208 protein-coding genes, 2 tRNA genes and 3 pseudogenes (2 of these 213 only partly in view) are annotated in these 227,663 nt (G+C 62.5%); 81 read left to right on the forward strand and 132 right to left on the reverse strand.

The annotated features are described in order from the left end of the window. The 4 genes from dctP to DBZ32_RS08770 all read left to right on the forward strand — a co-directional run. Positions 1–1,248, forward strand: the 3' portion of a protein-coding gene (gene dctP / locus DBZ32_RS08755; protein ID WP_208539164.1) for a TRAP transporter substrate-binding protein DctP. The gene continues 114 nt to the left of window position 1, outside the view; the window shows 1,248 of its 1,362 coding nt (coding positions 115–1,362); its start codon lies beyond the left edge, outside the window; it ends in the stop codon at positions 1,246–1,248. A gap of 88 nt (positions 1,249–1,336) precedes the next feature. Next, positions 1,337–1,882, forward strand: coding sequence for a TRAP transporter small permease subunit (locus DBZ32_RS08760; RefSeq protein WP_119166749.1), 546 nt, complete (start codon positions 1,337–1,339; stop codon positions 1,880–1,882). Beyond that, entirely contained in the window at positions 1,879–3,189 is a 1,311-nt protein-coding gene (locus DBZ32_RS08765) for a TRAP transporter large permease (protein ID WP_119166750.1), read from the forward strand. The genes DBZ32_RS08760 and DBZ32_RS08765 overlap by 4 nt, the downstream gene beginning before the upstream one ends. An 11-nt stretch (positions 3,190–3,200) precedes the next feature. Then, positions 3,201–3,719, forward strand: a complete 519-nt coding sequence (locus tag DBZ32_RS08770) for a PaaI family thioesterase (protein ID WP_119166751.1) — start codon at positions 3,201–3,203, stop codon at positions 3,717–3,719. A gap of 127 nt (positions 3,720–3,846) precedes the next feature. Here the strand turns inward: DBZ32_RS08770 and DBZ32_RS08775 are convergent, their stop codons facing one another. The 22 genes and pseudogenes from DBZ32_RS08775 to DBZ32_RS08875 all read right to left on the reverse strand — a co-directional run bounded on the left by DBZ32_RS08775 (position 3,847) and on the right by DBZ32_RS08875 (position 25,944). Further along, positions 3,847–4,821 (reverse strand): ketopantoate reductase family protein, encoded by a 975-nt coding sequence (locus DBZ32_RS08775; protein WP_208539165.1) that lies wholly within the window; start codon positions 4,819–4,821, stop codon positions 3,847–3,849. Between the two features lie 107 nt (positions 4,822–4,928). Next, positions 4,929–5,978, reverse strand: a complete 1,050-nt coding sequence (locus DBZ32_RS08780; RefSeq protein ID WP_119166752.1) for an NADP-dependent oxidoreductase — start codon at positions 5,976–5,978, stop codon at positions 4,929–4,931. Positions 5,979–6,076: 98 nt separating this feature from the next. Then, on the reverse strand, positions 6,077–7,246 hold the full coding sequence (locus DBZ32_RS08785; RefSeq protein ID WP_119166753.1) for an acyl-CoA dehydrogenase family protein: 1,170 nt from the start codon (positions 7,244–7,246) through the stop codon (positions 6,077–6,079). 17 nt (positions 7,247–7,263) lie between these two features. Beyond that, on the reverse strand, positions 7,264–8,460 hold the full coding sequence (locus tag DBZ32_RS08790) for an acyl-CoA dehydrogenase family protein (RefSeq protein WP_119166754.1): 1,197 nt from the start codon (positions 8,458–8,460) through the stop codon (positions 7,264–7,266). Between the two features lie 28 nt (positions 8,461–8,488). Continuing rightward, positions 8,489–9,673: an acetyl-CoA C-acyltransferase gene (locus tag DBZ32_RS08795; RefSeq protein WP_119166755.1), complete on the reverse strand. Its 1,185-nt coding sequence runs from the start codon at positions 9,671–9,673 to the stop codon at positions 8,489–8,491. 69 nt (positions 9,674–9,742) lie between these two features. Then, the gene (locus tag DBZ32_RS08800; RefSeq protein ID WP_119166756.1) at positions 9,743–10,045 is read right to left on the reverse strand and encodes an enoyl-CoA hydratase-related protein; all 303 of its coding nucleotides are present in this window, start codon (positions 10,043–10,045) and stop codon (positions 9,743–9,745) included. A gap of 107 nt (positions 10,046–10,152) precedes the next feature. Beyond that, the gene (locus tag DBZ32_RS08805; RefSeq protein ID WP_119166757.1) at positions 10,153–11,349 is read right to left on the reverse strand and encodes an alpha-hydroxy-acid oxidizing protein; all 1,197 of its coding nucleotides are present in this window, start codon (positions 11,347–11,349) and stop codon (positions 10,153–10,155) included. Next, complete coding sequence (locus DBZ32_RS08810) at positions 11,346–12,437, reverse strand: phosphotransferase (protein WP_119166758.1); 1,092 nt, start codon at positions 12,435–12,437, stop codon at positions 11,346–11,348. The genes DBZ32_RS08805 and DBZ32_RS08810 overlap by 4 nt, the downstream gene beginning before the upstream one ends. Before the next feature lie 10 nt (positions 12,438–12,447). Next, positions 12,448–13,203 (reverse strand): SDR family NAD(P)-dependent oxidoreductase, encoded by a 756-nt coding sequence (locus DBZ32_RS08815; protein ID WP_119166759.1) that lies wholly within the window; start codon positions 13,201–13,203, stop codon positions 12,448–12,450. A gap of 21 nt (positions 13,204–13,224) precedes the next feature. Continuing rightward, positions 13,225–14,469: an acyl-CoA dehydrogenase family protein gene (locus DBZ32_RS08820; protein WP_119166760.1), complete on the reverse strand. Its 1,245-nt coding sequence runs from the start codon at positions 14,467–14,469 to the stop codon at positions 13,225–13,227. Positions 14,470–14,493: 24 nt separating this feature from the next. Then, positions 14,494–16,452, reverse strand: coding sequence for a TRAP transporter permease (locus tag DBZ32_RS08825; protein ID WP_208539166.1), 1,959 nt, complete (start codon positions 16,450–16,452; stop codon positions 14,494–14,496). A gap of 439 nt (positions 16,453–16,891) precedes the next feature. Beyond that, positions 16,892–18,055: a TAXI family TRAP transporter solute-binding subunit gene (locus tag DBZ32_RS08830; RefSeq protein WP_119166762.1), complete on the reverse strand. Its 1,164-nt coding sequence runs from the start codon at positions 18,053–18,055 to the stop codon at positions 16,892–16,894. 327 nt (positions 18,056–18,382) lie between these two features. Continuing rightward, entirely contained in the window at positions 18,383–19,423 is a 1,041-nt protein-coding gene (locus tag DBZ32_RS08835) for an NADPH:quinone oxidoreductase family protein (RefSeq protein ID WP_119166763.1), read from the reverse strand. Positions 19,424–19,867: 444 nt separating this feature from the next. Continuing rightward, the gene (locus DBZ32_RS08840) at positions 19,868–20,278 is read right to left on the reverse strand and encodes a nuclear transport factor 2 family protein (RefSeq protein ID WP_162906655.1); all 411 of its coding nucleotides are present in this window, start codon (positions 20,276–20,278) and stop codon (positions 19,868–19,870) included. Positions 20,279–20,328: 50 nt separating this feature from the next. After that, positions 20,329–21,084, reverse strand: a complete 756-nt coding sequence (locus DBZ32_RS08845; protein ID WP_119166765.1) for an SDR family NAD(P)-dependent oxidoreductase — start codon at positions 21,082–21,084, stop codon at positions 20,329–20,331. 15 nt (positions 21,085–21,099) lie between these two features. Continuing rightward, complete coding sequence (locus tag DBZ32_RS08850; protein ID WP_162906656.1) at positions 21,100–21,582, reverse strand: Rossmann-fold NAD(P)-binding domain-containing protein; 483 nt, start codon at positions 21,580–21,582, stop codon at positions 21,100–21,102. Between the two features lie 260 nt (positions 21,583–21,842). After that, complete coding sequence (locus DBZ32_RS22050) at positions 21,843–21,980, reverse strand: hypothetical protein (protein WP_162906657.1); 138 nt, start codon at positions 21,978–21,980, stop codon at positions 21,843–21,845. A 38-nt stretch (positions 21,981–22,018) separates the two neighbouring features. After that, complete coding sequence (locus tag DBZ32_RS08855; RefSeq protein WP_119166767.1) at positions 22,019–23,005, reverse strand: antibiotic biosynthesis monooxygenase; 987 nt, start codon at positions 23,003–23,005, stop codon at positions 22,019–22,021. Between the two features lie 93 nt (positions 23,006–23,098). Further along, complete coding sequence (locus DBZ32_RS08860; protein WP_208539167.1) at positions 23,099–23,902, reverse strand: glucose 1-dehydrogenase; 804 nt, start codon at positions 23,900–23,902, stop codon at positions 23,099–23,101. Between the two features lie 21 nt (positions 23,903–23,923). Next, a pseudogene (locus tag DBZ32_RS08865) lies at positions 23,924–25,050 on the reverse strand (IS3 family transposase). A gap of 53 nt (positions 25,051–25,103) precedes the next feature. Then, the gene (locus DBZ32_RS08870; protein WP_119166768.1) at positions 25,104–25,472 is read right to left on the reverse strand and encodes a recombinase family protein; all 369 of its coding nucleotides are present in this window, start codon (positions 25,470–25,472) and stop codon (positions 25,104–25,106) included. Positions 25,473–25,482: 10 nt separating this feature from the next. Next, entirely contained in the window at positions 25,483–25,944 is a 462-nt protein-coding gene (locus DBZ32_RS08875) for an NUDIX hydrolase (RefSeq protein ID WP_119166769.1), read from the reverse strand. A gap of 144 nt (positions 25,945–26,088) precedes the next feature. Here DBZ32_RS08875 and DBZ32_RS08880 point away from each other — a divergent pair. Beyond that, positions 26,089–26,724, forward strand: a pseudogene (locus DBZ32_RS08880) (DUF4158 domain-containing protein); the annotation flags it as partial. On the opposite strand, the pseudogene DBZ32_RS08885 reads toward DBZ32_RS08880, so the two are convergent. Then, positions 26,700–26,855 (reverse strand): annotated as a pseudogene (locus tag DBZ32_RS08885) (IS3 family transposase); the annotation flags it as partial. The pseudogenes DBZ32_RS08880 and DBZ32_RS08885 sit on opposite strands and share 25 nt — an antisense overlap. A 56-nt stretch (positions 26,856–26,911) precedes the next feature. Here DBZ32_RS08885 and DBZ32_RS08890 point away from each other — a divergent pair. Further along, complete coding sequence (locus DBZ32_RS08890; RefSeq protein WP_268877940.1) at positions 26,912–27,133, forward strand: DUF4112 domain-containing protein; 222 nt, start codon at positions 26,912–26,914, stop codon at positions 27,131–27,133. 21 nt (positions 27,134–27,154) lie between these two features. On the opposite strand, the gene DBZ32_RS08895 is transcribed toward DBZ32_RS08890, so the two are convergent. After that, a tRNA-Val gene (locus DBZ32_RS08895) sits at positions 27,155–27,229 on the reverse strand. A gap of 101 nt (positions 27,230–27,330) precedes the next feature. Then, complete coding sequence (locus DBZ32_RS08900; RefSeq protein WP_119166771.1) at positions 27,331–27,690, reverse strand: response regulator; 360 nt, start codon at positions 27,688–27,690, stop codon at positions 27,331–27,333. Positions 27,691–28,005: 315 nt separating this feature from the next. Between DBZ32_RS08900 and DBZ32_RS08905 the strand changes: the two genes are divergently transcribed. Continuing rightward, positions 28,006–28,950, forward strand: coding sequence for an N-formylglutamate amidohydrolase (locus tag DBZ32_RS08905; RefSeq protein WP_119166772.1), 945 nt, complete (start codon positions 28,006–28,008; stop codon positions 28,948–28,950). Between the two features lie 89 nt (positions 28,951–29,039). Beyond that, a complete protein-coding gene (locus tag DBZ32_RS08910; protein WP_119166773.1) occupies positions 29,040–29,603 on the forward strand; it encodes a GNAT family N-acetyltransferase in 564 nt (187 codons plus the stop codon). A gap of 60 nt (positions 29,604–29,663) precedes the next feature. On the opposite strand, the gene carA is transcribed toward DBZ32_RS08910, so the two are convergent. Next, positions 29,664–30,875 (reverse strand): glutamine-hydrolyzing carbamoyl-phosphate synthase small subunit, encoded by a 1,212-nt coding sequence (gene carA, locus DBZ32_RS08915; RefSeq protein WP_119167023.1) that lies wholly within the window; start codon positions 30,873–30,875, stop codon positions 29,664–29,666. A gap of 241 nt (positions 30,876–31,116) precedes the next feature. Between carA and DBZ32_RS08920 the strand changes: the two genes are divergently transcribed. From DBZ32_RS08920 to rpoD, 3 genes are all read left to right on the forward strand, one after another. Further along, the gene (locus tag DBZ32_RS08920) at positions 31,117–31,572 is read left to right on the forward strand and encodes a GatB/YqeY domain-containing protein (protein ID WP_119166774.1); all 456 of its coding nucleotides are present in this window, start codon (positions 31,117–31,119) and stop codon (positions 31,570–31,572) included. A 132-nt stretch (positions 31,573–31,704) separates the two neighbouring features. Beyond that, positions 31,705–33,612 (forward strand): DNA primase, encoded by a 1,908-nt coding sequence (gene dnaG, locus DBZ32_RS08925; RefSeq protein WP_162906658.1) that lies wholly within the window; start codon positions 31,705–31,707, stop codon positions 33,610–33,612. A gap of 203 nt (positions 33,613–33,815) precedes the next feature. Beyond that, positions 33,816–35,900 carry an RNA polymerase sigma factor RpoD gene (gene rpoD, locus DBZ32_RS08930; RefSeq protein ID WP_119166776.1) on the forward strand — a complete coding sequence of 695 codons (2,085 nt, stop codon included), beginning with the start codon at positions 33,816–33,818 and terminating at the stop codon, positions 35,898–35,900. Positions 35,901–36,095: 195 nt separating this feature from the next. Here the strand turns inward: rpoD and DBZ32_RS08935 are convergent, their stop codons facing one another. Beyond that, on the reverse strand, positions 36,096–37,250 hold the full coding sequence (locus DBZ32_RS08935; protein ID WP_119166777.1) for a DUF2336 domain-containing protein: 1,155 nt from the start codon (positions 37,248–37,250) through the stop codon (positions 36,096–36,098). Between the two features lie 174 nt (positions 37,251–37,424). Here DBZ32_RS08935 and DBZ32_RS08940 point away from each other — a divergent pair, with 174 nt between their 5' ends. After that, positions 37,425–37,847, forward strand: coding sequence for a rhodanese-like domain-containing protein (locus tag DBZ32_RS08940; protein ID WP_208539168.1), 423 nt, complete (start codon positions 37,425–37,427; stop codon positions 37,845–37,847). A gap of 87 nt (positions 37,848–37,934) precedes the next feature. Here the strand turns inward: DBZ32_RS08940 and DBZ32_RS08945 are convergent, their stop codons facing one another. From DBZ32_RS08945 to DBZ32_RS08970, 6 genes are all read right to left on the reverse strand, one after another. Further along, the gene (locus DBZ32_RS08945) at positions 37,935–38,609 is read right to left on the reverse strand and encodes a DUF6969 family protein (protein WP_235830109.1); all 675 of its coding nucleotides are present in this window, start codon (positions 38,607–38,609) and stop codon (positions 37,935–37,937) included. A gap of 168 nt (positions 38,610–38,777) precedes the next feature. Beyond that, complete coding sequence (locus DBZ32_RS08950; protein WP_119166780.1) at positions 38,778–39,206, reverse strand: universal stress protein; 429 nt, start codon at positions 39,204–39,206, stop codon at positions 38,778–38,780. Between the two features lie 14 nt (positions 39,207–39,220). Beyond that, positions 39,221–42,061, reverse strand: a complete 2,841-nt coding sequence (locus DBZ32_RS08955) for a TRAP transporter permease (RefSeq protein WP_119166781.1) — start codon at positions 42,059–42,061, stop codon at positions 39,221–39,223. Between the two features lie 228 nt (positions 42,062–42,289). Then, on the reverse strand, positions 42,290–43,273 hold the full coding sequence (locus tag DBZ32_RS08960) for a TAXI family TRAP transporter solute-binding subunit (protein WP_119166782.1): 984 nt from the start codon (positions 43,271–43,273) through the stop codon (positions 42,290–42,292). 282 nt (positions 43,274–43,555) lie between these two features. Further along, positions 43,556–44,359, reverse strand: a complete 804-nt coding sequence (locus DBZ32_RS08965) for a BKACE family enzyme (RefSeq protein ID WP_235830110.1) — start codon at positions 44,357–44,359, stop codon at positions 43,556–43,558. Between the two features lie 38 nt (positions 44,360–44,397). Next, complete coding sequence (locus tag DBZ32_RS08970) at positions 44,398–45,729, reverse strand: aspartate aminotransferase family protein (protein WP_119166784.1); 1,332 nt, start codon at positions 45,727–45,729, stop codon at positions 44,398–44,400. Positions 45,730–45,888: 159 nt separating this feature from the next. Here DBZ32_RS08970 and DBZ32_RS08975 point away from each other — a divergent pair, with 159 nt between their 5' ends. Both DBZ32_RS08975 and DBZ32_RS08980 read left to right on the forward strand, forming a co-directional pair. Then, a complete protein-coding gene (locus tag DBZ32_RS08975) occupies positions 45,889–46,404 on the forward strand; it encodes an adenine phosphoribosyltransferase (protein WP_119166785.1) in 516 nt (171 codons plus the stop codon). A 192-nt stretch (positions 46,405–46,596) separates the two neighbouring features. Beyond that, positions 46,597–49,875, forward strand: coding sequence for a PAS-domain containing protein (locus DBZ32_RS08980; protein WP_162906659.1), 3,279 nt, complete (start codon positions 46,597–46,599; stop codon positions 49,873–49,875). A 17-nt stretch (positions 49,876–49,892) separates the two neighbouring features. On the opposite strand, the gene DBZ32_RS08985 is transcribed toward DBZ32_RS08980, so the two are convergent. Continuing rightward, positions 49,893–51,155, reverse strand: a complete 1,263-nt coding sequence (locus tag DBZ32_RS08985; protein ID WP_119166787.1) for an amidase — start codon at positions 51,153–51,155, stop codon at positions 49,893–49,895. 56 nt (positions 51,156–51,211) lie between these two features. After that, positions 51,212–51,517 carry a hypothetical protein gene (locus DBZ32_RS08990; RefSeq protein ID WP_162906660.1) on the reverse strand — a complete coding sequence of 102 codons (306 nt, stop codon included), beginning with the start codon at positions 51,515–51,517 and terminating at the stop codon, positions 51,212–51,214. Between the two features lie 140 nt (positions 51,518–51,657). Here DBZ32_RS08990 and DBZ32_RS08995 point away from each other — a divergent pair, with 140 nt between their 5' ends. From DBZ32_RS08995 to DBZ32_RS09005, 3 genes are read left to right on the forward strand one after another with little or no spacing between them, the layout of a single operon-like run. Continuing rightward, complete coding sequence (locus DBZ32_RS08995; protein ID WP_119166789.1) at positions 51,658–53,073, forward strand: amidase; 1,416 nt, start codon at positions 51,658–51,660, stop codon at positions 53,071–53,073. Next, positions 53,070–54,650, forward strand: a complete 1,581-nt coding sequence (locus tag DBZ32_RS09000; RefSeq protein WP_119166790.1) for a gamma-glutamyltransferase — start codon at positions 53,070–53,072, stop codon at positions 54,648–54,650. Before DBZ32_RS08995 ends, DBZ32_RS09000 begins: the two co-directional genes overlap by 4 nt. Next, positions 54,647–55,372, forward strand: coding sequence for an acyl-[acyl-carrier-protein] thioesterase (locus tag DBZ32_RS09005; protein ID WP_162906661.1), 726 nt, complete (start codon positions 54,647–54,649; stop codon positions 55,370–55,372). Before DBZ32_RS09000 ends, DBZ32_RS09005 begins: the two co-directional genes overlap by 4 nt. Positions 55,373–55,430: 58 nt before the next feature. Here DBZ32_RS09005 and DBZ32_RS09010 read toward each other — a convergent pair whose 3' ends face one another. From DBZ32_RS09010 to soxX, 6 genes are all read right to left on the reverse strand, one after another. Continuing rightward, positions 55,431–56,177 carry a cytochrome c biogenesis CcdA family protein gene (locus DBZ32_RS09010; protein ID WP_119166791.1) on the reverse strand — a complete coding sequence of 249 codons (747 nt, stop codon included), beginning with the start codon at positions 56,175–56,177 and terminating at the stop codon, positions 55,431–55,433. A 31-nt stretch (positions 56,178–56,208) separates the two neighbouring features. Continuing rightward, positions 56,209–57,894 (reverse strand): thiosulfohydrolase SoxB, encoded by a 1,686-nt coding sequence (gene soxB / locus DBZ32_RS09015; protein ID WP_119166792.1) that lies wholly within the window; start codon positions 57,892–57,894, stop codon positions 56,209–56,211. 253 nt (positions 57,895–58,147) lie between these two features. Beyond that, positions 58,148–59,008: a sulfur oxidation c-type cytochrome SoxA gene (gene soxA, locus DBZ32_RS09020; RefSeq protein WP_235830111.1), complete on the reverse strand. Its 861-nt coding sequence runs from the start codon at positions 59,006–59,008 to the stop codon at positions 58,148–58,150. A 119-nt stretch (positions 59,009–59,127) separates the two neighbouring features. Beyond that, complete coding sequence (soxZ, locus tag DBZ32_RS09025; RefSeq protein WP_119166793.1) at positions 59,128–59,460, reverse strand: thiosulfate oxidation carrier complex protein SoxZ; 333 nt, start codon at positions 59,458–59,460, stop codon at positions 59,128–59,130. A gap of 18 nt (positions 59,461–59,478) precedes the next feature. Then, positions 59,479–59,961 carry a thiosulfate oxidation carrier protein SoxY gene (soxY, locus tag DBZ32_RS09030; RefSeq protein WP_235830112.1) on the reverse strand — a complete coding sequence of 161 codons (483 nt, stop codon included), beginning with the start codon at positions 59,959–59,961 and terminating at the stop codon, positions 59,479–59,481. Positions 59,962–60,078: 117 nt separating this feature from the next. Beyond that, a complete protein-coding gene (soxX, locus tag DBZ32_RS09035; protein ID WP_162906662.1) occupies positions 60,079–60,537 on the reverse strand; it encodes a sulfur oxidation c-type cytochrome SoxX in 459 nt (152 codons plus the stop codon). 201 nt (positions 60,538–60,738) lie between these two features. On the opposite strand from soxX, the gene DBZ32_RS09040 reads away from it, so the two are divergent. Together DBZ32_RS09040 and DBZ32_RS09045 are read left to right on the forward strand one after the other, a co-directional pair. Next, entirely contained in the window at positions 60,739–61,116 is a 378-nt protein-coding gene (locus tag DBZ32_RS09040) for a thioredoxin domain-containing protein (RefSeq protein ID WP_119166794.1), read from the forward strand. A 57-nt stretch (positions 61,117–61,173) separates the two neighbouring features. Then, complete coding sequence (locus tag DBZ32_RS09045; protein ID WP_119166795.1) at positions 61,174–61,686, forward strand: GlcG/HbpS family heme-binding protein; 513 nt, start codon at positions 61,174–61,176, stop codon at positions 61,684–61,686. A gap of 66 nt (positions 61,687–61,752) precedes the next feature. Here the strand turns inward: DBZ32_RS09045 and hslO are convergent, their stop codons facing one another. From hslO to DBZ32_RS09070, 5 genes are all read right to left on the reverse strand, one after another. Next, positions 61,753–62,778: an Hsp33 family molecular chaperone HslO gene (hslO, locus tag DBZ32_RS09050; protein ID WP_235830113.1), complete on the reverse strand. Its 1,026-nt coding sequence runs from the start codon at positions 62,776–62,778 to the stop codon at positions 61,753–61,755. Beyond that, positions 62,763–63,695, reverse strand: coding sequence for an ornithine carbamoyltransferase (argF, locus tag DBZ32_RS09055; RefSeq protein ID WP_119166796.1), 933 nt, complete (start codon positions 63,693–63,695; stop codon positions 62,763–62,765). The genes hslO and argF overlap by 16 nt, the downstream gene beginning before the upstream one ends. Then, complete coding sequence (locus DBZ32_RS09060) at positions 63,692–64,873, reverse strand: aspartate aminotransferase family protein (protein WP_119166797.1); 1,182 nt, start codon at positions 64,871–64,873, stop codon at positions 63,692–63,694. Before DBZ32_RS09060 ends, argF begins: the two co-directional genes overlap by 4 nt. Positions 64,874–65,036: 163 nt before the next feature. Next, a complete protein-coding gene (locus DBZ32_RS09065; RefSeq protein WP_119166798.1) occupies positions 65,037–65,840 on the reverse strand; it encodes an ABC transporter permease in 804 nt (267 codons plus the stop codon). A gap of 12 nt (positions 65,841–65,852) precedes the next feature. Continuing rightward, a complete protein-coding gene (locus DBZ32_RS09070; RefSeq protein ID WP_235830114.1) occupies positions 65,853–66,680 on the reverse strand; it encodes an ABC transporter permease in 828 nt (275 codons plus the stop codon). A gap of 137 nt (positions 66,681–66,817) precedes the next feature. Here DBZ32_RS09070 and DBZ32_RS09075 point away from each other — a divergent pair, with 137 nt between their 5' ends. Then, positions 66,818–67,411, forward strand: coding sequence for a regulatory protein RecX (locus tag DBZ32_RS09075; RefSeq protein WP_119166800.1), 594 nt, complete (start codon positions 66,818–66,820; stop codon positions 67,409–67,411). A gap of 133 nt (positions 67,412–67,544) precedes the next feature. On the opposite strand, the gene DBZ32_RS09080 is transcribed toward DBZ32_RS09075, so the two are convergent. From DBZ32_RS09080 to DBZ32_RS09110, 7 genes are all read right to left on the reverse strand, one after another. Then, entirely contained in the window at positions 67,545–68,489 is a 945-nt protein-coding gene (locus DBZ32_RS09080; RefSeq protein WP_208539169.1) for an MBL fold metallo-hydrolase, read from the reverse strand. Between the two features lie 437 nt (positions 68,490–68,926). After that, entirely contained in the window at positions 68,927–69,439 is a 513-nt protein-coding gene (locus DBZ32_RS09085) for a pentapeptide repeat-containing protein (RefSeq protein WP_119166802.1), read from the reverse strand. 100 nt (positions 69,440–69,539) lie between these two features. Then, the gene (locus DBZ32_RS09090; protein ID WP_119166803.1) at positions 69,540–70,394 is read right to left on the reverse strand and encodes an ABC transporter permease; all 855 of its coding nucleotides are present in this window, start codon (positions 70,392–70,394) and stop codon (positions 69,540–69,542) included. Further along, positions 70,387–71,154 carry an ABC transporter ATP-binding protein gene (locus tag DBZ32_RS09095; RefSeq protein ID WP_119166804.1) on the reverse strand — a complete coding sequence of 256 codons (768 nt, stop codon included), beginning with the start codon at positions 71,152–71,154 and terminating at the stop codon, positions 70,387–70,389. Before DBZ32_RS09095 ends, DBZ32_RS09090 begins: the two co-directional genes overlap by 8 nt. Positions 71,155–71,202: 48 nt before the next feature. Then, positions 71,203–72,225 carry an ABC transporter substrate-binding protein gene (locus tag DBZ32_RS09100; RefSeq protein ID WP_119166805.1) on the reverse strand — a complete coding sequence of 341 codons (1,023 nt, stop codon included), beginning with the start codon at positions 72,223–72,225 and terminating at the stop codon, positions 71,203–71,205. A gap of 154 nt (positions 72,226–72,379) precedes the next feature. Beyond that, on the reverse strand, positions 72,380–74,128 hold the full coding sequence (locus DBZ32_RS09105; RefSeq protein WP_119166806.1) for a chloride channel protein: 1,749 nt from the start codon (positions 74,126–74,128) through the stop codon (positions 72,380–72,382). A 165-nt stretch (positions 74,129–74,293) separates the two neighbouring features. Next, complete coding sequence (locus DBZ32_RS09110) at positions 74,294–75,208, reverse strand: LysR family transcriptional regulator (protein ID WP_119166807.1); 915 nt, start codon at positions 75,206–75,208, stop codon at positions 74,294–74,296. A 122-nt stretch (positions 75,209–75,330) separates the two neighbouring features. On the opposite strand from DBZ32_RS09110, the gene DBZ32_RS09115 reads away from it, so the two are divergent. From DBZ32_RS09115 to DBZ32_RS09125, 3 genes are all read left to right on the forward strand, one after another. Next, positions 75,331–76,113, forward strand: coding sequence for an aldo/keto reductase (locus DBZ32_RS09115; protein ID WP_119166808.1), 783 nt, complete (start codon positions 75,331–75,333; stop codon positions 76,111–76,113). Positions 76,114–76,146: 33 nt separating this feature from the next. Beyond that, on the forward strand, positions 76,147–77,169 hold the full coding sequence (locus tag DBZ32_RS09120; protein ID WP_119166809.1) for a hydroxypyruvate isomerase family protein: 1,023 nt from the start codon (positions 76,147–76,149) through the stop codon (positions 77,167–77,169). 242 nt (positions 77,170–77,411) lie between these two features. Further along, positions 77,412–78,857: a TrkH family potassium uptake protein gene (locus DBZ32_RS09125; protein WP_119166810.1), complete on the forward strand. Its 1,446-nt coding sequence runs from the start codon at positions 77,412–77,414 to the stop codon at positions 78,855–78,857. A gap of 71 nt (positions 78,858–78,928) precedes the next feature. Here DBZ32_RS09125 and DBZ32_RS09130 read toward each other — a convergent pair whose 3' ends face one another. The 4 genes from DBZ32_RS09130 to DBZ32_RS09145 all read right to left on the reverse strand — a co-directional run bounded on the left by DBZ32_RS09130 (position 78,929) and on the right by DBZ32_RS09145 (position 82,845). Continuing rightward, positions 78,929–80,251, reverse strand: coding sequence for an NAD(P)/FAD-dependent oxidoreductase (locus DBZ32_RS09130; RefSeq protein ID WP_119166811.1), 1,323 nt, complete (start codon positions 80,249–80,251; stop codon positions 78,929–78,931). Between the two features lie 14 nt (positions 80,252–80,265). Then, the gene (locus tag DBZ32_RS09135; protein ID WP_119166812.1) at positions 80,266–80,574 is read right to left on the reverse strand and encodes a c-type cytochrome; all 309 of its coding nucleotides are present in this window, start codon (positions 80,572–80,574) and stop codon (positions 80,266–80,268) included. Positions 80,575–80,916: 342 nt separating this feature from the next. Next, entirely contained in the window at positions 80,917–82,101 is a 1,185-nt protein-coding gene (locus DBZ32_RS09140; protein ID WP_119166813.1) for a DUF2336 domain-containing protein, read from the reverse strand. Between the two features lie 168 nt (positions 82,102–82,269). Beyond that, entirely contained in the window at positions 82,270–82,845 is a 576-nt protein-coding gene (locus DBZ32_RS09145) for a winged helix DNA-binding protein (RefSeq protein WP_235830115.1), read from the reverse strand. Between the two features lie 349 nt (positions 82,846–83,194). On the opposite strand from DBZ32_RS09145, the gene DBZ32_RS09150 reads away from it, so the two are divergent. Then, entirely contained in the window at positions 83,195–84,025 is an 831-nt protein-coding gene (locus DBZ32_RS09150; protein WP_162906664.1) for a tetratricopeptide repeat protein, read from the forward strand. 5 nt (positions 84,026–84,030) lie between these two features. On the opposite strand, the gene DBZ32_RS09155 is transcribed toward DBZ32_RS09150, so the two are convergent. The 9 genes from DBZ32_RS09155 to DBZ32_RS09195 all read right to left on the reverse strand — a co-directional run bounded on the left by DBZ32_RS09155 (position 84,031) and on the right by DBZ32_RS09195 (position 93,271). Continuing rightward, complete coding sequence (locus tag DBZ32_RS09155) at positions 84,031–85,002, reverse strand: type II secretion system F family protein (RefSeq protein WP_119166815.1); 972 nt, start codon at positions 85,000–85,002, stop codon at positions 84,031–84,033. Further along, positions 84,999–85,991 carry a type II secretion system F family protein gene (locus DBZ32_RS09160; RefSeq protein WP_119166816.1) on the reverse strand — a complete coding sequence of 331 codons (993 nt, stop codon included), beginning with the start codon at positions 85,989–85,991 and terminating at the stop codon, positions 84,999–85,001. Before DBZ32_RS09160 ends, DBZ32_RS09155 begins: the two co-directional genes overlap by 4 nt. After that, on the reverse strand, positions 85,991–87,763 hold the full coding sequence (locus DBZ32_RS09165) for a CpaF family protein (protein WP_235830116.1): 1,773 nt from the start codon (positions 87,761–87,763) through the stop codon (positions 85,991–85,993). The genes DBZ32_RS09160 and DBZ32_RS09165 overlap by 1 nt, the downstream gene beginning before the upstream one ends. Before the next feature lie 27 nt (positions 87,764–87,790). Then, positions 87,791–89,089 carry an AAA family ATPase gene (locus DBZ32_RS09170; protein ID WP_119166817.1) on the reverse strand — a complete coding sequence of 433 codons (1,299 nt, stop codon included), beginning with the start codon at positions 89,087–89,089 and terminating at the stop codon, positions 87,791–87,793. Then, the gene (locus DBZ32_RS09175; protein WP_119166818.1) at positions 89,089–89,733 is read right to left on the reverse strand and encodes a CpaD family pilus assembly lipoprotein; all 645 of its coding nucleotides are present in this window, start codon (positions 89,731–89,733) and stop codon (positions 89,089–89,091) included. The genes DBZ32_RS09170 and DBZ32_RS09175 overlap by 1 nt, the downstream gene beginning before the upstream one ends. 41 nt (positions 89,734–89,774) lie before the next feature. Next, positions 89,775–91,202 carry a type II and III secretion system protein family protein gene (locus tag DBZ32_RS09180; protein WP_119166819.1) on the reverse strand — a complete coding sequence of 476 codons (1,428 nt, stop codon included), beginning with the start codon at positions 91,200–91,202 and terminating at the stop codon, positions 89,775–89,777. A gap of 15 nt (positions 91,203–91,217) precedes the next feature. Continuing rightward, positions 91,218–92,336: a Flp pilus assembly protein CpaB gene (cpaB, locus tag DBZ32_RS09185; RefSeq protein WP_119166820.1), complete on the reverse strand. Its 1,119-nt coding sequence runs from the start codon at positions 92,334–92,336 to the stop codon at positions 91,218–91,220. 25 nt (positions 92,337–92,361) lie between these two features. Next, a complete protein-coding gene (locus DBZ32_RS09190; protein WP_119166821.1) occupies positions 92,362–92,862 on the reverse strand; it encodes an A24 family peptidase in 501 nt (166 codons plus the stop codon). A 181-nt stretch (positions 92,863–93,043) separates the two neighbouring features. Further along, complete coding sequence (locus tag DBZ32_RS09195) at positions 93,044–93,271, reverse strand: Flp family type IVb pilin (RefSeq protein WP_119167031.1); 228 nt, start codon at positions 93,269–93,271, stop codon at positions 93,044–93,046. 446 nt (positions 93,272–93,717) lie between these two features. On the opposite strand from DBZ32_RS09195, the gene DBZ32_RS09200 reads away from it, so the two are divergent. Both DBZ32_RS09200 and DBZ32_RS09205 read left to right on the forward strand, forming a co-directional pair. Then, on the forward strand, positions 93,718–95,292 hold the full coding sequence (locus tag DBZ32_RS09200; protein ID WP_162906665.1) for a vWA domain-containing protein: 1,575 nt from the start codon (positions 93,718–93,720) through the stop codon (positions 95,290–95,292). 163 nt (positions 95,293–95,455) lie between these two features. Then, a complete protein-coding gene (locus DBZ32_RS09205; RefSeq protein WP_119166823.1) occupies positions 95,456–96,232 on the forward strand; it encodes a ferredoxin--NADP reductase in 777 nt (258 codons plus the stop codon). Between the two features lie 24 nt (positions 96,233–96,256). Here the strand turns inward: DBZ32_RS09205 and DBZ32_RS09210 are convergent, their stop codons facing one another. Together DBZ32_RS09210 and DBZ32_RS09215 are read right to left on the reverse strand one after the other, a co-directional pair. Then, the gene (locus DBZ32_RS09210) at positions 96,257–96,853 is read right to left on the reverse strand and encodes a TadE/TadG family type IV pilus assembly protein (RefSeq protein ID WP_119166824.1); all 597 of its coding nucleotides are present in this window, start codon (positions 96,851–96,853) and stop codon (positions 96,257–96,259) included. Then, positions 96,850–97,512 (reverse strand): TadE/TadG family type IV pilus assembly protein, encoded by a 663-nt coding sequence (locus DBZ32_RS09215; protein WP_119166825.1) that lies wholly within the window; start codon positions 97,510–97,512, stop codon positions 96,850–96,852. The genes DBZ32_RS09210 and DBZ32_RS09215 overlap by 4 nt, the downstream gene beginning before the upstream one ends. A gap of 236 nt (positions 97,513–97,748) precedes the next feature. Between DBZ32_RS09215 and DBZ32_RS09220 the strand changes: the two genes are divergently transcribed. The 6 genes from DBZ32_RS09220 (at position 97,749) to DBZ32_RS09245 (ending at position 103,554) form a co-directional block, all read left to right on the forward strand. Continuing rightward, positions 97,749–98,066, forward strand: a complete 318-nt coding sequence (locus DBZ32_RS09220) for a co-chaperone GroES (RefSeq protein ID WP_119166826.1) — start codon at positions 97,749–97,751, stop codon at positions 98,064–98,066. Between the two features lie 19 nt (positions 98,067–98,085). Further along, complete coding sequence (groL, locus tag DBZ32_RS09225; RefSeq protein WP_119166827.1) at positions 98,086–99,723, forward strand: chaperonin GroEL; 1,638 nt, start codon at positions 98,086–98,088, stop codon at positions 99,721–99,723. A gap of 203 nt (positions 99,724–99,926) precedes the next feature. Then, the gene (locus DBZ32_RS09230; RefSeq protein WP_119166828.1) at positions 99,927–100,841 is read left to right on the forward strand and encodes an NAD(P)-dependent oxidoreductase; all 915 of its coding nucleotides are present in this window, start codon (positions 99,927–99,929) and stop codon (positions 100,839–100,841) included. Positions 100,842–101,313: 472 nt separating this feature from the next. Further along, positions 101,314–101,679, forward strand: a complete 366-nt coding sequence (locus DBZ32_RS09235) for a helix-turn-helix domain-containing protein (RefSeq protein WP_119166829.1) — start codon at positions 101,314–101,316, stop codon at positions 101,677–101,679. 451 nt (positions 101,680–102,130) lie between these two features. After that, on the forward strand, positions 102,131–102,817 hold the full coding sequence (locus tag DBZ32_RS09240; protein WP_119166830.1) for an SAM-dependent methyltransferase: 687 nt from the start codon (positions 102,131–102,133) through the stop codon (positions 102,815–102,817). Positions 102,818–102,972: 155 nt separating this feature from the next. After that, positions 102,973–103,554 (forward strand): D-sedoheptulose-7-phosphate isomerase, encoded by a 582-nt coding sequence (locus DBZ32_RS09245; RefSeq protein WP_235830117.1) that lies wholly within the window; start codon positions 102,973–102,975, stop codon positions 103,552–103,554. An 8-nt stretch (positions 103,555–103,562) separates the two neighbouring features. Here the strand turns inward: DBZ32_RS09245 and DBZ32_RS09250 are convergent, their stop codons facing one another. Beyond that, entirely contained in the window at positions 103,563–104,603 is a 1,041-nt protein-coding gene (locus DBZ32_RS09250) for a KpsF/GutQ family sugar-phosphate isomerase (RefSeq protein WP_119166831.1), read from the reverse strand. Between the two features lie 259 nt (positions 104,604–104,862). Further along, positions 104,863–105,810, reverse strand: coding sequence for a glycosyltransferase family 4 protein (locus DBZ32_RS09255; protein ID WP_119166832.1), 948 nt, complete (start codon positions 105,808–105,810; stop codon positions 104,863–104,865). A gap of 364 nt (positions 105,811–106,174) precedes the next feature. Between DBZ32_RS09255 and DBZ32_RS09260 the strand changes: the two genes are divergently transcribed. Further along, positions 106,175–107,239 carry a polysaccharide pyruvyl transferase family protein gene (locus tag DBZ32_RS09260; RefSeq protein ID WP_119166833.1) on the forward strand — a complete coding sequence of 355 codons (1,065 nt, stop codon included), beginning with the start codon at positions 106,175–106,177 and terminating at the stop codon, positions 107,237–107,239. Here DBZ32_RS09260 and DBZ32_RS09265 read toward each other — a convergent pair. The 12 genes from DBZ32_RS09265 to DBZ32_RS09320 all read right to left on the reverse strand — a co-directional run bounded on the left by DBZ32_RS09265 (position 107,223) and on the right by DBZ32_RS09320 (position 125,824). Further along, positions 107,223–108,155: a glycosyltransferase family 2 protein gene (locus DBZ32_RS09265; protein WP_162906667.1), complete on the reverse strand. Its 933-nt coding sequence runs from the start codon at positions 108,153–108,155 to the stop codon at positions 107,223–107,225. The two genes, DBZ32_RS09260 and DBZ32_RS09265, sit on opposite strands and share 17 nt — an antisense overlap. Before the next feature lie 339 nt (positions 108,156–108,494). After that, the gene (locus tag DBZ32_RS09270) at positions 108,495–110,339 is read right to left on the reverse strand and encodes an ABC transporter ATP-binding protein (RefSeq protein ID WP_119166835.1); all 1,845 of its coding nucleotides are present in this window, start codon (positions 110,337–110,339) and stop codon (positions 108,495–108,497) included. Between the two features lie 156 nt (positions 110,340–110,495). After that, the gene (locus DBZ32_RS09275) at positions 110,496–111,629 is read right to left on the reverse strand and encodes a Coenzyme F420 hydrogenase/dehydrogenase, beta subunit C-terminal domain (protein WP_162906668.1); all 1,134 of its coding nucleotides are present in this window, start codon (positions 111,627–111,629) and stop codon (positions 110,496–110,498) included. Positions 111,630–111,708: 79 nt separating this feature from the next. Beyond that, a complete protein-coding gene (locus DBZ32_RS09280; RefSeq protein ID WP_162906669.1) occupies positions 111,709–112,905 on the reverse strand; it encodes a polysaccharide pyruvyl transferase family protein in 1,197 nt (398 codons plus the stop codon). Then, on the reverse strand, positions 112,905–114,008 hold the full coding sequence (locus tag DBZ32_RS09285; RefSeq protein ID WP_162906670.1) for a glycosyltransferase family 2 protein: 1,104 nt from the start codon (positions 114,006–114,008) through the stop codon (positions 112,905–112,907). The genes DBZ32_RS09280 and DBZ32_RS09285 overlap by 1 nt, the downstream gene beginning before the upstream one ends. A gap of 4 nt (positions 114,009–114,012) precedes the next feature. Next, positions 114,013–115,218, reverse strand: coding sequence for a glycosyltransferase (locus DBZ32_RS09290; RefSeq protein ID WP_119166839.1), 1,206 nt, complete (start codon positions 115,216–115,218; stop codon positions 114,013–114,015). 138 nt (positions 115,219–115,356) lie between these two features. Further along, a complete protein-coding gene (locus DBZ32_RS09295; RefSeq protein WP_119166840.1) occupies positions 115,357–116,658 on the reverse strand; it encodes an HlyD family type I secretion periplasmic adaptor subunit in 1,302 nt (433 codons plus the stop codon). After that, a complete protein-coding gene (locus tag DBZ32_RS09300; protein WP_119166841.1) occupies positions 116,655–118,631 on the reverse strand; it encodes a type I secretion system permease/ATPase in 1,977 nt (658 codons plus the stop codon). The genes DBZ32_RS09295 and DBZ32_RS09300 overlap by 4 nt, the downstream gene beginning before the upstream one ends. A 463-nt stretch (positions 118,632–119,094) precedes the next feature. Then, complete coding sequence (locus DBZ32_RS09305) at positions 119,095–120,495, reverse strand: porin family protein (protein WP_119166842.1); 1,401 nt, start codon at positions 120,493–120,495, stop codon at positions 119,095–119,097. Positions 120,496–120,606: 111 nt separating this feature from the next. Continuing rightward, positions 120,607–121,236 (reverse strand): XrtA/PEP-CTERM system exopolysaccharide export protein, encoded by a 630-nt coding sequence (locus DBZ32_RS09310; protein ID WP_208539170.1) that lies wholly within the window; start codon positions 121,234–121,236, stop codon positions 120,607–120,609. A 632-nt stretch (positions 121,237–121,868) separates the two neighbouring features. Then, positions 121,869–122,633: a VPLPA-CTERM sorting domain-containing protein gene (locus tag DBZ32_RS09315; RefSeq protein WP_162906671.1), complete on the reverse strand. Its 765-nt coding sequence runs from the start codon at positions 122,631–122,633 to the stop codon at positions 121,869–121,871. 722 nt (positions 122,634–123,355) lie between these two features. Further along, positions 123,356–125,824, reverse strand: coding sequence for a tetratricopeptide repeat protein (locus DBZ32_RS09320; protein WP_119166845.1), 2,469 nt, complete (start codon positions 125,822–125,824; stop codon positions 123,356–123,358). Positions 125,825–125,962: 138 nt separating this feature from the next. On the opposite strand from DBZ32_RS09320, the gene DBZ32_RS09325 reads away from it, so the two are divergent. The 6 genes from DBZ32_RS09325 (at position 125,963) to rfbB (ending at position 134,309) form a co-directional block, all read left to right on the forward strand. Then, positions 125,963–127,591, forward strand: a complete 1,629-nt coding sequence (locus DBZ32_RS09325) for a GumC family protein (protein WP_119166846.1) — start codon at positions 125,963–125,965, stop codon at positions 127,589–127,591. A 15-nt stretch (positions 127,592–127,606) separates the two neighbouring features. Continuing rightward, the gene (locus DBZ32_RS09330; RefSeq protein WP_119166847.1) at positions 127,607–128,440 is read left to right on the forward strand and encodes a nucleotide-binding protein; all 834 of its coding nucleotides are present in this window, start codon (positions 127,607–127,609) and stop codon (positions 128,438–128,440) included. Positions 128,441–128,465: 25 nt separating this feature from the next. Continuing rightward, positions 128,466–129,437, forward strand: coding sequence for an ExeA family protein (locus DBZ32_RS09335; RefSeq protein WP_119166848.1), 972 nt, complete (start codon positions 128,466–128,468; stop codon positions 129,435–129,437). 305 nt (positions 129,438–129,742) lie between these two features. Continuing rightward, positions 129,743–131,269, forward strand: a complete 1,527-nt coding sequence (gene xrtD / locus DBZ32_RS09340) for a VPLPA-CTERM-specific exosortase XrtD (RefSeq protein WP_162906673.1) — start codon at positions 129,743–129,745, stop codon at positions 131,267–131,269. Positions 131,270–131,791: 522 nt separating this feature from the next. Continuing rightward, entirely contained in the window at positions 131,792–133,144 is a 1,353-nt protein-coding gene (locus DBZ32_RS09345) for an undecaprenyl-phosphate glucose phosphotransferase (protein WP_162906674.1), read from the forward strand. A 109-nt stretch (positions 133,145–133,253) separates the two neighbouring features. Then, positions 133,254–134,309, forward strand: coding sequence for a dTDP-glucose 4,6-dehydratase (gene rfbB / locus DBZ32_RS09350; RefSeq protein ID WP_119166851.1), 1,056 nt, complete (start codon positions 133,254–133,256; stop codon positions 134,307–134,309). A 118-nt stretch (positions 134,310–134,427) separates the two neighbouring features. On the opposite strand, the gene DBZ32_RS09355 is transcribed toward rfbB, so the two are convergent. Then, positions 134,428–135,162, reverse strand: coding sequence for a response regulator transcription factor (locus tag DBZ32_RS09355; protein WP_119166852.1), 735 nt, complete (start codon positions 135,160–135,162; stop codon positions 134,428–134,430). A 235-nt stretch (positions 135,163–135,397) separates the two neighbouring features. Between DBZ32_RS09355 and rfbD the strand changes: the two genes are divergently transcribed. From rfbD to rfbC, 3 genes are read left to right on the forward strand one after another with little or no spacing between them, the layout of a single operon-like run. Next, positions 135,398–136,294, forward strand: coding sequence for a dTDP-4-dehydrorhamnose reductase (rfbD, locus tag DBZ32_RS09360; RefSeq protein ID WP_119166853.1), 897 nt, complete (start codon positions 135,398–135,400; stop codon positions 136,292–136,294). A gap of 6 nt (positions 136,295–136,300) precedes the next feature. After that, the gene (rfbA, locus tag DBZ32_RS09365) at positions 136,301–137,188 is read left to right on the forward strand and encodes a glucose-1-phosphate thymidylyltransferase RfbA (RefSeq protein ID WP_119166854.1); all 888 of its coding nucleotides are present in this window, start codon (positions 136,301–136,303) and stop codon (positions 137,186–137,188) included. 54 nt (positions 137,189–137,242) lie between these two features. Further along, entirely contained in the window at positions 137,243–137,818 is a 576-nt protein-coding gene (gene rfbC, locus DBZ32_RS09370) for a dTDP-4-dehydrorhamnose 3,5-epimerase (protein ID WP_119166855.1), read from the forward strand. A 312-nt stretch (positions 137,819–138,130) separates the two neighbouring features. Here rfbC and DBZ32_RS09375 read toward each other — a convergent pair whose 3' ends face one another. The 3 genes from DBZ32_RS09375 to DBZ32_RS09385 all read right to left on the reverse strand — a co-directional run bounded on the left by DBZ32_RS09375 (position 138,131) and on the right by DBZ32_RS09385 (position 143,525). Then, positions 138,131–139,393: an O-antigen ligase family protein gene (locus tag DBZ32_RS09375; protein WP_119166856.1), complete on the reverse strand. Its 1,263-nt coding sequence runs from the start codon at positions 139,391–139,393 to the stop codon at positions 138,131–138,133. A 323-nt stretch (positions 139,394–139,716) separates the two neighbouring features. Next, entirely contained in the window at positions 139,717–140,346 is a 630-nt protein-coding gene (locus DBZ32_RS09380; RefSeq protein ID WP_162906675.1) for a trypsin-like serine peptidase, read from the reverse strand. A 380-nt stretch (positions 140,347–140,726) separates the two neighbouring features. Continuing rightward, on the reverse strand, positions 140,727–143,525 hold the full coding sequence (locus DBZ32_RS09385) for a LamG-like jellyroll fold domain-containing protein (RefSeq protein WP_162906676.1): 2,799 nt from the start codon (positions 143,523–143,525) through the stop codon (positions 140,727–140,729). A 784-nt stretch (positions 143,526–144,309) separates the two neighbouring features. Between DBZ32_RS09385 and DBZ32_RS22055 the strand changes: the two genes are divergently transcribed. Next, a complete protein-coding gene (locus DBZ32_RS22055) occupies positions 144,310–145,134 on the forward strand; it encodes a class I SAM-dependent methyltransferase (RefSeq protein ID WP_162906677.1) in 825 nt (274 codons plus the stop codon). Between the two features lie 367 nt (positions 145,135–145,501). Next, on the forward strand, positions 145,502–146,341 hold the full coding sequence (locus DBZ32_RS09390) for a glycosyltransferase (protein WP_119166859.1): 840 nt from the start codon (positions 145,502–145,504) through the stop codon (positions 146,339–146,341). A 165-nt stretch (positions 146,342–146,506) separates the two neighbouring features. Here the strand turns inward: DBZ32_RS09390 and DBZ32_RS09395 are convergent. The 4 genes from DBZ32_RS09395 to DBZ32_RS09410 form a co-directional block, all read right to left on the reverse strand. Then, positions 146,507–146,581 (reverse strand) — tRNA-Gln (locus DBZ32_RS09395). Between the two features lie 52 nt (positions 146,582–146,633). Next, positions 146,634–147,506 carry a 4-(cytidine 5'-diphospho)-2-C-methyl-D-erythritol kinase gene (locus DBZ32_RS09400; protein WP_119166860.1) on the reverse strand — a complete coding sequence of 291 codons (873 nt, stop codon included), beginning with the start codon at positions 147,504–147,506 and terminating at the stop codon, positions 146,634–146,636. Positions 147,507–147,543: 37 nt separating this feature from the next. After that, positions 147,544–149,280 carry a tetratricopeptide repeat protein gene (locus tag DBZ32_RS09405; RefSeq protein WP_119166861.1) on the reverse strand — a complete coding sequence of 579 codons (1,737 nt, stop codon included), beginning with the start codon at positions 149,278–149,280 and terminating at the stop codon, positions 147,544–147,546. Positions 149,281–149,632: 352 nt separating this feature from the next. Further along, complete coding sequence (locus tag DBZ32_RS09410) at positions 149,633–151,285, reverse strand: electron transfer flavoprotein-ubiquinone oxidoreductase (RefSeq protein WP_119166862.1); 1,653 nt, start codon at positions 151,283–151,285, stop codon at positions 149,633–149,635. 160 nt (positions 151,286–151,445) lie between these two features. Between DBZ32_RS09410 and DBZ32_RS09415 the strand changes: the two genes are divergently transcribed. The 3 genes from DBZ32_RS09415 (at position 151,446) to moaB (ending at position 155,066) form a co-directional block, all read left to right on the forward strand. Beyond that, entirely contained in the window at positions 151,446–152,396 is a 951-nt protein-coding gene (locus tag DBZ32_RS09415) for a uracil-DNA glycosylase (protein WP_119166863.1), read from the forward strand. 287 nt (positions 152,397–152,683) lie between these two features. Continuing rightward, on the forward strand, positions 152,684–154,450 hold the full coding sequence (locus tag DBZ32_RS09420) for a lytic transglycosylase domain-containing protein (protein WP_119166864.1): 1,767 nt from the start codon (positions 152,684–152,686) through the stop codon (positions 154,448–154,450). 61 nt (positions 154,451–154,511) lie between these two features. After that, a complete protein-coding gene (gene moaB / locus DBZ32_RS09425; RefSeq protein ID WP_119166865.1) occupies positions 154,512–155,066 on the forward strand; it encodes a molybdenum cofactor biosynthesis protein B in 555 nt (184 codons plus the stop codon). Here the strand turns inward: moaB and DBZ32_RS09430 are convergent. Together DBZ32_RS09430 and DBZ32_RS09435 are read right to left on the reverse strand one after the other, a co-directional pair. Beyond that, positions 155,026–155,646 (reverse strand): TIGR04282 family arsenosugar biosynthesis glycosyltransferase, encoded by a 621-nt coding sequence (locus tag DBZ32_RS09430; RefSeq protein ID WP_119166866.1) that lies wholly within the window; start codon positions 155,644–155,646, stop codon positions 155,026–155,028. The two genes, moaB and DBZ32_RS09430, sit on opposite strands and share 41 nt — an antisense overlap. Continuing rightward, complete coding sequence (locus tag DBZ32_RS09435) at positions 155,647–156,396, reverse strand: TIGR04283 family arsenosugar biosynthesis glycosyltransferase (RefSeq protein WP_119166867.1); 750 nt, start codon at positions 156,394–156,396, stop codon at positions 155,647–155,649. A gap of 30 nt (positions 156,397–156,426) precedes the next feature. Between DBZ32_RS09435 and DBZ32_RS09440 the strand changes: the two genes are divergently transcribed. From DBZ32_RS09440 to DBZ32_RS09470, 7 genes are all read left to right on the forward strand, one after another. Further along, positions 156,427–157,542: a phosphotransferase family protein gene (locus DBZ32_RS09440; protein WP_119166868.1), complete on the forward strand. Its 1,116-nt coding sequence runs from the start codon at positions 156,427–156,429 to the stop codon at positions 157,540–157,542. A 38-nt stretch (positions 157,543–157,580) separates the two neighbouring features. Further along, on the forward strand, positions 157,581–158,669 hold the full coding sequence (locus tag DBZ32_RS09445) for a PA0069 family radical SAM protein (protein ID WP_119166869.1): 1,089 nt from the start codon (positions 157,581–157,583) through the stop codon (positions 158,667–158,669). 43 nt (positions 158,670–158,712) lie between these two features. Further along, positions 158,713–159,330 carry a ribonuclease HII gene (locus tag DBZ32_RS09450; protein ID WP_119166870.1) on the forward strand — a complete coding sequence of 206 codons (618 nt, stop codon included), beginning with the start codon at positions 158,713–158,715 and terminating at the stop codon, positions 159,328–159,330. Positions 159,331–159,490: 160 nt separating this feature from the next. Next, the gene (locus tag DBZ32_RS09455; protein ID WP_119166871.1) at positions 159,491–159,874 is read left to right on the forward strand and encodes a hypothetical protein; all 384 of its coding nucleotides are present in this window, start codon (positions 159,491–159,493) and stop codon (positions 159,872–159,874) included. 60 nt (positions 159,875–159,934) lie between these two features. Then, positions 159,935–160,909 (forward strand): DoxX family protein, encoded by a 975-nt coding sequence (locus tag DBZ32_RS09460; protein ID WP_119166872.1) that lies wholly within the window; start codon positions 159,935–159,937, stop codon positions 160,907–160,909. A 391-nt stretch (positions 160,910–161,300) separates the two neighbouring features. Next, positions 161,301–162,326, forward strand: a complete 1,026-nt coding sequence (locus DBZ32_RS09465) for a site-specific DNA-methyltransferase (protein WP_235830132.1) — start codon at positions 161,301–161,303, stop codon at positions 162,324–162,326. An 86-nt stretch (positions 162,327–162,412) separates the two neighbouring features. Then, positions 162,413–163,225 carry a class I SAM-dependent methyltransferase gene (locus DBZ32_RS09470; RefSeq protein WP_119166874.1) on the forward strand — a complete coding sequence of 271 codons (813 nt, stop codon included), beginning with the start codon at positions 162,413–162,415 and terminating at the stop codon, positions 163,223–163,225. Between the two features lie 284 nt (positions 163,226–163,509). Here the strand turns inward: DBZ32_RS09470 and mutY are convergent, their stop codons facing one another. Both mutY and DBZ32_RS09480 read right to left on the reverse strand, forming a co-directional pair. After that, on the reverse strand, positions 163,510–164,598 hold the full coding sequence (gene mutY / locus DBZ32_RS09475; RefSeq protein WP_119167033.1) for an A/G-specific adenine glycosylase: 1,089 nt from the start codon (positions 164,596–164,598) through the stop codon (positions 163,510–163,512). A gap of 4 nt (positions 164,599–164,602) precedes the next feature. Next, complete coding sequence (locus DBZ32_RS09480) at positions 164,603–165,001, reverse strand: GFA family protein (protein WP_119166875.1); 399 nt, start codon at positions 164,999–165,001, stop codon at positions 164,603–164,605. Positions 165,002–165,252: 251 nt separating this feature from the next. Here DBZ32_RS09480 and DBZ32_RS22060 point away from each other — a divergent pair, with 251 nt between their 5' ends. The 10 genes from DBZ32_RS22060 (at position 165,253) to DBZ32_RS09525 (ending at position 174,166) form a co-directional block, all read left to right on the forward strand. After that, positions 165,253–165,738 carry a hypothetical protein gene (locus DBZ32_RS22060; protein WP_162906678.1) on the forward strand — a complete coding sequence of 162 codons (486 nt, stop codon included), beginning with the start codon at positions 165,253–165,255 and terminating at the stop codon, positions 165,736–165,738. Positions 165,739–165,797: 59 nt separating this feature from the next. After that, positions 165,798–166,271, forward strand: a complete 474-nt coding sequence (locus tag DBZ32_RS22065) for a DUF721 domain-containing protein (RefSeq protein ID WP_162906679.1) — start codon at positions 165,798–165,800, stop codon at positions 166,269–166,271. Positions 166,272–166,485: 214 nt separating this feature from the next. Then, positions 166,486–167,130 carry a DsbA family protein gene (locus DBZ32_RS09490; protein WP_162906680.1) on the forward strand — a complete coding sequence of 215 codons (645 nt, stop codon included), beginning with the start codon at positions 166,486–166,488 and terminating at the stop codon, positions 167,128–167,130. Positions 167,131–167,206: 76 nt separating this feature from the next. Next, the gene (smc, locus tag DBZ32_RS09495; RefSeq protein ID WP_119166878.1) at positions 167,207–170,671 is read left to right on the forward strand and encodes a chromosome segregation protein SMC; all 3,465 of its coding nucleotides are present in this window, start codon (positions 167,207–167,209) and stop codon (positions 170,669–170,671) included. A 282-nt stretch (positions 170,672–170,953) separates the two neighbouring features. Further along, positions 170,954–171,358, forward strand: a complete 405-nt coding sequence (locus DBZ32_RS09500; RefSeq protein WP_162906681.1) for an AtpZ/AtpI family protein — start codon at positions 170,954–170,956, stop codon at positions 171,356–171,358. An 8-nt stretch (positions 171,359–171,366) separates the two neighbouring features. Further along, positions 171,367–172,125, forward strand: coding sequence for a F0F1 ATP synthase subunit A (locus DBZ32_RS09505; RefSeq protein ID WP_119166880.1), 759 nt, complete (start codon positions 171,367–171,369; stop codon positions 172,123–172,125). 63 nt (positions 172,126–172,188) lie between these two features. Continuing rightward, complete coding sequence (locus DBZ32_RS09510) at positions 172,189–172,413, forward strand: F0F1 ATP synthase subunit C (protein WP_119166881.1); 225 nt, start codon at positions 172,189–172,191, stop codon at positions 172,411–172,413. A gap of 154 nt (positions 172,414–172,567) precedes the next feature. Next, positions 172,568–173,206 carry a F0F1 ATP synthase subunit B family protein gene (locus DBZ32_RS09515; RefSeq protein ID WP_119166882.1) on the forward strand — a complete coding sequence of 213 codons (639 nt, stop codon included), beginning with the start codon at positions 172,568–172,570 and terminating at the stop codon, positions 173,204–173,206. Then, a complete protein-coding gene (locus DBZ32_RS09520; protein ID WP_119166883.1) occupies positions 173,206–173,688 on the forward strand; it encodes a F0F1 ATP synthase subunit B family protein in 483 nt (160 codons plus the stop codon). The genes DBZ32_RS09515 and DBZ32_RS09520 overlap by 1 nt, the downstream gene beginning before the upstream one ends. 106 nt (positions 173,689–173,794) lie before the next feature. Continuing rightward, complete coding sequence (locus DBZ32_RS09525; protein ID WP_119166884.1) at positions 173,795–174,166, forward strand: tRNA-binding protein; 372 nt, start codon at positions 173,795–173,797, stop codon at positions 174,164–174,166. A gap of 44 nt (positions 174,167–174,210) precedes the next feature. Here the strand turns inward: DBZ32_RS09525 and DBZ32_RS09530 are convergent, their stop codons facing one another. From DBZ32_RS09530 to DBZ32_RS09545, 4 genes are all read right to left on the reverse strand, one after another. Then, positions 174,211–174,753: a GNAT family N-acetyltransferase gene (locus DBZ32_RS09530; protein ID WP_162906682.1), complete on the reverse strand. Its 543-nt coding sequence runs from the start codon at positions 174,751–174,753 to the stop codon at positions 174,211–174,213. A gap of 43 nt (positions 174,754–174,796) precedes the next feature. After that, entirely contained in the window at positions 174,797–176,182 is a 1,386-nt protein-coding gene (locus tag DBZ32_RS09535) for an ATP-binding protein (protein WP_235830119.1), read from the reverse strand. A 180-nt stretch (positions 176,183–176,362) separates the two neighbouring features. Continuing rightward, positions 176,363–177,052: a response regulator gene (locus DBZ32_RS09540; protein ID WP_119166886.1), complete on the reverse strand. Its 690-nt coding sequence runs from the start codon at positions 177,050–177,052 to the stop codon at positions 176,363–176,365. A 107-nt stretch (positions 177,053–177,159) separates the two neighbouring features. After that, positions 177,160–177,660, reverse strand: coding sequence for a MarR family winged helix-turn-helix transcriptional regulator (locus tag DBZ32_RS09545; protein ID WP_119166887.1), 501 nt, complete (start codon positions 177,658–177,660; stop codon positions 177,160–177,162). Positions 177,661–177,881: 221 nt separating this feature from the next. Here DBZ32_RS09545 and DBZ32_RS09550 point away from each other — a divergent pair, with 221 nt between their 5' ends. Together DBZ32_RS09550 and DBZ32_RS09555 are read left to right on the forward strand one after the other, a co-directional pair. Then, the gene (locus DBZ32_RS09550; RefSeq protein ID WP_119166888.1) at positions 177,882–178,790 is read left to right on the forward strand and encodes a branched-chain amino acid aminotransferase; all 909 of its coding nucleotides are present in this window, start codon (positions 177,882–177,884) and stop codon (positions 178,788–178,790) included. Between the two features lie 202 nt (positions 178,791–178,992). Next, on the forward strand, positions 178,993–180,666 hold the full coding sequence (locus DBZ32_RS09555) for a hypothetical protein (protein WP_119166889.1): 1,674 nt from the start codon (positions 178,993–178,995) through the stop codon (positions 180,664–180,666). A gap of 391 nt (positions 180,667–181,057) precedes the next feature. Here the strand turns inward: DBZ32_RS09555 and DBZ32_RS09560 are convergent, their stop codons facing one another. Further along, positions 181,058–182,554, reverse strand: coding sequence for a S8 family serine peptidase (locus DBZ32_RS09560; protein ID WP_162906683.1), 1,497 nt, complete (start codon positions 182,552–182,554; stop codon positions 181,058–181,060). A 275-nt stretch (positions 182,555–182,829) separates the two neighbouring features. Here DBZ32_RS09560 and DBZ32_RS09565 point away from each other — a divergent pair, with 275 nt between their 5' ends. Together DBZ32_RS09565 and DBZ32_RS09570 are read left to right on the forward strand one after the other, a co-directional pair. Then, the gene (locus tag DBZ32_RS09565) at positions 182,830–183,366 is read left to right on the forward strand and encodes an RNA polymerase sigma factor (RefSeq protein ID WP_235830120.1); all 537 of its coding nucleotides are present in this window, start codon (positions 182,830–182,832) and stop codon (positions 183,364–183,366) included. Next, complete coding sequence (locus DBZ32_RS09570) at positions 183,363–184,160, forward strand: anti-sigma factor family protein (RefSeq protein ID WP_119166892.1); 798 nt, start codon at positions 183,363–183,365, stop codon at positions 184,158–184,160. Before DBZ32_RS09565 ends, DBZ32_RS09570 begins: the two co-directional genes overlap by 4 nt. Positions 184,161–184,230: 70 nt before the next feature. Here DBZ32_RS09570 and DBZ32_RS09575 read toward each other — a convergent pair whose 3' ends face one another. The 18 genes from DBZ32_RS09575 to petA all read right to left on the reverse strand — a co-directional run bounded on the left by DBZ32_RS09575 (position 184,231) and on the right by petA (position 200,757). Continuing rightward, a complete protein-coding gene (locus DBZ32_RS09575) occupies positions 184,231–184,704 on the reverse strand; it encodes a molybdenum cofactor biosynthesis protein MoaE (protein WP_119166893.1) in 474 nt (157 codons plus the stop codon). 10 nt (positions 184,705–184,714) lie between these two features. Beyond that, a complete protein-coding gene (gene moaD / locus DBZ32_RS09580) occupies positions 184,715–184,966 on the reverse strand; it encodes a molybdopterin converting factor subunit 1 (RefSeq protein ID WP_208539184.1) in 252 nt (83 codons plus the stop codon). An 8-nt stretch (positions 184,967–184,974) separates the two neighbouring features. Further along, positions 184,975–186,231: a molybdopterin molybdotransferase MoeA gene (locus DBZ32_RS09585; RefSeq protein WP_119166895.1), complete on the reverse strand. Its 1,257-nt coding sequence runs from the start codon at positions 186,229–186,231 to the stop codon at positions 184,975–184,977. Continuing rightward, positions 186,231–186,752 (reverse strand): molybdopterin-guanine dinucleotide biosynthesis protein B, encoded by a 522-nt coding sequence (gene mobB, locus DBZ32_RS09590; protein WP_119166896.1) that lies wholly within the window; start codon positions 186,750–186,752, stop codon positions 186,231–186,233. Before mobB ends, DBZ32_RS09585 begins: the two co-directional genes overlap by 1 nt. 119 nt (positions 186,753–186,871) lie before the next feature. Next, positions 186,872–187,435: a CDP-diacylglycerol--glycerol-3-phosphate 3-phosphatidyltransferase gene (gene pgsA, locus DBZ32_RS09595; RefSeq protein ID WP_119166897.1), complete on the reverse strand. Its 564-nt coding sequence runs from the start codon at positions 187,433–187,435 to the stop codon at positions 186,872–186,874. A gap of 132 nt (positions 187,436–187,567) precedes the next feature. Beyond that, positions 187,568–188,755 (reverse strand): MFS transporter, encoded by a 1,188-nt coding sequence (locus DBZ32_RS09600; protein ID WP_119166898.1) that lies wholly within the window; start codon positions 188,753–188,755, stop codon positions 187,568–187,570. A 54-nt stretch (positions 188,756–188,809) separates the two neighbouring features. Next, positions 188,810–189,166, reverse strand: coding sequence for a cupin domain-containing protein (locus DBZ32_RS09605; protein ID WP_119166899.1), 357 nt, complete (start codon positions 189,164–189,166; stop codon positions 188,810–188,812). Between the two features lie 97 nt (positions 189,167–189,263). After that, entirely contained in the window at positions 189,264–191,285 is a 2,022-nt protein-coding gene (gene uvrC / locus DBZ32_RS09610) for an excinuclease ABC subunit UvrC (protein ID WP_119166900.1), read from the reverse strand. A 484-nt stretch (positions 191,286–191,769) separates the two neighbouring features. Further along, a complete protein-coding gene (locus DBZ32_RS09615; RefSeq protein WP_119166901.1) occupies positions 191,770–192,219 on the reverse strand; it encodes a dihydroneopterin aldolase in 450 nt (149 codons plus the stop codon). Between the two features lie 82 nt (positions 192,220–192,301). Next, the gene (locus DBZ32_RS09620) at positions 192,302–193,090 is read right to left on the reverse strand and encodes an SDR family oxidoreductase (RefSeq protein WP_119166902.1); all 789 of its coding nucleotides are present in this window, start codon (positions 193,088–193,090) and stop codon (positions 192,302–192,304) included. 23 nt (positions 193,091–193,113) lie between these two features. Further along, entirely contained in the window at positions 193,114–194,100 is a 987-nt protein-coding gene (locus tag DBZ32_RS09625) for a calcium/sodium antiporter (RefSeq protein ID WP_208539171.1), read from the reverse strand. 399 nt (positions 194,101–194,499) lie between these two features. Then, on the reverse strand, positions 194,500–194,892 hold the full coding sequence (msrB, locus tag DBZ32_RS09630) for a peptide-methionine (R)-S-oxide reductase MsrB (protein WP_119166903.1): 393 nt from the start codon (positions 194,890–194,892) through the stop codon (positions 194,500–194,502). A gap of 70 nt (positions 194,893–194,962) precedes the next feature. Beyond that, on the reverse strand, positions 194,963–195,844 hold the full coding sequence (locus tag DBZ32_RS09635) for a VOC family protein (RefSeq protein WP_119166904.1): 882 nt from the start codon (positions 195,842–195,844) through the stop codon (positions 194,963–194,965). A gap of 51 nt (positions 195,845–195,895) precedes the next feature. Beyond that, positions 195,896–197,014 carry an S-methyl-5-thioribose-1-phosphate isomerase gene (mtnA, locus tag DBZ32_RS09640; RefSeq protein ID WP_119166905.1) on the reverse strand — a complete coding sequence of 373 codons (1,119 nt, stop codon included), beginning with the start codon at positions 197,012–197,014 and terminating at the stop codon, positions 195,896–195,898. Positions 197,015–197,052: 38 nt separating this feature from the next. After that, a complete protein-coding gene (locus DBZ32_RS09645; RefSeq protein ID WP_119166906.1) occupies positions 197,053–197,940 on the reverse strand; it encodes an S-methyl-5'-thioadenosine phosphorylase in 888 nt (295 codons plus the stop codon). Positions 197,941–198,096: 156 nt separating this feature from the next. Further along, on the reverse strand, positions 198,097–198,867 hold the full coding sequence (locus DBZ32_RS09650; protein ID WP_119166907.1) for a cytochrome c1: 771 nt from the start codon (positions 198,865–198,867) through the stop codon (positions 198,097–198,099). Continuing rightward, the gene (locus tag DBZ32_RS09655; protein ID WP_119166908.1) at positions 198,867–200,162 is read right to left on the reverse strand and encodes a cytochrome b; all 1,296 of its coding nucleotides are present in this window, start codon (positions 200,160–200,162) and stop codon (positions 198,867–198,869) included. Before DBZ32_RS09655 ends, DBZ32_RS09650 begins: the two co-directional genes overlap by 1 nt. Before the next feature lie 46 nt (positions 200,163–200,208). Further along, entirely contained in the window at positions 200,209–200,757 is a 549-nt protein-coding gene (gene petA / locus DBZ32_RS09660; protein ID WP_119166909.1) for a ubiquinol-cytochrome c reductase iron-sulfur subunit, read from the reverse strand. Between the two features lie 312 nt (positions 200,758–201,069). On the opposite strand from petA, the gene DBZ32_RS09665 reads away from it, so the two are divergent. From DBZ32_RS09665 to DBZ32_RS09675, 3 genes are all read left to right on the forward strand, one after another. Continuing rightward, on the forward strand, positions 201,070–201,540 hold the full coding sequence (locus DBZ32_RS09665) for a tRNA (cytidine(34)-2'-O)-methyltransferase (protein WP_119166910.1): 471 nt from the start codon (positions 201,070–201,072) through the stop codon (positions 201,538–201,540). Next, positions 201,537–202,454 (forward strand): oxygen-dependent coproporphyrinogen oxidase, encoded by a 918-nt coding sequence (hemF, locus tag DBZ32_RS09670; protein WP_119166911.1) that lies wholly within the window; start codon positions 201,537–201,539, stop codon positions 202,452–202,454. Before DBZ32_RS09665 ends, hemF begins: the two co-directional genes overlap by 4 nt. Positions 202,455–202,571: 117 nt before the next feature. Next, the gene (locus DBZ32_RS09675; protein WP_119166912.1) at positions 202,572–203,003 is read left to right on the forward strand and encodes a hypothetical protein; all 432 of its coding nucleotides are present in this window, start codon (positions 202,572–202,574) and stop codon (positions 203,001–203,003) included. 4 nt (positions 203,004–203,007) lie between these two features. Here the strand turns inward: DBZ32_RS09675 and msrP are convergent, their stop codons facing one another. From msrP to DBZ32_RS09700, 5 genes are all read right to left on the reverse strand, one after another. Next, positions 203,008–204,039 (reverse strand): protein-methionine-sulfoxide reductase catalytic subunit MsrP, encoded by a 1,032-nt coding sequence (gene msrP / locus DBZ32_RS09680; RefSeq protein WP_119166913.1) that lies wholly within the window; start codon positions 204,037–204,039, stop codon positions 203,008–203,010. Positions 204,040–204,170: 131 nt separating this feature from the next. Beyond that, positions 204,171–204,596, reverse strand: a complete 426-nt coding sequence (locus DBZ32_RS09685; RefSeq protein WP_119166914.1) for a hypothetical protein — start codon at positions 204,594–204,596, stop codon at positions 204,171–204,173. Positions 204,597–204,938: 342 nt separating this feature from the next. Continuing rightward, entirely contained in the window at positions 204,939–205,715 is a 777-nt protein-coding gene (locus tag DBZ32_RS09690) for a ZIP family metal transporter (RefSeq protein WP_119166915.1), read from the reverse strand. Positions 205,716–205,759: 44 nt separating this feature from the next. Then, on the reverse strand, positions 205,760–206,230 hold the full coding sequence (locus DBZ32_RS09695) for a Dps family protein (protein WP_119166916.1): 471 nt from the start codon (positions 206,228–206,230) through the stop codon (positions 205,760–205,762). Between the two features lie 224 nt (positions 206,231–206,454). Next, on the reverse strand, positions 206,455–208,497 hold the full coding sequence (locus tag DBZ32_RS09700; RefSeq protein ID WP_119166917.1) for an elongation factor G: 2,043 nt from the start codon (positions 208,495–208,497) through the stop codon (positions 206,455–206,457). Between the two features lie 166 nt (positions 208,498–208,663). Here DBZ32_RS09700 and DBZ32_RS09705 point away from each other — a divergent pair, with 166 nt between their 5' ends. Beyond that, entirely contained in the window at positions 208,664–209,923 is a 1,260-nt protein-coding gene (locus tag DBZ32_RS09705; protein WP_328587480.1) for an NAD(P)/FAD-dependent oxidoreductase, read from the forward strand. Positions 209,924–209,974: 51 nt separating this feature from the next. Here the strand turns inward: DBZ32_RS09705 and DBZ32_RS09710 are convergent, their stop codons facing one another. The 4 genes from DBZ32_RS09710 to DBZ32_RS09725 form a co-directional block, all read right to left on the reverse strand. Next, the gene (locus tag DBZ32_RS09710) at positions 209,975–210,490 is read right to left on the reverse strand and encodes a PAS domain-containing protein (RefSeq protein ID WP_119166918.1); all 516 of its coding nucleotides are present in this window, start codon (positions 210,488–210,490) and stop codon (positions 209,975–209,977) included. A gap of 135 nt (positions 210,491–210,625) precedes the next feature. Continuing rightward, entirely contained in the window at positions 210,626–211,252 is a 627-nt protein-coding gene (locus DBZ32_RS09715; protein ID WP_162906685.1) for an inner membrane-spanning protein YciB, read from the reverse strand. Further along, a complete protein-coding gene (locus DBZ32_RS09720) occupies positions 211,239–212,177 on the reverse strand; it encodes a ketopantoate reductase family protein (protein WP_119166920.1) in 939 nt (312 codons plus the stop codon). Before DBZ32_RS09720 ends, DBZ32_RS09715 begins: the two co-directional genes overlap by 14 nt. A gap of 10 nt (positions 212,178–212,187) precedes the next feature. Further along, entirely contained in the window at positions 212,188–213,390 is a 1,203-nt protein-coding gene (locus DBZ32_RS09725) for an aspartate transaminase (RefSeq protein ID WP_119166921.1), read from the reverse strand. Between the two features lie 295 nt (positions 213,391–213,685). On the opposite strand from DBZ32_RS09725, the gene DBZ32_RS22070 reads away from it, so the two are divergent. Next, positions 213,686–213,868, forward strand: coding sequence for a hypothetical protein (locus DBZ32_RS22070; RefSeq protein WP_162906686.1), 183 nt, complete (start codon positions 213,686–213,688; stop codon positions 213,866–213,868). Between the two features lie 25 nt (positions 213,869–213,893). On the opposite strand, the gene DBZ32_RS09730 is transcribed toward DBZ32_RS22070, so the two are convergent. From DBZ32_RS09730 to DBZ32_RS22075, 3 genes are all read right to left on the reverse strand, one after another. Continuing rightward, a complete protein-coding gene (locus tag DBZ32_RS09730) occupies positions 213,894–214,442 on the reverse strand; it encodes a carboxymuconolactone decarboxylase family protein (protein WP_119166922.1) in 549 nt (182 codons plus the stop codon). A 163-nt stretch (positions 214,443–214,605) separates the two neighbouring features. Beyond that, complete coding sequence (locus DBZ32_RS09735; RefSeq protein ID WP_119166923.1) at positions 214,606–215,154, reverse strand: peroxiredoxin; 549 nt, start codon at positions 215,152–215,154, stop codon at positions 214,606–214,608. Positions 215,155–215,419: 265 nt separating this feature from the next. Beyond that, positions 215,420–215,560 carry a hypothetical protein gene (locus DBZ32_RS22075; RefSeq protein ID WP_162906687.1) on the reverse strand — a complete coding sequence of 47 codons (141 nt, stop codon included), beginning with the start codon at positions 215,558–215,560 and terminating at the stop codon, positions 215,420–215,422. 227 nt (positions 215,561–215,787) lie between these two features. Between DBZ32_RS22075 and DBZ32_RS09740 the strand changes: the two genes are divergently transcribed. The 3 genes from DBZ32_RS09740 (at position 215,788) to DBZ32_RS09750 (ending at position 218,216) form a co-directional block, all read left to right on the forward strand. After that, a complete protein-coding gene (locus DBZ32_RS09740) occupies positions 215,788–216,564 on the forward strand; it encodes an alpha/beta hydrolase family protein (RefSeq protein WP_119166924.1) in 777 nt (258 codons plus the stop codon). 89 nt (positions 216,565–216,653) lie between these two features. Next, on the forward strand, positions 216,654–217,721 hold the full coding sequence (locus tag DBZ32_RS09745; protein ID WP_119166925.1) for a tetratricopeptide repeat protein: 1,068 nt from the start codon (positions 216,654–216,656) through the stop codon (positions 217,719–217,721). A 57-nt stretch (positions 217,722–217,778) separates the two neighbouring features. After that, positions 217,779–218,216, forward strand: a complete 438-nt coding sequence (locus DBZ32_RS09750; RefSeq protein WP_119166926.1) for a VOC family protein — start codon at positions 217,779–217,781, stop codon at positions 218,214–218,216. A gap of 40 nt (positions 218,217–218,256) precedes the next feature. Here the strand turns inward: DBZ32_RS09750 and DBZ32_RS09755 are convergent, their stop codons facing one another. Further along, positions 218,257–218,616, reverse strand: coding sequence for an ArsC family reductase (locus DBZ32_RS09755; protein ID WP_119166927.1), 360 nt, complete (start codon positions 218,614–218,616; stop codon positions 218,257–218,259). 323 nt (positions 218,617–218,939) lie between these two features. Between DBZ32_RS09755 and DBZ32_RS09760 the strand changes: the two genes are divergently transcribed. From DBZ32_RS09760 to uvrB, 3 genes are all read left to right on the forward strand, one after another. Then, positions 218,940–220,424, forward strand: coding sequence for a SulP family inorganic anion transporter (locus tag DBZ32_RS09760; protein ID WP_119166928.1), 1,485 nt, complete (start codon positions 218,940–218,942; stop codon positions 220,422–220,424). 11 nt (positions 220,425–220,435) lie between these two features. Continuing rightward, positions 220,436–221,305 (forward strand): universal stress protein, encoded by an 870-nt coding sequence (locus tag DBZ32_RS09765; protein WP_119166929.1) that lies wholly within the window; start codon positions 220,436–220,438, stop codon positions 221,303–221,305. A gap of 211 nt (positions 221,306–221,516) precedes the next feature. Further along, positions 221,517–223,643 (forward strand): excinuclease ABC subunit UvrB, encoded by a 2,127-nt coding sequence (uvrB, locus tag DBZ32_RS09770; protein WP_456236565.1) that lies wholly within the window; start codon positions 221,517–221,519, stop codon positions 223,641–223,643. Between the two features lie 320 nt (positions 223,644–223,963). On the opposite strand, the gene DBZ32_RS09775 is transcribed toward uvrB, so the two are convergent. After that, positions 223,964–225,205, reverse strand: coding sequence for a NupC/NupG family nucleoside CNT transporter (locus tag DBZ32_RS09775; protein WP_119166931.1), 1,242 nt, complete (start codon positions 225,203–225,205; stop codon positions 223,964–223,966). Between the two features lie 312 nt (positions 225,206–225,517). Further along, entirely contained in the window at positions 225,518–226,306 is a 789-nt protein-coding gene (locus DBZ32_RS09780; protein ID WP_235830121.1) for an MOSC domain-containing protein, read from the reverse strand. Between the two features lie 504 nt (positions 226,307–226,810). Here DBZ32_RS09780 and pgeF point away from each other — a divergent pair. Together pgeF and DBZ32_RS09790 are read left to right on the forward strand one after the other, a co-directional pair. Continuing rightward, on the forward strand, positions 226,811–227,581 hold the full coding sequence (pgeF, locus tag DBZ32_RS09785) for a peptidoglycan editing factor PgeF (protein ID WP_119166933.1): 771 nt from the start codon (positions 226,811–226,813) through the stop codon (positions 227,579–227,581). Between the two features lie 9 nt (positions 227,582–227,590). After that, positions 227,591–227,663, forward strand: partial view of a M24 family metallopeptidase gene (locus DBZ32_RS09790; protein WP_119166934.1) — the beginning only. It continues 1,079 nt past the right edge of the window; only the first 73 of its 1,152 coding nucleotides appear in the window; it begins with the start codon at positions 227,591–227,593; its stop codon lies beyond the right edge, outside the window.

Below are 227,663 nucleotides of genomic sequence, written 5' to 3' on the forward strand. Positions count from 1 at the left end.
AATTCCGCTGCCGTCGCGTGGTCGTTCTACCCGTCCATTGCACCTTTCTCGCGATCTTGTTCCGCAGTCGTTGACACCGGGCGAACCACTCTCCTAGGCTTAATCAAAAATATATTCTGCATTGCAGAATTCTTGAGCGCTGCCATGTCGGCACGCCGATACAACGCCTCCCCGGTCAAGAGGGGCGGCCAGGGAGGATCTCCGATGACTCTGATGACCACGTTCAAGGTGGCGGCCCTGGCGGCTGCGGCGGTCGCGACCGCCTTCGTCGCCGCACCTGCACCCGCCGACGCACAAGACACGGTTCGCTGGAGGGTACAAAGCCACTGGCCGAGCGCATCGAGCTCCTTTTCCGACAGCCTGGAACGGCTCAAAGCCACTTTGGAGGCCCGCACGGACGGTCGCTTCGTCCTACAGCTCCACGAAGCCGGCGCCCTGTTCCCGGCCAGAGAAATCTTCAGCGCCGTGAGCCGCGGCATCATCGAGATGGGCACTATCTCGCCGGCCTATATCCGTGACCGCGTCTCCGTCGCCGGAATCGCCTCTGGCCTTCCCTTCGCTTTCCGCAACACTTGGGAAGCCGCCTACTTTCACAAGAACCTCGGCTTCGAAGAGATGATTCGCACCGAGGCCGCTGAGCACGGCGTTTTCTACGCCACCGACAAAGTCTATCCGACAGAAATGGTGGTAAAGGCGCCGATCGAGTCTCTGGCCGACTTCGAGAGCCTGAAAATCCGCTCATCCGGAGCGTTGCAGGAGTTCCTGACGGAGGCCGGAGCGGCCGCGACCTATCTGCCCGGCCCGGAGCTTTATCCGGCATTGGCCACCGGTGTGGTTGACGGCGCTCATTGGGGCGCGGCCCAAGGAGCCAAGTCGATGGGGCTCTACGAGGTCGCGAAATACCATGTGCAGCCGGCCCTCAACATCGCCGGAACCGATGCCTTCGTGATCTCCCAGGACGCGATAGACGCACTGCCTGAGGACCTTCGAGACATTCTCCTGAACGCGCTCGAGGAGCAGTTCTGGTTCCGCACCAACGAGTACACCTACAAGGAACAGATTGCGTTGGCGGCGGCGATCGCCGAACAAGACGTCCAAGTCGCCCGCCTGCCCGACGAGGTCACCCAGCATCTCGCAGCGACCGCAACGGCGGCCTGGGACAAGGAAGCCGAAAAGAGCGAAATGGCAGCCGAGGCGCTTGAGAAGCTCAAGTCCTTCCTGGCAGACCTCGGCTACATCCAACGGTAAGGCTTAGCCCCGGTCCGCCACCGGCGAGCCGGGGCAGCTCTTGCCGAAGATGCGCTACCGCCGTCCCCTTCCCTTCAGGAGCAACGTCATGCGCGTCTTGTCGCGCTACGTCGACGCGGTGACCGCCCTCAACGATCGCGTCGGACGCTTGAGCGCTTACCTCGTCATTCCGATCTTCTTCCTACTTCTGCTGGAGGTTGGTTTACGCTACCTCGCAGGGTCCCCGACGGTCTGGACCAACGAGCTCGCCCAGATGCTTTTCGGCACTTACGTGTTGCTGGCGGGCGGCTTCCTGCTGGCTCACGGGGGGCATGCCAACGTCGACATCCTGCATGGCCGGCTACCTCCGCGTCTGCGCGCCGCGGTCGACGTCCTGACCTCGACCCTGCTGTTCGCTTTCGTCGGGGCGCTGCTGTACTTCAGCAGTTCTATGGCCTGGGAGTCGGTGGGGCGACTCGAACACTCGATGTCGGCCTGGAATCCGCCGGTTTGGCCGCTACGGCTCCTGATCCCGATAGCCGCGACCTTGCTGTTGCTGCAGGGACTGGCCAAGCTCATCATCGATCTGCAAGCCCTGTTCAGCACGGCACCACCGCATGAGCCACAGGCCACGCCAGCGGAGGACGCCTCGTGAGCCTGGAACTCCTGACCGTTGCGTTTTTCGGGGCGTTGATCTTCTTCTTGCTGCTCGGGCTGCCGCTGGTGTTCGTGCTGGGCGGAGTCTCGGTGGTGTTTCTCTATCTCACCTGGGGGCCAGGCGCCTTCTATATGGTGGCCTCGCAAATGTGGGGCACCATGGGCAGCTTCACACTCCTGGCGATCCCGCTGTTCGTCTTCATGGCGATGGTGCTGGAACGCGCCGGCGTGGCCCAGAGCCTCTACAGCATGATGCATCTCTGGTGGGGCGGCCTGCGCGGCGGTCTCGCGATCGGCACCGTCGGCATCTGCGCCATCTTCGGCGCAATGTGCGGCATCAGCGGCGCAGCCGTGGTGACCATGGGCACCATCGCCCTGCCCCGCATGCTCGAGCGCAACTACGACAAGGAACTGGCGCTCGGCTGCATCAATGCCGGCGGCGGCTTCGGCATTCTGATCCCGCCGTCGATCATCATGATCCTCTACTCCCTGATCACCGGAACCTCGGTCGGCAAGCTGTTTGCCGCCGGCGTGCTGCCTGGCCTGTTGTTGCTGGTTCTGATCTCCGGTTACATCGCGCTGCGCTGCCGGCTACAGCCGCACCTCGGCCCGGCGCTACCGCCCGACGAGCGCGGCAGCTGGAGCGAAAAGCTGGTCGCCCTGCGCGCCGTCACGCTGCCGATCCTGATCGTCGTCATGGTGCTCGGCTCGATCATGGGCGGCATCGCCACACCGACGGAGGCTGCCGCGCTGGGCGTTGCCGGCGCGCTCATCTCGGCCGCCGTGCATCGTCGGTTGAACTGGGACCTGATCCGCGACGCCAGCCTGCGCACCTTCCGTCTGACTGGCATGATCGTTTGGATCCTCTTTGCCGCCCACGCCTTCAGCTCCGCCTACCAGGGCATGGGGGCGCAAGACCTGGTACAGGATCTGGTCTCCGATATCCCTGGCGGTCCCTGGGCGACAATCATCTTGTTTCAGGTCGTGATCTTCCTGATGGCCATGGTGCTCGACCCACTGGGTATCATGCTGATCACATTACCGGTCTTCCTGCCCGTAGTCGTCGCCTTGGGCTTCGATCCAGTTTGGTTCGGTATTCTCTTCATCATCAACATGGAGATCGGCTACATGACGCCCCCCTTCGGTTTCAATCTCTTCTACCTGAAGGGAATCGTGCCGCCCTCGATCAAGATGGGGGACATCTACCGCTCGGTGGTGCCCTACGTGGCAGTGATGATTCTGGCGATGGCGATCGTGATGGTCTTTCCCGAAATCGCCATCTGGCTGCCCGGCGTGCTCTTCTGAGCGAGCTTGTCATGAACGATAGACCGCACCGACAAGCGAGCGACGTTCCCGATGCCGCCGACCTCCCGGGCGAAGCGCCGGTCGGCTTCCAGATCACCCTCGGCTTCCGTGTTGCGGAGTGGAGCGACGGCCACTGTGTGCTGGCCCTGGAGGTGGACGAGCGCCACACCAACCGCAGCGGCGTCCTGCATGGTGGGGTGATCTCATCGCTGCTCGACCAGGCGATGAGCCTGACTGGGCTCTACTGTCCCCATCCCGACCGGGTTCGCCGCTCGGTCACCCTCTCGATGAGCACAAACTTCACCGGTCAGTGCAGCGGTGGACAGGTGCGCGCGATCGGCCGACTGCAGGCACGCGGCCGGCGCATCTACTCCTGCAGCGGCGAGGTCCTGGGCCCGGACGGCGCCCTGCTGGGCATCGGCACGGGAACCTTTCGCCTACGCCGCGGCAGCGAGACGTCGGAGGGCGTCCTCCGCGACTCCGCGCCATTGCGAAGCGACCACAGCGCTGATCAGGAACCCCAATCATGATCCATCTCCCACCGCAAACTGCAGTGGCCGGGATCAGCGCGGAGGAGTGGGCCATCCGCGTCGACCTCGCCGCCCGCTCGACCGCAAAGACCCGAGCTACGCGATCTGAACTCCAATCGGCTTCGCTCTAGGTCGCCGGTCCAGCGGCGCGCAGGCGCAGCAGGCCGTAGAGCGTACGCAGATGCGGCACCGCCAGATCGTAGCGCGTGGCAGCCCGCACCACATTGCCAAGGATCGCCTCTGTCTCCAGCGGCCGACCGGCGAGGAAGTCCAGCGCCATGCTGGTCTTGTAGGCCGGCATGTCTCTGGTTTTAGCCAAACTGGCGGACACCGAATTCTCAGGCAGCGGATGGCCTTCAGCAGCGGCAACGTTACAAACCTCCTGCATCAGAAGCCGCAACAACGACTCGTCCACGGCAAGCAGGCTGCGGGTGTCGGCTCCTCCCGCTAGCACCGAGACCGGATTGAAAGCAGCGTTCCAGACGCATTTCCGCCAGCGCTCCGTAACCACGGAGTCAGTCAGCTTGCCGGCCATGCCACCCGCCTCCAGCAGCGCGGCGAAACGGCGGCTGGCCGAACCGATGCCGCCGGGATAGTCGCCCAACACCAATCGACCGAAGGCTTGATGGTGAATCCGACCAGGTGCGGTGCGACAGGCGCCGATAAAGGCAATGCCGCTGATCAGTGTCGCCTGTGGGAAAGCCGCGGCGATCGGCGCCTCGATGTCGATACCGTTTTCGATCAGAACAATAGCGGTGCCGGACCTCACGGCCGGTTTGATCAGGGCGGCACGGTCGAGATCGTCCAGCACCTTGACGGCCAGCACCAGGTAGTCCGGACCGGTCTGCCCGACCGCCGCGGCAGCCGCTTCGACCGCGTCATAAACAGCCGCCGGCCGGAAGGAGAGATCGCCGAGCGGACTGTCGATCCGGTAGCCGTCGGCCCGCACGACCGCGGCATCGGAGCGCGCGACCACTTCGACACACGCGCCGCCGCGATGTAACAAGGCGCCATAGAAGGCCCCGACGGCACCGGCGCCAACAATCAACACGCGCGGCAGCGTGCCGGGATCCTCGGGCGAACTCTGCAGGTTAGAAGTCACGAAGCAGCTTCCTCGCCAGCATTACGACATTCGGGGTGAGGCAGCCCGCCGGTCCAGCCGGCGCCAAAGCGCCCTTGGTGAAACGCGCGGTCGTCATGCCGAAACCGTCAAGCAGGCTGAAGGGTCGGGTCCGTCCCGACCTGAACCAGCAACTTACCGCGGTTACGTCCCTCCAGCAGACCCTGGAATGCACCGACGGCAGACTCCAGACCTTGGACTAGATCCTCGCGGTAACGGAGTTGACCGGAGCGCAGCCACTCACCCATATCCCTCAGAAAGTCATCCAGCCGGTCGGCATGATCGGAGACGATGAAGCCGCGCAGGGTCAAGCGGCGCACCAGGACCAAGCCCATGGTCCGGACCAGCTCACTGGCGCCGCCTTCAGCGCCTTTGTCCGAGGCAGCGTTGTTGTAGTGGGCGATGCGGCCGCAGACCGGGATGCGGCCAAAGTCGTTCATCAACGGCAAGACCGCGTTGAACACCGCACCGCCGACATTCTCGAAGTAGACGTCCACACCGCCGTCACAGGCCTGTGACAACCGCTTGGCAAAGTCGACGTCGCGATAGTTCACTGCGGCGTCGAAACCCAGCTCCTCGACAACGTACGCGCATTTGTCCGGGGCTCCGGCGACGCCGACGACGCGGCACCCCTGTAGCTTCGCGATCTGCCCGACGATCTGACCGACCGCGCCCGCGGCGGCCGAAACCACCACCGTCTCGCCCGGCTTCGGGCGGCCGTGGTCGAGCAAGCCGACATAGGCGGTGAGACCCGGCATTCCCATCACCCCCAGCGCCGTGGTGACAGGTGCCGCCCTAGGATCGAGTTTGCGGAGGCCGGTCCCGTCGGACAAAGCGTGGGTTTGCCAGCCGGCCGCCGCCAGCACGAGGTCGCCTGCAGCAAAGCCATCCAGGTGACTTTCGATCACTTCGCAGACAGTACCGCCGACCATGGTCTCACCTAGCTTTACAGGCTGAGCGTAAGACTTCGCCGGATTCATTCGGCCGCGCATGTAAGGATCAAGAGACAGATAGACGGTGCGCAACAGAAGCTCGCCGGGGCCGGGGCGCGGGATCGCCATCGGCTCGAGACGCAGATGCGTCTCGTCCGGCATTCCTTCGGGATGAGCGGTCAGAAGGATGCGTTTGCCGTCACTCATAATTTGGCCTCCGGTGCGGCCCTCTCGGGCAGCAGTAAGTTGGGGGACGGGAAAGGCGGACACCGATCGCGGGATCGGGGCGTGCCCGAATGTCGGCTTCAGTTTACCGCGGAGAGCGGTGGCGCTGCTGACGCGGCACGCTCCAGCATTACGAAACGGTCCAAGTGATGGTCTTCGTCGCCGAGCAGATGATCGATCATCACCAGTCGCTTGGCGAAGTGCGGCAGCGCATACTCCCAGGTCATGCCTATCCCACCGTGGAGCTGGATAGACTCCTCGGCGATTGTCCGTCCGGCGCGGCCGATGAGGTTCTTGGCGGCGCTAACAGCACGCTCGCGTTCCGCACGCTCCCCGTCCAAACGACCGGCCGCCAAGATCGCCATTGAGCGCGCCTGCTCCAACAGGCCGCGCAGATCGACCATGCGATGCTGCAGAACTTGGAAAGAGCCGATGGTGACGCCAAACTGCTTACGCTGCTTCAGATAGTCGAGGGTCATGTCGCAGCAGGTCTCCATCGCCCCGACCGCCTCGCCGCAAAGGGCAACGAGACCGCGGGCGACAGCCGCCTCGATAGCGGAATAGGCGGTGCCCGGCTCCCCGAGCGCTGCCTCGGCCGGAATGACGACACCATCGAGCTCCAACTCCGCCGCACGCAGCCCATCGATGGTGGGGTAAGGGTGCAGGCTCAGACCCATGGCATCGCACGGCAGCAGGAAGAGACCGATCCCCTTCTCGTCGTCCTGCGCTCCGGCAGTGCGCGCCGAAACCACCAAAGTGTTGGCCTCTCCGCCATGCAGAACCACCGACTTACGGCCGTCAAGACGCCAGCCGCCAGACGTGGCGACTGCACGGGTCGCCACCTGTTCCAGAGCGTAGCGCGAGTCCGGTTCGCCATGCGCGAAGGCCAGCAAGGCCTCCCCGGCGATCATCGGCCTTAGATAATCGCTGCACTGCTCAGGCGTGCCGAGACGTTCGATCAGGCTGCCGGCCAGCACCACACTGGCCAGATAGGGTTCGAGCAGCAGGCCACGACCAAGTTCCCGCATCACGGTCATCAGCTCGACACCGCCGCCGCCGAAACCGCCCACCTCTTCGCCGAAGGGAGCGCCGAGCAAACCGATCTCCGCGAACTCGCGCCAGACGTCGCGGTCAAAACCCGCAGCGCTCTCAAGCGTCTTCAGACGTGCCTCGAAGCCGAAACGCTCGCGGACCAGGCGGGCAACGGTATCGCGGAGCAACGCCTGCTCCTGGCTTAGGGTGAAACGCATGGTTCAGGTCCCCCACGTCACAGACCCAGGATCGCCTTGGCGACGATCGTCTTCTGGATCTCGTTGGAGCCGCCGTAGATCGACAGCTTACGCCGGTTGAAGTACTCGGCGGCCAGCGGTGCCGCTTCAGCCGGGCCGACCGGCGTCTGGTTGGTCTCCGCATCCATCAGCTCGCTGAGGAACGGCAGAGCGTAGGGTCCGACAGAGCGGCGCAGCAGATCCGTAATCTCCTGCCGCAGGACACTCCCGTTGATCTTGAGTAGAGAGCTTTCCGCCCCCGGCGCCCCACCGCTCTGTGCCTCCGCGATGACCCGCAGGTTGGTCGTCTCCAGCGCCATCAGGTCGATCTCGACGCGCGCGATACGTCGGGCGAAGGTCGGGTCTTCGGTCAGCGGTCGACCATGCTTGAGCTGCCGCCCCGCTACGCTCTTAAGGTGTTGCAGTGCCGCCTTGGCTTGACCAATGCCGGCAATTCCAGTGCGCTCGTGGGTCAAGAGGTACTTCGCGCAGGGCCAGCCCTTGTTCTCCTCGCCGACCAGGTTCTCAACCGGCACAAGCACGTTGTCGAAGAAGACCTCGTTGACCTCGCGCCCGCCGTCCAGAGTGATGATCGGCCGCACCGTGATACCAGGCGTGGTCATGTCGATCAGAAGGAAAGAGATGCCCTCCTGCTTCTTCGCCTGGGGGTCCGTGCGGACGAGGCAGAAAATCTTGTTGGCGTACTGTCCCAAGGTGGTCCAGGTCTTCTGCCCGTTGACCACATAGTGCTCCCCGTCCCGCTCGGCGCGGGTCTTCAAACCGGCCAAATCTGATCCGGCACCGGGTTCGGAGTAGCCTTGGCACCACCAATCGCTGCCGTCGAGGATGCGCGGCAGGTAATAGTCTTTTTGAGCCTGAGTGCCGAACTTCATGAGCACAGGCGCAACCATATTGACGCCGAAAGCCAGCACTGCCGGGGCACCCGCCGCCGCTGTCTCCTCGTCGAATATATGGCGCTGCACCGGGGACCAACCGGTCCCACCATAGGCCCTCGGCCAGTTGACGGCTAGGTAGCCGGCTGCCGACAGGATCGCATGCCAGCGCTCATGGTCGGCCTTGGTCAGGCGCTTGCCGCCGCGCACCTTGGCGGCCAGCTCCGGCGGCAGCTTTTCGCGCAGAAAGTCACGGATCTCCTCTCGGAAGGCCTCCTCTTCCGGCGTGTAGTGCAGGTCCATCTATTTTTCCTCCCTACCGGCATCGAGCTCAGGCAACCTCGAAAAGGCCAGCCGCGCCCATGCCACCGCCCACACACATCGTGACAACCGCGTAGCGGGCGCCGCGCCGCTGCCCCTCGATCAGCGCATGGCCGACCATACGCGCGCCGGTCATGCCGTAAGGATGGCCGATCGAGATCGAGCCGCCGTTCACGTTAAGCCGTTCCTGGGGAATGCCCAGACGATCGCGGCAATAGAGCACCTGAGAGGCGAAGGCCTCGTTCAGCTCCCACAGGTCGATGTCGTCCACCTTCAGGCCATTGCGCTCCAGAAGTCGCGGCACAGCGAAAACCGGACCGATACCCATCTCGTCGGGTTCGCAGCCGGCGATCGCCAGACCGCGGAAGATCCCAAGCGGCCGCAGACCTCGCCGTTCGGCCAGCTTGCCGTCCATCACCACACAAGCCGAGGCGCCGTCAGACAACTGGCTGGCGTTACCGGCGGTGATGAACTGGTCCGCGCCGCGCACAGGCTCCAGGGCCTCGAGCCCGCCGCGCGTGGTGCCCGGGCGGTTGCATTCGTCACGCTCTAGCCTCACCCGCTCTTCACTAGCCGCACCGGTCTGCTTGTCCTTGACCGACTTGACGGTCTCAAGCGGCACGATCTCGGCGTCGAAACGGCCAGCCTCTTGAGCCTTCGCGGTGCGCTGTTGGCTTTCCAGAGCATAGGCATCCTGGTCGGCGCGGCTGACAGTGTAGCGCTCAGCGACGATGTCGGCCGTCTCGATCATCGGCATCCATAGCGCCGGCAGATGCTCTTTCAACCAGGGCTCCTCAATATGGGTTTGGTTGAGGTTGGCCTGGGTCAGGCTGATCGACTCCACACCCCCCGCAGCCATCACCGGCACCTTGTCGACCACAACGCGCTGGGCGGCGAAGGCGACCGCCTGCAAACCGGAGCTGCAGAAGCGATTGACCGTCGTACCGGCCACGCTGACCGGCAGCTCCGCGCGCATCGCACAGAGCCGGGCGATATTCTTACCAGTCGCCGCTTCCGGCAGTCCGCAGCCCATCACAACGTCCTCGACTTCACCGGGCTCGACCCCAGCCCGTTCGACGGCATGACGCAGCGCATGACCGCCGAGCCGGGCACCGTGCGTAGCGTTGAAGGCACCCCGAAAGGCCTTTCCAATCGGCGTGCGCGCGGTCGAGACGATGACGGCGTCGGAGGACATGAGCGAGCTCCAGAAAGTAAAGATCAGCGGTAGGGCATCGGGCGCCGCTACGCTTGGAACAGCATTGGACTAAAGGGCGAGCATCTCAAAATCGCCGAAACCACCACCGCTCTCGGTCGGCCGAGCCAATAGCGGGACCGGTTTACCGAACTCGCGGATATCGGCGCCGGCCGGGAAAGTACGATCCGCAGCCCTGAGCACCACTGTCTCGACGCGCCCGTCAGCCACCGCTTGGTTGAGCGCCGCTCCGAGTGCAGCGCGCGCCCCGTGACCGAGCGCGTCGACCGGCGGGCTATCGATCGCGATGAGACCGATACCGTCGCGCTGCTGGCCACCAACCGGAGCAGTCGCGTCTTTGACGACTTTGTCCATGTCTCCCTCTTGGTTGGCTGTCGCGCGACGGCCCGCTGCATTGTGTCGGAATGGCGTTTGGCTGCCAGTATGGCGCATGACCTTGAGTGGCGCAAAGATATTGGAAATTAATTCTGCAAAGCGGAATTAACAAAGCGCGGCGCCAACCATGTCCTGTCCAACCGATCCAGCGCATCGGCGCCTGTCAATGCGAGCGACAAGTCGATATCCGCCAAAAGACGCAGCGCAACCTCCGTCACCCCATCTGCACCTTCGCAGGCAAGCCCCCAAACGTAAGGGCGACCGAGCAGGACGGCATCGGCACCGAGGGCAATTGCCTTCAGGACATCTGCGCCGCTGCGAACACCGCTGTCGAACAGAACGGCGATACGCCCGGAAACGGCCTCGGCGACCGGACCCAGGGCATGGAGCGCAGCAATCGAGCCGTCCACCTGACGACCGCCATGGTTGGAGACGACCACACCCTCGGCGCCGGCTTCCACCGCCCGGCGTGCGTCGTCCGGATGCAGAACGCCCTTGAGCAGAATCGGCAGCCTGGTCGACCGGCGCAATCGCTCCAGATCCGCCCAAGTACGTCCGGGAGCCGCGAAGACGTTGGACCAGTGGCGCACAGTAGCGCGCGGATCCGCCTCCGGCGGCACATCCAGTGCCGCGCGAAACACGGGGTCGCTGGTGTAGTTCGCCAACCCCTTGGCGCTCAGGAAGGGTAGGTAAGCGTTATCCAAGTCCCGCTCGCGCCAAGCCATCATCTTGGTATCGAGCGTGACCACGATCGCCTCGTAGCCGGCAGCCTCCGCCCGCTGCATCAGGCTGGCGGCCAGCGCATCGTCGTTCGGCCAATAGAGCTGGAACCATCGCGGCGCGTCACCGAGCGCCGCCGCGACCTCCTCCAGCGAACGCGAGGCCACGGTAGAAAGGATCATCGGTACGCCCGCTGCCTTGGCGCCTCGCGCGACCGCCACTTCGGCCTCGGGATGCACGATCTCCTGCACACCGACCGGCGCGAGCAGGAAGGGCACCGACAAGCGGCGGCCGAGCAGAGACCGTCCGAGGTCGCGCCGCGACACGTCAGTCAGCATGCGCGGCACTAGGCGGTAGTCGTCGAAGGCCGCCAAGTTGGCAGCCATGGTCCCTTCGCCGGCACCGCCGGCGACATACCAGTAAGCCTCGGGCGACAAGCGCTGCCGTGCAAGCTGTTCCAGCGCCTCCAAGCGCACGGGGAGACTGGGCCGCTCGCCCTTGGCGCCCCCTAAATAGATACGTGTCTGATAGTTGCCGGGTGATTCGTCGCGACGACCGCTCATCGGACCCCTTTACTGGTTGCAGCGCCCCGCCCTTGCGCGATCGACTGGCCAACTTCGGCCAGCAGGCCCGCCCGGCCGCCGACCTCCTTAGCGTCGGCGCTGCTGGCATTGCCTTGGGCGGCGCGGGCCGCAACGCCTTGCAGGATCGCAGCGAGACGGAACAGCGAGAAAGCGAGGAAGAAGCCCCAATCGCCGATCTCAGCCCGGCCGCTGCGGTCGGCATAAGTCGCCAACACCTCCGCTTCGCTCGGCAGATTCAGCGCCTTTAGATCGTGACCGCGCAGACCGCGCAGACCAGGCTGACCTGCAGGCAGATGGTAAGGCAGGCAGAAGTAGGCGAGATCGGCCAGGGGATGACCAAGAGTCGACAGCTCCCAATCGAGGATGGCGATCAGCTCGGGCCGATCGGGATGCAGAACGAGGTTACCGGGTCGATAGTCACCGTGGACCACCGCAACCTCCTGCCGTTCGAGGGGCGAATTATCCGCCAACCAAGCGGTCAACCAATCCATCGCCGGGATCACCGCACCGGTGCGCGAAGCGGCATACTGCTGCGACCAACGCGCGACCTGACGGGCGAGATAGTTCTCGGACCGGCCAAAGTCGGCGAGGCCGAGGTCGCGCCAGTCGACGGCATGCAACGATGCCAAAACGTCGACCATCGCAAGGCGACTCTTGCGCCGTTCCGTCGGCGTCATGCCCGGCGCGGCCGGATCCGCCAGGATTCGGCCTGCGACAAAGTCCATGATGTAGAAGGCTGTGCCAATCACGTCCGCCTCCTCGCAGAGAAGATGCATGCGGGGCACGGGGACCGACGTGTGGCGCAGCGCCGCCATCACCCGGTACTCGCGCTCGACCTGATGGGCTTTCGGCAGCAACTTGCCTGGCGGCTTCTTACGCAGCACGTAACGCTGACCGCCACCGGTGGTTAGTAGAAAGGTTGGGTTCGACTGCCCGCCGCGGAACTGCCGCAGCTCCAAACCCTGCTCGATTCCGTCCAAACGGCCGTGCAGGTAAGCCCTCAGCGCCGTCTCATCGAACCGATGGGCCGGCAGAATCGACTCCTGCAGGCTGTCCTCCACATTCATGCCAGGCGACTCAGGAGATCATCTCGCCGCCATCGGCGACGATGACCTGGCCGGTGACATAGGCACCCGCTTCGCTGGCCAAGAACAGCGCGACACCAGCGATGTCCTCCGGTTCGCCGATTCGTCGCAGCGGCGTGCGTGTCTCGGCGCGCTCCAGACGCACGGGGTCCTCCCAGAGCGCCCGCGCGAAGTCGGTACGGACCAGGCCCGGCGCGATGGCGTTGACTCGAATTCCCGAGGGCCCCCACTCGACGGCAAGGTTACGCGCCAAGGCCGCCTCGGCCGCCTTGGACATGCCGTAGGCGCCGATCACGCCGTTGCCGCGCAGCGCAGCGATGCTCGAGAGTAGAATGACCGATCCGCCACCCGCTGCGGCCATGTCGGGGAGCACCATATTGCAGAGCTGCAAGGTCGAGCGGACATTGGTGCCCATGATCTTGTCGAAGGCGTCGTCCGATAGCTCGGACAAAGGCCCGTAGGCGGGGTTGATTGCCGCGTTGCAGACCAGCACATCGATCCTGCCCCAGGCCTCGCGCGTGCTGGCGACCAGAGTCTGAAGCTGTTCCTTGCGGCCGATATGACATGGCAGACTCATCGCGGCCAACCCCTCGGCCTGCAACCGATCGGTAACCGGATCGCAAGCCTCTCGACTGCGGCTCGAGACGACCACCTTGGCGCCGGCGCGTGCGAAAACTTCGGCGATCGCGCGACCGATACCGCGGCTCGAACCGGTAACAACCGCGACCTTGTCCTTCAAATCGAACATCGTGATTCCCCATACGCTCCCTTACTCTGCCGCCGACTCGACCGGCGCCGCCGCGCGATGCGGCTTCAGTTCCAACTTGGCAATAGCCTCGCAGTGCACCTCATCCGGTCCGTCGGCCAGACGAAGCGAACGGGCCTTTGCGAAGGCTTCGGCCAGGAAGTGGTCCTGACAGACGCCGGCGCCGCCATGGACCTGAATAGCGCGGTCGATCACATCACAGGCCATCTGCGGAGCGACAACCTTGATCATCGCGATCTCACGACGCGCCGCCTTGTTGCCGACCGTATCCATCATGGAGGCAGCTTTCAGGGTAAGCAGACGAGCCTGATCGATGGCGCAACGGGCGTGGGCGATATCCTGACGCAACCCACCCTGCTCGGCCAGCGGACGGCCGAAGGCTTCGCGCTCGACGGCACGAGCGCAGAGCGCCTCCAGCGACCGCTCGGCCAAGCCGATCAGGCGCATGCAATGGTGAATGCGCCCCGGACCCAACCGGCCTTGCGCAATCTCGAACCCGCGGCCTTCGCCCAGCAGAATGTTTTCCGCGGGCACCCGTACGTTGTCGTAGACAATGTCGGCATGGCCGTGCGGAGCGTGGTCGTAGCCAAACACCGTGAGATGCCGTTCGATCCGCACACCCGGCGTGTCGAGTGGGACCAGTATCATCGATTGCTGGCGATGCTTGGGCGCATCGGGGTCGGTCTTACCCATGACGATCGCCAGCTCGCAACGCTCGCCGTTACCCCCCGACGACCACCACTTGCGACCGTTCACGACATACTGATCGCCGTCACGCACGATCGAGCAACGGATGTTCGTAGCGTCGGAGGACGCGACGTCCGGCTCGGTCATCGAGAAGCAAGAGCGGATCGTTCCTGCCAGCAGCGGACGCAGCCACTGTTCCTTCTGCGCGTCGGAACCGTACAGGAATAGTGTCTCCATATTCCCGGTATCGGGTGCATTGCAGTTAAAGACCTCCGGCGCGATCAGGGAGCGGCCCATGATCTCGCACAACGGTGCGTAATCGAGATTGCTAAGCCCTGCCCCGCCGTAAACCTCTGCCTCACTATGCGGTAAGAACAAATTCCAAAGCCCTGCAGCCCGAGCTACCGCCTTCATTTCCTGCATGATCGGCGGCGACTGCCACGGCGATGCCAGGTTGGCGTGTTGGCTGCGGTAGACCGCTTCGTTCGGATAGACCCACTCGTCCATGAAACGCTGCAGTTGTTCCCGCAGGGCTTGGGCGTGGTCTGACATCTGGAACATGACGCTCTCCTCTAGGCGAAGTGATCAGCCTGCTGGCTCATCACGCGACGCATCGTTTTCTTCGGGCATATCGTTCTCGCTTGCTCTATCAGCCGGCCGCATCCGCCGTGCCGGCCGGGACAAGAGCAGCGCCATGGCGAGCAGGCCGGAAGACAACAGCAGCAATCCACCTTCGCCGAGGCCCAAGGCATCACCTCCGGGCGCGGTGAAGAGCAACCCAGCGGCAGCCAACAGCAGTCGCGCGATCAGCCCGAGCGGTCCGTGACCGAGCGAGCCGAAACCGATCAGCCATCCCTGCAATGCCGCGGCGACGAAGATCACCCCAATTACGGCCGTCGAAACGACCACAGCGATCTCATCCCAGGCGCCCTGCAGCAGCAGTGCAGGATTGAAGACGAAGAAAAACGGGATGAAGTAGATGATCGTCCCTAGGCGCATGGCCTGGAAACCCGCCTTCATCGGCGAGCAGTTGGCTACGGATCCGGCAGCGAAGGCTGCCAGCGCCACCGGCGGAGTGATAAAGGACAGCATGCCCCAGTACATCAAGAAGAGATGAGCGGCCAGAGGGTCGATACCAAAGCGGATCAACGACGGCGCCAAGACGATCGCCAGGAAGAGATAGGCGGCCGTCACTGTCATGCCGATACCGAAGATGAAGCTTGTTAAGGCCCCCATCAACACCAGGGCCAGAAGGTCGTCGCCGGCGAGGCGAACGAGATTATTGGTGAAGGTACCCGCCATCCCGGTGACCTGCAGCGCCCCGATGATCAGGCCGATTGCCGCCAGGATGCCTGCTAGTTCAGCCAGCATCTGACCGATCCGCGCCATCAGCTCAACACAGCGGCGGCGGGTCAATCGGTAGGGCGTGAACTGGTTGATCAGCAGCAGCAGGGCGGCGGCGTAGAAAGGTGCCGTGGCCTCGCGATTGAGACCGACCATCATCCAGACCAGCACCGCAAAGACGAACAGGAAATACCAGCCGCGGCGCAACACTTCGACCACGCTCGGCAATTCAGCGGCGGGGAGGCCATGCAAGTTGCGCCGCGCGGCATAGGCGTCGATCTGCATGAAGAGGCCGAAGTAGTAGAGCGCCGAGGGTACGATTGCGGCGATCACCACCTCCAGGTAGCTGATACCAAGAAAGTTGGCCATCACGAAGGCTGTCGCACCCATGATCGGAGGCATCAGGACGCCGCCGGTAGAGGCACAGGCCTCGACCCCAGCCGCGTAGCTGCGCGAGAAGCCGATCCGCCGCATCGCCGGGATCGATAGCGGTCCCGTGGTTAGCGCGTTGGTCACCGGCCCGCCGCTCATCGAACCCATTAGACCACTGGAAAAAATCGCAACCTTGGCCGGTCCGCCGCGGCGGGTGCCTAGAAGCGCGAAAGCCAGGTTGATGAAGAAGGGCCCGGCGCCGGTGAAGGACAGGAGCACGCCGAACACCAGAAAGCCGAAGACCAGGAGCCCGAAGGCCTGCATCGGAATTCCCAGCAGACTCTCGACACTGAACATGTGAAAACTCGCCACCTGCGGCAGCGCCATCGGTAGGCCGGCGATAAAGGCTGGCACCTGATCCGCGTAGAGTGGATATGTGGAGCAGAGCGCGACGATCGCGAAGACGGGCAAGCCGCCGGCGCGGCGCCCCGCCTCAAGCACAAGCAGCCATCCTGCGAAGCTGATCCAGACGGCGACCTGTGGCGCCATGAACTCCCAAGCTTCGGAAACGATACGCTCGGCACTCCAAGCGAAGTAACCGCAGACCGCGAGAACTGCGAGGCCGAGCAGCACGTCGTACCAGGGCACGCGCGCGCGGGGCGCGCCGCTGTGGGCTGGAAAGTAAATGAAGACCATGGCCAGCGTCGCGCCGGTCAGGAGGTAGAGGTAGCGGGCATCGAGCAGGACGTGGCCGATGAGAAAGCCGAGGTTGAAGATCTGATTGATCGCCAGCAACATGGATAGAGTGGTCAGTGCCGCTGCTACCACCTGCCAGGAAACCGAGAGATTGCGGTACCGCGACGACGGGTCGGGACTGCCTTCGATCGAGTTGACCTCCGACGATTCGGCGACTCGCCCATCCGGTCCACAGGACGACGATGTCTTCACCGCCGCACCGGACGTGCCCGGACCGGACGAGACAGATTGGGACGAGAGAGCTTGGGATGGGACAGAACGGGGAGAGATGAGACCCTGCTGTTTGGGCATTCACCCCCCCGTTTCTGGACGCGAAGCGAGCACCACGGGCCAAAGCGAGCGGCCGCCGCTTCGCCGGGCCGACCATGTACCTCAGCACGTGTCCCTGGACGTACCGACTCGTGCGGTTGATCGGCGCCCAAGCGATCGGTCAGGACTCTCCGTCTCCGCGAGTTGTAGCCGCGCGAGCGTAAACTGCGGCCGCTTCTGCCGGAGACGCAGTCAAGAGACGCTACCAACGCTCGGCGATGACCGTCATGCCCGCCTCCTGAAGAACAGTTGCGCGCTTGTTCATCCAACCTTCAGCAAAGGCGGCGTCGGAAGGAGGATCGGCGATGTAATCCGCCCAAGCCTGCAAAAGTAGGTTCTGGCGGGCGAGATTCTGCTGCTGTCGGGCTTCCGCAGCATCGCTCCAAAGGCCCTGCTCTTTGTAGTAGCGGGCCGCGCCTTCATGATAGGGGACGAAAGCCGCTTCGAAATGCTGGCGATCCATCGCCCAACCCTGAGCGCCGGGAGCGGCGTCGCGATATTCTTCGAACTGCTCGGCAATCGCCTTGACCATGTTGTAGACCAGATCCGCATCGGTGTCGGCCATACCGACCAGATAGGGATAGGGCGACGTGAAAACCTCGATCCCCTGCGCAGGCTCGATAGTCGGCCCCTCGGTAGCGACATGTGGCAAGTACCAGGGCAGAATCTCCGTCACCCGCGCCACCGCCTCGGCGTCGTCGCGCGGGAAAGTCACGAAACGCAGCCCTCGCGGCGAAGCCTCGACTTGCAGAAAGCTGGCTGAATTGCAGGACCCGCCGGCGGCGTCCGCACGGCCTTCGACAATAGCTTGAATCGAGGCTGAATACCCTCCGACCTCGATGATCTCGACATCGTCCCAGGTCAATCCGGCATAGGCCAGCAGAGCCCGGCTCGCGTTGTTCAGCGACGGCGCACCTTTCACGTAAGTCAGGCGCTTGCCCCGCATGTCCGCCGGCGCGGCGATGCCGGCGTCGGCTCCGGTGCCGAAGGTAAAAGAGCAGCCGTCAGAGATGTTCCAGACCACGCCGCGGATCGGTGTCGGCCCCCAGTCGGCGACGCCGAAGTTCAGCATGCCTTCCTGAGCGTAAATGGCCTCCGAACCGCCAGCGGCAAACTGCACATGCCCGGTGCGCAGCGGTGCCAGACGCGCTATGTCGTTGCGGCCCGGCACCACCCGCAGGTTTACTCTGTACTGGTTCTGCAAGACGCTTCCGATCGCCACGGCTTGGCTATAGCCGCTGGTCCCCGTCGGATAGGCGCTCCAAGCAATCGTCGGTGGCAAGGTCAGGTCGCTGGCTGCGACGGGGGCGGTCATACCGACGCTCAGAATGGCGCTGGCGACACACCGCGCGAAGGCGCTGCACATTCCAGACTATCCTCCCAGGTGGTTCGAGTGCCGCCTGTGGCGGCCCTTCGCCGGCTGCTTGCGGTCACCTTCTCCAAAGGTGAGCGCCACGATTGCAGCTCTTGGGCAAATGCTTGCACAGGGGGTGAAAAGCGTCAAGAAAATCGGAAATTAATTCCGCTATGCGGATTGATCGCGAGACACAGTCTGCAGCCGCTCGCCACCACGCTGCCAACGGACGGTATCGAGGCCGTGCGCCGGAAGTTCGCCCTGTTCGGATGCGGCAGCCCGAGCGTTAGCTTGCCGCCCCGCCGCCCTGAGCCGCCTCTCCACTTAGCCCTATCGCCCCTAAGAAGCGGAGTTGACCAGAGCACCTGGCGCAGCTTGTGGGATCCGATCCGACCCTCTCTCGGTCTGCGTCGTGAGCACGATCTTGCCGATAACTCGGCGCTCGGCCAACGCCTGCAGCGCCTCGGACGCCTCGGCAAGCGGCAGCACCCGGTCGATCCGAGGCGCCAGTTGCCCTGCAGCATGCCATTCGAACAGCCGCTTGAAGTTTGCCGCATTGACCTCCGGCTCGTGAGCGCGAAAAGCGCCCCAGAATACGCCGACGATGGCGCACTCCTTAAGCAGCGGGAGGTTGACCGGCAGGCTCGGGATATCGCCGGAAGCGAAGCCGACGACCAGCACCCGCCCGTTGCGCCCGGTCGCCCGCACCGCCTGTTCGAACAGGGCGCCGCCAACCGGATCGTAGACCACGTCGGCACCCCGCCCGTCGGTCAAATCCTTGACGCGCTGTTTCAGCGGTTCCTTTCGATAATCCAGGGTCTCATCGGCGCCGGCGGCACGAGCCGCAGCGAGTTTCTCGGAACTGCCGGCGGCGGCGATCACCCTTGCGCCCAGCCGCTTGCCCAGTTCCACCGCCGCCAGCCCGACGCCGCCGCCAGCTCCCAGCACCAGCAGGGTCTCGCCAGGTTGCAAGGCGGCGCGCTGGACCAGCGCATGAATCGTGGTGCCGTAGGTCATGCTGAAGCCGGCAGCAACGACGCCATCCATCCCCTCGGGCCGGGGCATCACACGCTCGGCAGCCACGGTCACGGATTCGGCGAAACCGCCATAGCCGGTCATCGCAATAACCGGCAGGCCGACCGACAGCCCCGGGACATCGTCACCGACCGCCGCAATTCGTCCTGCGATCTCACCGCCCGGAGCGAACGGCGGCTCGGGGCGGATCTGGTACTTGCCCTCGATGATCAAGGTGTCGGGGAAGTTGACGCCACACGCCTCGACATCGATCCGGACCTCCCCGGGCCCTGGCGGGCGGGCCTCGATCTCCTCGACAGTCAGGGTTTCGGGCGGCCCATAGGCCTTGCAGATCACCGCGCGCATCAGGGGAATCCTCTCTGCTATAGGCTGCACAACGCACGCCTTCCCATCGCATCAGACCGCCATGCTTCCATATGCAGAATTTATTTTCAAATAGCGGAATTAGAGCCGCGGTTCCCAAAGCCGACGTTGAGATCCGCCTCCGGTCGATCGCGCCAACCGGGAAGGGTCATACCGACCTGTTCACCGAGTACGGACTGCCGGATCACATCCGGCCCGACAACGGCAGCGACCTGCGCGGTCCTGCAGTTTGGGAGTACAGCTTCACCGGGACTTTGGCAGGATTGAACCCTCTGTTGCGCGGACGGGCCGGCGCCGTCTCAGTCGTCGGGACCTCCGGTACGGTGCTGGGTCTCGACGTGGACGGTGCGCCGCCGCTTGAGCCTGTGACGAGAGCTCGTTTTTCTCTGAGTTGAAGGTCCATTTTCGCGCAGCGATCCCGTTCGTTTACTGATTTTCTGCTTCGCGTGGATTCCCAGCGGCAAGATCAACGAGTGGATTGAAGAACTCTTTGAAGTGAATGAGTTTCCCATCTCGCGCCTCAACCTTGGCGATGTAGGTATTGTTGTATGGCGCGCCGCTTTGCAGGGTCATGTCGCCCTTAAATTCGACAAAAGCGAAGTTGGGATCGACGGCCTGGTAGGAGGTCACATCAAAGAAGCTCATCATCGTACGCTGAACGAAGGCGCTTGCGAGCGTCGTGCGGATCGCGTCCACGCCTTCAAAACGGCTCGGGGAACCTTCCGGCACATAGGGAAACTCCATTACGCCGTTGTCATTCCACAGCGGGATAATCTGCTCCACGTCGCGTGTTTCAAGGGCGCGAAGGAAGCGTTCGGCCAGATCTGCAGTAGTCATGTGCATCTCCATTATTTCGGGGCGGAACAACACTATCGGCGGGCCTTGATCTAGAAGCTCAGGCCCTTGGTGAAACCGCCCTCAATGAGGATGTTCTGTCCGGTGATAAAACTTGAAGCTGGCGACAGCAGAAACAGTACCAGCTCAGCAACCTCGCTGATCTCGCCAGGTCTTTTCATTGGTATGCGGGATTTCAGCACCTCAAGAAGCTCAGGCGGCACTGTCCTCAAAATGTCCGTGTTGATGACGCCAGGTGCGACCGTATTGACACGGATATTCTTCTCTGCGCCCTCGATTGCAGCGACACGCGTTAGCGCCTCGACGCCCGCTTTCGCAGCGGCGTAGGCGCCGTAACCCGGTGAGGCAAAGGTTGCCGTTTGCGAACTCATGTTGACGATGGAACCGCCTTCGGCCTTCATCACCGCCATCTGCGCTTTGAGGCCATAAAATGTCCCCGTTAGATTGACCGCGATGTCTTGGTCCCACTCTGCCGTCGTCATTTCGGTGATCGGTGTGTTCACGCCCGAACCAGCGTTGTTGAACACGAAATGTAGCTGACCAAAATGTTCCAGGGTCTGATCGACCATGGCTTTCGCTTCTGCCTCGATTGTGACGTCGGTGCGCACGAATAGCCCCTGACCGCCAACGGCCTCGACTTCCGCTACAGCCTCCGCGCCTTGCTTTTCGCGGCGCGCAGCGATGACGACTTTAGCGCCATGTTTCGCGAGCGCGAGCGCCACGGCGCGTCCCATACCGGTGGTGGCGCCGGTTATTAGGGCGGTCTTTCCTTTAAAGTGTTCAGACATGATGGTCTCCTTGCGTTAGTGCGCTTTAAAATGCGCGGTGTGATCGAGTGCGAACTTTGCAAAGCTTGTCGGTCGGCGCTGGAACAGCGCTTCGAACCGATCGGTGCGGACCTCAGCGAACGCGCCGGTCGCTGCGGCTTCATAGACGCCGCCTATTTCAAGGGGCGATCCAGTCGCTCTTGAATGATCGGCAAAAGCTTCACGGTCTTTTATCCATTTGAGCGGTCGGCCTGAGGCCCAACTGAGACGCGCGCGCATGTCTTCCCCCGATAATAACTTCGGCCCGGTCAGATAAACTGGTTCGGTGGGAAGTTTCGACGCAGGGCGCAATAAGAGATCAGAGGCTGCAAAGGCGATATCGCGACAGTCGATCATCGCCAACTTCGCATCACGAGATGGGAGATAAAACGCGTCGTCTCCCCTCTCATAAAGCCCGGGAACAATAAGGAAGTGTTGCATAAAGATGGTCGGACGCAGGGTCGCGTGTTCGACATTCATGGAGCGGAGCATTTCCCCCCGCCCAATGGGCGGCCGGCGGGGTTCCTTCAACGGACCCTTCCGATACCGGACGAGCGGCGTCATTGCTGATCTTGACGATGCGACTAACATCCTTGGCGGCTGCTAGCACCGTTTGTTGCCATTAACCATGTCGTCGGAAAGGGGCGTGATCAGGCACAGTCTGTTGACACCGTCTGCGAAGGCCCCTGCGAGCGGACTGAGAGAGAATTTCACTGGGTGGACCAACGCCGGGTCGATCGTCAAAAAAGACGTGCTTGCTCGCCATGCGGGTCGCGCGTCGCGACCCGGATTTCGCCGACGCGCGGATCCAATGAGAGCAGATGAACCAATTCGCGACCAATACCGCCTGTCACTCCGGTAACCAGAATGGTGGGCATAGTGCCAGCCTCCTGTGGTTGGGTCTCAGCCATGGCCGCTACGATAGTTCTGAGAGGGGCTGCGCAGTGATCGGCCCGTCTAAAAGCGGCGCTAGCTTCCTATTGACCTCGACGACCCAATCCGCCGCCATGTGCGCGTTGAAATCCACTTCACGGTCCCACGCTTCGAAGATTGTGAACGCCGCGTGATCGTCATGCGAGCGGAACACCCGGTAATACTGACAGCCAGGGTCTTTAGCGGCGCGAGCGCTGACTTCGCGCATCAGTGTGGCGAGTTCATCCCCAGCGCCAGGACGGGCGTTAAGACTGACCGTAACCGTGTGGGTGTCCGCATTATCTCCCGTCACCTCATCGGCTGACGGAAAGCCTGCAACTCGTTTTACGGAGTCGTAGTGTTCCTTGAATAACGCGATCTTGCCGTCACGCACCCGAACGATGGTAATGTAACTGTTTTCCTGAACGGTTGGATCATCGCCGACAGTCAGCTTGCTGTCGAACTCGATGACACAGGCGCTTGGATCAGCCAAAGGTGTGACAACGCGATTCGGATAACCAATCGGAGTGACGATCGCCAGTGCATCGCGGAAGTATTTCTCAATTGCGGGCTGCCCTTCAACACTCTCCGGAAAACCCTCTGGTGCGAACGGAAACTCCAGAAGAGCATCTTCCGTCCACATGCCGGCGATAGTGTCAGCGTCCGAAGCGGTCAAAGCATCGAGAAAGGAAGTCGCTGCAATCGTTGCATGGTTCTCATAGGGTGCGCTGATCATCGTCCACTGCTGGGAGACATCTTCCGGCGCCTTGGTCAGAAGTTCGCTTGCTTCTTCAAGGAATGAAGAGAGCTCGGGCGGGCGATGCGCTCGGTGGTATTCGTCGAAACCCGATTTCGTCGTCCAGGTTTCATACAGCAGGAACTGTGACGGGTTACTCCTATTCTGATGAAGATCGAAGCGGGTCATACTGAACTCCGGTCCAACACGACGCTCACCATCAGTAACCGCAAGTAGTTTTTTTGCGAACTTCATCCTCTTTGCCTGGCATGGCTTCAAGAAGATCTGTGATTACGAGTTCTGGATGTGTCATAGCGCGATTTCCTTATCTCCGAGCGCAACAGCCAATCAGTTGGCGACGTAGCCGCCGTCCACGGACAGCGCGATGCCAACGATGTTGGAAGCTCTAGGCGAACAGAGAAAAACGACTGCGTCTGCGACCTCGTCGGCCCTACCGGCTCTGCCAATCGGATGGGACGCATCAAAACTGGCTCTTGCGGCCTTCCGCTCATCCTCGTCCTGTATGGATTCGAAGAATTTCCGTAGCATTGGAGTGTCAACTCCGCCCGGATTAACAGCGTTTACCCGAATACCCTGCTTGGCGTAATCGATGGCCGCAACCTTTGTCAGGCCCATAACTGCATGCTTGGACGCACAGTATACTGAGGCACCTGGCACGCCGACTAAGCCGCCGCCAGAAGAAAGGTTGACGATAGCACCGCCGCCCTGCTTCAGAAGATGGGGAATGGTGTATTTCATCACGAGGAAAGTCCCGCGGACATTGGTTGCGAAGACCTCCTCAAAGCTCTCAAGACGCTGGTCGGCGACGACGTTGACTTCACCCTGAGTGCCAGCGCTGTTGATCACATAGTCAAGTCGGCCATAGGCCGCAGCGCTGTCATCGGCGAGTTTTTCAATGACGCTCGTGTCGGCAATATCTACTTGAAATACTGTCGTCTCTCCGCCGGCGGCTTTCACTTTCGATGCTGTTTCCTCAAGCCCTGCGGTGCTCCGCCCCGTGATGACGGTTTTCACGCCTTCCTTCGCGAATGCTACCGCGCTCGCCTGACCGATCCCTGAGCTTCCGCCGGTAATCAGTGCGACCTTGCCTTGCATTGAAGTCATTTCCTTGTCCTTTTTGATCAGCCCCACCTGATTGGTCCGGTTTGATTGTTAGTGCATGATTGGCCTGGGTTTCATGGGGACGATGGTTTCCGGTGCCGGCGGGCGGTAACCCAAAGCACTGTGCGGTCGTCTCATATTGTAATGTCTCCTCCATTGTTCAATCAGGATTTTGGCCTCTCTGAGGCTGAAGAAGATCTCGCCGTTGAGCAGCTCATCGCGGAACCTGGCATTGAAGCTCTCGCAGTAGCCGTTCTCCCAAGATGATCCTGGCTCGACGTAGGCCGTCTTAGCACCCACGGCAGCGATCCAGTCCTGAACCGCCTATGCTACGAACTCGGGGCCGTTGTCCGACCGGACGAAGGCCGGCACGCTGCGCAGGATGAACAGATCGCTCAAGGCGTCGATCACGCTATTGCCGTTGAGCCTCCGCTCGACTTTGATTGCCAGGCATTCCCGACTGAACTCGTCAAGGATGTTGAGCGTCCGAAACGCTTTCCCATCATCGGTCCGGCAATGCACGAAGTCATAGCTCCAGACATGGTTGCGATACTCCGGCCGGAGCCGCACGCAGGAGCCATCGTTCAGCCAGAGCCGTCCTTTCTTCGGTTGTCTCGATGGCACCTTCAACCCCTCCCGCCGCCATGGCCGTTCGGCGCGCTTGTCGTTGACCTGCCAGCCAGTGTCTCTAAGCAATGCCGCGATCCGACGGTAGCCGTAGCGACCATACTGGCGGGCAAGCTCGATCATGTCGCCAACCAGGCGCTCTTCGTCGACCCGGCCCCTCGGCAGCTTGCGCTGCGTCGAGCGGTGCTGGCGTAGCACTCGCCAGGCCCGGCGCTCTGACACTCGGAGTTGACTGCGCAGTTGTTCGATGCAGTCACGACGACGGGCGGGGCTCAGAAGTTTCCCTTTGCAGCCTCTGTCAGGATGAGCTTGTCCAGCGTCAGCTCCGACACGGCCTTCCTAAGCCGTTCGTTCTCCTTCTGCAGCCGCTTGAGTTCCTTCAGTTGGTCGGTCCCCATCCCACCATACTGCTTGCGCCAGCGTTAGTAGGTCTGCTCCGTGATGCGAACCTCGCGGATCGCGTCTACGCGGGCCATGCCTTGGCCTACAAACACCTCAACCTGGCGCAGCTTCGTGACAATTTCCTCTGGCTTGTGTCGCTTCGTAGCCATTCTGATCCTCCGTTTTCCTAAACATAACGGCAGACCAATTCAGTGGGAGAGGATCAGGTTCGTTCCGAGATCAGACGGCGCCTAAAGTAGGCGATGGCTCCAAAGACATGGAAAATCAACTCGCCTGCTGCGGATGTGGTATCGATCCGCTCTTCGATGCTGATCAATCTAATGTCACGGGCTTTCAGATCTTCGACGGTTTCAAGGAGTTCCTTGAGCGAGCGCCCCAGGCGATCCAGCCGGGTGATGGCCAAGCTATCCCCTGGGCGGGCGTGGTCGAGCAGTGACGACAGGCCGGGGCGGTCAAACTGCTTGCCTGAAACGACATCGTCGAACACGCGGATGGCCCCGGCATCTTTGAGGCGGGCGACTTGGCCGCCGAGGTCTTGATCTGCAGTCGAGACCCGCGCGTAGCCGAGCATATCGCCTGTCCTAGCTATTCATCTCAATTTTCAGATGCGGGTTTGGTTCTTTATCGACGAACTCGGCTTTCACGGCTGCTAGGACTTTTTGCTGGCCAGGGAAGCTGAGCATGGCGTCGGCCTGCTCAAAGCTTACCCATTCATAGGCGTCATGTTCGTCGTTCAACGTGACGGTGGTATCTACGGGTACTGTGCTGACGAACACGGGCACCAAGGTGATGCACTCTTTGTTCGCTTCGTAGAATTGCTCCAGGATGTCTGCTGACCAGATTTCCGTCAGCTCAATGCCGGTCTCCTCGCGAACCTCGCGTATCGCGGTTTGCCACGCTTTCTCTCCGGCTTCGATGCCACCTGCAATTTGGCACCACAGGCCCGCCAAGTACCTGGTGCGGCGGAGAAGCAGCACTTTTGTCTCATCTTCATGGGGTCTGAGGATGAAAATCGATACGCTGAGACTTTTAACTGGGAGCATAAGGCTGTCTTTTATCCGTTCGTTTTAGAGGCAGGTTTCTGAGCGCTCCGGGTGACTGGGATTCTGTCCATAAAACTGTCTCATTATTCGCCCTAATATTATGAATTGTCTCAAAATTATCAACACCATTTTGAGGACACTCTTATGCCAAGACGATCCATTCTGACTGAACGTCAGCGATCTGCGCTACTCGATCTGCCGACCGACGACGCATCAATGGTGCGTCATTACACTCTTGCCGATGATGACCTAGAACATATCAATGCACGCAGGCGGCCAGAAAACCGGATTGGTTTCGCCCTGCAACTCTGTGCTTTGCGATACCCTGGGCGTCTGTTGTCGTCAGACGAGATCATCCCGGAGAAAGTGCTGCGTTTCATTGCTGCTCAGCTGGGCCTGACCGGCGACGATATCTTGCCCTATGCCGCGCGTCGTCAAACACGCCAACAGCACCTGCACGCCCTGCGTCAGATTTATGGCTTCAAGATGTTCTCGGGCCAGGGTGCACGCTGTCTCAAGGCTTGGCTTGAGCGAAAGGCTGAAACGGCCCGCTCTAACGAAGACCTGGCGCGCCGGTTCGTTGAGGAATGCCGCCAGACGCAGACGATCCTGCCGGGTATCTCAGTCATCGAGCGCTTATATGCCAACGCACTTGTCGCGGCGGAACGCAGAATAGGAAGCCGGATCGCCAACAGGCTGGATGATCAAATGAAGGAGTGGCTTGACGCGTTACTGACCGAGATGGTCGATGGCAAGATCCCACCATACTGCTTGCGCCAGCGGTAGTAGGTTTGCTCCGTTATGCGAACCTCGCGGATCGCGTCTGCGCGGGCCATGCCTTGGCCTATAAGCACCTCAACCTGGCGCAGCTTCGTGACAATTTCCTCTGGCTTGTGTCGCTTCGTAGCCATTCTGATCCTCCGTTTTCCCAAACATAACGGCGGACCACTTCAGTGGGGGAGGATCAATCCCGTCTGCCTACATCGTCGGTCAAGCCGCCCGATTTGGCGTGCCGAAAACGACCCTCGCCCGGATGAGCGTAAACATCGGGGTGGACAGCTTGCTTGGTACCGTCCCGCTCGTGGGCGACCTTTTCGATGTCGGATTTAAGGCCAACCGTAAGAACATCGCCCTGCTCCGTCAAAGTCTGGAGCAAGCGGCCACTACGACAGAAATGCACGAAAAATGAATTTTAATCAACGACTTGCGATGGTGGGCACGGCTGGGATTGAACCAGCGACCCCTACGATGTCAACGTAGTGCTCTCCCGCTGAGCTACGCGCCCTTCGCTTTGGCGGCGCCGGTCGGCCCCGCCGTCGAGAGGCAGCGATGTAGCAAGAGCGGACGGCTTTGACAAGCCTGCCCGGTCATTGGCCAGTTCCTCGGTCAGGCCGCCAGAATGGCATCAACTTCCTGGACCAACTCCCGGAGATGAAACGGCTTGGACAGAATCCTTGCACCCGGCTGCTCGCGGTCCCGAGCCCGCAAGGCTACGGCTGCGAAACCGGTAATGAACATCACCTTCAGGCCCGGCTTCGCATCCCCGGCACGGCGCGCCAGCTCGACACCGTCCAGTCCAGGCATCACGACGTCCGCCAACAGCAGATCGAATTCCTCCGCATGCAGGCGCGTCAGAGCCGACATGCCGTCGCCATAGCTCGCCACCTCATGCCCCGCGCGCTGCAGCGCGGTGGCGAGGAAGCTGCGCATTGACTGGTCGTCCTCGGCGAGAAGGATTTTTGCCATAAAATCGAACCTAGAGCGCTATCAACGACGAGGGAAGCTTATCGAGTTTCGCGTCTGTCGTGTATCGCGCCCAGGACATATGCAAGGAGTTTTATGGTGCGGCTTCACGCGTTAAAGTTGTTCGACATCAATCGAACGGGAGTTTGCCTCGGCTCTATTCAATCTTCCGCCAAAATCGCCGGTTAAACTTGGAGTGATGGCGCGATACAGTCGGCAAACAGGCCAAGAGGCTTGCCCCTCCGGTCGTTGGCAGGCTCATGATACCGCGCTTTTTGCCTTGGCCAGACGATATCTGCGAGGCATTCTCACCAATCAATGGACGCTTTCACCGCATATCAGGCTGAGCCTCCGCCAAGCGCGCCGCTTTCCACCCATCAAATCCTGCGGCCGGTCGCGCAGAGTCTGCCCCTGGTCCTGGCCTCACCACATAGCGGACGGGACTATTCCGACGACTTCGTCGCTCGCTCGCGTTTGGACGCACGTCAGTTGCGCCGCTCGGAAGACGCCTTCGTCGACGAGCTCTTCGCACCGGCAGTGGCACTCGGTCTGCCCTTGCTGCGGGCGCTCTTCCCACGCGCCTACGTGGACCCGAATCGGGAGCCGTTCGAACTCGACCCGGCGATGTTCGTGGACCCGCTACCGGATTATGCGAACACCCGCTCGCCACGAGTTGCCGCCGGTCTCGGCACCATCGCCAGAGTGGTGGCCAACGGCGCCGAAATCTATCGCGAAAAGCTGACCGTGGCCGAAGCACTCCAGCGGATTCGCGGCTACTACTGGCCGTATCACAAAGCCTTGAGAGAGCTGGTCGACGACACTCTGGCGCGCTTCGGCGTTTGCCTCCTGCTCGACTGCCACTCCATGCCCTCAAGCGGAGTCGGCCCTCGGCCCACGAAGGGCGCGAGCAAGAGCAAGATCTCGATAAACGGCGGCCAAGCCGCGCAGCGGGTCGATATCGTGTTGGGCGATTGCCACGGCACGGCCTGCAGCCCGGTGGTCGTCGAGCGCGCAACGCAGGTGCTGAAGCGTTTAGGCTACCGGGTGTCGCGCAACCAACCCTACTCCGGCGGCTTCGTGACGCGCCACTACGGCCGACCGTCCGAGGGACTACATGCCCTGCAAATCGAGATCAATCGCTCGCTCTACATGAACGAAGGTACTTACAGGCACACCGGGGGCTTCCAAGGCGTGGCCCGGGATATGGCGACGCTCGTGGCCGACCTCGGCACGTTGGATCCCGCGGAGCTTGCGCCGCGCTAAACATCTGAAGCAGAGTCTGGCGATCCGACCGACAGATCGTGAAGAAGCCGATCCGGTCACGGTCTTCGCCAGGCGGTCAGCCGATCATTATGACGCAATCCCTCAGTTCACCATCGAGGCAGGGTGATCTGCCGATCGTGCGAGCGGCCAAGTCGCCCGACGCCGTGCAGATTGCGGAAATTTACGGTTATCATGTCCGCGAGGGCCGAGCCTCTTTTGAGTTGACGCCACCGGACAGAACCGAGATCGCAGGTCGCATCGAGGCGGTGCAGTCAGCCGGCCTACCCTATCTGGTCGCGGACGGTGGGGACGAGCTGCTGGGATTTGCTTATGCAGGTCCCTACCGGCTTCGCCCAGCCTATCGCTTTGTGGTCGAGGACAGCGTCTACGTGACCGCCGAGGCACAAGGCAGAGGCCTCGGCCGTATCCTCCTGCAAGCCGTGATCGACGAGGCCACGGCGGCCGGACGCCGCCAAATGATCGCGGTGATCGGCGACAGCGCCAACGCCGCTTCGATCCGTCTGCACCGCACCCTCGGGTTCACGGAGATCGGCCGACTGCGCAGCGTCGGCTGGAAACACGATCTCTGGCTTGACAGCGTTTTTATGCAGCGCGCACTCGGGCCCGGAGATAGTCGACCGCCAGACCGCTGATCGGCTGAAACGTCGCGTGGCACTTGGCGACAGCAGCGAGGCCATCCTCAGGAGTGTCCCCTAGCTCCTGCTCTCCGAAATCGCTGCGACGAAGCGCTCGAAGAGGTAGTGGCTGTCTTGCGGGCCCGGCGAAGCCTCGGGATGGTATTGAACTGAGAAGACCGGACGATCCTTGACCCGAATGCCCTCGTTGGAACCGTCGAAGAGACTGACGTGAGTCGGCTCCAGAGACTCGGGCAAGGTATCGTCCTGTACGACGAAACCGTGATTCTGGCTGGTGATCTCGACCCGGCCGCTGGCCAGATCCTTGACCGGGTGATTGGCGCCGCGATGGCCTTGATGCATCTTCTCGGTCTTCGCCCCCAGCGCCAGCGACAGCAACTGATGGCCCAAACAGATGCCGAAAATCGGCAACTTGCTTTCGGCGAGCAGTTTTTGCAGCGTCGGGACGGCATAGACACCGGTTGCCGCAGGGTCACCGGGCCCGTTCGACAGAAACACACCGTCGGGCTCGTGCCTCAAGATCTCTTCGGCCGTCGCCGTCGCCGGCACCACGGTCACATGACAGCCGAGATCGGCGAGACAGCGCAAGATGTTGCGCTTGGCACCATAGTCCACCGCAACCACCCGATACTTCGGAGCCGCCAAGCGACCATAGCCTTCGCCCAGGCGCCAGCGGGTTTCTTCCCAAACGTACGTCTGGGCACAGGTCACCGTCTTGGCCAGGTCCATCCCGCCGAGCCCTGGCCAGGCTTTCGCCTTGCTGCGTATGGCCGGCAGATCGAAGCGGCCGTCCGGCGCATGGACGATCACACCGCTCGGCGCACCGTTGTCGCGGATACGGTGGGTCAGTTGCCGCGTATCGACCCCGGCCAGCCCGATCAATCCGTGGCTCTCGAGCCAAGCGTTCAGGTGCTGCATGGAGCGCCAGTTCGAGGGGTCGGTGATATCGGCGCGCAGCACCAGCCCGCGCGCGGCAGGCGTCATCGTCTCGATATCCTCGGGGTTGGCCCCGACATTGCCTATGTGCGGGAAGGTGAAGGTGATGATCTGCCCGGCATAGGAGGGATCGGTCAGGATCTCCTGATATCCCGTCATCGAGGTATTGAAGCAGACCTCGCCGTCAGTAACGCCGGTCGCCCCGATGCCAGATCCCCAAAAAACCGTTCCGTCGGCCAGCACAAGCGCCGCGGTCGCCCCGGTCGGCGGTGCTGTGTCGTCGCGCGCGTCGAGGCCGCGCGCAGCAAGCTCGCGCGCCGCCGCGTCGGTCATATCTGTCATGGACGAAACCCTATCCAGCTATCCGGGAGGAGACCGCGCGGTTGCGCATGCCCCCGACTCCTCTATATAGGGGCGTCGATTGGCCCGCGCGAAGGCGATTACCGCGCAGGGCAGTAGGCGGTCAAGACCGCCTGACAGAACACTCCGCGGGGAGGCGGTCACGGCCGCCTTGCCGAACCACTCAATCCAGCAGTTGGATTACAGATCTAGAGAAATACGGCGAGAGGCGGTGATGCTGCGTACGGAGCTGAACGACGCCTTGAAACAGGCGCTCAAGGACCAAGACAAGAAGACCCTCGGCACGGTCCGCCTGATTCTGGCGGCACTCAAGGACCGGGACATCGCGGCGCGTGGCGCCGGCAACTGCGACGGCATCTCGGAAGATGAAGTGCTCGATATGTTGCAGAAGATGGTCAAGCAGCGCCGCGAGTCGATCGAACTCTACACCAAGGGCGAACGACAGGACCTGGTCGACAAGGAAGAGGCCGAGATCGAAGTCATTCAACGCTTCATGCCGCAGCAGCTCGACGATGGCGAGACGCAGGCGGCCGTCGACGGGATGATCGTCGAGCTGGAAGCCGGTTCGATCAAGGACATGGGCCGCGTTATGGCCGCCTTGAAGGAGCGCTATGCCGGCCGGATGGACTTCGCCAAGGCCAGTGCCCTCGCCAAGGGACAGCTCGCCTAGCGGAGAAGGGCGTACCGCTCCGAATTTTCCCCGGGTTCCCCGTTCACCGGCAGCTTAGATCACAAGCGTCGCGCTGTCGGCTCGGCTATGGTGGCGGACTGTCAGTCCAGCGACGTCGGGTCTCCTTACCAAATGGCCTTCCCGCCAGACTTCCTCGACGAACTGCGAAGCCGGGTCTCGCTGATCGACCTGATCGGCCGGCGGGTGCCGCTGAAGAAGCGCGGGCGCGAGTGGGTCGGACTATCGCCGTTCCAGAGCGAAAAAAGCCCTTCCTTCACTGTTGTACCGGATAAGGGCTTTTTCCATTGCTTCTCCAGCGGCGAGCACGGCGACGCGATCGGCTGGGTGATGCGCATCGAGGGTCTGTCGTTTCCTGAGGCGGTCGAGAAACTGGCCGGCGAAGCGGGACTGCAGGTCCCTAGGCCGACGCCGGAGGCCAAGGCGGAGGCGGAGAAGCGGAAGTCGATCTATGAAGTGCTGGAGCTGGCCTGTAGCTGGTTCGAGCAACAGCTAGGGCGTAGCTGGGGCGAAGAGGCCAAGAGATATCTGCAGCGCCGAGGACTGTCTGAGCCGACCATTGAACGCTTCAGACTGGGCTATGCTCCGAACGACCGCGGCATCCTCTTGAAATACCTCAAGATGAATAAGGTGGACGTTGAGCTGGCTGCCGCAGCCGGTTTGGTCAAGATCCCGGAGGGCGGCGGCGAACCCCGCGACTACTTCTTCAACCGCGTCCTCTTTCCGATCGCAGACCGCCAGGGCCGCATTATCGGTTTCGGGGGGCGCACCCTGGAGCCCGACGGGAAGCCGAAGTATCTGAACACGCCCGAAACCGCAGTCTTTCGAAAGGGCCGCTCCCTCTACAACCTGGATCGCGCACGCAAGACTGCCCATGAAACCGGCGAAGTCATCGTCGCCGAAGGCTACATGGACGTGATCGCCCTGGATCAGGCTGGCTTTTCCGCCAGCGTCGCTCCCCTCGGCACTGCCGTAACAGAGGAGCAGATCGCCGAACTCTGGCGCCTCGCGCCGGAACCCCTGATCTGCCTGGACGGCGACCAAGCGGGCCAGAAGGCCGGGATGCGCGTGGCAGAACGCGCGCTGCCGGGCCTACAACCCGGCCGCTCTCTCCGCTTCGCTCTGCTGCCGGCCGGCGACGATCCCGACAGTCTGCTCAGCGCCCAAGGCCCCAAGGCGCTGCGCCAGGTACTGGACGCCGCCAAACCCCTCAGCGATCTGGTTTGGCTGATGCTCACGGCGGGTCGCGACCTTGCCACGCCTGAGCGACGGGCCGGGCTGCGCCAGGACATTCTGCGCCTGACCGGGGGTATCGCCGACGAAGGCGTGAAAGCCGCCTACCGCGAAGAGCTGCTCGCGCGCTACGACGAAGCCTACGGTTTCGGCTCGCGCCGCCGCCAACGCTCAGACAGCCGACCGGAGGGCCGCAGCGGCCGGGCTCGAGGCGGCTACCGGGATCAGCGGGAGCCGATACGAACTGCTTTCGACCGCCCGGCGCCGGCACTGTTGCGCCGTCGTCCCGAGCAGATGCTGCTCGCCTGCGCACTCAATCATCCGGAACTGGCCGCCGAAGACTGCGAGACCCTCGCAGCGGTCCAGCTGTCCAGCGCCGACTTCGACCGATTGCGGCGGGCCATCACGGATGCGCTGGCCAATCAGCCAGATCTTGACTCGGATACGCTCCAAGGCCACTTGAGCCAATTGGGTTTTACAGGAGTTCTAGCGGCCGTTTTGAGTGAGCCCGTGTATCTCCACGCCCCCTTCGCTCGGTCCAACAGACCCCTGGCAGAGGCACGGCACGGATGGCGCGACTTGATGGAACGCTTGTGGAGCGCCCAGCAAGCCTCCGAGGAGATCGATACGGTACGCCAGTTAGCTGCGGATATGAGGGAAGATTCACTCCAACGTTTGCGCGCGCACCAACAACTTAGCCAGAAAACGGACCCGGGCCTCCGGAACAACGGGAAAGCGGAACCTGGCGAAAGCAATGCAGACGTTGAACCGACGGACCGAGGTGAATAGGTATGGGCGGCGCACTTTATCAGCGCAGGCCTGGGGGAGTAGAGCCGGCTGAGCGCCGGATCGTAAGGTCGAGAGCCGGTTACAGCCGGCCGGGGACGACCGTACGATTGATGAGCGGCTGAATATTTCGGCGAAGCGCTGGCAAAGCGGGAGCGAAGCCTACGTTTCTCAGTATGCCGTTAGGGGCAGGAAGACGAGCGAGCATGGCGAGTAAAGCAACCGAAGCGGAAGAGACGACCGAAACCCGGGACGAGGGCACAGAAGGCCCCATGGTCGACTCCTTGACCGCCGCGGTTAAAAAGATGATCGCCCGCGCCAAGGAGCGCGGATACGTCACCTACGACGAGCTCAACCAGGTTCTACCGCCGGAGCAAGTGTCCTCGGAGCAGATCGAGGACGTGATGGCTCAACTGTCGGAGATGGGCATCTCCGCAGTCGAGGCCGAAGAGCAGGACGACAACGACAAGGACGATTCCGGGGACGACGAAAGCCGCACCCGCGCCGCCGGCAACCTTGACGATGCCGATGTCGGCCGCACCGACGATCCCGTGCGTATGTACCTGCGCGAAATGGGCTCGGTCGAACTGCTGAGCCGCGAAGGCGAGATCGCGATCGCCAAGCGCATCGAGGCCGGCCGCGAGAAGATGATCGGCGGCATCTGCGAGAGCCCGCTGACTATCCGCGCCTTGCTCGCGTGGCGCCAGGCACTCCTCGACGGCCAGATCCTTCTGCGCGAGATCATCGACCTGGATGCGACCTACGGCGCCGGACCCGACGGGAACCAGGACGCCAACGGCAATCAGCAGGCGAACGGCCAGCAAACGAACGGTCAGCAGCAGGCGAACGGCCAACAGGCAGAAGCTTCGGCGGCTGAGGGCGCGCAATCCAATGGGGCCGGGAAGCCGAACGGAGCCGCCGCGCCCGAAAGCTCCGGTAACGGCAGTGCAAAGGCGGCCGAAGGAAGCGAAGCTGAGGCGGAGGAGGCCGACGACGGCGACGAAGACGACGAGGAGGAGAGCAACCTCTCCCTGGCGGCCATGGAGCTGCAGCTACTGCCCCAGGTTCTCGAAACCTTCGACAAGATCGCGGTCACCTACAAGAAACTCTACAAAGCCATGAACGAACGGCTCGCTCTGCTGCAGCAGGGAGAGACGGTGCCGGCGGCGATTGAGAAGCGGTACCAGCGCAACAGAGACCAGCTGGTCGAGTTGATGACGCTGGTGCATCTCAACAACGCCCGGATCGAGCAACTGGTCGATCAGCTCTACGGTCATAACAAGCGACTGCTCGGCCTGGAAGGCCGGCTGCTGCGCTTGGTGGAGTCCGCCGGTGTGGTCCGAACCGCCTTCCTGCAAGAATATCAGGGCCAAGAGCTCGACCCCAACTGGCTGACGAGAGTCGGCCAGCTTCCCGGTAAGGGCTGGGGCAAACTTGCCGAAAAGCACGGCGAGGAAGTCGTCGGCATTCGCGAACAGATCGGCACCATCTCCGAAGCGACAGGCCTGCCGATCGGCGAGTTCCGGCGGATCGTCTCGACGGTGCGCAGTGGCGAACGCGAGGCGAACAAGGCCAAGACGGAGATGGTCGAGGCGAATCTCCGCCTCGTCATCTCGATTGCCAAGAAATACACCAACCGTGGCCTGCAGTTCCTCGACCTGATTCAGGAAGGTAACATCGGCCTGATGAAGGCGGTGGACAAATTCGAGTATCGCCGTGGCTACAAGTTCTCGACCTACGCAACCTGGTGGATCCGGCAGGCGATCACCCGTTCGATCGCCGATCAGGCACGCACCATCCGCATTCCAGTGCACATGATCGAGACGATCAACAAGCTGGTGCGCACCAGTCGCCAGATGCTTCACGAAATCGGCCGCGAGCCGACGCCGGAAGAGTTGGCCGAGCGTCTGGTGATGCCGCTGGAGAAGGTCCGCAAGGTTCTCAAGATCGCCAAGGAACCGATCTCCCTGGAAACCCCGATCGGCGATGAGGAAGACAGCCATCTGGGCGACTTCATTGAGGACAAGAACGCAGTCATTCCGCTCGACGCGGCCATCCAGCACAATCTGCGCGACACCACGACCCGCGTTCTGGCCAGCCTGACGCCCCGCGAGGAGCGTGTTCTGCGCATGCGCTTCGGCATCGGTATGAACACCGATCATACCCTGGAAGAGGTCGGTCAGCAGTTCTCGGTCACGCGCGAGCGTATCCGTCAGATCGAGGCTAAGGCTCTGCGTAAGCTCAAGCACCCTTCGCGCAGCCGCAAGCTGCGCTCGTTCCTGGATACCTAGGGGAGAATCTGGCCAGCATCGCGCAAGGTGCCGCCTGCACAGACCTCAAGACTCCGCTCAAACGAAGTCAGCTCAGACCTATTTATGATTTGACCCCGATCGCCTAAGCGATCGGGGTCAAATCATTTGAGCTCGCGCGGAGGGACAATTGAGGCGTCGGCACGCGGTTGACCCGGCGCGGTCGTTCTTGGGAGGTCAGGCTGCCGCCCGAGTCAGACGGTCGATCAAGTAGTAGAGATCATCGCCCGGCCAGGTGCCGTCCTGATCGAATTGAGTCAGCAGTCGCTCCAGCAGACGGGTGGAGAAACGAGCACGGTCGTTGGTTCCGCCGTCATAGTCGGTTTCCTGTACGACCTGAACGGCCGCGCGGAACACCGGCAGCTTGTCTTCTGAAAGACCGGCGCGACGGTAGAGCGACGTTAGACCGAGCTTGCCTTCGTCGTAGATGAGAATGCGGGCGTTGGCCAAGGGTACGTTGGCCAGCTTCGCCATGGCAGCTTCGAAGAAAGCCAAGTCTCCGACACAGAGCGCGCGCAGGATCAAGGAGGCGTTCAAGCGACCCCGCTGAGCCAGCCCGCTGATCAGACTGTCCAGATCGCCGCCTTCACGGCTTTTGTCCGCGATCTGAAGAACCGCCCGGTCGCGCACCTGCAGCACCAGATCGGAAACGCTGTTGGAGTCGAGCTCGCCACGGGTCGTCAAGACGTCGCGCAACTGTGCGGACATACGCGCAACGAGCTGCTCTGCGATCAACGGCGGCACATGGCGGCGACGGGCGAGTTGGTCGCCAACCGCCGGTTCTTCGGCGAAATCGCGCAGCACCCGCCCAAGGTCCGCTTCCGTAATCTCTGCGCCTTCGTTTCCGACCAGGTGGGCGACGGCCTCCGATTGGCCCGTATCGATTACCGCCTCGCAAACCTCGGCAGAGACCTGATTGCGTCGAGCGATCGCGTTCAACCGCCGCGGCGCGGCTTCTTGAACGAGCCGCAACAGCTCCGCATCGCTCAGAGCCTCCGAGTGCCGCAGGATCGGCAACGCGACGGAGTCCACGTCGTGGGCCAGCGTCACGGCGATACCGTCCGGCAAATCCGGCGCGTGTTTCAGGTGCTCCGCCATCGCCTCGCGCACGATAACCGCCGTATCGCGCACCAGCACCGCGAAGATCTCTTGCGCCAGGCGGCGCTCGCCCGGACCGAGAGTGGAATCCGTGTAGTTGTCGGCTATCTTCGCCACCGTCTGGGCGCGGGTCTCCGGCGCAGGATCTTCAAGCAGACGTTTCACGTCCGCCTGCGTCAGCATCTGAGGCTTACGGGGGCGGTCTCCGTCGAACGCTACGACATCTTTGGACATGCGTGACGATCCTGTGCAGGAACTGCCAAGCGCTGCCGCCAAAACGGCTCACGCTCGCTACTGAAGTTTGGCCATAGAGGCGTTAAACAGCCCTTAATTCCTACACAACTGCGTCATCTTACTGGACGGCCTGGGATCGATACCCACATCTCCAGTCATTCGGAGATGTATGTCATGCGATTACTCGCCCTCCTCACGCTCGTTCTCCTGATCCCGACGGCCGCCGTCGCGCAGGAGTTGCCTGCCGACCAGGCGCAAACACTCGCCGTCGAAGGGCAACTTCTGCTGATCGACGTGCGCCATCCGCAAGAGTGGCGGCAAACTGGCGTTGCGTCGGCCGCAGAGACCGTCAGCATTCACGATCCAGCCGGTTTGCCGGCATTCCTGGCAAAAGTCCGGGCCTTGGCAGATCGCGTACCGGGCCGTCCAATCGCCTTGATCTGCGCAACGGGCGTTCGCTCGGACTTCGCGGCCAAGCTGTTACGTCAAGAAGGTTACGACCAGGTCTTCAACGTCCGTGAGGGGATGATGGGATCGACGGCGGGCGCGGGATGGCTCGATCGCGGCCTGCCGCTGCGGCCTTGCACACACTGCTAACCCGGAGCGTGACGCGTTCGGACCGCTCCGCAAGTCGTCGGATCTCGCAATACTTTGCCGAAGGCCTGAACTCAGGCCGGGTCAAAGTTAGCTTTTGCGCCCCAAAGCCAAAGCAACGCCTTGCATCTGATCGGTGACCGACACCTCCAACATGGATGTGATCTCCAGATTTCGGTCTTCGAAGACATCGGGCGGGTTGCGCTGCTCCTGCCACGCCTCGATGGCCCGGTCGCGCGCCCGAACCAGCTCCACAATCTCCGGACGGAACAGACGCATCATCGCGGAAACCCAGCGGTTGACCGGCCACGACGGCCGGGCGTGATCGATCTCGAAGCGGTCGAGCATGGAGATCACGTCCTCGGCAGCGTACCAAGTCTCACCGGTAACCCAGCGATTGACCGTAAAAAGCCGAAAGGGAAGGCCCTGGGGCGTCATGGCGATTGCGATCAAGTGACTCAGCCGCTCATCGGGATCGACGGGCAGATCCCCGCGTGGCACCGGTGCGGGCTTGACCCCCGCCGGCATGCCGCCCGGCCGCAGAAAAGTGTGGAAGTGCCCGTGCTCGCTCTCGAAACGCTGATCGCCAGGATGGGCATGGTAGTAATATTGCGCATGCGTTTCAGCGTCGTAGACATCGCCGGACGGATAGTGGTCCCACTCGTAAAAAGTGTCGGATTCGCGCAGCAATTCACCAACGACGTTGTCACCCGTCTTGGTGAGCACGCGATAGATCTCGAGGATCTCGCTGCCCGCCTCGGCCATCCCCTCAAGGGTACCGCGAGGAAGTGCCGCCAACTGAGGGCTGACAGGCCGGCAAGTCTCCGGAAGACTGGTTACGGCAGTTAAGCGCATACGATCAGACATAGTGTGACCAAATGCTGTTGACCAGACACGGGGTGTTGAGCGGAGCGTGAAGACATTTGGACGGGATCAGTCGCGCACGACCAGCACAGAGGTCGAAGCGTGACGCATAACTCGCGCAGCATTGGGGCCGAGCAAGTAATCCTCCAACCCCGGCCGATGCGAAGCCATAACGATCAGATCAGCCTCGACGGCTTCCGCGCATCGCAGGATCTCCTGGTAGATCGTGCCATGACCGACGATATGCTGAACCTTGAGATCCGCCGGAACGTGCTTCGCCGTGAAAGCGTGTAAGGCGTCTCGCGCCTGCTCCAACGCCTGCTGCTCGTAGTTGGCCGGAAAGAAGGATCCGACGATCGACATACCGAAGTCGGGAACCACCGTGATGACATGCAAACGGGATCCAAAAGCTTTGGTGTACTCCAAAGCCGTCGATACCGCTTTGTCCTGAGTGTCGGGATGGCCGAGATCGACGGCCAATAGAATGTCCCTGTACATCCTCCCCTCCCCTCTCAAAAGGCCGGCACGGTCGCCCGGCGGCGCTGAACCAGAATCACGAGAACCAACAACAGCAGCGCCGGAATGTAAAAGACCTCCTTCGGCAGGCGCTCGGCCGGCACCAACACCTCCGTAACGGTCACAGGCGTATCGCCGTAAAAGTCGAACTCACGCCATTGCGCCTCGTTGGGGGCGCCCGGCAGGGGTTCGTCGAGCGCGATCAACTGGCCGTCCTCCAGCGCAAGCGCAAGACCGGTCGCGGCTTCCAGCCGCGCCGCGCCACCGTCCGGCGGGCCGATATCGAAGGCCAAGGTCAAGCTGCGGATCTCGTCGAAATTCTGGAAATCGGGCCCCTCGAGTCTGAGACGAATCTGCGCCTCCTCCGGCTTACTCTCGATGGCGTCGAAAACCTGGGCGGCCGGGATGGCATCGAAAGGCGGCTGAACCTGATCGAGCCAGTAGCCGGGCCGGAACAGCGTGAAGGCGACCAGCAGGAGAACGGCGGACTCCCAGATTCGAGAGCGTGCGAAGAAGTACCCCTGCGTTGCCGCGGCAAAGATCAGCATCGCGATCGTTGCCTTTATGAAGATCAGAATCGCTCCGGTCAGATCGACGTCGATCAGCAGCAGATCCGTGTTGAAGATGAAGAGGAACGGCAGGATGACGGTGCGCAGGCTGTAGAAGAAGGCGGTGAAACCGGTTCGGATCGGATCGCCGCCCGAAACGGCGGCGGCTGCGAAAGACGCGAGACCGACCGGTGGCGTCACATCGGCCATGATGCCGTAGTAGAAGACGAAAAGATGCACTGCGATCAGCGGTACGATCAGACCGTTGGCGGCTCCCAGTTCAACCACCACCGGCGCCATCAACGAGGACACCACGATGTAATTGGCCGTCGTCGGCAGGCCCATGCCCAGGATGAGGCTGATCAAGGCCGTGAAAACCAGGATCAGCATCAAGCTGCCGCCTGAAATGAACTCGACGAATTCGGCCATGACCTGACCGATCCCGGTCAGGGTCACCGTCCCGACGATAATCCCGGCAGCGGCTGTCGCGACCGCGATGCCGATCATATTACGCGCGCCGGCGATCATGCCCGCGACCAGATCGCCGACACCCTGCAGCGACTGTTGTGCAATCTCGGAGCCGGTCCCGCGGAAGAAGGCCTTGAGCGGACGCTGGGTCAGCAGGATGACGATCATCAGCGTCGTCGCCCAAAAGGCCGAGAGGCCCGGGGACTTCAACTCGACCATCAGGAACCAGACCAGCACCACGATCGGCAACAGATAGTAGAGGCCGGTTCTCACGACCTCGCCGGCCACCGGCAGCTTGACGACCTTGGCGTCGGGATCGTCCATCTGCAGATCGGGATCGCGCGCAGCCAGCCAGATCAAGCCAAGGTAGATGGCGCCGAGGATCAATACCACCGGCAGCCAAGCAACGTCGCCGACCAATGCCTGTATGCCGCGCAGGCCGTAGTAGGTGACGCCGGCCAGGATGAAGATCGACGAGACGATGATGCCGGTGCGCAGAAGCTGCGCCTTCAAGGGATGCACCACCGACTTCGGCAAGGCCTGCATCTGCTGCTTGAGAGCCTCCAGATGCACCAGGTAGAGCAGCGCGATGTAGCTGATCGCCGCCGGCAGGAAGGCGTGTTTCACCACCTCGGCGTAGGAAATTCCGACGTATTCGACCATCAGGAAGGCGGCAGCACCCATCACGGGCGGCATGATCTGGCCGTTGACCGACGAACCGACCTCGACGGCCCCGGCTCGCTCCGGCGTGAAGCCGACCCGCCGCATCAATGGGATCGTGAACGTACCCGTGGTCACCACGTTGGCAATCGACGATCCGGAGATCAGGCCGGTCATGGCAGAGGCCAGGACCGCAGCCTTGGCCGGGCCGCCGCGCAAATGACCAAGCAAGGCGAAAGCGAGTTTGATGAAGTAATTGCCGGCGCCGCCCTTATCGAGCAGGGAGCCGAAGAGGACGAAGAGAAAAACGAAGGAGCTGGAGACACCGAGTGCGACGCCGAACACGCCTTCGGTCGTCAAGTACATGTGGCTCATGGCTCGCTCGACCGAGGCACCCTTCCACTGGATCACCTCGGGGAAAACCGGCGAATTGCCGAAGAAGACATAGGCGAGGAAGACCAACGCAACGATCATCAAGGGTGGGCCGAGGCTGCGCCGCGTTGCCTCGAGCAGCATCACCAGGCCGATCCCCGCGATTGTCAGATCGTACCAGGTCGGCAAGCCGGGACGCCCGGTAAGCGCCGCGTAGAAGAGATAGAGGTAGGCACCGCAGAAGGCGCCTCCGAGCGCCAGAACCCAGTCGAGCAGCGGCACACGGTCCCGCGCTTTCTCGGCGGTGGCGAGGCAGACCAGTAGAAGTGCGAGCGCGGGCGCGAAATAGCGCGGCTCGCTGACCAGCCCGGCCAAGGCACCGCCGATGGAAGCCTCGCTGCCGAGTAGTCCCGCCATCAGCAATCCAAGCAGGATCAGCGCCAAACCGACGATCAGGCCCGATGCGAGACGCTGCATGAGGCTGCCGGCACGCGGTTTGCCCGGAGCCGGAAAGGCGGTAAAGGCAAGGAACAACGCGAAGGCTAGGTGAATCGACCGCGTTTCGGTGTTGTTCAGAACAACCGGAAGGCCAAGGCCGCTCTGCGCCAGGAACGGCAAGGGCGAGGCGATCCAAAGTTGGAACAGAGACCAGACGAAGGCCACGGCGGCCAGCAGGACGCCGATCGATCCAGACACGCCGCGCGCACCAGTGTCGGTCGAGGCGACGAGATCCGCCAACTCCTCATCCGACAAAGCTTTACTGGCAGCATTCCCCTGACTGTCGGACATTTTCCCGATCCCCCCGGATCAAGTACGCTTCAGCGGTTTTCCGACAGTTGCTTGGGCTGGACCGCAGATGCGCTCCGTTTTCGGATGTCGCCTCCAATCCCGCTGTCGGGTCGTATCGCGAAGGTGTGACGTAAAGCCTGAAAAGACGGCTGGAACGAAAAGCGAAACGACGAAGGCTCTGGGCGGACGCCAACTCCGACGCCCGCCCAGCCAGACCAGGAAACGGCGTTACATCAAGCCGGCTTCTTTGTAATAACGCTCGGCGCCGGGATGTAGCGGTGCCGAGATTCCGTCGGAGATCATCTCTTCCTTCTCGAGATTCGCGAAGGCGGGATGCAACGCCTTGAAGTCCTCGAAGTTCTCGAACACGGCCTTGACCAGCTCGTAGACAACCTCATCGGCCACGTCGGCGCGCGTAACGAAGGTGGCGCCGACACCGAAGGTCGTGGTGTCCTCATCGCTGCCGCGATACATACCGCCCGGGATCGTCGCCGTGCGGTAGTAGCTGTTCTCTTCCACCAGTCCTTCGATGGTCGGGCCGGCAACTTCCACCAGAACCGACTCGCAAGCGGTCGTCGCTTCCTGGATCGAGCCCGAGGGGTGTCCGACGGTGTAGATCATGGCATCGATGTTGTTGTCGCAGAGTGCCTGGCTCTGCTCCGCGGCCTTCAGCTCGGAAGCCAGAGCGAAATCGCCGACCTCCCAGCCGTAGGCTTCCATCACGACTTCCATGGTGCCGCGCTGGCCGGAGCCGGGATTGCCGATATTCACGCGCTTCCCCTGCAGATCCTCGAAGGTTTCGATACCCGAGTCGGCACGTGCCACGACGGTAAAGGGCTCCGGATGTACGGAAAAGACCGCGCGAAGTTCCTCGAAGGGGCCCTGGTCCTCAAACCTCGTGGTGCCGTTGTAGGCGTGGAACTGCCAGTCGGACTGGGCCACACCGAACTCCAGCTCCCCGGCGCGAATGGTATTGATGTTGTAGACCGAACCACCGGTCGACTCGACGGAACAGCGAATGCCATGGTCCTTGCGGTTCCGGTTGACCAAGCGGCAAATCGCGCCGCCCGTCGGATAGTACACACCGGTTACACCCCCGGTGCCGATCGAGATGAACTGCTGCTCTTGGGCGGCTGCCCCGCCGGCCGAAACGGCCACGTAAGCGCCCGCAGCCAGCGCTACGGCCGCCCCGGTCAGAACGAGTTTGCGCATCGTCCTTCAGCTCCCTGAATTGCTTTGATTCGCATTTTGCGGATGTTCGGTGGGTCTTTGCCTCCCGTCGGGCCCACCCTGTCCCGACTCCGGTCCTGCCAGACTGGCGTGACCGGCAACGTCGCATCGCGCAACGCCGGAGCGTCTCCGTTCGCGTCCTATCACCTCTGCCTCCGATGGGGCCTGGCCGTTACTCGGCCTTGGATTTTTCCGGCCCCGATTGAGTGCATTGAACACTCATTCTGGTCGGCTGACTAGAGCGGGATCGCAGAGGTTGCGGCCTCATGACGGGACGAGCAGGCGGCGTACCTGCTCCGCCGTGGCCAGCGGCCGCTTCAACCGGCCCACGCTTTCTGCAACCCAAGCGACAAGCGCGGCATTGTCCTTGGCGATTCCGCCGTCTGGCAGCAGCAGGTTGTTCTCGAAACCGACGCGGGCGTGCCCGCCCAGGGCCGCAGCTGTCACCGCAGCGGCAGCCTCCTTCGGGCCGAAGGCGCAGATCGCCCAGGGATCGGCTGCCTCGTCGAGAGCCAGAAAGGGCAGCAGATCGGTCGGCTCAGAGCGTTGTCCGGCGGCATAGCGGCCTAACACGAAAAGTAGAAACTGCGGCCCCGCCGGCAGAACACCGCGCCGGCGCAGTGCGCGGAAGCGCCGCAGGTCGTCCGCGTCGTAGAGGATGAACTGGGCCTGGATCCCCGCCTCGGCGACCCAGGCGAAAAACCGCGCGGCCTCGGTCTCGCTCTCGGCGTCCGGTACAAGCTCACGCAAGGCAAAGCTGGCCGCCTCCGGCTCGAGTCGACGTACAGACTCCATCTGTTCGGCTGGATCGAACCGCCCGACAGCCTCGGTCGTAACCTGAATGACGAGATCCTGCCCGACGGCAGCCCGGATCGCCTCCGTCGCCGCGCGGTAACGGCCGACATCCAACGAGTGCTGCCCCTTTGCGTCGCGGACGTGCAGATGGATCATCGCGGCGCCAGCCGCCGCACAGGCCTTGGCGGTCTCGGCGATTTCCTCGGGCTCGATCGGCAGGGCCGGATGATCGGACTTGGTCTTGCGCGCGCCATTGGGGGCAACTGCCAGCACCAATGGCTCCCACTCCGACCTCGGGGCTCCGGTCACCATCAGGCGGCTGCAGGCAGCGCAGCCTCGATGGCTGCGCCAAGCTTCTCGCAGATTTCCTCAATCTGAGAGTCGGAGATGATAAAGGGCGGCGCCAGCAGAACGTGGTCACCACGCAAGCCATCCGCCGTGCCGCCATTGGGATAGCACATCAGACCACGGCCCATGGCTTCGCTTTTCACCCGGGCATGCAACTTCAGCTCGGGATCGAAGGGTTGTTTGCTCGCCCGGTCCTCAACCAGCTCCAAGGCCAGGAACAGGCCCCGTCCTCGGATGTCGCCGACATGGCGATGATTGCCGAAACGGTCTTCCAGACTGTCCAGCAGCCGCGCGCCTTGTGTCCGGACCCGTTCGAGCAGGCCTTCGCGCTCTATGGCCTCTTGCACGGCCAATCCGCCGGCGCAAACCGTCGGATGACCGATGTAGGTAAAACCATGCTGAAAGCTGCCGGAACCGCTCGCGATGGTCTCAACGATCTCGTCGGAGATCAAACAAGCGCCTATGGGCTGATAGCCAGCGCCCAGCCCCTTGGCGCAGGTCAGAAGGTCGGGGCTGATGCCGTCCTCGGCACAGGCAAAGAGATGGCCGGTTCGGCCCATGCCGGACATGACTTCATCCAGGATCAGCAGAATGCCGTGGCGGTCGCAGATATCCCGGATGCGCTTCAGGTAGCCGGGAACCGGCGCCAGGGCGCCGGCCGTTGCACCGACGACAGTCTCCGCGACAAAGCCGATCACCGTCTCGGGCCCGAGCCGATGGATCGCCGACTCCAACTCCCCGGCGGCACGCAGGCCATAGTCCGTCTCGCTCTCGTCCGGGCGCTTGTCCCGATAGGGATAGCAGGGGGCGATCTGGGTAACGGGCATCAAGAGCGGCTCATAAACGGCACGGCGGCCCGGATTACCGCCGATCGACAGGGTGGCCAGAGTGTTTCCATGATAGGACTGGCGGCGTGAAATGAAGTTCACGCGCTGCGGCTGCCCCTTCTCCACCCAGTAACTCCGCGCCAGCTTCAGTGCTGTTTCGTTGGCCTCGGAGCCTCCAGACAGAAAGTACACCTTGCCGAGACGTTCAGGCGCCCGGGTCACCAGATGTTCGGCGAGGGCTTCGGCCGGCCCGTTGGTGAAAAACCCGGAGTGAGCGTAGGGCAGCCGATCCAACTGTGCCTTGATCGCCTCGACCACGCCTCTATGGCTATGGCCCAGGCACGACACTGCCGCTCCGCCGGAAGCGTCCAGATAGCGGCGCCCTTTGTCGTCGATCAGGTAAGGGCCGTCACCGGCCATTGCCACCGGATAGTCGTGCGCGGCCTGTCGATGCAGAATGTAGCTCATAGCTTCGGAGCTTACCGGCACCGCCGATAGCAGCAAGCGCCAATTGCGGGCTGGCGCCATGCACGCTAGCTTGCCGCGCCGCACGTTCGCGGAGCAGCACCGCCCGCCACTCTCATCCCTTGGCTTCGAGCCCGGCCACCACCGACAGCGACAGAAAACATGGATCTCAAGACTCATATACGTAAGGTTCCGGATTTCCCCAAACCCGGCATTCTCTTCTACGACATCTCCACGCTGCTGATGCACCCGGACGCCTGGCGGCACACGGTCGAGACACTCGGCGCGGCGATTCGACCGCACAATCCCGATCTGTTGGTCGGGATCGAGTCGCGCGGCTTTTTGACCGCCGCACCCCTGGCGCTGCACCTGGGTCTCGGCTTCATCATGGTGCGCAAGAAGGGCAAGCTGCCCGGGGTCACCACCAGACACACCTACGATCTGGAATACGGAACCGATACGCTGGAAGTCCAAGCCGACGCCGTGAAACCGGGCCAACGGGTTATGGTTCTCGACGATTTGCTGGCCACCGGCGGCACCATGAGTGCAACGGTCGATCTGCTACAGAAGCAAGGTGCCGACGTCTGTGGCGTCGGCTGCATTATCGAGCTCAGCTTTCTCGAAGGCCGGAAGCGGCTCGATGTGCCGGTGACCAGCCTGGTCGCGTACGACGACTAAGAGCCACAACAGCTACGGAACTGGCGGAGCCTGCCGCAGAACAGATACGGCGACAGCACTGTAGAAATCGCCAAATGCGCGTATTTAATTTGTCATTAACACGCATCAAGGATACTCCCTGAAGAAATCGCGTCGGCATCCGGCCTGAGATTACCAGACTTGCCGGACATGTCCGGCGTGCGAGGCGGATGCATGGAGCTCTCCCTATTCACAGCTCTGACAGCGGTCGTTTTCGGCGGCCTTGGGCTGGTGCTGGGCGCGGTGGCTCGGCGCTTCCTTCGAGGTTGGGCGAAAGCCGGCTCCAAGGTTCCGGAACAACCGTCCGATGACGGCGAGGATGTGACTCGATTTCGCGATGTTCTGGAGCTTGGCTACGACTGGCTCTGGGAGACCGATAAGGACCACCGTCTCACCTTCCTTTCGAGCCGCTTCTCCGCGATCACCGGCCAGCCTGCGGAAGTCCTCGTCGGCCGCTCGCGTTTCGAGCTTGCGAAAGCCAATCTGAAAGATCCTTTCTGGGCATCGCACAGAGCTACGCTCGATCGTCGCGAGGCCTTCGCCAACTTGGTGTACCGCGCGTCCGTGAGTGGTGTGACCCGCTGGTTTCGCATCAGCGGGCGACCGTGCTTCGACACTGAAGGCCGTTTTTTCGGCTACCGAGGCCTCGGTACCGACGTAACGAACGAAGTGTTGGCCGAGCAGCAGTCAGAGCGCAATCTGCAGCAGCTTCAGCGCGCCATCGACGCCATTTCCCACGGCGTTGCGCTCTTCGATAAAGACGATCGCTTGTTGGCCGTCAACGGGGCTTACCGGACCATCCATCCAACTGTTGCCGATATGGCCAAACCCGGCGTGGGTTTCACGGATCTCGTTAGAACCGGCGCAGAGACAGGTTTATATGAGAACGCCGCCGGCTGGTCCGTCGAAGAGCTCGTCACAGAGCGCCTGAGCAAACGCGATCACGCCAACGGATTCGAACGGGATTATGCCGACGGCCGCGTTCTGCAGACCAGCGAGACGAGGCTCGAAAGCGGCGAGAGGCTCCTGCAGTGGATGGATGTAACCAACTTCCGCCGTCGCGAGCGAGCCCTGTCTCTACTCATCGAAGCGCGTGCAAGCGAACGCGACGAGATCGGCACGGCGGCCAAAGCCTTGACGGTCGCGCTCGGCTATCGCTGGGGCGCCGTGGTGCAGCGCCTCGACCGAGATCGTGCACGCGTTCTGGCGATGTGGAACGGCCAGACCATGCTGAGAGACTTCGACTACAAGTTCGCTGGAACGCCCTGCGCCACAGTCTATGAGAAGGGGAAGTGTTACTACCCGAGCGACGTTGTCGATCACTTCCCGACTGACGAGATGCTGGCGGAACTTGGCGCTCAGGCATTCGTCGGCCGGATGCTGCTCGCCAAAGACGGCTCGCCGCTCGGCCACATTCTCGCCTTCGACGACAAGCCGGACAGCCCGGAACCACGCGAAGACGATCTGATCGCCTTGATCGCAAACTGGGTCTCCATCCAACTCAAGTGGCGTGAGACAGCGCAGGCCCTCGCAGACAGCGAAGCGCGGTTCCGCGATCTTGTGGAGATCGATACCGACTGGTACTGGGAGCTGGATAGAGATCTGCGGTTCACCTTTCTGTCCGAAGAGACCCAGCAGATCACGGGCCGACCCATAGCCGACGTGCTAGGCCGCACGCCCTGGGACGCAATGGGCGGCGATCCCGCGTCGGCCGAGTGGGCTCCGATCGTCGCCGATCTACGCGCGAGGCGTGCCTTTCGCGAGGCGCACCTGCCAGCAGAACGACCTGACGGGCGCGTCCGGCATCTTCGTTTGAGTGCACGGCCGCTGTTCGACAGTCACGACAGTTTCAACGGCTACCGCGGGGTCGCGGCGGATGAGACCGCCGAAGTCGAAGCTCAGCAGGATCGCGCGGAGAGCAACCAGATCCTCAGCGCCATCGTCGACAACATGCCTGAGGGCGTAAGCATCGTGGACGGCGATCTGCGTGTTCTGCGCTACAACAAACGCTTCCTCGAAATGCTCGATCTCCCGGCGGAAGTTCTGCATAGAAATGTCTTCGAGGACGTGATCCGCTTCAATGCCGAACGCGGCGACTACGGCCCTGGCGACATAGAGGAGATGGTGAGCGAACGCATGGCGCTCGCCCTGAACTTCAAACCTCATCGCTTCGTACGCGTAAGACCGAACAACACAGCAATCGAAGTTCGGGGCAACCCGCTTCCAGGCGGCGGTTTCGTCACGACCTACGCCGATGTCACCGAGCATCAACGCGTGCAAACCGCGCTGCAGTCCTCCGAGGCGCGCTACCGTCTGATCTCCGAACTGACTTCGGATTTTCTCTATTCCTACCGGATCGGTCCCGACGGCCGAAGCGAAGCCGAGTGGTTTGCCGGCAGCCTGCCGGAAGGTTTTGCCTTGCCGGACGGAGAGGGCAATGGCGTAACGTCGTGGTATGAGCTGATCCACCCGGAAGATCACCCGATCCTCAAGCAGCGCCGCCAGCGCCTGAGTGCCGGCGAACTGTCGATCGACGAACTGCGATTGATGAACCGCGATGGCTCGGTGCGGTGGTTCAAGTCGGTGGCCCGACCGGAAAATGACCCGGAAACAGGGCAGCTAGCCAGAATTCTGGGCGCGGCTCAGGATATCACCGAACGCAAGCGAGCCGAGTTGGCACTGCGCGCGGCGAAAGAGTCAGCCGAGATCGCCAACCGCACCAAGTCCGAGTTTCTCGCCAACATGAGCCACGAACTCCGCACGCCGCTCAACGCGATCATCGGCTTCTCCGAAATCATGAAAAACGAGGTCATGGGGCCGCTCGGCGGCCGGCGTTACCGTGCCTACGCCGAGGATATCTGGGACAGTGGCACGCATCTGCTCAACATCATCAACGACATTCTCGATGTGTCCAAGGCGGAAGCCGGCATGCTCGATCTGGTGGAAGAGGAAGTGCGCCTGGCCGACGTGGCCGAGGCGGCTCATCGCCTCGTCCGCCAACGCGCCGAAAGCAGCGGCGTCAAGATCCATATCGCACTGCCGCAACCCCTGCCGTCGATTTGGGCAGATCCGCGTCGCATGAAGCAGATCCTGTTGAACCTGCTGTCCAATGCGGTGAAATTCACGCCCTGGGGCAAAAGGGTTTCGCTGCGCGCCGGAGTGGACGACGAGGGGAGTCTGGCCATCGAGGTCATCGATCAAGGTATTGGTATCTCGGAGGAGGACTTGGAGCGGGTTTTGGAACCCTTTACCCAGGCCGATTCCAGTCTCAGCCGTCGGCATGAGGGAACCGGTCTCGGCCTCCCCCTGACACGCGCGCTCATCGAAATGCACGGCGGCCGGCTGCAGTTGACGAGCGTTCAGGGCGAAGGGACGGTTGCCAGGGTCACGCTGCCGGCGAATCGCTTGGTGACCCCAAAGCCGTCCCAAATCGCCAGAGCCGAAGCCGATTGAAACAGAGGCCGACTTGATCAGCCGGGCCAGCGGCCCGAGTCCCCAATCGAAGATGACGGCGCAAACTGAGCGGCGAAGGCCAACAGCGCTCTGTCCGCGCCTCGCGGCGCAATCAGCGACAACCCCAACGGGCAGCCCTGGACTTGGGCCAAGGGCAAGCTGACCTGAGGCAGACCGGCAAGTCCAGCGATACAGGTCAGGCTAAGGACGCGGCTCCTATGATCCCGCAGCGACGCCGCGTCGCTCGACGTCAGGGGGGCAATGTCGGGTGCCGAAGGCAACACCATAAGCGTGCCGGGAGTCATCATGGCCTGGAGCCGCTCCGCGAAGGCCGCGCGTTGAACCAGTGCCGCCGCGGCCTGCGCAGAGCCAACCGTTCGCACCCAATCGAAGCGCTCCGCGATCTCGGGCCCGAAGCGCGGAGCCGTCTGCTCGATCCAAGCTCCGTGTGTCTGCCAAATCTCTTGCGCCTGGAGCGTTCGAAATCGCAGCATCCACGCCGCGAGTCCACCTCCTGGCTCCCCGACCTGAACCGCATCGATCTGGCCGAATCGTTGAACCAGACGGGCGACTTCCGGGGCAAGCGCGGCCCTGGCCTGAGTCTGCGCCAGGGCAAAGGCATCGTCGGCGACCAGCAGACGGGTGAAATCGCTTGGCTGACTGTCCGGCTCCAACAGCGCGCCACCGACTCGTGCCAAGGTCTGGGCGTCACGGGCAAACCAGCCGATCGTATCGAAGGAGGGAGCCAGCGGCATGATACCGTCGAGCGCAATCCGTCCATGGCTGGTTCGAAGCCCGCAAATCCCGCAGTAGCTTGCGGGCACTCGTACCGAACCCCCGGTATCGCTGCCGAGCGCTACGTCCGCGAGACCGCCGGCAACAGCCGCGGCAGAGCCACTGGAAGATCCGCCGGGAATACGTCCCGGCGCATTGCTGTTGGTCGGCGTCCCATAGTGGGCATTTTGACCGTTGAGGCTGTAGGCCAGCTCATCGGTTACGGTTTTGCCGATCGCCGTCGCCCCCATGGCGAGCAGCCGATCCACGGTCGGCGCGTTGACCTCAGCCGGAGTGTGGCTGGCTGCCCAGTCCGGATTACCGCAGCCGGTCACCTGGCCGGCCGTATCGATGATGTCCTTAATGGCGAAGGTCACTCCGGCCAGAGGGCCGAGCACCGTCGGTTCGATCCGCAAGCGAGGGCCGGGAACGAAGGCGCCAAGCGGATCTCGGTCGGCCTCGTCATCACGACCGGAAGGAGCGAAGCTAAAGGGGGAGGGACTCATGGCCTCGACTAGACCCGAGCAGCCGCATCCCTGTCCAGGTACAAGCGGAAACGGCCTCAGGTCTCTCTCTGCTCAGTATCCTGCTCCGGCAGATTTTCCGGCTCGTCGGGATCGCGCTTGCGGCGAATGATGATGTCGCCATCGTCCGTGATTTCAGGCGCTTCGTACTGCGGAATCGAATCGAGCAGTAGGTCCATCGCGCGCATCAGCTTCTCGATTGAGTCGAGTGCCAGCTCGCGCGCTTCGGCGCCAGGGTCGGATCCGGGATCGGAGTTCTGACTCTCCGCGTTGAAAGCAGAGACGGACGACGCCGCCAGAACGTAGAGCACGGCCGCAAGTGCAGTAGGTCGCAAGATCCTCATGAGCCCAAGTTTACCACAGTGTTGTCAGGGTTGCTGCTGCCGTGCGGAAGGGCGAGAGCGGACGCGCTTGCCCATGGCCTTTGCGGGAGGCCAAGATGCACCCTTCACATCGCTTGTATACCAAGGGAATTGCTTCGACCATGACCAGTGATCCGGCGCTCCTCAGCGCCCAAGACCTGTTGCGCGCCTACGCGGCGAAGACCCTGTCGCCGGTCGAGGCGACGCAGGCGGCCCTGGACCGCGTCGACCGGCTCAACGAGCGGCTCAACGCCTTTTGCCTCGTGGACCACGAGGGTGCCCTCGAAGCCGCACGCGCATCGGAAAAGCGATGGCACGCGGGAGCGCCACGCGGCCGCCTCGACGGCATTCCGACCACCGTGAAAGATGTAATTCAAGCCCGAAACTGGCCAACGAAACGCGGCTCTCTGGTTCTCGGCGAAGCCGGTCCGGATGCTGAGGACTCCCCGGCTACCGCCAGGCTACGCAGCCACAACGCGGTTTTCCTCGGCAAAACCACAACGCCGGAGTTCGGCTGGAAGGGCGTGACCGACAACCAACTGACCGGGATTACGCGTAACCCCTGGAACCCGGACATGACTCCGGGTGGCTCCAGCGGAGGAGCGGCGGCCGCAGCGGCCACGGGGATGGGGGCGCTTCACATCGGCACCGATGGCGGCGGGTCGATCCGCATTCCTTGCGGTTTTACGGGCATTCCCGGCTTCAAGCCCAGTTTCGGACGGGTACCGGCCTGGCCGCTCAGCCCCTTCGGCACGGTTTCCCATGTCGGTCCAATGGCGCGGACCGTCGGCGACTGCGCGCTGATGCTGACAGTCATGGCGGAGCCGGATCTGCGCGATCCCTACAGCCTGCCCTACGACGGCCCGGACTACACTCAGGGACTGGAGGCGGGAGTCGCGGGCCTGCGCATCGCCTTCAGCCCGACCTTCGGTCCACATCAGGTTCATCCCGAGATCGCCGCCGCCCTAGAGACAGCGGCACGGACCTTCGCCGAACTTGGCGCAACTGTGGAGCAACCGGACTTGGATATACCGGACACGGCCGAGATCTTTCGAACCGTCTGGTTCTCTGGGGCTGCCAATCTGTTCCGCCGCTTCACGTCGGATCAAAACCTCCGAATCGATCCGGGGCTGCAGGAGGTGGCCGCGGAAGGCGCGACCTACAGCGCCAACGATCTCTTCGATGCCGTGGCGGGACGAGAGAGCGTCTCGGTCTGGATGAACCGGTTGCATGCGGACTACGACTTGCTGCTGCTGCCCTGCCTGCCGATTCCCGCCTTCCAGGCCGGCCAAGAGGTACCATCGGGAAGTGGCATGAAACGTTGGACGGAATGGACGCCCTATTCCTACCCCTTCAACCTGACCGGCCAACCGGCGATCAGCGTGCCCTGCGGCCTGACCGCGACCGGCTTGCCCATGGCACTGCAGTTGGTCGGACCGCGCTACGCCGATGCCCTGGTGCTGCGCGCCGCCAAGGCCTTCGAGACGGCCGTCCCCGCGACTCTGCCACCGGCGGCAATGGAAACCGTACCGGCATGATCCGTGCTGGCGCCGTCGCAGCCGGCCACCCTCTGACCGCCGAAGCCGCACTGGAGGCTCTCGACGCCGGCGGTTCGGCCGCCGACGCCGCCCTGGCGGCCACGGCGGCCGCCTGCGTGGTCGAGCCGGTGTTGGCGTCGCTCGGGGGTGGCGGTTTCCTGCTTTGGGATCCAGCCGAAGGCGACGCGACGATCTACGACTTCTTCGTGGACACCCCGCGCCGGCCGAAGCCGGAGCAGGACCTGGACTTCCATGCGGCTGTCTGCGACTTCGGCACGGCCACCCAGACTTTCCACATTGGCCTCGGCGCCGTCGCCGTACCGGGAATGGTTCCCGGGCTGGTGCAGATCCAGAGAGACCTGGCACGCCTGCCGATGGCGCGCCTGCTGCAGCCCGCCGTCCGCTTTGCGCGCGAGGGTTTCCTGCTCAGCGAGCTGCAGGCCTACATCCTCCGGATCGTCGAGCCGATTCAAGCCCACAGCCCCGCACTCGACGGCCTCTTCCGAACTGAAGACGGCCGTCGCATCGACGCCGGAGATCGGCTGCGGCAAACGGAGTTGGCTGACACGCTGGAGCTGCTCGGCCGCGAGGCTCTAAGACCCTTCCTGGAGGGAGAGCCGGCGGCAGCGCTTCTGACTTTGATGCAAGACGGCGGCCATTTGGAAGCTGACGATCTGACGAGCATGCGGGTCCTGCGCCGCCGGCCGTTGCTGCGGCGGCATGCCGGGGCCGAGATCCGAACCATGCCGGCACCCTCCTCCGGCGGCTTGCTGATTTCCTTCGCGCTGGATCTGGCCGAGTTCCTGGAGGTCCAGACCTTCGGCAGCCCCGATCATCTGATCGGCCTGGCGCGGATCATGGCCTCGACCGACCAGGCCCGCCGCGATAGCGGTCTGGCTGTCGCCGCAGGCGAGGCGGAGGAAACCGCGGCCGCCCAACGCCTCGGCGATCCCGCAACGCTGCGGCGCTACGTTCAGGCGATGGCCGAGGCACCCCAGGTCGCGCGCGGAACCACCCACATCTCCGTGGTCGACGGTGAGGGAAATCTGGCGTCCGTCAGTCTGTCGAACGGCGAAGGCTGCGGTTATCTGTTGCCCGGGACAGGCATACATCTCAACAACATGCTGGGCGAAGAAGACCTCAATCCGCACGGTTTTCATCTCTGGCCGGCCGGCGTCCGCATGGGCTCGATGATGGCCCCGACCACGGCGAAACTCGCCGACGGACGGCGCATTGCCCTGGGTTCCGGTGGGTCCAACCGGTTGCGGGGCGCTATCCTGCAGGTCCTGCTCAATCTGACCGATTTCCGGCGCCCTCTGTCGGACGCCGTCGCCGCCCCTCGCCTACACGTCGAAAAGGGCATCGCCCATGTGGAGCCGGGATTCGAAGACGCAGTACTGGAGGCACTCGAGCGGGAAGTCGGAGCGCTGCAGCTTTGGGAAGCACCCAATCTCTATTTCGGTGGCGTTCACGCCGTGGCGGGTTCGGGCATAGGGCAACTGGAGGCGGTGGGCGATCCGCGGCGCGGCGGAGTTGGACGGGTCGCCGAGCAGCCGACAGGCGGGACCGGATCGTGACACCCTATCGCACCTCCTTTCGTGTTCGGGTCTATGAAGCCGGACCGGGCGGATTTGCCGGACCGGAAGTCCTGGCGAACTATCTGCAAGAGAGCGCGGCCAGCCATGCCGACCTTTTGGATGTGGGCGCCGAGCCGATGGCGGCGGAAGGTCTCGCCTGGATCCTGACCCGCTTGAGGCTCACCCTGACCCGCACCCCACGGCTGGGCGAATTACTCTCCGTCGAGACCTGGCCAGCCAGACTGGACAAGCGCCTGGCTCTGCGTGCCTGGCGACTGGCCGATGCCGAAGGTGCGATGGTTGCTGTCGCGATCGCCCATTGGGGCGTCTTCGATATCCTACGGCGGCGCTTGACCTCCTTTCCCACTTGGCTGATGGAGAGAGTCGAGGCGGGGGCTCCAGCACCGATAGACTTCACGCGACGGAGCCTGCCTGCGCTCACCTCAGCAAGCGAGGAGATGCGTCTGTTTCCGCGCCGTGCGGAACTGGATGTCAACGGCCATGTCAACAACGCCCGCTTGCTCGGCTGGTTGTTGGAGCCACTGCCCGAGATGCCGGATCGCCGTCTGATCGAGATCGATACCGCCTTTCGCGGAGAGTGCCGCCTCGGTGAAGCGGTACTGAGTCGTGCCGGCAGCGAGGCTGGCGGCCTGTGGCATCACGCCTTGGTGCGCGAGATCGATGGCACGGATCTGGTCAGAGCCATCAGCCGCTGGGCATGACGGCCTTTGCGGCTTGGCTGTTCCGGCCCTCGAAGAAATCCTACTCGCAAGAGATTATCTAGAATTCCAGACGCTGGAAGACCTCGATCTCTTCGTACATCCACTCGCCGATTACGTTCATCGAGCCGGTCACGAACAGCAGGCCGGTGACGACGAGGAAGGCACCCATCGCCTTTTCCACCTTCGGCAAGTGACGCTTGAACCTCTGGAACCAACGCATGAATCGCTCGAGAAAGAGCGCGGCCAGGAGGAAGGGAATGCCGATGCCGGCAGCATAGGTACCAAGCAGACTCGCACCATAAAAGAGACTGTCGTTGGTGGCCGCGGTGGCGAGGACGGCAGAGAGAACAGGTCCCGCGCAGGGTGTCCAGCCGAAGGCGAAGGCCAGCCCGATCACGTAGGCGCCCAGCATCCCGGCGGGCTTGTCGCCAACCTGGAAGCGGGCCTCGCGGTACAGCAGCGAGATACGGAAGACTCCCAGGAAGTGCAGCCCCAGGACGATGATGATGACACCGGCAATCGGCGCCAGAATGTGGCTATAGCGGGCGATGAAGACGGAGATGGCGCTGGCGCCCAGTCCCATCAGCACGAAAACGGTCGAGAAACCGAGGACAAAGGCGATGGCAGTGACAAAGACCTTGCGCGCCACCCCCGGCTCGACGGTGGCGGTCCCGTCACCCGAGGCCTGGAGAGTCACGCCGGACAGGAAGGCGAGATAGGCAGGCACCAGCGGCAGCACACAGGGGCTCAGGAACGACAGCGCCCCGGCGCCCAGTGCACCCAGATAGGTAACCCCGAAATCCATGAGCGTCGTTCCGCCGGAGCTAAGCGGGAGGTCAGCCGATCACCTTGATCGACTCGTTGGGTTGCAGCCGCACCGCCCCCTGCTTTTCGATCCACTGGCTGACGACATCGTAGACCGGCGGTCCTTCCGTGCCCTCGTTCACGCTGGCCCAGCCAGTCACCACGTAGCTGCGATCCGGATCTATCGGACTGCCGTCCTTTAGCAGGGTCATATTGGAAATGCGCTGTCCGATCGGCTTGTGGATGTCGATCGTGTAGCCCATACCGCCGACGCGTACCATGTCGCCGCCCTGCTGGTAGTAGGGGTCCGGATTGAAAAGATTGTCGCCCACGTCTTCCAGGATCAGCTTCAGCATGTCACCGGTCATTTCCTGGCGATAGGCGGCCGGATAGGTGATCGATGTCATCGAGTAGACGTCGTCGACCGTGATGTCCTGGCCCGGCAGCAGCGTGGCACCCCAGCGGAAGCCCGGCGAGAGCGCAATCTCTGCGTCGCGCTCGTCCAGCAGGGCCTGACAGATCAAATCGTCGAAGGTGCCGTTGAAGTTGCCGCGCCGGTAAAGCAACTGGTCGGTCGTCCCCAAAACTCGATCGATCTCTCCGGCGAAGGGGGCCCTGATGTCCTGGACCAAGGCGGCCATTTCCGGATCCGGCTGGATTGCATCGGCCAGCACGGGGATCAGGCGATAGCGAAAGTCGGCGACGTGCCCGCCCTCCACCTTGAGATCGAGTCGGGAGAGAAACTTGCCGTGGCTGCCGGAGGCGACCAGCAGGGTGCTGCCCACCTGCTCGACCTGCGGCAGCGCATCGTGGGTATGGCCGGTCAGGATCACGTCGATGCCGGGAACGCGACCGGCCATCTTGCGATCTACGTCAAAGCCGTTGTGGCTCAGAAGCACCACGACCTCGGCACCTTCGGCGCGGGCGGTGCTGACGTGCTGTGCGACTTCCTCCTCGCGGATACCGAATGACCACTGCGGAATCTTGTACCGCGGGTTGGCGACCGGCGTGTAGGGGAAGGCCTGGCCGACCACAGCCACCTTGACGCCGCCACGCTCGAAGAAGGCCGTATTCTCGAAGACCGGCTCGTCCCAGTCGGTGTCGCGCACATTGCCGCAAAGGAAGGGGAAACCGAGCTCGGGAATCAGCTCCTCCACTCGTTCCTGGCCGTAGGTGAACTCCCAGTGCGCGGTCATGGCATCGCAACCGAGTTCCTGGAACACCTTCACCATATCGCTGCCCTGGGTCATCAGCGACGTGTAGGAGCCCTGCCAGGTATCGCCTCCGTCGAGGAAAAGCGTGTTGTCCGGCCGCTCGGCGCGGATCGCCTTGATCAAGGTCGCCAGCCGGTCGACCCCACCGACCTTGCCGTAGTCGCGGGCCAGCGCCACGAAGTCCTGATCGGACATGGTGTAGGCGCCGAGGCTGCCCGGCGTCAGGCCGTAATGTGCCAGAAAGTCTTTCCCGGTCAGATGCGGCGGTAGACCGGTCACTTCGCCCACGCCCAGATTGATCGAGGGTTCCCGGAAGTAGATCGGCTTGAGTTGTGCGTGCATGTCTGTGACGTGCAGCAAGGTGACCTGCCCAAGCGGGTCGAACTGCAGAAGCTCGTCCTGGCCGATACGTTGCTGAGCCGCCAAACGGCCAAGGCCGCCCTTGTTGCCGGTCAGAATTGCCGTGGCTGCCGCCACCGTCAGGAAATCGCGCCGTGAAAACATGAGGCTCACCCGCTGCCTGTTATGGGGTTTCGCACAGCTTCATCGCTGAAACGACGCCGACCGGTGTTTCGAAAGCCCGTCTCAATCACAACGTCCGTCTCGCGTATGACCATCTCAATGGCCGGACTCACTGGCCAGACTCGCGGACCGAGAACCGCTTTGGAGAACGGAAAGTCGGTGCTCGCCGGTTAGCTCGCCCAAGCACCGCTCGTGCCATCGTGCTGAGTGACCGGTGCCCGTCTATTGCAAACCTCTACTGGCGCACCGACGGCGCTTCCACCGGCAAACCCATGCCACGCCATGCCAAGTAGAGTTCGAGATTCACGTACTCATCGGATCCATTGGCAAAAGGAACCGAACGAACCTGACGGTTGCAGCCGCGGAAACGGCGATGCAGAGAGCCGATCTTCTGCCATTTCAGCCGATAGGTCGGGAAGCCGTTGCTATGTCCCTGGCTCAGCAGATCGGCACGGATGTACATCCCGTAGTTGGTTTCATGGCAGGTCGAGCAGGCCATGTCGAGTTGGCCCCGGCGCTCGTAGTAGAATTCCTTGCCCTTCTCAAAGAAGGGGGCAGCTTCGCCCTCGATCGACACATCGACCGGCATACCGAGCGACTGGTGGCGCACATAGGCGGTCATGCCCAGAAGTTCATCGGACTCCCACTTCCAAGGCTCCGCCTGCATGTTCTCGGTACGGCAGAGATTGATCCGCTGCTCCAGATTGATCAGCTTGCCCGAAGCCTCGTGATACTTGGGATAGGTTGCACCGACACCTTGCATGGTCTCGGTGGCATCCGTATGGCAGTCGGCACAAGCCTTGCCGGCCTGCCCATCGGCTGTCGACCACAGGTCTTCGGCCTGCTCCGTCCAGATGAAGGCCGGATTCATGAACTCATCGTCCTGCAGCTCACGGGTCTCCGGCGTACGGAAGTAGTAGCCGCTGATCAATTCGGACAAGGGACTGCCCTCCGGCGGCGGCACCGAATTGTAGCTCCCATCCCGATAAGGAATGCCGCTGTCCTGCGCGCTCGCCTCGCCGACAAATGCGGAGACAGCCGTGAGACCGGCTAAGCCACCGAGGGCAAAGGCCCTGCCAAAGGATCTGAAAATCACCCGTCTCTCCCCCTACCTATCGTTCTTCTTATTGCGACCGCTTCGGGTTCTCAGGCTACAGCCCCGCTGCTCGGCCAGCCGGGACTTCGACCGGCCGAGCAGCAGAACCTGAAACGACATCACGTAACGGCCAACTCCTGGCTGTGCGTGTAGATCTCGCCGTTATCGTCGTGCCAGATGAACTCCAGCTCGCCGCTCTCCTCTGCCGTGACATAGAAAGCGACATAGGGATTGGCCGAGATGGCCGGATGCAGGTCGACGGAGAAAACGATCTCACCGTTATACTTGCATTCGAACTTGTTGATGATCTGGCGGGGGATCAACTCGCCGGTTGCACGGTCCTTGCGCTGGCCCGACTCCATCTCATGCGAGATCAGGGTCTTGATCTCCATGACCTCGCCCGCACTCGCGGACTTCGGGGCCTTGACGCGGGGCTTGGGCTTCTTTGCCATCGGAACTCTCCTCCTTACTCAGCCGCCGCAGCCGCCGATGGTGACCTTAACCTCGGCCTGGGTCCGATAGACCTTGCCGTCCGACATCTCGGCGACCGCGACGATGTTCTGGGTCTGCGCCAGACGCATGCGGGTCGAGGCCTCGGCCAGACCGGACTTCGGCGAGAAGTGGAAGCTGACCACGTCCGGACGCGGATTGCCGTCAGCGAAGACGTGCAGGTGCCGGACATAGCTGTCGGGAGTCATGGGGCTGTCGATTGAGACACCCAGCGGGACGGTGTTTCCGTTCTCCGCGATCTGCGGCAGGTCGAGGCGAATAATCTCCGCCCCATCCTCTGCGGTTGCGTCGCCGATCAGCTTGCTCAGCGATTCTTCGACCATCGCCAGATCCGCCTTGGCAGGTCCGGCGGCGATCAAGGCCGCAGCCGCGGCGCTACCGGCTCCGACGGTAACGATGAAGTGGCGTCGGGTGATACCCGCCGCCGTCATCTGCTTGCTCATGCGTTGCAACTCCTCTTGCATCTCGCTTTGGCTGCTGTCCCGTGCCGCGTCTGCATCTTGCCGGCAGACTTCGGAAGCGTTCGCTCGAGACCCCTGTCTTCCTGGTCCCAGCCGCGGCTACTCCTTCAGTGTCTTCAAATAGGCCACGACGTCCTCCACCTGCTGAGCCGTGAGGATCGGCTTGCCCTCGAATTGTTCGGACACGCGGTGCTTTTCCCCGACGTCGTAGAAGGCCGGCATCATGCTGTAAGGATTCAACTCGTGAGAGTTCACCACCTGCATGCGCAGTTGGCCTTCGTCGAGGCGATCCCCGACACCGTCGAGCGGCGGTCCGACCTCACCGTGGAAGGCCTGTTCGGGGATCGGCATGGCGTGGCACGACAAGCAGTTACCGAGCTGCCGGTTGATGACAACGGCACGCCCGCGTTCACTGTCGCCGGGCTCGCTGGTCAGCGGTTCGGCAATGCTGAAATCGACGATTTCATAGGCAACCAACTCTTCGGCCACGGTTGCCGTCGCCACTACGGACAGAGTGACCACAACCGCAGCGGCGGTCGTCAACAGCTTCCAATCCAACAGGCGTCCTCCCCTGACTGACGCGATGCCAACATTTCAATCCCGGCTGTCGACCAGATCCTCTTCGCGATCTTGGTAGCAATCACCGGGCAGAACAACCACCAGCGACTGCATGCCTGGGTCGTTCGATGTTTTGTTGCGTCAATCGTACCGTCCTGGAACATTATATCAAGATCGAATGTGACTAAGGTCCCCAATAAGGTGTATCGCATCTTAGCTATCGGTTTGGTCTGGCTGGCCTTCGGACCCGCAGCATCCGCCTGGGCGCAGTCGGCCGTGGTCGAGCTCGTGATGTTCGAATCCGACGCCTGCCCCTTCTGCCAGCAGTGGAATGCGGAGATTGGCGGCATCTACGCCGAAACGCCGGAAGGTCGGGCGGCGCCACTGCGCCGGGTCGACCTGCATGAGAAACCGCCGGACGACCTTCGAAACATCCAGCGCAGCGTGATCTACACGCCAACCTTCGTGCTGTTGCGGCAAGGCGAGGAGATCGGTCGGATCGCCGGTTATCCCGGGGAGCATTTCTTCTGGCCGCTGCTGGACAATCTGCTGGACGAAGCCGGGGGATCGAAAAACTGACGGCGAGGTCGAACAGCCGCCGGTCGCAATAAGGATCGCAACAGAGAGGGAGAGCGAATGACCCGCATGTTTCTTGCTGCAGCCTTACTGGCCGCAGTCGCCGCAGCACCAATCGGTGCTGGGGACGCAAAGGCCGAAGACGAGGCACTGGTGACTTTCGAGGTCCTGACGCCTGAACTGGCCGGCGAGCTCGCCACCAATACGCTTTTGGCCTGCCGTGAAGAGGGCTTTCAGGTCGGCGTGGCGGTGGTGGACCGCTTCGGCGTTCTACAAGCCTTCCTGCGCGACCGCTTCGCCGGCCCACACACGCCGGACACGGCTACCCGCAAGGCTTGGACGACGGTCAGTTTCCGCGAGGACACCCTGGATTTGGTGGAGGCCACCGCCAGCGGTCCGCAGAGCGGCGCCCGCGACATCACCAACGCGCTGATGCTGGGCGGCGGCGTACAGATCCTGGTTCAGGGCAGGATGGTCGGTGCCGTCGGCGTCTCAGGTGCCCCGGGTGGGGCGGAAGATCATGCTTGTGCCGTGGCCGGGATCGCGTCGATCGAGAGCCAACTGCCCTTCTGAACCAAAGCCAACTGAAGGTTTCGGCGACGGACGAGAAGGTGCTCGGCAACCGCTTCTCGTCCGTCGCTAAGACTTGCGGACAGCCTCAGGATCGTCTTCCGCCGCTTGGCCGGCGTGCAGACGGTCAAGGGCCTCGTCGTCGAAACGGAAGTCGTAGGCGCAAAACTCGCAGGTCATGACGATCTCGCCTTCAACCTTGTATTCGTCGATGGCATCGCGGCCCAGGGAGCGCAGGATGTTCTCCACCTTGCTCAGCGAGCAACGGCAACCGACCGAGAGCGGGCGCGGACGAAAGACCCGAACGCCGTCTTCGTGGAACAGGCGATAGAGCAGCGTATTGGGCGGCAGCGCGGGGTCGAGCAGTTCCGCGCGGGTGCAACTCGCGGTCAAGATCAGGGCGCGATTCCAGTCCTCGCCGGAAATCTCCGGCAGGCCGTCATTCCCGGCCCGCGAGCCGCCGGTCTCGGGCACTCGTTCGATCAGAAGCGCGCTCGCCCGCCAGCCTGCCCCACCGAGCCGAGAGTCCGGCGGAGCGGCTGCCAGAAGAATCCCGGCGTTGATCTGCTGCGACTGACGAAAGTAGTGCAGCAGGCAGTCGGCGAGGCTCGGTCCCGAAAGCTCGACAAGCCCTTGATATCTCTGGGTATGCGGACCTTGGTCGACGGTAAAGGCCATATGGCCTTTACCCAGCCAGCGTCGTACATCCAGCGGCTCTTCCGCGTCGGCCACCGGCCCGAACTCTTCCTCCTGCCGCGCCACAGCCTCCGGGTCGAAACCGGCGTAGCCGCGCAGTTCGCCCGCACTGGTCATATCCGCCACCATCGTGCGGACCGGCCCCTCGCCCTTGAGCTGCAGAGTGAAGACGCCGTCGTACTTCAAGGTCGAAGCCAGCACGCCGGTCAGGGCCAGAAGTTCCGCCAGAAGCCGCGCGACCGGGCGCGGGTAGCCCGGGCGCGTCAGGATTGTGTCGACCGGAGCCCCCAGGCGCAGCAGACGCCCACGCACTCCGGATTGCTCGATAACGAAGGGCTGGACAAGGTCATCGACCGGGCCAGCCGGCCCGGCGGGATTGGGCACTAGGATTCCAGGCACCAGAGCAGAATACCCTTTTGCGCGTGCAAGCGGTTCTCGGCCTCGTCCCACACTACGGAACGCGGGCCGTCGATCACCTCGTCGGTAACCTCCTCGCCGCGATGGGCCGGCAGGCAATGCATAAAGATGGCCTCCGGTTTCGCCTTGTCCATAAGGCGCTGGTCGACCTGATAGGGTTTGAGCAGGTTGTGTCGGCGAATCGAGTCGCCGTTGTCGTCCCCCATCGAGACCCAGGTGTCGGTGACGACGCAGTCCGCCCCCTCCACAGCCTTCTCCACATCGGACGTGACAACGACCTGGCCGCCCGACTGCGCGCCGGCCCACTCCAGGACATCAGCGGGCGGTCTGAGCGCCTCAGGTGTTGCCAAACGCAGTTCGAAGTCGAAACGAGCGGCGGCATGCACCCAGGAGGCAGCCATGTTGTTGCCGTCGCCCGACCAGGCCACCACACGGCCGGCAATCGATCCGCAGTGCTCCTCGAAAGTCATGACGTCGGCCATCAACTGGCAGGGATGGGTCCGATCGGTCAAACCGTTGATCACCGGCACGCTGGCGTGGTCCGCAAGCTCCAGCAGCTTCTCCTCCTTGGTCGTGCGGATCATGATCGCGTCGACATAGCGGGAGAGGACGCGGGCGGTATCCGCGACGGTCTCGCCACGGCCGAGCTGCGTCCCGCTCGGCTCGAGCACGATCGGCTCCCCTCCCAACTGCCGAATGCCGACCTCGAACGACACGCGGGTGCGGGTCGAGGGTTTCTCGAAAATCATTGCCAAGGCCTTGCCGGCCAGCGGCTTGTCGGCTCCGGCGTCGCCGGCCTTGATCGCACGGCCGAGATCCAGAACCTCGCGCAAGGTGGCTGCGTCGAAACGGTCGAGGTCGAGGAAGTGCCGGGGAAGTTTGGACCCCATACCGCTCATGCTGCGACTGCCTGGGCCGAGGCCACGCTATCCAGAATGCGCAAAGCCTCCTCGACCTGAGTTTCCGAAATGATCAGCGGCGGCAAGAGCCGAATGATGTTTTCGGCAGCGCCCACCGTCAGCAAACCGGCCTCGCGCAAGCGCGCGATCACCTGAGGCGCCTCGCCCTGGCAGCGCAGCCCGAGCATCAGACCGGCCCCCCGAACCTCGACGAACACATGGGGGTAGCGCGCGACCAGATCGTTTAAGCGATGCCACAGCAAACGCGCGACGCGATCGACCTCCGCCAGAAACCCGGGCGCCGTGATCACGTCCAACACGGCATTGCCGCAAGCCATCGCCAATGGATTGCCTCCGAAGGTCGTGCCGTGCGTACCGGGCGCCAAACCCTTCGATGCTTCCTCCGTCGCCAGGACGGCTCCGACCGGAAAGCCGCCGCCGAGACCCTTGGCCAACAGCATGACGTCTGGGGCCGCGGCCTCGGCCCACTCATAGGCAAAGAGCTTCCCGGTCCGGCCCATGCCGCACTGGATCTCGTCGTAGATCAGCAGCAGGCCGAACTCGTCGCAGACATCACGCAGATCTTTTAGGAATTGCAGCGCCGCCGGACGGATGCCCCCCTCGCCTTGCAGCGGCTCGACCATGATTGCGGCCGTCTCGTCGGTAACAGCGCTGCGCAACTCGTTGAGATTGTTGAAGGCAACCGTCGTGAAGCCGTCGGCATGGGGGCCGAAACCCTCCATGTACTTCGGGTTGCCGGCGGCCGCGATACCGGTCAAGGAACGGCCATGGAAAGCACCCTGGCAGGTGATGATCCGATGCCGCTGAGGCTGGCCGATCACGTCGAAGTAGCGGCGCGTCAGCTTGACCGCCGCCTCGCAGGCCTCCAGGCCGGAGTTGCAGAAGAAGACCCGGTCGGCGAAGGAGGCCTCCGCCAGGCGAGCCGCAAGCCGCTCGCCGGCGGGAATGCGGAAGACATTGGAGCAGTGCCAGAGCTTACCCGCTTGCGCGGTCAGCGCCTCGACCAGATGCGGATGGGCGTGGCCGAGAGCGGTCACTGCGATGCCGCTGGCAAAGTCCAGGTATCGTCGGCCATCGGTCCCGATCAGGTAGGCCCCCTCGCCATACTCGAAGGCGAGGTCGGCGCGGGCGTAAGTATTCATCAATGCGTCGGTCATCGCGCCCCTCCTCTCACTCGGGACCGGAGGCCCACCGCGGGCCCCTTCGGAAGGGCGGGACAGTGCGGCGCAGCGGATCGGGTGTCAACCGGAAGCCAGAGGATACGGCGGTTGCGCAGGCGACATGGCGGGATCGCGACGGAATGGGCCAGACAATAAAAACCTACGGTCTGATCTTGTAGCCGCGGACGACCAGCCGCCAGGCGATCAGCCAGAACAGCGCCGCCAATGCGGTCAGGATCGCCAGGCCCCACTCGGGCGAGGTGTAGCTGTGCCCGATGACGGCGCCCCGTATCCCGTCGACGAGGTAAAAGACCGGATTGGCCTGGATGATCTGCTGGCCGAGCGGCGGCAAAGTCTCGATCGCGAAGAAAGTCCCGGAGAGCAAGCCGAGCGGCAGGATCAGAAAGGTCTCGACTGCGCTGTAGCGGTCCCACTTCTCCGCCCAGAGACCGGTAATGAACCCCAGAAGAGCGAAGAGAAGCGACCCCAGAAGGCCGTAGGCGAGCAGAAGCAGCGGGTCGGCGATCGGCAAGGCGACGAACAGGGACATAGCCGCCAGCACGGCAGCACCCGTGATCAGTCCGCCGGCAGCGGCAGCCAGCACGTAGCCGGCCACGAGTTCCGCCGGCGTCAGCGGCGCCATCAGCATGTCGCCGATGATACCTTCCAGCTTGTCGAAGATCAGGGGAAAGGCGGCATTCCCATAGGCGTTGAGGGACAGCGAGAAGGCTACGAGACCCGGCGCGACGAAGGCCGGCAGACTGACGCCTGGAACCGGCCCGCTGTCGCCGGACCAGGCGAAGACGAAGACAGCCAGGAACAGCAGGGCAGAGACCAATGTTCCGCCGATGCCTTCGGTGGCGAAGCGCAGAAACCGGGTAAAGCCGCGCAAGAACAGAGTCCAAAGCCCCCGGCTGTTGATCCCTGCAGCGAAGCTGCGGACACGTGGCGCCGGCAAGGACATCCTTCGAAAGTCCTAGGGCTTCAGTTTGTAACCGCGCGACAGCATCAGCCAGACCAGGCCGACGAGCAGCGCGTTCGCGCCGGCCACCACCGCCATTCCGGTCAGGATATCGCCATCGTTACGGCCCAGAAAACCGAAGCGGAATCCGTCGATCAGATAGAAGAACGGGTTGAGATGGGCGACGAACTGCCAGTTCTCGGGTAAGCGCGCCACCGAATAGAAGGTCCCGGACAGGAAAGACAGCGGCACGATCACAAAGTTGGTGAGGGCGGCGACATGGTCGAATTTCTCCGCCCAGATACCGCCGACCATCCCCAGCAGCGATAGCATGAGCGCGGCCGCCACACCATAGTAGAGCACGAACCCGAGATTGTGCAGCTGCAGCGGTATGAAGACCCACATCGCCAAAGCCGTTGTGACGCCGACCAGAAGACCGCGGGTCAGACCGCCGAGCGCGAAGCCCAAGGCCAGCTCGACGGTCGACAGAGGCGGCATCAGCACGTCGACGATGTTCCCCTGAATCTTGGACATCAGGATCGATGAGGAGGTATTGGCGAAGGCGTTCTGGATCATCGCCATCATGATCAGACCCGGTGCCAGGAACTCGGCGTAAGGAATGTCGCCGAACTTGAGATTGCCCCGCCCCAGAGCGAGCGTGAAGACCGCCAAGAACAGCAGCATGGTAATAATCGGCGCCAAAACGGTCTGGGTCAGCACGTTGACGAAACGCTTCACCTCCTTGAGATAAAGCGTCCAGAGGCCGACCCAGTTCACCGCACCGATGGCGCGCGGACGAGGTGCCGGCAGACTGACGGCTGGGTTTCGAGGCATTTCGGTCATGAGCCCGTGAGATAGCCGCCGAAGCGACGGCCGGCAAGCGTGACGATCGCACAACTGTGTTTCGGACGGATTGTGACGCCCCGCGAGGATGCGCATAACCACTGTTTCGGCGGTCGAGGCGTGGCAAGCTGGGGGTAATGAGTCCGGAGTCGAATAAGAGGCCGAACCGCGAGCGCCGCGCGCCGAAGAAGGCGACGGCGGCCTATCTGGAGCGCGCCGCGCTGTTCTATCTGGAGCGCTATGCCGCTTCGGCTGACAGTTTGCGACGGGTCCTGATGCGTAAAGTACACCGCTCGACCGAGGCCCACGGCAGCGACCCGGCAGAGGGCGCGGCGGCGGTCGAAGCCTTGATCGCCCGTTTCCTCAATGCCGGACTGCTCGATGACGGCCTCTACGCCCGCGGTCAGGCCGTAAGTCTCGGACGCCGTGGCAACTCCGAGCGCGCGATCCGCCTCAAGCTCCGGCAACGCGGCGTCGCGGAACCGGATATAGCGCAGGCGCTGACCGCACGTCGTGAAGAGAGCGACGATCCGGAGCTGGCCGCAGCGCTGGCCTATGCCCGCCGTCGCCGACTCGGTCCCTATCGCACCGACCCCACTGCCCGCACTGAGGCCCGCATGAAGGACCTGGCCGCACTGGCCCGACGCGGCTTCACGCCGGCGCTCTGCAAACGGGTGATCGATACTGATGATCTCGAAGAGTTGTGGGATGAAACGCGCGGCGGAGTCTAAATCGCGATCTGTAGCTCAGCCTCGGGACAACCATCAGGAGGAAGGCGCTAAGCGCCCAGTTGCAGCGCCCGAAACCGCTGCCGCTCGCCCGTTCTCTTCAACGAGAGGGCGGAAACATCCCTGTTTGCTGAACTCATTGACGATCCGCATAGTCCGGATTTGGCAACACCATGTCGGCAAAGCCCTCGAAACGCGCGAGTTGGAAGTGAACTCCCCGAATGTTTTCCTCAACCCAAGCGTCGAACTGCTTGAGAGCGCGGAACTCCGGGACGGCGGCCAATTTGCTTCGGACGACAGCCACTGCCTGGTCCATCGGCGTTCCATCAACGATCTGCTCCATCGTCGCATCGCGCAGAGTTTCGAGGTAATGGCGCAGAATCCGGGCGCCGTCCTTGCCGCCTAGATCGGCGTGACCGGGAGAGGCCAAACGCCAGTCCAAGGTGTCCAGTTCGTACAGTGATCGGATCGTTCCCTCGACGTCGTAGCGATTGAGTTCGCGAAACGGGAGCCGGCCGATCACCAGCCAATCGATAGCACTCAGGACTCCTTGATCCGGCACCATGAGAGAGATCGAGCCGTGCCCGTCGTTCGGGCCGTGATATCGAAGCTGTATGTCTCGTTCGCCGAGCCGAAGATTATAGCCCTCCTTGAAAGTCACGTCCGCGAGCCGCGTCGCAACCCGCGCCCTAACATGGCTCTCTCGAGCCAGTTCATGACTAACGTACTGTGGATCGTGATGCGCGAAGACCTCGCCGCCCGATGTGTGATCGGCATGATTGTGGCTGTAAATGACGAAGGCCACGCGCTTGCTGAACCTCCGGGCGATTTCCGCATCCAGCCAGCCGGAGAAGTCGGCGTTCAAGGTGTCAAAGACGATCAGACCGTCGTCGGTGTCCACGAGCAAGCCGTAATGCGTGCCGTTCTGCGTTCGGTAGATGCCTTCGGCGATTTCGATGATCTGCCGATCCTGCATCTGTGCCCGCGCCATCGCGGGCAGCATCGGCGCGACGGCAAGAGCCGCACCTCCGACAATGGCGGTTCGGCGGGAAACAATTCGCTCTGCTGACGCCTTTGTCATGACCATCCTGTTCCTTCGTATTCGTCTAACGGTCTCGCCCACGCGAGCTAAAGCCAGCGGCCAGCACCCTAGATGGTATGCGGCATGGCATTTGGCAGCATCGCGTTGGGTGTTTCCGGCAGGGTTAGGGACACGATACCGTGATGATCGCCGCGACCGATATCCGTTCACGGCGTCACTTCGGCGATGCGCTCTTTCGTAGGAGTATCTCGGCCGGCTTCGATCGACAGCACGATGGAAAAAATCGTACAGCCGGTGTTCCTTCTGCGGCATGTCGGCAAAGCATGACGCAACCATCTGCGGGTTTGTCGGCAAAGCGAAGCGACCGCAATTTCGATGAATTGCCTTTTACTGCCTGGCGTTCAGCTATTCCCGTCTTGCCGTTTGCAAAGCATAGACGGTTCCCGGCTGACGGTTAGACCAGCAACCTACGCCGCTTAATTGCAACGACCGACGGAACCTTCGCCGCAAACGCGCTGACCGTCGGTCCAGGTGGCGCCCGAAAGGTCGGCGCGAAAGAAGTCCGTGCCACCGGTTTGGGCGCCCGTGAGGTTCGCACCACGCAGAATGGTGCGCGTCAGACGGGTATTGCGCAAGTCGGCGTTCGAAAGATCGGCCCCACTGAGATCGGACTTGGTCAGATCTGCCTGCTGCAGATCGGCACCGGAGAAAACGGTATCGATCAAGCTCGCGTTGATAAACTTCGCACGATAACCATCGCTGCCCGAGAGGTCGGCATTGTCGAGCGTCGTGCGGAAGAAGCTACCGTCCCGCAAGCGGGCGCCCGCAAGATCGACCTCAGAGAGATCCAGGCCGTCGAAGTTGCAACGCTGCCAATTCACGCCCGGCGCCGGTGGGTCGGTGCAGCCGGCCAGAGCCGGCTCTGCGGGGAGAGCGGTGGCAAGAACGAAAGCAGCGGGGAGAACGGCGAGCAGGAAGCGAGACGTCATGGTCTGCAAGATGGGAGAGAATGTCCTCTAGGGCAATGCCTTAGAGTGCAGTCTGCGTGCGAGCCTCGCACGACCGGGCAATTGCGCTCGGGAGCCGTGATCAGCTGCGCCATGCCAGAAGACGCTGCTCCAGACGCCCAATCAACCAGCTGACCGTGACCCCCAAGACCGAAAGGATCGTCACACCTGCGAAAAGGCGCTCCAAGTCGTAGAGGGCGCCAGCCTCCAAGATGTAGGCGCCAACACCGAATTCGGCGCCGAGCATCTCGGCGGCCACCAACAGGATGATTGCGATCGCCAGCGAGACGCGCAGGCCCGAAAGAATTGCCGGCAAAGCCGCCGGCAGCACGATCTTTCGCACGATCGACCACCAGGTCAATCCAAAGCTTTGGCCCATGCGGATCAGGCTGCGGTCCACGTTGTCGACGCCACCGTAAGTGGCGACCACGGTTGGCGTGAAGGTGCCGAAGGCGATCAAGGCATACTTCGACGCCTCGTCGATACCGAACCAGATGACGAAGAGCGGCAGCAGCGCAATCTTGGGAATCGGGAAGATTGCGGCGACCAGAGGCACGAGCCCGGCGCGTGCCAGGCTGAACAGTCCGATCATGACGCCGACCGCGATGCCAGCGGCCGCACCCATCGCCCCGCCGACGATCAAGCGCTCCACCGACGGCAGAAGGTGTCTCCACAGAAGACCGCTCTGATAGAGCTCCACGAAGGTCCAGAAAACCGCCGAAGGGCTCGGCAGAACGAGGTTGGAGATCGCACCCGTGCGCGTTCCCACCTCGATTAGCGCGATCAGGACGACGAAGACGATCGGACCGACATAAAGTACGCGGCGCGGCGCGAAACCGCCGCCGCGAAAGGTCACGGGCCGGGCAGCCTCGAACTCGACCGCGGCGCGGCGCGTGGGATCGGCTTGAGCCTCGCCCGGATGTCCCGCATCAGGCATCGACCAGCTCCCGGTCTGCAGCCACCGCTTCGTCGCGCATCAACTGCCAGAGGTGGCGTTGGGTCTGCTCAAGCGCGGTATCGCCCGGGCTGCGTTCGCCGAGTGGCTGCTCGATCTCGACCACTTCGCGAATCCGGCCGGGACGACGCGACAGCACGACGACGCAATGGCCCAGCCGAACCGCCTCAGCAAGATTGTGAGTGACGTAGACGGCCGTGAAGGGTTGGCGTGTCCAGAGGCCGACCAGGTCGTCCATCAGCAGTTCTCGGGTTTGACTGTCGAGGGCGGAGAGTGGTTCGTCCATCAGCATCGCGGCCGGGTTGACCGCCAGCGCTCGGGCCAGGGCCACGCGCTGCTTCATGCCTCCCGAAAGCTGCTTCGGCAAGGCTTCTGCGAAATCCGACAGCCGGGTACGCGCCAGGACATCGGAGACGATCTCCCGCATCTGCGCGCCCGGCAGTCCATGGTCCTCCAGCACCAGACTCACGTTGCCTTCGACGCTGCGCCAGGGCAGCAGAGCGAAGTGCTGGAAGACATAGGTCAAGGGATTGAGCGACGCCGCCGGCGGTTCGCCGAATTGCAGCACCGCGCCATGATTGGGCCGCTCCAGCCCGCCGATAAAGCGCAGCAGCGTGGACTTGCCGCAACCGGAGGGGCCGACGAGACAGACCACGCGGCCCTGCGGGATCTGCAGCGTGATGTCCCGCAGGACCTCGGTCTCGCCGTAACTGTGGCTGATCCGGTCGAGATGCAGATCCATGTACAGCCTCTTGTTGCGCGCTCAGGCCAGGGGCTGGGCGGAATTTCCTCAGATCGAGGCGACGTAGGAGGGATCGACCAACTGGTCTATGGAGATATCGTCGCGCACCAAACCCTCGGCCTTGAACCAATCGAGCTGGTCGGTGACGGAGCCCATTTTCAAGGCCGCCCCGGGCGTCGTCCGCATGGCGCCGTTGCGGATCGACGGCGCCGCTTTCTCGTAAGGGCGATCCGTGTAGACGTAAGTGTGGATCAGCTTCACCATCTCTTCGGCTGCGGCCTCGTCGCCGCCCCGATCGACCAAGGCGGCGTTGAAATCGGCCGCCCCCCTCGAGAAAGCGGCCAGGAAAGCTTCGGTCTTCGCGCGCTCTTCGGCAGCGTTGTTGGCCGAGGTAAAGACCGTCGTGACCTGATAGTCGGGGAGGTAGTCCGCAACCCGGCCGATGGTCTGCACCGCCCCCGCGCCGGTTAGGGCCTTGGCGATATGGGGCACGATCGCCCAAGCATCGATCTGTCCGGACTTCAGAGCCCCAATGATGGCCGAAACCTTCTGTAAGGGTCTGAAACCGATCTCACCCGGGAACCCCTCGGCCACGGCGATCTTCGAGGCCATGTAATGGAACGAAGATCCGGCAGTGCTGATTCCGAAGGTCTTGCCCTTCAGGGCCGCGGGCGAGGTCAGGCCGGCATCGTGCGCTGCATTCGACGCCAGAATCATCTGACCGTCGATGCCGGCCTCTTCCTGCAACGCGCCGCCCACCACCTTGATGGCCCCTTTTTCCGCCAGGCTGATCAGCCCGCCCGTGATCGCCGTCACGCCGAAGTCGACATCGCCCGAGGCAATGGCCACGGCCATGGGCTGAGCGGCCTGAAAGAACTCGAACTCCACGTCGAGTCCGACGTCGGCGAAGTAACCGCGCTCGTAGGCGACGAAGCTGGGTGCATGGCTGGTGAAGCGCAGTGCCCCGACTTTCACCGTTTCACGCGCGAGAGCCGGTGCTCCGAAGCTGCCGACGGCCGCGGCAGCGGCCAGAGTTCCGAGTGCCTGGCGGCGGGTCAGGGCGATCGTCATCTCATGTCCTCCCATGGGTGCGCGCATTTCTTCTCGACCCGATCCGACCGGGCGAGTTTGCGTGAGCGGCTTTCCTTCCCCATCGCTGGCCCAGGTCGAGGAGTCAAGCCCAAGCAGCTCTTGGTGCTCCTTGTCCGGCGGGAAAGGTGCGCCTTCACCTCTCACCGCGCTCCTCGGCGCGGGCCTGAGCCAGGGTACGTTGGTAGGCAGCCATCACCTCGTGTTCATGCACGAGGCCGAGCAGACGCCGATCCTGGCGGCTATCGACCACGGCAATGTGCGCCTCGCCGGACCCGACGAAGACACGAACGGCCGTCTGCAGGTCCTCCTCGGCCGTAAGCAGCGGTGCGTTGCGGGCCAGCTTGGCCGCGGTCAGTTCAGCATGCGCCTCGCCGTCGAAAACCACGGCCGCAATATCGGTGAAGGTGATCACGCCGAGCAGCGCGCCCTCGCCGTCCACCACCAGCAGTTCGCTACAAGGTGCACGCGCCAGTTCCCTTTTGATCTCCTCCAAGGGAGCGTCCGGAGCCACGGCGGCATAGGAGCGGTCGAGCAGAGAGCGAACCTTGGTCTGAGCCAGAAGGGTCGCCTCTTGACCTTGGCCGATGTCGATGCCGCGTTGAGCCAGCTGCCACTGGAAGAAGGAGCACCCGAAGGCGCCCTTGACCACCACGCTTGCGATCGCCGTCGCGACCATTAGCGCAATAGTGATCTCGTAGTCGCCGGTCAGCTCGAAGGCCATCAGAATGGTCGAGATCGGGGCCCCCAGCACAGCACCGGCCACCGCCCCCATGCCGACGATGGTGTAGGCGCCGTGATCGCTCGCCAAATGGGGAAAGACACCGGCCGCGATCAGGCCGAAGGCGCCGCCCGTCATCGCACCGACGAACAGCGAGGGCGAGAAGACGCCGCCGCCGAACCCTCCGCCGAGGGAAATCGCGGTGGCCGCTATTTTCGCGACGGCTAGGGCGATGAGCAGCTCCAGCGCGTACTGCTGGCCAAGGGCCTTGTCGGTCGCCTCGTAGCCCACGCCCAGCACTTGCGGGAAGATCAGCGCCATCAGGCCGACCAACAGACCCGCCACGGCCGGGCGGATCCAGACCGGCCCCGGCAGACGCGCGAAGCCCTTCTGACTGACCGCCACGGATTGGATGAAGACGATTGCCACCACCGCGGCCACGGCCCCCAGGAGAGCGAAGGCCGGAAACTCCCAGAAGGACACGATCTGAAACTGCTCATCGAGCACGAAGGCCGGGTAGTCACCGAAGTGCATGCGACTGACGAGCGTGCCGACCACACCGGCAATGACGATCGGGGCGAAGGCCGAGAGCGCGTAGTGGCCGACCACCACCTCCAGGGCGAAGAAAACCCCGGCGATCGGTGCGTTGAACGAGGCAGCCACCGCGGCGGCGACGCCACAGCCGAGCAGCGTGCGTGTCAGGCGACGACCGAGATGAAAGCGCAGAGCCAGCCAGGATCCCAGGGCGGCGCCCAGATGCACCACCGGCCCTTCCCGGCCGACCGAGGCACCGCATCCAATCGAGGCAGCCGAAGCGGCCGCGGCCCGCAGCCCCGTGCCAAGGGACATACGCCCACCATAGAGCGCCGTCGCCTCCATCACGTTTGCAACGCCCTGGGGCTGGCCGTTCGGCAGAAAACGGTGGAGGAAGAAACCGACCAGCAAACCGCCGAGACTTGGAACCAAGAGCAGCAGCCACCAGTCCAGATCTTCGGCATGGCTGGCCAGAGCTTCGCCTGCATAGCCGAAACCCAACCACTGCACGGCGTCAATGGCATAGCGAAATCCGATAGCCGCACCGCCACCGGCGGCGCCGATCAGCACCGCCATGATCGAGAGCACGACCTGGTCGCTCCGACCGAACCGACGGAGCGATGCCAGCATACGACGGCGATCGGATAAAACACGCGCGAGGGTCATAGCGTTTCGGCGCCGGCGAAAGGCTCTTGCCACCCGACGCCCCTACTGAGGATCGACTCCGCACCACTGTAGTCGCGACGCTTGGCCGAAGTCCAAAATCACAGCACGGACCCGGTCTGGCCTGCTGCCCTAGCTCGTCGCGATCCCGGCGATCGCCGCCACCGCCGCGGCGGTATGCTCAAGGAAGAGCTGCAACCGGCGTGTCTGCCGGCGCATCGGCCGATAGGCCGCGTTGATCGTCAAGGCGGGCGCCCGCCAAGCGGGCAGCAGGTCGAGCAATGCCCCGCTCTCCAGATCCGCTTCGACGAGCCATCGCGGCAGGACCGCATAGCCAAGCCCCATGCGCACCGCACTGTAGGCCGCAAAAATGTTGTCGGTGGACAGGGCGATACGCGCGGCAAGCGTTACGGTTTCGCCGTCCCGGCTCGAAAGGGGAATGCGCCCTGCTTCGAAGGGCTCGAGGGCGGCGCAGGGTAGTTCGCTCAAGTCCGACGGCCTTTGGAGCCTGAGGCCGCCAGCCAAGCTTGGCGAGGCGACGAGCATCCGCTCGACCTGACCCAGGGGGCGCACAACCAGGCTCTCGTCCGGAACCCGGCCGATCTTGATCCAGAGGTCGCATCCGATCTCGGCGAAGCGGATCGGGCCGTCCTGCAGAAGCCAGGTAATGGAAAGTCCGAGATTGGCCTGCTGGAATCGTAGCATGGCTTCGGCAAGATGGAGCTGACCGAGCGCGACGGGAGCGACGACCTTGAGCCTTCCGTGGAGCCCCGTCCCGGTCTCCGTGTAGCGCTCCGCCAGCGCGTCCCATCCGTCCAACAGACCACGGGCCTCGATCAGGCAGTCCTCGCCAACCTCGGTGAGAGACAGGGCATGGGTGGTGCGATGGATCAGAGTTGCACCCAGCCGGCGTTCCAATTCGGCGAGTTGGCGGCTTGCAGAGGCTTGCGAGAGGCTCAGGTCCCGCGCCGCGGCGCTGATCGAACCGCGCTCGGCGATACGCGTGAAGGTCGCCAGCAACGCGAGTCGGTCGAGACTCTTACTCATACGTCACGCGTATAACTAAAAGTCATATTACCTGTCTACAGAAAGAACTGCGCTTCGATCATCTTGCTCCCCACAGACAGTGCACGCCGCAAGGCGCGGCACAGAACGAGAGGAGACAGGCCATGTCACACCCCATCGAAACCCAACGCCGTTTCGTCCTCGGTGGCGACCTTGCCGTCCACCGCCTCGGCTACGGCGCCATGCGGTTAACGGGACAGCCCGGCAACTACGGCCCCTATGAGGACTGGGAGGCCGGTCTCGAACTGCTGCGCCATGCCGCCGATCTCGGCGTCGACTTCTTCGATAGCGCTTGGGCCTACGGCCCCGAGACCGCCGACCGAATCCTCGGCGAGGCCCTGGACGGGCGAGACCTTTTGCTGGCCACGAAAGGCGGGGTCGACAAGCCGGAGCCGGGTCGCATCCTGATCGACGGCTCGCGCGATAGGCTTCTGCGACAGATCGACAGAGCGCTGATCAATCTTCGCCGCGACTCGATCGATCTGTTCCAGCTCCATCGGGTCGATCCGCAGACACCGATCGAGGTCTCGGTTGCGGCACTGGCAGAGGCCCGGACCGACGGCCGTATCCGCCACATCGGCCTTTCCAACGTGACACGTGAGGAGTTGGATCGTGCGCTGGCCGTTACACCCATCGCCAGCGTGCAAAATCGTCTCAACATGGCCGAGACGGCGCAGTCCGATCTGGTCGACTACACGGCCGAGAAAGGGATCGCCTTCATCCCCTATGGTCCACTCGGCGCAAATCCGATGCAACAGGGCGCCAAGCTCGAGCCTGGCGCCGCCCTCGCCTGGCTTCTGAAGCGCTCACCCAACATCATCGTCATCCCCGGCACGACCTCCATTGCGCATCTGGAGGAGAACCTCCGTGCCTGGGATCGGGTCTAGCATACGGCGCCGCACGAACGAGGAGAAACGGGCATGTTCACGACGTCCCAAAGGGCTACCGCGACAACGGATCTGGAGCCCAGCCGCGCAACCCGCCCAGACCTGCGCATTACCCGCCGAACCTTCTTGACAACGGCCGCAGCGGCCACAGCGGCTGGAAGTCTTTCCTCCAAAAACTCTGTTTCGGCAGTACGGGCGGACACGGTTTCCAGGAGATTCTCGCTGCATTTCGCGCCGCATCTCGGGCTTCTTTCGCCGGACACCGGTCTATTCCGTCACCATGCCGGCCCGGATCCCGTCGACCAGATAAAGTTCATGGCAGACCAGGGTTTCACTGCCATGGAAGACAACTGGATGAAGGCCCGCGACCTTGACATGCAAATGCGCATCGGCGCCGAACTGCGACGTCTCGACATGAGAACGGGCGTCATCGTCAATACGATGCGATACGCAGAACCCACCTTCGTTTTGGACGATGCAAACGAGCGCGAGCGACTCATGCAGGAAGTGCGGGAGACGGCCAAGGTCGCGCGGCGCGTCGGAGCGACCTACGTGACCACCCTTTCGGGTACGGCGCACCCCTGGCTTCCCCGCGACTACCAGACGGTCAATATGATCGAAAATCTGAAGTGGGCCGGCGACGTGGCAGCCCAAGAGGGCCTCATACTTGCCGTCGAACCTATCAATCTCAAGGGTTGGCCCGGCACATTCCTCACCGACGTTCCACACGGCAACCTCATCGTGAAGGCCGTCGATATGCCGTCGGTCAAGCTGCTCTTCGACTTCTGGCATCAGCAGATTCATGGCGGAGATCTGATCGAAAATCTCGAACAGTCTTGGGATCAGATCGGTTACTTTCAGCTTGCCGACAATCCCGGGCGCGTCGAACCCGGCCTCGGCGAGATTAACTACACCCCGATTATCAAGCGTATCGCCGACAAGGGTTTCGACGGAGTCATCGGTATGGAATTCGACAGCTCCAAACCTGGCCGCGACGGCGAACGATCCGTTATCGACGCCATGCTTGCGATTGACCCAGCCAACGGGGCAGGTTGAATTCAACCTGCCACAACTCAAACCGGAGAGCCGATCAGCGGTTCGCCTCCAGGCAGCACCGCCGCTCTGACGGAGAGTCGCCCTTCGCTTGACGGTTTCTCTCACTTCATCTTTCGGCGAGAGCAGATCTGCGTAATGGTGCGGAACCGAGGTGGTTCCGTACCACCGTAATCCGGTCTAGCCTCGGGCCGACCGCTCCCGACGGGTGCATTCGCATCCTGCCAAGGGTTCCCGCCACGCCTATGCTCGATCTACGCCCGGTTCTCTTCGTCGTCGGACTGCTGCTGTCGGTGTTGGCAGTCGCCATGATCGTGCCGGCCCTGGTCGACCTGGTTGCCGGACATCCCGACTGGCAGGTCTTCGCGGCCAGCTTCGCCGTGACGCTGTTCGTCGGCGTCGCACTGATGCTGACCACGCGCGCCGGCTGGAGCCGTTTCACCCTGCGCCAAGGCTTTCTGATGACCACCTTGGCCTGGCTGGTTACGGCGACCTTCGGCGCGCTTCCCTTCGCCTTTTCCGAGCTTCAGCTTGGCTTCACCGATGCCTTCTTCGAATCGATGTCCGGGGTGACCACCACAGGCGCGACGGTGATCGTCGGCCTGGACCAGGCACCGCCGGGCATTCTGCTATGGCGCGCCATTCTGCAGTGGCTCGGCGGCATCGGTATCATCGTCATGGCAGTCGCGGTGCTGCCGATGCTGCAGGTCGGCGGTATGCAGCTCTTTCGCGTCGAGGCCTTCGATACCGACAAGGTCATGCCGCGTGCCGCCGCGATCGCCGGCGGCATCGGGCTGGTCTACATCGCCATGACCGCGATTGCCGCCATGATTCTGGCCTATCTGGGGATGGGAGCCTTCGACGCGGTCGCGCATGCCATGACATCGATCGCAACCGGCGGCTACTCGACGCGCGACGGATCCATCGGTCATTTCGACTCGGTGGCGATCGACTATGCCATCTGCGTCTTCATGATCCTCGGCAGTGTGCCCTTCGTGCTCTATCTGCGGGCTGTGCGCGGCGATCTTCTCGCTTTGTTGCGCGACACTCAGGTCCGCTGGATGCTGGCGATCCTGGCGGCCGCCATCACGATCCTCGTTATCGAACTGACGCGCAACGAGATCATGAACGCCGGCGACAGCCTGCGCTACGCGACCTTTAACGCCATTTCGATCATGACCGGTACCGGCTATGCGACGACCGCCTTCGATACCTGGGGCGGTTTCGCCATGAGCATGTTCTTCATGCTGATGTTCATCGGCGGCTGCGCCGGCTCCACCACCTGCGGCATCAAGATCTTTCGATTTCAGGTTTTGGGTGCGATCGCAGGAGCGCAGCTCAAGCGTTTGATGCAGCCGAACGGCGTCTTCATTCCCTACTACAACGGGCGGCCGATCCCCGAGGGCGTATCGATCTCAGTGATGAGCTTCTTCTTCTTCTTCGCCGCCACCTTCGGCCTGCTCTCCGTCGGACTGGGGTTGATCGGTTTGGATTTCGTGACGGCTCTGTCGGGCGCCGCTTCGGCCATCGCAAACGTCGGCCCTGGGCTGGGCGAGATCATCGGCCCGGCAGGCACCTACGCGCCCTTACCCGATGCCGCCAAGTGGCTGCTCTCGGCCGGCATGCTGCTCGGCCGCCTGGAGCTTTTCACCGTACTGGTGCTCTTCATGCCGCACTTCTGGCGCAGCTAGGCGGGACGGCGAAGACCGGCGTCATGCCGGCCTTCGCCCCGTCACCGCCTCGTCCGGGCCGCACCATCGGTTCAGGTGAACATGTCGGCCGTGATGGAGTCGTACCAGCCGTCGGCATAGACGGACTCCAACTTACGCGAAGCCTCCCCAGCCTCCATCGGACTGACACCGCCGGACCCGTCAACCGAAATGATTCCTTCATCGGTCGCCTTGTAGACCCCGGCCACAGAGATGGCGTAGTCGGGCGCTATGTGGCTATAGCAGGTGTTGACCCAGGCCGGATTGGCGAGCTCGTTCCCCTCGAGCAGAGCGATGGCCGCAGCTGCCGCAGTCTTGCCCTGACTGTTGGCGGCGAAGCCGGACTTGGGCATGGGCGACGCGATCGCCGCATCACCGACCACGTGAACTCCGGGAAGCAGCGTCGACTCGAAGGTGCGGCCATCGACCGGGCACCAGCCGGACGCATCGGCCAGACCGCTGTTCCGAGCAATCGCCTTGGCGTACTGAGGTGGCACGACGTTCGCGACATCCGCCTGGTGTTCCATGCCGAAATCCGTAATGAGCGTCCGCGTCGCCGGATCGACCTCGACCACCATCCCGTCGTTCGGAAGGTTCACCCACTCGATCATGTCGCCGTAGAAGAGATCCCAACCTTGTTGGAACAGGCCCTGTTTGGAGAACTTTTCCTTGGAATCGAGGATCAGAATTTTCGCATTCGGCTTCGTCTTCTTAAAATAGTCGGCAATCATCGAGACCCGCTCGTAAGGGCCAGGCGGACAGCGGAAGGGGTTTGGCGGCGCGGTCAAAACGAACAGGCCACCATCCTCCATGGCTTCTAGCTGACTGCGCAGGAGAAGCGTTTGTGCCCCCGGCTTCCAGGCGTGCGGCATGATCTCGTGCGCCGCCTCGTCGTAGCCGGCGATGCCGCCGTCCTCGGGCGGGCGCAGGTCGATACCCGGGGAAACGATCAAACGGTCGTAAGTCAGAGTGGCTCCACTGGCCAGCATCACGCTTCGACTGTCCGCGTCGATGCCGGTTGCCGCTTCCCTTGCGTGCTCGATCCCCCAGCGGTCGCGCAGCTGGTCGTAGCTATGGGTGATCGACGCAAGGTCGCGCCAGCCACCCAGCACCAGGTTGCTATAAGGGCAAGTGATGAAACTGTCATTCGGCTCGACCAGCGTCACCTTCAGATCTGGCGCCCCCTTTTTTAGGTACTTGGCCGCCGTTGCGCCGCCGAAGCCACCACCGATCACAACCACATGGGCGGCCGCCTGCCCACGGGCGATCCGCGGTGCACCGATCAACGGCGTTACCGCCGCCGCGGCAGCAAGCTGTGTGAAACGCCGCCGCGTCACTGCAGCCTGAGTTTTCTCGGCCTGAGTTTTCTTCGTCATCTCAAAAGCCCCCTCTACTGCAGCTGGCTAAGGTAAACGGCCAGCGCTTCGATCTCGGTCTCGGAGTAACCGGCGGCGAGACGGTTCATCACCGTTGCCTGCCGCTCACCATCCTTGAAGGCCGTGAGGGTGAAACGGATGTAATCGGCGCTGTGCCCGCGTAAGGTCGGAATGGCACCCGAACCACCCAGCTCGGCACCGTGACAACCGGCGCAAGTGCCGGCCAGTATCGCGGTGTCCGCAGCCGTATCGGCGGTAGCCGATGTCGACAGCCCGACCGCAAGCGCCGCGGCAAGAGCAACGGCGAACAGACCTCTCCTCATGACGTTTCCTCTTCCCGATTTTTTTTTCGTTTACGGATTATCGAATATGGGAAGGGTGACCCTGCCGCCTGCCACTGTCAATTGCGCACACACACATGGGCAAGCAATAGCCAGAGAAGAATTCCATCTGCAGTGGAGGGTTGGACTTTCGGCGCGTTCACACCAGCCGCGACACGGCAGTTCGACTTCGATCGGTCCGGCTGATTCAACGCCTGCTCAGGCGCATGGACTCAATGGCCACGCAATCACTCGCGGAGACCGAACGGTCTCCGCGTTTTCAGGTGAACGCCGGCTAGCTAGGAGTAGGATCGCTTTCGGCGGAACCGCTTTGACGATCGCGCTCTAGCCGCGCGCGAAAACCGGTGCAAAGGGAATTCCGGCATCGTCCATCGCCTGCTGCACGACCGGCTCCGGCTTTCCATCGAACAACTGACGTAAAAGCTCGTCGACGGCAGGATCTTCGTTGGCGCTGTTGGCGCCGAATACTCGAGAGAGTGCCCGGACCTGAAAAGCGTGGCGATGGGAGTCGTCACCTTCCGTATCGCCCAGCTCGTTGACCACTTCGATGGCTGAACTGAAAGGCGGCATGAGCGCGGTAGGTATCCCAGCTTTCTCAAAAGCGGCACGCAGCCCCAAGGCACCGCCCTGGAGCGCAAGGCAGCGAGCGTTGTCCGGTGCGATCCGGCAGAGTTTCGCCAAGGCAACGATGAAAAAGCCGACGTCACCCGCACAGAGCGCGCGAAGCATGAGACTCGGCGACAGACGGTTGTTGACAAGCAGATGTTCGACGAATACGTCGAGATCGCCCTGCCGCCCCGCCACCGGTTGGAGCATCAAAGCCGTAACGGACTCGCGCGCATGATCGACGAACCCGCGCAATAGAACCGGAGACAGATTGTAGCGGGCGACGAGCGTCCGGCGCATCTCTTCGGCCACGCGATGAACAAGCTTCTCTGCGATGTGCGCCGGCAGTTCGTTTCGACCGGCAACGGCGTGAGCGACGGCAGGCGCACTTTCGAAACGATCAAGGGCACGGTCGTAGGCTGGATCGGGGATGGTCGCGCCGCTGTTTCCCATGAGCGCGACCACGGCATCTTCACTGCCTTGATCCACCAGCGCATCCGACACCCTGGCGGAGACTTCGTCACGCATGGCGACCGCCACCTGCTTGCGGCCATCGCCCTCGGCGATCACCTCCAGCAAGAGTGCGTCGTCGAGTTCCTGACTGTAGCGCAATACAGGGAAGGCTACGGAGGCAACATCACGAGACAGGCGCTCCGCAAGATCCCTATCCAGTATTGAGGAGTGAGCGATTTGCCAGGCCAGGGCTTCGCGCACCGACTGCTCGGCCGTGCGGCTATAAGCCTGCACCACCCCTTCCGCCATGCGACGAGCCTCGTAGGAAAGTCCCTCGCTCTGCAACTCGCTGATGACATTCTGCAGAGTTTCGATCTGAGCACCCGCCGAGCGATCCGCTAGCAAGCGTTCTACGTCGCGATACGACAGCGAGCGGCGGGTCATTTCCATGTGTCAGACACTCCCAATCGACGGCGAGACAAAACTCAGGGCCGCCCCTCCATTCGAAGTCTATACTCGTAACAGTAAGCGAAAAGTGAAATTGCTCATGCAAACCAGCGATGGATGAACAGATGAATTTGGTATTTGCATCAAATTCTATATTATAAAACTAGAAGATTACAGGAATTGGCGGTCTCCGTACCTAATTGCATCCGACCAGGCCATCTCCAAGTTGCGTAACATCCGATAGGTGTTCTCGAAAGCCTCGCGATCGGAGTCGTTCGTCACCAGTCTCTGAGCATGGAGAGTCTCCAGTTCCCCCAAGGCGACGCAGAGCTGGAGACCCTTTTCGGAGAGCTTGATCCGCGCAGCCCGCTTATCGCGCAACGCCGTGCTGCGGTCGATGTATCCGCCCTCGTGAAGCGCCTTGAGATTGTAGGACGCGTTCGAGGCTAGATAGTAGCCGCGCTCGATCAAGTCCCGCACCGAGACTTCTTCGCTGCCGATGTTGAGCAACATCAAGACTTGAGATGGACTCACATCGTCGATGCCTTGGCGATTCAGTTCGATACGGACAACATCCAACAACCGGCGGTGCATGCGCTCCACCAAACGGGTAATCTCTCGATAGAGTTGTGCCTCGGAGTCCTGGGAACCAGCAGCATCCGAATCACCCCGTGCCGTCATTGCCGGCTGATCCCGACCGCCCTCGGTCTTGGCGGCCTGACGTAACTGTTCTTGCCCGAGCGCCATAACCTCTTCCCTTTGATTGTAACCACCGCGGTCAAAGTCCGTGCGGTCGAGACACTCCTAGTCTGCGCCGAACGGATACATTCATTCGTCCGAGTCAAGCCATCGAAGCCTTAACATCTCTTAAAGGGGCACCGGGTAATTTATACGGAATTGAGGAATCTACGGAAACGACGAGAGGTCGTGACCGGAAACGGAATCCACAGTGATGGATGCAACGTCGGACGATACCCATCGCGGAGCCTCGCGCCGTCGGCGAATTGCCAGCGGCGTTTCGGGCGTCGCACTGATTCTTCTTACCTTGGGTTGTGCTACAAACGACACTGCGACCGATCCGACAGCAACAAACTCCATGTCGGCAGCCGAGGCTTGGTCCAAACTGGTCGAACTGGGGGACACGAGCCGCGCAAACGGCGAACCGACAACGGCGCTTCAGTTCTATCGCCAGGCCCATATGCAGGCGCCCGAAGAACCTCTGCCCTTGATCCTGCTCGGCGAAACACTGGTCGAGATCGACGATCCGCGCGGAGCCGCCCGTGCCTTCCGCAGCGCCCTCGACCTACAACCGGGCAACACGCGCGCGCTTCTGGGTCTCGGCGGCACCTTGATCCGTCTCGACCAGCCCTTGGCGGCCTTGCAGCAGTATGAAATCGCGTTGAACCAGAATCCCGACAACACCGCTGCTCTGAGCGGCGCCGGCATAGCGGCCGATCTAGCCGGCGAGCGCGACCGCGCCCAGACCTACTTGCGGCGCGGTCTGGAGCAACAGCCCGATAACGTCACGCTCCTGAATAATCTCGGCTATTCGCTGATCCTCTCCGGCGACTATCGAGAGGCGATCGCTCTGTTGGAAATGGCGACGTCTCTGCCAGACTCCTCGGCGCAGCACAGACAGAATCTGGCACTGGCTTATGGATTGGCCGGACGTGACTCGGAAGCGGCCCGAATGATCCGCATGGACTTTGGCGACGATGACGTCGAGCGCAACCTGACCTACTATCGGACCCGGCGCAACGGTCAGCCCGCCGCACCAGCAGAAAGCCAAGCACCACTGCCGTTACGCAAACCTCTGGCCCAAGCCGCACCGACCGAAACTGTCGAAACCGAACGGGCAGAGGCCGTTGCGCAGCCTGTTGAAACAGAAGAGACGACGCTCGACCTCGACGGCCTGCTCGCCGACTAAGTCGCCTAACTCATACTCACGAACTGATCGAAGATCCGCAAAGCAGCCGGCCCGATCAGTACGATGAACAGCGGCGGCAGAATGAACAGGATCATCGGTACGGTCATGATCGCCGGCAAGCGGGCTGCCCGTTCTTCGGCGCGCATCAGCCGTTCATGCCGCAGCTCGGCCGCCAGAACCCGCAAGGAGTCGGCCAAGGGCGTTCCGTAGCGCTCCGTTTGCACCAACGTACTGACCAGGGCTCTCACTTGAGAGAGCGGCACGCGCTCGGCCAAGCCTTCCAGGGCCTTATGCCGATCGGGCAGAAAACTCAGTTCGAGCGATGCCAGCCCCAACTCATCGGTCAACTCGGGGCAGGAACGCCCAACTTCCCGAGCGACCCGGTCGAGGGTCGCATCGAGACTGAGGCCGGCTTCCGCGCAGATTACCATGAGGTCGAAAGCATCCGGCAGTGCCTTACGAATGGTTTCGATGCGCTTCTGCGCAGCGTTCTTGACGAAAATCTCCGGTGCGAAGGCTCCCAGTATCACTGACGCCAAACTGGCCGACAGAGCCCCCAACTTCGGCAGATCGAACAGTCCCAATCCCTGGAATAGCAGAAGACCCAGGGCGCCGCAGACCAGCGGCAAGGTGACCTTTGCGAAGAGGTAGATGACCAGAGCATCGCGCGATCGGTATCCCGCACGTGCCAGATTGAGAGACAGCTTGGCAGTACTCTGACCCTTCATGAGCTTGAGACGCTGCACGATCTCGCGCATCCAGGACCGCCCAGTCGGCAGGGGCTTACGCCGTGTCGGACGGACAATACCGGCCTTCAGAGCTTTACGGCGTGCCTCCAAGGCTTTCAGACGCGACGGCAGCGGGTCGCGCTCGATAAGCGAGTACCAGACCAGAAGCACCATCGAGATTGCGGAGACTGCGGCGGTCACGGAGATAACGTCGGTCGCGGTAAAACCGAATGGCAGCTCGGTCGTCATATTTCGAACCTCACCATCTTCCACATCACGCCGGCACCTGTCGCAACGAAACCGAGCGCGACACCCAGAAGAAGATTCCCCCTCGGGTCCTCGATCAGCGTGATCATGTAGCTGCCGTTCAGCATGAAGAGCAGACCGAACATGATGAAGGGCAGGCTGCCGATGATCCAGGCACTCGCCCGGGCCTCCGAACTCATCGACCTGACCTTGAGCTTCATCTGACGTCGCTTGCGGAGAAGATCGGAAAGATTCGACAGAGTCTCGGCGAGATTGCCGCCAGTCTCACGCTGAATCGACAAGGTGATAATCAGATATTTGAATTCGGGAACGTCGATGCGGCGAGCGACGGACCACATCGCCTCTTCCAGGTTGGCGCCGACACGAACTGCATCGGAGATACGGCGAAACTCGATCCCAACCGGATCTCGCATTTCCTGTCCGACGGTCGTGATCGATTCCGTGACCGGCAGACCTGAGCGGAGACCACGCACGATCAGATCGATGGCATCGGGGAAAAGTTCGACAAATCTCGTGAGCCGGCGCTGGGCCAGAAAGCCGACGACAAGATGTGGCAGGATCGCACCGGAGGAGACGCCTTGAGCCGCTGCGACCCAGGGCGGAAGGCGCAAGGCGAAGTAAGCAGCAAGACCCACCGCTAAGGCGACAAGGAGCGACGCCACCAGATATTGACTTATGGCGATGTCACGCCCCGTACGTTGCAGTCGAGCCCGCAGCTTGTCAGGTGCCGGCAGAAGCGACTTGATCAGGCGGTCGATCAGGGGGTTGGAGCTGTCATGGTTCGATCGCCGCAGAGAACTGACAGACGCCGCCGCGGTCCTGACGGTGCCCGGTGAAACGCGGGCGAGCCGGCGCTTCGCGGCGCGGCCTCCCGCCAGATCGTCGCTGGCAAGGCCGAGACCGAGCAGAAGAATCGTGAAAAGGGCTCCCGCTCCCAACAGCCAAATCATCTGATCGGGCGAGACCGACATCAGGTCGCCTCCAACAACGCGCGCTCGAGACCAAAGTAGGAAGCCTTCTCCGTGAAGTGGGGACGAATTCCGTGGGACTTGAAAGTACCCTGTAGTTTTCCGTCGGGCCCCTCTCCCGCGTATGCAAAGCTGAAGAGGTCCTGCATGGTGATGACTTCACCCTCCATACCGACGACTTCCGAGATGTAGGTAACCCGGCGCACGCCGTCGCGCATGCGGCTGATTTGAATGATGACGTCGATGGCCGACGCGATCAGCGATCGCACTGCGCTTGACGGCAGCTTGAAGCCCGACATGGAGACCATGTTCTCGAGGCGCATCAGCGCCTCGCGCGGGCGGTTAGCGTGGATCGTCGAGAGAGAACCGTCATGACCCGTGTTCATTGCCTGCAGCATGTCGATCGCCTCGGCGCTGCGGATCTCGCCGAGTATGATCCGGTCGGGACGCATCCGAAGGGAATTCTTGACGAGATCACGCATCGAAATCTCGCCCTTGCCCTCGAGGTTGGCGGGGCGCGTCTCCAAACGAACAACGTGGGGCTGCTGCAACTGAAGCTCGGCCGCGTCTTCGATAGTCACAACGCGTTCGCCGGGATCGATCATCTGCGAAAGTGCGTTGAGCAACGTCGTCTTGCCCGAACCCGTGCCGCCCGAGATCAAGATGTTGAGTCGCGCGCGCGCCGCTATGCGCAATACGGTTGCCATGTCAGGCGAGATATTGGCCTGGCGCGCCATCACATCGAGCGTGATCCCCTTCTTGGCGAACTTACGGATCGAAATCGAGGGACCGTCGATCGCCAGCGGCGGAACGATGATGTTCACGCGACTGCCATCGGCCAGGCGTGCGTCGACCAAGGGGACTGACTCATCGATGCGTCGGCCGACGGCGGTCACGATTCGCGTCGCGACCTGCATCACATGTGAGTCGTCGCGGAAGGTCACATCGGCCAGTTGCAGCTTACCTTTGCGTTCGATGTAAATCTGCTTCGGTCCGTTGACCATGATGTCGTTAATCGACTCGTCGGCCAGCAGCGGCTCAAGCGGGCCGAGCCCCAACATGTCGTCGAGCAGCTCCTCGATCAGCCCGGCACGCTCCTGCATGTTGAGCTGAAGCTTCTCTTCCGCCAGCAGTTCGGCGACGATCGGCGTCATCTCCCGAACCAGGTCTTCGCGTGTCATGCTCGCGGCAGTCGCAGCATCGATCCGATCGAGCAGATGCGACTGAACCCTTTGCTTGGCTGCGGCGATGCGCGACTTGGCACCGGCGTTCAGAAGCTGACGATCGACGGGGGCAGCGAAGGTATCGGGACTATTGGATGAGGAGACGGATGTCGGCGGCTCAGGGAAAACACTGGGCACTACGTCCAACGCTGATCGACTGGGCTCGTCAGCCGGTGCCGTCGGCTCGGGGCTGGATGCCGCCGGCCCCGGAGCCGGACCGGAATCGGCCTTCGGGACCAGGGTCAGGAAGCGGTTGATCATCTGCGTGACCAGATCCCGCTGTTCCAGGAGATTGAAACCCGCCCACTCTCGAGCCAGCAGTTCGGGCAGTTCGGTCTTGATTCGCTTCGCCAGTTCGCCGCGCGTCATCGCGCCGGCCTCGCCGGGGTCGATCCGCTCGATCAGCAGGGGCTCCACACGAGCGGCAACGCCGGAAAGATCGCTTCCGCTCCGCCCTTCGCCAAGCGCCGTGCCGCCGTCGGCACGGCGAAGCGGCGGCTGGTCCTTCACCTCGCCGACCACCGATCCGCCACGTCCGTTTAGCCAACCCATGGGGTCACCCTTTCAAGCCGCACACCGCTAGAACGACGCGGCCATGCGCCGTACCTTACCGAACAGGCCGGGCTTGGTTTGCGGCGCACGTCCCGTCAGGTCATTGGCGAGATCTCGGAGAACCTGAGCGACCGGCTGCTTGCCCGCGATGGCACCGATGGCCTTGCCGGCGTTGGCACAGGCCGCGAGAGTCTTGACGTCCTCCGGGACCGTGCTGGCGAGCTTGCCGCCGAGCGAACGCTCGAAATTGCTTTCGTCGATTTGGCAAGGCCGGTCTTTACCGACACGGCTCGCGACCGTCATCAGCCTGGCTTGACTCCCGGCCGCTTCGACGGCGCTCCTAATACGGCCACAGTCCCGGATGCCGGCGAGCGACAGGTCGGTCACCATCAGCAGATCGTCGGCCCGGCCGAGCAGCTCGGTCTGACTCGCCAGAAGACCCCGCGGCAGATCCACCACCACAGCCTCGAAGGTCCCGGTCAGTTCGTCGATCAACTGCGCCACGGCGACCGGGTCCAGGCGAATACTGTTCTCGATCGGCTCTTCCGCACCGAGTACGGAGAGAGTCTCGCTCTCCTTGACCATGGATGAAACCAGCATCAGGGAGTCCATGCGCTCCGGACTTTCCAGCGCCTCGCGCAGGCCATAGCCAGGTTCCAAGTCCAGCGCCAGGGCTGAGATTCCAAAATGCAGGTCAAGGTCGAGCAGACAGGTCTTCATGCCCAACTCATGTGCCATGATCCAGGCGAGGTTGACCGCAATCGTGCTGGCGCCGACACCACCGCGAACCCCGCTGATCAGCGACAAGCGACCCTGGGCCGAGGAAGCCCCGGCAGGTCCGGCCGATCCGCGAATCTGTCCGGCCATGCGGGAGACGTCGGCCGCGGCAGCGATCAGCGTTTCCGGATCGAGCGGCTTGAGCAAGTAGTCGGCGGCTCCTGCTGTCAGCAGATGCCGATAGAGCGTGACATCGTTCATTGAACCGATCGCAACCAGCGCGCCGCCCTGTGCGACCCGCTGAGCCAGAGCCGGCAGCAGCGACGCGGTCTCCGCCGCACCATCCAGATCGACCACCAACAGCTTCGGCAGCTTTGACGCGTCCAACAGAGGCTGGATCGAATCGATGTTGCCGTAACAGATCGCGCGGCGCGGCCAACCGTTTGCATCGGCCAGCTTTTGACAGGCTGCCAGACTGACGTCATCGGTAACCAGCGCAGCAAAATGCGGGTTCAGCTCCAGGGTCTCTATACCGGAGAGGTTTGACTTCACCGGAGCGGACATCTCACCGGTCTGCCCCGCCGGCGCCACCGGAATAGGTTCGGCCATCACTCGTCTCCCTCGCTGTAGGGCAAGGGCTCGAACGGCAGGTTCTTTCCGACACGATAGGCGCGCAACCCGAGCGTAACCCGCTCGACATCGGCTCGGCTGAGGGCGCGGCCTTCGACGGCATCGCGCGGATTGGCCAGCATGACCGCGAAGTTGTTGGCGCTCGCACAGCCAAAGTTGGGTAAAGCGTCGTTCACGAAAGCTCCGAAATCACGCGCTTCCGGCCAGTCCGGACAGTCGGCCGACGCATTGACGGCCACCCGCTCGACACCCACCCTCAGCACCTGTCCACCCGGCTCGGTCAGGGCGAAGGGCTCGGCGACGATGCCCTGACGGGCCAGGAGCTGCATCACCGCCAAAGCACGGCGCCCGGCCAGATCGCGTCCGTCGGAGGTCATCGGCAACTCGACCATGATCCTATCGCCTTCGCGCAACCGAAGATCGAGAAGGAAGTCGACCAGTCGGTCCCACTCCGCCGGCGAAACCTGGAAGCCTTCCGGCGCAAAACGCACTGCATGCAAGCTTGTGACTTGCGTGATTTGCGGCTCCTTGGTCATGCGCGGCTCGGGCAGCACCTCGCTGCAAGCAACCAAGGCCGCGACGGCGGCGGCGGCGAGCAGCGGGGAGAAAGTTTTACGAAGCATCACGCGACTCTTTTCTGAACGTCCGGGCCAAGCGAGCCGGGTCAATCGAGAATGAAACCGACCGGACCGATCGGGCCGGCTTCGGAGCCAGGTTGTACGGCTCCCTGGCGGGTCGCCTCGGCCGGCCTACGTTCGGGACCGGTCTGACTCCAGAGGCGCCCACTGAGAATTCGCTCCTCGTCGGTGGGGGCGACGAAGCCGTCCACCGGCGTCGTCATCCGATTGGCGGAGACGGGTTCGACGAGGTAGGGCGTCACGATGATGACCAGCTCGCTTTCTTCCTGTTGGAACGTCGTCGAGCGAAACAACGCTCCAAGCACGGGGATATCGCCTAGGAAGGGGTACTTCGAGATACCCTGGTTCACCGAGCTTTCGAGCAATCCTGCGATGGCGAAAGACTGACCGCTGCCCAGTTCGACCGTGGTTTCGGCCCGTCGAGTGACGATTGCGGGAATCTCGACAGTTCCGGTGCGCAAGGCGCCGGCCGAGGACAGCTCGCTGACCTCCGGTCGAACCCGCAAATTGATGCGGCCACCGCTGAGGACGGTGGGATTGAAGGAAAGACTGACGCCGAAGCTCCGGTAATCCACCGTAAAGGCGCCACCCTCGTCCTCCTGCGGAACGAAGATCGGAAACTCACCGCCGGCCAGGAAGGTCGCGGTCTCGCCGGATAAGGCCGTGAGATTCGGCTCGGCAAGCAGGGTGATCAGACCGTCGTCGGCGAGCGCATCGATCAGCCCGTTGAGATTCAGGCGGTCGCTGCGCCAGGATCCGAACAGCGCCTGGCTCTCTCCCGGCACCAGAATCTGGCCGGCATCGTTCTGAGTGATGCCGTCGCCGAGCGTAAAGAGGAAGTCGAAGTTGCCGAAACGGGCCGCACCTTCCCAATTGAAGCCGAGTTCCTTATTGACCGAACGTGAAACTTCGGCGACCCGGACCTGCAGCATGACCTGCGACGGTGCGGTGATGGACAGGCGGTTGATGACCTCGCCGTTCTCGCCGATGAAACGGGCAGCCAGTCGCGCGGCGTCCTCGGCCTCGGTCACGTCGGCCACTTCCCCGGTCAGAAGGATACCACCGTTGACGGTCCGCACCTCGAGCAGCCGGTCCGGCAGCAACTGCGACAACCCGGACTCCAGGGTTGTCAGGTCGTGGCTCACGGTCACGCGCCGGTCGATCAGGAGCCGCTCCCTCTCGTCGATGGCGAAGAGCCGGGTTGCCCCCGTCTGGCGGCCGTAGACATAAACCAGCGTCGGCGACATCACCTGGACATCGGCGATTCCCGGATTGGCGACGAAGATCGAAGCCGCCGGTGACGGAAGCCGCACCACCTCGCCTTGATCGACCTCCAGCGCCAGAATCGAACCGGTCGCGGCCCAAGCCGAGATGGTCGGCAGCCACATACCAGCGAGAATCAGCAGGACGGAAATAGGTCGCAAGACAATGAGAAACGGATTTGCGGGGGCCATGGAATGAGCGTCCGATCAGCGCTGGAACGGAATGACGGCGGCTTCCGGACCGCGCAACACCTGCACCTTCCGCACCGAAGAGGTAGCATCCGACGGGTTTGGTAAAAGAAGGCTTACATCGCTGTCCCAGGAGTAAGGTCGGTCGTTGAGACTCCGCAGCGCGGCCGCCCGCTCCGTCGGCGTGAGACCGGCGAGTAGCGCGGCAAGGTCCGAAGACAATTCCGGATCGGTAGCACCCTGCCCACGGGCCGATAAACCGGTCTTAAGCGGTGCCGCCAGCGGACCAGTCAGCGGCAGACCGCCGGCGAGACCTGCGACGGCACCGCTGGATTGAGACGCGACGACCCCATACCCGAGTGCCGAGTGCAGTTCGACACCTTGGCTCTCGCCGGTTGGCAGTGCGGCGACCAGTTGATCCGGTTCGCCCTGCAGGGACCGAAGCGATAGGGAGAGCTGACCGAGTTCCGAAATCAGGATAACCAGTTCGGCCTGCTTGGGAGTCACCTCCAGTGTCACGATCTCGGCCTGCTTAGGCGTTGCCGTCTGATCGTCGGTCGACTGGTCGATGGCAAGGACGCGCAGGTCGGTCAGCACCGTTTCGCTGGCGTAGCGCTCCGAGCGCCGCGGGTCGTTCGGCCGGCTTACGGACTGGGTCAGCAGCAGGTCGACCCGGTCGCCCGGAAACACCAGGCCGGCGATCCCAGTGACGGGATTGATCCGGACGGACACAGCACGTTTCCCAGGCTCCATCACCGCGGCGAGAAAGCCCTGTTCCCCTGGTTTGACCACCAATCCTTGGATCAACGGATCGCCACTGCCGATACCGCGACGAACGACGGCGCCGTGCAGATCGCCCGGCTTCTCTCCGCCCTCGACGAAATAGCTCGGCAGGCGCTCGTCTTCGCGATCCCAGACGCGCCAAACCAAATCGTCCGGCTGAATCAAACGCCCGGCCGGCAGATTGGCACTGGCGATCAGAATTCGCAGATCCGGTTCCGGAGCTGGCCGAACCACTTGTTGCGGCGCGGCAGGCGGCGGCGGAGGTGGCGGCTGCAGAATACTGCGCGCCATGAAGACGGTCCCGAGGCCGGCAACCAGGGCGATGCCGAACAGTAGAAGTTTCTTGGGCGACATGGCGAAGCCTCCCGCGGATCAGGGATTAGCCGAGCAACCCGGCATAACGGGCAAGCACGAAAAGGCCGCCGCTAGCGATGGCGACCCCGTAAGGAATCGGCTGTTGTGCGATCGAAGCGCCGAGGTGCTCGCGCAGATCGGCTGGGGCCAGGCGGCGGAGCCACCAGATCCGTGTCAGAACGATTACGGCGAGCAGCCCACCGGCCAGCGACATGATCACCACCAGACCGGCCAGGAGCGCGGGTCCTGCCCAAAGGGCCGTCGCGGCAAGGAGCTTGACGTCGCCGCCACCGGCCAGGCCGGCGGCAAAGAGCCCGAGCCCGATCAAGAAGACCAGCGCGAAGATCGCCAGATGCAGCGGCCAGGCACCTTGCGTGGCACCTGTCAGAGCATAGAGAGCGAAGCTGGCGAGCAGAATAAGGCTGCAGGTATCGGGAATGAGATAACGCCGCAGATCGCTGCCAGCCGCGACCAGAAGTGCCGAAGCGGCGGCCAGGAGGCTGAGCTGAATCACGTACGGCGTCATGACAGATCTGCCCTATCGAAAAGGTTATCGGTCCGAAAAATCACCGCCGGATTGCAGTTCTTCGTCTCAAATCCAACGATCTCGGCAGACGAAAAACCGTCCGACGGCCGAGGGCTGTTGCTGCAACCCTCGACCGTCGACGCGGATTTGGTGTTTCTCTCTCGAAGGGGACACCAACAACTTAGCCGCCTTCACCTTCACCTTCACCTTCGCCTTCACCACCACCCAAAGCGGCCGGCGTGTTGGCTTCCAGCGTGCCACCGACGCCGCTGAAAATGGTGTCGAGGGCGCCACCCAGCTGGGTCATACCCGCAATGGCGGCGACCGCGACCAGGGCGGCGATCAGGCCGTACTCGATGGCCGTCGCTCCGGTTTTGCTCTTCATCAACAAAGTAACGAGGCGTCGCATGATGACCTCCATCTAGCTGCGTTGCGGCGCGTTTCTGATGGAGCCATTTGAAACCAGAAACATGAACGAGCAGTTAATTCACTGAGCTATTATTTAATCACGAGAAGTGATTATTTTTGAAGCTAGTTTGTTTTGTTTATACTCGCAAAAATTGATCAGATTGACTTGATTTTCGAATTAATCTTCTTGCAAAATTCGTTCGAGATTGACTTCAAATAAAACCAAGAAGATCCATTCTGTTTATTTCATTTATACATTTTTTACCCGCAATACATACAATCGAATCCGGTAGTCACAGCGGCTTTACACTGTACCCCCAGGGATCAAGCACCATGCCGAGCCCACATCCTTGCCTGCAACGTCGACTTACACACGTCAAAGACGTTATCGATCGCGTCTCTCGACGCCTCTCGCTACATGGGCTGCGCTCCAACCAATCCGGCATCATGGCCGTGTTCCTGGCAATCGGTCTCATTCCCCTGGTCGGCGCCGCCGGCTTGGCGATCGATACGACACGCGGCTATCTCGTGAAGGCCCGTCTCAATCAAGCGCTCGACGCCGCGGCGTTGGCAGGCGGCCGCGTTTTCTATGAGGAAGACCGAAACGACGATATCCGCGCCTTTTTCGATGCCAACTTTCCGCCTGGTTTCCTGGGCGCCGACGTCAGCGAGCTGACCATCACCGACGACCCGGAAAACGGAAAACTGACCGTGGCGGCCTCGGCACAGATCCCGACGTCGCTGGTCAGCGTGCTCGGCTTCGAGGAGCTGAACGTCAGCGCCCGTTCGGTCGTTCTGCGCGCGGACCGCGGCATGGAACTGGTGCTGGTGATGGATAACACCGGCTCCATGCGCGGCAGCAAGATGTCGCAGATGCGCGACGCGGCCCACGAGCTGGTCGACATCCTTTATGCCGACCGCACGGTGGTTCCGAACTTCTGGATCAGCCTGGTGCCCTACACCGCAGCGGTGAACGTTGGTGCCGGCAACACGGGCTGGCTGGTACCGGGGTCTTTGGATCGCGCCGTCTATGAACTGGATGCCAGCGAAGTGGACCTGGAAGACTGCCGCGGCACCAACGTCAATTGGGATTTGATCCGCAACGTCTGTACGATCGGGACTCCGGTTGTGCACGGCGACTGGACCGAAGCTGCCTGCAGCGGCGTCGGTGTCTGGGTCGGACTGACCAGCGAGTGCGTCGTCTCCTACGCCTGGAAAGGCTGCGTCGAGGCGCGCTACGGCTCCGGAGACGACGTCACCGACGCGCCACCTGCAACGGCTCCCTTCCAGCCCTACTACTGGCCGCGCTGGCGCAACGGCAACGATATCGAGAGCCGCTATAACTCCTGGCTGTTCGATAACGAGCTTCTTCTTCAAAACGAGAACACGGCGGTCGACGAAACGGAAGCCACCAACACAGACAGCAACAACGGCCTCGGTCCGAACCTCGGGTGCGGCCCTCCAATCACTCCCTGGACCGACCAGCGCGGCACCGTCGAGGCGGCGATCGACGATATGAACTCCTGGCATCGCGGCGGCACGACCACCAACCTGGGCCTGGTCTGGGGATGGCGTCTGCTGTCACCCCGGTGGCAGGGCCTGTGGGGCGACCCGAACCTGCCTCTGCCCTACGACGAACCGTTGATGCAGAAGGTCGCGGTCATCCTGACCGACGGCGATAATCTGTTTTACGATGGTCATGCCCCCTCCGGAGACACGGACTACACCGGCTATCAGCGCATTTCGGACGGACGTATCGGCACCACGAACAAAAATACCGCCCGGCGCGAACTGAACGACCGCACGCTACAGATCTGCAATGCCATGAAGGCGGAGCAGATCATCATCTACACCATCACCTTCGACGTGCGCACCGACAGCCGAGGACAGGACATCCGCGACACCTTCCGCAACTGCGCCACGACGCCCGGGCATTTTTTCGACTCCTACGGTGGCTCCGGGCTCAGCCAAACGTTCCGCGTGATCGCAGCTCAGCTCTCCAACCTCCGCATTGCCGAATAGCCGTCATGCATCCGAGGCATTGCAACGGCATACTCGACAGGTTGCAACCTGTCAGGGGGTTGCGCCCTGTCGGGCAATCCGATAGCTGAAAGTCGGCTGCTCAACGACCCTTCTTCGCGGCCACCTTCCCATCAGCCAGCAGTCGGGATGCGTCACCTTCGTCATGAGCAAAGCCATTCAGGAAGAAAGCGTCGTTTCAGTCCGCCACTGGACGGACGATCTCTTCAGCTTCAGCACCACGCGGGATCCGGCCTTTCGCTTCCTGAATGGCCAGTTCACGATGATCGGCCTGAAGGTCGAGAACAAACCCCTGCTGCGCGCCTATTCTATGACCAGCGCCAACTACGAGGATCACCTGGAGTTTTTCTCGATCAAGGTGCAGAACGGACCGCTCACCTCACGCCTGCAGCACGTCCAGGAGGGCGATAAGCTGCTTGTCAGTCAAAAGCCGACCGGGACGCTGGTGCAGGACAGCTTGATCCCGGGCCGTCATCTCTATCTCTTCAGCACCGGCACGGGTATCGCGCCCTTCTGTAGCATCATCAAAGACCCCGAGGTCTACGAACGCTTCGAGAAGATCGTGCTGATCCACGGCTGCCGGCGCGTGGCCGACCTGGCCTATGGCGGGTTGGTCGTTCAGCAGACCCTTGAGCACGAGCTGATCGGCGAAATTGTCCGCCCGAAGCTGCTTTACTACCCGACCACGACTCGCGAGGCTTCCCGGTACACGGGGCGCATCACCGACCTGGTGCAAAGCGCCAAGCTGTTCGAAGATCTCGATATCTCGCCGCTCGACAAAGAGCGGGACCGGGTCATGCTCTGCGGCAGCCCCATGATGCTGGCCGATTGCGTCGCGCTCTTGGAGCAGTCCGGCTTCCAGGAGGGAAGCCAGTCGAAACCGGGACAGTTCGTCATCGAGAAAGCTTTCGTCGAGAAGTAGACGGACGATGGCCTCGACGGACGGCTAGTTGATCGTGATCACCTGGTCCGACAGACGAGCTCGAAAAACCGACCAGTGATAGAGCGTCGACTGCTGAACGAACCTGTCGAAAATCAGCGGCGCGTAGCTGTAGTAGACCTCCGCCACGTACAGGCTTTCGTTCTCGCGCGGTTGCAGGTTCTGCGGCAACACGGCCTCGTCCCCCGGCAGACCGACCCGGCTCGCCCGCACCAAATCACCGGCGCCGATCTGCTGCCAGACGACTTCGGGCGGCGTGTCCGCAACACGGGTCACGGCGGAGATCAGCACGACGCCCTCCTGCGGGAAGCTGAAGGGCTGCATCAGGTGCTCGACGGAATCGAAGATGTTGACCAAATCCTGCGGCGTCACCTGAGCTCCGCGGGAAACGAGATCGCCGACGGACATGGCAGCCCGATCCAGCTTCTGCATGATCAAGACGTAACGGGCGAATTCGACCGCGCCCAGCAACAGGATCAGCAGGAGAGGCGTAACAACAGCCATCTCGACCAGAACCGTACCTTTGCGGTTCCAGCGCAAGAGCCGAAACAGCGACGTCCGCTTGCTCGTCAGGGCGCGTACCTCTGACCAAAGCGCAATCAAGGCGAACCTGCCGCGCCGCCGGCAGAGCCGTCGCCTGCACTGCCGAAAGGCTCGTTGCGGACCACAATCGAAGCACTCAGCCGCATCAGACCGTTTTCGTCGCCCATCAGCGGGTCCAGCATGCCCGTGAGCAAATCCCACTGGTAGCGCAGCGTGTAGAGCACGATATCGCCCGGCCCGCCGAGACCAGCAGCCCCCATATCGGCGTCCCACTGACCGTTTCCGTTGACGTCTGTGTAGGATTCGCCGCCGTCGAAACTGCCGTTTCCGTTGTCGTCGGCGAAAGGCTCCGGCTCCCCGATGTCGTTGAAACTGGGATAGACGAAGAAGGTGATGTCCACCTCATCCATCTCAACCAGACCCTGAGTATGTTCATCGACAATCTGCAGGATCCGTTCTATGCGGGTCTGCCCGTCCGGTGCGAAACCGGTGATACCGAAGCGCGCGGCTTCACGCAGCCCCCCTTCCATCAGGGAGGTGACGAAAAGCACCATGGCGACCTCGATCAGCCCGATCGCCAGCAGGATGAAGGCGGGGAAGACGATCGCGAATTCCACCAGGGTGGCGCCCGCGCGCGCGCGCCAGAAACGACGGCCGAGCGTGGCCAGCGCCAAGACGAGCGGCAGGGGCAGTCGGACAGATGGGTGACAGGCAACCATAGCCGGGATGCTACGCCCAAGGCGGTAAACAAGCCCTTACCAATGCTCACTTAACACTCTGAATTTTATATGTATTTTCAAATCAACAGAGCTTCCTGGGCGGAGGGCGATCCGTGCCTTGACATCCCCCCCCGGCTGCACGATCTATGAGCGAGTTGGCACTCATCGACAGAGAGTGCTAGTTTGGCGAATAGCCAAATCTCCAACGGTCATTGAACAGGATGGAGGAAAGTCCGATGAAGTTTCGGCCGTTGCACGACCGCGTGGTCATCCGCCGCCTCGGCGAGGACGAAAAGACCAGCGGCGGCATCATCATTCCCGACACCGCCAAGGAAAAGCCTATGCAGGGCGAGGTCGTGTCGGTTGGACAGGGCGCACGCGACGAGAAGACCGGCAAGGTCCAGGCGCTTGACGTGAAGCCGGGTGACCGGGTGCTCTTCGGCAAATGGTCGGGCACCGAGGTCAAGATCGACGGCGAAGAGCTGTTGATCATGCGTGAGTCGGACATCATGGGCGTGCTTGAGGGCATCAAGTCCTCCAAGAAAGCCGCCTGAGGCGAGAGGGCTAGACAAAATGGCTGCCAAAGACGTCAAATTTTCCTCCGATGCGCGCGAACGGATGCTGCGCGGCATCGACGTTCTGGCCGATGCGGTCAAGATCACACTCGGGCCCAAGGGCCGCAACGTGGTGCTCGACAAGTCCTTCGGTGCGCCGCGGATCACCAAGGACGGCGTGACGGTCGCCAAGGAGATCGAACTTTCCGACAAGTTCGAGAACATGGGCGCCCAGATGGTGCGCGAAGTTGCCAGCAAGACCAACGATATAGCCGGCGACGGCACCACCACGGCGACCGTGCTGGCGCAGTCGATCGTGCGCGAGGGCTCCAAGGCGGTTGCCGCCGGCATGAACCCGATGGACCTCAAGCGCGGTGTCGATCTGGCGGTGGAGGCCGTGGTTGCGGACCTTAAGAAGCGCTCCAAGAAGATCTCGAATAACAGTGAGATCGCCCAGGTCGGCACGATCTCGGCGAACGGCGACCGCGAGGTTGGCGAGATGATCGCCAAGGCGATGCAGACGGTCGGCAACGACGGCGTCATCACCGTCGAGGAGGCCAAGAGCCTGGAAACCGAGTTGGACGTGGTCGAGGGCATGCAGTTCGACCGTGGCTACCTCAGCCCCTATTTCGTAACCGACGCTGACAAGATGCAGGCTGTCCTGGAGGACCCCTACATCCTGATCCATGAGTCCAAACTGTCGAACCTGCAATCCCTGCTGCCGGTGTTGGAGGCAGTAGTGCAATCCGGCAAGCCTTTGCTGATCGTCGCGGAGGACGTCGAGGGCGAGGCCTTGGCGACCTTGGTGGTCAACAAGCTGCGCGGCGGCCTCAAGATCGCAGCCGTCAAGGCCCCGGGCTTCGGCGACCGCCGCAAGGCCATGCTGCAGGATGTCGCCATCCTGACCGCCGGCACCGCGATCAGCGAGGACCTCGGGATCAAGCTGGAGAATGTGACCCTCGACATGCTGGGCCGCGCCAAGAAGGTGGTCATTACGAAAGAGGAGACCACCCTCGTCGAGGGCGCCGGCAAGAAGAAGGATATCGAGGCTCGCTGCGGTCAGATCCGTGCCCAGATCGAGGAGACCAGCTCGGACTACGACCGAGAGAAGCTGCAGGAACGGCTGGCGAAACTGGCCGGCGGCGTTGCGGTGATCCGGGTCGGTGGCTCCACCGAGATCGAGGTCACGGAGAAGAAGGACCGCGTCGACGACGCCCTGCACGCAACCCGTGCGGCGGTCGAGGAAGGCGTTCTACCTGGTGGCGGCGCCGCTCTGCTCTACGCGACCAGAGTTCTGACCAAGCTGCAGCCGGTCAACGACGACCAACGGGTCGGCATCGACATCGTCCGCAAGGCTCTGCAGACGCCGGTGCGTCAGATCGCCGGCAACGCCGGTCACGACGGCTCGGTGATCGCCAGCAAGCTGCTGGAGCAGAAGGATGCCAACTACGGCTTCGACGCCCAGAGCGGTCAGTTCTGCGATCTGGTGAAGTCCGGTATCATCGACCCGACCAAGGTGGTGCGCGCGGCGCTGCAAGACGCGGCTTCGGTCGCCGGCCTGCTGATCACGACGGAAGCCATGGTCGCGGAACAGCCGGAGAAGAAGTCAGCCGCAGGTGCCGGCATGCCGGGTGGTATGGGCGACATGGACTTCTAAGCTCACGTTTCTCGGTGAACTTGGTAGGTTGGAGGAGGGGTCGCGGCTATGGCTGCGGCCCCTCGTCGATTCGCACTGTCGAATTCACCCCGCCCCATGCCGATCGGGGATCGGCTTCGACTCGGCGTATTCTGAGAGGCCAATCCTTCGACTCGAATTGAGTCTCCAAGTCCTACCGATCATCGAAGAAGGGAGAAAAGCCTATGCAGGAGATTAGCAGCGTGGCGGTACTCGGTACCGGTCTGATGGGCCGCCCCATGGCCGAGCGGCTATTGGGGGCCCGCTTCTCCCTGCGTGTCTGGAATCGGACTCGCGCCAAGGCCGAGCCGCTGACCGAACTGGGTGCAAGATTATGTGAGACACCGGGCGAGGCTGTCGAGGACGCCGACGTCATCATTACCATGCTCGAAAACGGCCCTGTGGTGACCGACGTCCTTTTCGCCAGCGACCTGCTCTCCAAATCTGCGCCTGGAGCGCTGGTGATCGATATGTCTTCGATCCCGCCGTCCCTCGCCCGCGATCACGCAACCAGGCTGGCGGAGCGAGACCTGAGCCACTTGGACGCACCGGTCTCCGGCGGCACGGCCGGCGCCGCGGCAGGGACCCTGGCGATCATGGCTGGGGGCTCGCCCGAAGACTTCGCGAAGGCCGCACCACTGTTCGAGGCCATGGGACGAGCCACCCACGTGGGCCCTACTGGAGCCGGCCAGATGACGAAGCTCGCCAATCAAGCGATCGTTGCCGTCACCATCGCAGCCGTCTCCGAAGGCTTGCTGCTGGCCGCCGCAGGCGGTGCCGATCCAGCCGCGGTCCGCGACGCGATCTCCGGCGGCTTTTGCGATAGTCGCATTTTGGAGCTGCACGGCAAACGGATGATCGACCGTGACTGGATCCCGGGCGGCAAGTCCAGCACCCATCTCAAGGATATGAACACAGTTCTTGAGACGGCCGAAACGCTGAAACTCGACTTGCCATTGACCAAGGCGGTTCGAGATCAGTTGGCCGAACTGGTTGCGACGGACAAGGCCGAGACGGATCACGCGGCCTTGCTGCTTTGGCTCGAAGCACGCAATGCACCTCACAGGGTGGGTAACCTACCGGATCGTTTGCCTGCCTAGAGCCGAATCGACTGAAGTCCGAACGCTTGGCTGAGCGCACTACGCTCGCGACTCCGTCTCTATTGGGTCGGTCGGAACGGATCGCACTCCAACGACGTGTCGAGCTTGCGAAGATCCGCGTCGCGGCTTCCTCGATTGGGTCTTTCGAAACGATCTAATACGACCTCAGGGCGCAGGAGACGGGGCGGAGTGGAAAAGGTTAGCCGCATCCCAAGCGTGCGCGCCAGCGACGCCGTTCATGTTCGGCACGAGATATTACACAGTATTTACATAGAATGGTTTGAGCGGTTACGCAAAGCAGCTAGCTTCCAAAACATGCTCGCAGGCCGCGAAGAAAGAGCCGACGCGAACACGGGCGATCAAGGACCTGTAACCAGAGATTCTACCGTGGAAGGCACTTAACCGCGCCTGCTGCAGGAGAAAAAGCCAAGTTCAAAAGTTCCAGATTCGAGAGTTCAAGGAGGAACCAGTCATGTATCATAAGACCGACGTTCACATCGGTCGCCGCGTTCGCGAGCGCCGGGTTGCCATGGGCCTGAGCCAGTCGGAGTTGGCCGAAGGTCTCGGTATCAGCTTCCAGCAGGTTCAGAAGTACGAGAGCGGTGCCAACCGGATCAGCGGTAGCCGCATCTGGGATATCGCAACACTTCTGCGGGTGCCGGTCGGATTCTTTTTCGACGGCCTCGAGGTCAGTCTCGACCAGATGTCCGAAGACCAGGGCGAGCAACCGATCGATCGACAAACCCTGGAAATCGCACGTGCCGTTAATAAGATCGAAGACGATACGCTGAAGAGCCAGCTCGTCCGTCTGGTCAAAGCCTGCGCGAAAAGCGCCTAGGACAGACCGCAAGCTGCGGTCCAAAAGGGCCCGCTGGCATTCACCGGCGGGCCCCTTTTCGATCTGCACGCTCTGCGTTTAATGAGAACGGCCGGCTCTTGAAAGCGCAAGTCGGTTCAGAAGACCTGCAGGACAGCATCGGGGCAATTCGAATAGCCTGCGCTTCCTGTGTTATTTAGCGATTCCGCTGATAAAAACCCTGCGCCGGCCATTGGCAGCAATGCTCGACGCACCTGTCGAAGCCTTCCTTGAATTCTCCACACCGCAAGAACTGGACCTTGAGTCATGAACGCCCGAACACCGCTTGACCGTGTCACAGGCTAACCTCTAAGGTCACAGAAAAACATATAATTTGTCTTAAATATTTTGTTTATTTGTTTGTCGAAATGGTACGGTGGAGGTGGAGACCGCCACCACCAGAGGGGGAGCTTCCATAGATGGCGGTATTCGGATGAAGGGGACGCTCTACGGCTTGGGCGTCGGGCCGGGCGATCCGGAGTTGATGACACTGAAGGCCCATCGCCTGCTGCAACAAGTGCCGGTGATCGCTTACTCGGCGCCGGAGCAAGGTGAGTCGCCGGCACGCGCGATCGCCGCCCCGTACATTCCGGCGGATTGCACAGAGATCCTGGTCAGGACGACGAAGGACGGCACTTCACCAACATCGGAAAGCGCCAGCGACGATGTAGTGAAGGAGATCGCCGAGATCCTCTTGAAGGGTCACGACATCGTATTGCTCTGCGAAGGCGATCCCCTCTTCTACAACGACTCCCAACCTCTGTTGGTCGGTTTGGCCGAACACTTTTCGATCCAGATAGTACCCGGGGTTTCCTCATTGTCTGCCTGCGCTGCCGCCTTGGGCTCCCCGCTTGCGGCGCGCGACGAGCAGTTGCTGGTCATTCCTGCGGGACTCGCCGCCCGCACACTCACAATCAAGCTCTCCGAGACGGATGCAGCTGCGGTGATCGATTTGAACGGCCATTTTGCCAAGGTCCGCGACTGTCTGGCTGTGACCGGACTGCTGCCCCGGTCGCGTTACATCGAACATGCGACACACGACCGACAGCGTGTCCTATCGCTTGATCAAGTTGACTCCGAGCAGGTACCCAGGTGCTCCATGGTTCTCATGCGTCGCTAAAGCTCGGAAGAACACTGCGCGATCGCACGGCTTGCGAAGCGAGCCCGCCGTGCCGCGGTCGACCTTGGCCGCGCCGCTCGCAAGAAAGCGGTTGAGCGGCGAGGCGGCTCCTGCCATCCATGCTTGGTGATTTGTCTTCTGGGAGACATGCCGGAGTGGACGACGCCATGACAAAGGGACTGACGGGCCATCTTGAACGGGCTTCGGCACTGCTGCGGAAGAGCAACACCCCGGAGCTGGCAAAAAAACTGGACGAGGCGGTCGCCCGGATCTCGGAAGCATTGCAGGGCGACTGTCCGCTGCTGGTCTGCGGCAACGGCGGTTCGGCCGCCGACGCCATGCATATTGCCGGCGAACTGGTTGGCCGTTTTCTGAAGGAGCGGCGCGCGCTGAACGTGCTCTGCCTGGCAGACAGCCCCACAGTGCTCACGGCCTGGTCGAACGACTACAGCTACGAGACTGTCTTTGCGCGCCAAGTGGAGGCCTATGGCCGGCCGGGCGGTGTTCTGCTGGGCATCAGCACCTCAGGAAACTCTCAGAACGTAGTCGCCGCCATGGAAGCTGCGAAGGCGAAGAACATGCTGACGATCGCTCTGACCGGCCAGGGCGGCGGGCAGTTGGCACCGCTCTGCGACCTGCTGATCGACGTGCCCTCCCGGCACACGCCTGACGTTCAGCAGGTGCATGTCTGTCTCTATCACTACCTCTGCGAGGAAGTCGAAAAGCTCTGCGCCTAAGAAACCACTCAATAGACGCCATTGCGTAGACAGTCGTGCAGATGCAGAAAGCCGCTGGGCTGGGCCACACCCGGCTCATGCACGAAGAGCGCATTGATCCGCGTTTCGTGCATCACGCTCAGCGCTTCCGCAGCCAAGGCGTCGGGCGTGATCGACTTCGGAGCATGCGTCATCACGGTCTCCACGGGTTGATCGAGGATCGCCGGGGACAGGCGGCGGCGCAGATCGCCGTCGGTAACGATTCCCGTCAGCGCATCTTCGCCGTCGACCACGCCAACACAGCCGAACCCCCGTGCCGACATCTCGATCAGGACCTTCGACATCGACGTTCCGGCAGCAACCAAAGGCATGGCCTCCCCGCGGTGCATGATATCGCGGACGCGGCGGAGAACATTACCGAGTCGACCGCCGGGATGGAACTCGCGGAAGTCCTCTCGGCTGAAGCCCTTCAGACGCAGCAGTGCGACCGCCAAGGCATCACCGAGAACCAGGGTCAAGGTGGTCGAGGTGGTGGGAGCCAAACCGAGCGGACAGGCTTCTTCGGCTGCCGGCAGAACCAGCGCGACATCGGCTTCACGTGCCAGTGTGCTCTGCGGTACGGAGGTCACGGCAAGCAAAGGAATGCGAAAACGCCGCGTGTACATCAGAAGGTCGGAAAGCTCCGACGTTTCTCCGGAATTGGAAATCGCCAGGACCACGTTGGCTGGAGTGATCATCCCAAGATCGCCATGACTCGCCTCGCCCGGGTGGACGAAGAAAGCCGGCGTGCCGGTGGAAGCGAGAGTCGCGGCAATCTTGCGGCCGATATGACCGCTCTTGCCCATTCCCGTGACCACAACATGGCCGGCCGAGCGCGCGATGAGATGCGTCGCCGCAACGAAAGGCTCGCTCAGGCCGTTCTCGAAGCTCTTGCCCAAGGCATTGACCGCGACGCCCTCCAAACGGGTCACGCTGCGCGCCGCCTCCAGAATGTCGGCTTCCCGAACCTTGGCGACCTCGGGCTCCGGTGCGGTTTCCAGTTCCGCTGCCTTTAGAGTATTTCCTACCATGTCAGAACTCCGATGGAGGAACCGACAAAAACCGCCGGCACCAGCCCGACTCCAGGCTGTTTGAGCCTAACATAGCCACGCTGCGCCGTGGCGGCCAAGTCTTGGTGGAGCTTAAAGGGCCTGCAGGCTTCCGTGCGGAAGACGATTCGCCGACGCCGCCTGCCAACCAATAGGCGCCGTGATCTGCTGCGCTTCCAGGGACCTCAGGCAGGCAGGTTCCGTCTTTGGTCGAACAGAAGCACCGCCGGGCTTTGGACAGCTAGTCGGTTATGGCCTCGAACACTGAAGACAAACGCTCACGAAAAGCCTGATCCAACAGGAAGTAGCGGTCTCGGGCGGCCTCGCCGAGTTTCCGTTTCGCTTCGACCGGCATGGCGACGAGTTCCGCCACGGTATGTTCCAACGCCTCGAGATCAACGATGAAGTCGGTGCCCAATTGGCGCGGTGCCGTTTCCTTATAGGGGACCAACCTGCCAGTCGCAGGCGTGACGATCTCATTCATCGGAGGCGCATCTGTCGTTACAACCAAGGCGCCGCTGGACATCGCCTCAACCAAGGTGTGCCCCCAGCCTTCGCTGCGCGACGGGCAGAGGTGGAGTCCGTAGCGATTTTGCAGTTCCGTCACCTGTTCGTACGGCAGGTAGCCATCAATGACAGTCACGTTTGGTCCGACAGCTCCCAGGTATTCGCGCCGCGTCGCCTTGATAACAAGCTGAGGCCATTCAGGATGACGCGCCCAGAGCTGTAGAAGCTCTCGAGTCCCCTTCCGGATAGAATCCGTCGAGACGTGAAAGAACGAAACCCAGTCTTTTTCAATATTTTCATTGAATATATCATTTGATGTAAAGCCTGTGTAAATTACATTTGAATGTTTTTCGCTGAAACGGTCTCGAGAGTGCTGGCTCTTGACGAGAATTTTATCGAAAAATCTTAGTGCCCACCCTCGCTCTTGTCTAAAGGACTCTTGATTTGGAATCAAAATATGCTTCTCACCTGCATTTAACCAACGTCTTTGAATTTGCGCAACATGCACAACAATATTGGAGGTTCGTTTAAAGCTCAAAATATCCCAAAAATTCCTATCTTTATTTTCAAAAGATCGGACAGAATAACCAATTTTCTCAAAATATGTCTTAAGAATTCTGATATCTTGCAGAAGCCCATAAGGATAGTGTGTGCTTACCAAGTCGATAATTGGCTTTTTCATTTTTCAATTTCGATTTTCGATTGGACCTATTCTACTGAACATTCAATACGCTAAAATTTTTTGCCATCTCTCTTGTTGGATCGTGATGTCATCTTACATAAGATGCAACTAAAAAGTTTTCAAAAATACCTACAGCAACCTTGAGCTTGCACATCTATCTTCAGCAATCAAACCTGGAACCAGTGCTCGACACCGTTGTTTGCACTAGAGAAGCCCTGCTACCAAATCACGGCAGGTCCCTGGATACACATGCCCACCCTACAAGGAGCCCAAGGCTTACGATGAAAAGGTAATATTTATTTGAGAAATAAAAGATAAATCGAAAACACATCAGTATCAAGTTTATTTAGAGGATCCTTCAACTATGGAGATTTACCATTGGAACGACAGGGTTTCGAATTTTGGAGATGAGATCAATACATGGCTTTGGCACGAGCTCGCCGACCGACGATGGCCGCAACAACCCGGCACGTTGTTCGTCGGCATCGGGACGGTGTTGGATCACCAGATTCCATCGAGCACAAAAGTTTACGTTTTCGGGGCAGGAGCCGGCTACGGTCCGCCGAAAGACATCGTCGGTCTGGGTTGGCAGGTCTACGGCGTGCGCGGCCCCATCACGGCGCGTCTTTGCGGACTTACCGAGGAGGCCGTGATCGGCGACCCGGCGATGCTGTTGCCCGACGTCTTTCCCGTCGCGCGACCGTCGCAAGCCGCAAAACGTAAAGTGATCTATGTACCGCATGTTCATTCGGTAGCGAACGCTCCTTGGCAGGAGGTCTGCGACGCCGCCGATGTCGCATTCATAGACCCGCGACGGCCGTCGAAAACAGTGGTTCAAGAGATTGCGTCGGCCGACCTGGTGCTCGCAGAGGCCATGCACGCAGCCATTATCGCAGATGCTTATCGCGTACCGTGGATTCCTGTTTGGACATCCAACAGAATCAATGCGTTAAAATGGTCGGACTGGTCCTCTTCTTTGAACATGACGATCGAGCCGCGCCGAATCGACCCGCCCTCCCTGCTCATGCTGTCCGACAACTTCGCCTCGAAAGCCGCTGGTTTCGACATGACGACCCCCTTCTTCGATCTCAAAACGAGAACGTTTATGGATGTCGACCAGATGGTGAAAGCTCAGCACCGGGTCTCAAAATTGGAGAAATTTAAAAAGCCCCTGCGGATCAATTACTTGAGGCTGCGCTCGATCGTGCTGGAGTCTTCATTTGAGAGAGTCTGGAAGCAGAAGACCCGCGACTTGACCGCACGCGCGTCGGAGCAGATGGCAAATCTCTCTAAAGAGGCTGGCGTATTGAGCAAGCAGGAAGATTTCGACACCCAAACAGCGAAACAACGTCTGCGGTTGGACCAATTTCTGGACGAGCTGTCAGATTATCGGCCGTTGGATCGCACTGCGGCTACCATTTCGGAATAGTCACAAACTGCGAGAGCGAATTGAGCATCGTGGCGACATAACAGCGCCAATTGTAACGGTCATAGCGGAGCGCGTACTTCATCACTGTATTTGCCGACCTGTATTTCTTCAGTCGCGACAAGATACGTGCGATTCCGTAGAAATGCTGCGCTAGCGCCCGAGGATGTGCCATCAGCAAGGCTCGATGTTTTCTGACGATGTACAACGTCGTCCAGGCGTTGCGGCCCAGACCGCGCGATATGCTGTCGGCAGAAACCGCCGCGACACAGTGGGGCTGAGGATCGAAGGCGATTTTGCCCAGCCGTGCCAGGAGCAGGGTGAACTCCCAATCCTCATTCGCGCGCAGCCGGGCGTCGAAGCGAAGATCTCCATCGAAGACCTCTCGCCTGACCATGAGTGTTTGCATGGTGACGTGGTTTTTGTACGCAGTTGTTTCGAAGATTTGGTCGGACGGCGCGTGATCTTCGGGATGAGGTACAAAGCTGCAATCGCCTGGCCCATACTTTCCGTAGCGGATTTTGCCGCTGTAGAGACCGATGTAAGTGTCGGGAAGAGACAGGATTTTTGTGACCTGGTCTTCGATTTTGTGAGGGACCCAATAATCGTCGGAGTCCTGGAAAGCGATCAAATCGCCAGTCGCGGCCTCCACTCCTAGGTTGCGCGCGGAAGCTGCCCCTCCGTTTCGGTCCGCCTTTATGACCCGCAGTCGCGGATCCTCGCAGAGCGCTATCGCGGCCAAGGTCTCATCCGTGGAACAGTCGTCAACAACGATAATTTCGGTGTTCCGGTAGGTTTGACCGCAAATACTGAGCAAGCAGTTGGAAATCTGCTCCGCCCGATTGAAGACCGGAACCACGATACTCACAAGCGGAGTTCTTCCAAGTTGCTTCAACTTGATCGGACGCACGTCGTCCATAGTCAACCTTGTCCTTCTGCGAACCGCAGACCAAAGATCTCGACCTGCGAAGACACCGTGGGCAGCAAGCTTCGTCCAGGCCGCCATGGGGATCTGGGGGGTGGGCACGAGAGGATCATACCTGGAGGACTGCTCACCGCGTCACCGCGCCGGGCTATGCATGGAGGAGCTGGCGCAACGCTTGCCGAGGCTCCACCACTGAGCCGTTCGATCGAATGATACGTCCTCTTTTCCTCCGGCCGCACGACCAATAACGGCCAATACCTTCGCTCACCTCCGGCTGCGTCTCACCGCACCGTCCCCCCTCCGGCTGGCGCGTGACAACGGCCACGTCGCCGATCACCTTTCTACTGCTTCTTTCACGGCGTCCAAGCCTACCGCCTCCCGACCTGCCAGCGCCCTGAACTCGGGGCTGTCCTGCAGTAGATCGTGATAGCTGCCCTCGGCGATGACACGCCCTTCGCCCAGCATGAAAATCTTGTCGCAGCGCTCGACCGTGCTCAGACGATGCGCAATCAGCACGATCGTCTTCTGCGTCGACAAGCCATAGATCGCCTCCATGACGGCTCTTTCAGTGAGGTTATCCAGCGCGCTGGTCGCCTCGTCGAAGATCAGAACCGAAGGATTTCTGTAGAGCGCCCGCGCGATGCCGATCCTTTGCCGCTGCCCACCCGACAAACGAATACCGCGTTCGCCAAGCACCGTGTCGTAACCATCGGGCAGTTCCTCGATGACGAACTGATGGAGCGCCGCCATCCGGGCGGCCTGCTCCACCGCCGCCATATCGACCTGGTCGGGCGACATCCCGAAAGCAATGTTACCGACCACTGTGTCGTTCGTGATGAAGATGTGCTGAGGCACGTAACCGATCGCACGCTGCCAGCTGCCTATGGACTCCTCGTCGATCTCGACACCGTCCACGCAAAGCGCGCCGGTTTCCGGATGCAGTAGGCCGAGCAGCACATCCACCAGGGTGGTCTTGCCAGCCCCGGTGCCACCGACCAGGCCGACCGTGGTGTTCGCCCGGATCGCTATATCGATCCCTCTCAACGAGGGCTGATCGGCACCGGGATAGCGATAGACGGCATCCTTGAGCTGAACGTCGCTCTTAACGGTCAGAGGTAATACGTCCAACCTTCGTGCATCGAAGACGGATTGGTCCGCGCCGATGTCCCGCAGATCACGGTGGATCGAGTCGAGGGCCGCCGCCCCGTACCGGATACTGCTCAGGTTCTGATAGATTTGCTGAAATGCCGGAAGCAGACGAAACCCCGCGATCGCGTAAAATCCAAGGATCGGCAGTACGTCGGCCAATACACCTTGGTGAATATTCAACAGCACGAGAATAAGGATGATCATACCGCCGAAAGCTATGGCTTCGAAGACCCAGCGCGGCAGCTCACGGACCATCTGGCTGGTGCCAGTCAGATGCGCACAAGCGCGGGCAGCGGGATGAAAGGCGTTGCTGAAGTGGCGCTCCAGGCCAAGCAGTTTGACGTCCTTGACACTCCCGAAAGCCTCGCTTGCGACCTGGAACCGCCGGCCGTTGGCAATGACGCGCTCTTGGCCGATCTTCGTCAGATACTTCCGGGTAAAGGCAAACAACGCCCCATAGACAGTCACGAGAGCCACAGTGAGAATCAAAGAGATCACCGGGTTGACGATGATAATCACAACGATCATCGCCAGGGAAAGAGCGATATGCGCGACGACCTTCAAAGCGGGCAGAAGAACGATCGCGAGAAGCTGGTCGACTTCCGAAAGAATCGCCTTCGACAGCTGAGAACTGTCACGCAGCAAAAACCAAACATACGGCTGAGACAGGTAAGACCGTAGAAGCCTCATGCTAATGCTGTAGACCCGACGTGTTCCAAATCTAATCAAGAAATACAGAGAAAATAATTTTAACGATATTCCAAAAACAATAATAACGAAGACCAAACCACCGAGAGCGACAAGAAACTCAAAATCTGATGTAAATCCAAAATAATTATACAGAAAACTGAGATATTCGTTTCGCTCGATAATAGTCGGATCGGCCAGAACAGCCAAAAACGGCATAATCGATGCCAAACCGAAGGCCTCGAAAAAACTGACGACAACAAGAAGTATAGACAGTATCGCGAAGTTACGCCGCTCCCGCCCCGTCATAACGCCGAATATTTTTTTGTACAACGACAGCATCGTCTATCTTTCGTTCTTGTACAGAGGTGTAGTGCAGCAAGGGACGAACCCGGAAAGGCACCATACCTCGTGTCGACAGCCTCTTCGCCAAGCTTTCCGGTTTCGTCGAGTCAGCCGCGACGTTCCAGAGGACCGTACGCTTTCAGATATTGCTGATCATCGGCTTAACGCGGTTCGCTTTGTCAGACTCCGTCTAAGCATTCCAGCAAAACTTCTGAAATGAGCCAGAGCGCCGCTGCGCCGTGCTGCCTGAAACAGCTTGAGGCCGCGATATCTGGGATAGATGCGACCGATCAAGGCCAACGCGGCGATGCGTGACAGAACGAGGCGGCGACGACGCGCCTGATAGGGCTGCATAAGCCCGACATCCTGGACGGTTGCCGGCTGAGTTGCGACGAACTGCGAACTGCGCGCGGCCTCCAACAGGTTTTGCCCCAATTCGGTGCGGGCTATGATCAGACTGCGGCCGTCGGCCTCATCGAACAGCGGGTAGCCGCGCTCGTCGCCGTACCAGGCATCGGCGCAAACGATATCGGCCGTCATACCGGTGGCATCCGGGCAAATCTTGCAGCGCAGTTGCACCCGGCTGCTGAGAAAGTCCCCCCAAGCTTCGGCGTAAGTCATCTCCTGAACTTCGCCGCTGCGCGTGACTGCGCGCGCCTTGCCGGGCCATCCCTGACCGCGATAGCGAAAGTCGGAGAGGTCTTCGGACCCCACCCCCATCTTGTCCAGAATCGCAAGGGCACCCTTCCGGCTCGGAATACCTCCGCACATGAAGGAGAGGACAACCGGGAACTTCTCGGCGACCTCCGGGCGATGCCGCGCATAGGCGCGCAGCGCCGCCACGTCGCAGGGCTTGCCGACAAAGGCCAAACGCTCCGGCGTCTCCATCAGCTCGAACAAGCGTTCCAGAGGCGCCGAGGGCGCATAACGCGAACCGGCAGCGCGCAGGATGTCGTCCCGAGTCCGACTGAGTTGGCTGGTGTTGGCAACAGGATCGCCAGGATCGATCACGGTCTGCGCGACTCCCTCGACGGTTCCGCTCTCCATCAAGTATTGCAGAAGCGCAGATAGCGCCCCTCCCGATGACCCCTGATAGCGCATCTCGGGGTCGCAGGCATGTCCCGTCGCAAGCTCCCGGATCGGCCCCCAGTCGGCATCGAAAGGGCCGTCATGCCGGTCGATCTGCACGACCGCACCTGGACAGACCTGAGCGATCAGGTCGTCCGTCTCCGAGGCTACCTCTGCCTGCGCCACCGGGCGCAGAAACCCCTCATCGCTCATCTTCATGCGCAGGCTTGTATTGCCTGTCGCAGCGGCGCAAAGGCCGCAGCCGGTGCAAAGACCGCCGTCGACAATGGCTTTCAGCTTAGGCGGAAGGCTTGTCATGCCGGTCTTTCACCTCGCCTAGTAAAGTGATCAGGAAGCTCTTGTAACCGTCGAGGCGCTGCAGCGCCCGCTCCTTTACGTGACCAGCTTCGACCGCCAGAACGGCGCGCTGCTCCAAGGCCTCTAGAACCTTGCTATAGGCGCTGTCCGTCGTTTCCGTCTTAAGATCGATCGTCGCGTCATACCCCAAGCTTCCGAACAGCCCTCCGAACTTACGGCTGTAGGCCAACGGCGCGACGGGAACGCCACTGGAAAGGGCGGCGATACAGGCGTGCATACGCGCTCCGGCGAAGAAGTCCAACGCGGCGATATAGCCTTTCGCTTCACTCGGATTCGCAAAGCTGGGGGCGACGATGACGCCCGGGTGAGACTCGGCGAGCTTGCGACAGAGAGTGCCGTCGTCCTCAACTTCGGAGTCACTGGGCCGAACGTGTGGAACGAGATGAACTTCCAGGTCCTCGCGGCCCGCCAGCTCGCTCAGAAGCCGGTCGACGAGCTCTGCGAAATCGACGGTCAATCCGAACATGTTCGAGCGGTTGTAGCCACCGAAGTACAACAGTGCCGACACGTTCAGGCCGAACTTGGTCTTGGATGGGTCGAAGGTCATCGACGGCGCCGTCGGCGGCAACCGAAAAGCCACGTCCGAAGCCTCACTCAGACGCTTGATGCCCAAGTCCTTGGCATAGGCGAGGGAAAGCGCGTCCCGCGCGAAGGTCATGCGCGCCCGGTTCATCAAAAAGGTCGCAATGGCCCTGAAAACCGGTTTGTTGAAGGGTCCGATGGTCTGCGGCGCCAAGACCAGCGGACGTCCGGCGGCCAGCACATAGCTCTTGGAAACGCAGAAGTAGGCAAAGCGCCGCCAGCCGTAGATGTCGGCAAAGCTGTCGCCGCCGCCGATATCCAGTACCAAGTCGCAAGCCTTGATCGCCCGCTGAAGTCGGCCGAAGGGCAAGAAAGCCCGGCTCGTCAGACCGACCACCTCGACATCCTCAGCCTTGACGTAGATCGGGCTTCCGGCATCGAGCCAACCGAGAATCACGAAACGGGCCCGTACACCCGCGGCGGCGGCGGCCTCTCGCAGGATCGCAAGGTGCGACACGGTCAAGGCGCCAACCCCGAGATTGCCGGAGTTGGCGCTATGCCAAAGCAGACCGATGGTGATCTCGCTGCGGGCCACTACAAATCGCCTCCCCTCTCGTCGGCCCCTGCCGAAACTCGCGGTCGCGCGCCGCCCAAGGCGAGCTCCCAGTCCGCCGGAGGCAAGCGCCGGCGAACCGCTTGCGGCGGCCCGAGACCATGCACACCCCATATCCCGGCGATCAGTTGCTGCGGGTGCCGCCAATAGCGACGGATCAGCATGGCCCAGGACCAACCATAGACACTCGGAAGAAACGCGGGCGTCCAGCGCCAGGCGAAACGAATGCGATTGCGATACATGAAATAGACGGAAAAGGCAGAGTCAACTCGGTGCCCGCTGCCCGAACCGATCGAAGCCCCGGCACGATGATGCACGATCGCATCGGGCGCAATGCTCAGCGTCAAGCCTTTACGGCGAAAGGCCCAGTCGATCTCCTCAAAGTAAAGAAACCAGCTCTCGTCCATAAGGCCAGCGGTGGCCAGGAAGGCCTTGGATACCAGCATGCTGGCACCCGACACATAGTCCAGCTTCGCATCGCCAGGAGGCCGACAATCCTCGACCTTGCGTCCGAGATTGAAACTCTTGGCGAAGCCCATCCAGCGACGGTAGACCCCACCGTCGGTGTGAACCCGGTCAGGCCGCGCGTGATAGAGAACGCGAGCGCCGATGATACCCCAGCCTTCGCGCGCCTGTGCCCAAGCGACCAAAGCACCCGGCGCCTCCGGATCGACGACGGTGTCGGGGTTGAGGATCCAATAGAGATCCACTGTCTTCGCGTCGATCAGGAAGGAAAGGCCACTGTTGACGCCACCGGCAAACCCCAGATTTGCGCCGTTCCGCAGCAAGCTGAAGGTCAAGCTGTGTCGACCGCTCGACCGCCAGCTCTCAGTTCGCCGGCTGTCCGACAAATCACCATCGGATTGCTCGGGCCCGACAGTCTCCCGGCACCATTGCCTGACTGCCTCCACCGTACCGTCCCGACTTCCATTGTCGGCTACGATCACATGCAAGGCCGGGTATCCACTCGCCAGAAGACTGGCGAGACACTCCTCTATGAAGTCTTCGGCGTCGTAGGTGACGACCACAACCCCGATGCAGGGAAGTCGATCGTCCTCTCTTCCCAAGTCCGCCAAGGCCGTCATGGAGCTATCCGTTTTGCGGGACACTATCGGTCCCGTCGTCTTGCGAATTCGCCTGTTCAGTCGCCGGCGACAGAGACGCGACGGCACGGCTATACACCTGCGCGATGGCATCGCGTCTTAGAAAGTCGAGCCCACCCCTCTCCTGCAGATCGCGCAGCTCCGCCTTGATCTGATCCTGCCCAGCGACGAGCCGCAGCACTGCCTCGGCGAGGGCTTCAGGATCGCGTGGATCAACGCCGACAACGGCCGGACTGTCGAGGTAACCGGAAATGCCGTTGGTAGCGGAATGTACGACCGGCGTCCCTGCAAGCAGAGATTCGGCGTAGACCATTCCATAGCTCTCGCGGAAGGAAGCCATCACGAAGGCGCAACTGTCGTTCAAGACCTCCTGCATGCTCCCGTGAGCCACCGGACCGACCAAACCTGCGCGACCATCACCCTCCCGAGCGACGATGCGGTTCAGTGTCGCGAAAGCCTGGGGGTCGCCGCCACCGATGATCTCAAGGCGGATATCGGGTATCCGCCGGGCAGCGATCGCAACGGCGCGAATCAACGTCTCGGCATTCTTGTTTCTATAGTCGCGCAGATGAAAGGCCGTGCGGATCAGCGGTCCGGTGATGCGGGGCGGGAGAATGCGGTCCTGAAGAGTCGGACAAGGCAGATAGACGGTCGGCTTGTCCCTAGGTCCGAGAAGCTGGGTCAGGCGCGCCGCGGTCCAGGGTGCAAAAGGTAAGATCAAGGCCGCATCCCGCCAGATCCGCTGCCAAGTCTGACGCAGGTCGCGCTTGGTCCCGATGATCTTCAGATCGGAATTGCCTTGAGACGAGACGACGAGTGGTACAGCGAGAGCCTCGGCCACCTCCGCTCCGACGAGAGCGTCGGTCGAAAGCTTGTGCGCATGAACGAAAGCGACATCTAGCCGACGTTTCTCCAGATCCTTCAGGATCCAGGCGGCGACGCGGGAGAGGTATCTCTGTAGAAAGATCCCGCGCGGAAACCCCTCGTAGGCGACTGCCCGCCAGCCTGCGCCGAACTCCACCGCCGAGATACCACCGCCCCGGGCGACCCGGTTCAGCGAGTAAACCTGATGCCGAAAGGTATCCTGCGTCAGCTCCAGCAGAGTGGAGACGGCCTTCGTTTTGTTCGGCTGCAACGGATCCGGAAAGTCCGCCGAGATATGCAAAATGCTCTGATCGGCCTGCGCTGGCATACTCGGCTACTCCAGAGTCACAAGGCCGAGGACTCCCTCTCAGGCCTTGCAAAGCGGGCGAAGCCCGTCACGGCCAACATCTTCGGGCCAATCTGATTCCAACCTATTCAAAGCAGCTCGACGCCCTTAAGCCTCGCTTCAGCGCTCGCGGAAGGCCCGCTCGAAACTGCCCATCAAAGGCTTCATAGTGTATTGCAACAGCGTTTGCGAGCCCTCGTGAATGAAGACTTGCGCAGGCATGCCGGATGTCAGGTCGATGTTTTCGGGCAGCCCCGCCACCGCTCCCTCGGCCAAGGCCACACGCGCCTGATAGCTTTGCAGGCCCGTGCGCTGGTCTTCCATGCTGTCCGCCGCGACCCAGATCACCTGGCCGTCGAGCCGTTGCATGTCTCGGGCCGGCAGACCGGTAAACATGACGGTCGCCGCCTGACCGACTTGCACGGAATCGATGTCGTTGGGTTGCAACTCTATATTGATGACCAGGTCGTCATCGTCCGGAACGAGCTCCAGAATGGTGTCGCCCTGACGAACGACGGCGCCCGGCCCGGTAACCGACAGGTTGATCACAACACCGCTGCTCGGCGCCCGCAGGATGGTCCGCTCGAGCGTGTCCTGGCTTTTCGTCAAAGTCGCTTCGACCTCGGCCAGGCTGGCCTCGACTTCCGCCAAGCGATCCTCAACCTCGGCCTCCCGCCGGCGCTGGAGCCCGAGGATCTGCAATTCGTATTCGCTGATGCGGGACTCCGAGGCCGCGATCGCGGCCTCGAGACGGCTCAACTCACTGCCAAGCTCCGACCGCGCACGCTTGAGCGCCAGATAGCGGCTGACCGGGACAAGCTTCTTCTCGTAGAGTTCGGCGACACCTGCAACTTCTTGAGAAATCAATCCCATCTGTTCGAGCGTCTGGGCGATCTGATTGCGGAGTCCCTGGATCTCAACGCCGGTCTGCTCGATCTGGCGTTCGCGGATCATAATCTCGTTTGCCAAGGCCTTGCGGCGAGCCTCGAAACGCTTGAGTTCGGCCTGTTTCAATGCGGGTACCGAGCGATCGGCATCGTCACGCAGAGCCTCGTGCGTAAAGGAGATCTGCGCGAGGTCGTCGCGCTCCGCCGTCAGGCGCGCTGCCTCGACCAGCAGGGCCCGCTGGCGCGCCTGCAGGGCGGTCAGGTCCGACTGTGCGGATACGGCACGTAGAACCACAAGTTCGTCTCCAGGTGAGACCGCGTCGCCGTTCGAGACATTGATCTGCTCGACGATGCCGCCTTCCAGGTGCTGGATCACCTGCCGCTCGCTGACGGGCCCGACCTCACCATTGGCGATAATTGCGCTCGAGATGGGGGCCAGGGCGGCCCAACCTCCGCCCACGACGAAAAACAAGCTTGCCACGGTCAAGCCGAAGACGATCGTGCCCCGCCTCGCGTAGTTGATCTTCTCACTCATGCGGACGACTCCCTGCGCCGGGTCCGCAGGCGCTCCAAGGTGCGGTTTCGATTCTTCTGGGAGGCATCGGCGCGGGCAAGCACCCCAGGCGCGCCGTTCTGAAATTTCTCGGGCTTGGCCACATTGCCATTGTCCGTCCGATCCTCCGGCAGCTCCGAGGGCGAAGCGCTGTCAGACTCGCCAGGAGCGGCGGCCGTCTCCGTAGACACCGCCTCCTCGAGCGAAGCCGAAGCCCCTGCCGGCAAGGCGGCAGCTCCGGGCGGGAGGCTTGGCTGCGCAACGGCGGCTGGCTCCTGCAAGCGGCGCAGAATCTCGCTGCGTTCACCAGCCATCACCACACGCCCATCGTGAATGACGACCAAGCGGTCGGCCGGCCGCAAAATGGCAGGCCGATGGGCGACCAGCACGACCGTGGCACCCCATGCCTTGGCCGCTTCGACGGCCTTCATCAGATCGGCCTCTCCCTGGCCGTCCAGACTGGCATGCGGTTCGTCGAGGACCAGCAGTTTCGGGCGCCCATAGATCGCCCGGGCCAGGCCGAGTCTTTGGCGCTGCCCTCCCGAAAGCGAGGAGCCGCCATCGCCGATCTGCGTGTCGTAAGCGTTCGGCAAAGACAGGATGAACTCGTGGACGCCCGCGGTCTTCGCCGCCCAGATGATATCTTCGGACTCGGCGTCGCCGTCCATCCGCGCGATGTTCTCGCGAACGGTTCCATCGAACAGTTCGACATCCTGCGGCAGATACCCCAGGTACCTTCCGAGTTGTGCGGGATTCCAATGCCGGATTTCAGCGCCGTCCAAACGCACAGTGCCACGTGTTGGCGTCCAAACACCGATCAGAAGCTTGCAGAGAGTCGACTTGCCGGCTCCCGACGGACCGATGATTCCGACCACCTCGCCAGGTGACAGATCGAGCGAGACCGCCGCGACAGTGGGTTCGCTGCGACCTTGCGGCACCAACCAGACATCATCGAAAACGACCTTGCCCTTGGGCTCGGGCAGGTCCATGCGCTCGATTTCCTGCGGGAAGCGATCCAACAGCACGGTCAAGCGGCGCCAGGAGTCTCGTGCACCGATGAAGGTCCGCCAACTTCCCATCGACTGCTCGACCGGCGCGAGAGCCCGCCCGAGCAAGATGGAAGCAGCAATCATTGCACCGGCACTCATCTCGTTCTTCAACACCAGGTAGGCACCGAGCGCGAGAACGAGAGTCTGAGCCAGAAGCCTGAGGAATCGCGATGCGCCGGTTATGGCCGCGCCAGCATCGGAAGCGTTCAACTGTCCTAGGATCGCAGTGGCGTTGTCGCCAGACCAGCGCGCCCGTAACGCGTCGAACATGCCCATCGACTTGATCGCCTCGGCATTGCGCAGCGCGAATTCGAGGCGCTGGTTACCGGCCAGCGCCGCACCCGATGAAGCCGCCAACGGTTTGCGCGTCAGCCTGTCATTGAGGACGGCCAACGCGAAGAGCACAATGGCCGAGCCGAGACCGAGCAGCCCAAGCAACGGATGCAGGAAAGCGAGAGCGGCAACGAAAAAGGGTACCCAGGGCGCATCGAGCAGAGCCGTTACCTGACTGCTGCCCAAGAACCCACGCACACTGCCGAGATCGCGCATCGGCTGAGCGGACGTGGGCATCCCGTTCAAGGTGCTCTCAACCGTCGTACGCAAGAGTTCGGGCGACAGGGAGTGTTCGACCTCGGCTCCGACCCGGCCCAGCAAGCGCAGGCGCACCGTCTCCAGAAGTCCCAACACCAGCAGAGCCAGAGCGGCGATCATCGTGAGGTAAAGCAGCGTGGCGGATTGACCGCTCGAAAGAACCTTGTCGTACACCAGCAGCATGTAGATCGGCGAGGTCAGCATCAGGAGGTTGGTGAGAGTGCTGAAGCCCGTAACTGTGAACAGGCCGCTCCAGACAACTCGCTTGACCGCCTGCAGAGCCGGATTCTGTCGTTCTCGCTTCGCCGATGCCATCAAGATAACCCGTTCCTTGAGGGCAGAACCCTTGCCCGATCCGGATGTTTTTATACGTTCTGAAAGTTAATACCGTATTTTCGGCATTCTCCTAGCACCGGCATTTGACGAACATTCTGTGACAAACTTAGGCAGAGGAGACTCCAATACGGTAGAAATGATGCATCCATTGCTTCACCTAACCGTCCCAGAGTGACGTTCTTGCGAAGATATTCCGGACTGTTAGCGAGAGCAGTCGTGACAAATAAAACAAAAAATCTGCACGCTCTGGCTTACGAAGCTGAGACGGTGAGATGAAAATTCGTAGAGCACCACAATACAATAAACGTCTAGGAGAGAAATTTAGCCAATTTAGCGATATAAATTATCCAAAACCCCGGCACCAACAGAATTTATATTTAACGATATTTATAGTGACACGTGATCAAAAAACTTCACTTCGGGAACTTTCGATTTTGAGAAATTAGAATCCAAGACTCCCGCCGAAGAAAATCGTGTTCTCCGTATACTCATCTTCAGCTTGCCCGCTGAAACGCTGAGTTCGAGAAACACCTGTGAACACCCGAGCGTTCTCGGCCAGGCTATAGGAAAGCCGGGCCGTTCCGGAAAAAGTCCTCTCGCGCTCCTCGTCGTCCTCGTCAACTTGGCTGGCATCGAAAATCAAGCTGGACGAAAGATCGCGACTCAAGGAGCGCGACCAGTTCGCAACGAGCGTCAAAGTATTTTCTTCCCGCGTTTCGAACTCGCGATCCGTGTAACCGGCTGTAAGCCCGAAGCTATTGCGGCCATAGTTTCCGACAAGTCCCAGTTCACCGCTGGTGACCAGCGAGGCGCCCTCATCCAGATCTTCACCGAGGTCGCTCGGACTCAGCCCTATCGTCGGCTCCAAGGGATCCCCGCGGCGGTCGTTTGCGATACTGCCGAGCGAGGTATCGAGCGTTCTGTCCAGCGAACCGAACACCCTTAAACGCGGCGTGATCTCATAGTCGAGCTGGGCCTCGATCCGGTCGTCGTTATAGCGCCGCCCATAGGTCAGCAAGAGGCTGCCGCGGGTTCCGGTAAGCTCGAACCCGACATCCCAAAGCTCACCGCTAAGATCGCGCGTTCCGCCATCGTCGACATCGACGTAGCCGAAGCGGGCAATTCCCGTGAAAAACCGCGTGAACGCATAGTTGGTCGTGAGACTGCCCAGTCGCTCCTCGATATCGCTACCCGGGCCGTCGCGATCCAGGAGAATGGTCTTCTGGCGATCCAGTTCGAGCTCGAGTTCAAGACGATTCAGCACACTGCCACTGGTCACCGTCAGTGTCTGCTGCATGTCCCGCTCATTGGAGGTGTCGTCCTCGTCTTCCTCGCCCGTCACCCGCGTCTCGGTATGGCGAACGCGGAATTCCCCGTCCGCCCAACGGCCGAACCGCTGTTGGATATAGGGACTGGCCTCCAAGATATGGACCGACGCCGTATCGTCGTCGTCCGCGCCACGTTCGCCGGACACGGCACTGCCGCTGTCGATGACCGTTTGTGTCGACGACGCGCTGGCCTCGAGAAAGAAGAAATCCTCGAAGACCTCCATGGACCCGAATGCACGAACATCCTGGTCGAGACTGAGATTCTCGGCGTTTTCGCTTTCGACCGCCAAGTCCGACAGCAAACTAAGATTGAGGCGTCGGCCCTCGGCCGAGAACTCTGTTCCATAGCTTAGCGTATTGACGACACCTGCGGTCTTCTCGCCATCCGGGTCCAGATCGATGTTGTCGGTGACACTGACCTCCGTGCCGACCGACTGCTCAAGACGATACTCGGCGGCGTCGGTAGCTGCGGGCAGAATGACAGCCGTCGTCGCAAAAAGAGTCGCGATCCCCAAACCGGCCGCACGCCACGCGCTCTGGCGACCGCGAACCGTTGCCGGAGGGATGGCTCTTGAGGACGGGGGTGCGGTCCGCATAATCGCGAGAACAGCCAGCTTGAGCGAGCGCTACAGGAAGCTTTCGGGGATCAAAACGATATCACCCGGCAGCACCGCCACATTCGCGTCAACCTCTCCGTCACGCAGCAGCTCTTCCAGGCGCAAACGATAGGTGACGCGGTTGTCGCCGCGCCCGCGGATCAAAACGGCCCGATTACCATCCGCGAACTCGGTCAAACCGCCCACCTCGATCATAACATCCAGCAGTGTCATGTTCGCCCGATAGGGAATGGCCACCGGCGTCTGCGCTTCGCCGACGACACGAATCTGGTCGTCGAGAGGCCCGCCGAAACTCCGCACGATGACGGTAACGATCGGCTCCTGCACGAAGGGCCGCAGTGCTTCGGCGATGTCCGTGGAGAGCTGGGATGAGGTTTTCCCGGCCGCCAGCATGTCGGGATTGAGCGGCGTGGAGATACGTCCGTCGGGGCGCACCGGAATCTCACGAGACAATTCGGGGCTGCGCCAAACGAATACTTCCAGGGTATCCAATGGGCCGATGACGTATTCGGGCACCTCATCGGCGATATCCAAGGGCGCATCGCGCGCATCGGGATAGCTCGGCCCACAGGCCGCGAGCACCACGGCAAGGCAGGCGAGAATACAAAGGTGTAGATGGCTTCGACCGATCGACTTCATCGCAGATCTTCCCCCAACGATCTCGCACGCCTGGCCTGCCCATGCCATATCGAGATCACGCAGTAGCTGTGGATTCGCACCAACCGGCGCAGCGGTTCGATTTAGTACCCCGACCGCGAGAGCAGATCAAGCAAGCGTCAGGACGGGATATTGCCATTATCTAGAGTGTATAACGACTTAAAATCTTTTCGGTCATGCACAGGAAAACTATCGGATCCACCGACTGAGCTTGATCCGGATGTTGCAGCACTTGGCGCTTTGGAGCGGACCAGCTCCTTCGCGTTTAGATCTGCGCAACGTCAAGCGATGCGCTTTTGAATGCCGTTGCTCCCTATGCCTGCACGCAAAATTCCCGCCCCTCAATGCCTGAATCCTGGACCTGGATCCACTTTCAGACCCGGGTCCCGCTTTCAGGAAAGACGCGCCCGCCGGGAACAACATGCCTATAGGAGACTGTCGCGGTGGCCGTACCGAAGGTGGCCTGCAGATGGCGTCCTCCTCCAGCACATAGGTAAGCCGCCAGTCGAGACGCCCTCGAAAGCCCATTCTCTCAAAAAAAAGGGGGGCTCAGAGCCCCCCTTTCCAGTCGTCGGCAGTCACGTCACCGCCTTCGATTTCTCCGTTGATACGGATTAGGCCTCGTTACGGCCACGTAGCCAGCGCATCCCGAACAGGCCGCTGAGCGCGGTGATCAGGAACCAAGCCGCAGCCGGCAGCGGAGTCACGGCAATCTCGACAGCGAAGTCGTCGTGGTTGTCGTCGTCGCCGGCACCGTTGTCGTCGAACAGCAAGACCAAGCGGTTACCGGTCGGGCCGGCATCGCCCCAGGTGTTGGACGGGCCGAAAGAGCTGAAAAAGTTCACGGGGGAACCATCAGCATTGGTCACGTTGGAGCCGTTTTCGGCAAGATCGCCGCCGTCGATCGGATCGCCGGGACCGCCAACGGTCTTCCAAGTGGCGAAAGCGAAGGGCAGCAGATAACCACCGACGCCAGCGTCAAAGGCCAGCGGAATCGACGAGAAGTCGACGGTGATGCTGGCGCCGTTGATGAGGCCCGTATCGTTGTTGGGCGCCACGACTTCCGAGAACAGAACCGTCGACGGATCGTTGAAGTAGTCGCCGTCGCCATCCAGATCGAGGCCGAAGGCGTTGCGGAACCCGGCTTCGAGACCGCGGAAGGTGAACGTGAGCGGGCGGCTGCGATCCGTGATGTAGATCTGGGCACCGAACACGCCGACCGTGTTGTCATCGATCAGATCGTTGGTAGCTCCACCAGTCGCGACCGGACCAGCGGTACCACCATCGGCGAGCAAAGCAGCATGAGCGTCATGGGGCGTTAACGTGGCCGCAGCCAGCGCCATCACGCCAGCAGCTCCCCATACCTTGAGACTTTCCATTAGACCCCTCCCCTGGGTGGCCATGTGACAAAGATCGGATGCCCGACAAAATTTACGAAAATTTAAGTTATGTCAAGCTGGCAATTTCGAGGTATCGCGATATCGAACAAAGGAACGTGCCCTAACGAATCTCATGGTGGCCTGAACGATGGCAGGATCCGTCCGGGACCTTTCAGAAACCGGATGACGACCGGCTGAACCTAGATAACATTTTGTATTTAAATGCAAAAATCTAAAATGACCTTGGCGGTGCAACCCCTTACGATCGCCTTTTCGAGCCTCGCCTGGCACCATCCGAGGCCCTTCGCGTGGAGACAGATTTAAGCACCAATGTATTAAAATTTTATACAAATTCGACAAAAATGAATAAGAAAAAATTTACTCCTGCGATGTTTTTCGGACATTCAGGATGGGAAAATCAATTTCAGCGAGGGTTTTCCGCAGGAAAATACCCTCGAAAAGATGGTCCAAGGCATCTAGCCGAGACATCAGCCGATCGGAGCGCCCTGGCTGCAGTCCGCACGCCATGGGCCTTTGACTGAGCACAAGCAGCACCCGTCAGGTGACTTGCTCAGCCACCGGCTCGAGAGAGATCCAGAAAGCGTGGCCGCGAACTGACCAGGCTTCCGGTACAGCGGCGAAGAGTTTCCTGGCAACGCCTCACAGTGCAATGAGCCAGGAGGCCGATACCGGCTGACTGATCGCGACGCCCCTAACTCCTCCTATTGAGCGCTGCTGGTAGCTGGCGGCGCCTCGGCTTCTTCCCGCGCGGCGTCCTCAGCGGCAGCGAGCGTCGCGACAGCCTCGTCATAGCCGAGGAACTGGCGCTCGGCAGCCAAGGCGGTTTGCAGATGCTGAACCGCAGCCTGGTGCTCCCCCAGTTCGAAATGCACCAAACCTAGATGATAGTGAGCTTCGGGCAGACTGTCGGTGAGCCCTATGGCACGTTCGAGATAGGCTTGCGCTTGGCGGTAATCGCCAAGTCTCAGCATCACCGCCCCAATGGTATCGAGCACGAAGGGGTTGCTGCTGCGGCGAAACTCGGTGAGCAACTCATCTGCACGCTCGAGCGCTTCTCTGTTCTCCGGCTGCAGCCCGGCGAGCAGGGATGCGAAGTTGTTGACCGCCACCAGATTCTGGGGCTGTACCTCGACAAGCTGCTGGAAAACCTCGAGCGCCTGTTCGTTCTGGTCGGCACTGGCGAGGGTCGTACCCAACTGCAGCAGCAGCATGGGATTGTCGGGCAACGCACGCAAACCGTCGCGGTACACGGCGACAGCCGCTTCGGCCTCGCCTTGGCTTTGAAGCGCCGAGGCGAGCCCGAGATAGGGCGGCACGGCCTTGGCCTCAAGGTCGATGGCCTGCCTGAAATGCTCGGCGGCTTCAGGGAAGCGCCCGGCCGCCAGCAAGACTTCACCTTGCATCGTGGCGACATCGGCAGAGTTCGGCTGGTTTGCGCGGATCTCATCGAGATAGGCGACGGCACGGTCGGGCTGCTCCGCAGCGAGCAGCGCCCGAACACCGCCGGCCATCGCGATGTAGGCATCGGGGTTTTCGGCGCGGATCGCCTCGAACGCCTCGAAAGCATCCTCATATCGGCCCTGCTGGTGATAGAGCCGGCCAAGCAGCAGATTGCCCAGACCGGCCTGGTCCGGCAGTGCGATCAAGGCACCGATCGCGTCTTCCGCATCGCTCCAACGGCCCTCGCTGGTCGAGAGCTGCGCCTTCGCACCGAGCAGACCCGGTGACTGAGGATCGATGCCCAGCGCTCGATCGAGGGTGGTCAAAGCCGTCGACGAACTGCCTTGTTGCGCCTGTAATGTCGCCAAGGTTCCAAGAGCGTCGGTGTCCCGAGGGGCAGCGCGCACCAGGCGACTGAGGGTCTGCGTGGCCAGCGCAACTTCGCCTTCGGCCAACTCCGCCCGCGCGAGCAAACGAAGTGCCTCCACCGAATCGGGGTTTGCGCGCAACGCCGTCCGGAAGTCCGAAATCGCCGTCTGGGAATCGCCGTCGATCAGGTTGAGTCTGCCGTTCAGAAGACGAGAGCCGGCGTGGTCCTCATCGACTTCCAGCACTTCGGCAATCAGCTCCTCTGCGACCGCCCGATTGTTCTCACTGAGTTCGAGACGCGCCAACGCCGTACGTGCGCTCAAGCCTTCTTCTTCGGTTCCCGACCGCTCGATCTGATCTTCGAGTGCGGCTCTCGCTTCGTCGGGACGCTCGGCCTGGAACAGGAGGTTGGCCAAGGCGAAGCGATACTCGAAGATATCCGGATTTGCTTCGATACCGGCTCTCAGCTCGGCAACCGCAGCGTCGGTTCCTTCCGTTTGAGCAAGGAAACTGGCGAGCACGAGCCGCGGCTGCGCATCGTCCGTGTCATCGCGAACGGCGTCGCGCAAGAGATCGGATGTCGCCTGGGTATCACCTTGAGCGAAGAGGAACTGAGAAAACTCGACCCGCAACGCGAAGTCGTCGGGGTCCCGTGTCATCAGGTCACGGTAAAGCGCGATGGCTTGATCGTCCCGACCTGCCGCAGCAAGCAGCCGCAACATCAACTGATTCAAGGAGGTATCGTCGGGCACCCGCTGCAGAGTGCTGCTCACGGCCGCGATGGCCGTATCGAGATCGCCGCGCTCGGCATGGACTCCAGCCAAAACCGATGTCGCTTCGGGAGATTCCGGACGCTCGGCCAACACCTTCGTCGCCAGGCGTTCGGCCTCGCCGAAGTTATCCTCCCGCAGGGCGATGGCGGCGCTGAGAACCTCGACATCGAGGTTGTCCGGCGCCAGTTGCAGCAACTCCTGCTGCTTCTCCTTGGCTTGATCCAACTGGGCGCCGAGCAGCAGATAGCGGGCGAGCCGCAGTCGGGACTCGACGTGCTCCGCATCCATCTGCGCAACGGCTTCAAAGGTTCGATAGGCGGACTCGAATTCGCTCTGCGCCTCTGCGATCAATCCGAGGTAATATCTACTCTCGACGTGCCGAGGCTCTATTTGGAGAACGTTGCGGAACTCGACGCTTGCCCTTACATAGTCGCCCGATTCGTATAGCTCTTTGCCACGCTCGAGAAATTCTGCCTGCCGACTTTCTGCGCCGTCGCATGAAGCCAAGAGCAAGGCCAGCACGAGAACAGCAATGACTTTTGTGCTTTTCTGGATGCAGGCAAGGAATCGGTAACCGAAACTATGCATAGTCGGGATCTCGCCTATTGCTATATGGATCTTTGATCCGACAGTAGCTATACCAAAATGGTTAGCTCAAGTTAAATGTTCGCCATGAAATTCGTGAAATGTCGCGACATCTGGTGAAGCAGGGAAGCCACTAAAGCAATGACTGCCAGCACCTACGAAGAGCAGGATCAGCCACTCCAGCTTGATTTCGGTGCCATCTGGAGGATGGTCAAACGCCGCTTTTGGCTCTTTCTCGTTCCGGCGGTGCTGATCAGCGCACTCGCTCTGGTCGTGGCCAAGGCTCTGCCGCCCGTCTACATGTCGACGGGCACGATATTGGTCGAACAGCCGAACGTGCCGCGGGATCTGATCGATTCCACCGTCACCAGTTTGGCTGCCGAGCGGATTGAGATCATCCGCCGGCGTTTTATCGCCACCGATAACCTGATCGCCCTGATCCGCCAGCACAATCTCTACCCGCAGCGGCAAGCCGAGTTGCCGATGACCCAGGTGGCCGCAGCCATGCGAGGCGACATCACCGTCTCCTTGATCGAGCAGCGTCGCGGCCGCGAATCCTTCACCGTCGCCTTTACGGTTGCGTTTGCCTACGAAAATGGCGCGAAGGCAAAAGCCGTGACGGATGAATTGGTCTCCTGGTACCTCAGCGAAAACGCTCGAACGCGGCAGGAGCGCGCTCAGGAAACGGCGAATTTCCTGCTGCAGGAAACGGCCGCGGCAGAGCGCGACGTCACACGCCTGGAAGAAGAAATCGCTGCGATCAAGAGCGAGTATGCCGGCGCTTTGCCGGAACAGCAGGACCGAAATCAAGCGGAACTCGAGCAGCTACGCCGGAACCTGCGCGACGTGAATTTCCGCTTGGAGGCGCTGCGGGACGAACGGACGACATTGACCGCGCGGCTGGAAAGCCTGCCGCGATCGGGCGGCGGTACCGGTTCGAGCGAAGCTGCGACAGTCGCGAGGATGCTCGAGCAACTCCGCAACGAGAGGGTCAGCCTCTCGACCACCTTTACGGAACAGCATCCCGACATCATTCAGATCGATCGGCAGATCGCTCAGCTCGAAGAGCGGCTCGAAGAGCTTCCGCCAGCAACGGATCCGTCGGCTGCCGGTGCTTTCGTCGCGAACAATGCGAGCCGGGCCGAGGTCGAACGCGTTCTGGCCGAGTTGGAGCGCGAGTTCGGTGCGGCCGAACGCAGCCGGGAAGCGATTCAAGCGGACATCGAGGCGGTTGAGGCCTCGCTCGACCAGACGGCCATCATCTCCGAAGACTATCAGGCCCTGATACGCGAGTACCGGAACTCTGTGCAGGACTTCAATACGCTGCGGCGCAAGGTTTTGGAGGCGGAAATGGGCGCCTCGCTGGAACTGAATCAAAAAGCCGAACGTTTTACGCTGATCGACGCGCCTCAAGTGCCTTCAGCGCCAGAGAGTCCCAATCGTCCGCTCGTCGCGCTCGGCGGTATCGTGGTGGCCTTCGGTCTCGGCCTTGCCAGCATGCTGGCCGTGGAGTTCGTCGACAGCAGGATCCGCAGTGCGCGTAAGTTGGAACAGTTGACCGGCATCCCGCCATTGGTTCTGATCCCGGAGATCACGACGCGTCGTGACACTCTCCGGCGATGGTTCGTGCGCGGATTCCTCATCTGCGCTGTCACAGCGGCCTGCGCCGCCAGCCTGTGGTACGTGCACACGCGCGTCACCCCGCTCGACCTCATACTGCTGAAGATCGAACGGCAGGTGCAGTCGCAGGCTGGCGCGCTAGGTCTGTAAGCCAGGACGGCAGACATGGAAAAGATACAAAAGGCGCTCGAGAAATCTCTCGGCTCAGGCCAGACCGATCCGTCCTCACCCGCAAAGCGTCCGGCGGGCCTGAACGGCACCGGCCGGCAACCTGCGACGGGAACTGGCTCGCTGGACATCGCCTACACCAGCACCCGCGTCACCCCGGTTCACGACCAGAAACTGGAACGCCATCGCCTGATGGCCGGGATCGAGCGTCATGCCCTATCGGACACGTTCCGCATGTTGCGCACCCGCGTGCTCAATCGTATGGAAGCGTCGGACTATCGCACCATCGGGATCGCCAGTTCGGTCGGGCAAGAAGGCAAGACCTTGGTGGCCAGCAATCTTGCGATCAGTCTCGCGAAGGTCCTCACCCGCACCGTACTGCTGGTCGACCTGGATCTTCGCTCTCCGAGCGTCCACACCTACTTCGGCGTGGATCCCGAGCCGGGACTGCTGGGTTTCCTGAATAACGGCCTCGAGTTGTCGCAGTGCCTGGTGAACCCGGGCATCGAACGCCTGGTTCTCTTGCCGAACGGGCGTCCGGTGCACAATTCGTCGGAAGTGATCACGATGCCGCGCATGCTGCAACTGTCGAAGGAGCTGCGCGACACCTATAAGGACCGCATCGTGATCTACGACCTGCCACCGGTTCTTCTCACCGACGATGCGCTGGCGTTCATGAAGCACATCGACTGCTGCCTTCTGGTCGCGTCCGAGGGCCGCACCAAGGAAGATCAGGTCAAGAAGACCATTTCTCTGCTGCAGGGCTATCCTCTGATCGGAAGCGTCTTGAACCGGTCGTCGGAAACCATGCCGCGCTACTACGGCCGCTGAGGCATCTGGGGCAGGGAGTCCGTCAATGTACGAATCGTTTTTCGGCTTGAACCGAAAACCTTTCTCTTTGCAGCCGGACTCCTCCTTCATGTACCTGGGGCGGCGGCACAAGCTGGCGCTGCATCTCCTTCAGTACGGATTGCTGGAGGAAACGGGCTTCACGGTGATCACCGGCGAGATCGGAGCCGGAAAGACCACTCTGATCCAGTACCTGATGAAGAACATCCTGGAGAACGTCGAGATCGGGGTGGTGCACCACACCCACGCCGCTTTCGGCACGATCATGCGCTCGATCGCCGGCGTCTTCGACGTCGAACATACCTCCGGTGACAATCAGCTGATCTACGAGGCTTTCGTCGAAAAGCTCGAGACGCTGCATGCCGATGGCAAGCGCGCCATCCTGATCGTCGATGAAGCCCAGAACCTCTCAGCGGACACGCTGGAGGAATTGCGTATGCTGTCCAACGTCAATTCCGGCGAGAAATTTCTTCTGCAGGTCATTCTGGTGGGCCAACCGCAGCTGCTCGCCACCCTGAAGAAGCCTGAACTCGTGCAGCTCGTCCAGCGCGTCGGAATCAGCTATCACCTGGAGACCTTCGAGCTACCTGAAACCCTGGCCTACATCCGCCACCGCGTCGACGTCGCCGGCGGCAAGGGTGACTTGTTCGACGATTTGGCCTGCGCGGCCGTGCACTATTTCGCAAACGGCACGCCGCGGCTGATCAACCAGCTCTGCGACCTGTCCCTGGTCTATGCCTATGGCGACGACGGCAAGTCGGTGACCTTCGAGACCGTCTGCGAAGTGGCCGAGAACCGGATTGGAAGCGGCTTGAGCGCATTCCAATCGGTTTCGGACGGTCAAACCACAGCCGCCTTCAAGCAGGATCTGTTGACCAAGCTTTACGGCAAAACCGGCGAGGACAGCGCGCAGGAAGAGGGCGTCGGCGACGCGAACGGGAATGTCCGGCTCAGGGCCGTAGCGCCCGGCGACGCATGACCGATCCAATCTTCGCGGGATAGCTCGATCCCTTCGAAAACCGCTTTGCAGAGTCACGACAGCTAGAAGCGCAGGAACCACCCGATCCTAAGAGCTATTGTTCGATGTTTTGTTAACCATAGCATTTATTAGATTTTGTTCACATTGTTGCGAAGCGGCTGACAATGAAGTGACAATCCTGTAGCCTCATCGGAATTTCCAAGGTGCGGCACAACTGGCGAAAGGCTGGTCAGCATCAAATGACCGATCATGTTTCAAGTCCAGGTCGATCAATTGACCTTCGGACATCGATTAACCATAAATTCTTGGTTGCTGCATGTCTGTTCGCCATTGCGCTGGCATTCGTCTTTCTCGACGGCCTAATTCATGCGGTCGTATCTTGGGAACGCGAAGAATTCAGCTACGGCTATATCGTGCCACCGCTGACAGTGCTGCTGGTATGGCATGCCCTGCGGGAAATGCGCCCTCAAGAGTCGCGGGGAACCTGGTGGGGGGTTGCCCTGATTTTCCTGGCGGCCGCCATCGCGATTCCGGCCAAGGTCGGCGGCATGCCGACCTTTACCTTCTACGGCTTTATCGTCGCGCTCTACGGTTTGGCGCTGACGCTTTACGGCTGGCATGGCACGCGGCGCCTGCTGTTCCCGATCGCCTACCTCATTTTCGCTCTGCCTTTGCCGTCGACGCTCTACGTCAACGTGTCGACGACGATGCAGTTGATCTCGTCCGTTCTCGGAACCGAAGCGCTGCGGACGCTCGGGTATTCGGTCTTTCTGAACGGGAACATCATCGATCTTGGACTGTTCCAGCTGCAAGTCGCCGAAGCGTGCAACGGGCTGCGTTACCTCTTCCCGCTCGGGAGCTTTGCCTACCTGATCGGCTACCTCTATCGCGGACCGGCTTGGCACCGCGTCGTCTTGTTCATCGCCGTCGCCCCCATCACCATCGTCATCAACAGTGCGCGCATCTCCCTGACCGGGATCCTGGTCAACTACAAGGGCATCTCCGCCGCCGAAGGCTTCATGCATGCCTTTGAAGGCTGGGTCATCTTCGTTGTCGGCCTCCTCTTCCTCTTCGCGTTCCTGCAGGTCCTGATCTGGATCACCGGAAGCCGCGAGGCCTTCGTGCTGCGCCTGGACATCGATAAGATCATGCCCAAGGCAGGCCGTGTTCCGACACCGGTTCGTGCGAGCAGCCAAGGCTTGATGGCATCGACGGTCGGCCTGCTGATCGCCGCGATCACTTTGGCTAGCCTGCCGGAAGGCGCGAACGCGGTTCCGGACCGCAAGCCGCTCGCCGCCTTCCCACTGCAGATGGGATCCTGGGCCGGCCGCGAGCAGTCGCTCGACCAGATCTATCTCGATATCCTGCAAGTCGACGACTATATTGTCGCCGATTACACCAGCCCGGATCATCGCGCGCCGGTGAACCTTTATGTGGCCTGGTACGACGCTCAGGACCGGCGTGCCTCGATCCACTCTCCGGCAGCCTGTATCCCGGCCGGCGGTTGGGAGATCACGCACTTCGATACGCGCACGATTTCTTCGCTGGACGGTCAGGCTCCGCTGAATGTGAACCGCACGATCATCGTTAACGGCGTGCAACGGCAGCTCGTGTACTACTGGTTCGAGCTTCGCCATCGCCAGATGACCAGCGAGTTCACGATCAAGCTCGCCAACGTGTGGGACGCGATCACGCTTGGCCGCACTGACGGCGCGCTGGTCCGCCTGGTCACCCCGATCGCGGCGAACGAGGACGACGCTGAAGCCGATGCGCGCTTGACTGCTTTCCTGAACCAGTCCCTGCCTGCGATGGACGGCTACATCCCCGACTAGAGCGCGATCTTCCTAAGGTGAACGCGGTTTCGCTTCCGCCTAGGACGTGAATCGCTTTCTGAACGCGCGAGAGAGCGAAACGAGGCCACCCGAACGGCTCCAGGCCGTCGGTTTGATGGAGGAGCGGTAATCTGCGGGCAGCGGGCTGACTGGCAGGCGCTGCGCCGGCCATGCAGCCGACGCCTGGTGCCTTGGAGCCAACCTCTGGATGAACGCACGAATCACCGGTCTTCTCGAAGGTTCCTGCGGTTTGCGGTTGGCTTGACTTTATATGGCAATAGCTGGAATCGCCGCGATTCAGTCGATCGGACGCCTGCGGTCGCCGCAGATCAACGTTTACCGAAAAGTCAGGCGCGACGTGGCATAGTCTCTGTGTTATGCACTGCAACATAAATCGAATGCCTGACATCATCATCGCCGGACAAGCTGACCATGGCTGAGGCGAGGCTTCATACAGCGCCCAAGCGGCAGCGTGTCATATCTCCGCGTGTCGGCAGACGGCTTCTGGCCGTGGCAACGCACGTGACCGATATTCTGTCCGTCGTCTTTGGCGCTTATCTCGCGCACCTTTTGAGGTTTGGCACCGGTCCGATCCGCGACGACGAGATTGCGGCTCTGTTCCTCGCGATCCTCGTTCTGCTGTTCGTGTTCCCGGCGCTTCGTGCCACCGGGCTCGCCGCTCTGGAGCACCCCTGGCGCGGACTGAAGCGCGTTACGATCGCCTTCTCGCTGATGATCGCGGTTCTGATGGTGATCGGCTTTGGCTTGCGCGCAATCGAAGAGTACTCGCGGCTTTGGGTCGTCTATTGGATTCTCTCCAGCTACGTCAGTCTGATGTCGACGCGCGTCTGGTGGGCCGGATTGCTGAAGCATGGCGTCGAGGTCGGCTTCATGCGGGAGCATGTCGCACTGGTCTATGCGAAGGGAGCAAAACACGTCGACGACATCAGGCATCAGCTCCAACGCAGTCTCTACGTCATAGAGGCGACGGTTCCTATCGACGGCGGCGCACGTCCGAACGACGGTCTCTGCGATGAAAGCGAGGGACGGGTCTACCGGAACGCTTCGGAATTCGTGCAGAGCATCGGCGAGTTGGAGCTAGACCGCGCGATCCTCATTCCCTCGGCGAGCGATAAACGCGAGTTGCAGGATGTTTCCAGACCGCTGCGCATGGTCTCGCTCGATGTCGACGTCGTGCCGGGCGGGTACGATCCGGCCTTGCTCGGGCGCAGCTCTCGGCTGGTCGGTGACATCCCGGTGGTCAGCCTGATGACACGCCCGCTGTCCGACTTGAGCGTCCTGGTAAAACGGCTCGAGGATCTTATCCTCGGCACTCTGTTTTTCGTCCTGCTGACGCCGGTAATGGCCACGATCGCCCTACTGATAAAGTTGGACAGCCCCGGACCGGTCCTGTTCCGGCAAGCGCGCGCAGGCTTCAACAACCGCCCCTTCACGGTCATCAAGTTCCGTTCCATGCGCCTGCATGACGATGCGCAGGTTCGGCAGGCTGCGCGTGACGACGATCGGATTACGCGTATCGGACGGTTTTTGAGACGTACCAGTCTCGACGAGCTTCCCCAACTCTTGAATGTGATCGCCGGCGATATGTCGCTGGTCGGACCGAGACCGCACGCGCTGGCGCATGATCGCGAGTACAGCCATGCGATCGATTCCTACATTGCACGCCATCGCATGAAACCGGGCCTTACAGGCTGGGCCCAGGTCAATGGCTGGCGCGGTGAAACGGAGACGCTCGATAAGATGCGTAATCGTATCGAGCACGATCTCTACTACGTGGACGAATGGTCGTTGTACTTCGACCTCAAAATCATTCTCATGACCCCACGCGTGCTGAAACACGAGAACGCTTATTGAGTGTCGCAAACCGGCCCGTAAGGCTGCCGGCCTTCGAGAACCCTCTGTCCGAAACGAAGCGGCGCGCTCAGGAGTAAAATCCGCGGTCGGTCGAGCTTAGGAGACCAGAATGACGATCTTGGTGACGGGGGGAGCGGGCTTCATCGGCTCGAACTTCATTCTCGACTGGCTGGCCCAGTCCGACGAAGGCGTGATCGACCTCGATCTGCTGACGTACGCCGGAAATCTGGACAATCTGGCAGCCGTGCGAAACGACGACCGACACGTCTTCGTTCAAGGCGATATTGGCGATAAGGACCTTGTCGCTCGCCTGTTTGCGGAATACAGCCCGCGCGCCGTCGTGAATTTCGCGGCCGAGAGTCACGTCGACCGTTCGATTCACGGGCCGGAAGACTTCATGCGCACCAACCTCTTCGGCACCTTCACGCTGTTGGAAGCGGCGCGAAATTTCGCAGCGACAGGCGCGCCTGAAGCAGGGAACTTCCGGTTTCTGCACGTTTCGACGGATGAGGTCTATGGTTCGCTGGCGCCGGAAGACGCCCCCTTCAGCGAAACGAATCGCTACGAGCCGAATAGCCCCTACTCCGCCTCGAAAGCCGGCTCGGACCATCTCGTACGCGCCTACTTTCACACCTACGGCTTGCCGGTCCTGACGACCAACTGCTCGAACAACTATGGCCCCTTTCAGTTTCCGGAAAAGCTTGTACCGCTTGTCATTCACAACGCCCTGAGCGGCAAACCCCTACCGATCTACGGCGACGGAAAGCAGGTCCGCGACTGGTTGTACGTGACCGATCACTGCACCGCCATTCGCCGCGTCTTGGACCGAGGCGCGTTGGGCGAGGTCTACAACATCGGCGGTTGGAACGAGCGTCCGAACATCGAGGTCGTGCAAACGATCTGCGAGGTTCTCGACGAACTGCAGCCCCGAAGCGGCGGGCAGAGCTATGCCGATCTAATCACCTTTGTGAAGGACCGCCCGGGTCACGATCGGCGCTATGCAATCGACGCATCGAAGATCGAGCGGGAGTTGGGCTGGCGGCCTCTCGAGACCTTCGAGACCGGCATCCGCAAGACCATCCAGTGGTATCTGGAAAACCAAACCTGGGTTGCGAAGATCGTCGATGGCTCATACCGAACTTGGGTCGAAAAACAGTACGCCTAGGCCGAGCCGAAGAAGATCCCAACCTTCCGTGCGCACGCCCCGATCCCAACCGTCACATGCATCCGATCGAAAAACGCAAACCGAAACTCTATCCGATACGGCTTGGCGAAAAGGCCGGCTAACCGGCTCTCGACTGCCCGCTCAGACCGCCGTCGACCTCGTCAGCCGATCCCAGGCGGTAGCCGCGCCCCCAGACAGTCTCAATAAAGGTCTCTCCCCCTGAAGAGCGCTGAAGCTTCTTGCGAAGATGGGAGACATAAACCTTCACGATCTGCGGCGAGACGTCCTCACCGGGCTCGTAGATGGAATTGAGTATCTCCTCATCGGAGACGATGCTTCCCATTCTCGCGGCAAGCAAGGTGAGAACAGCATACTCGCGCCCGGTCAGTTCAACCGGCTGCCCGTAGACCATTACAGACTTCGCATCGAAGTTGATATAGAGCCCTTTGAATTCTATGGTCGGACGTGACAAGCCACGTGCCCTGCGAATCACGGCACTCAGACGCGCCAACAGTTCTCGTCTGTTGAAAGGCTTCGTGACAAAGTCATCAGCACCCTGCGCCAGCAGCGAAATGCGGGTTTCGACATCGCCAGTTCCCGAGAGAACCAGCAGAGGTGTCAAATTACCGGACAATCGCAAACGCTCGAGAACTGCCTCGCCATTTATGTCCGGCAAATTAAGGTCAAGCAAAATAGCGTCAAAATCGGATCGACTCGCGTAATGTAGTGCATCAGCACCTGTTTCAGCTGTTACACAGTCAAAACCCGCGTTCATTACGACCGTTTTGATTAATTTTAACTCATCCACATTATCTTCGACAATTAAAACACGCAACGTTTCCTCCACCACCACTTATACCTATTATGATGTATGGTTAAGCTTTTGTAAAGATGACGGATACAGAATTTCTATAGGGTCGCCGGGGATTACGGCGAGCTTTTGCCCATGACGCGTTCGTACCACCGGCCGCCTGTGGGGAGGACCGCAGGACGCCGCGAGATGGGCGAGAGAATTCCACCTGGACAGGGCTTGCTTGCGAGATAGACTGCGCGCTCTTCTGCCATTATCGGGTCTTGGTGTCTCCAATATGCGTATCTTAGTGCTCGGCCGTACGGGACAGGTCGGTTGGGAGTTGCAGCGCGCCCTGGCCCCGCTCGGAGAACTGGTGTCGTGTGGACGGAGTTCGGCTGACCTCACCGAGCCGGCCTCGATCGCACGCACCATCGCCGAGCACGAACCGGATATCCTGGTCAACGCGGCCGCCTACACACAGGTCGATCGCGCGGAAGATGACGCGGATGCCGCAATGCGGATCAACACGGCGGCCGTTGGCGAGATGGCGGAAGCGATGGCGGCGCGCGGCGGATGGTTCGTTCACTATTCGACCGACTATGTCTTCGACGGAGCGAAGGCGGACGCCTACAAGGAGAGCGATGCGACTGCGCCCTTGGGAGTCTACGGCGCCACCAAACTGGCCGGTGAGGCTGCCGTGATGGCCGCAGGCGGACAGCATCTGATTTTCCGAACATCGTGGGTTTATGCCGCTCGTGGGCAGAACTTCGTGCGGACCATGCTGAGGCTCGCTCGCGAACGTAACAGCCTGCGTGTGGTCGCCGATCAGACCGGCAGTCCGACCTCCGCGGAGCTGATCGCCGACGTTACGGCGCTGGCGTTGAAACGCATTTCGGATCGAGGGCCGGATGAGGGGCCGATCGGCGGCCTCTATCATCTGACCGCGGCCGGTGAAACCACCTGGCATGGGCTTGCCAGCCGCGTGGTCGCGCAAGCCGAACAGGCGGGTGCGACCTTGTCCTGTCGGACCGCCGACATCGAACCGATCGGCACCTCGGACTATCCGACCCCTGCAAAACGCCCCGTCAACTCGCGCCTCGACACGACAAAACTGCGCGAGACCTTTCGAGTGAATCTGCCGGATTGGCGTCACCACGTCGATCGAACGGTCTTAGAACTAGTGGAGCGATAGGACGCCATGGCGCGCAAAGGGATCATTTTGGCAGGCGGTTCGGGCACGCGCCTCTACCCGGCGACCTTGTCCGTGTCGAAACAGCTGCTGCCAATTTTCGACAAGCCGATGATCTACTACCCTCTGACGACTCTCATGCTCGCCAATATCCGGGACATCTTGATCATCTCGACACCTCAAGACACGCCGCGCTTCGAAGCTCTCTTCGGCGACGGTGGCCAATGGGGCCTCAACATCAGCTATGCGGTGCAGCCCTCACCGGACGGCTTGGCTCAGGCGTTTCTGATTGGCGAATCCTTCGTCGCCGGCGATCCCAGCGCACTGATTCTGGGCGACAACATCTTTTTCGGTCACGGGCTCCAGGATCTTCTGGAACGCGCTGATGCGGCTGTCGAACAGGCGACGGTGATGGCTTACCACGTGCACGACCCGGAACGTTATGGCGTGGTCGAGTTCGATACCAACGGCCGGGCGCTTTCTCTTGAGGAGAAGCCGGCACGGCCGAAGTCGAGTTACGCCGTGACCGGCCTGTACTTCTACGACAGAGACGTCGTCTCCTTGGCGAAGACCTTGCAGCCCTCGGCCCGGGGGGAACTCGAGATCACGGACCTCAATCGACTCTATTTGGAAACGGGGCGCCTGCAGGTCGAGATCATGGGGCGCGGCTATGCCTGGCTCGACACTGGCACGCACGATTCCTTGCTAGAGGCCGGAGAGTTCATCGCGGTTCTGGAGCGTCGCCAAGGCATGAAAGTGGCGTGCCCCGAGGAGATTGCTTGGCGCAAAGGATGGATTGACGACGCCGCTCTGGCGCGTCTCGCAGCCAGTCTGCTGAAAAGCGGTTACGGCGAGTATCTCAGTCGTTTGCTGGCCGATGGCGAAGAACACTCCTGATCGGGAGGCGGTTGAATATCCTGACGTCCGGTCGGGCGCGGAGGGGATGACGTTATGAAGATCACGGAAACCCGGCTGCCGGGAGTGTTACTGATCGAGCCCAAGGTCTTCGGGGATGCACGCGGCGCTTTCTGGGAAACATGGAACGCCAAACGCTACGCCGACGCCGGCCTTCAGAGCCACTTCGTACAGGACAATGTCTCGCGCTCGAGTCGCGGGGTGCTGCGGGGGCTACATCTCCAGCATCCGCAAGCGCAAGGCAAACTGGTGCAGGTGCTGCAGGGCGAGGTTTTCGACGTGGCTGTCGACCTGCGGCGCGACTCGCCTCACTTCGGACACTGGGTCGGAGTGACCCTGACGGGCGAGAACGCTCAGCAACTCTGGGTACCGCCAGGCTTCCATCACGGCTTCTGCGTTCTCAGCGAAACGGTTATCTTCAGCTACAAGTGCACCGATTTCTATGCGCCCCAAGCCGAAATCGGCGTGCTGTGGAGCGACCCCGAGATCGGAATCGAGTGGCCGCTCGACGATCCGATCCTCTCCGGCAAGGACATTGCCTTGCCGCGCGTCAGCGAAATTTCCCGTGACCTCCTGCCATCGGTTCACGACTATCCCGCCGCTGGGAATTGAGTTCGGTCTTTTCAGCGATCCAATCTGCATTTGGCCGGCTCCGCCATTGGCATGGCCGGAACGAGCGGATCCGTTCGAAATCGCTCGACGAGCCGATAGTCGAAGATCGCCTAGAGGGCGATCGTCTCGGGCGGAAGCGCTTCGCTTCCGCCCGAGACGTGAATCGCCCTCTAACCTGATGGTGAAAGTAGGAGTCACGCCCTAGGTGGGATCGCCAGAGCGAGTCCACCTAGCGCGATCCTGCTCTAGCCGCGAAAGCCGACAAGACCTAAAGCGAATTGCGATTGTCCGGAATCGCGAAGCGATCCGACTCTAGGGTCGCGCAACCTCTCCGGAAGGCAGATCTCGTACGTCTTCGGCTGGCGCCACGGCAGGCGCTCGACGCCCGCGCCTGACAGGTTGACGTTCGTAGAACCATGCTCCCGTCCCCCACATAAACAGGAATAGCGGGAAGACGGCTCCGAAGAAATGCACCGTGGTGCCGGCGATCGAGATGGCGAGCAGGGAAAGGCACCAACCGAGCCTGATCTCAGCAGTGCGAGGGTCGCCGGGAAACCGCCGCCGGCACGCTTTGATAAAGATCGTGAGGAAGGCGGCAAAGAAGAACAGGAAGCCAGGTAATCCGTAGCGGACCGCAAGCACGAGCCAGAAGTTGTCCATGCTATCGCTCATCCATCCGGGATTGTTCCAGTCGTTGAAACCAATCCCGAAAATCGGATGGCGGGCGACCTCAGCGGTACCGAACTCCCAGATAAGGATGCGGTTGTAGGCACTGCCGCTATTGAGGGTCATGTAATCGACGAAGACGTGGAACGGCGTGCGATTGGAGAGAACGTCAACCACAGCGTATGTCACCAAGAAACAAATCAAAAATACCCACCACCTGCTTTTCATTCTGCTAAGCAAAGCATTCCAGGTCAGAAAGATGATCTGCAGAACCATGATCAACAAAGGGCCTGTCGACAGTGAGAAAAATGTCGATAACCCCATAATTGGTATAGAAACGAATTTGAGTCTCTTAAAAGTGAGGACCGTAAGTGCAATAGAAAAACTTGCAAATACACCAAATAATATTGGATGAGGGAAGCTGGCATGAGCTCTGAACAAGCCGAGACGTTGACTCTCCATCGATGGCGGCAAAATCGGAAATATATGCCGAAATACATCAAGTATGATATTTTTCCCTGTAACAGATTGGATCAACACAAATGGGAAAATCAAGATCAGAATAATTGACACATGCTTGAAGATACGGATGAAATCTTTACGGTCACTGCAGGCGGCCTTTCCGAGCCAGAAGGCCGCAATAGCTTCGAGGAAGTAAGATCCGGTAGATTCGATAATTGAGGGCATGGGATGATTGACAGACATTGCGACAAACACCCAAATAAAATTCAAAAGCAAAAATAGATCGACAGCCCCGAGCCCTTTACCTGGCGTTTTGACAATATTAAGAAATGCAGGAACAAGACTAATTATAAGAAAAACTCGATACAAAGGCAGATTAATTCCGCCAAACTCGACAGCAATCGGCAAAGCTAACGACCAGATAAAGGCGACACCCCAGATTACCATTGTGACATCTCGCAATTCTCTGTAGGCATCATATTGAAATACAATCTCAGAACAGATTGAGTTCGCCGGCCGGATGTTACTCTACATGAGTTAATGTAAGATTGGGTTACGCATAAAGCGTAGACGCCCGACAGGACAGAGCAGAAAACGTCCGGACGGTAAAAAAGCACGCAGAACTCGCCTTTTCCGGCCGTACTCTGCTGGGTCTGGGACGAGCGGCGGCAAGGCAACAACGGATAGAGCCTTGACCTCCCGCCAGCACGTCCACCCGTCGCAGGGGAAGCCTGGACGGAAGATGCCTACTCCGCTTCGTCGTATAGAAACTAGAACTCCTGAGAGGCGCCACAGTGGCCGTCGAGCAGCTTTGGCGAGAGCCGGTGAGCGTAGGATTCCGTTGCGCCCGTGCCCCATACGACCCCGACAACTTCCCGCAATTCCCCTCGGTGCCGCAGAACCGGTGCACCAGAGGTTCCACCGGAGACATCACATTCCAACACGAGCGTGCCATCGCTCGCCGTACGGCGCAGCGGACAGATAAGGCGCTGCAGAACGTGACTCCGGGGCGCTCCATACCCCCAAACTTCAAGCCGCTCTCCAACGGCCAAAGGCCTATCGGAAACGACGAAGACACCCTGCTCAGGCTGAACGGCCTGGCAGATCACTGCGACGTCTTTGACCCCGTCCCGAACGAACCAATCCAACAGAACCTCGAGATGTTCCGTCCAACGACCGCGGTCGTACTCCTCTAAAAAATGAAGCCGCGCATCGCGGGTCAGATTCAGACAGTGAGCCGCGGTGACGAGATGGCCCGTCTCCGTCAGGAAGGCCGTACAGTTCGTCGCTTCCTTGTAGCCGCCGAAATTCAGGCGTCCGATCCCGGCTTCCGTTCCGAAAGCAGGGGCGAGAAACAGGAACCACAAGGCAAGCGTCAAAAGGAACAGTCGGCGAGTCAAAGCGGTCCTCTTCTTCTCCGGATGTCCAACGAGTGGCTGGCCCCGCGTTCCTTGGCTCGCACGATCGAATTCGAATTCCGTCCCAACCCGCAAAAGGAACCGCCTTCCCACGAGAATGTGCCTCGGTTCCATGGGGCGCGCCAATCCTCGATCGACCTTGCGTCCCACGTCGGCGGCTCCGCCGCCAAGCGGCAAGGGTAGCCCGAGCCAATCATTCTCATCTGCGCACCAACAACAGGAGTCCAGAGCAGACGAGCCTGATCGCTCGGAGCCGATCTGGCTCCGAGCGATCAGGTAACTCAGGTCTGGATAGAAACGGTCAGCGCAGAAGAATGCGACCCGATGAACTCGCAACGCGGGTCATCGGGTCGCGAACTGCTCTAGGCGACGAGGATATCGTCGGTGTTGGGGGACAGGCTCTTCGCCTGCTCTTCGTCGACGAAGTCGTGATAAACGGCCAGATTGTCGATGGAGCCGTCCAGCGCTTTGCCCCAAGGCGTCCCGCCGGCATAGACATCCCAGTAGGCGGCCTCGTCGATCGAAACGCCGCTCAAGGTCTCCTGAGCGATCATTTTGCCGTTCAGGTAAGCCGAGAAGGCGCCCGTTTCCGTATCGAGGGCGAAGCCGACCTTGTGCCACTCACCCGCCGCGATATCGAGACCGTCCACCTCGACCTTGTGACGCGCACCGTCGAAGAACTGGAACTGCAGCTTGTCGTCCCCGACCAGTTCGACGCCGTAGCTCATATGGTTCCAGAACATACGGGCCGTGCCTTCGTTGGCCTCGTTGGTCTGGAAATCGAAGAAGAGGCTGAGTTCGGAGGCGCCGAAGAAGGCATCGTTCTTACCGAAGGAGATGAAGCCATCCGTGACATCGACGTACTCGTTTTGAGCGCCGTCGGTCATGTGAACGGCATTCCGGCTAAGAGAAACCTGGCTACCGGCCTCTCCGTCCAAGGAACCGTCGAAGGCGAACATGGTGTCGGGAAAGGCCAAACCGCCCTGATCACCCGGATCCGGTTCGTTGGGCGTGCCGACGTCCGGCAGATCGATCCCGGAGACAGCCGCGTGAAGCTCCTTGCTCGCCTGTTGCACCTCTTCTTCCGTGGCCGCATTGGCCGACATGGACAGATCGGAGATGTAGCCACTGAAGCTGGGACGCCAGGGATTGCCGAGGGTCGGCCCCCAAGAGGCCATTTCCTGGGTCAGGCCCGTCACCTCGCCCGAGCCGACGAGCGTACCGTCCACATAGATCTGAGCGATCTCGTCGGCCGAAGCGTAGCTGACCGATACATGATGCCAGTCGGTGTCCGAGAGACCCGCGCCCGACGTCGTGATCTGGAAGCTTCCCTCCTGCGTCGAGATGGAGAAAGCCAGTTCGCCGTCTTCACGCAGCGTAATCGTCTTCGACAGGTGCATGCGGAAGATTTCACCCGTCCCGGACGTTTCGCTACCGCGCTGCAAACCGAAGTCGATCGTGAAGCTGTCGAGTCCGAACATCTGCGGCCCGCGGGCCACGGAAACCACGGTCGACTCCGTCATCTTGACGACCGAGATATCGCCAGCCTCGGCAATGGCTCCATTACTGCCGACACTGACCTTCGCACCGTAGCTCGAGGTATCCGTCGCAACGCCATCCACGACGTTGACATCCAGGATATTGGCATCGTCGACCGTGAACTGCGTCGAGTCCTTGGCGCTCTGGCCGTTCGGCTGAGTGACCGTCAGTTCCGCCGTGTACTCGCCCGGCTCCGTCGTCCCGTAGTCCAGCTTCGGGCCACTGCTCTGATGGACAACCTTGCCGTCGACATCGTAGATCGTCCACTCGAAGGTCGCCGCCCCGCTTGAGGGTGCGGACAAACCGGCCGTACCGTCACCGTCGATCAGGAAACCATCCGCATCGCGGGAGAAGCTGGCATCGAAGGAGATGCCGCGCCCCTCCATGACCGTCGCCTCCGGCATACGGATGGCGGCGATGAGCTCTTCCGGCGTGCCCTCGAACTCGCTCAGTGGCGCACCGGCACCGTCCGCGATGCTGCCAGGGATCACCTGCAGATCTTCCAGGCTCGTCGTTTCACCGCCCAACGCATTGACGAAGACGTTCTGAACGTAGTTGTCCGCAGTGGGATCGCTGCTTTGGGTTCGAATGTTGTCGTAGGCAGCGTTGCCGTCGGCGCTCGACTTGATCGTCACCGAACCCGGCAGGATGTTGTTGTAGATCTCGACGTTGAAGGACTCGTCATTCGACGTGATGACCGGGTTCGACGCTCTCGCATTGGGATCGGTTTCGGCGTTCCGCACGATGGTATTGTCGCGGATGACCAGACCGTCGGTCGCGCCAACGGTGATCCCGTGGGAGTGAGCGTTGTGGATCACGTTGTCTTCGATCAGAATGTTCTGATAGTACATTTCCTGACCGGCGCGCCCGGTGTCGACTTCTTCGTTGCGCATGAAGATCGACTGGGTCCGGTCGCCACCCGAGCTGTCCATGATGTTGCCGCGGATCACGACGTCTGTCGTGGGGCTGCCTGTGCCCGACGTCCAGAACTGGATCATGTCCATGTGAGCTTGACTCTCGGGATTGAACGAGAAGTCGTGGAAGTGGTTTTCCTCGATCGTGACATTGTTGACGGCAACGAAGTTGAAGCCGTCCGAGCTCATCTTGGTGACCTCGTTGCCGACGACGGTCAGATCCTTGACCCCGCCGAAGACGGCCGCCCGGAAGAAGGTATCGAACGAGTTATCGACCACGGAGATGTTGGACGAGCCTTCGACCGAAAGGCCGAAACCGGCGCCATAGCCGTCAAACCACGTTCCGCTCTCGGAAATCGGCTCCCCGGTGAAGGTCGAGTCGCTGAACGAAATGTTGTCCGACTTGGTCACGTGGAACGGCTTGTCCCGGTACATGTCTCCCGAGGAAAACGTGTAGTTGAACTCGATGTTCTCGAAATGAACGTTGCTGACTTCGTGCAGGCGAAGCCGGGTAATTTCGGCGGGATTGTCCGGATCGCTTGAGGTGATGGTGACGGGGGAGTCGAATTCATTGAGAAAACGATTTCTCACACCATGCAACATGACATCGTCGTACTCGCCCGGTGCGAGCAGGATTTGATCGCCACCCTCGGCCTGAGCCAGAGCGTTCATAAGTTCTTTCGTGTTCGATACCTGATACGCGGTCATTGCCGAAGCTCCACAAGCTAAGAGGATAAGCGTTGTGGTAATAAATACCGGGACGCTTTTAATAATGCCTTTCGACAAATAGTTAAGAAAATATTTTCTCAAATAAAATGCAAATCTCATCAAGTTAAAATCAAAATGGTTCGAAATCATTACTAATTTGTCCCCTATTTGTTACGCCCAGCTAACGCCATCGCTACGGACTCGACGGGTTCGCCAGGAGGCAGGCCAGCCGCTGGGATACGTATCCATACATCACGGGAGCTGGGCTGCTAAGGTCGTGATCAGACGGACCAGAACCTACGCATAGGGGCATATCAGTTGTAACGAGGGCAACTGGTCTCAGTTAAGCTCGCGTACTTCCAGCTACTTTTTCGTGACGAGCGTTCCGATGGACAGCCCTGAAGTGGAATTCCGGTCGATGCTTCTCCCATCCAACCGGTTTAGGCAGAGACGGCCGACACACTGTAAACTCGCCCTCGCTATGAGGGGTGCGGGGACTCTCTACGCCTGCCCCCTCCAGCGGCTGCAGTGTTTCTTACGCTAAAAGCCCACACTAGAGGCGCCGGACGGGCAATGAATCGACCCACGCTGGAACAGTCAGCTTTGGTGGGGAGGGTTTCCAGCCACATCTGCCCTGGCAAGCTGGCGCCCATCAATCCGAGGCATCCGGGGACCGCGACGGCCAAGACCGATCCGAAGTGGATTTTTGACGCTCGCTGCTTTACACAAATAACGATCAAATTCGTTTTTTCGCACCGCCTGCGAAAAGCAAAGGAAGCAAGCTGTGTTTCAGAACGTTAAAGAATTTATTGAAAGATATCCTGCAAGTTCACCGAAAATCCGGAAATATGAGAACTATATCGAGTTCTACGAGAGCCTCTTCTCTAAATTTAGAAATCAAGACATTCGCGTGCTTGAAATCGGCGTTCAACATGGCGGATCCCTTGAGCTTTGGAAAGCCCTCACCACGCCTTCATCGCAAATTGTTGGCCTAGATATACTCCCCCAAACAAAACAACATGAGGACGAAAGAGTTAAAATATTCGTCGGAGATCAAGGAGACGAGAGTTTTCTTTCTGATGTTTCATCAAAAACTGGAATATTTGATATTATTATAGATGACGGCAGTCATATACCTTTTCATCAGAAGATAACATTTGAGAAATTTTTCTTTGAAAATTTACGAGACGGCGGTGTCTATGTTGTCGAAGATTGCCACACGTCCTATTGGCGCGACTATGGAGGCGGTTTGCGCAAAAGTGGATCCTTCATTGAATTCTCCAAAACTCTGATAGATGAAATCAATGCTTGGCACGGTCAACGCATAAAAAATGAAGCTTCTAAATATACAAAGTCGATTAGATCCATTCAGTTTGAATCCAGCATGGTCATATTTGAGAAAGCGCCCATGGTCGCACCTAGAAATATCGACATTGGCGTCGAGACCATTGATGTGAAAACACTACCCGTCACTGGATCGATGGGTAACATCATGAATAGATTGCGGAAAATCGAATTTCTACGCAGTCTTGTCCGACGATCACCGACGTTGTGGCGATTGATGAGCAAACAGATCGGCCGCTCGCGCTCCAAGACGCCAGAGTCGTAGTCACCAGGCTCATGGTCGTCTGCGGTTATGGCAATCGGCAAAGTTGGTGCACCGGGCAGCCGGCGCCCGCTTTTCGCAACGAGCAGCGCTGCAGCTTGGGGGCGTTGTCAAACCGTCGAGAATCCCCTCGCAACTTCCTCGGCAGCCAAAGCTGCGCTGAGCGTCGGCGATTTGGCTCCCGCGATACGCTTCGAGACACACTCTGGCGGCCAGGGCCTTAAAGTGTCTTCGTCAATCACATTTCAGCGCCTCTTGCGCGTAACAGAAAACGGTTCCGCCCCCGCCAACCACACCCGATGGTTGGAAAGAAATCCGACGTGATGTATCGATCATCTAAAGATCACTCGAACTTGGGGATCGGGATTTGATGTCCGAAAGTACTGCGCTTCCACTTCCTCATATGACTCCACATTTTATTTTGACGCGGTTCAATGTCCTGAGAGTCAAACAGACGCAAGCCGATGCCCCAGGGCTCGATTGGCTGACTCATCGCTTCGATTTATTTGAGCGATTTTGTTTACCCAGCGTTTTGAATCAAAACGAAACTAATTTTCGCTGGCTGATTTACTTCGATGAAAAGACACCGGATCAATTCCAGGAGCGCGTCCGCAGCTATAGCGACAGACGGATCTTACCGATATTCGTACCGCCGGGTGGCGCAACGCTCGACAAGGTCAAGGCGCACATCCGCTCCGAGCTTGCCGAACAGACACCTTGGCTGCTTACAACGCGGCTGGACAACGACGATGCGATTGCGCGCGACTTCTGCTCGAGATTGCGCGGCAGCGTTACGTCTCTGGAACCGCAAGCCCTGAACTTCTCCAACGGTGTAATCTATGCAGACGGACGCGTGTTTCGGCACAGCGATCGCAGCAACGCCTTCATATCCGCGCTGGAGCGGACATCGAATTTCGAAACGGCTTGGCACGGTTTTCATACGGAGGTGAGCAAATTCCTGCCGGTGAAGCAGATCGATAGCCCGCCGATGTGGATTCAGGTCGTCCATGATCGAAACATCTCGAACATCGTGCGTGGCAGGCTCTTGAGCGATGCGGAGGGCCTAGATCGCTTTGCCGTGAAGCTCGCTCAAACCAAGTCTCCGAGCAAAGCCGCGCTCTTTTTGGATCGTATGATGCTCGCAAACTACCGGCAGCTCCGCGACCGGCTTATCAGAGCCGCCAAGGCGATCACTTCGGTCGGTCGCTAGACCGGCCTCCACCGAAACACCTCGCGGATGCGAGCGCGTCCCCGACGACGTTCGGGAAAAACGGAATCCGGAACCCGATTGAAACGTTCAAATACAAACGCTTGACCGGAACCCTCGGCGAGGTTCGGGCCGCAGCTGCCCCTAATCAGGGCCTAATCGGAAAACTGGCTGGGGCGCCAGGATTCGAACCTGGGATACACGGTACCAAAAACCGATGCCTTACCACTTGGCTACGCCCCATCTCTGAGCAGAGGAAATTAGCGAGCCGAACCGCGCTCGGCAAGATCCGCGCTCACCCCCGCTCGACGGGGTCGGTTAGCAGTGGGGCAGCCCGGATCCACCAGTCGGGCCGGGCCTCTCCCAGTAACGCCGCTGCCTGGCGAGCCTCGCTTTCCACTGCATAGAGGCCGAAGCAGGTGGCGCCTGAGCCGCTCATACGCGCGAGCAGGCAGGCAGGCGTCGCAGTCAGCGCGTCCAGTACGGCCGGAATCCCAGGCTCCAAGGCGCAAGCCGCCGCCTGAAGATCGTTGCGCCCCTCGGCCAACCAGGTTGCCAGGGCAACCGCATCCGCCGGCGGCCGGTCCCAGCGCGACGGCTCGGAGAATCCGCCCGAGCGCGCGCGGAAGACACTGGCCGTGGAGAGCGAGACTCCTGGATTGACAAGCACGAACCAAGCTGGGGGCAGAGCTTCCACAGCCTCGAGGATCTCTCCGATGCCGCCGACCCAGGTCGGCCGGCCGTGAAGGCACACCGGCACGTCGGCACCGACCGCTGCAGCCAAGCGCTGCAGGTCCTCTGCGTGAAGACCGCAATCCCAGAGGCGATTCAGGGCAATCAGCGCCGCGGCGGCATCGCTGGAGCCGCCGCCCAGGCCCGCCGCGATCGGCAGACGCTTTTCGAGCCGGATGCGAGCGCGTGTTCTTGGATCGCAGGTTTCGATCAGCAACCGGGCCGCCCGTAGCACGAGGTTGTCTTCCCCTGCTCCCATGGCGCCGGCGCCAGGGCCGCTCTCCTCGAGCGAAAGCGTCTTCGCAGGCGCGGCCTGGAGCTGATCGCCGATGCCGGCGAAGACGACCAAACTGTCGAGCAGATGATAGCCATCGCCCCGCTTGCCGAGCAGATGCAAAGTCAAATTGACCTTGGCAGGGGCCGCATAGGCTACCATCGCGGGCTGGATATCCGACGTCAAAACCAACCTGCGCCTAAAGGTCTTCTCCCTCGGGCAGCATGCCCTCGTCCAGCTTCTGCCGGATCTTGTCGGCTTGACCCTCCTCCGTCGGGTTGAGGGACAGCGCGCGCTGCCATTGCACCTGGGCCTCGCGTGCACGGCCCGTGCGCCAGTAGGCATCCCCCAGATGGTCATTGATCGTCGGATCCATCGGCCGCAACTCGACCGCACGCTCCAACTGCCCGACGGCCTCTTCGTAACGACCGAGTCGGTAGTAGACCCAGCCAAGCGAATCCACGATGTAGCCGTCTTCGGGCCGCAGCTCGACAGCCTTGATCAGCATCTCCTCAGCCTGCTCCAAGTTCATCTTGTGCTCGACCCAGGAGTAGGCGAGGTAGTTGAGCACATAGGGCTGCTCGGGATTCAGCTCCAGCGCTTTCAGAAAATCGGCCTCGGCCTCGGGCCACTGCTTGCTGCGTTCATAGGCGATACCGCGAAAGTAAAGTAGCGCCCAGTGGCGTTCTTCGATCTCTCCAATGCGGGCAATGGCCTCCTCGTAAGCCTCCGCCGCCACTTCCCAGTTCTCGCGACTGCGCTCGAAGTTGCCGATACGGTACCACGGCTCGAAACGGTCGGGCTTGACCTCAGCCAAAGCCTCCAAGCCCGAAATCGCCGTGTCGGTTTGTTCAAGTTCGTGCAGTTCTTCGGCGATCCGTAGCGCCACAACCCAGCCGTAGGCGGAGTCTTCCGGCACCGTTCGATAGACGGCGATGGAATCTGCGTGGCGCTCCTGACCTTGCAGCAGCTCTCCGATCAACACCCGTGCAGCATGGAAAGCGGGATCCAGCGCCAGAGCGAGATTGGCGTAGGCCATGGAAAGTTGCCCGCCGCGTTCACGTGCGAGAATGCCGGCCAGATCGAACAGGGCGGCGGCGGCGCCTTCGCGCAGGCTGCCGACAACCGGCTGCACGGTACCATCGTCCGCCGTCAGTTCGGCGCGCAGTGGGGCGAGCAGGATTTCCTCGGAATTGGCTCCCAGGTAGTCGCCGTAGAGCGCCTCCGCACGTTCGCCCTGACCGGCCCGCTCGAAGTAGTTGCCTGCCAACAGAGTCAGCCGCAAGGTATTGGGGTCACCTGTCTCCAGCGCGGCCTCGTAGGCCTCGCCGGCAGCCGGGTCCCCCAGATAGTCGAGCACCAAGGCGCGCTGCAGGTGCGCCAGAACGGCAAGCCCTCGGCGCTCTGCCAGGCCGTCGAGCCGCTTGACCGCCTCGCTACCAGCAACGTCCGCGGCCGCCCAGGTCCCCAACATGTCGGTAAGCAGGTCCGCAATCCCGCCATCGCCAAGCTGCCGCAGTTCGCCCGCGGCCGCAGCGTCGTCACCGGCGATGAGGGCGTCGACCGCCCGCAATAGATGCGGCAGCCCTTCGCCAGGAGAAAGCTCCAGCAGGCGGTTGCTCAGTCCGCGCGCCTCCTCCAGGCGCCCCTCGGCCAGCAACAGGCCGAAGGTATTGCGCAGCAGATCGAGGTCCTTGATCTCCCGGTCCTGAGCCACTCGGCTGAAGAAGGTCGCCGCGCGCCCGTAGTCGCCCATGTGACTGGCGACCACACCGGCCAGATAGTTGCCATAGAGCGCCCCGTCAGGGGTCGTGGCAATGGGCGGGTTCTCCGTCACCGTATCGGGCACCTCCGCCGCTGCGAGAGAGACCGGCACGGCCAGGCCCAACGGAGCGGCGAGAAGCAGCGCCAGGAGACGGCGCGAGAAATAGGGCATGAAGACCTGTCCTGCTTTTACGCGGTTCAGACAACAGCTTAGCCGGACTAGAGGACCCTTCGCCAGCCGGCAGAACCGCTTGTCACGAAACTAGGGCCGAACGAGCAGCATACCAGCCGCCGTCCAGCAGATGACGCGCGACGGTAAGTTAGCTCTAGCCAGCGCCGTTCAACAGCCGCAAAGGCGACGAACCTATGCGCTTCCAGAAACGAACAAAGGAAAAGACCGTCGCCCCGATCGAGGACCGTCTGCAGCGTCATCAACCATGCCATGTACCTACACTGGAACCACCACCCCAGGCAGGAGACATGCTGCCAAAGCGCGAAGATCTAAGAAACCGCCTTTGCGCCGGCTACATGTTCGGGTAGTTCGGCCCCCCGCCGCCTTCTGGGGTTGTCCAGTTGATGTTCTGGCGCGGATCCTTGATGTCGCAGGTCTTACAGTGGACGCAGTTCTGCGCGTTGATGACGAAGCGCGGGTTCGTGCCGTCGTCGTCCCGCACGACCTCGTAAACCCCAGCCGGACAGTAGCGCTGCGCCGGCTCGTCGAACTCTGGCAGGTTCTTCTCGATCGGGATCGCGGGATCGCCGAGGCGTAGGTGGACCGGCTGGTCTTCCTCGTGATTGGTGTTGGAGATGAAGACACTCGACAGCTTGTCGAAAGAGAGCACACCGTCGGGCTTCGGATAATCGATCTTGGGCATTTTGTCCGCCGGCTTGAGGCACTCATGGTCCGGCTTGTGATGAGCCAGGGTCCAGGGCGCCCTGCCGCCAAGCAGCTTCAGATCGATACCGCCATAGAGCATCCCGAGCTTCATGCCCCACTTGGCACCGGCCGGGCGCAGATTGCGCGCGGCGTGCAGTTCCTCGTAGACCCACGACTCCTCGAACGCTTTCGGGTAGGTCTCGAGCCGGCCGTAGCCCTGGTCTCCGCCCGCGAGGGCCGCGTGAACCGCCTCGGCCGCCAGCATGCCCGTCTTCATGGCCGTGTGACTGCCCTTGATCTTGGGCACGTTGAGGAACCCGGCCGAGCAGCCGATCAAGGCACCGCCCGGGAAGACCAAATCGGGAATCGACTGCAGCCCGCCCTCGTTGAGCGCACGCGCGCCATAGGAGACGCGCCGCCCCCCCTTCAGCATCGGCGCGATCGCCGGGTGATGCTTGAAGCGCTGTAGTTCATCGAAGGGGGAGAGATGAGGGTTCTCGTAGTCGAGACCGATGACGAAGCCGATATAGGCCTGGTTGTTGTCCAGATGATAGATGAAGGAACCGCCCCAGGTGCGGTCGTCCATCGGCCAGAAGGCGGTATGGAGTACCAGGCCCTCCTGATGCTGCGCCGGGTCCAGCTCCCAGAGCTCCTTCAGGCCGATCCCGTAGGTCTGATGCTGAGCGTTGCGGCGCAGATCGAAGCGCTGCTCCAACTGCTTGGAGAGCGAGCCACGGCAGCCCTCTGCAAAGAAGGTGTACTTGGCGCGCAGTTCCATACCCGGCTGATAACCGTCCTTGTGGCTGCCGTCCTTGCCGACGCCCAGGTCGTTTGTCGCCACGCCGGTGACCCGCCCCTGCTCGTCGAACAGGACTTCGGAGGCGGCGAATCCCGGATAGATCTCCGCACCCAAGGCTTCGGCCTGCTCCGCCATCCACCGGCAAACGTTACCGAGAGAGACGATGTAGTTGCCGTGGTTCTTGGTCTGCGGCGGCAGCATCCAGATCGGGACGCTGAGACTGCGGCGCTCGGTCAGCATCAGGAACTTTTCCTGCGTGACAGGCACGTTCAACGGAGCGCCCTTGTCTTTCCAGTCCGGAATCAACTCGTTGAGCGCGCGCGGCTCCAGCACGGCGCCGGACAGAATGTGAGCGCCGACCTCCGAGCCTTTCTCCAGCACGCAGACGGAAACGTCCTGACCGCTTTCAGCCGAAAGCTGGCGTAGCCGGATCGCCGCTGCCAGGCCGGCCGGGCCGGCGCCGACGATCACCACGTCGTAGTCCATGTATTCGCGTTCCATAGCGCTCCGCTCCCTCTTTTCTCGCTCCGATATAGCCGAGCCCGCCCGTGGTTTGAAAGGGACCCGAAGACGCAGAGGCAAGTCCGAGGAACATCGCGGTCTACGAAGCGATACCTCCTGCGGTCTGTCTGTCGGCCCCGCGGCGTGCTAGATCTCGGCCATGACGAAACAGGCGGATGGACAGGATCGAGAAGCTGCCTTGCGGGCGCTTACCTGGCTGATCGAGGCTGGAGCGGACGAGGCGATCGGGCCGGAGCCACTGGATCGCCTGACGCCCGCCGCGTCGCCGGCGGAACAGCGGGCGTCCGAGGTTACGCCCGACGCCAGGCTCCCCGACCACGCTGGGCGCGCTCCGACGGAAACTCACCAACAAAGACCCAAGGGGGCCCAAGCCCGACGCGAAAACCCCGGGCAACAGCGCTCCGGCAACGAACCGCCGCCCGTCTGGCAGGCGACCTCCCGGGAGTTGCGGACCCACGAGGCCAATTTGGCCGCTGCAGAGCAGGCCGCTCGCTCGGCCGGAACCCTGGAGGCACTCCAGGCTGCGATCCGCGACTTCGATGGCTGCGACCTCAAGCTGACGGCCAAGAATACGGTCATCGCCCGCGGCGCACCTCAAGCTGAAGTCATGCTGATCGGTGAAGCGCCGGGCCGCGACGAGGATCTGCAAGGCCAGCCTTTCGTCGGCGCCGCCGGCCAATTGCTCGACGCCATGCTTCGCGCCGCCGGCTTCGATCCCGCCAACGATGTCTACATCACCAACATGCTGTTCTGGCGACCGCCGGGCAATCGCACGCCACAGCTACAGGAGCTCCAGCTTTGCCTGCCCTTCACCGAACAGCATATCGAACTGGTCGCACCGCGCTACCTGCTCTTTCTGGGCGGCACATCGGCTAAGGCGCTGTTAGCGGAATCGCGCGGCATCACACGGCTACGGGGTCGGTGGTTCGCCTACCAGCACGCCGGTCTGCCCGCACCGCTGCCTGCCATGCCGCTGTTCCATCCCGCCTACCTTCTGCGCCAGCCGGCCCAGAAGCGGCTTGCCTGGCGTGATCTTTTGGCCTTCCGCGCCACTGCCGAGGCCCATGCCGACCCACTGCACGACAGCTAGATAGAGGCCCTCGCCTCCCGGTGACCCGCAGAGTCGGGCCATGCAGACCCTGGGCGGCCGACATCTCTCCCTAAAGCTCTTACGGTACGTCGCGAAATTGTCACCGACACACCTTTCTGCACGTGATAGGCAAGGCATAGCTGCCCTGTGCAACCGTCAACAGGGTGGTTCGAGCCCCTTCTTTGTATTAAGATACCATTAAGATTGTAACGTTGGGGACGCGAGTTTTGGGCAGACGGGTCGGATCAGGCCTCTTGCGGGGGCTTATTTTTTTGTGTGGTATTTTAGTGGCTGCAGCGGTTGGCGGCTCTGCCGCGGCGGCGCAGCTGCGTGCCACCGAGACCGAGACCGCGGCTCTGCCGCGTATCACCGGACTGGACAGCAGCGGGCTGCCGCGAGTGCTTTCGGTTCGCGATGCCGCACGTTATCGCAAGATCTTCGTCCTACAAGAAGACGGCCGCTGGGACGAAGCGGACAGCACCATCGCGCAGCTCGAGGATCGACGACTGCTCGGTCACCTGAAACTCCAGCGCTATCTGCATCCCACCGCCTATCGGTCGTCTTACGGTGAGCTGAGCCGCTGGCTTACCTCCTATTCCGACCTCCCGGGCGCCGACCGCATCCATCGTCTGGCTTTAAGCCGCAAGCCGGCCGAAGCCGCACCTCCTCGCGCGCCGGAAGGCGAACGCATCACCCTGGGCGGCAACGGACCCGGTCTTTTCCGCTACACCTCACCGCGCGAACGAACGGCCAGCCAACGAAACCGCGTCGCCGAGATCAAGAGCGAGATCCGTCGCGACGTCGCCAGACAACGTCTGACCGAAACCGAGAAGCGGCTCAACAGCTCCGACGTCCGGGATCTCCTGGACGAGGTGGAGCGGGCCCAGGGCTTCAGCAGACTGGCGGCCGGCTGGTTCTATCTCGGCCGCGACAAGGAGGCCATGGCGGCCGCACGCACCGCGATCCTGCTCGGCGGCGACAAGGCACCGGTCGCGTTGTGGGTTGGCGGCCTGGCCGCTTGGCGCAGCGGCGATATCGAAACGGCGTACAGGCGCTTTACGAGCTTGGCACGGGCAGAGCATGTCAGTGGCTGGATGCGGGCGGCGGGCGGCTTCTGGGCCTCGCGCAGCGCCTTGCGCTTGCGCCGGCCCGGCGAGATGAGTGGCTGGCTGCGCCTCGCCTCCGAACAGTCGCGTACCTTTTACGGCCTGCTCGCCCGCGCCGCGTTGGGTCTGGATACCAGCGTCGTCTTCGAACGGCCGGCGATTTCCCGAGAGGGGCTTGCGCGCCTGATGGAAGAGCCGCGGGTGCTGCGCGCCGCAGCCCTGCTGCAGGTCGGTCGCCGCGATCTGGCGGAAGCCGAACTGATGATGATCGAGGGCTGGCGCGATCGGGAAAAAGCCCGCGCCCTGCTGGCCCTGACGGAACGGGCACAGATCCCCGGCCTTGCCTATCGGCTGGCCAGCCACCTGGACACCACGCCGTCTCAGGCCACCGATCCGGCGGTCACGGCCGCGCTCTTTCCGATCCCGCCTTGGGAGCCGCAGACCGGTTGGCAGGTCGACCGCGCCTTGCTCTACGCCTTGATGCGTCAGGAATCCGCCTTCGATCCCGAGGCCGAGAGCCGCTACGGCGCCCGTGGCCTGATGCAGGTCATGCCGGCCACGGCCAGCTACATCTCCGGGGATAGCAGCCTGAAGGATAGTGGCAGCGCCAAGCTGTTCGATCCGGCCTTCAATCTGGACTTGGCGCAGCGCTATCTGTTGCACCTGATGGATAAGACCCAGACTGGCAACGACCTCTTCCGCCTGGCCGCCGCCTATAACGGTGGCCCCGGCAACCTGCGCAAATGGCAACGGCAGTTGCAGGAGGCCGGGGCGCCGCTGGACGATCCGCTTCTCTTCATCGAGTCGCTGCCGTCGCTGGAAACGCGGACCTTCATCGAGCGTGTGCTGACCAACCTCTGGATCTATCGCGCTCGCCTGGGACAGCCGGCTCCCTCTCTGGAGGCCTTGGCGGCAGGTGTACGTCCGATCTATGTAAAGCTCGACTAGGCTGGCGCTCCCGATAGGCGCCGCCGCCACGCGCAAGGTGAGCGCGAAAAGGAGCTTCACGATGGATGCACCCCACCGCCTCGATGAAAACCTGCCGTTTCTGTCCGTCAGTGTCGCGCTTCTGACCGTTTCGGATAGCCGCAGCCTGGAGGAGGATCGCTCCGGCGACACCCTGCAGCGGCTGATCGGCGAGGCTGGCCATCGGGTGGTCCGGCGCGAGATCAGGAAGGATGAGATCGACCTGATCGAAGCCTATCTGAAGGACTGCATCGGCGATCCCGGCATCGATGTTGTGATCACCACCGGCGGTACCGGCGTCACCGGACGCGACGTCACGCCCGAGGCTTTCAAGCGGGTGATGGAAAAGGAGATCGAGGGTTTCGGCGAGCTGTTCCGCTGGGTCAGCTACGGCAAGATCGGCACCTCGACTATCCAATCGCGGGCGCTCGGCGGTGTCGCGGGCGGCACTTACCTCTTCGCCCTGCCCGGCTCGACCGGCGCCTGCAAGGACGGCTGGAACGAGATCCTGCGCTGGCAGCTCGACAGCCGTCACAAGCCCTGCAATCTGGTCGAACTCATGCCACGCCTGCAGGAGCACCTGAGGCGGGCCGGCTGACACCGGCGCCCAGCCGTTCCAAGTCCGCCGCCTCGTCGACGTCGACCAGTTGCGCGACAAGAGCCACGCGCCGCCCCTTCAGATTGCCCAAGGTATCCGCCAGGGTCTCGGGGTGCGACCAGCGCACGGCGGCGAAAGGCAGGCGCAGAACCGGCCGGCGGCGGGCACCGATCAGCCAGTAACCGCCGTCCTCGGCCGGTCCGAGGACCCAGTCGTTGGCACCCAAAAGGCGGAAAGCGCGAGCAATCTCGGCCGGCTGGATGCCGGGAATATCGGCACCGATCACGATGGTCGGCCCTCGAAGAGCCCCCCTCAGCGCACGACCCATCCTGCTCCCCAGATCGCCGCCACCCTGCGGCCGTCGCACGATGCGACCCGCCTCACGCGGCAGAGACCCGCCGTCCGGAGTCACCGCGACCGAAAGCTGCCAGCGCGGGTCCCTGCCCAGGCGCCGCAGCAGGCGCAATAGATTGAACCGCTGGAAGCGCCAAGCCGCCAGTTCCCCAGCGCCGGCCGCCAGCCGGCGCTTGCCGACTCCATAACGCGGCGCCCGCGCCATGACGACCAAGCGGTTGCGCATTCAGCGGTAGAGCCGGGCCAGGAGGCTGGGTGGCAAGCCCAGGAAATAGAGCGCCAGCAGCGTCAGATTCTTGGCCGGCCGTCGCAGCCAGCCGTCGCGCCGGTAGCGTTCGGCCGAGGTCGTCGCCGTCGCCGGAAGTTCGGCCAGCCGCCGCCGCCCGATCCGGCGCACCAGCTCCACATCCTCCATCAGCGCTTGGCGGCTGTAGCCGCCGAGTGCCTGATAGAAGTTCCGCGGGATCAGCAGGCCTTGGTCGCCGTAGGGCAGGCCCAGGTTGCGGCTGCGCCAGTTGGCAAGGCGCGCGACCCGGGCAGCGGCCGGACTCCGGTCGTCGAAGGCCAGACGGAACCAGCCGGCCCGCCATCCTTCGCCCGTACCTGCCATGAAAGCCTGCACCGCTTGCGGCCAGCCGGCCCCCAGATGGGTGTCGGCATGCAAGAACAGCAGCCAGTCGCCTCCGGATTCCCGCGCACCGGCGGCGAGCTGCAGGCCACGCCCGCGCGCCGCCGCGATGAGTTGGGCACCTTCCCGTTCGGCGATCTGCGGCGTGCCGTCGCTGGAGCCACCGTCGACCACGATCACCTGACCGGGCGATCCCTGTCGCACGACCTCCAGGGTGCCGGGCAGGACCGCTGCCGCCTGCAGCGCCGGGATCACCACAGACAAGCGGTCGAGCGGGCAGCCGGTCGCGGCGGCCGGCTGCGGGTCTCGACTCTCGACGATCTGTTCCGATGGGGCGTTGGTCGACATGACTGGGTCATGCTACTTGCCGGATCCGTCATGCCCAAGCCGCTTGCCGATAACGAGGTCTTGAGGACCGCCCTGGCCGAAGCTTGCCCGGAGTTGACCGGAGAGCTGCGGCCTCTCGTCGACAGCGGCCTCGCTCACGACCATTACCGCATAGAGGACAGCCCCTGGCTTCTGCGCGTCCCGAAGCAGAGCCAGCGCGGCTATGCCGCCGCCGACAACTTGGCCTACCAGGCCGCCTGCTTCGAACGGGTCAGCGCCAGCGGCCACGGGCCGAAGCTGCGGGTCAGCTTGCCGCCGGGCCGGGGCCTGCCGATGGGTGCCCTGGTGGTGGAGTACATTGAGGGCCGGCCACCGCGCCTGCCGCAAGATCTGCCGGCACTCGCCGAGGCCATGGCGGCGGTGCATGCCCTGCCCTTGCCGTCGGCGGCGCAGCGGCCGCCGCTGGAGGACCACCTGGACCCCGTAGCCGGCGCGCTCGAGGAGATCGAGACTCAGGCGCGCTACCTGGACGGACCCGAAGTATCTCCGGAAACGCGCAGCCAGCTTCGGGAAGAACTCGACTGGGCGCGTGCCTACGCCGCCGACGTGGACGGGCCGCCCCAACCGCGCAGCCTGGTGCTGACCGACACCCACCCGGGCAACTTCCTGATCAGGGCGAAGACCGGCACAGAGGCGAGCCCGAGGGCAAGGATGGACGGCGCTCGAAACGGCCGGGCGGTGATCGTCGATCTGGAGAAAGCGCTCTATGGCGCCCCCGCAATCGACCTGGCCCATGCCACCGTCTACAGCTCGACCACCTGGGACGTCGCAACTTCGGCGGTGCTCTCACTGCGGGAGATCGCCGACTTCTATCGCCGCTACCTGGACGCGATAGGGTCGACCCGGTCCGCCATCATCGCGCCCACCCTGCTGCCGCTGCGACGCCTCCTGCTACTGCGAGCCTTGACCTGGTGCGCCCTCTGGCGCGTCGAACATCGGGCCGAGATCTCGGAGGGAGTTGAAGCAGGCTGGGCGGCCGCACGCAGCAACCCGACCTTGATCGCCCACGTCGAAGACCGCACCCGCCACTACCTCGACCCCGCCGTCGTGCGGCGTCTGCGTGGCGAATGGCTGGACTCGCCCGGGTTGGAGAGCTTATTCCGATAATCTTGTTTTGTTCTTGTTTTGGCGGTATCTTGATCTCTATGAATCAGGCTCTGCCGAACCAACCCACCAAAGGCCGGGGGGCCGTCAGCAACCGCGCCGGACGCTACGAGCGTCTGGCGAGCGAGCGGACGGACGACGGTTGGGGAACCCTGGAGCGCGAGGCCGAGGACGCTGCGCCGCTGCGCACCGAGATTCTGCCGGACAGCAGCCGCAAGGTCATTGCCAGAAATGATTCGCCGGACGTGCCCTTCGACCGCTCGGTCAATCCCTACCGGGGCTGCGAGCACGGCTGCGTCTACTGCTTCGCCCGGCCGACCCACGCCTATCTTGGCTTCTCGCCGGGCCTCGACTTCGAGACCAAGCTCTTTGCCAAGCACGAGGCGGCCGAACTCCTGCGCCGGGAACTCTCGAAGAAGGGCTACAAGCCCAGCACCCTGGCGCTGGGCGCAAACACGGACCCCTACCAGCCGATCGAGCGGCAGCTCAGGATCACCCGCCGGATCATCGAGGTGCTGGCCGAGGCCAGGCACCCTTTCGGCATCGTCACCAAGTCCGACCTGGTGCTGCGCGACCTCGACCTGCTGGCGCCGCTGGCGGCGGAACGGCTGGTGCGAGTCTGCGTCTCGGTCACCAGCCTCGACCGAGGCTTCTCCCGAGCGCTGGAGCCGCGCGCGTCGAGCCCGCCGAAACGCCTGGCCGCGATCCGCCGCCTGACCGAGGCCGGCGTGCCGGTGACGGTACTGACGGCACCGATGATCCCGGCCCTGAACGACCATGAGCTGGAGGCCCTGCTTCAGGCTTCGGCGGAGGCCGGCGCCGAGGCGGCCTCCTACGTCCTGCTGCGCTTGCCGCTGGAGATCGGCCCCCTGTTCGAGGAGTGGCTGGAGACCCATGTGCCAGACCGCAAAACGCGGGTTCTGGAGCAGATCCGCAGCGCCAGAGGCGGTAAGCTCTACGACTCGTCCTGGGGCAAGCGCATGCGCGGGGAGGGTCCCTACGCCTTCGTGCTCAAACGCCGCTTCGAGTTGGCATGCAAACGCCTGGGGCTGAACAGACGCAGTTGGGAACTGGATGCGAGCCAGTTCCGCCCGCCGCGCAGGGACGTTGACCAGCTCGCTCTTTTCTGATTTTGGCTGACCTCAGTTCCGATCGAGTCGAAAAGGGAGCAGGATGCCGGACGATCGGCGCGAAATCGCCCTGGGCGCACGCGGAGGCAAGCGTATTGCCGGTCTCGACGAGGTCGGCCGCGGCCCCTGGGCCGGGCCGGTGGTGGCCGCCGCCGTGGTGTTGCCGCGGCACCTAACGCCCCGCCTGCGCGCTGCACTGGACGATTCCAAGCGCGTCAAGCCCGCGTTGAGGCTTGAGTTGGCGGCTCTCCTGTCGGGTTTGGCTGAGGTCTCCCTGGGCCGCGCCGAGGTCGCCGAGATCGACACTCTCAACATTCTGCAGGCCAGCCACCTGGCGATGCAGAGAGCCTTGGCCGGTTTGGCTCTTCCTCCCGACGCCGCCCTCGTCGACGGCAACCGCCTGCCCGAGCTGCCCTGTCCGGCCGAAGCCTTGATCGGCGGCGACGGGCTGAGCCTATCCATCGCCGCCGCCTCGATCGTCGCCAAGGTCGCGCGCGACAGGGAGATGGCGGAGCTGGCCGAAGTCCATCCCGGTTACGGTTGGGAGCGGAACGCCGGCTACGGGACAGCCGAACACCGAAGCGGTCTGCAGCGCCTCGGCCCCTGTACGGAGCACCGCCGGAGCTTCAAGCCGATCCGTCGTCTTCTGGAAGCGGGCTGAGGGCGAGATCCGTCCGGAAACCGCCTTCGCGAGACGAAGAAGCGGAACCGCGAAGCCTTCAACCCTACGTGATCTCGCCGAATCACCCCTTTGGACAGATTGCTATTCAGGCGCGCGCCCTAATATGGATTCGAGTAGCGAGTGCTTGAGATTTTATATTATGGCGAGAGCCCTGAAACAGTTCGTCGTCTACGCCGTCGTCATCGTCACGGCTCTGATCAACGCCGGCCTGGCGGCCGCCTTCACAGCGGACGCGGCAAACGATGGGTCGCCGGAGGGCACTCCTCCGGCGACGTTTCAAACGCTCGCTCCTGAGACGCCGGACCAGGACAAGCCCGATGCCGACACCGGCGCGATCTCATGCGACGGTCTCTGTGTCGGTACAACGGTTCCCTGCGGCGCGGCTTGTCCCCTGATCACCGCGACAGCGGCAACGACAGCCGGCCTGTCGCCTTACGATCTCTTGAGGTTCCCAGTTACCGCCCGTTTCTCGAGGGGACTGGAGCACGACTTGGATCCAGGTCCGCCGAAGACTGGAGTTTAGACATCTCGGCACCGAACGCGGTGCAGGACAGCTAATCTCACACAGTCTTTGGAGGCTCTCATGACGAATTCCTTGTCGGACTTCGCAAACAGTCTGGTTGGCGGGAAAGCCCTTAGAGGCCCCGGCCCCGAAACACTCACAAAAGATCAGGCCGATCAGGTGGCCCTCTATCTGCGGATCGGTCTCGGCACCGTGTTCGTGATCGGCGGCTGGTGGAAACTGTCTCGCCTGATCTCCCCAGAACGCGCGGGCGATCTGGTTGCGCGCTACACGGCCCCCAACGGATACATCAACGCCTTTTTTCAGGACTATCTGTTCGACGGGGGGCTGCTCACGCCCTGGATCTTTCTGACGGCCCTTTCGGCCTTCGAGCTGATCGCCGGACTCGCACTGGTCCTGGGGCTGTTCGTTCGCCCGCTGGCGATCCTCTTCGGGCTCATGATGTGGTCCTTCGTGGCGGCCCTGCCGGTCCTGACGACTCCCGGACTGAGACCGGAGGACAGCACCTACCTCACTCCGGCGATGATCGTTCAGATCCGCGATATCGGCCTGTCGGGTCTCTGCTTCGTTCTGGCCATGATGGGATCGGGCCGCTGGAGCCTCGATGGCCGTCTGATGAACAGGGGCGCGCCATCGCAGTTCCGCGGGTGGGGCATCAACGGGCTGTTGCTGCGCCTCTCCGTCGCCGTCGTCTTCCTCGCGGGCGGTGCCTTCCACGGACTGGATCACGTGAAGGCCTGGAGCGGACTTCCCCTGTTGCTGATCGCCATCGGCGTGCTCCTCGCCTCGGGTCATGCCGTCCGCCTGGCGGCCTTCGGCGCGCTGGCAGTCCTGGCGGTCTACTGCCTCGAGGCGATGAGCTTGGACAGGTCCCTCTGGGATAACCTGAACGCCGTCAAGCGAGAGGCCGCCTTCATCGCTGCCTCGTTCCTGCTGATCCGTCTGTCCGGCGGACAGGCCTTCCGGGTCGGGAGCCTGGTGAAGGCTCCGAAAGATCTGCTCTTCGGCGAAAGACGGGAGATGACGCAAACCTGACCATCGGGCTTGTGCGCGATGCGCCGCCAGCCCCTGACTCAGGTCGGGGGCTGGCGGCCTTCGCGTTCAGAGCCTTTAGGAGCCCAGGCGCGAATTCGCGCCCGGTTGTTTTCTCAGAAACCAAACGAGGACAATTTAGCAACGCTCTGAGTCCAATGACTCTTTTCTGACCTTTCTTGCTTGACCCGCCGTCGCGGGCGACTCACTTTGCGCGCTTCGCGGACCGGCGGGGCAAGCGTCGAACCGTAAGAGACGGAACTTTCGGGGGCGGGATCGAGAGATGGCAACGCGGCGCGGAGATGCGGCGGAAAAGCAGGCGGCAAGACGCGGAGCGGATCGCTCTGCGTCGCTGGAGACGGGTGTGGTGCGGGTCGGCGATTGCATCGAGCTGATGCGCGCCCTGCCCGACGCCTCGATCGATCTGGTTTTCGCCGATCCGCCCTACAACCTGCAACTCGGCGGCGAACTGCACCGGCCCAACAACTCCCGCGTCGACGGCGTCGAGGATGCCTGGGACCGTTTCGACGACCTGGCGAGCTACGACGCCTTCACCCGCGCTTGGCTGGGCGAGGCGCGCCGCGTGCTGAAGCCGAACGGCACGCTCTGGGTCATCGGCACCTACCACAACATCTTCCGCGTCGGCGCGGCCCTGCAGGATCTCGACTACTGGATCCTCAACGACGTGGTCTGGCGCAAAACCAACCCCATGCCGAACTTCCGCGGCACCCGCTTTGCCAACGCCCACGAGACCCTGATCTGGGCCGCCAAGTCGGCGGAAGCCCGCTACACTTTCAACTATGCCTCCATGAAGGCGCTGAACGACGACCTACAGATGCGCAGCGACTGGCTGTTGCCGATCTGCGGCGGCGGCGAACGGCTGCGCGACGCGGAGGGCAAGAAGCGGCATTCGACCCAGAAGCCCGAAGCGCTGCTCTACCGGGTGATCCAGGCCGCCTCCAAGCCGGGCGACTTGGTGCTCGATCCCTTCTTCGGCTCCGGCACCACCGGCGCGGTAGCCAAGCGCCTCGGCCGCCGCTGGCTCGGCCTGGAACGTGAGGAAGGCTATGCCGAGGTCGCGCGCGAGCGCATCGCCAAGGTCGTGCCGGTCTCCGACCCCGATCTGATCAAGCCTCAGGAAAAACGGGCCGAGCCGCGCATTCCCTTCGGCTGGCTGGTGGAGAACGGCCTGCTGGAGCCGGGCACGATCCTGCACGGCCCCGGCAAACGCTGGAGCGCCAAGGTCCGCGCCGACGGCACCCTGATCTCCGCCGACCACCGCGGCTCGATCCACCAGGTTGGCGCCGCCGTCCAGGGCGCCCCGGCCTGCAACGGCTGGACCTTCTGGCACTTGGACGTGGAGGGCAAGGCCGTGCCTATCGACCTCCTGCGCCAGAAGTTGCGCGCGCAGTTGAACTAGAAACCGTCTCCGAATCAGTTTTCGAACTGTCTTTCGCTTTGGCCATTCAGTCGCCGAGGGATAGATTTTGAGTTGTGAGCAATGCAATGGTCGAGATCGACGAAACGGCGGTAGCTGAAGCCTGGGACGGCAACGCCGCAGCTTGGATCGCACAGGTTCGCGCCGGCCGAGACTTCTATCGGGAGGCTTTCAATAATCCTGCGTTCCTAGAGTTCTTGCCCGAGCTGACCGGACTTTCTGTGCTCGACCTCGGCTGCGGCGAAGGACGCAATACTAGGCTCTTCGCACAGCGTGGAGCGCATATGACGGGCATCGACATCTCGCCACGCCTGATCGCGGCCGCCCAAGCCGCTGAAACAGCAGAGCCGCTCGGGATCGGCTATCACATCGGCTCCTATACGGATCTCGACGGCTTTTCAGATTCCAGCTTCGACGCCGCCGTGTCGACCATGGCTCTGATGGACAGCCCTGGCTTTGACCGCGCCGCGCAGTCGGTTCACAGAGTACTGCGACGGGGCGGCTGGTTCTGCTTGAGCGTCCTTCACCCCTGTTTCGTCACGCCCGGCTATCGATGGCTGCGGGATTCGGGCGGCAACGAACGGGGTTTGGTCGTCGCCGACTACTTCAGCGATCAGGTTTCCTGGGAACAATGGCGTTTTAAGTCCGGCGAGCGAAGCGAAGATCAGGGCCAGCCGGAATCTGAAGGAACAGACTTTACTTCAGCGCGCATGCCCTACCGGCTGGAGGACTATGTCAACGGCCTCTGCGAGGCTAGTTTTCGTATTCGAGTGCTGCAAGAACCGAGACCGACGGAAGCAATGGTCGAGGCCCATCCTCGCCTCGGCCGACTCCGCCGCCACGCTCCAATCTTCCTGTATCTATACGCCGTCAAGGAATGAGCGAAGCTTCCACCGACCGCTCCAGAGACTGCTCATGCAGCTGAGAGAGCCAGACCTTTGGGCCGAAAGCTGCGACGCTGCGACTTAAGCAGTTCGGTAGCAACTCCGCTCTAGCGGCCGCTTCCCCGGAGGCGCCCGTTCGTCTCGAACACGCTTTTCACGCTGAGCTTGTCGGAACCTCTCTCACAGGGAGCGCCAGATGCTTCGACAAACTCGGCGTGAAGAACGCGAGAGAGGTCTCGCGTAATCTGCTTCAGTCGCCAAAGGGAAATAACGACGACCTCTCACACACCCAGCTTAATGGCGTGCTTGGCGACCTTCCGCATGACGCTGGGCAGCCCGGCGGCGGCGAGTCCCTCCAGCGGCACCCAGAAACCCTCGACCTCCTCGCCACTCTCCAGCCGGCCGGTCCAGACCGTCAGCTCCAGGTGAAAGTGGGTGAAGGTGTGGCGAACCAGACCCGGCAGCGCCTGCCAGGACACCGGAGTCGGTGCGGCGCCGGCGGCTTCGCCTTCGCCCGGTCCAGCCTCCGTCCAGTCGCTGGAGGGCACCTCGGTCATGCCGCCAAGCAGGCCCTTGGGCGGGCGGCGGCGCAGCAGGACCGCGCCGTCGGACCGCGTCAGCCAGAAGGCCACGCCTCGGCGGGTCGGCTTCGCCGCCTTCGGGGCCTTACGCGGAAGCTGATCAGCCAGGCCGGCAGCGCGGGCGGCGCAAAGTTCCTCCAGGGGACAGAGCAGGCATTTGGGCGTGCGCGGCAGACAGATCGTGGCGCCCAGGTCCATCTCGGCCTGGGCGAAGTCGCCGGGGCGCGCTTGAGGTGTCAGAGTGGCAGCCAAGGCCTGCAGATTCGGCTTGACCCCAGGCAGCGGCTCGGTCACGGCGAAGAGGCGGGCTGTCACCCGTTCGATATTGCCGTCCAGCGGCGTCGCCGGGCGGTCGAAGGCGATGGCCGCGATGGCCGCCGCCGTGTAAGGCCCGATCCCCGGCAGGTCGCGGAGTGCCGTCTCCGAGTCGGGAAAGCGCCCGCCATGCCGCTCGGTCACCGCCATGGCGCAGGCATGGAGGTTTCGCGCGCGGGCATAGTAACCCAGCCCGGCCCAGGCCGTCAGCACCTCCTCCTGCGGGGCCGCCGCCAGATCCGCCACGCTGGGCCAACGGCCGAGAAAGGCTTCGAAGTAGGGCTTGACGGCCGCGACCGTGGTCTGCTGCAGCATGATCTCCGACAGCCAGACGGCATAGGGGTCAGGCGTCTCGCCCGGCAGGGCGCGCCAGGGAAGCCGTCGCCGATGCCGGTCGTACCAGTCCAGCAGGCGGGTTTGCACGGCCTCGGGAGTAAAGCGGTGAGTCCTCATGCCGAGTGCCGCTGCGTCCATGGTGTCAGTCGCCGCTGCCGGCATTGTGCGGCAGGGGATCGGCCAGCTCCAGCCAAGGCAGATGTTCCTGGAAATGGGCGTGGAACTGAGGCGTTACCTCTTCCGGCCCGCTCAGGCTGGCGGCGTAGAGGTGGATTTCGTCCGGCCAGCGGTCGCTCTGATAGGCCAAGGGCGAACCGCAGGTGCCGCAGAACAGCCGACGCACGCCGGGCGACGAGAGATAAACCCTGGGCGCGGCCCCGGAAAAGGTCACGGCCGATCTGGGCAAGCCCACGAAGGTCGTCATGAGCGAAGAGGTCGCCCGGCGGCAACTCTCGCAATGGCAATGGCCGCACCAGATCTCGGATCCGCTATAGGCGAAACGGACGGCGCCGCAGAGGCATCGGCCGGTTTTACGTTGCATCTCTCTGCTCCCGGACTTTGGTCGAACAGGCTGAGCCGCGCGCGGGACGATACTCCGGACAAGGAACCTCGGGATAGGCCGCCAGGTGGGGACGCGCGAGGACATAGTGCAAAAGGCTCCGTTCTCCTACACTGGTGCTTGAACTGCGGTTCCCGAACTGGGCTTTTGCATCGGGCGTCTCCGGCACTATCTCCGCCCCTATCGAGCAGCGGCAAGCCGCAGCCCCCTTCGAGCGGAAAGGGAAAAGCCTCATGTCCCCCACTGCCTCGCGCGTTCTGCTTCGCTTGGGATTGATCTTCGGCGTGATCCTGCTCGGCGGGGTACTGATGTGGGGCCTGGCCGGAGTCGGCCCCTCCTCGATCGTGCCCGAGCGCGAAGCGGAGCTGCTGGCCGAAGAGCAACTCGCGACCCAGCTCCAGACGCGCGGCTTCCAGGTTTTGGAACTGGAGCGCGACGGCGGCCTCTATGTCGCGGAGGTCGAGAGCGCCGCCGGCCGACAGCGGCTGCACCTGGATGCCCAGACCGGCGCCATCATCGGCATGCCGCAGATGACCGGCCCGGCCCTGCCGCTCGACCAGCTGCGCCGCCTGCTCCGGGCCGAGGGCTATCGGGAAATCGGGCCGATCACCTGGGAACGCGGCAGCTATCAGACCGTGGCGACGGGACCGGAGGGGATCCGCTACGATCTCGAGCTGGAGACCTACAGCGGCACGATACTGGAACGAAAGCCCCGGTGACCGCCAGACCGACCCCTGGGAAAACGGCCGCCGGCCGCCGCCGCACGCGCGGAGGCGGCTTGACCGCGGTCGCGCGGCCGCTGAACGCCATTACCCGACCGCTGTTGAAGTCGCGCAGCGCCGTGGAGGCGACCCTGCTGCTCGAATGGGGGCGAATCGTCGGGTCCGAAACCGCCCTGAACACGCGGCCGGAAAAGCTGCGCTTCGCTGGCCCGAAAAGCCCGGAGTCGGGCCGCAGTGCCGGGACGCTCTACCTGCTGGTCGCTCCGGGCTTCGCGCCGGAACTGCAGCACAGCAGCCGGCAGGTGATCGAACGCATCAACGGTTACCTCGGCTGGGGGGCCGTTGCGCGTCTGGCCCTGCGGCAAGGCCCCATTCCCCGGACGGCGGAGCCGCGGCGCCCGAAGCCGCGCCGCCTCAGCCCGCAGGAAGAAGCGGATATCGAAGCCGCGACGGCGGACATACGCGATGAGCGCTTGCGCGGCGCGCTCACGCGCCTGGCCCGCGCCGTCAAGGCAAAGGCGCAGACCTAGCTCAATCCCGGTAAACCTTCGCCTTCATCCTCGGCTTCACCGCGCCGCTGACAGCTTCGTGACCGGACTGGCGGCCACGGGGGGATGCCACCACTTTCAAGCGCGAAGTAGAATGGAAGCCCGCGGGCCGATAGAGAGTCCACCGCTGTGGATATCTGCGGGCTTGCGGACTCCGGATACCCTGGCTAGCTTCACAACATCTAGTAGGTGGAAAATGAACAGACGGCAGATCCTGCAGCTTGGTGGTGGTTTGACGGTGCTCGCGGGTGCGAGTGCCGGTGGCCTCATCGGCATCCGCCCGACCCGTGCCCAGGAGACCGATCCGCTCGCGATCGGAACCGACGAGCGTGTTCTGGGCGAACGCGACGCGCCGGCGACCCTGGTCGACTACTCCTCGCTGACCTGTCCGCACTGCGCGCGTTTCCACACGGAGACGCTGCCACAGATCAAGACGGAGTGGGTCGATAGCGGTCGCGCCCGCGTGGTCTATCGGCACTTCCCGCTGGATCGCCTGGCGCTCACGGCGGCGATGGCGGCGGAGTGTATCGAGCGCGATCAAGCCTATTTCGCCTATCTCGACATGCTCTTTGCCGAACAGACGGCCTGGGCACGCGCCGAGGATCCGCTGCAGGAACTGCAGAAGCGGGCGCAGCTCGCCGGCCTTTCCCCAGATCGTTTCAACGAGTGCATTCAGGACGAGGCGGTTGCCAACCGCATCCTGGAGGCCGTCGTGGTGGCGCGCGACCAGTTGCAGGTCAGCTCCACGCCGACGCTCTTCGCGGGAACGCAGAAGATTGCGGGCGCGGCGGATTACGAAACTTTCGATGCGGCGTTGCGCGAGGCGGCCGGCCAAGCCTGAAGGACCGATGCCGGTCCGGGCGGAGCCGATCCGTGCCGAGACGCGCCGCGGGTCCTGAAGGGAGCCCGAGCGTCACTTGGTTCAGTTCGTTAAGCTTCGCCTGACCGGCTTCAAGTCCTTCGTCGACCCGACCGAGTTCATGATCGAACGCGGCACCACCGGCGTGGTCGGCCCCAACGGTTGCGGCAAATCCAATCTCGTCGAGGCGCTCCGCTGGGTGATGGGAGAGACCTCCGCCAAGCGCATGCGCGGCGGCGAGATGGACGACGTGATCTTCGGCGGCAGCGCCAGCCGCCCGTCGCGCAACCTGGCCGAGGTCATGCTGCACCTCGACAACGCCGGCCGCGACGCACCGCCGGGCTTCAACGACTACGAAGAGATCGAGATCGGCCGCCGGATCGAGCGCGAAAAGGGCTCCGACTACCGGGTCAACGGTAAGTCGGTGCGCGCCAAGGACGTCCAGCTCTTCTTCGCCGACCTGGCAACGGGTGCCGGCTCCACCGCCCTGGTCAGCCAGGGGCGGATCGGCGCCATCGTCAACGCCAAGCCGACCGACCGCCGCCATCTGTTGGAGGAGGCTGCCGGCATCTCCGGCCTGCACGCGCGCAGGCACGAGGCGGAGCTGCGCCTGCGCGCCGCCGAAACCAATCTGGAGCGACTGGACGACGTCATCGGTACGTTGGACAGCCAGCTTGGCGGCCTAAAGCGTCAGGCCCGCCAGGCCACCCGCTACCGCAACATCGCGGAACAGCTTCGCCGGACCGAGGCGCTGCTGCTCCACCTGGACGCCGAGGCCGCCCGCAACGCCTTGCGGACCGCACGCGAGCGTCTGGCCACGGCCGAGGCACAGGTTGCCGGCCTGACGGAGCAGTCGGCCAGGGCCGCCACCCTGCAGGCTGAGGCCGCCAGTGCGCTGCCGCCCCTGCGCGAGGTCGCCGCCGAGACCTCCGCCGCCCTGCAGCGGCTGTTGCTGGAACGCGAGGGATTGGAGCGCGAAGAGCAGCGGGTTGCCGAGACGATCCGGCAGGCCGAACAGCGTCTTGCGCAGCTTGCGACCGACCTGGAACGTAGCCTGGGCCAGAGTGGCGATGCCGCCGAGGCGCTAGAGAAGCTGACGGCGGAGCAAGGCGAGCTGACCGGCGCTGCCGAGGGCGAGGGCGAAGCGCGCGAAGCCGCCGAGGGCGAGCGTGACAACCGGGCCGCCATCGCCCAGGAAACCGAGGAGGCCCTGTCGCAGCTCTCCGCCCAGGTCGCCGCCGACGAGGCCAAGACCGCAGCGCTGGAACGGCGGGTCGGCGAGCTGAACGAACGCATCCAACGCCTTACCGACCGGCTTTCGGCGCTGACCCGCGACCGGGAGCGTTTGGAGACGGAACGCACCGCCACGAACGATCTGGAGGCCGCCGACGCCACCCTGGCCGAGGCGGAAGCCGCGCTCGAACGAGCTCGCAGCGAGGCCGAGCAGGCCGAAACTGCCCTCACCGAGGCCCGCAGTGGCGAGGCCGAAGGCCGGCAGGCGCTTCAGGTCGAGGAAGCCGCCAAACAGAAGATCGATGCCGAAATCGCCGCGCTTTCGGCTGTTCTGAATCCGGGCGAAGCCGACATGTGGCCGCCCGTGGTCGAGGCCCTGACCGTCGAGCCGGGATTCGAGACCGCCCTGGGCGCGGCCCTCGGCGACGATCTGCTGCAGCCGACGGACGAGGCGGCGCCGGTGCATTGGGAAACCCTGCCCGCGCTGACCCAGCCTCCGCCACTGCCCGAGAGCGTTCGCTCGCTTGCCGACGCGGTTCAAGGCGCACCGGCCCTGGCCCGTCGCCTGTCCCAGGTCGGCATTGTGACCGATGCCGCTCAGGGTGCGCGTCTGCAGTCGCAACTTGCACCGGGACAGCGGTTGGTCAGCCGCGAGGGCGCGCTCTGGCGCTGGGACGGCTTGACCGCCAAAGCCGACGCTCCGACGGCGGCGGCCGTGCGGCTGGCGCAGAAGAACCGGCTGGCCGATCTTCAGGAAGAGCGGCGCGACCAGGACAGACGGGTCGAAGCCGCGCAAGAGCGTTTCGCGGAACTGAGGGCCGCAGCCGAAGCGTCGGCCCAATCCGAGCGGGCGACTCGCGAAGCGCAGCGCGCCGCCTATGCTGAGGCGAATCGGGCACGCGACACCCGCAGCCAGTTGGCTGCCAAGCTTTCGGCCACCGACTCGAAACTCTCGGCCCTGGAGGAATCCCGCCAGAGGCTGGAAGCGGACTTGGCAGAGGCGCGTGACGCCAAAGCCGAGACCGAGACGGATCGCGCCGCCCTGCCCGACCTCACCGCCGCGCGGACCAAGGTCGGCGAACTGCGCGCAGCTTTGACTGAGAAGCGCAGCGCGCTCTCCGAGGCCGAAGCTCAGTTGCAGACACTGCTGCGCGAAAGCCAACAGCGAGCCAACCGCCTACAGTCCATCGGACGCGAGATGGAGGCCTGGCGCCGCCGCGCCGAAGAGGCCGACGGCCACGCCCGCGAACTGCAGGATCGGCGCGGCAAGATCGAAGCGGAACTCGAGGACTTGAAGGCGCAGCCACTGGAGTTGGCGGCCAGCCGGGAAAGCCTCGCGGAGGCCGTCGCGCAGGCGGAGACGGCACGCAAGCAGGCCGCCGACGGTTTGGCCGTGGGCGAATCCCAGCTCGGCGAGGCCGACCGGGTCTTGAAACAGGCCGAACAGGCTCTGGCCGCAGCCCGCGAAGAGCGCGTGCGGGCGGAAGGCGCGGTCGAGCAGGGGCAGCAGGGCGTCACCAACATCTCGACGCGCGCCCAAGAGCGCCTGGAGGCACAGCTCGACCAGTTGCTCGATCTCGCGGAAACCAAGCCGGATCAGGAACTACCGCCGCGCGACCAGGTCGAAACCAAGGTCCAGCGCCTGATCCGCGAGCGCGAGAATCTGGGTGCCGTCAATCTGCGAGCCGAGGCCGAAGCGACCGAACTGGAACAGCAGATCGAGGGGATGCAGAACGAGCGCGCCGATCTGGTGGCTGCGATCGCCCGGCTGCGTCAGGGCATATCCAGTCTGAACCGCGAAGGCCGCGAACGACTGCTTGCGGCCTTCGAGCAGGTCAACACCAAGTTCGGCGACCTCTTCACCCGCATGTTCGGCGGGGGTACGGCACATCTGAAGCTGACGGAGTCGGAAGACCCACTGGATGCCGGCCTGGAGATCATGGCCAGCCCGCCGGGCAAACGTCTGCAAGTGCTCTCGCTCCTGTCGGGCGGCGAGCAGGCTCTGACCGCGCTGTCTCTTCTCTTCGCCGTTTTCCTGGTCAATCCGGCACCGATCTGCGTGCTGGACGAGGTCGACGCGCCGCTCGACGACAACAACGTCGAGCGCTTCATCTCGCTGGTCGACGAGCTGGCGCAGGAACTGGACACCCGCTTCCTGGTGGTGACCCATCATCGTCTGACCATGGCGCGGGTGGACCGCCTGTTCGGCGTCACCATGTCGGAACGCGGCGTGTCCCAGCTCGTCTCGGTCGACCTGGAGGCTGCGGAGGCCTTGCGGGAAGCCGGCTAGCGCGGGAATCGCGGATTGCAGTGAAGCGATTGCGTCCGAGCGCGGCCCGGACTCGTGCTAGCCCTTATTTTTCTTGTAAAATCAAGGCGGTGCGGTCTTTTCGCACCTGCGTCCTTCGGCCTTGACCTTGGGAGGACCGATCCGTAATGTTCGCGCGCTTTTCGGCGTGGCGTTTCGCCGATGGCGGGGGTTTTCGTTCGGGCGTACCGCACAGGTGTCCCGGTTAAGGCGTACCTGGGGAGGTCCAGGGCCGCCCGCCTGTGCAAGGGGAGTGCTCGACCCATGGCAACCGAGCCCGGGTCACGAGGACCGTCGCCGTCGGATGACGGTTTCGACGAGCGGCTCAAAGCGGCGCGAAAACGGCGCGAGGCCGAAAAGTCGAAGTGGAAGCGGGTCGAGACCCAGGGCCCCAGCGGCCTGGGAATCGGCATGCGGATAGCGTCGGAGATCGTGGCGGCTATTCTCGTGTCCGTTGCCATCGGGCTGATGCTCGACAGGTTTCTGGGCACCAAACCCTGGATGCTGATTCTGTTCATCGTCCTCGGTTCGGGAGCAGCCATCAGCAATGTTATCCGCACCGGCCGGGAGCTGGATCGGAAGCAAAAAGAAGCGAAGGCCCGGGCGGCCGAGCAGGCGCAGCAGGAAAGCGCCGCGGAGTCCGAAGGGCGGGACGAGCGCAGGGATTAGGGCGAAACGTGGCTGAAACAGCAAATGGAGCCGAAGCAGGCTTCCCCGTCGACCCTCTCTATCAGTTTGTGATCAAGCCGATCGTGCCGATCGAGATCGGCGGCGTGGATCTGTCCTTCACCAATTCCTCGCTGTGGATGTTCATTACGATCGCCGCGGTGACCGCGCTCCTCACCTTCGCGACCCGCCGGCGGGCGCTGGTGCCGGGACGCCTGCAGTCCGTGGCCGAGCTGCTCTACGAGACCATCGCCAACATGGTGCGCGACAATGTCGGCAGCGCCGGACGCGCGTACTTTCCTTTCATCTTCACGCTCTTCATGTTCGTGCTGTTCGGCAACCTCTTGGGAATGGTGCCGAGTTCCTTCACCTTCACGAGCCACATCGTGGTGACCTTCTTCATGGCGATGACGATCTTCATCGCGGTGACGGTCATCGGCTTCGCGCGTCACGGCTTCGGCTATCTCCGCCTGTTCTTCCCGCATGGTGCGCCAGCCTGGACCGCGATCATCCTGGTTCCGGTGGAGTTGATCTCCTACTTTTCGCGGCCGGTCAGCCATTCGATGCGGCTTTTCGCCAACATGATGGCCGGCCACATCCTCTTGAAGGTCTTCGCGGGCTTCGTGTTGCTGCTCGGCGTTGCCGGTGTCGTACCGCTGGCGGCGCTGGTCGGGATCACCGCACTCGAGTTCCTGGTCGCAACCTTGCAGGCCTACATCTTCACTATTTTCGCGTGCGTCTATCTCCACGACGCGCTCTACCTCCACTAGACCTCGGGCCCCGCCACGACGAAGGGGCCTACGAAATCAACGTAAAACTTGGGAGTTGACGAAATGGATGTCGAAGCTGCGCGCATGATCGGTGCCGGTCTGGCGACCCTGGGCATGATCGGTGCTGGCCTGGGCCTAGGCAACGTGTGGTCGAGCTACTTCTCTGCGATCGCACGCAACCCAGCCTCGAAGGATGAGATTGGCGCCAGCATCTGGATCGGCTTCGCCGTGACCGAAGCTATCGCGATCTTCGCACTGGTCGTCGCTCTGCTCATCCTGTTCGGCTAGGATTAAGAGATCTTGCGGCTGCGACCGCCTTCGATGCCGGATGGGATCGATCGTCGGTACGCAGCCGCGACTGATTGCCGATCCGACCGCAAGGGCCTTCAAGGCGCCAAGGTCGGGTCGTCCATTCGGCCAGTAGCCCTAAGGTGACCAAGTCGTGAGCCGCACTATCTCCCGCCTCTTCGCCGCGCGTCAGACGGTCCGCTTCCTCTCGATGGGCACCGCCGCCGTCGTCACGCTGGTCGCAGCAACACCATTGCTGGCCGCCGAGCAGCAGGGCGGTCTGCCGCAACTCACGCAGACCGACACCTATGCCGGTCAGATCTTCTGGACCATCGTCACCTTCGGCATCCTCTATCTGGTGATGTCGAAGGTTGTGATTCCGCGGATCGGCAACGCCGTGGAAGAACGGCAGGACAAGATCGACGACGATTTGACCCGTGCCGGAAAGCTGAAGAGCGAGACCGAACAGGTCATCCAGGAATACGAAGCCGCCTTGGCGACGGCCCGCGACGCGGCGCGTGAAACCCACCGCAAGGCGACCGAGGCCTGGACCAAGAAGGCGGACAAGCTCGAGCAGGCCTTTGCCGACAAGCTGGCGAATCAGACCAGTGACGCGGAGCAACGCATTTCAGCCGCCAAAGCGGAGGCCTTGACCAACCTGAAGGAGGTCGCCACCGAGATCTCGGCGGCGGCCACGGCCAAGCTCCTCGGCGAGGCACCGAAGCCCACGGACGCCAAGAAGGCGGTAGAGGCCAGCATGACGAGTTCGGACGCTACAGGGGGACAGGTCTGATGCTGGGTAGCGAATATACCTGGATCACCCTCGCGCTCTTCATCTTCTTCGCCCTGGTGTTCTGGAAGGGCTTCAGGCCCGTTCTGAAGTCTCTGGACAGCCGCGCCGAGCGCATTCGCAAGGAACTCGACGAAGCTCAGACCCTGCGTGAAGACGCGCAAAAGATGCTGGCCGAGTACAAGCGCAAGCAACGCGATGCGATCCAGGAGGCCGAGGCTATCGTCGAGCACGCCAAGCTCGAGGCCGAACGCCTGCGCAAGTCCGCCGAGGCCGACTTGGAAGCGTCCTTGAAGCGTCGTGAAGACCTTGCCCTCGCCAAGATCGAGCAGGCCGAACAGAACGCTCTAAGCGAGGTCCGCAACCAGGCCGTGGACGTTGCGATCGCCGCGGCGGCCAAGCTGATCGCCGAGCAGGTTGACGACAAGAAGGCCGAGGAGTTGGCCGCCTCCGCCATCCAGGACGTTGCGCAAAGACTGAACTGACGTCAGGCGTAAGGCAGCTTTTCGAACAGAATTCCAGAGTCTGCGCTATGGTCTGCGCCCCGGTCCGAACGACCGGGGCATTTTCTTTGCGAGAGGGATGAAAGTCATGAGTAAGAGCAAGAGCGCCAGTGAGGCGCCGGCTGGTGAAATCGGTTTTGCGGACTTCCTCAAGGTCGATATTCGCGTTGGCCGCATTCTGCAGGCCGAACCCTTTCCGGAAGCGCGCAAGCCGGCGATCAAGCTTTGGGTCGACTTCGGCGAACCGATCGGCCTGCGCAAGACCTCGGCGCAGATCACCAAGTACTACAAACCGGAAGACCTCCCGGGCCGCCAGGTTGTGGCCGTGGTCAACTTCCCAGCCAAGCAGATCGGCGCTTTCATGAGCGAGATTCTGGTTCTTGGCGTGCCGGATGCCGAGGGCGAAGTGGTCATGCTCGGTCCCGACCGGGAGGTTCCGCTCGGCGGCCGGATGTACTGAACAGCGTTTTGAAGCGATACCACGAGACCAGATAGCGATCCGGTCTAGACCGCCACCTGCTCGATGCCACGTAGAGCGCCACGCCGCATGGCCGTGCGACTGGCCGGATGCAGGCCGCGAGCGGCCTGCCGGGCCATCTCAGCAGCCAACGCCGGGCTCAGCTCGGACTCCGGAACGTCCTCGAAGCCGAGACGCCGGTAGTAAGGGGCATTCCAGAGCACCCGGCGAAAGGTGGTCAGCAATACCCAGCGGCAACCGCGAGCCGCCGCGACCTCGGCCACCGCGTCGATCAGGCGCGCACCGATCCGCCGCCCGGCCGCGTCGGGCAGGATGTTCAATTCACCCAGATAAAGTTCGCCCTCCATCGGCGTGTAGAGCGCAAAGCCGAGCAACCTGTCGTGAGCATCGGCGGCAACCAAGATGCCCTCCTCGGCGGCCAGATCGCGAAACGCGGCCAACTCGGTCGGAGGCATCCGCGCGACCTCCGGATGGGGTGAGTCGCGAAACCGGCGTGCCGCAGCCGCCTCGATCTGGCGGAGCGTCGGCAGCTCCTCTCGCAACGGCGTCCGCAAACTGACGGGCAGCACGACTGCGGCAGACTCTCCTGTGACGCTTGGGGAGACGCTCATGTCAAATCGGGAACCAAAGCCGAGCGCGCAGACCGCCCAAAGGAGAGTCATCGAGAGTCAGATCGCCGCCATGGCCGCGGGCGACGTCGCGCGCGATGGTCAGCCCCAGCCCGGTGCCGCCGGTTTCGGGATTGCGGGATTCCTCCAGCCTGACGAAGGGTTTGAAGACTTCCTCGCGGCGCTCTTCCGGAATACCGGGTCCGTCGTCGTCCACCAGGATCTCGAGACCGCCGTGGCGGAGACCCACGCGCAACGACACCATGTTGCCGTAGCGCACGCCATTCACGAGCAGATTGGTCAAACAGCGCCGGAAGGCTTCGCGTTTGAGAGGCAGCGTGATCGGCTGCTCCATATGAAGATCGACGGTGGCACCCTCGCGCCGCGCGTCGGCCACGACACGGCGGATCAAGTCGGACAGGTTGGTCAGCTTCGCTTCCTCGCCTCCCTCGCCCCGCGCAAAGGCAAGGTAGCCATCGACCATGCGCTCCATCTGTTGAACGTCCTGCTTGAGGCTCTCAATCTCAGGCGCCCCCCCCAACATCGCCAACTCCAACTTCATACGGGTCAGCGGCGTTCTCAAGTCATGACTGACCCCGGCCAGCACGGTCGTACGCTGTTGAATCTGGCGCTTGATCCGCTCGCGCATCTGGAGGAAAGCCGCCGCAGCCTGACGGACCTCGTCGGCTCCCTCGGGTCTGAATCCGGTCAAGTCGCCCCCCCTGCCGAAGCTGTCCGCGGCCTGAGCCAGACGGGTGATGGCACGCACCTGAATTCGCATGACGAGAAAAGCGACGACGAACAACACGATCGACGAGCCCACCATCCACATCAGGAAGATGTAGGTCGTCACGCTGAACAGCCGCTTCCGGCTGACATCCATCACCAGCAGCTCACGGCCCAGATTCACCTCGATGATGACGTCTCGGGGCAAAGAGACCGTATCGACGGTGAAGCGCGGACCCAGACGCTCCATGAGAGCGGTCTCGAGACGTTCGTGCAAAATCGAGCCGAGACGCGGCTCCACCGACTCGCTCAGTTCGGCACCGGGGATCAGTTCCGCCTGCAGCCAGAAAATGTGCTGAGCCAGCGAGAGGACCTCGGACTGCGGCATCTCACCCGACTGCAACAGGCGCACCATCATCTCGACGTCGCCGGCGAGGCCCTGGGCAAGACGCCAAGTCGTCGTGTCGTAGTGACGGTCGTAGAAGACCCAGGCGGAAATTACCTGGAGTAGAACGAGCGGTAGCAGAAGGATCAGCACAGAACGACCCAGAAAACCGCGCGGGAGCAGACGTTTGAGAAGCGACAAGCGCTCCGGCCTGCCGAGCGAAAGGCTCAGGTCCTCCATCCCAGCAGGTCGCTCGAAACGGTCTTCGTAGCTGCTCATGGCCTTCGCCCCAACCTGCGGCTCCGACTCCGCCCGGTTCAGTTCGTCGGTCTCTCGCCGCACCGAGCCTTCGGGTCTATTGCGACGGCCGTGTAGACCGGCATTCAGTCAAGACCGGACTGCCATCCACAACGGACTGCGGTCCATACCGACCTTCGGAGCATCGCATGCGGCGGGCCGTCAATCGACGACCAAAGTATAGCCCACTCCGCGCACCGTCTGGAGGTAGCGGGGGTACTTCGGATCCGTTTCGATCTTGCGGCGCAAGCGCGTGACCTGCACATCGATGGTCCGCGCATTGCCGATCTCCGGGCTCGTCTCGCTCAGTTCGTCGCGGCTGACAGGCGCGCCGACACGGTCGGCCAAAGCCTTGAGAAGCTGCTGTTCGGCCGTCGAAAGCCGGACATAAGCGTCACCACGACGCAGTTCCTCGCGGTCGAGATCGAAACTGAAAGCCCCGAAGTGCACCCGCCGTGGTGAAGAGGTCCCAGCCTCGGCGGCCTTCGCCCGGCGCAGCACGGCATTGATCCGCAGCACCAGCTCACGCGGCTCGAAGGGTTTCGAGAGATAGTCGTCCGCACCGCTTTCGAAGCCCTCGATACGGCTTTCGACTTCATCCATCGCCGTCAGCAGCAGCACGGGCACACGCTGTTCCCGGCGCAGCGCGCGCAGGAGATCGAGCCCGCTTTCCCCCGGCATCATGATGTCAAGCACCAGGAGATCGAAGGCTAAAGAGCGCAGAAACTCCCTCGCCTCGCCCGCCTGGCTCGCAGTCGTTACCCGGAACCCTTGATCACTCAAATAGCGTTGCAGCAGCTCGCGGAGCCGTGTGTCGTCGTCGACGACGAGTATGTGTGCGGCCTCTTCCATGGGCTGGAGTATAGGCGAATCAGCGAGTTCCACCTAGAGTCAGCGCCAGCTCCCACGCCGCAACGCGCCGATCGGAAGCTTGCCCTCCCGCGGTGTCGCAGACCAGCTTACGATCGCTCTGGTCCAACGGGCTCAGACCCGAAGCGCGCCCGGTCGGGCGAGTCGATCAAACCGCGCATCACGGTCCGAAAGCCCGCCACCGCATCCGCGCCGGCGTCGCGATACGCATGGGCGATCCGATGTTTCTGCACCTCGGTCAGCTTGCGCTCGAGCTCTCGGCCCGTCTCGGTTAGTTCCAGCAAACGCTGCCGGCGATCGGTTGTCCCTCGGGTCTGTTTGATGAAGCCCTCACGCACCAGCTGACCCAGCACGCGCGACAACGACTGCTTGGTGATCTGGAGAACGGACAAGAGCTGATTGACCGGCAATCCCGGGTGGCGGCCGACGAAGTAGATCACCCGGTGGTGCGCCCGACCGAAACCGTAGTCGTCCAGGATCCGGTCGGCATCGCCGGTAAAGTCGCGGTAGGCGAAGAACAGCAGCTCGATCGCCTGACGCAGTTCATCTTCGCGCAGGAACAGAGGATTCGCAGTTTTTACGTCAGCCATGTTGACATATCTAGGTCAGCTCGTTACGTTTGCGCTATCAGATGGGACAGAAAGTAACAAAGTGTGGTTTTTCGGAGCAACGATACTCCAAATACTCACTTGAACCCTGAACCCCTCGGTGACAGCTGACCGAACCGGCCAGAGGCTCGTTGGAGAGCTTATAAATGGCGGTCGGGCAACCAGAAGATAAAGGCTTATAGGGCCGGAGGACCCGTCTTTCCATGCTTCCTTTCGACGATCGCGACGGCTTCATCTGGATGGATGGAGACCTGGTTCCCTGGCCCGACGCAACGCTGCACAGCCTTTCGCACGGCCTCCACTACGGCTCCTGCGTCTTCGAGGGCGAACGTGCCTATGGCGGCGAGGTCTTCGCCATGACCGAGCACCACGAACGCCTTGTCGCCTCGGCGCAGCTGATGGACTTCGAGATCCCTTATAGCGTCGAAGAGATCGATGCGGCGGCCCGTAAGGTCCTGGAGGTCAACTCCATCGGCGACGGCTACGTCCGTCCCGTTGCCTGGCGCGGCAGCGAGATGATGGGGGTCTCAGCACAGAAGAACAGGATCCACTTGGTGATCGCCGCCTGGGATTGGCCGGCCTACTTCTCGCCGGAAGCCCGGCTGCAGGGCATCCGCATGACCTTCGCGAAGTACCGCCGCCCGGATCCCGCCACCGCACCGGTGCATGCCAAGGCCGCCGGCCTCTACATGATCTGCACCCTAAGCAAGCACGATGCTGAAAAGCGCGGCTACAACGATGCGCTGATGCTCGATTGGCGCGGCCAGATTGCCGAGGCCACCGGGGCGAACATCTTCCTGGTGCAAGAAGGCAAGCTTCATACACCGACGCCGGACTGCTTCCTCGACGGCATCACACGCCGCACGGTAGTCGGCTTGGCCAAGGATCTGGGCTACGAGGTGATCGAGCGCGCGATCCTGCCGGAGGAGCTGGCGAAGACCGACGAAGTCTTCATTACCGGCACGGCCGTCGAAGTGACGCCAGTGGCGGAAATAGACGGCCAGACGTTCAAGGTGGGCGAGATCACACGATCGCTGGTGACCGCCTACGACGACCTCGTCAATCGCCGCGATGGCCGTACGGCCCACGCCTCCATCGCCGCCGCAGAATAAGATCGTCACGCAGCAAGACAGTCACGTCACGGAGTCCTGGAGAGGACAGCGTCCTCCGAAACCTTCTTCCGGACTTTGTGACGGACCGCGGCGAGCCGCCGGGCACCCACCTACAGACGGCGCGGCATCGCCGGCTGCGAGGCGGGACACCGCGCGGTAGAGTGCCGAAGTCCGCTCCAGTGCGCAGCGAATCGTCACCGGTATGACCAATGCTCTCACCGCAGATCCGGCCGTAATCGCGGATCTGCTGCGCGGCCTGCGCGAGAAGCTGCCGATCGCACCTGGGGCCTATCCCTTGCCGGGACCGCTATATGCTTGCCTGCGGCGCAAAGGCAGGCGTGTCGACGAGGTTTGGATCGAGACTGGCAGTCTGGCGAATGCTTTCGCCGAGCTTCTGCCACGACTGGAAGCGATTGGTGCGGATACCCTCGGGCTTTGCCTGACCCACGGGTGGCGTCGCGTGTCGCCGGAGCGTTTCGAGCAAGTCTTCACCAGGGCCGCGCAGGGCAAAGTCGGCATTTCGGTCGCCTTCGACGGCCAAGAACGGCGCTTGGCCCCCCTGAGCGCCATCGCCAGCAACCGCAGCTTCACGCGCTGGCTAAGCCGGCAGCAGACGGCGCCAGGCCGCAGTCTCGCCGATGTCCTGTTCGAGGGAGTGGAGATCCGATCCTTCGCAGCCCGTCAACTCCATCTCGCCCCTCTTACAGGACCTGTAACCGCCCTGCGCGGCACGCTGCTGTCGTACGGTGCGCCGCTGGTTCCGCCGGACGCGTTTGACCGAGCGGAGCTGGACCGTTTGATCGAGGGGATGACGGCCTGGCTGCATGCGAACCTGCGCGACGACGGACAACTGCCCTACAAGTACTGGCCAAGCCGTGGACGCGAGTCCGACGCCGACAGTCCCATTCGCCGCTTCATGGCGACTCTCGCGCTGATCAAGACGGCGGAGGCGAAAGACGACACGGCCTTGATGATGCGTGCCGCGGCGAACCTGCAGTTCAACCTGGACCGCTTCTACCGCTCTGATGGGCGGGCCGGCCTGATCGAGTGGCAGGGCCAGGTGAAACTGGGGGCCGTCGCGCTGGCGGCACTGGCCATTCTGGAGCATCCTCAACGCCACCGCTGGGAAGAGGCCTATCGCCGTCTCTCGGCCACGGTTGACGATCTGCATCGGGCCGACGGCTCTTTCCGCAGCTTCCTGAAACCTGCCGAACGCAACGACAACCAGAACTTCTATCCCGGTGAAGCCCTGTTGTTCTGGGCTACGCGATTGCGCGCAGATCCCGAAGGCGACCTAGCCGCCCGTTTTCAAGCCAGTTTCATCCACTATCGCGCCTGGCACCGCGCCGCGCGCAGCCCGGCTTTCGTTCCCTGGCACAGCCAGGCCTACGCGCTTGCCTATGCGGCGCTGAACGCGGCTGAACTGAGAGACTTCGTATTTGAGATGAACGACTGGCTGTTGCCCCTGCAGCAGTGGGGCCAACCCCTGGCGCCCGTCTTTTGGGGCCGCTTTTACGATCCCGAGCGTCCGGACTACGGCCCGCCGCATGCCAGTTCGACCGGTGTTTACATCGAAGGCCTGGCTGCCGCCCTGACGCTCGCGACCGAGGCGAGCGAGACCTCGCGGGCCGCGCGCTACGAACGCGCGATTTGGCGCGCCGCGCGCAATCTTCGACAACTTCAGTTCAAGGACGAGGTCGACGCCTTCTACATCCAACGACGCCCGCGGGTGCTGGGCGGTCTGCGTACCGAGGCCTACAACAACGAGATCCGGGTGGACAACGTCCAACATGGCTTGATGGGACTGATGGCCGTACGCAGCCTCCTGCGCCAAACCAGTCTACAAGCCGCCGAAGTCGCCTGTTCCGACCGATAGCGCCCCGGTACTTCTATCCATCGACTTCTCGATCGTCCCCATCGGTCCCGTCGCGGCCCGTCGAGGAGACCGGCTCGTCAATCAGCTTCAACGGCCAGGCGAAAAAGGCGAGCCGTGCGGGGCTGAAGCTCCCCAAGGCAGTCTCGCTTTGCTTTTGCCGGGATCGGCTGCCTGCCGAGAAACCGTCGGCTGCCGGGGACGGGGAGGTCGAGGTCGTGGAGTCGGTCTTTCGGAAGGGGGATGCACTCACGGGATCGCTCTCCTGCGTAGCCGATGGGCATTAGAGGCGGCGGTATCGGCCGCAGCCTCCATGAGCATCCCGACAACGAACCGGACCGCCGCTTTATTCCCGAGCGCTCTACTGCCGAGCAGCGGACGTGCAGCGGCAACGCTAGGGGCTGCCGTTGCACACCGGCTCGGCCTGCAACAGGCCGTGGCCGAAGATCGGATCGTAGCCGGTCTTGCCCAGGTCGCGGGCCCGCTCTTCCAGCAGAGTCTTGAGCTCCTCGACCGACGGCCGGCCGAATTGTGCTGAGAGATCCGTGGCGGCGGCGGCAACGAAAGTCGCGGCATAGGACGTACCGCTTCGCGCTGCACCGCCGAAAGCCGTCGGCGCCCAGACATCTACCCCAGGAGCCGCCAGCGACAGATAGTTGCCGCGGTTGGCACTGCGGAACGGCCGCAGATCACGATCGATGGCAGTTACGGCGATCGCTCCCGGATAGGCGGCAGGATAAGCTGGATCGGCCGATGGCCCATCATTGCCCGCCGCGGCGACAACCAAGATGCCCCGGCGGGTCAGGGCCGACATGGCGCGCTCCACAAGGGCATTGGCTGGACCGGCGAGACTCATGTTGATGACCGGCAAGTCGAAGCCAGCCAACCAATCGAGGGCTTGCAGGATATCGGTCGTGCTGGCCACCGGTTGACCTTGTGCGTCCCGGTGAAAAACATCGGCGGCGTAGAGCGTCGCTTCGGGCAGGAGGCCCGGCGTTTCGCTCTCGGTCGCGCCGACCAAAAGCCCGGCAATCGCAGTGCCATGGTCGGAAAACGAGGGAGGCATGCGCTTCTCGTTGAATCGACGCGTACGGATCCGCTGCCCCTGCAGAGCCGGAGCATTGGTCGCAATCGCCGTATCGACGATACCCAACGCGAGCCCGGCACCACAACCGACACCGGCGGGGGGAAGCCAACCAACCAGGTTCTGCTGGTCACAAGCGGGGCCGCGGCAGTCGGCTTGAGCCAGACTGTAGACATGGTTCGGCGCCAAGGCGGTTGCCCCGAGACCGGATAGAGCCGCCTGAGCTTCGGCGTAGGAAACCGCGCCCAGCGAAAAACCGGTCACGGAGAGTCCGAGGTTCGCGTAGGTCGTTGCCAGACGTGGCGTCAGACCGAGCTGAACTGCGGCCGCAAAGACTTCGGGCGTGGCATCCAGCGCCAAAAGATCGGCAACATCCTGACCATCTCCACCGTCGGCCTCAGTGGTTGTCGGAGCCGTTTCATCATCATCATCATCATCATCGTCGTCATCATCATCGTCGTCAGCGTCATCATCATCATCATCGTCAGTGTCGGCGGCGCTGTTGTCGTCATCATCACCGTCGTCATCGCCGCCGTCGTCGCCATCACCGTCGCCGTCCCCGTCGCCATCACCGTCGCCGTCCCCATCACCGTCGCCGTCCCCGTCGCCATCACCGTCGCCGTCCCCATCACCGTCCCCGTCACCATCACCGTCCCCGTCCCCGTCCCCGTCGCCGTCCCCATCACCGTCCCCGTCGGCAAAGGCCGGGGCCGGGGCCAACAGCAGAGAGGGCGTTTCAGGAAAAGCAGATGGTTCGAGGAACGCGAAGACGACCAGGCAGACCCCACTCAAAAGGCGGCGGCGCAAAAACGTTGTGCCTCTCGCGAGGGGGGCAGGTACGGCGGGCCGCGGTATCGACGGGTCTCTGCGGCATTCGGACGATGACATTGCGGAAGAATCCCTGGTTGCAGGTGGTGCCGTGTAACAACGGATGATCGGGCAAGTTTAATCCAGCCTCACCCGGTAAATTTCTGCATCGAACTGCAATTGCGCTTACAATCTTGTTCTTCGCGGGGGCTTGGGAATAGATGCGTCATCTGGCGCGTTGTCTGCCCAGAACAACTGCATCGGGTGCGAGAGCCGTGAAGCAAGAACAAGAGATAAAAAAGGAACTGGTCGCGCTCCTGCCGCGTTTGCGGCGTTTCGCAACTGCACTGACCGGGACCCAGCACGAAGCGGACGACGTCGTTCAAGCGGCCTGCGAACGCGCTCTGACACGGCTGGATCAGTGGCGGGAAGGAACTCGACTGGACTCCTGGATGTTCCGAATCGTGCAGACGGTTTGGATCGACCGCTGCCGGGCCGAAAAGCTGCGCCGGCCGGCCGGCGATCTCGATAGTGTCGCCAGCATAAGCGGAGAAGACGGCAGGGCCGTTGCCGAGTCCAGAATCGAACTGGCACGGGTGCGCAAGCTGATTGCTCGCTTGCCTGAAGAGCAGCGTACCGTACTTTCGCTGGTGTCCATAGACGGCTGCAGCTACCGGCAGGCCGCCGAGTCTCTGAACATTCCCATCGGTACTGTGATGAGCCGCCTTGCACGCGCAAGGCGCGCCCTGGCCGAGGCCTTGAATGGCCCGACGAACAGCCCCTGGGGCAAGGTGGCAGGAGAAGGAGCATGAGCGACATGGGGGCACAGTTGAGTGACGAGAGGCTGGTTGCCTATGCCGACGGGGAGCTTCCAGAGCAGGAGGCGTTTGAAATCGAACAGGCGCTGATGGAGAACCCGGCTGCCGGGGCACGTCTCCGCGCCCTGGTCGAAGCAGGAGAAATGGCCCGTCTTGCTTTCGCCGCGATCACCGAAGAGCCGGTTCCAGAGCGGCTGCGTGCGGCAATCATGGATGCGCCGACGGCCATGAACGCCCCGACATCTGCGGATGAACCTGCGGCTACACCGGCAGAGGATGGCGCAGACAACGTGGTACGCCTGCCTCGGCGCCAAAACCGCCAGCAAACCGTCTGGCGGCCCGTGGCCCTGGCGGCATCCCTTGCGGTTGCGGTCGCGGCCGGGGTTTTCGCCTGGCTGCCCGGCGGCGAGAATGGCCAAACCGGCAACGGCCTGGCACCGCAACTCGCGGCTGCTCTGTCGCAAACGCCCAGCTACGAGCCGATTCAACTCGCTGACGGAGAACTGACCGTGCTCGGCAGCTTCCGCAGTCAAGACAATCGCTTCTGCCGGGAGTTCGAACGACTGTCGGACGGGGGTGGGGAGCGCGGCCTCGTCTGCCGCTCTGGGCCTCAGGCCGACTGGCAGATGGTCGCCGGCAGCTCAATTCCGCCGGCCGCCACGACTGAGACCGGCAGCTTCCGCCCGGCGGGGGCTGGCGACGAAGACCCCGTTGCCGCTGCGGTCGACCGTCTGCAAGCCGGCCCGGTGCTCTCCGCCGACGAAGAGCAGCGCGAACTGGGATTGTAAAGATACAAGCGGACAACCGCCTGCAAGAGGCTCCTAACAGCCCTTGCCCGGCACTTTCAATCCGCCTCGCCTAGTCTGCCGCGTCGTCGTCCTGGCGCCAGCGGGCGGCGGCTTCATCGTCACTGCTCCGTGCGTCCACCCAGCTACGCGCGCCGCCTTGGCTCTCCTCGACTTTCCAAAAAGGCGCTTTGGTCTTCAGCCAGTCGATCAGAAAATGGCAGGCTTCGAAGGCCGCTTCACGATGGGGGCTGGCACAGGCAACCAGGACGATCTGCTCACCCGGTTCCATCCGGCCGTAGCGATGGACGATCAGCGAGGCCTCCAACGGCCAGCGTGCCTGGGCCTCGGCCTCAATCCTCTCCAGCATGCGCTCGGTCATGCCTGGATAGTGTTCCAAGGTCATGGCGGCCAGTTCCGGCGTTTCCGCCATGTCGCGCACCAGACCGACGAAGGAGGTCAGACCGCCGACCCGACGATTGCCTGCCGTGAGCGCCTTCAGTTCCGCACTGAGATCGAAGTCTTCTCGCTGGACTCTGACGGCCATGGCTATGCCCTCATCCGCCCGTCACCGGCGGGAAGAGGGCCACCTCGTCACCTGGCTTCACAAGATCGCTTGGGCGCGCGTATTCCTGATTGACCGCCACGCGGATCGCCGTGCGGTCGGCCAATGCCTCGGCAAAGCCCTCACCACGACCCTCCAGCCAGCTCAGCAACTCGCCGACGGTGGCGACTTCGGCCGGTGGCTGGACTTCTTCTTCGGAACAGCCGGTTTTTTGCTTCAGCCAAGCAAAGTACAACAGCTTCACAGGCGCGCTCATGGGGTCACCTCGCTGAAGGGCAGAAATTCGACGATCGCGCCGGATTCCAGCCTGGTCAAATCCTCGGGCAACTCGACCAGTCCGTCGGCCTCGACCAGAGAGGACAGGATACCGGCCCCCTCGCGCGGAAACTTTCGGGCGATCAGCCGTCCATCGCTTCCCAGGGACAGGCGGGCACGCACCCACTCCCGCCGATCCCTTTTCTTCTTGTGATCGAAGTCCGCCGTCACGGCGAAGCGATGCGGTGGCTCCACCCGGCCGCCCAGCAGGCGCAGGATCATCGGCCGCACCACGGCCAGGAAGGTGACCATCGAGGCCACCGGATTGCCCGGCAGGCCCACGAAGGGTGTCAGACCGACCTGGCCCAGCGCAATGGGGCGCCCTGGCTTGATCGCAAGCTTCCAGGCATGCAGCTTACCCTGCGATTCGACGGCTGCTTTGACATGGTCTTCTTCACCGGTGGAAACGCCGCCGGAGGTCAGCAGGAGGTCGTGGTCGACGGCGGCCTCGCCCAACGCCGCCGTCACGCTGTCGCGCCGGTCCGGCAGGATGCCGAGGTCGGAGACCCGGCAACCCAGCCCCCGAAGCAGGGCGCCAACGGTGTAGCGGTTGGAATCGTAGATGCAGCCGGGTCGCGGCACCTGCCCCGGCTCCTGCAGTTCGTCGCCGGTCGAGAAAAGCGCGACCCGCAGCGGTCGCGAAACCATCAGTTCGGTCAGCCCTGCGGCGGCGGCCAAACCGACGTCCTGCGGCCGCAGACGTTGACCTGCGCGCAGCACCGTCTCGCCCGCCGTGATATCCTCGCCGGCGAGGCGCCGGTTGCTGCCGCGTTTGATCCCGGGACGGATCACCACCGCTTCGCCGTCCAAACTGCAGTCTTCCTGCATCATCACGGTGTCCGGCCCCTCAGGCATCAGGGCTCCGGTAAAGATGCGAATCGCCTCGCCCCGGCCGGCCGATCGTCCCAGGGGGTGGCCGGCGGCCGCGCGGCCAGTGATCGGCAGGCGCGTTTCCGCCTCTGGGTCCAAGTCGGCGAAATGCACCGCATAGCCATCGACAGCGGAGTTGTTCTCCGCCGGAACCGACACCGCCGACACCACGTCTTCGCGCAGAACCCGGCCCAGAGCCTCGCTCAACGCCACCTGCTCGACCTCGATGATGGTGTCGATACGCGCTTCCAGCAACGCCAGGGCCTCGTCCAAACGCATCAGCCGACCCCCATGTGCAAAGCAGTCGTCGCTCAATTGCGCCATCAGGCCACTCCTTGCCGCCGCGCCGCGCTCAGACCGCAATGACTCACCACGAAGTCGGCAATCGCCTCCACATCGTTCAAGTCGAGCAGCGGCCGGTCGATCTCCGGCGTCGGCCCGTCGCTGGCAATCGCGACGATATGTGGATCGTCCGCCGCCAGCAGCGGCTTGCCGACGCTGCGGCGAAAGACCTCGATCTTCTCGTGACGCTCCTTCTTGAAGCCCTCGATGATCAGCAGATCGACTGGCGTCATTTGCGGCATCAGCTCTTCCGCGGTTGGCTCCGGCGCACCGCGATGCTCATGCATCAGTGCCCAGCGGTTGGCGGAGGTGATCATGACCTCGGTCGCCCCCGCCTCACGATGCTCGTAGGAATCCTTGCCGGGTTTGTCGATATCGAAGGCGTGATGGGCATGCTTCATGGTGGAAACGCGGTAGCCGCGCGCCACGAGCGCGGGAATCAGCTTGCGCACCAAGGTGGTCTTGCCGCTGCCGCTCCAACCTGCCAGTCCGATGATCTTCATCTCGGGTCTTCCTGCCCGCCCATCCATAGGTTTCGCGATGTAGGAATACCCGAAGGCCACGCAAGTCAACCAGACAGGCCGTAGGGCTAAGGACTCCGGTGGTTCGGCGCCGCCGTTCGCTACTCGCCGCCCGACCCGGCCCGCATGTGGGTCAGGCCGCGGACCAGGTAGTCCCACCCGGTGATCAGAGTCAGACCGGCAGCCAGCCACAGCAGGGCTTCAGCCGCCAAGCCCAGTTCCGGCGTCAGCACGGGAGCGAGAATCAGCAAGGAAATGGCAGCGAGCTGCACCGCCGTTTTCCACTTGGCCAACTTGCTGACCGGCATCGGAACGCTCAGTTCGGCCAGGTATTCCCGCAAACCCGAAACCAGGATTTCGCGGCAGAGAATGACGATCGCCGCCACCACCGCCCAGCCGGCGACGTCGCCGCTGGCCACGAGCATCACCACGACGGCGGCGACCAGCAGTTTGTCGGCGATCGGGTCGAGGAATCGGCCAAGCGGCGAGACTTCGCCGCGGGCACGCGCCAGCCTGCCGTCGAGCCAATCGGTGAAGGCCGCCGCCCCGAACAGAACGAACGCCACCCAGCGGGCCGCTTCCGAATCGAAGGACAGCAAAGCCACCACGGCCGGAATCGCGACAATCCGCGCTAGCGTCAACAAGTTCGGCAACGTGGTCAGCATGATCCTTGGCACCCCCGACGTCTTTCTAACATAGAGCATCCAGAGTTACAGAGGCACGACCACGCAGTCAGGCAAGCCTTTCACCGCCGCCTGGAGCAAGATCGCCTTGGATGGAAGCGAAGCCGCCTCCAGCTAGAGGGATCGCGCTCTGGCGGCCAAAGCAGACAGAAGAGCGATACCTGCCAAGACAAGGAAAGTCGCTTGGAAGCCGGCCACGGCGACGACCGTCGCAAAAACGAGGGGCCCCAGAAGGAATCCGGCGAAAATCCCCAGGGCAACGGCATTCTGTGCCTCCGCCACCCTGCCCTCGGGTGCGGCTTCCGCGCTCTCGGCCAGCAGCACCCCATTCCAGCTCCCCACCACGAAGCCCGCGGCGGCCACCGGAATGGCGATCGTCAAGGGCAGGACACCGGGGTTCAGGACGGACAGGATCGCAACGGCGGCCGACGACGCGACACCGATGTGCATCAGTATGACCGGTCGCAGGGCCTGTTTGTCTCCGAGCCAACCCGACAGGATACGGCCCGGAATACTAGCTGCTTGAAAGGCAGCATAGAGTCCGCCGGCAAAAACGAGAGAGAGCTGCAGTTCGGTCACCAGATAGGTGACGAGAAAGGCATTCAAACTCCCCTGAACGACGGCAAGCAGCGCTCCTACGGCGACAAGACGGCGGAATGAGCGAAGCCGGATCAGGCCGAGGAGGACCTTCAGGTCGGCCAGGCCGGAACCGCCGGTCGCGCTCCGCACCCTCCCGAAACTGCCCCGGTCCCGGCGCATCGACAGTTCCACGAAAACCGCCACCGTCACCCCAAGTGCCGAGGCGGCGAGCAGTGCCGTTTGCCAGGTTCCGATCCCCGCAAGGACCGGAAGCCCGGCACCCGCGATCAAGGCACCGAGAGGGACGCCGGCCTGTTTGATCGAGAAAGCAAGCCTCAGTCTCTGACGGGGAACCGACCGCTGAAGCAGCAAACCGCTCGCTGGGGCATTTGCGCCGAACCCCAGGCCGATCAACAGTCCGGCGGCGATCACGAGCCACCATGCCCCACTCAGGGCAAGGAGCAGGCTTCCAGCGCAAACCAGAGCGCCGATCTGCAGGATGCGCTCGGGCCCCGCTCGGCGGACCAATCCGCCGCCCAGCAGATAGAAGAAAATCGCACCTCCGGCCGCCGCGGAGGAATAGTAGCCGACATAGGAGGCTGGAACGCCGATGCTGCTTGTTATCGCAGGTCCCAAGACGGGGACCGCCATATCGATGGCGCTCGTCGCGACTTGTACGGACAGCGCGATGGAGAGCGGGCGCCGCCAGTTATTGCTAGGCATGGTCCCAGCACAGTCTGGCGGCTCCGCCCGACCAGCGCGCGGCGGTGCGAGCTCTCAAGTCTGATAGACACGCGATCCGCTGGAATAGGCGATCATCATGACCGCCGTCTCCGGTCCCGGGTTGCGCGTCTGATGAACCGCACCGACCGGTATCAGGATCGTGTCGCCAGCCGTGAGTTCGATCCACGCGTCGCCCCTACGTTGAAGAACGGACCCCGAAAGCACATGGATCGCTTCCGTGCAGTTCGGATGGCGATGCGCTTCCGAGGTCACGTCGGGATCGATCGTCATCCTCGCCAGACTGAGGCCCGCGTTTTCTTCGATCGCCTCCTCCATGAGCCAAGTCATCGCAATGCCGGATGGCCTCGCACCGGATGTCCTCGAGGCGGGTGGAACCGCATCAGTCGTCATTCAGCTCTCCTGGAAAGCGGCGCCGGGGGATCGGGTGCTCTGCGAGCTAGAGTGTGTGCCATCATCCATCACCAACCGTCGTGCACAAACTCCGGGTTTAGGGCGCGCCATGGAAGTGGTCGTAGATCTTCTTCGCGACGGTCTTACTGATGCCCTCGACGGCTTCCAGATCCGTCAGGCCGGCCCGCTGGACAGCACGAGCCGAGCCGAAGTGCAGCAGCAGGGCCTTCTTGCGCTTGCCGCCGATGCCCGGGACCTCGTCGAGCGCCGAGGTGAGCCGGGCCTTGCTGCGGCCCGCCCGATGGGTGCCGATTGCAAAGCGGTGCGCTTCGTCACGCAGGCGCTGAATGAAGTAGAGAACCGGATCGCGCGGTTGCAACAGAATCGGGGGACGTCCCGGCAGGAAGATGCGCTCGCGCCCGGCGTCTCGGTCCGGTCCCTTGGCGACGCCTGCGACCGTCAGATCCTCGATGCCCAAGTCTGCGAAGACCTCCAAGGCCACGTTCAGCTGCCCGCGGCCACCGTCGATCAGCACGGCGTCGGGCCACTGGCCCCGGCTGCGGTCGGGGTCCTCCTTGAGGGCGCGCGAGAAGCGCCGGGTCAGAACTTCGCGCATCATGGCGTAGTCGTCGCCGGCCGCTCCCTTCTGCTTGATCGCGAATTTGCGGTAGGCGGTCTTGCGGAACCCCTCGGGTCCCGCGACGACCATGGCACCATAGGCGTTGCTGCCGCCGATGTGGCTGTTGTCGTAAACCTCGACCCGCTCCAGCGTCGTCTCGGCCCCAAGCAGCTCGCCCAGGCCGGTCAGGAGCCTCCGCTGGGCCGAACTTTCCGCGAGGCGGCGAGCCAACTCGTCGCGGGCATTGGAAAGCGCCTGCTCGATCAGCTTGCGTTTAGAGCCGCGCTGTGGCGCCGCCAGTTCGATTTTTCGTTCGGCCTTCTGGCTCAGGGCTGCGGCGATCAGCGCTTGCTCGGTCAAGAGATGGCTCAGCAACACCTGTCTCGGCACCGGCTTGTTGTCGTAGAACTGTGCGACGAAGGCGGCGAGCACTTCTTCCGGCCCCAACTGCTTGTCATGGCTGGGGAAGTAGGCGCGGTTGCCATAGTTCCGGCCGGCTCGGAAGAAGAAGACCTGGATGCAGGTTTGCCCAGCCTGCTGGTGCGCAACGACGACATCGGCGTCGTCCACGCCTTCAACGTTGATATCTTGGTGGGACTGAATGTGTGCCAGGGCGCGAATCCGGTCGCGGTAGCGCGCGGCCGCCTCGTAGTCCAGGCGTTCGGCCGCGGCCTCCATCTGGCCGGCCAAGTCTTCCTGAATACGGCTGGACTTGCCCGAAAGGAAGTCCAAGGCATCCCCGACCAGGGCCGCATACTCCGTCCGATCGACCCGCCCTACACAGGGCGCGGAGCAACGCTTGATCTGGAAGAGCAGACAAGGGCGCGTGCGCTGGCTGAACACCGCATCCGAACAGGAGCGCAACAGGAAAGCCTTTTCCAGCGCCGTCACCGTGCGATTCACCGCACCAGCCGAAGCGAAGGGCCCGTAGTAGCGGCCCTCGCGGTCGTGGCTGCCGCGGTGCTTGACGATCTGCGGATAGTCATGCGCGCCGGCGATCAGAATGTAGGGAAAGGATTTGTCGTCGCGCAGCAGCACATTGTAACGCGGCATGAAACGCTTGATCAGATTCGATTCCAGCAGCAGCGCCTCGACCTCGGTATGGGTCGTGGTCACCTCCAACGCCACCGTCTCGGCGACCATGCGCTGCAGGCGGCGCGGCAGCTTGGAGAGCTGGGTGTAGGCGGTTACCCGCCGCTTCAGGCTGCGCGCCTTGCCGACATAAAGCGGATCGCCCCGCGCGTTCAGCATGCGATAGACCCCGGGAGCCAGCGGCAAGGTCTTGACCGCCCTGGCCAGCACCTCGACGCCCTGGGCAAGACGCCCCTCGACCTTGTCCGCCGACTCGTCGTGCAACCCAGCGTAGTCGGGCGCATCCTCTCTTAGACCCGGCAGACCCGGCGAGGCCGGCGCCTCGCGATAAATCGCGGGCTCCTGCGGCGCGCGCTTGCCGCCGAGAGTCGGGTCCTGCGTGGCAGGCTTGCGGGTTCCTCTGACCATGTCTTTACAAATCGTTAAGCGCTTGACGGATCACCCCCTCCGAAAGAGGCATCGACGACGGTCGGAGAGTCCGAATCAAGCCTCGAAAACCTAAATAAGTAGGCCTAGGGCGCTTGACAAAAAGGCGAACCTGGTGCGCTCGCAGAGCTTTTCGGAGCTGTCCACCGACTCTGTGGATAAGTCTGTTGGAAAATGCGAAGGCCGAAGGGTTGAGTTCAAGGATTCTGCGGGGTTCTATGCTTTGCCTAATTTTTAGGCACACGTGTAACATGTTGAATTCCCTGCATTCTCGGGTTGCCAATTGTTAGAAAAGCGTCATGAAAATGGTCTCTCGTGTCTGAAGCCCAAGTCGCGTTGCAACACGGATGCCTGTGAACAATTTGAGCGCCCTCAGCACCCGGATACAAATTTGCGGGTGTCCGAAAAGTGCTGATAGCTCGGTATGTTAGACATCTTTGCGAAGAACGGGGCTTTACCGAAGCACCTAAGACTCTTGAGCCGGAAGTCGCCGCCTCGTAAGCGCGATTCCAATGCCTTTGGCGGCGCGATCGAGGTCGAGTTTCCTGATGCTCACGCTGGCCGCGAGAATGCGCTGATCCTCGAAGCAGGCGGTTAGGATACGGTCGCCAAGCGTCTCCAGCAGATGCGCGTCGTTCTCGGCACAGACCTGCTTCACCCGTTCGACGGTCGTGCCATAGTCCACGACCTTCACAAAGTCATCGTCGAAAGCAGCCGGCGGTTGCGCTTTCAACTCCAAGTCCAAGCATAACCTCTGGGCGCGATCCCGCTCGCCCGGATAGACACCGATCACGCAATTGACCTCGAGCGCCGTCACCAGCAGCGTGAGTTCGGTGGCGAAACCATCCTCGATGCGGACCGCAGGGTCCGGGGATGTACCGCCATTCGGATAGGATCTGGGAAAGATATCGTCCATGGCCCTCAGGACGCTGGCTTAGCGGCAGAGCGGACTCCGCCGCAACGAAAAGACACTACAGCAGAGTGACGCGGTCCGGCGATCAGGCGAAGTGGTCCGGCGCAGCCTGCGGCTGAGACCAGCCCAAATGCTGACCGCCATCGAGCGCCAACATTTGCCCGGTCATGGCACGAGCCGCAAGAAGGAAGCGCACCGCCAAGGCGATCTCTTCGGGAGTGGTGCCGCGCTGCAGAGGCATCGCGCGCCACTGACGTTCGAACTGCGCGTCGGTTTGGTGGGTGCTGGGAAGGGTCGGCCCGGGTCCGATGGCATTGACCCTGATGCGCGGCGCCAGAGCCAAGGCAAGCGTCCGGGTCAAGGTCCAGAGACCCGACTTCGCGACACTGTAGCTGACGAAGTAGGGCGTCAGATTCCAGACGCGCTGGTCCAGGAGGTTGATCACCGCCCCTTCCGCTTGCTCGGGGAGGTGCTTGGCGAAGTCCTGGATCAACACGAAAGGCGCCCGCAGATTCGGCTCCATGTGATGATCCCAAGAATCGCGCGTGACGCTGTCGACGCGATCCATCTCGAAGGTCGAGGCATTGTTGACCAGGACCCCCAGGGGGCCCAACGCCTCAACCCCACGCGCGACCAGGCCGGCCACGTCGGTCTCACGCGCCAGATCGGCTTTCAACAGCGTCGCTTCTCCGCCTGCGGCGCGCACCTCCTCCGCCACGGCTTCGGCTTCGGCGGACGAACTCTTGTAGTGTATCGCCACGGAGAAGCCGGCCTGTGCCAGCGACAGAGCGATGGCACGGCCGATGCGTTTACCGGCACCGGTGACCAGTGCGGTCCTGGGAAGCGCGTCTGGCAGGAAGAAGGGGTCGGACATGCGAAGCCTAGGGGGAGCCGGCGCTAGAGGCCGACGGCCGACTGTACGGCCGTTGCAAAGCCGGTATCGAATTGAACGAAAATGAAGATGCCGTAGATCGCCAGAAAAGCAAGGGCTGTCCCTCGTCCGATCGCGCGGCCCGATGCCAGAATGGCCATCAAGAGGGCGGTCGCGGCGAGCATCACCCAGATATCGAAAACCAGCAGCTCGCTGGTGAACTCGAAGGGCGTGACCAGGGCAAGGACGCCCAGGATTCCCAGAACATTGAAGATATTCGAACCGATGATATTGCCGATCGCGACATCGGCATGTCGGCGTAAGGCGGCGACGACCGCTGTCGCCAACTCCGGCAAGGACGTCCCGAAGGCGACCAGGGTCAGGCCGATAACGGCATCCGACACGCCGACCGATTTGGCGATGGAGACGGCCCCTTCGATCAAGAGCTCGGAGCCGATCACCAGACCGACGGATCCACCCAGAACCAAGCCAACCGCCGGCAACCAGGTCTGGGGAGCCGCCTCCAGAGCCTCCGCCGCTTCACCGGCGGGCTCCGTCGTTCCGCTCCGGCGCTCCACCACGTAGCTACCCACGAGATAGGCGCCAAGAAGCAGCAGAAACACCAGGCCATGCGGCCAGAAAAGGGTCCCGGCGAAGGCAAGCACGATCATCGCCAGGGTCGCCGCGGTCATCACGGCCCCGTCCCGTTTGGCCAAACCGCGCGGCGGGTGCATCACCTGAATCATCGCCGCGGCACCGACAATCAACAGGATGTTGGCGATATTGGATCCGATGACATTGCCAACGCCGATGATCGGCCGTCCCTCAAGCCCGGCGGCGACGGTCACGACCAGCTCAGGCATGGAGGTCGCGAAGGCCACCACCGTCAGGCCGATCAGCAGCGGCGACAGGCCGAGCAGTCGGGCAAGCCCCACCGCACCCCGCAGCAACAGCTCACCGCCCAGCACGAGCAGCGCCAGCCCCCCCAGCACCAAAAGCGAGTCGATCACCATGCGGCGAACCTGCCGACACGTGATCCGGTAAGAAAAACGAAGGGGAGAAAGCTGGGGGTCATACCTAGGCCGGCTGCGGAGAGATGACGGGCAGCGGCTGCACAAACCTTGCCGTTCGGTGTCGAGCCGATCACCCGAACCGTGGCCGGTCCGTACATGTGACCCTGCCCCCCTGTAGGGCTGTAAATGCGGGCTTCGATGCGGGAATTCAACAGCACATTCGCCCCGTCCGACACGCAAAGGGCTCAGGCCTCGTGTGCCACGTCGCTCATGCCACCTGAGCTCGGCCGGCTAGCAGCGAGGCGTCACGTCACATGCAAATCGAATCACCCGAGAGAGGCGAAACGCCTTCGAACAAGCGGCATCGAAGACCTGTCCACAGCTTTCGCGCGGGCGCTTTCAGGTCTCCGGTTTGAAGTCGAGGCTGGCGGAGTTGATGCAATAGCGAAGCCCCGTCGGCTCCGGTCCGTCAGAGAAGACGTGCCCCTGATGAGCGCCGCAGGTCGCACAGTGCACCTCCGTGCGGACCATAAGAAAGCTGCGATCCGTCTTGGTTTCAACGTTTGCTTCCTCAACCGGCTGCCAGAACGAAGGCCAGCCCGTGCCGCTGTCGAACTTATGCGCAGACGCGAAAAGCGGCGTACCGCAGACCACACAGTCGTAACGGCCCGGTCGCTTCTCAGCGTGGTAGTCGCCGCTGAAGGCTCGCTCCGTCCCATGCTTCTGGGTCACTCGGATCTGCTCGGGTGTCAGATGAGAGGTGTCGAACCCCTTCTTGGCAGCATCGGACATGACGGTACTCGCCTGTTTAGGAGGAACTGCCTTGAGATATAGGTAGACGCGCCTCCGAACCAAGCGGGACTCACGCAACCGCGACGAACTCGAGCGTCACGCCGTTGGCCTCCTGCGGATCGACGACGAGACGGCCGTCATCGCCTTCGCTGAAGGCAATCTCCGCGCTTTTCAAGAAAGCCGCCGTGGCCGCGAGATCGCCAACTTCGACGCCAAAGCCGACCAGCCATGGAAGCGGATGGGCCGATGCCTTTGGATAGCGGGCCGCCAAAGGGGCCGGCCCAAGGAAGGTCAGGCGGCAGTCGCCGGCGATGACCTGCAACCACCCGTCCGCGGCACTGACGGCGTCTGGGCCGACAATACGGCTGTAAGCCTGACCCAAGGCGCCCGGCAGGTCCACGGCGGCAATCACTTCGACCACCCCCCGGGCGCCATTCGCATGCTCCAACCACTCCGGTCGCCAGACCAGGTCGCGAGAGAGATGGGTCACGACGAAGGAGCGAAGATCCGGCGTGGCCTCGGGCGGCGGAAAGACGAGGCGGAACTCGGGTAAGGCATCACCTTCAGGCAGCTCTATGATCCGCTTGAGGTCCTTTGGTCCTTCGATTGCAAGACCTCCGGCGCGCAGTGTTTCGGCGCACCGCTCGGCATCGTCCGTGGCGAAGGCCACCGCCATCAAACCCTCGCGCTCGGCCAGGAAATCATCCAGGCGATTGGTAAACTGGCTGGCATCGACGATGCCGATCAACTCCACGTAGTCCTGCGGGAACATCAGGCAGTAGTTCGCTGTGCCCCAACCGATGTGCTTGCCGCGCGGGCAGGCCGTGAAACCCAGTCGGGTCCAAGTCCGGCGCGTCGCCTCGAGATCGTGAACGCCGACCAGCACATGGTCGAGGCCCCGGATCGTACCGGTCGTCTCCCGAGGTGTGTCCACCTGCGTGTCCCTGCTCATCAGATCTCCTCATCGGGTCGGTCGAACAGGCCATCGCGAGTACGCCGGAACCTAACTCTCAGCATGTTGCAAACTGCCGGGACTGGCTTTTTCCGGATAGAGTTCTGCCAGTCCTTCGGTCGAGGCGGCACAAACTCCGCGTTCGGTGATCAGGCCGGTCACCAGCCGGGCCGGTGTCACGTCGAAGGCGTAGTTGGCCGCCGGGCTACCAGGGCTGGCAATCTCCACCGTGACCAGCTCGCCGGAGTCGCGGCGCCCGGTTACGTGCGTCACTTCCCGAGCGTCGCGTTGCTCAATGGGCACCTGCCGTCCGTCCGCCAGCGTCCAGTCGACCGTCGGTCCCGGCAGAGCGACGTAGAAGGGTACATCGTTGTCCCGCGCCGCCAGCGCCTTGAGATAGGTTCCGATCTTGTTGCAGACATCGCCGTTGCGGGTGGTGCGGTCGGTGCCGACGATGCAGAGGTCGACCAGCCCTTGCTGCATCAGGTGACCGCCGACATTGTCGGCGACGATGGCGTGTGCAACCCCCTGCTGGTTCAGTTCCCAGGCCGTCAGGCTGGCACCCTGGTTGCGCGGCCGGGTTTCGTCGACCCAGACCTTCACGTCGATACCCTTCTCATGGGCCAGATAGATGGGGGCCGTTGCCGTGCCCCAGTCTACCGTCGCCAGCCAGCCAGCGTTGCAGTGAGTTAGCAGATTGACGGGGCCGCCGCCCTTGCGCGCGGCAATGGCCTCGATCAGGGGGAGCCCCTGGTCGCCGATCGCACGACAGAGCGCCACGTCCTGCTCACAGATCTCGGCGGCGCGCAGGTAGGCAGCGGCGGCACGGGCGTTGGCCCCCAGCGGCAACAGCAGCTCGTAGAGGTCGTCGAGCGCCCAGCGCAGGTTCACCGCCGTGGGGCGGGTTGCCAGGAGCGTGTCGTAGGCAGCCTTGAGGGCGTCGTCTCCGGCCCCCACGGCCATCGCGAGAGCCACGCCATAGGCCGCCGTCGCACCGATCAGCGGCGCACCGCGCACCTGCATCGAGCGAATCGCCTCGGCGGCCGCCGCCAGCGAGGTCAGACGCAGCGTCTCGAAGCGATGCGGCAGCTTGGTCTGATCGATGATCACGACCGACCAACCGTCCTCGGCCAGCCAGATCGTCCGATGTGGTACGCCGTCCACCTTCATAGCGGGACCTTCATTTCGAGCCTCTCACAGCCTCGCAGTCATGCCGTCAGCACCCGGCCGGCAACGGCCGAGAGCCGTTCGACCATCTCCGGGGCGCGCTTCTCCGGCGCCGTGATGACGGCTGTATCCAGCACCCGATGACAGCCGGCCTCGCAATTCGACGTACGTCCGGCCAGGCGCGGCGCCACGGCGCGCACCAAGGCCCGTGCCTTGTCCGCGTTCGCGAGCAGCACCTTGACGATGGCCTCCACCGTGACGTGATCGTGGTCGGGATGCCAACAGTCGTAGTCGGTCACCATGGCAACCGAGGCGTAGCAGAGCTCCGCCTCGCGGGCCAGCTTGGCTTCGGGCATATTGGTCATGCCGATCACGTCACAGCCCCAACTGCGATAGAGCTTCGACTCCGCTAGAGTCGAGAACTGCGGCCCCTCCATCGCCAGATAAGTTCCGCCGCGGGTGTGGGGGATAGAGAGTTCGGTGAGAGCCGCAGCCAGATGGTCGCCAAGCCGGTTGCAAGTCGGATGCGCCAGAGAAACGTGGGCCACCAGACCCTCGCCGAAAAAGGAGGTCTCCCGCTTGAAGGTGCGGTCGAGGAACTGATCGACCAAGACGAAATGACCGGGCGGGAGATCCTCATGCAGAGATCCCACGGCCGAGACCGAGAGGATCTCGGTAACACCTGCTCGCTTCAGCGCATCGATGTTGGCGCGGAAGTTCAGGTCGCTGGGGGACAGGACGTGACCGCGTCCGTGCCGCGGCAGGAAGACCAGTTTCTGACCGTCCAGTTCGCCGAACAGTAGCGCGTCCGAGGGTTTGCCAAAGGGCGAGACGATCTCCCGCCACTCCCGCTTTTCCAGTCCCTCGATGTCATAAACACCGCTGCCACCGATCACACCGATCACCGGCGACTCCTCCACCTGGCCCATGGCCTGTCCCCTTCGACGCTTCGACTGTTCGCGCGATCATAGCGACTGGCTGATCTGGTGAAAGGGGGCACCTAGAATGGTGAAGCGCCGAAAGAAAAAACGGCCGCCGCTGATAAGCGGCGACCGTCTTCGGCCTCTTAACCGCAAGATCCAAGCTTAGTGAAGGTCAGCCCAGACCTTGCGCTTGACCGCATACATCAAGCCGGTGAAAACCAGCAGGAAGAGGATCACGGAAATTCCGGTCTGCTTGCGGGTATCCATCATCGGCTCGGCCGTCCACATCAGGAACGTGGCAAGGTCGAGCGACTGCTGCTCGAGCGTCGCCTCCGTCCCGTCGGCGAAGGATACCGAGTCGGGATAAAGGATCTGAGGCATGGCGATCTGGTGACCCGGGAAGTAGTCGTTCCAGTACATACCCGGCATCAGCTCGACATCGGCCGGCGGCTCGCCGTAGCCGACCAACAAAGCCTTGATGTAGTCCGGGCCGCCCTTCCGCTTCTTAGCCATCAACGAGAGATCGGGGGGGTAAGCCCCGCCGTTCAGGGCACGCGCTTCGTTTACGTTGCGATAGGGCGACGGAATGCGGTCGGCGGGAATACCGGCGCGCATGAACATCTCGCCGTTCTCATCCGGTCCGTCCTCGACCATGTACTCGGCCGCCAGCGCTTTGATCTCGTCTTCGCTGTAGCCGAGATCGACCAGGTTGCGGAAGGACACCAGCCGCAAACCGTGACAGGCCGAGCAAACCTCACGGTAGACCTGAAAGCCCCGCTGCAACTCCATTTGATCGAAGGTGCCAAACACTCCCTCGAAGGAGAAGTCGTAGTTTGGAATGGCAACCGCTTCAGCGGCTTCCGAGGGCCTGTCGGCTGCCGCGACGAAGAGAGTGGCGGCGGTGACGGCGGAAACTGCGAGCCGTTTCAGCATTACGGCTTCTCCATGGGCTTGGCCGTCGCACCGGCGACGCTGCCGCCGCCGCGCAACACAGGTTCGCTGATCGAGGCCGGAAGCGGCTTGGGCCGTTCCACGACGCTTAGGATCGGCAGAATGAAGATAAAGTAGACAAAGTAGTAGGCGGTCGCGATCTGCGAAATCAGGACGTAAGGCTGCTCCGCCGGCATGGCGCCCATGTAGCCGAGCACCACGAGAGACACCAACAAGAGGGCGAAGAACTGCTTGAACAGCGGGCGGAAGCGGCCCGAACGCACCGGCGAACGATCCAGCCAAGGCAGTACGAAGAGCACCGCGATCGACCCGAACATCGCGATCACGCCGCCCAGCTTCGCCTCGATCAGGACGATGCCGGTGAAGGGAATCCCGATGTCGAAGGTGATTGCGCGGAGAATCGCGTAGAAGGGCAGGAAATACCACTCCGGCACGATGTGCGGCGGCGTTACCAGCGGGTTCGCCTCGATGTAGTTTTCCGGATGACCCATGTAGTTGGGTGCGAAGAACACGACCGCGCAGAAGACCAGCAGGAAGACACCCAGACCAAAGAGGTCCTTCGTCGTGAAGTAGGGATGGAAGGGGATCTTATCCTGCGGCCCCTTGGCGTCGATGCCCAAGGGATTGTTGGAGCCGAAGCGGTGCAGGGCCCAAAGGTGCAGGAACACCATGGCGACGATGATGAAGGGCAGCAGGTAGTGCAGCGCAAAGAAACGGTTGAGCGTCGGATTTTCGACGCTGAAACCGCCCCACAGCCAGATGACGATATCCGGGCCGATCAGCGGGATCGCCGAGAAAAGGTTGGTGATCACCGTGGCCCCCCAGAAGGACATCTGGCCCCAGGGCAGCACGTAGCCCATGAAGGCCGTGGCCATCATGAGCAGCAGGATCACGACACCGATCATCCAGAGGATCTCGCGCGGCGCCTTGTAGGATCCGTAGTAGAGGCCGCGCAGGATGTGGATGTAGACCACGATAAAGAAGAAATGCGCGCCATTCATATGCACGTAGCGCAGCAGCCAGCCGCCGTTGACGTCGCGCATGATCCGCTCGACCGAGTCGAAGGCGTAGTCGATGTGGGGCGTGTACTGCATCGCCATCAGGATGCCGGTGGCGATCATGATCACCAGCACGATCCCGGCGAGCGATCCGAAATTCCACATGTAGCTGAGGTTCCGAGGCGTCGGATACTCATTCAGCTCTGCGTTCATGAAGCTGAAGATCGGCAGGCGGTATTCGATCCACCGTACTAATCCGTTGTTCGTCTGAAATGCCATGCTTCGCGACCTTTATTCGCTTGAGGCGGCCCGAGCCCAGCCCCAATCAACCGATGGTGATCGTGGTATCGTCGATGAAGGTATAGGCCGGCACTTCGAGATTCCGCGGCGCGGGGCCTTTGCGGATTCGACCGGAGGTGTCGTAGTGCGATCCGTGGCAAGGGCAGAACCAGCCGCCGAACTCGCCCTTCGTATCGTTCGGATTCTGGCCCAGCGGGATACAGCCCAGGTGCGTACAGACGCCCACCATCACCAGCCACTGGGGCTGCTCGGCGCGCTCCTCATCGCTCTGAACGTCGATGAGGTCGTCCAGCGGGACCTCCCGCGCCACAGCGATTTCTTCTTCCGTGCGATGCCGGATGAAGACGGGCTTGCCGCGCCAAGTGACCGTGATCGACTGTCCGACCGCAATCGGGCTCAAATCGACGTCGATCGAAGCCAAAGCCAGTACGTCGGCCGACGGATTGAGCGAATTGATCATCGGCCAAACCGCGCCGGCGACACCGACGGCACCGACCGCTCCCGCCGCCAGATAAAGAAAATCCCGCTTCGACTCGTCTTCTACGCCGTGCTGCACGTCCGCACTGTCAGCCATTTTTGCGTTCCGTATCCCTAAACAAACGACTCTGCACAGTTCCATCGGCGGAAGCGTGGGAGCGGAGCGAACTTCTATGCCACCACTCGATACATACCGCGCTCCACCGCTTTGGAGATTGCGGCGAGCTGCCGCATCGCTCCGACTCCAGCCGAGCTTTCGCCAAGCAGTCGCCCTTGCGCGCGCGCTGGGATATAGAGGAAATAACCCGCGCGAGTAAAGGACAACCGGTCTTCAAAACCGCAACGGCTGCGGGACCACCGGCTTCGGCTCCACCCTTGGATATTATCCTCCCAACTAGTTAATATTCTCATGAAATTGATCCTTTATCAGCCGGACATCCCGCAGAACGCAGGGACGCTGCTACGCCTCGGCGCCTGTCTGGGCGTGGCCGTGGAGGTGATCGAGCCCTGCGGATTCGTCTGGGACGACCGGCGTCTGCGCCGTGCAGGCATGGATTACCTCGCCGGCGTCCACTTGACCCGCCACAGGTCCTGGAACGCCTACGAGGAGGTCCGACGCGCCAGAAACGAGCGGTTGGTGTTACTGACGACCCGGGGTGAGCAGGCCTATACGGACTTCACTTTCGCACCCGACGACGCGCTCCTGCTCGGCCGCGAGAGCGCCGGCGTGCCGGACGAAATCCACGGCTGTGCCAACGCCAGCTTGCGCATCCCGTTGCGAAGCGGGCAGCGTTCCCTCAACGTGGCGGTGGCAGGCGCCATGGTCCTGGGCGAGGCGCTGCGGCAAACGACACAGTTCCCGCAAGAGGAAAATCCATGAGCGAAACAGCGGAAAAATCAGGCATCTGGAGCGAACGGCAACAGCGGGCCGAGGCCTGGTTCCAGGAGCTGCGCGACGAGATCTGTGCCGCCTTCGAGCGGCTGGAGGATGAACTGACTCCGCCGCAGCAGCACGCCGACAAACCAGCCGGGCGCTTCGACTACAAGACCTGGAACCGCACGGACGAAAGTACCGACAAGGGGGGCGACACCGACGGAACCGGCACGCCCGGCGGCGGCGGACGCATGGGCCTGATGCACGGCCGGGTGTTCGAGAAGGTCGGGGTCAATACCTCGACGGTCTATGGCACCTTCAGCCCGGAGTTCGCCAAACAGATCCCCGGTGCCGCCGAGAACCCTCAGTTCTGGGCGTCCGGCATCTCCCTGGTGGCCCACATGCAGTCGCCGCTCGTGCCCGCGGTGCACATGAACACCCGGCATATCGTCACCACCAAGTCCTGGTTCGGCGGCGGCGCCGATCTCAACCCCATGTACCCGGTCGAGGCCGACACGGACGACTTCCATACCGCCCTGCGGCGGGCCTGCGATGCCCACGATCCGGCCTACTACGAGAAGTTCAAGGCCTGGTGCGACGACTACTTCATGATCAAACATCGCGGCGAGGCGCGCGGCGTAGGTGGCATTTTCTACGACTACCTGGAGGACGACTGGGAGGCCGACTTCGCCTTTACCCAAGACGTCGGCCGCGCCTTCCTGGAAATCTATCCGCAGCTCGTCCGGCGCCATCTTCAGGAACCCTGGACGGAGGAGCATCGCCAGCACCAGCTTTTCCGCCGCGGCCGTTATGTCGAGTTCAATCTGATCTACGACCGCGGCACCACCTTCGGCCTCAAGACCGGCGGTAACGTCGAAGCCATCCTGATGTCTCTCCCGCCTCTCGCCGCTTGGCCATAACAGGTATTGCCGTTCGGCAGGCTGCGCACGCGATCTCCGACGGGCGAAACTCCGGAAAGACAGAGGCCTCACCCAATCAGCGTGAATGGCTCCGGGCGTGCGCACGTATTATGCAGAATGATCCGGCTGCTCGCCTTCTGCCTGCTGCTCACGGCGCTGTCCTTTTCGTCAGCGCCCGCACAGAACCTGCTGCGCGATCCCGACCGCGCCGCAGTCCCCACGCGCCCTTGGGTGGTTGACCGTACCGGACTGACAGCCGTTCCGCTGCCGGCTCGTGGCTGGTGTCCAACGCCGGAGTTGGATGGCAGCGGCGTGGTTCGCTTGCGGGTCGACTCGCTCGACCGCAGAGCCTACGCCGCACCGCGTCGGGATCTGCAGCGCTTCCTCTCGGGCGTGCGTTTTCTCGTCCAGCAGGACTGCCCGCAGGTCCAAGCCATCGAGGTCCAGGGCTACGCGGCAGGAACCCGCAGTTTCCTCGGTAGCCTGCTACGAGAAGAGGGCTGGACCTTGCAGGGCGCCCAGCTCGGCAACTCCGGCATCCGGCGCTGAAGCCTTACATCCAGAGCGTACGGCTGGTCTGGTCCTTGCCCTGATAGAGCTCGGCGACCCACTCGCCATAACCGTTGTAGAGGAGGGTCGGGACCCTTTCGCGGACACCCAGAAGTTCCTCGGTTTCCTGACTCCAGCGCGGGTGCGGGACCGTTGGATTGACGTTGGCCCAGAAGCCGTACTCGTTGGCCTGGATCTCCTCCCAGAAGGAGACCGGGCGCTCCCGCGTGAACTCGAAGGCGACAATCGACTTGATCGACTTGAAGCCGTACTTCCAAGGCACCACCAGACGCAGCGGCGAGCCGTTCTGCTTCGGCATGGGCTTGCCGTAAAGGCCGGTCCCCATGAAGGTCAGTTCGTTGGTCGCCTCCTCGATCGTCAAGCCCTCCACGTAGGGCCAGGGATACCAGCTGGAGCGCTGACCGGAGGCCACGTCGGGGTCCATGAAGGTCACCATCTTGACGTACTTGGCAGACGAAAGCGGCTTGGCGAGCTCGACGAGACGGCGCATCGGGAAGCCCGCCCAGGGAACCGCCATCGCCCAGGCCTCGACGCAGCGGTGGCGATAGAGCCGCTCTTCCAGCTCGACCTTGGACAGCAGATCGTCGATGTCCAGTTCCTGCGGCTGCTCTACCTCGCCCGTGAGCGAGATCGTCCAGGGCCGAATCGGCAGGTCCTGAGCCCGCTGCCAGATGTTCTTGGACGAGCCGAACTCATAGAAGTTGTTGTAGGTGATGGCCAACTGCTCTTCGGTGAGGTCGCGGTCGAGCACGAAAGCCTCGTTTCGCGGCGCGGGGTAGAGATGCGCGCTGGGGTCGTCGCTCGCGGCCTGGGCAAGCTGCACAGCGTCCAGCCCTTCGCGCGCTACGCCGTCCGCTTGCGCGGGCTCGTCGCAGGCTGCCAGCAGCCCGCCGGCGCCCAGCAGGACCGAGCCTGCCGCGGCACCGCGCAGGAACCGTCGTCGCTCGTGGTAAATCGATTCCGGTGTGGCGGCGGACTCCGGCAACTCCCAGCCACGGCGGCGCTTGATCAGCATGAAAAGGCTCTCCCCTCGTTCACCAGCATCCTAATCTAAGACTTGCTGGGACGAGGCCAACTCACAGCTTAGAGAGCGCAAAGTCACTGCGAGCGGCCCTGGCTTCGGGCCTCTTCGAGTCGGTTGAGGGCCTAGGCTGGCTGCGCAGGCGCGGCTGGACGAAGTCCTTTCCAGAGTAGGAGCATTCCAACTATCAGCGCCACGTTTACCGCAAGCTGGAGCAGGAGCTGCGCCTGGGTAAGCTGACCGAGCACGGTGAATATGTAGGCGCCATAGGCGATTCCCAGCACCTGCTCCGCCACCGCGATCCACAGGAAATTCAAGTACCGGATCGGATCGAGCAGCATGATCAGGTACACGCCGGCCAGCAGCAGCATCACCATGCCATACTGCTTGCCCATGGCGCGCAGCTCCGCATCCCACCCCTCCGCCGGCGTCCAACCGACGAGATCGGCGCCGAACTCGGGGGAAAAGGTGGACAGCAGACCGAAAGCTAGATGCCACAACACCCAGAGCGCGAGGCCGATCTTGAGAATGGGTAGTTTGGAGAAGTGCATCCGTTGATCCGCCTTTCAGGCGCGCAAGCTTTACGCCGTCGATGTCAAATTACATTAACACACACCTAGATCATTGGGTGGCGTTTGCAAACAGGCCGAAGAACTGCTCGATCGCCGGATGGGATCAACCTGCGTCTGAAGCGTCAGGGACAGTCCAAACCCGAAGCGGCCGGCCGACGGAGGGTCGCCAGCGTCTCCATGCTGGGGTGGTCTCGGGGGCATGACGTTGCTCGCCGGACATGCGTCGTTCTCTCCAGGGGTCTGCTTTTTACAGGGGATAGGTCAAAGCGCCGTGGGACTGGAAGAAAGCTGTGCCAGTCGAGCGAGGCTTTAGCGGAGGCTCTAGATCGTCTGGTCGATCATGACCATCAAACAGAAGCCGATGAGCAAACCGAAGGTGGCTCGGCTCTCGAAGCCCCTACGATGCGTCTCCGGGATCATTTCCCCACCGATCACAAAGAGCATGGCACCGGCGGCAAAGGCGAGCGCCCAGGGCAGCAAAGGAGCGACGAAGGCTACGGCGCCCGCTCCCAGCAGCCCACCCACCGGCTCGACAAGCCCCGTCAGAAGAGCGACCAGGAAGGCCGGCCGACGCCGGTACCCCAACGCGACGAGTGCGGCGGCGACAATAAAACCCTCGGGCATGTTCTGGACGAGAATGCCAAGAGTCAGCGCGATCGAGCGCTCCGGATCGTCGCCGCCAAAACCGGCTCCGACAGCCAGACCCTCCGGAAAGTTGTGGATGGTGATCGCCAGCACGAAAAGCCAAAGGCGTCTGACCTCCAGGCTATCGCGGCCCTCGCGGCCTTTGACGAAATGCTCGTGCGGGACATAGCGGTGAACCAGCCAGAAGAGGCCCCCACCGAGCAGGACGGCGGTGCTAGCGATCAACCCGGCGCCGGTCGCTCCGGCCGTCGGCTCGGCCGCTTCGATCGCGGGAAGCAGCAAGGACAGGACAGAAGCGGCCAGCATGATGCCGGCTGCCATGCTCATCAACAGCGTCTCGAGCGCGGCGGTCATTCGCCGTACGGCGAAAATGGCAAGCGCCCCCAGGCCGGTGCCCAGCCCCGCCACCAGAGAGGCGGCGGTGCCGAGCAGAAATGTATCGAAACCGGCCATCGGAGGACACTCGACCTAAACCACGCAACCTTGGAACCGACGCCTTACTGGATGTGGGCCCGCAGCATCCAGGCTGCCTTTTCGTGGGCGGCCATACGCTCGACCATCATGTCGATGGTCACTTCATCGCCGGCGTTCTCGGCCGCCGTCAGGACGCTGCGCGCAACCCGCGAAAGAGTCTCGTTGTCGCCCGCAAGCTGGCGGATCATGTCGTCGGAGGCCGGCGGTGTGGCCGGCGCTTCGGCAACCGACTTCAACTCGGCAAACTGCACGTAGCTGCCAGGTGCAAAGTGGCCGAGGGCGCGAATGCGTTCCGCCACGTCGTCGGCTGCCACGCGAAGCTCGTCGTACTGCTCCTCGAACAGGCTGTGCAACTGCCCGAACTGGGGGCCGGTCACGTTCCAGTGGAAGTTCTGCGTCTTGAGATAGAGGGTGTAGGTATCCGCCAATACGCGCGACAAGCCCTCGGCGACAGACTTGCGGTCTTCTTCGCTCAAACCGGTGTTAAGGCTCATGACTGCTCTCCTTTCTGATCCGGCGGGCATAGCCGCTTCTCACATTTCACACAAGCCAAAATATAGTTTCTTTGAAATGAGTTACAATCCTATTTGGAAGAATTCCAAAATATTTTCGAAGACCGCAGGAATGAGCCGTTACGCTGCGTCTCGGCAGCACCCTCTCCCCCCAGGGTTGCGGTTCTTGGCTCGAAACCGATCGGCCCGCCGCCAGCTGGCTAGCGCTACTGCGCCGCCTGTCGACCCTGCACGACGCGATCGGCCAAACGCCCGGTCAACTCGGAGAGATGATCGAAACTGGCGGTAAAGCTGCCGATGCCCTGGGTGACGGAGCGCAGTTCGACGATCAAGTCGCGCAGCTCCGCCGCCGGCAGGTAAGCCTGAACTTCATCCCAGCTGTCCCAGGCGGGTTTGGCGTCGAAGCCGAGAATCTGACCGCGCCGGCTAGAGAGCAGTCCATGGATCTTGCTGGTATGCGCGTTGGGCACGGAGACGACCACGCGGTGGATCGGTTCCAACAACACCGGTTGGCAATCCGGCAAGCCGTCCTGAATAGCGATACGGCCAGCCGTCTTGAAAGCCATCTCCGAAGAATCGACCGAGTGGAACTGTCCATCGTTGAGGTTTACCGCAACATCGACAACCGGAAAGCCCAATGGACCATTCCTCAAGCCGTCCAGGACACCGGCCTCCACCGCTGGAATGAACTGTTTGGGAATGGCGCCACCGACGATCTTGTCATGGAAGGCGAAGCCGGCACCGCGCGGCTGTGGCGCGATGCTGATCCTGACATCGGCGAACTGCCCGTGACCTCCGGTCTGGCGCTTGTGGCGAGCGTGGTGGTCGGCACCGTGGCGGATCGTCTCCTTATAGGCCGGCTGCGGCAGTTCCGCATCGACCTCAACGTTGAAGCGGCCAGAAAGCTTGTCCAACGCGATGCGCAGATGGACCTCCCCCTGCCCCCAGAGCTTGGTCTCTCCGGTATCGCGATCGGCCTGGAGAGACAATGCCCGATCCTCTTCCAAAAGCTTGGCCAAGGCAGCGCTCAATTTGACTTCGTCGCTGCGCTTGCGCGGCTGTATCGCCAGAGCATAGACAGGCGGCAGAGGATCGGCCCAATCGGCTGCGGCGGCGCTTTCGGAACAGACCAGGTTACCGGTCGCGATACCCTCGAGCTTACCCAGGCCGATCAGGTCGCCGGCCTTCGCACTGCTCACTTTCTCAAGCTGGGTGCCCTGCAGACGGAATAACGCAGCCAAACGCTGGCCGGCCAGGCGGTCTCCCTCTTTCAAGCTGCCGCGCAGCAGCCGCGCGACGGATACCTTGCCGGCATGAGCCAGGTTGAGGGTCCGCGCAACCGCTGCACAGACTTCGCTGCCCCCGGTCTTACCGCTTTGCTCCGCCTTGGGCGCCACGCCCAAGCGTCCCGCCGCCGCCTCAGGACCCGGCGTTTCGTGCCGCAGCGCCTTCAGAAGCCGACGGATACCGTTGTCCTGCTCGGCGGAGCCGAGAAACACCGGTACGATGCGATCGGCTGCCAGATTGGCTTTCAAATGACGATAGACTTCGTCATTCGCCGGGACTTTGTCTTCCAGCAACTGCTCCAGCAGGTCGTCGTTGAAGTCGGCCAAGGTCTCAAGCAGCGTCTGCCGTGCCTCGACCTCACGATCGCGGAGATCGCCGGGGATCTCGACCAGGTCGGACGGCGCGTGCGGCTTGTAGTGCCAGGCCCGCTCGCTCACCAGATCGACCGCGCCCGCGACGGCGCCGCCTTCGCGCATCGGCACTTGGCGCAGCACCAATGGCCGGGAGGACGTCGCCTGAAAAGCAGCCAACAGATCGCGAACGCGTTCGCCGTCCGCCTGGCTCAGCTTGTCCATCTTGTTGACGAACAGCAGATGGGGAATCTGCCGATCGTCCAAGAACTTCATCAGGGGTACCAGCGCCTGCGCCTTGGCGGCTTGCGGCTCGGCAACCACCACCGCAACGTCGGCGGCGATGAGCGCATCCTGAGCATCCTGCGCCAGTTCGACGGAGCCGGGACAGTCGATGAAGGACCAGACATCCTCCAGGTAGGTCGCTCCCGCGACATTGGGTTCGACACTCATGCTCCGCGCCTTCGCCTCGGCCGAAGCGTCGCCTACAAGACCCTTGCGATCTGTCGTTCCGGCGGCGAAGAGCAGGGCCTCGAGCAGGCTGGTCTTGCCACTGCCGTAAGGCCCGACAAGCACAGCGCAGCGCGCCGCGCCTTGTTGCGACTTCGTCATGACGGTTCCTCCCCGTGTTGCGGCCCGCGCCTCTCTTCTTCCTTGATGGAGAGATCGACGGGTCGTCGGTTGCCGCCCGGGGAGCTGGCCGGGTCTGTCGGGCCTTTATCGCCGCAGCCCGACCGATTCACCGTACCCGGGCTGGTAAGGCCGAATGCTCTCAGGCATGACCCGGCTTGGCAATCGCCTTTCGCCCGACTCACTGTTACTTTCCGATGCCATGATAGGGTGGAATCAGTCCCTCTCTCGCAGCTTCGACGTGGTGATCGCCGGCGGCGGCGTGATCGGCTCCGCCGTGGCCTATTTCCTGGCGGCCCATCCGGACTTCGACGGTCGCGTTTGCGTTGTCGAGCGGGACCCCAGCTACCAGAGCGGCGCCACGGCTCGCTCGGCCGGATCGATCCGGCAACAATTCTCGACGCCCGAGAACATCCGAATGTCACAATTCGGCGTGACGTTCCTGAAGGCCCTTGGCGAAACCTTGGCAGTCGAGGGCGAACGCCCCGATGTGCAGTTGCAAGAGGGCGGCTATCTCTTCCTGGCTAGCGTGGCGGGGCTTGAGACCCTGCGCGCGAACCATACGGTGCAGCAGGCGGAGGGCGCCCCCGTGACCCTGCTCGACTGCGACGGTCTGGCGGCGCGCTTTCCCTGGTTGAACCTGGAGGGCCTGGCCGCCGGCTGCTTCGGCACCGCGGAGGAAGGCTGGTTCGACCCTTTCGCGCTGCTGCAAGCCTTCCGGCGCAAAGCCGTGGCGCTCGGTGTCACCTATCTGGCCGACGAAGTGGTCGACATCGCCCGGCAGGGCCACCGTATCGGCGCCGTGGAATTGGCTGCCGGCGGACGCCTGGGCTGCGGCTGGCTGGTGAACGCCGCCGGGATCCGGGCACGAGACTTGGCCAGGATGGCGGGGATCGAGGGTCTACCGGTTCACCCCCGCAAGCGCCAGGTCTTCGTTTTCAACTGCCGGGAACCGCTTCCGGGCTGTCCGCTGATCATCGACCCGAGTGGCCTCTACGTTCGGCCGGAAGGCAGCGGCTTCATTTGCGGCATCTCGCCTGGGCCGGGCGAGCCGGACCCCGACTGCGACGACTTGGAAGTCGATCACGGCCTGTTCGAGGAACGGCTCTGGCCGCTGTTGGCCGCACGCGTGCCGGCCTTCGAGGCGATCAAGCCGGCCGGCGCCTGGGCCGGTCACTACGATCTCAACAGCTTCGACGCCAACGCCATTCTCGGCGCCCATCCGGAGCTGCCCAACTTTCTCTTTGCCAACGGATTCTCTGGCCATGGCCTGCAGCAGAGTCCCGCCGTCGGCCGGGCCCTGGCCGAGTTGATTGCCGAAGGCCGTTACGTCAGCCTGGATCTCAGCCGCTTCGGCTACGAACGCATCGCCGCGACGCAACCGATCATCGAAAAGAACGTGGTCTAGCACCGCGCTCGCTTGAGGCGCCGCTGCTCGCGGAACGACCCGCATCGTCGGTCAACGGAAGGCCTCCAGAGCGTCGTCGAGGCGCCGCTGGTCGATCACCGCGATCAGCAGAGCGACCATGTCGACCGTGGCACCATCGCTCGCAAGAGGCAGGATCAGGCGATAATAGTGCAGGGCCTCGCGGCCGTCCTCGACCGGGTAGATCCGTTCGGAGAGATGCGGCAAACCGGATGCCACGATTTGCTCGTAGAGCGCTTGCGCCTGTGTCAGGTAATCGCCGCTATAGAGTTCGTCGAAGCGCTTGCCGGTGGGATCGCGCCGGGCCCGTGCAACGATTTCCGTGCCGGCCAGACGGTAGCGGAAGCTCAACCGACCGTTTTCGCTCACCACGTCGATCAGCGCGATACGCGGCAGAAGACTGGGGAAATCGAGCGGGTCGAGGTCGCGCCGGGCCGGCAGCCGCCCCGCGCTCGAGCGCGAAAACCAGTAGTCGAGAAAGGCAGTTTGCTCGGGATGCACGATCCGCTCGCCAAGCTCGGCCACAGTGGATTTGAGATCGAACGGCATGTCCCGCTCCCAATGTGCCGCAGCGAGGTCCTCGGCTCATTTTCAACACTATCATGCCGAGCATAACATAACCATATCTGCACGGCTTGCGCGCCGCTTCATTTCCGGCGCACACCGCGATGCCTGGGGTCCGCGCTAGGTGCTTTCATCCCCTGGTCGAATATCGCCCCCCTTTTCAGCCGCTTGCGCCGCTTCGTGCTGACGCAGCATGTAGGGAAGCTGGCTCATGGCGAAAATGAAGTTGATGCCCATCTGGCCGATCGTGTCGAAGGTGACCCAAAAGTCGGTCGACTGGGTCCGCCAGACCACTTCGTTGAGGACCGCCATTACGAGGAAGAAGAGAGCGAAGCGGAGCGTCATCACGCGCCAAGCCGGGTCCGGCATGGCGAAGGCGCGGTTGATCATCAACTTCAACAGCGGTTTGCCGAGCAGCAGGGAGCCGTAGAGTGCGACGGCGAAGATCACCTGCATCACCGTCGGACGGATCTTCAACCAGATGTCGTCCTCGAAGGCCAAGGTCAGGCCGCCGAAAACACCGAGGATCGCGGCAGCGAAAAGCGGCAACCAGGGAATGGCCCGCGCCACGGCCCAGGAGGCGATCACGGCCAGCAGAGTCGCCGCCATCAACGCAGCGGTGGCAGTCAGGATGTCGCTGGCGAAGTAGACCGCCAGAAAAACCAGCAAGGGTACGTAGTCGCAGGCCGGCTTCAGCCAGGCAGGGCCCTTATCGCGACCGGGAGCCCGAGACTCATCCTTCCGCAAGACTCTTGCTCCTTCCCTCGGCGAAGGGACGAAGTTCGTTGTAGACTTTGCGGCTGGCCGGCGTGTCGATATCGGTGGCTTCGCCCAAGCGCAGCGTCGCGCCGCTCAGCCACTCCAGCTCCAGAGGGTTGCCACGCTCCAGGTCGACCAACATGGAGGGCTTGACGGCGCCGCCCAGTTCGTCGAAGCGCGCATAGACCTTGTCTTCCCACCCTTCGGGCAAGGCGACGCCACGCGCCCGGCCAACCGCGATACACTCGCCTGCCAGCGCCTGCAGCAACTCACGCCCCCCGGCGCTGTCGCGGACCCCCGCGATATCCTTGCGAAAGTAGCTGCAAGCCCCCGCCAAGGGGGCCAGGGTGCTGAACTTCTCCCAGAGGGCGCGCGTCACGTCGTCGGTCAGGACTGCATCGATCCCCGCGCGCTCCAATGCCTCGTATAGCGCTTCCGCGCGGGCGGAACGGCGGCCGTCCAGTTCCCCGAAGACGATACGGGCGTGCTGCGTGTTGTGGCGAATCGTACCCGGCGCCTCGATGTGCGCGGAGATGTAGGCGACACCGCCCAGCAGGTTTTCCGGCCCTATCGCCTCGCTGAGCCAATCGACGGCTTCGACACCGTTTTGCAGCGGCACCACGGCCGTATCCGGCGTCAAGAGTGGGCGAATCGCCTCGGCCGCCTCGGGAAGCGACCACATCTTGGTACAGATCAGCACCGCGTCGACCGCTCCCGTCGTCTCTGCGCTCTCATGCACCGCCACAGGCTTGAGATGCAGATCGCCACGGGCCGAGAAGATCCGCAGGCCGTCACGGTGCAGAGCCTCCGCAAAGGCGCCGCGGGCGACGAAGACCACCTCCTCACCCGCTTCGGCCAGACGGGCGCCGAAGTAGCCGCCGATTCCGCCGCTGCCGAAGATCAGAATCTTCATGGGCGGCGCGCTACTTCAGAGCCTCGCAAGCGCGTTTGATGCGCTTGCAGGCCTCCTCCAACGCCTCGGTCGAGGTTGCGTAGGAGATACGGAAATAAGGCGAGAGTCCGAAGGCCGCACCGTGTACGGCCGCGACGCCCTCGCCCTCCAGCAGGTAGGTCACGAAGTCTTCGTCCGACTGGATCTTCTTTCCGTCCGGAGTCGTCTTGCCGATCGCGCCGGCGCAGGAGGGATAGACATAGAAGGCGCCCTCGGGCCGCGAACAGCTCAGGCCGGGGCAGGTATTGAGCGCATCGACAACAAGGTCCCGCCGCGCTCTGAAGGTCGCGTTGTTTTCGGGAATGAAGTCCTGAGTCCCGTTCAGGGCCTCGACCGCCGCCGCCTGGCTGATCGAAGAGGGATTACTGGTCGACTGCGACTGGATCTTGGCCATGGCCTTGATCAGCTCGACCGGACCGCCGGCGAAGCCGATGCGCCAACCGGTCATGGCGTAGGCTTTCGACACCCCGTTCACCGTCAGGGTGCGATCCATGAGCTTCGGTTCGACCTGTGCCAGAGTGGCGAACTCGAAACTGTCATAGGTCAGCTTTTCGTACATGTCGTCGGTCATCACGTAGACATGCGGATGCCGCAGCAGCACCTCCGCCAAAGCCTTCAACTCGACTGCGGAATAAGCCGCGCCGGTCGGGTTGCTCGGGCTGTTGAGGATCAGCCATTTCGTCTTCTTGGTGATCGCCTGTTCAAGATCTTCGGCCTGCAACTTGAAGCCGGCATTCTGGGAGCAGGGCACCACGACAGGTTCGCCTTCGGCGAGCAGTGCCATATCGGGATAGGACACCCAGAAGGGCGCCGGAATGATCACCTCGTCACCCGGGTCGAGCGTCGCCATCAAGGCATTGTAGAGTACTTGCTTGCCGCCGGTGCCGACGGTGATCTGCTCAGGCGCGTAGCTCAAGCCGTTGTCGCGCTCGAACTTGGCGGCAATGGCCTTCTTCAGCTCAGGCGTGCCGTCGACGGCAGTGTATTTGGTTTCGCCGCGCTCGATGGCGGCGATCGCCGCGCGCTTGACGTTCTCCGGCGTATCGAAGTCCGGTTCGCCCGCACCGAGACCGATCACGTCGCGGCCGGCGATCTTCAGTTCGCGTGCCTTGGTCGTGACGGCGATGGTCGGCGAAGGCTTGATGCGGGACAGGCGCTCGGCGAGCAGCGGCATCGCGAAAATCCTCCGGAGCTAGGCCCGCAACCGGGCGAGCCAAGAAAAGCGAGCCGGAAGCTATCGGAGGGCGCCAGCGATGACAACCTCGCGCAGGACGCCCTTTGATCATGACAGCCGCCCGCAGCTTAAAGCGCGATCGTCATAGGCGGAAGCGGAGCTGCTCCCGCCTATGACGTGAATTGCTCTCTAAACGTATGAGAGAACAGAGTTCACGCGTTGGCCGCATCTTTGACTCATGACTCTCCAGGCTTGCCGAGGTCGGATTCAATTCGCGTGTGGCGGAGGGTTCACGATGGGGCAAATGTTCAACAGCAGCGCAACGATGCGTAACGGCTATCTTACCCTGCTTTGCTATGAAAACCCTCGCCGCCGCCGGTGGCGGCGCGTTCGGCAAACTCTGACCTACGCCGCTCTGCTGCTGGGCGCCGCTTTCGGTGCACTGCTGTTCGTGACCGAGGTGGCGCCGCTCATCTGACCGGCACCACTCGCTCCGGTCCCGCTCAGGCCGCAGCCCTCTCGGCCAAGGCTGCCCTTTCCGCCTCCAGCGTGACAGCGACGGCGTGAATGACCGCGGCAATGCGCAGCGCGTCCTGCACGCCCTCTTTGGTCGCGCCCTTGCCCGACACTTCGCGTTCGTGGGCATCCAGGCACATACCGCAGCCGTTGATCGCCGAAACTGCGAGAGAAATGAGTTCGAAGTCGAGCTTGTCGATGCCCGGATTGGCGATGGCGTTCATGCGCAGCCGGGCCGGCAGCTTGCCGTACTCCGGATTGGAGATCAGATGGGTCGAGCGGTAGTAAACGTTGTTCATCGCCATCAGGGCCGCGGCCGTGCGGGTCGCCGTCTGCGCCTCGGGTGAAAGCTTGGCTTCGGCCTCCGCAGCGATCGCCTCAAGCACCTCTGGGTTTCGGCTGGCGATGGCGCTGGCCAAGGCAATACCCCAGACCTGCTGCTCGGTCAGAGCCTGCGGATCGAGCACGTTTGAAAGGTTGAGCTTGATATCTCTGGCGTAGGCAGGGATGCGGCTCTTCAGACTGTCTAGAGACATCGGGAAACTCCTGGCTTGTCATACAACTGGGCGCACTGCGCCGGCGTCGCGCGTGCGTGACGCAATCGCGCGGTCCGCCAAGCCACCGCCTTGCCCTCGAGACGAGTCGCCGACGCGATCGCATTGAGAGCAAGGATGGCGGGGCTGGCCGGAGGTCTCGGCCTTACGCGACCTTCAGGACCTCCTCGCCCTTCTCCCAATTACAGGGACAGAGCTCGTCGGTTTGCAGCGCATCGAGCACGCGCAGCGTCTCCTTGACGTTGCGGCCGACGTTGAGGCCGTTGACGGCGACATGCTGGATGACACCCTCGGGATCCACGATGAAGGTCGCGCGCAGCGCCACGCCCTCGTCACGGTCGAGGATACCGAGCTGGCCGGCCAGCTCCCGCTTGATGTCGGAGACCATGGGGAAGGGCAGCGCGCGCAGATCCTCGTGGTCGCGCTTCCAGGCATGATGGACGAACTCGTTGTCGGTCGACACGCCGAGCACCTGGGCGTCGCGGTCGGCGAAGTCCTCGGTCAGCCGGCCGAACTCGGCGATCTCGGTCGGGCAGACGAAAGTGAAATCCTTCGGCCAGTAAAAGACGACGAGCCACTGGCCTGGAAAGTTCTTATCGGTCACCCGTTCGAAGGCTTCGGACGGAGCTTGCGGTGTGCCGGCCTTCACGGCGGTCAAGTCGAAGCTGGGAAAAGTGTCGCCAATGGTCAGCATGATTTTCTGTCTCCTTTTGGAAGATCTTGCGATGTCGCGCAGAGACGACCGCCCTCGAAAAGAGCCGGGTCGCTGCCAAAGCCTGGATAGGTGAAGGGCGTTTTTTGGAACGCCTCCAACATGCAACTAACCGGCTAATTTGGACGTTTGCTGCATTGCGTCAAGAGCTGGAATGATTTTAATTTTCGATCTACGGCAAACGAATTAAATCAATAGAGGTGCTGACAGCTCGAGCGAAGACAGACGTCTCCGGACGACGAAGTGGCTATCTCTCAAAATAGCCTTTTAGCGCCAGCCCGGCGATGAAGCCCGCAGCGGCCGCGCCGAACCCAACCGCTTCCGACCGGAAGATCGTGTAACCGAGCATGGAAAGAAGCGCAGCGCAGAGCACCGGGAACCAGGGCATCAGAATTCACGAGTCCTCATTGAACAAGCAGACCGTCAGGCTGGACGCCTCGTTCCAAACCGGTGTCTCCCGAATTTTTCGACAAAGTCGCATCACCTTACCAGCGTACTCTGTTCAAAAGACCACAAAGCAAGGGCAATTGAAAAACAGTCTGCGAACAGGACAGCCGTCCACCAACTCCGCATGCGATCTGGCATGCTAGAGATTTGAATGCAAAGAGCGGAAACATGTCGCTGAAGATCGTACGCCGCCTGCTGCCCGGTTGGGGCGCAACTTACGGGCCGCCGGGCGACGGACCCTTTCCGGCGGTGCTGGTCCTGCACGGGTCGGAAGGCGCCGGGGCCGGCTGGAGCCATCGCAATGCCGTTCTGCTAGCGGCTCACGGCTTCCTCGCCTTTCCGTTCGGCTACTCCAAGGGCGGGAACGCCTGGAACGCAGGTAGCATCCTGGACGTTCCGCTCGACCGTACCGTCGAGGCCCTAGCCGCGCTGAAATCCTTCACCTTGGCAGGAGCGGGCCTTGGTCTGTACGGCGTATCGCGCGGCGCCGAGCATGCTCTGCTGGTGACTTCCCTAATGGCACGCGACGACTTGGAGGGACGACCCGATGCCGTTGCCGTCCACGCGCCGGCCGACGTCGTCTGCGGCGCCTTTCGTGCCGCGACCTGGCGCGACCGCGGCGATCCAGGCTGGCAGGTCTGGGACCCCGCCGACATTGCCTGGACATGGCGTGGCAGCAGCGAGGCGCTGCGCCCGACCACGCCAATCGAGATCGAGCGTTACACAGGCCCCGTGTTTCTCAGCCATGGCAGCGCCGACAAAATGTGGAGCTGCGAAATGACGCGCCGACTGGAGCAACGGCTGACGGCAGCCGGCCGCAGCCCGGAGGTGCACTACTATGAAGGCCAAGACCACATGCCCGACAGCGAGGCCGAGAATCAACATCACGCAGAGATCTTCGATTTCTTTACCCGACATCTGCGCCCCAAGCGGTCACCAATGTAAGATCCCGCATTCGTAGCAGAAGCGCCTCTTAACGCATATTTATAAGAGTGCTTGCAGACTGGTGCCGCCGCGATACGGGAAAGGGCGTCATGGGCAAGCTGATCGTCACCCTCTTCGCCACGGCCCTCGGCGTCGCGGTGGTCTTCGGCTGGCCCTACATCAACGAGACGCGCGCCAAGTGGGGCTGCGACCTCGAGGCGCCCAATGCCGGCTGTGTCGAGTTGTTCCGCGAGGTCGGACATAGCTGGTCGCTTCACAACGACCTGCCGCGCGCCAGCCTTTGGTACGCCTATGCCTCGCACGCCGGTGATGCGGCTTCGCTCTTTCACCTCGCCTGGGTCCACGAGACTGAAGGCCTGACCCAACTCGCCATCCGCCATTTGCGCCTCAAGCGACTCTACGGTCGAGAGTCCCCTGCTGTCCGGCGCCAACGGGCAGACGAGTTCTTTGAAAGCAATCCACCCTTTCTCCGCTCCTTCGTGATTGCGGAGAGCCTTTATCGGCAATCAGCCGAGCAGGGCTTTGACCCGGCCATGAACAACCTTGGCCAGCTTTATATGCTGGGAGTCGGGCTTCCGTTCGACATCGGACAAGCCTTCGACTGGCATCTGCAGGCGGCGCGGGCGGGCAATCCGGTGGCGCGTTGGAACATCGCCATCGCCTACGCCCAGGGGCTCGGGGTGACGCCAAGTCGCGCTCGCGCGCTGGACTATGCCACGTGGCACCCAAGCGGTACCGAAATTCCGGAGGGCCTGCGTGACATGGCCCTGCGCCGAACCCGGTTGTACTCCGCGAATTTGCCCGAAATCTATCGGGCCGAAATCCGGCACGGGCTGAAACAGGGCCGTCCCGTCACGATCGCACTGGAGACCCTCGAGGCGCCGCCGGACTGGGCCTGGTTCAGCCACAAGCCCTGGGCGCCGTCGCCGGACATTCCCAGCTTCGGCGACGTTCTGGACCGCGCGGCTCGCGGGGAAGGCGGCGCGCTTCAAAGCTCAGACGACTGGGCTCGCATGCGCGGAGAGCTGGAGGCGCCGACGCCAAGCCAGCGCTTTCTGCTGGACTACGGCCCGCCAGTTTTGCGGGAAAACTACGATCAAGTTCTAGGGGGGATGGAGGAGACAGAGACACTCATGCGCACCCCAGACGACGAGTGACAGCGGCCGAGCAGCGGACAGATTGCGAATCACCTGCCGCTCTGCGAAGAGAAGCTCATGGAACCGCGTATCACCATCGTTACCCTCGGCGTGACGGACCTGCAGCGGAGTAGTGCTTTCTACGAAGCGCTCGGCTGGCAACGGGTGGCCAGGCAATTCGAGGGTATCCGCTTCTTTCGCTGCGGTTGTCTGGCGATGGCGCTCTACCCCTGGGACAAGCTGGCCGAGGATGTAGGTCTGCACGCCAAGGCGCCCGACCCGAAGCAGGCCTTCAGCGGCATAACCTTGGCGCACAACACCCGCAGTCGCGAGGCCGTGGACGACGTGCTGGCCGAGGCGAAGGCGGCCGGTGCCGAGGTCGTCAAACCGGCAGCCGAGGCCTTCTGGGGCGGTTACTCAGGTTACTTTCGCGATCTTGACGGGCATCTGTGGGAAGTGGCCTGGAACCCGCACGCACCGCTGAACGAGGCCGGCGCACCGCAACTCCCCGATTGACGCGGCCGACCTGCTTGTCAGGATCGAGCGCTTGGTAAAATCAATCGGGCGGAGCTTCCGCCAAAGCTGTCTGCTGGGCCCCGGTGAAGCCGATCAGCACGCGGCCATCAGACAGTTCGAAGACGGGGCGCTTGATCAGGGCCGGGTGATCGGCCAGCAACCCGGCAGCGGTTTCGCCGGTGACGCTGGACCGCACCTCCTCCGGCAACTGCCGCCAAGTGGTGCCACGGCGGTTCAAGACGGTTTCCCAACCAAGCGCAGCCAGCCAAGCCTCGAGCCGCGACGGCGGCAATCCGTCGGCCCGCAGATCGTGAAAGCGATGGACGAGATCTCTCTCGGTCAGCCAACTCCGCGCCTTGCGGCAGCTATCGCAGTTCTTGAGCCCGTAGACGACGATCATTCGATCCAACACTCCGAGACATGGCACTCCGCCGTACTCTGGCCATGAGGCCTCGGAGTCGCCAAGCCAGGCCTGCGCCGGGCCGACCGGTTCGACCGTCCAATCCGGCCACGCCAAAGGTCACGTGGCGAATTCCATGTTGCGCCGCAGCATAAGCTCCCTTATCAAGATCCAATTACAGAAATCCAATGCCCTTTCATTGCGACTGCGTCATCACGACTGCGAGGCCAAACCTTGCGGGCGGTGATCAGACACTCGATCCGTGCCTTTCATCCGGCGAACCGTCCGGCCAACGCCGTCACTCGACTGACCCGGGATAGATCATGAATTCGCTTCTTGCTTATCGCGACCAGTGGGTCGGCAATATCCGCGGCGATGTCCTCGCCGGCCTCGTGGTCGCGCTCGCGCTGATCCCGGAGGCCATCGCCTTCTCAATCATCGCCGGCGTCGACCCCAAGATCGGCCTCTATGCCTCCTTCTCGATCGCCGTGATCGTGGCCATCACCGGCGGCCGGCCTGGCATGATTTCCGCCGCAACGGCTGCGACCGCCGTGCTGATGGTGACACTGGTCAAGGAGCACGGCCTGCAATACCTGCTGGCTGCGACGGTCCTGGCCGGCCTGCTGCAGATCGCCGCCGGACTGCTGCGTCTGGGCGCCGTCATGCGTTTCGTCTCGCGCTCCGTCATCACCGGCTTCGTCAACGCGCTGGCGATCCTGATCTTCATGGCGCAGCTCCCTGAATTGATCGGCGTCCCTTGGCTGACCTACGCGATGGTCGCCGCCGGTCTGGCCATCATCTATCTCTTCCCCCGGCTGACCAAGTCGGTCCCCTCGCCGCTCATCTGTATCGTCGTGCTCACCTCGGCCGCCCTCCTGTTGGATCTCGACTTGCGCACCGTGGGCGACATGGGCGAGCTGCCCTCGACCCTGCCGGTCTTCCTGCTGCCCGACATCCCGCTGACGCTGGAGACGCTGCTGATCATCCTGCCCTACTCGGCCGCCGTCGCCGCCGTCGGACTGCTGGAATCGCTGATGACCGCAACCATCGTCGACGACCTGACCGACACGCCGAGCGACCGCAACCGCGAGTGCGTCGGCCAGGGCCTGGCCAATACCGCGACCGGCTTCATCGGCGGCATGGCCGGCTGCGCGATGATCGGTCAGTCGATCATCAACGTGAAGTCGGGCGGGCGCGGCCGGCTGTCCACCTTCTGCGCAGGGATCTTCCTGCTGTTCATGATCGTTGTGCTGGGTGACTGGGTGAAGCAGATCCCGATGGCCGCACTGGTCGCCATCATGATCATGGTCTCGATCGGTACCTTCAGCTGGTCGTCCGTCCGCAACCTGCGCGACCATCCCCGCAGCTCCTCGATCGTGATGCTCTCGACCGTCGTCTGCGTGGTCGTGACGCACAATCTCGCGATTGGCGTGCTCGTCGGCGTGCTGCTGTCGGGCATCTTCTTCGCCTGGAAGATCTCGCAGCTCTTCCGGGTCACCTCGACCCTCTCAGACGACGGCAAGGTCCGGACCTACCTGGTCGAGGGGCAGGTCTTCTTCGCCTCGGCCGAAGCCTTCAGCAACGCCTTCGATCTTCGCGAAGCGCTGGATAGAGTGATCATCGACGTCAGCCGAGCGCACATCTGGGATATTTCCAGCGTGGCCGCACTCGATATGATCGTCGTGAAGTTTCGACGCGAGGGGACGGAGGTGGAAATCGTCGGGATCAATAGAGCCAGTGAGACGATCGTGGACAAGCTGGCGATCCACGACAAGCCCGACGCCTTCGACCGGCTGATGGGGCATTGAGGAGACCGCCCATGACCAAGCTGCCCGACACCAAGCTGATCGCCCTCGTCGACGCCTCGATCTACGCGCGCAGCCTCTGCGATCATGCGGCCTGGATCGCCAAGCGCACGGATGCGGCGGTGGAGCTGCTGCATGTCCTGGGACGCCGGGAAACGGCCGCGACGCGGATCGATCTGAGCGGCAACATCGCGCTGGGCGCGCGCTCCGCGCTCCTGCAGGAGTTGAGCGAGCTCGACGAACAGACGGCCAAGCTGGCGCGCAAGCGCGGTCAGGCGATTCTCGAAGATGCCCGCGCAATTCTCGAGGATGCGGGTGTTACCCAGGTGCAGGCACGCCTCAAGCTGGGCGATATCGTCGAGACGGTGGCCGAGAGCGAGAGCGAGGCCGACCTGGTGATGATCGGCAAGCGTGGCGAGGCGGCGGACTTCGCCAAGCTGCATCTCGGCTCCAACCTGGAACGCATCGTTCGCACCTGCCACAAGCCGGTCTTCGTCGCCTCCCGCGCCTTTCGACCGATCGAGCGCTTCCTGATCGCCTACGATGGCGGCGCCAGCAGCATGAAGGCGGTCGACTACGTCGCCCGCAGCCCCCTGTTCGCCGGTCTGCAAGGCCGGCTGCTGGCGGTCGGCCCCGAGACGGCGGAGACCCGCAAAGGACTCACCGATGCACAGGCTCTCCTGAAAGGCGGCGGCTATGCCGTCGAGGCCGACATCGTAAGCGGACAGCCGGAGACGGTGATCTCACAGGCGGTCGAATCGGACGGGATCGATCTTCTGGTGATGGGCGCCTATGGCCACTCCCGCATGCGGAGCCTGATCATCGGCTCGACCACCACGGAGATGCTCCGCCTCTGCAAGGTTCCCGTCATGCTGTTTCGCTGATGCGCGCTTCCGGCCCGCAGGACCGGGAAAAAACGCACCCCTCCCCTCGCCAGCCCGGGGGGGAACGCTCTACATTAGTGTCATGCCCGAGAACGCCTACCAAGAGTTCCTGAGCGAGTTGGCTGTAGCGCGCGAGCAGCTCTCCAGCGAGTCTCCGCCGCTCGACGTCGCCTCCGACTTTCAGCCGGCCGGCGATCAGCCCCAGGCGATCATGGAGCTGACGCAAGCACTGCAACAGGGCGAGCGCGACCAGGTGCTGCTGGGGGTTACAGGCTCCGGCAAGACCTTCACCATGGCCCATGTGATCCAGGCGTTGCAGCGCCCGACCTTGATCCTGGCGCCGAACAAGACCCTGGCCGCGCAGCTTTATGCAGAGATGACCTCGTTCTTTCCCGAGAACGCGGTGGAGTACTTCGTCTCCTACTACGACTACTACCAGCCCGAGGCCTACGTCCCGCGCAGCGACACCTATGTGGAGAAGGAGTCCTCGATCAACGAGCAGATCGACCGGATGCGCCACTCCGCCACGCGCGCGCTGTTCGAACGGCGCGACGTGGTAATCGTGGCCTCGGTCTCCTGCATCTACGGCATCGGCGCGCCCGAGACCTACGCGCGCATGACACGCATTCTGCGCAGCGGCGAGACCCTGGACCGCAAGCAACTGCTGCGCGACCTGACCGAACTGCAATACAAACGCAACGACGGTAACTTCCACCGTGGCACCTTCCGCGTGCGCGGCGACTCCGTCGAGATCTTCCCGGCCCACTACGAGGACCGCGCCTGGCGCCTCAGCCTGTTCGGCGACGAGGTCGAAGCGATCCACGAGTTCGATCCTCTGACCGGCGAGAAGACCGAGACGCTGGAGGCGGTCAAGGTCTACGCCAACAGCCACTACGTCACGCCGCGGCCGACGCTGGTCCAGGCGATCCAGCAGATCAAGCAGGACCTGAAGATCCGGCTGGACGAGTTCGTCGCAGCCGGCAAGCTGCTGGAGGCCGAGCGGCTGCAGCAGCGCACCACCTTCGATCTGGAGATGATGGAGGCCACCGGCTCCTGTGCCGGCATCGAGAACTACTCGCGCTATCTCTCGGGCCGCAATCCGGGCGAACCGCCGCCGACACTCTTCGAATACCTGCCCGACGACGCCCTGCTATTCGTCGACGAGAGCCACGTCACCGTCGGTCAGCTCAACGGCATGTACAGGGGCGACTTCGCGCGCAAGTCGACTCTGTCGGAGTATGGATTCCGCTTGCCGTCCTGCATCGACAACCGCCCCCTGAAGTTCGAGGAATGGGACGCCATGCGCCCGCCCTCCGTCTATGTCTCGGCCACACCAGGGCGCTGGGAGCTGGAGCGAACGGGCGGCGTCTTCGTCGAGCAGGTGATCCGTCCGACCGGACTGATCGATCCGGTCTGTCTGATTCGCCCGACCGAAAACCAGGTCGACGATCTGATCGCCGAGTGCCGCGACACCGTCGCCCGCAACATGCGCGTGCTGGTCACCACCCTGACCAAGCGCATGGCGGAGCAGTTGACCGAGTATCTTCATGAGTCCGGCTTGAAGGTACGCTACATCCACTCGGACGTGGACACCTTGGAGCGCATCGAGATCATCCGCGACCTGCGCCTCGGCGTGTTCGACGTGCTGGTCGGCATCAACCTGCTGCGCGAAGGCCTGGACATTCCCGAGTGCGGGCTGGTCACGATCCTCGACGCCGACAAGGAAGGTTATCTGCGCTCCGCAACCTCGCTGATCCAAACCATCGGGCGCGCGGCACGCAACGTCGACGGCCGGGTCATCCTCTACGCCGACAAGATGACCGACAGCCTGAAGGCGGCGCTCGGGGAGACAGAGCGACGGCGCGAGCGGCAGCAGGCCTACAACGCCGAGCACGGCATCACCCCGGCCACGGTCAAGAAGCAGATCTCCGACATTCTGCAGTCGGTCTACGAGCGCGACCATGTCACCGTCGGCACGGGCGGCGAAGAAGGCGAGTTGGTCGGCAAGGACCTGAAGACCTACATCGCGGAGCTGGAGAAGCGCATGAAGGAGGCGGCCGCGAACCTGGAGTTCGAGGAAGCCGCAAGCCTGCGCGACGAGATCATGCGCCTGGAGAACGCCGATCTAGAGATTCCGCACCGGGCGGTCTGGGACGGCACGGGCGACATAGGCGCGGGCTACAATCGCAAAGCCGAAGGCCGGAAGAAGCGCGGCAAATCGGGCAGCCGGCGCGAGCCGATGAAGACCGATCCCGACTCCTTCGCCGCCGCCCTAATGCGCTCGGACGCCCACGCCAAGAGCAAAAGTCCGAAGGCCCGGCGCGGCCGGGGACGGTAGAGCCTGTTGTGATCGTATGGACTCGCTTCGCGGTTCCGCCGATCACAAGAAACAGACTCTACCACTTTGAATCGAGACCAGATTTAACGGAATCGCCGGACCCAATACGTGGGTCCGACTGATCACTATCTGGTCTAGGGGCTACAACTGGCTCCGTCTTTGCTCGGGAGGCGGCCGCAACCCGGGTCGGGTCGCCCTACGATGCTAAGGGCACCTGTGCAGCAATGCCGAATACGACGGTTCGGTTCGTCCGTGGCCACTATGACGCCGGCAAACACCGTTCCTTGGGGGTGGGGGGTACGAGCGCCATCAGGCCGACCTTAGAACAAGCCCACCACGGCGCCGGTCGAAAGCGTGGCAAGCGTTCCCGCAACGATCGATTTCAGGCCCAGACCGGCGATCTCCGCTCGGCGTTCGGGAGCCAGGGTGGCGAGGCCGGCGATCATGATGCCAAGGCTGCCGAAGTTGGCAAAACCGCACAGCGCATAGGTCATGATAAGACGGCTACGCTCGGACAGCGCTTCTTCCGGCAGCTTGGCCAGTTCCAGGTAGGCAACCAATTCGTTGAGCGCGGTCTTTACGCCCATCAGCCGCCCGGCTTCGGCCGCCTCCTCCCAGGGAATGCCGATCAGCCAGACCAAGGGGCTGAAGATCCAGCCGAACAGACGACCCAGAGACAGCGGCGTATCGGCCACCTCGGGCAGCAGACCCAGAACGGCATCGACCAGATGCACCAGGCCGATCATCACGAGCAGCATCGCCAGCACGCTGAGGAAAATCTTCAGACCGCTTTGAGTGCCGCGCACGATGGCATCCATGCTGCCGCTCGCCTCTGAGACCACCTCGACCCGGGCTTGGGTCGGTGAGCCCTCGCGCGGCACCATCAGGGTGGCAATGGCCAGCGCCGCCGGAACGCTGATCAGTGAGGCCGTAATCAGATGTCCGGCCGCATTGGGCAGCACCGGGCCGAGAATCGTCACGTAGAGAGCCAGCATGGTGCCCGCGATGGTCGCCATGCCCACGGCCATCACCATGAAGAGTTCGCCGCGGTCGAGCCGCTCCAGATACCCGCGGGCAAACAATGGTGCCTCGACCATGCCGAAGAAAACGTTGGCCGAGGCGACGAAACCGACCGGTCCGCCGACGCCGAAGCTGCGCTCCAACAGAGCGGCAAAGCCACGGATGATCCGCTGCAGCAATCCCCAATAAAGCAGCAGTGCCGCCAAGGCGCTGACCAGAATGAGCAGCGGCAGACCACGGAAGGCGAGGATGTAGGCAGCCCCAGGATAGGGCTCATCGAAGGGCAATGCCGCCCCACCTAGGTAGCCGAAAACTAGGCTCGTCCCGGCCTCGGTGGCGGCCTGCAGCGCCAGGACGGCATCGTTGGCCAGCAATAGTGCCGACTTCACCAAAGGGACATGGAGCAGCAGACCGGCGATGGCGACCTGCAGGCCGATGGCAATCAGCGCCACCGACGGCCGTGCCGCTCGCCGGTTCTCGCTCAGCAGCCAGGCAATGGCAAAGATCACAAAGATCCCGAAGAGCGCCTGCACGCGTTCCATCCCGACCGAAGCCCCCCTTTTTCGCCCGCTACCGGCGGCTCGAGCAAATTGCGACCGTGGCTGACCGCTCGCGGTTCCGTCGGTCACGGTGACTCCGCGTCAAACCCTTGCCTCTCAATCAGATTGGATGCAATCGCCGGCTGTGCCAAGCGGCTCTGACCGATCGTCCGGTCCCTAGACCGGATAGTGATCAGCCGGACCCACGTATTGGGTCCGGCGATTCCGTTAAATCCAGTCTCGATTCAAAGTGTGAGAGTCCGTTTCTTGGGATCGGCGGAACCGCGAAGCGAGTCCATACGATCACAACAGGCGCTAGAAGGGCAGCGCTTCCCTTGCTTCGGCCGGGACGTCGACGCCTTGCCCCTCCGAGACCTCGCCGTCGTCCAGCACTTCGCAGTAGATCCCCATGTGGCGGTGGCCGTAGCCGCGCTGCAAACTGAGCGGGATGTTGAGGTCGCGCTCGGCCGTGTCGGGATCGACGTTGGTAGCGGCACAGCGCTCGATCGGGGCATCGACCCTTAGGCGCAGACCGGCCGGCCCGAAGGAGATGGTCCGACCGACCCAGTCGAACTCGGCCCAGGGCGGCAGACCTTCCAGCCAGATGTTGGCACGAAAGCGGCGTGGGTCCAATTCGGCCCGAACCACCCGCTCCAGATCGCGTACGCTGGCCAGATTGAGCAGGGAGATCTGCCGCTCCGGCAGGTCGGTGAAGGCATGGCCCTCGGCGGCCACCAGTTTGGGCACACCGCGCCCGCTCTCGCCCAGAAATGTGGCGAAGAACTGCGCCAGCACCAGCCGACCGGTCTGATCGTCCGCCTTGCCGCGGACCACTGGTTTGCCCTTGCGGGTCAGCGTCAGGTGTCCACTCTCCGCCTCGAAGGTCAGGCCGAGTTGCGCCAGCTTCTCGTCGCGCTTGAGCTGGAAGAAGTTACTGGGCTTCAGATACTCCGGAGCACCGGGGTCGAAGCGAGTCGAACCGTGCGCAAGTGCAAAGCGCCGATCATGCGGAAGCAACCGGCCGGCCGTCAGCGACACGGAGGGCAGACGCTCGCCCGCAAGGCCCTTCACAGGGTAGCGCCAGATGGCAGCGATCTCCGCCAAGGTTCGGCTCCTCCACCTCGACCGGCCTATCGGCTGTTTCTCGTGACGGCTTCGATCCGGTCGGAATTTCTAGTTCGTCTGTGTAAAATTCTGTTTCAAACAGATGAAATCAAGCCTCCGCAACCGCGCTCGAGTCAACCGCTCTGTTGCAATGCAGCAAAACCGCTGACGAGGTTAGGATTGGATAATTCCGCTTTTGCAAATGATAATGAGTTGCAATATCAAATCTAACCTCCTAGATTTGCGTTGCTTCACGCGACAGGCCCTACCCGGCATGCGCCGGTTTCGTCCTTGACCGTGGGCATCGATCTCTCCTGACACTTCACGGGATATTCCCGACCCCGCCGCGCCAGTCGCGGCGGGGTTTTCTTCTTCCGCCCAGCACAGGCACTCACACAATCTTCCGCAAACAGTCCCTCGATCGCGACCGTCCTGTCGCTCCCGGAGCGCAAGTGCGAGTGCGACCCTATGGGCTGGACTCGCGATCCGGTCTAGACTGCGGCCATGTTGACCATCGGACCGATCAACGAGTTGCCGGGAGTTCGCCACGCCTTCTTCTCTCGCGAGGGTGGCGTGTCGCAGGGGCTCTACGCCTCGCTCAACTGCGGCCCCGGCTCGGACGACGATCCGGCCGCCGTGCGCGAAAACCGGCGGCGGGCGTTGGCACACCTCGATTTGCCTGGCGACGCGCTGGCAACGCTGCATCAAGTCCACTCGGCCGAGGTGGTCGAAGTCACCGAGTCTTGGGAAATCGGCCAAGGCCCCAGAGCCGACGGTATGGTGACGAAACGCCCTGGTGTCGCGCTCGGCGTGCTGGCGGCGGACTGCGCCCCGGTTCTGCTGGCCGATGCGGAGGCCGGAGTGGTCGGTGCCTGCCATGCCGGTTGGAAGGGGGCCGTGGGCGGCGTGCTCGAAGCCACCGTCGCTGCCATGCTGCGCCTGGGCGCCGAAGCCGGGCGCATCGTCGCCGGCATCGGACCCTGTATCGCCCAACGCTCCTATGAGGTCGGGGAATCCTTTCCCAAGCCCTTCCTGGACCAGGACGCCGACAACGCCAAGTTCTTCAGCCCCTCGGCCAGGGCTTCGGACAAGCTGCACTTCGACCTGAGAGGCTATGTCGCCCGCCGCCTCAAGCTGGCCGAGGTCGGCAACGTTCAGGTACTGCCCTGCGACACCTGCGGCGAGCCCGAGCGCTTCTTCAGCTACCGCCGTGCCACCAAGGCCGGCGAGCCTGACTATGGCCGTCTGCTATCCGTCATCTATCTCGGGGACTAGTCTCTCAACATGCCATTGCACTTCGACGCGGAGGAGTTTGCGGAGCGCCGCGCACGCGCCTGCCAAACCATGACGAAGCAGG

Source organism: Algihabitans albus, from assembly GCF_003572205.1.
GTDB classification, from domain to species: Bacteria; Pseudomonadota; Alphaproteobacteria; order Kiloniellales; family DSM-21159; genus Algihabitans; species Algihabitans albus.

What these genes read in the sequence shown, in the direction of transcription:
- DBZ32_RS08760 (WP_119166749.1), top strand. Translation starts at nt 1,337, where the DNA reads ATGCGCGTCTTGTCGCGCTACGTCGACGCGGTGACCGCCCTCAACGAT.
- DBZ32_RS08770 (WP_119166751.1), top strand. Translation starts at nt 3,201, where the DNA reads ATGAACGATAGACCGCACCGACAAGCGAGCGACGTTCCCGATGCCGCC.
- DBZ32_RS08780 (WP_119166752.1), bottom strand. Translation starts at nt 5,978, where the DNA reads ATGAGTGACGGCAAACGCATCCTTCTGACCGCTCATCCCGAAGGAATG.
- DBZ32_RS08785 (WP_119166753.1), bottom strand. Translation starts at nt 7,246, where the DNA reads ATGCGTTTCACCCTAAGCCAGGAGCAGGCGTTGCTCCGCGATACCGTT.
- DBZ32_RS08790 (WP_119166754.1), bottom strand. Translation starts at nt 8,460, where the DNA reads ATGGACCTGCACTACACGCCGGAAGAGGAGGCCTTCCGAGAGGAGATC.
- DBZ32_RS08795 (WP_119166755.1), bottom strand. Translation starts at nt 9,673, where the DNA reads ATGTCCTCCGACGCCGTCATCGTCTCGACCGCGCGCACGCCGATTGGA.
- DBZ32_RS08800 (WP_119166756.1), bottom strand. Translation starts at nt 10,045, where the DNA reads ATGGACAAAGTCGTCAAAGACGCGACTGCTCCGGTTGGTGGCCAGCAG.
- DBZ32_RS08805 (WP_119166757.1), bottom strand. Translation starts at nt 11,349, where the DNA reads ATGAGCGGTCGTCGCGACGAATCACCCGGCAACTATCAGACACGTATC.
- DBZ32_RS08810 (WP_119166758.1), bottom strand. Translation starts at nt 12,437, where the DNA reads ATGAATGTGGAGGACAGCCTGCAGGAGTCGATTCTGCCGGCCCATCGG.
- DBZ32_RS08815 (WP_119166759.1), bottom strand. Translation starts at nt 13,203, where the DNA reads ATGTTCGATTTGAAGGACAAGGTCGCGGTTGTTACCGGTTCGAGCCGC.
- DBZ32_RS08820 (WP_119166760.1), bottom strand. Translation starts at nt 14,469, where the DNA reads ATGTTCCAGATGTCAGACCACGCCCAAGCCCTGCGGGAACAACTGCAG.
- DBZ32_RS08830 (WP_119166762.1), bottom strand. Translation starts at nt 18,055, where the DNA reads ATGTGCAGCGCCTTCGCGCGGTGTGTCGCCAGCGCCATTCTGAGCGTC.
- DBZ32_RS08835 (WP_119166763.1), bottom strand. Translation starts at nt 19,423, where the DNA reads ATGCGCGCGGTGATCTGCAAGGCCTATGGGCCGCCCGAAACCCTGACT.
- DBZ32_RS08840 (WP_162906655.1), bottom strand. Translation starts at nt 20,278, where the DNA reads ATGACTACTGCAGATCTGGCCGAACGCTTCCTTCGCGCCCTTGAAACA.
- DBZ32_RS08845 (WP_119166765.1), bottom strand. Translation starts at nt 21,084, where the DNA reads ATGTCTGAACACTTTAAAGGAAAGACCGCCCTAATAACCGGCGCCACC.
- DBZ32_RS08850 (WP_162906656.1), bottom strand. Translation starts at nt 21,582, where the DNA reads ATGAATGTCGAACACGCGACCCTGCGTCCGACCATCTTTATGCAACAC.
- DBZ32_RS22050 (WP_162906657.1), bottom strand. Translation starts at nt 21,980, where the DNA reads ATGCCCACCATTCTGGTTACCGGAGTGACAGGCGGTATTGGTCGCGAA.
- DBZ32_RS08855 (WP_119166767.1), bottom strand. Translation starts at nt 23,005, where the DNA reads ATGAAGTTCGCAAAAAAACTACTTGCGGTTACTGATGGTGAGCGTCGT.
- DBZ32_RS08870 (WP_119166768.1), bottom strand. Translation starts at nt 25,472, where the DNA reads ATGCTCGGCTACGCGCGGGTCTCGACTGCAGATCAAGACCTCGGCGGC.
- DBZ32_RS08875 (WP_119166769.1), bottom strand. Translation starts at nt 25,944, where the DNA reads ATGCTCCCAGTTAAAAGTCTCAGCGTATCGATTTTCATCCTCAGACCC.
- DBZ32_RS08900 (WP_119166771.1), bottom strand. Translation starts at nt 27,690, where the DNA reads ATGGCAAAAATCCTTCTCGCCGAGGACGACCAGTCAATGCGCAGCTTC.
- DBZ32_RS08905 (WP_119166772.1), top strand. Translation starts at nt 28,006, where the DNA reads ATGGACGCTTTCACCGCATATCAGGCTGAGCCTCCGCCAAGCGCGCCG.
- DBZ32_RS08910 (WP_119166773.1), top strand. Translation starts at nt 29,040, where the DNA reads ATGACGCAATCCCTCAGTTCACCATCGAGGCAGGGTGATCTGCCGATC.
- carA (WP_119167023.1), bottom strand. Translation starts at nt 30,875, where the DNA reads ATGACCGACGCGGCGGCGCGCGAGCTTGCTGCGCGCGGCCTCGACGCG.
- DBZ32_RS08920 (WP_119166774.1), top strand. Translation starts at nt 31,117, where the DNA reads ATGCTGCGTACGGAGCTGAACGACGCCTTGAAACAGGCGCTCAAGGAC.
- dnaG (WP_162906658.1), top strand. Translation starts at nt 31,705, where the DNA reads ATGGCCTTCCCGCCAGACTTCCTCGACGAACTGCGAAGCCGGGTCTCG.
- rpoD (WP_119166776.1), top strand. Translation starts at nt 33,816, where the DNA reads ATGGCGAGTAAAGCAACCGAAGCGGAAGAGACGACCGAAACCCGGGAC.
- DBZ32_RS08935 (WP_119166777.1), bottom strand. Translation starts at nt 37,250, where the DNA reads ATGTCCAAAGATGTCGTAGCGTTCGACGGAGACCGCCCCCGTAAGCCT.
- DBZ32_RS08940 (WP_208539168.1), top strand. Translation starts at nt 37,425, where the DNA reads ATGCGATTACTCGCCCTCCTCACGCTCGTTCTCCTGATCCCGACGGCC.
- DBZ32_RS08945 (WP_235830109.1), bottom strand. Translation starts at nt 38,609, where the DNA reads ATGGCCGAGGCGGGCAGCGAGATCCTCGAGATCTATCGCGTGCTCACC.
- DBZ32_RS08950 (WP_119166780.1), bottom strand. Translation starts at nt 39,206, where the DNA reads ATGTACAGGGACATTCTATTGGCCGTCGATCTCGGCCATCCCGACACT.
- DBZ32_RS08955 (WP_119166781.1), bottom strand. Translation starts at nt 42,061, where the DNA reads ATGTCCGACAGTCAGGGGAATGCTGCCAGTAAAGCTTTGTCGGATGAG.
- DBZ32_RS08960 (WP_119166782.1), bottom strand. Translation starts at nt 43,273, where the DNA reads ATGCGCAAACTCGTTCTGACCGGGGCGGCCGTAGCGCTGGCTGCGGGC.
- DBZ32_RS08970 (WP_119166784.1), bottom strand. Translation starts at nt 45,729, where the DNA reads ATGAGCTACATTCTGCATCGACAGGCCGCGCACGACTATCCGGTGGCA.
- DBZ32_RS08975 (WP_119166785.1), top strand. Translation starts at nt 45,889, where the DNA reads ATGGATCTCAAGACTCATATACGTAAGGTTCCGGATTTCCCCAAACCC.
- DBZ32_RS08980 (WP_162906659.1), top strand. Translation starts at nt 46,597, where the DNA reads ATGGAGCTCTCCCTATTCACAGCTCTGACAGCGGTCGTTTTCGGCGGC.
- DBZ32_RS08985 (WP_119166787.1), bottom strand. Translation starts at nt 51,155, where the DNA reads ATGAGTCCCTCCCCCTTTAGCTTCGCTCCTTCCGGTCGTGATGACGAG.
- DBZ32_RS08990 (WP_162906660.1), bottom strand. Translation starts at nt 51,517, where the DNA reads ATGAGGATCTTGCGACCTACTGCACTTGCGGCCGTGCTCTACGTTCTG.
- DBZ32_RS08995 (WP_119166789.1), top strand. Translation starts at nt 51,658, where the DNA reads ATGACCAGTGATCCGGCGCTCCTCAGCGCCCAAGACCTGTTGCGCGCC.
- DBZ32_RS09000 (WP_119166790.1), top strand. Translation starts at nt 53,070, where the DNA reads ATGATCCGTGCTGGCGCCGTCGCAGCCGGCCACCCTCTGACCGCCGAA.
- DBZ32_RS09010 (WP_119166791.1), bottom strand. Translation starts at nt 56,177, where the DNA reads ATGGATTTCGGGGTTACCTATCTGGGTGCACTGGGCGCCGGGGCGCTG.
- soxB (WP_119166792.1), bottom strand. Translation starts at nt 57,894, where the DNA reads ATGTTTTCACGGCGCGATTTCCTGACGGTGGCGGCAGCCACGGCAATT.
- soxZ (WP_119166793.1), bottom strand. Translation starts at nt 59,460, where the DNA reads ATGGCAAAGAAGCCCAAGCCCCGCGTCAAGGCCCCGAAGTCCGCGAGT.
- soxY (WP_235830112.1), bottom strand. Translation starts at nt 59,961, where the DNA reads ATGAGCAAGCAGATGACGGCGGCGGGTATCACCCGACGCCACTTCATC.
- DBZ32_RS09045 (WP_119166795.1), top strand. Translation starts at nt 61,174, where the DNA reads ATGACCCGCATGTTTCTTGCTGCAGCCTTACTGGCCGCAGTCGCCGCA.
- argF (WP_119166796.1), bottom strand. Translation starts at nt 63,695, where the DNA reads ATGAGCGGTATGGGGTCCAAACTTCCCCGGCACTTCCTCGACCTCGAC.
- DBZ32_RS09060 (WP_119166797.1), bottom strand. Translation starts at nt 64,873, where the DNA reads ATGACCGACGCATTGATGAATACTTACGCCCGCGCCGACCTCGCCTTC.
- DBZ32_RS09065 (WP_119166798.1), bottom strand. Translation starts at nt 65,840, where the DNA reads ATGTCCTTGCCGGCGCCACGTGTCCGCAGCTTCGCTGCAGGGATCAAC.
- DBZ32_RS09070 (WP_235830114.1), bottom strand. Translation starts at nt 66,680, where the DNA reads ATGACCGAAATGCCTCGAAACCCAGCCGTCAGTCTGCCGGCACCTCGT.
- DBZ32_RS09075 (WP_119166800.1), top strand. Translation starts at nt 66,818, where the DNA reads ATGAGTCCGGAGTCGAATAAGAGGCCGAACCGCGAGCGCCGCGCGCCG.
- DBZ32_RS09080 (WP_208539169.1), bottom strand. Translation starts at nt 68,489, where the DNA reads ATGACAAAGGCGTCAGCAGAGCGAATTGTTTCCCGCCGAACCGCCATT.
- DBZ32_RS09085 (WP_119166802.1), bottom strand. Translation starts at nt 69,439, where the DNA reads ATGACGTCTCGCTTCCTGCTCGCCGTTCTCCCCGCTGCTTTCGTTCTT.
- DBZ32_RS09090 (WP_119166803.1), bottom strand. Translation starts at nt 70,394, where the DNA reads ATGCCTGATGCGGGACATCCGGGCGAGGCTCAAGCCGATCCCACGCGC.
- DBZ32_RS09095 (WP_119166804.1), bottom strand. Translation starts at nt 71,154, where the DNA reads ATGGATCTGCATCTCGACCGGATCAGCCACAGTTACGGCGAGACCGAG.
- DBZ32_RS09100 (WP_119166805.1), bottom strand. Translation starts at nt 72,225, where the DNA reads ATGACGATCGCCCTGACCCGCCGCCAGGCACTCGGAACTCTGGCCGCT.
- DBZ32_RS09105 (WP_119166806.1), bottom strand. Translation starts at nt 74,128, where the DNA reads ATGCTGGCATCGCTCCGTCGGTTCGGTCGGAGCGACCAGGTCGTGCTC.
- DBZ32_RS09110 (WP_119166807.1), bottom strand. Translation starts at nt 75,208, where the DNA reads ATGAGTAAGAGTCTCGACCGACTCGCGTTGCTGGCGACCTTCACGCGT.
- DBZ32_RS09115 (WP_119166808.1), top strand. Translation starts at nt 75,331, where the DNA reads ATGTCACACCCCATCGAAACCCAACGCCGTTTCGTCCTCGGTGGCGAC.
- DBZ32_RS09120 (WP_119166809.1), top strand. Translation starts at nt 76,147, where the DNA reads ATGTTCACGACGTCCCAAAGGGCTACCGCGACAACGGATCTGGAGCCC.
- DBZ32_RS09125 (WP_119166810.1), top strand. Translation starts at nt 77,412, where the DNA reads ATGCTCGATCTACGCCCGGTTCTCTTCGTCGTCGGACTGCTGCTGTCG.
- DBZ32_RS09130 (WP_119166811.1), bottom strand. Translation starts at nt 80,251, where the DNA reads ATGACGAAGAAAACTCAGGCCGAGAAAACTCAGGCTGCAGTGACGCGG.
- DBZ32_RS09135 (WP_119166812.1), bottom strand. Translation starts at nt 80,574, where the DNA reads ATGAGGAGAGGTCTGTTCGCCGTTGCTCTTGCCGCGGCGCTTGCGGTC.
- DBZ32_RS09140 (WP_119166813.1), bottom strand. Translation starts at nt 82,101, where the DNA reads ATGGAAATGACCCGCCGCTCGCTGTCGTATCGCGACGTAGAACGCTTG.
- DBZ32_RS09145 (WP_235830115.1), bottom strand. Translation starts at nt 82,845, where the DNA reads ATGGCGCTCGGGCAAGAACAGTTACGTCAGGCCGCCAAGACCGAGGGC.
- DBZ32_RS09150 (WP_162906664.1), top strand. Translation starts at nt 83,195, where the DNA reads ATGTCGGCAGCCGAGGCTTGGTCCAAACTGGTCGAACTGGGGGACACG.
- DBZ32_RS09155 (WP_119166815.1), bottom strand. Translation starts at nt 85,002, where the DNA reads ATGACGACCGAGCTGCCATTCGGTTTTACCGCGACCGACGTTATCTCC.
- DBZ32_RS09160 (WP_119166816.1), bottom strand. Translation starts at nt 85,991, where the DNA reads ATGTCGGTCTCGCCCGATCAGATGATTTGGCTGTTGGGAGCGGGAGCC.
- DBZ32_RS09165 (WP_235830116.1), bottom strand. Translation starts at nt 87,763, where the DNA reads ATGGGTTGGCTAAACGGACGTGGCGGATCGGTGGTCGGCGAGGTGAAG.
- DBZ32_RS09170 (WP_119166817.1), bottom strand. Translation starts at nt 89,089, where the DNA reads ATGGCCGAACCTATTCCGGTGGCGCCGGCGGGGCAGACCGGTGAGATG.
- DBZ32_RS09175 (WP_119166818.1), bottom strand. Translation starts at nt 89,733, where the DNA reads ATGCTTCGTAAAACTTTCTCCCCGCTGCTCGCCGCCGCCGCCGTCGCG.
- DBZ32_RS09180 (WP_119166819.1), bottom strand. Translation starts at nt 91,202, where the DNA reads ATGGCCCCCGCAAATCCGTTTCTCATTGTCTTGCGACCTATTTCCGTC.
- cpaB (WP_119166820.1), bottom strand. Translation starts at nt 92,336, where the DNA reads ATGTCGCCCAAGAAACTTCTACTGTTCGGCATCGCCCTGGTTGCCGGC.
- DBZ32_RS09190 (WP_119166821.1), bottom strand. Translation starts at nt 92,862, where the DNA reads ATGACGCCGTACGTGATTCAGCTCAGCCTCCTGGCCGCCGCTTCGGCA.
- DBZ32_RS09195 (WP_119167031.1), bottom strand. Translation starts at nt 93,271, where the DNA reads ATGCGACGCCTCGTTACTTTGTTGATGAAGAGCAAAACCGGAGCGACG.
- DBZ32_RS09200 (WP_162906665.1), top strand. Translation starts at nt 93,718, where the DNA reads ATGGCCGTGTTCCTGGCAATCGGTCTCATTCCCCTGGTCGGCGCCGCC.
- DBZ32_RS09205 (WP_119166823.1), top strand. Translation starts at nt 95,456, where the DNA reads ATGAGCAAAGCCATTCAGGAAGAAAGCGTCGTTTCAGTCCGCCACTGG.
- DBZ32_RS09215 (WP_119166825.1), bottom strand. Translation starts at nt 97,512, where the DNA reads ATGGTTGCCTGTCACCCATCTGTCCGACTGCCCCTGCCGCTCGTCTTG.
- DBZ32_RS09220 (WP_119166826.1), top strand. Translation starts at nt 97,749, where the DNA reads ATGAAGTTTCGGCCGTTGCACGACCGCGTGGTCATCCGCCGCCTCGGC.
- groL (WP_119166827.1), top strand. Translation starts at nt 98,086, where the DNA reads ATGGCTGCCAAAGACGTCAAATTTTCCTCCGATGCGCGCGAACGGATG.
- DBZ32_RS09230 (WP_119166828.1), top strand. Translation starts at nt 99,927, where the DNA reads ATGCAGGAGATTAGCAGCGTGGCGGTACTCGGTACCGGTCTGATGGGC.
- DBZ32_RS09235 (WP_119166829.1), top strand. Translation starts at nt 101,314, where the DNA reads ATGTATCATAAGACCGACGTTCACATCGGTCGCCGCGTTCGCGAGCGC.
- DBZ32_RS09240 (WP_119166830.1), top strand. Translation starts at nt 102,131, where the DNA reads ATGAAGGGGACGCTCTACGGCTTGGGCGTCGGGCCGGGCGATCCGGAG.
- DBZ32_RS09250 (WP_119166831.1), bottom strand. Translation starts at nt 104,603, where the DNA reads ATGGTAGGAAATACTCTAAAGGCAGCGGAACTGGAAACCGCACCGGAG.
- DBZ32_RS09255 (WP_119166832.1), bottom strand. Translation starts at nt 105,810, where the DNA reads ATGAAAAAGCCAATTATCGACTTGGTAAGCACACACTATCCTTATGGG.
- DBZ32_RS09260 (WP_119166833.1), top strand. Translation starts at nt 106,175, where the DNA reads ATGGAGATTTACCATTGGAACGACAGGGTTTCGAATTTTGGAGATGAG.
- DBZ32_RS09265 (WP_162906667.1), bottom strand. Translation starts at nt 108,155, where the DNA reads ATGGACGACGTGCGTCCGATCAAGTTGAAGCAACTTGGAAGAACTCCG.
- DBZ32_RS09270 (WP_119166835.1), bottom strand. Translation starts at nt 110,339, where the DNA reads ATGCTGTCGTTGTACAAAAAAATATTCGGCGTTATGACGGGGCGGGAG.
- DBZ32_RS09275 (WP_162906668.1), bottom strand. Translation starts at nt 111,629, where the DNA reads ATGAAGATGAGCGATGAGGGGTTTCTGCGCCCGGTGGCGCAGGCAGAG.
- DBZ32_RS09285 (WP_162906670.1), bottom strand. Translation starts at nt 114,008, where the DNA reads ATGACGGCCTTGGCGGACTTGGGAAGAGAGGACGATCGACTTCCCTGC.
- DBZ32_RS09290 (WP_119166839.1), bottom strand. Translation starts at nt 115,218, where the DNA reads ATGCCAGCGCAGGCCGATCAGAGCATTTTGCATATCTCGGCGGACTTT.
- DBZ32_RS09295 (WP_119166840.1), bottom strand. Translation starts at nt 116,658, where the DNA reads ATGAGTGAGAAGATCAACTACGCGAGGCGGGGCACGATCGTCTTCGGC.
- DBZ32_RS09300 (WP_119166841.1), bottom strand. Translation starts at nt 118,631, where the DNA reads ATGGCATCGGCGAAGCGAGAACGACAGAATCCGGCTCTGCAGGCGGTC.
- DBZ32_RS09310 (WP_208539170.1), bottom strand. Translation starts at nt 121,236, where the DNA reads ATGAAGTCGATCGGTCGAAGCCATCTACACCTTTGTATTCTCGCCTGC.
- DBZ32_RS09315 (WP_162906671.1), bottom strand. Translation starts at nt 122,633, where the DNA reads ATGGAAAGTCTCAAGGTATGGGGAGCTGCTGGCGTGATGGCGCTGGCT.
- DBZ32_RS09320 (WP_119166845.1), bottom strand. Translation starts at nt 125,824, where the DNA reads ATGCATAGTTTCGGTTACCGATTCCTTGCCTGCATCCAGAAAAGCACA.
- DBZ32_RS09325 (WP_119166846.1), top strand. Translation starts at nt 125,963, where the DNA reads ATGACTGCCAGCACCTACGAAGAGCAGGATCAGCCACTCCAGCTTGAT.
- DBZ32_RS09330 (WP_119166847.1), top strand. Translation starts at nt 127,607, where the DNA reads ATGGAAAAGATACAAAAGGCGCTCGAGAAATCTCTCGGCTCAGGCCAG.
- DBZ32_RS09335 (WP_119166848.1), top strand. Translation starts at nt 128,466, where the DNA reads ATGTACGAATCGTTTTTCGGCTTGAACCGAAAACCTTTCTCTTTGCAG.
- rfbB (WP_119166851.1), top strand. Translation starts at nt 133,254, where the DNA reads ATGACGATCTTGGTGACGGGGGGAGCGGGCTTCATCGGCTCGAACTTC.
- rfbD (WP_119166853.1), top strand. Translation starts at nt 135,398, where the DNA reads ATGCGTATCTTAGTGCTCGGCCGTACGGGACAGGTCGGTTGGGAGTTG.
- rfbA (WP_119166854.1), top strand. Translation starts at nt 136,301, where the DNA reads ATGGCGCGCAAAGGGATCATTTTGGCAGGCGGTTCGGGCACGCGCCTC.
- rfbC (WP_119166855.1), top strand. Translation starts at nt 137,243, where the DNA reads ATGAAGATCACGGAAACCCGGCTGCCGGGAGTGTTACTGATCGAGCCC.
- DBZ32_RS09375 (WP_119166856.1), bottom strand. Translation starts at nt 139,393, where the DNA reads ATGGTAATCTGGGGTGTCGCCTTTATCTGGTCGTTAGCTTTGCCGATT.
- DBZ32_RS09385 (WP_162906676.1), bottom strand. Translation starts at nt 143,525, where the DNA reads ATGACCGCGTATCAGGTATCGAACACGAAAGAACTTATGAACGCTCTG.
- DBZ32_RS09390 (WP_119166859.1), top strand. Translation starts at nt 145,502, where the DNA reads ATGTCCGAAAGTACTGCGCTTCCACTTCCTCATATGACTCCACATTTT.
- DBZ32_RS09400 (WP_119166860.1), bottom strand. Translation starts at nt 147,506, where the DNA reads ATGGTAGCCTATGCGGCCCCTGCCAAGGTCAATTTGACTTTGCATCTG.
- DBZ32_RS09405 (WP_119166861.1), bottom strand. Translation starts at nt 149,280, where the DNA reads ATGCCCTATTTCTCGCGCCGTCTCCTGGCGCTGCTTCTCGCCGCTCCG.
- DBZ32_RS09410 (WP_119166862.1), bottom strand. Translation starts at nt 151,285, where the DNA reads ATGGAACGCGAATACATGGACTACGACGTGGTGATCGTCGGCGCCGGC.
- DBZ32_RS09415 (WP_119166863.1), top strand. Translation starts at nt 151,446, where the DNA reads ATGACGAAACAGGCGGATGGACAGGATCGAGAAGCTGCCTTGCGGGCG.
- moaB (WP_119166865.1), top strand. Translation starts at nt 154,512, where the DNA reads ATGGATGCACCCCACCGCCTCGATGAAAACCTGCCGTTTCTGTCCGTC.
- DBZ32_RS09430 (WP_119166866.1), bottom strand. Translation starts at nt 155,646, where the DNA reads ATGCGCAACCGCTTGGTCGTCATGGCGCGGGCGCCGCGTTATGGAGTC.
- DBZ32_RS09435 (WP_119166867.1), bottom strand. Translation starts at nt 156,396, where the DNA reads ATGTCGACCAACGCCCCATCGGAACAGATCGTCGAGAGTCGAGACCCG.
- DBZ32_RS09440 (WP_119166868.1), top strand. Translation starts at nt 156,427, where the DNA reads ATGCCCAAGCCGCTTGCCGATAACGAGGTCTTGAGGACCGCCCTGGCC.
- DBZ32_RS09445 (WP_119166869.1), top strand. Translation starts at nt 157,581, where the DNA reads ATGAATCAGGCTCTGCCGAACCAACCCACCAAAGGCCGGGGGGCCGTC.
- DBZ32_RS09450 (WP_119166870.1), top strand. Translation starts at nt 158,713, where the DNA reads ATGCCGGACGATCGGCGCGAAATCGCCCTGGGCGCACGCGGAGGCAAG.
- DBZ32_RS09455 (WP_119166871.1), top strand. Translation starts at nt 159,491, where the DNA reads ATGGCGAGAGCCCTGAAACAGTTCGTCGTCTACGCCGTCGTCATCGTC.
- DBZ32_RS09460 (WP_119166872.1), top strand. Translation starts at nt 159,935, where the DNA reads ATGACGAATTCCTTGTCGGACTTCGCAAACAGTCTGGTTGGCGGGAAA.
- DBZ32_RS09465 (WP_235830132.1), top strand. Translation starts at nt 161,301, where the DNA reads ATGCGCGCCCTGCCCGACGCCTCGATCGATCTGGTTTTCGCCGATCCG.
- DBZ32_RS09470 (WP_119166874.1), top strand. Translation starts at nt 162,413, where the DNA reads ATGGTCGAGATCGACGAAACGGCGGTAGCTGAAGCCTGGGACGGCAAC.
- mutY (WP_119167033.1), bottom strand. Translation starts at nt 164,598, where the DNA reads ATGGACGCAGCGGCACTCGGCATGAGGACTCACCGCTTTACTCCCGAG.
- DBZ32_RS09480 (WP_119166875.1), bottom strand. Translation starts at nt 165,001, where the DNA reads ATGCAACGTAAAACCGGCCGATGCCTCTGCGGCGCCGTCCGTTTCGCC.
- DBZ32_RS22060 (WP_162906678.1), top strand. Translation starts at nt 165,253, where the DNA reads ATGTCCCCCACTGCCTCGCGCGTTCTGCTTCGCTTGGGATTGATCTTC.
- DBZ32_RS09490 (WP_162906680.1), top strand. Translation starts at nt 166,486, where the DNA reads ATGAACAGACGGCAGATCCTGCAGCTTGGTGGTGGTTTGACGGTGCTC.
- DBZ32_RS09500 (WP_162906681.1), top strand. Translation starts at nt 170,954, where the DNA reads ATGGCAACCGAGCCCGGGTCACGAGGACCGTCGCCGTCGGATGACGGT.
- DBZ32_RS09510 (WP_119166881.1), top strand. Translation starts at nt 172,189, where the DNA reads ATGGATGTCGAAGCTGCGCGCATGATCGGTGCCGGTCTGGCGACCCTG.
- DBZ32_RS09520 (WP_119166883.1), top strand. Translation starts at nt 173,206, where the DNA reads ATGCTGGGTAGCGAATATACCTGGATCACCCTCGCGCTCTTCATCTTC.
- DBZ32_RS09525 (WP_119166884.1), top strand. Translation starts at nt 173,795, where the DNA reads ATGAGTAAGAGCAAGAGCGCCAGTGAGGCGCCGGCTGGTGAAATCGGT.
- DBZ32_RS09535 (WP_235830119.1), bottom strand. Translation starts at nt 176,182, where the DNA reads ATGAGCAGCTACGAAGACCGTTTCGAGCGACCTGCTGGGATGGAGGAC.
- DBZ32_RS09540 (WP_119166886.1), bottom strand. Translation starts at nt 177,052, where the DNA reads ATGGAAGAGGCCGCACACATACTCGTCGTCGACGACGACACACGGCTC.
- DBZ32_RS09545 (WP_119166887.1), bottom strand. Translation starts at nt 177,660, where the DNA reads ATGGCTGACGTAAAAACTGCGAATCCTCTGTTCCTGCGCGAAGATGAA.
- DBZ32_RS09550 (WP_119166888.1), top strand. Translation starts at nt 177,882, where the DNA reads ATGCTTCCTTTCGACGATCGCGACGGCTTCATCTGGATGGATGGAGAC.
- DBZ32_RS09555 (WP_119166889.1), top strand. Translation starts at nt 178,993, where the DNA reads ATGACCAATGCTCTCACCGCAGATCCGGCCGTAATCGCGGATCTGCTG.
- DBZ32_RS09570 (WP_119166892.1), top strand. Translation starts at nt 183,363, where the DNA reads ATGAGCGACATGGGGGCACAGTTGAGTGACGAGAGGCTGGTTGCCTAT.
- DBZ32_RS09575 (WP_119166893.1), bottom strand. Translation starts at nt 184,704, where the DNA reads ATGGCCGTCAGAGTCCAGCGAGAAGACTTCGATCTCAGTGCGGAACTG.
- DBZ32_RS09585 (WP_119166895.1), bottom strand. Translation starts at nt 186,231, where the DNA reads ATGGCGCAATTGAGCGACGACTGCTTTGCACATGGGGGTCGGCTGATG.
- mobB (WP_119166896.1), bottom strand. Translation starts at nt 186,752, where the DNA reads ATGAAGATCATCGGACTGGCAGGTTGGAGCGGCAGCGGCAAGACCACC.
- pgsA (WP_119166897.1), bottom strand. Translation starts at nt 187,435, where the DNA reads ATGCTGACCACGTTGCCGAACTTGTTGACGCTAGCGCGGATTGTCGCG.
- DBZ32_RS09600 (WP_119166898.1), bottom strand. Translation starts at nt 188,755, where the DNA reads ATGCCTAGCAATAACTGGCGGCGCCCGCTCTCCATCGCGCTGTCCGTA.
- DBZ32_RS09605 (WP_119166899.1), bottom strand. Translation starts at nt 189,166, where the DNA reads ATGACGACTGATGCGGTTCCACCCGCCTCGAGGACATCCGGTGCGAGG.
- uvrC (WP_119166900.1), bottom strand. Translation starts at nt 191,285, where the DNA reads ATGGTCAGAGGAACCCGCAAGCCTGCCACGCAGGACCCGACTCTCGGC.
- DBZ32_RS09615 (WP_119166901.1), bottom strand. Translation starts at nt 192,219, where the DNA reads ATGGACGATATCTTTCCCAGATCCTATCCGAATGGCGGTACATCCCCG.
- DBZ32_RS09620 (WP_119166902.1), bottom strand. Translation starts at nt 193,090, where the DNA reads ATGTCCGACCCCTTCTTCCTGCCAGACGCGCTTCCCAGGACCGCACTG.
- DBZ32_RS09625 (WP_208539171.1), bottom strand. Translation starts at nt 194,100, where the DNA reads ATGGTGATCGACTCGCTTTTGGTGCTGGGGGGGCTGGCGCTGCTCGTG.
- msrB (WP_119166903.1), bottom strand. Translation starts at nt 194,892, where the DNA reads ATGTCCGATGCTGCCAAGAAGGGGTTCGACACCTCTCATCTGACACCC.
- DBZ32_RS09635 (WP_119166904.1), bottom strand. Translation starts at nt 195,844, where the DNA reads ATGAGCAGGGACACGCAGGTGGACACACCTCGGGAGACGACCGGTACG.
- mtnA (WP_119166905.1), bottom strand. Translation starts at nt 197,014, where the DNA reads ATGAAGGTGGACGGCGTACCACATCGGACGATCTGGCTGGCCGAGGAC.
- DBZ32_RS09645 (WP_119166906.1), bottom strand. Translation starts at nt 197,940, where the DNA reads ATGGGCCAGGTGGAGGAGTCGCCGGTGATCGGTGTGATCGGTGGCAGC.
- DBZ32_RS09650 (WP_119166907.1), bottom strand. Translation starts at nt 198,867, where the DNA reads ATGCTGAAACGGCTCGCAGTTTCCGCCGTCACCGCCGCCACTCTCTTC.
- DBZ32_RS09655 (WP_119166908.1), bottom strand. Translation starts at nt 200,162, where the DNA reads ATGGCATTTCAGACGAACAACGGATTAGTACGGTGGATCGAATACCGC.
- petA (WP_119166909.1), bottom strand. Translation starts at nt 200,757, where the DNA reads ATGGCTGACAGTGCGGACGTGCAGCACGGCGTAGAAGACGAGTCGAAG.
- DBZ32_RS09665 (WP_119166910.1), top strand. Translation starts at nt 201,070, where the DNA reads ATGAAATTGATCCTTTATCAGCCGGACATCCCGCAGAACGCAGGGACG.
- hemF (WP_119166911.1), top strand. Translation starts at nt 201,537, where the DNA reads ATGAGCGAAACAGCGGAAAAATCAGGCATCTGGAGCGAACGGCAACAG.
- DBZ32_RS09675 (WP_119166912.1), top strand. Translation starts at nt 202,572, where the DNA reads ATGATCCGGCTGCTCGCCTTCTGCCTGCTGCTCACGGCGCTGTCCTTT.
- msrP (WP_119166913.1), bottom strand. Translation starts at nt 204,039, where the DNA reads ATGCTGATCAAGCGCCGCCGTGGCTGGGAGTTGCCGGAGTCCGCCGCC.
- DBZ32_RS09685 (WP_119166914.1), bottom strand. Translation starts at nt 204,596, where the DNA reads ATGCACTTCTCCAAACTACCCATTCTCAAGATCGGCCTCGCGCTCTGG.
- DBZ32_RS09690 (WP_119166915.1), bottom strand. Translation starts at nt 205,715, where the DNA reads ATGGCCGGTTTCGATACATTTCTGCTCGGCACCGCCGCCTCTCTGGTG.
- DBZ32_RS09695 (WP_119166916.1), bottom strand. Translation starts at nt 206,230, where the DNA reads ATGAGCCTTAACACCGGTTTGAGCGAAGAAGACCGCAAGTCTGTCGCC.
- DBZ32_RS09700 (WP_119166917.1), bottom strand. Translation starts at nt 208,497, where the DNA reads ATGACGAAGTCGCAACAAGGCGCGGCGCGCTGCGCTGTGCTTGTCGGG.
- DBZ32_RS09705 (WP_328587480.1), top strand. Translation starts at nt 208,664, where the DNA reads ATGACCCGGCTTGGCAATCGCCTTTCGCCCGACTCACTGTTACTTTCC.
- DBZ32_RS09710 (WP_119166918.1), bottom strand. Translation starts at nt 210,490, where the DNA reads ATGCCGTTCGATCTCAAATCCACTGTGGCCGAGCTTGGCGAGCGGATC.
- DBZ32_RS09720 (WP_119166920.1), bottom strand. Translation starts at nt 212,177, where the DNA reads ATGAAGATTCTGATCTTCGGCAGCGGCGGAATCGGCGGCTACTTCGGC.
- DBZ32_RS09725 (WP_119166921.1), bottom strand. Translation starts at nt 213,390, where the DNA reads ATGCCGCTGCTCGCCGAGCGCCTGTCCCGCATCAAGCCTTCGCCGACC.
- DBZ32_RS22070 (WP_162906686.1), top strand. Translation starts at nt 213,686, where the DNA reads ATGGGGCAAATGTTCAACAGCAGCGCAACGATGCGTAACGGCTATCTT.
- DBZ32_RS09730 (WP_119166922.1), bottom strand. Translation starts at nt 214,442, where the DNA reads ATGTCTCTAGACAGTCTGAAGAGCCGCATCCCTGCCTACGCCAGAGAT.
- DBZ32_RS09735 (WP_119166923.1), bottom strand. Translation starts at nt 215,154, where the DNA reads ATGCTGACCATTGGCGACACTTTTCCCAGCTTCGACTTGACCGCCGTG.
- DBZ32_RS22075 (WP_162906687.1), bottom strand. Translation starts at nt 215,560, where the DNA reads ATGCCCTGGTTCCCGGTGCTCTGCGCTGCGCTTCTTTCCATGCTCGGT.
- DBZ32_RS09740 (WP_119166924.1), top strand. Translation starts at nt 215,788, where the DNA reads ATGTCGCTGAAGATCGTACGCCGCCTGCTGCCCGGTTGGGGCGCAACT.
- DBZ32_RS09745 (WP_119166925.1), top strand. Translation starts at nt 216,654, where the DNA reads ATGGGCAAGCTGATCGTCACCCTCTTCGCCACGGCCCTCGGCGTCGCG.
- DBZ32_RS09750 (WP_119166926.1), top strand. Translation starts at nt 217,779, where the DNA reads ATGGAACCGCGTATCACCATCGTTACCCTCGGCGTGACGGACCTGCAG.
- DBZ32_RS09755 (WP_119166927.1), bottom strand. Translation starts at nt 218,616, where the DNA reads ATGATCGTCGTCTACGGGCTCAAGAACTGCGATAGCTGCCGCAAGGCG.
- DBZ32_RS09760 (WP_119166928.1), top strand. Translation starts at nt 218,940, where the DNA reads ATGAATTCGCTTCTTGCTTATCGCGACCAGTGGGTCGGCAATATCCGC.
- DBZ32_RS09765 (WP_119166929.1), top strand. Translation starts at nt 220,436, where the DNA reads ATGACCAAGCTGCCCGACACCAAGCTGATCGCCCTCGTCGACGCCTCG.
- uvrB (WP_456236565.1), top strand. Translation starts at nt 221,517, where the DNA reads ATGGAGCTGACGCAAGCACTGCAACAGGGCGAGCGCGACCAGGTGCTG.
- DBZ32_RS09775 (WP_119166931.1), bottom strand. Translation starts at nt 225,205, where the DNA reads ATGGAACGCGTGCAGGCGCTCTTCGGGATCTTTGTGATCTTTGCCATT.
- pgeF (WP_119166933.1), top strand. Translation starts at nt 226,811, where the DNA reads ATGTTGACCATCGGACCGATCAACGAGTTGCCGGGAGTTCGCCACGCC.